At 59.6% G+C, this 221,002-nt stretch carries 199 protein-coding genes, 1 tRNA gene, 5 pseudogenes and 1 riboswitch (1 of these 206 cut by a window edge); of the genes and pseudogenes, 93 read left to right on the top strand and 112 right to left on the bottom strand.

Annotated elements, in window-relative coordinates; translation table 11 throughout:
• Positions 1–460 carry the 3' portion of a hypothetical protein gene (locus FPT12_RS01370; protein WP_145014306.1) on the top strand. Its footprint begins 332 nt before the window's first position, so only the last 460 of its 792 coding nucleotides appear in the window; its start codon lies beyond the left edge, outside the window; its stop codon occupies positions 458–460.
• 29 nt (positions 461–489) lie between these two features.
• On the opposite strand, the gene FPT12_RS01375 is transcribed toward FPT12_RS01370, so the two are convergent.
• The 11 genes from FPT12_RS01375 to FPT12_RS01425 all read right to left on the bottom strand — a co-directional run bounded on the left by FPT12_RS01375 (position 490) and on the right by FPT12_RS01425 (position 8,082).
• Positions 490–1,038, bottom strand: coding sequence for an RNA 2'-phosphotransferase (locus FPT12_RS01375; protein ID WP_145014307.1), 549 nt, complete (start codon positions 1,036–1,038; stop codon positions 490–492).
• Between the two features lie 61 nt (positions 1,039–1,099).
• The gene (locus FPT12_RS01380) at positions 1,100–1,423 is read right to left on the bottom strand and encodes a DUF3392 domain-containing protein (protein ID WP_054594469.1); all 324 of its coding nucleotides are present in this window, start codon (positions 1,421–1,423) and stop codon (positions 1,100–1,102) included.
• A gap of 9 nt (positions 1,424–1,432) precedes the next feature.
• Positions 1,433–2,635, bottom strand: a complete 1,203-nt coding sequence (gene hemW / locus FPT12_RS01385) for a radical SAM family heme chaperone HemW (RefSeq protein ID WP_145014308.1) — start codon at positions 2,633–2,635, stop codon at positions 1,433–1,435.
• Positions 2,632–3,228: an RdgB/HAM1 family non-canonical purine NTP pyrophosphatase gene (gene rdgB / locus FPT12_RS01390; RefSeq protein ID WP_145014309.1), complete on the bottom strand. Its 597-nt coding sequence runs from the start codon at positions 3,226–3,228 to the stop codon at positions 2,632–2,634. Before rdgB ends, hemW begins: the two co-directional genes overlap by 4 nt.
• Entirely contained in the window at positions 3,225–3,659 is a 435-nt protein-coding gene (locus tag FPT12_RS01395; protein ID WP_145014310.1) for a DUF4426 domain-containing protein, read from the bottom strand. Before FPT12_RS01395 ends, rdgB begins: the two co-directional genes overlap by 4 nt.
• 24 nt (positions 3,660–3,683) lie before the next feature.
• The gene (gene metW / locus FPT12_RS01400) at positions 3,684–4,304 is read right to left on the bottom strand and encodes a methionine biosynthesis protein MetW (protein ID WP_145014311.1); all 621 of its coding nucleotides are present in this window, start codon (positions 4,302–4,304) and stop codon (positions 3,684–3,686) included.
• Between the two features lie 7 nt (positions 4,305–4,311).
• Entirely contained in the window at positions 4,312–5,451 is a 1,140-nt protein-coding gene (locus FPT12_RS01405) for a homoserine O-acetyltransferase (RefSeq protein ID WP_145014312.1), read from the bottom strand.
• A gap of 178 nt (positions 5,452–5,629) precedes the next feature.
• Positions 5,630–5,920, bottom strand: a complete 291-nt coding sequence (locus FPT12_RS01410; RefSeq protein ID WP_145014313.1) for a DUF167 domain-containing protein — start codon at positions 5,918–5,920, stop codon at positions 5,630–5,632.
• On the bottom strand, positions 5,920–6,507 hold the full coding sequence (locus FPT12_RS01415) for a YggT family protein (RefSeq protein ID WP_054594462.1): 588 nt from the start codon (positions 6,505–6,507) through the stop codon (positions 5,920–5,922). The genes FPT12_RS01410 and FPT12_RS01415 overlap by 1 nt, the downstream gene beginning before the upstream one ends.
• A gap of 24 nt (positions 6,508–6,531) precedes the next feature.
• A complete protein-coding gene (gene proC / locus FPT12_RS01420; protein WP_145014314.1) occupies positions 6,532–7,350 on the bottom strand; it encodes a pyrroline-5-carboxylate reductase in 819 nt (272 codons plus the stop codon).
• A 33-nt stretch (positions 7,351–7,383) separates the two neighbouring features.
• On the bottom strand, positions 7,384–8,082 hold the full coding sequence (locus tag FPT12_RS01425; RefSeq protein ID WP_145014315.1) for a YggS family pyridoxal phosphate-dependent enzyme: 699 nt from the start codon (positions 8,080–8,082) through the stop codon (positions 7,384–7,386).
• A 56-nt stretch (positions 8,083–8,138) separates the two neighbouring features.
• Here FPT12_RS01425 and FPT12_RS01430 point away from each other — a divergent pair, with 56 nt between their 5' ends.
• Positions 8,139–9,173 (top strand): type IV pilus twitching motility protein PilT, encoded by a 1,035-nt coding sequence (locus tag FPT12_RS01430; RefSeq protein WP_145014316.1) that lies wholly within the window; start codon positions 8,139–8,141, stop codon positions 9,171–9,173.
• A 56-nt stretch (positions 9,174–9,229) separates the two neighbouring features.
• Here FPT12_RS01430 and FPT12_RS01435 read toward each other — a convergent pair whose 3' ends face one another.
• A complete protein-coding gene (locus tag FPT12_RS01435; protein WP_145014317.1) occupies positions 9,230–9,853 on the bottom strand; it encodes a C40 family peptidase in 624 nt (207 codons plus the stop codon).
• A 251-nt stretch (positions 9,854–10,104) separates the two neighbouring features.
• Here FPT12_RS01435 and FPT12_RS01440 point away from each other — a divergent pair, with 251 nt between their 5' ends.
• Entirely contained in the window at positions 10,105–10,524 is a 420-nt protein-coding gene (locus FPT12_RS01440; protein WP_145014318.1) for a TM2 domain-containing protein, read from the top strand.
• A gap of 36 nt (positions 10,525–10,560) precedes the next feature.
• Here FPT12_RS01440 and FPT12_RS01445 read toward each other — a convergent pair whose 3' ends face one another.
• From FPT12_RS01445 to gshB, 7 genes are all read right to left on the bottom strand, one after another.
• Positions 10,561–11,832, bottom strand: a complete 1,272-nt coding sequence (locus tag FPT12_RS01445) for a dihydroorotase (protein WP_145014319.1) — start codon at positions 11,830–11,832, stop codon at positions 10,561–10,563.
• Positions 11,829–12,833 carry an aspartate carbamoyltransferase catalytic subunit gene (locus FPT12_RS01450; protein ID WP_019694074.1) on the bottom strand — a complete coding sequence of 335 codons (1,005 nt, stop codon included), beginning with the start codon at positions 12,831–12,833 and terminating at the stop codon, positions 11,829–11,831. The genes FPT12_RS01445 and FPT12_RS01450 overlap by 4 nt, the downstream gene beginning before the upstream one ends.
• Before the next feature lie 26 nt (positions 12,834–12,859).
• Positions 12,860–13,366, bottom strand: a complete 507-nt coding sequence (pyrR, locus tag FPT12_RS01455) for a bifunctional pyr operon transcriptional regulator/uracil phosphoribosyltransferase PyrR (RefSeq protein ID WP_145014320.1) — start codon at positions 13,364–13,366, stop codon at positions 12,860–12,862.
• A 95-nt stretch (positions 13,367–13,461) separates the two neighbouring features.
• Positions 13,462–13,899, bottom strand: coding sequence for a Holliday junction resolvase RuvX (ruvX, locus tag FPT12_RS01460; protein WP_054594455.1), 438 nt, complete (start codon positions 13,897–13,899; stop codon positions 13,462–13,464).
• On the bottom strand, positions 13,899–14,468 hold the full coding sequence (locus FPT12_RS01465; RefSeq protein WP_145014321.1) for a YqgE/AlgH family protein: 570 nt from the start codon (positions 14,466–14,468) through the stop codon (positions 13,899–13,901). The genes ruvX and FPT12_RS01465 overlap by 1 nt, the downstream gene beginning before the upstream one ends.
• Positions 14,469–14,592: 124 nt before the next feature.
• The gene (locus FPT12_RS01470) at positions 14,593–15,492 is read right to left on the bottom strand and encodes an energy transducer TonB (protein WP_145014322.1); all 900 of its coding nucleotides are present in this window, start codon (positions 15,490–15,492) and stop codon (positions 14,593–14,595) included.
• Between the two features lie 77 nt (positions 15,493–15,569).
• A complete protein-coding gene (gene gshB / locus FPT12_RS01475) occupies positions 15,570–16,523 on the bottom strand; it encodes a glutathione synthase (RefSeq protein ID WP_103316756.1) in 954 nt (317 codons plus the stop codon).
• 234 nt (positions 16,524–16,757) lie between these two features.
• On the opposite strand from gshB, the gene pilG reads away from it, so the two are divergent.
• The 9 genes from pilG to FPT12_RS01520 all read left to right on the top strand — a co-directional run bounded on the left by pilG (position 16,758) and on the right by FPT12_RS01520 (position 28,612).
• Positions 16,758–17,162, top strand: coding sequence for a twitching motility response regulator PilG (gene pilG, locus FPT12_RS01480; protein ID WP_103316754.1), 405 nt, complete (start codon positions 16,758–16,760; stop codon positions 17,160–17,162).
• Positions 17,163–17,219: 57 nt separating this feature from the next.
• A complete protein-coding gene (pilH, locus tag FPT12_RS01485) occupies positions 17,220–17,585 on the top strand; it encodes a twitching motility response regulator PilH (protein WP_008068134.1) in 366 nt (121 codons plus the stop codon).
• A gap of 10 nt (positions 17,586–17,595) precedes the next feature.
• The gene (locus tag FPT12_RS01490) at positions 17,596–18,135 is read left to right on the top strand and encodes a chemotaxis protein CheW (protein WP_145014323.1); all 540 of its coding nucleotides are present in this window, start codon (positions 17,596–17,598) and stop codon (positions 18,133–18,135) included.
• Between the two features lie 143 nt (positions 18,136–18,278).
• Complete coding sequence (locus FPT12_RS01495; protein ID WP_145014324.1) at positions 18,279–20,339, top strand: methyl-accepting chemotaxis protein; 2,061 nt, start codon at positions 18,279–18,281, stop codon at positions 20,337–20,339.
• Positions 20,340–20,377: 38 nt separating this feature from the next.
• Positions 20,378–26,308 (top strand): Hpt domain-containing protein, encoded by a 5,931-nt coding sequence (locus FPT12_RS01500; protein WP_145014325.1) that lies wholly within the window; start codon positions 20,378–20,380, stop codon positions 26,306–26,308.
• Positions 26,301–26,774, top strand: a complete 474-nt coding sequence (locus FPT12_RS01505; protein ID WP_145014326.1) for a chemotaxis protein CheW — start codon at positions 26,301–26,303, stop codon at positions 26,772–26,774. The genes FPT12_RS01500 and FPT12_RS01505 overlap by 8 nt, the downstream gene beginning before the upstream one ends.
• A 54-nt stretch (positions 26,775–26,828) precedes the next feature.
• The gene (locus FPT12_RS01510) at positions 26,829–27,443 is read left to right on the top strand and encodes a nucleotidyltransferase domain-containing protein (RefSeq protein ID WP_145014327.1); all 615 of its coding nucleotides are present in this window, start codon (positions 26,829–26,831) and stop codon (positions 27,441–27,443) included.
• Entirely contained in the window at positions 27,421–27,843 is a 423-nt protein-coding gene (locus FPT12_RS01515; protein ID WP_145014328.1) for a hypothetical protein, read from the top strand. The genes FPT12_RS01510 and FPT12_RS01515 overlap by 23 nt, the downstream gene beginning before the upstream one ends.
• 151 nt (positions 27,844–27,994) lie before the next feature.
• Complete coding sequence (locus tag FPT12_RS01520) at positions 27,995–28,612, top strand: hemolysin III family protein (protein WP_145014329.1); 618 nt, start codon at positions 27,995–27,997, stop codon at positions 28,610–28,612.
• A gap of 131 nt (positions 28,613–28,743) precedes the next feature.
• On the opposite strand, the gene FPT12_RS01525 is transcribed toward FPT12_RS01520, so the two are convergent.
• The gene (locus FPT12_RS01525; RefSeq protein WP_145014330.1) at positions 28,744–29,037 is read right to left on the bottom strand and encodes a fructose-bisphosphate aldolase; all 294 of its coding nucleotides are present in this window, start codon (positions 29,035–29,037) and stop codon (positions 28,744–28,746) included.
• A gap of 517 nt (positions 29,038–29,554) precedes the next feature.
• On the bottom strand, positions 29,555–30,226 hold the full coding sequence (locus tag FPT12_RS01535) for a polysaccharide lyase family 7 protein (RefSeq protein ID WP_145014331.1): 672 nt from the start codon (positions 30,224–30,226) through the stop codon (positions 29,555–29,557).
• 322 nt (positions 30,227–30,548) lie between these two features.
• Here FPT12_RS01535 and FPT12_RS01540 point away from each other — a divergent pair, with 322 nt between their 5' ends.
• From FPT12_RS01540 to FPT12_RS01550, 3 genes are read left to right on the top strand one after another with little or no spacing between them, the layout of a single operon-like run.
• Complete coding sequence (locus FPT12_RS01540) at positions 30,549–32,672, top strand: bifunctional diguanylate cyclase/phosphodiesterase (RefSeq protein WP_145014332.1); 2,124 nt, start codon at positions 30,549–30,551, stop codon at positions 32,670–32,672.
• 42 nt (positions 32,673–32,714) lie between these two features.
• Positions 32,715–33,206: a M48 family metallopeptidase gene (locus FPT12_RS01545; protein WP_019694032.1), complete on the top strand. Its 492-nt coding sequence runs from the start codon at positions 32,715–32,717 to the stop codon at positions 33,204–33,206.
• 27 nt (positions 33,207–33,233) lie between these two features.
• Positions 33,234–33,530 carry a helix-turn-helix domain-containing protein gene (locus tag FPT12_RS01550; protein ID WP_145014333.1) on the top strand — a complete coding sequence of 99 codons (297 nt, stop codon included), beginning with the start codon at positions 33,234–33,236 and terminating at the stop codon, positions 33,528–33,530.
• 40 nt (positions 33,531–33,570) lie between these two features.
• Here FPT12_RS01550 and FPT12_RS01555 read toward each other — a convergent pair whose 3' ends face one another.
• The gene (locus FPT12_RS01555) at positions 33,571–34,026 is read right to left on the bottom strand and encodes a GNAT family N-acetyltransferase (protein ID WP_145014334.1); all 456 of its coding nucleotides are present in this window, start codon (positions 34,024–34,026) and stop codon (positions 33,571–33,573) included.
• A 265-nt stretch (positions 34,027–34,291) separates the two neighbouring features.
• Between FPT12_RS01555 and FPT12_RS01560 the strand changes: the two genes are divergently transcribed.
• The gene (locus FPT12_RS01560; RefSeq protein WP_145014335.1) at positions 34,292–35,029 is read left to right on the top strand and encodes an ABC transporter substrate-binding protein; all 738 of its coding nucleotides are present in this window, start codon (positions 34,292–34,294) and stop codon (positions 35,027–35,029) included.
• 57 nt (positions 35,030–35,086) lie between these two features.
• Here FPT12_RS01560 and yccS read toward each other — a convergent pair whose 3' ends face one another.
• From yccS to FPT12_RS01630, 13 genes are all read right to left on the bottom strand, one after another.
• On the bottom strand, positions 35,087–37,270 hold the full coding sequence (gene yccS / locus FPT12_RS01565) for a YccS family putative transporter (RefSeq protein WP_145014336.1): 2,184 nt from the start codon (positions 37,268–37,270) through the stop codon (positions 35,087–35,089).
• 136 nt (positions 37,271–37,406) lie between these two features.
• The gene (locus FPT12_RS01570) at positions 37,407–38,585 is read right to left on the bottom strand and encodes an NAD(P)/FAD-dependent oxidoreductase (RefSeq protein WP_145014337.1); all 1,179 of its coding nucleotides are present in this window, start codon (positions 38,583–38,585) and stop codon (positions 37,407–37,409) included.
• A 134-nt stretch (positions 38,586–38,719) separates the two neighbouring features.
• A complete protein-coding gene (dbpA, locus tag FPT12_RS01580) occupies positions 38,720–40,057 on the bottom strand; it encodes an ATP-dependent RNA helicase DbpA (protein WP_256676572.1) in 1,338 nt (445 codons plus the stop codon).
• A 105-nt stretch (positions 40,058–40,162) separates the two neighbouring features.
• Positions 40,163–41,590 carry a multidrug transporter subunit MdtD gene (gene mdtD / locus FPT12_RS01585; protein WP_145014340.1) on the bottom strand — a complete coding sequence of 476 codons (1,428 nt, stop codon included), beginning with the start codon at positions 41,588–41,590 and terminating at the stop codon, positions 40,163–40,165.
• Between the two features lie 60 nt (positions 41,591–41,650).
• Positions 41,651–42,988, bottom strand: a complete 1,338-nt coding sequence (locus FPT12_RS01590; RefSeq protein ID WP_145014341.1) for a TldD/PmbA family protein — start codon at positions 42,986–42,988, stop codon at positions 41,651–41,653.
• Positions 42,988–44,430 carry a TldD/PmbA family protein gene (locus FPT12_RS01595; protein WP_145014342.1) on the bottom strand — a complete coding sequence of 481 codons (1,443 nt, stop codon included), beginning with the start codon at positions 44,428–44,430 and terminating at the stop codon, positions 42,988–42,990. The genes FPT12_RS01590 and FPT12_RS01595 overlap by 1 nt, the downstream gene beginning before the upstream one ends.
• A gap of 140 nt (positions 44,431–44,570) precedes the next feature.
• Positions 44,571–45,266: an RraA family protein gene (locus tag FPT12_RS01600; RefSeq protein ID WP_019694022.1), complete on the bottom strand. Its 696-nt coding sequence runs from the start codon at positions 45,264–45,266 to the stop codon at positions 44,571–44,573.
• Positions 45,267–45,512: 246 nt separating this feature from the next.
• Positions 45,513–47,216 carry a choline dehydrogenase gene (gene betA, locus FPT12_RS01605; RefSeq protein WP_145014343.1) on the bottom strand — a complete coding sequence of 568 codons (1,704 nt, stop codon included), beginning with the start codon at positions 47,214–47,216 and terminating at the stop codon, positions 45,513–45,515.
• Between the two features lie 144 nt (positions 47,217–47,360).
• Positions 47,361–48,833, bottom strand: a complete 1,473-nt coding sequence (gene betB / locus FPT12_RS01610) for a betaine-aldehyde dehydrogenase (RefSeq protein ID WP_145014344.1) — start codon at positions 48,831–48,833, stop codon at positions 47,361–47,363.
• Positions 48,834–48,928: 95 nt separating this feature from the next.
• On the bottom strand, positions 48,929–49,534 hold the full coding sequence (betI, locus tag FPT12_RS01615; protein WP_145014345.1) for a transcriptional regulator BetI: 606 nt from the start codon (positions 49,532–49,534) through the stop codon (positions 48,929–48,931).
• A gap of 149 nt (positions 49,535–49,683) precedes the next feature.
• The gene (gene choV / locus FPT12_RS01620; RefSeq protein ID WP_123581275.1) at positions 49,684–50,862 is read right to left on the bottom strand and encodes a choline ABC transporter ATP-binding protein; all 1,179 of its coding nucleotides are present in this window, start codon (positions 50,860–50,862) and stop codon (positions 49,684–49,686) included.
• Positions 50,859–51,707, bottom strand: coding sequence for a choline ABC transporter permease subunit (gene choW / locus FPT12_RS01625; RefSeq protein WP_145014346.1), 849 nt, complete (start codon positions 51,705–51,707; stop codon positions 50,859–50,861). Before choW ends, choV begins: the two co-directional genes overlap by 4 nt.
• Positions 51,708–51,773: 66 nt before the next feature.
• Positions 51,774–52,724, bottom strand: a complete 951-nt coding sequence (locus tag FPT12_RS01630) for a choline ABC transporter substrate-binding protein (protein ID WP_145014347.1) — start codon at positions 52,722–52,724, stop codon at positions 51,774–51,776.
• A gap of 429 nt (positions 52,725–53,153) precedes the next feature.
• Between FPT12_RS01630 and FPT12_RS01635 the strand changes: the two genes are divergently transcribed.
• Positions 53,154–54,530: an L-serine ammonia-lyase gene (locus FPT12_RS01635; RefSeq protein ID WP_145014348.1), complete on the top strand. Its 1,377-nt coding sequence runs from the start codon at positions 53,154–53,156 to the stop codon at positions 54,528–54,530.
• A gap of 445 nt (positions 54,531–54,975) precedes the next feature.
• Positions 54,976–56,079 (top strand): GlxA family transcriptional regulator, encoded by a 1,104-nt coding sequence (locus FPT12_RS01640; RefSeq protein ID WP_071553003.1) that lies wholly within the window; start codon positions 54,976–54,978, stop codon positions 56,077–56,079.
• An 86-nt stretch (positions 56,080–56,165) separates the two neighbouring features.
• Here FPT12_RS01640 and FPT12_RS01645 read toward each other — a convergent pair whose 3' ends face one another.
• The 6 genes from FPT12_RS01645 to choX form a co-directional block, all read right to left on the bottom strand.
• Positions 56,166–56,429, bottom strand: a complete 264-nt coding sequence (locus FPT12_RS01645) for a hypothetical protein (RefSeq protein WP_145014349.1) — start codon at positions 56,427–56,429, stop codon at positions 56,166–56,168.
• A 365-nt stretch (positions 56,430–56,794) separates the two neighbouring features.
• Entirely contained in the window at positions 56,795–57,958 is a 1,164-nt protein-coding gene (locus FPT12_RS01655; RefSeq protein ID WP_145014350.1) for a gamma-butyrobetaine dioxygenase, read from the bottom strand.
• A gap of 21 nt (positions 57,959–57,979) precedes the next feature.
• Positions 57,980–58,456: a thioesterase family protein gene (locus FPT12_RS01660; RefSeq protein ID WP_145014351.1), complete on the bottom strand. Its 477-nt coding sequence runs from the start codon at positions 58,454–58,456 to the stop codon at positions 57,980–57,982.
• A gap of 142 nt (positions 58,457–58,598) precedes the next feature.
• Complete coding sequence (locus FPT12_RS01665; protein ID WP_145014352.1) at positions 58,599–59,564, bottom strand: L-carnitine dehydrogenase; 966 nt, start codon at positions 59,562–59,564, stop codon at positions 58,599–58,601.
• A gap of 100 nt (positions 59,565–59,664) precedes the next feature.
• Positions 59,665–60,552: a 3-keto-5-aminohexanoate cleavage protein gene (locus FPT12_RS01670; RefSeq protein ID WP_071553009.1), complete on the bottom strand. Its 888-nt coding sequence runs from the start codon at positions 60,550–60,552 to the stop codon at positions 59,665–59,667.
• Positions 60,553–60,652: 100 nt separating this feature from the next.
• The gene (choX, locus tag FPT12_RS01675) at positions 60,653–61,597 is read right to left on the bottom strand and encodes a choline ABC transporter substrate-binding protein (protein ID WP_145014353.1); all 945 of its coding nucleotides are present in this window, start codon (positions 61,595–61,597) and stop codon (positions 60,653–60,655) included.
• Between the two features lie 194 nt (positions 61,598–61,791).
• Between choX and FPT12_RS01680 the strand changes: the two genes are divergently transcribed.
• Positions 61,792–62,736: a GlxA family transcriptional regulator gene (locus FPT12_RS01680; RefSeq protein ID WP_145014354.1), complete on the top strand. Its 945-nt coding sequence runs from the start codon at positions 61,792–61,794 to the stop codon at positions 62,734–62,736.
• Between the two features lie 47 nt (positions 62,737–62,783).
• Here the strand turns inward: FPT12_RS01680 and FPT12_RS01685 are convergent, their stop codons facing one another.
• Together FPT12_RS01685 and FPT12_RS01690 are read right to left on the bottom strand one after the other, a co-directional pair.
• On the bottom strand, positions 62,784–63,200 hold the full coding sequence (locus FPT12_RS01685) for a DUF3010 family protein (RefSeq protein WP_145014355.1): 417 nt from the start codon (positions 63,198–63,200) through the stop codon (positions 62,784–62,786).
• A gap of 48 nt (positions 63,201–63,248) precedes the next feature.
• Complete coding sequence (locus FPT12_RS01690; protein WP_019694004.1) at positions 63,249–63,650, bottom strand: lysozyme inhibitor LprI family protein; 402 nt, start codon at positions 63,648–63,650, stop codon at positions 63,249–63,251.
• A 235-nt stretch (positions 63,651–63,885) separates the two neighbouring features.
• On the opposite strand from FPT12_RS01690, the gene FPT12_RS01695 reads away from it, so the two are divergent.
• From FPT12_RS01695 to FPT12_RS01725, 7 genes are all read left to right on the top strand, one after another.
• Positions 63,886–64,863: a dipeptidase gene (locus FPT12_RS01695; RefSeq protein ID WP_145014356.1), complete on the top strand. Its 978-nt coding sequence runs from the start codon at positions 63,886–63,888 to the stop codon at positions 64,861–64,863.
• A 78-nt stretch (positions 64,864–64,941) separates the two neighbouring features.
• Positions 64,942–65,472, top strand: coding sequence for a DUF5943 domain-containing protein (locus FPT12_RS01700; RefSeq protein WP_099550381.1), 531 nt, complete (start codon positions 64,942–64,944; stop codon positions 65,470–65,472).
• 15 nt (positions 65,473–65,487) lie between these two features.
• A complete protein-coding gene (gene dgcA / locus FPT12_RS01705; protein ID WP_145014357.1) occupies positions 65,488–67,548 on the top strand; it encodes a dimethylglycine demethylation protein DgcA in 2,061 nt (686 codons plus the stop codon).
• A 150-nt stretch (positions 67,549–67,698) separates the two neighbouring features.
• Positions 67,699–69,648 carry a dimethylglycine demethylation protein DgcB gene (gene dgcB / locus FPT12_RS01710; RefSeq protein WP_145014358.1) on the top strand — a complete coding sequence of 650 codons (1,950 nt, stop codon included), beginning with the start codon at positions 67,699–67,701 and terminating at the stop codon, positions 69,646–69,648.
• Positions 69,648–70,868, top strand: a complete 1,221-nt coding sequence (locus tag FPT12_RS01715; RefSeq protein WP_145014359.1) for an electron transfer flavoprotein subunit alpha/FixB family protein — start codon at positions 69,648–69,650, stop codon at positions 70,866–70,868. Before dgcB ends, FPT12_RS01715 begins: the two co-directional genes overlap by 1 nt.
• Before the next feature lie 15 nt (positions 70,869–70,883).
• Positions 70,884–71,654, top strand: coding sequence for an electron transfer flavoprotein subunit beta (locus FPT12_RS01720; protein ID WP_145014360.1), 771 nt, complete (start codon positions 70,884–70,886; stop codon positions 71,652–71,654).
• Positions 71,655–71,774: 120 nt separating this feature from the next.
• On the top strand, positions 71,775–72,341 hold the full coding sequence (locus tag FPT12_RS01725; RefSeq protein ID WP_145014361.1) for a GNAT family N-acetyltransferase: 567 nt from the start codon (positions 71,775–71,777) through the stop codon (positions 72,339–72,341).
• A gap of 798 nt (positions 72,342–73,139) precedes the next feature.
• Here the strand turns inward: FPT12_RS01725 and gbcA are convergent.
• Positions 73,140–74,435 carry a glycine-betaine demethylase subunit GbcA gene (gene gbcA / locus FPT12_RS01730; RefSeq protein WP_103315865.1) on the bottom strand — a complete coding sequence of 432 codons (1,296 nt, stop codon included), beginning with the start codon at positions 74,433–74,435 and terminating at the stop codon, positions 73,140–73,142.
• 282 nt (positions 74,436–74,717) lie between these two features.
• Here gbcA and gbcB point away from each other — a divergent pair, with 282 nt between their 5' ends.
• The gene (gbcB, locus tag FPT12_RS01740; RefSeq protein WP_145014363.1) at positions 74,718–75,818 is read left to right on the top strand and encodes a glycine-betaine demethylase subunit GbcB; all 1,101 of its coding nucleotides are present in this window, start codon (positions 74,718–74,720) and stop codon (positions 75,816–75,818) included.
• Positions 75,819–75,900: 82 nt separating this feature from the next.
• On the opposite strand, the gene FPT12_RS01745 is transcribed toward gbcB, so the two are convergent.
• Entirely contained in the window at positions 75,901–76,941 is a 1,041-nt protein-coding gene (locus tag FPT12_RS01745; protein ID WP_145014364.1) for a low specificity L-threonine aldolase, read from the bottom strand.
• Positions 76,942–77,297: 356 nt separating this feature from the next.
• On the opposite strand from FPT12_RS01745, the gene glyA reads away from it, so the two are divergent.
• The 7 genes from glyA to fdhA all read left to right on the top strand — a co-directional run bounded on the left by glyA (position 77,298) and on the right by fdhA (position 86,189).
• On the top strand, positions 77,298–78,551 hold the full coding sequence (gene glyA, locus FPT12_RS01750) for a serine hydroxymethyltransferase (RefSeq protein WP_145014365.1): 1,254 nt from the start codon (positions 77,298–77,300) through the stop codon (positions 78,549–78,551).
• A 23-nt stretch (positions 78,552–78,574) separates the two neighbouring features.
• Entirely contained in the window at positions 78,575–79,825 is a 1,251-nt protein-coding gene (locus FPT12_RS01755) for a sarcosine oxidase subunit beta (RefSeq protein ID WP_071553033.1), read from the top strand.
• Positions 79,826–79,840: 15 nt separating this feature from the next.
• Positions 79,841–80,170, top strand: a complete 330-nt coding sequence (locus FPT12_RS01760) for a sarcosine oxidase subunit delta (protein WP_071553034.1) — start codon at positions 79,841–79,843, stop codon at positions 80,168–80,170.
• Positions 80,167–83,184 (top strand): sarcosine oxidase subunit alpha, encoded by a 3,018-nt coding sequence (locus FPT12_RS01765; RefSeq protein ID WP_145014366.1) that lies wholly within the window; start codon positions 80,167–80,169, stop codon positions 83,182–83,184. The genes FPT12_RS01760 and FPT12_RS01765 overlap by 4 nt, the downstream gene beginning before the upstream one ends.
• Positions 83,185–83,350: 166 nt before the next feature.
• On the top strand, positions 83,351–83,983 hold the full coding sequence (locus FPT12_RS01770; RefSeq protein WP_145014367.1) for a sarcosine oxidase subunit gamma: 633 nt from the start codon (positions 83,351–83,353) through the stop codon (positions 83,981–83,983).
• 61 nt (positions 83,984–84,044) lie between these two features.
• Entirely contained in the window at positions 84,045–84,902 is an 858-nt protein-coding gene (gene purU / locus FPT12_RS01775; protein ID WP_145014368.1) for a formyltetrahydrofolate deformylase, read from the top strand.
• 87 nt (positions 84,903–84,989) lie between these two features.
• Positions 84,990–86,189, top strand: a complete 1,200-nt coding sequence (gene fdhA, locus FPT12_RS01780; RefSeq protein ID WP_095147197.1) for a formaldehyde dehydrogenase, glutathione-independent — start codon at positions 84,990–84,992, stop codon at positions 86,187–86,189.
• Between the two features lie 70 nt (positions 86,190–86,259).
• On the opposite strand, the gene FPT12_RS01785 is transcribed toward fdhA, so the two are convergent.
• Positions 86,260–86,934 carry an anti-sigma factor domain-containing protein gene (locus FPT12_RS01785; protein ID WP_145014369.1) on the bottom strand — a complete coding sequence of 225 codons (675 nt, stop codon included), beginning with the start codon at positions 86,932–86,934 and terminating at the stop codon, positions 86,260–86,262.
• A pseudogene (locus FPT12_RS01790) lies at positions 86,931–87,562 on the bottom strand (sigma-70 family RNA polymerase sigma factor). The gene FPT12_RS01785 and the pseudogene FPT12_RS01790 overlap by 4 nt, the downstream one beginning before the upstream one ends.
• A 241-nt stretch (positions 87,563–87,803) precedes the next feature.
• Here FPT12_RS01790 and FPT12_RS01795 point away from each other — a divergent pair.
• The gene (locus FPT12_RS01795; protein WP_145014371.1) at positions 87,804–88,367 is read left to right on the top strand and encodes a DUF2780 domain-containing protein; all 564 of its coding nucleotides are present in this window, start codon (positions 87,804–87,806) and stop codon (positions 88,365–88,367) included.
• Here the strand turns inward: FPT12_RS01795 and FPT12_RS27855 are convergent.
• Positions 88,326–88,505: pseudogene (locus FPT12_RS27855) on the bottom strand (acyltransferase); the annotation flags it as partial. The gene FPT12_RS01795 and the pseudogene FPT12_RS27855 overlap by 42 nt on opposite strands.
• Positions 88,506–88,579: 74 nt before the next feature.
• Between FPT12_RS27855 and FPT12_RS01805 the strand changes: the two are divergent.
• Entirely contained in the window at positions 88,580–89,143 is a 564-nt protein-coding gene (locus FPT12_RS01805) for a DUF2780 domain-containing protein (RefSeq protein WP_123581236.1), read from the top strand.
• On the opposite strand, the gene FPT12_RS01810 is transcribed toward FPT12_RS01805, so the two are convergent.
• Positions 89,102–90,031: an acyltransferase gene (locus FPT12_RS01810; protein ID WP_145014372.1), complete on the bottom strand. Its 930-nt coding sequence runs from the start codon at positions 90,029–90,031 to the stop codon at positions 89,102–89,104. The two genes, FPT12_RS01805 and FPT12_RS01810, sit on opposite strands and share 42 nt — an antisense overlap.
• A 204-nt stretch (positions 90,032–90,235) precedes the next feature.
• On the opposite strand from FPT12_RS01810, the gene FPT12_RS01815 reads away from it, so the two are divergent.
• From FPT12_RS01815 to creD, 4 genes are all read left to right on the top strand, one after another.
• Positions 90,236–90,739, top strand: a complete 504-nt coding sequence (locus tag FPT12_RS01815) for an ATP-dependent zinc protease (RefSeq protein ID WP_145014373.1) — start codon at positions 90,236–90,238, stop codon at positions 90,737–90,739.
• A 59-nt stretch (positions 90,740–90,798) separates the two neighbouring features.
• Positions 90,799–91,479, top strand: coding sequence for a two-component system response regulator CreB (creB, locus tag FPT12_RS01820; RefSeq protein WP_145014374.1), 681 nt, complete (start codon positions 90,799–90,801; stop codon positions 91,477–91,479).
• Positions 91,479–92,900: a two-component system sensor histidine kinase CreC gene (gene creC / locus FPT12_RS01825; protein ID WP_145014375.1), complete on the top strand. Its 1,422-nt coding sequence runs from the start codon at positions 91,479–91,481 to the stop codon at positions 92,898–92,900. The genes creB and creC overlap by 1 nt, the downstream gene beginning before the upstream one ends.
• Positions 92,901–93,072: 172 nt before the next feature.
• Positions 93,073–94,434, top strand: coding sequence for a cell envelope integrity protein CreD (gene creD / locus FPT12_RS01830; RefSeq protein WP_145014376.1), 1,362 nt, complete (start codon positions 93,073–93,075; stop codon positions 94,432–94,434).
• Between the two features lie 128 nt (positions 94,435–94,562).
• On the opposite strand, the gene FPT12_RS01840 is transcribed toward creD, so the two are convergent.
• The 3 genes from FPT12_RS01840 to FPT12_RS01850 all read right to left on the bottom strand — a co-directional run bounded on the left by FPT12_RS01840 (position 94,563) and on the right by FPT12_RS01850 (position 97,951).
• Entirely contained in the window at positions 94,563–95,192 is a 630-nt protein-coding gene (locus FPT12_RS01840) for a glutathione S-transferase (RefSeq protein WP_145014378.1), read from the bottom strand.
• Between the two features lie 114 nt (positions 95,193–95,306).
• Positions 95,307–96,014: a PolC-type DNA polymerase III gene (locus FPT12_RS01845; protein ID WP_145014379.1), complete on the bottom strand. Its 708-nt coding sequence runs from the start codon at positions 96,012–96,014 to the stop codon at positions 95,307–95,309.
• Positions 96,011–97,951, bottom strand: a complete 1,941-nt coding sequence (locus tag FPT12_RS01850; RefSeq protein ID WP_145014380.1) for a putative nucleotidyltransferase substrate binding domain-containing protein — start codon at positions 97,949–97,951, stop codon at positions 96,011–96,013. The genes FPT12_RS01845 and FPT12_RS01850 overlap by 4 nt, the downstream gene beginning before the upstream one ends.
• A 254-nt stretch (positions 97,952–98,205) precedes the next feature.
• Here FPT12_RS01850 and FPT12_RS01855 point away from each other — a divergent pair, with 254 nt between their 5' ends.
• Positions 98,206–98,652, top strand: a complete 447-nt coding sequence (locus FPT12_RS01855) for a response regulator (RefSeq protein ID WP_145014381.1) — start codon at positions 98,206–98,208, stop codon at positions 98,650–98,652.
• A 46-nt stretch (positions 98,653–98,698) separates the two neighbouring features.
• On the opposite strand, the gene FPT12_RS01860 is transcribed toward FPT12_RS01855, so the two are convergent.
• Both FPT12_RS01860 and FPT12_RS01870 read right to left on the bottom strand, forming a co-directional pair.
• Positions 98,699–99,418: a 16S rRNA (uracil(1498)-N(3))-methyltransferase gene (locus FPT12_RS01860; protein ID WP_145014382.1), complete on the bottom strand. Its 720-nt coding sequence runs from the start codon at positions 99,416–99,418 to the stop codon at positions 98,699–98,701.
• 130 nt (positions 99,419–99,548) lie between these two features.
• Positions 99,549–100,955, bottom strand: coding sequence for an adenosylmethionine--8-amino-7-oxononanoate transaminase (locus tag FPT12_RS01870; protein WP_145014383.1), 1,407 nt, complete (start codon positions 100,953–100,955; stop codon positions 99,549–99,551).
• A 322-nt stretch (positions 100,956–101,277) separates the two neighbouring features.
• Here FPT12_RS01870 and FPT12_RS01875 point away from each other — a divergent pair, with 322 nt between their 5' ends.
• Together FPT12_RS01875 and FPT12_RS01880 are read left to right on the top strand one after the other, a co-directional pair.
• On the top strand, positions 101,278–101,829 hold the full coding sequence (locus FPT12_RS01875; protein ID WP_145014384.1) for a cytochrome b: 552 nt from the start codon (positions 101,278–101,280) through the stop codon (positions 101,827–101,829).
• A gap of 31 nt (positions 101,830–101,860) precedes the next feature.
• Positions 101,861–102,439: a YceI family protein gene (locus FPT12_RS01880; RefSeq protein ID WP_145014385.1), complete on the top strand. Its 579-nt coding sequence runs from the start codon at positions 101,861–101,863 to the stop codon at positions 102,437–102,439.
• A 66-nt stretch (positions 102,440–102,505) separates the two neighbouring features.
• Here the strand turns inward: FPT12_RS01880 and FPT12_RS01885 are convergent, their stop codons facing one another.
• From FPT12_RS01885 to ahcY, 4 genes are all read right to left on the bottom strand, one after another.
• Entirely contained in the window at positions 102,506–104,362 is a 1,857-nt protein-coding gene (locus FPT12_RS01885; protein WP_145014386.1) for a DEAD/DEAH box helicase, read from the bottom strand.
• 227 nt (positions 104,363–104,589) lie between these two features.
• Positions 104,590–105,405, bottom strand: a complete 816-nt coding sequence (locus FPT12_RS01890) for an ABC transporter substrate-binding protein (protein ID WP_145014387.1) — start codon at positions 105,403–105,405, stop codon at positions 104,590–104,592.
• A 184-nt stretch (positions 105,406–105,589) separates the two neighbouring features.
• Positions 105,590–106,435: a methylenetetrahydrofolate reductase [NAD(P)H] gene (gene metF, locus FPT12_RS01895; protein WP_145014388.1), complete on the bottom strand. Its 846-nt coding sequence runs from the start codon at positions 106,433–106,435 to the stop codon at positions 105,590–105,592.
• Between the two features lie 130 nt (positions 106,436–106,565).
• Positions 106,566–107,975 carry an adenosylhomocysteinase gene (gene ahcY / locus FPT12_RS01900; RefSeq protein WP_145014389.1) on the bottom strand — a complete coding sequence of 470 codons (1,410 nt, stop codon included), beginning with the start codon at positions 107,973–107,975 and terminating at the stop codon, positions 106,566–106,568.
• Between the two features lie 22 nt (positions 107,976–107,997).
• Positions 107,998–108,100, bottom strand: a riboswitch (S-adenosyl-L-homocysteine riboswitch).
• A gap of 198 nt (positions 108,101–108,298) precedes the next feature.
• On the opposite strand from ahcY, the gene FPT12_RS01905 reads away from it, so the two are divergent.
• Genes FPT12_RS01905 through FPT12_RS01915 form a run of 3 tightly spaced genes read left to right on the top strand, consistent with a single transcriptional unit; the run spans position 108,299 to position 109,999 of the window.
• On the top strand, positions 108,299–108,703 hold the full coding sequence (locus tag FPT12_RS01905) for an acyl-CoA thioesterase (RefSeq protein ID WP_145014390.1): 405 nt from the start codon (positions 108,299–108,301) through the stop codon (positions 108,701–108,703).
• A 43-nt stretch (positions 108,704–108,746) separates the two neighbouring features.
• The gene (locus tag FPT12_RS01910) at positions 108,747–109,580 is read left to right on the top strand and encodes an EamA family transporter (RefSeq protein ID WP_145014391.1); all 834 of its coding nucleotides are present in this window, start codon (positions 108,747–108,749) and stop codon (positions 109,578–109,580) included.
• Between the two features lie 35 nt (positions 109,581–109,615).
• The gene (locus FPT12_RS01915) at positions 109,616–109,999 is read left to right on the top strand and encodes an MAPEG family protein (RefSeq protein ID WP_145014392.1); all 384 of its coding nucleotides are present in this window, start codon (positions 109,616–109,618) and stop codon (positions 109,997–109,999) included.
• Positions 110,000–110,073: 74 nt separating this feature from the next.
• Here the strand turns inward: FPT12_RS01915 and FPT12_RS01920 are convergent, their stop codons facing one another.
• Complete coding sequence (locus FPT12_RS01920) at positions 110,074–111,246, bottom strand: murein transglycosylase A (RefSeq protein ID WP_145014393.1); 1,173 nt, start codon at positions 111,244–111,246, stop codon at positions 110,074–110,076.
• 128 nt (positions 111,247–111,374) lie between these two features.
• Between FPT12_RS01920 and FPT12_RS01925 the strand changes: the two genes are divergently transcribed.
• Positions 111,375–111,824 carry a cytochrome c gene (locus FPT12_RS01925; protein WP_145014394.1) on the top strand — a complete coding sequence of 150 codons (450 nt, stop codon included), beginning with the start codon at positions 111,375–111,377 and terminating at the stop codon, positions 111,822–111,824.
• Between the two features lie 79 nt (positions 111,825–111,903).
• Here FPT12_RS01925 and FPT12_RS01930 read toward each other — a convergent pair whose 3' ends face one another.
• The 4 genes from FPT12_RS01930 to FPT12_RS01945 form a co-directional block, all read right to left on the bottom strand.
• A complete protein-coding gene (locus FPT12_RS01930) occupies positions 111,904–112,299 on the bottom strand; it encodes a DUF1090 domain-containing protein (protein WP_145014395.1) in 396 nt (131 codons plus the stop codon).
• A 96-nt stretch (positions 112,300–112,395) separates the two neighbouring features.
• The gene (ligB, locus tag FPT12_RS01935; protein WP_145014396.1) at positions 112,396–114,078 is read right to left on the bottom strand and encodes an NAD-dependent DNA ligase LigB; all 1,683 of its coding nucleotides are present in this window, start codon (positions 114,076–114,078) and stop codon (positions 112,396–112,398) included.
• A gap of 158 nt (positions 114,079–114,236) precedes the next feature.
• A complete protein-coding gene (metK, locus tag FPT12_RS01940) occupies positions 114,237–115,427 on the bottom strand; it encodes a methionine adenosyltransferase (RefSeq protein WP_145014397.1) in 1,191 nt (396 codons plus the stop codon).
• Between the two features lie 18 nt (positions 115,428–115,445).
• Positions 115,446–116,441, bottom strand: a complete 996-nt coding sequence (locus FPT12_RS01945; RefSeq protein ID WP_145014398.1) for a metalloregulator ArsR/SmtB family transcription factor — start codon at positions 116,439–116,441, stop codon at positions 115,446–115,448.
• Between the two features lie 273 nt (positions 116,442–116,714).
• On the opposite strand from FPT12_RS01945, the gene tkt reads away from it, so the two are divergent.
• From tkt to fba, 6 genes are all read left to right on the top strand, one after another.
• The gene (gene tkt / locus FPT12_RS01950; protein WP_145014399.1) at positions 116,715–118,712 is read left to right on the top strand and encodes a transketolase; all 1,998 of its coding nucleotides are present in this window, start codon (positions 116,715–116,717) and stop codon (positions 118,710–118,712) included.
• A 152-nt stretch (positions 118,713–118,864) separates the two neighbouring features.
• Complete coding sequence (gene epd / locus FPT12_RS01955; RefSeq protein ID WP_145014400.1) at positions 118,865–119,950, top strand: erythrose-4-phosphate dehydrogenase; 1,086 nt, start codon at positions 118,865–118,867, stop codon at positions 119,948–119,950.
• A gap of 25 nt (positions 119,951–119,975) precedes the next feature.
• Positions 119,976–121,139, top strand: coding sequence for a phosphoglycerate kinase (locus FPT12_RS01960; protein ID WP_145014401.1), 1,164 nt, complete (start codon positions 119,976–119,978; stop codon positions 121,137–121,139).
• Between the two features lie 34 nt (positions 121,140–121,173).
• Positions 121,174–121,395, top strand: coding sequence for a hypothetical protein (locus tag FPT12_RS01965; RefSeq protein WP_145014402.1), 222 nt, complete (start codon positions 121,174–121,176; stop codon positions 121,393–121,395).
• 59 nt (positions 121,396–121,454) lie between these two features.
• Positions 121,455–121,787, top strand: a complete 333-nt coding sequence (locus tag FPT12_RS01970; protein ID WP_145014403.1) for an MliC family protein — start codon at positions 121,455–121,457, stop codon at positions 121,785–121,787.
• 230 nt (positions 121,788–122,017) lie between these two features.
• Positions 122,018–123,082, top strand: coding sequence for a class II fructose-bisphosphate aldolase (fba, locus tag FPT12_RS01975; protein ID WP_019694035.1), 1,065 nt, complete (start codon positions 122,018–122,020; stop codon positions 123,080–123,082).
• 100 nt (positions 123,083–123,182) lie between these two features.
• Here fba and FPT12_RS01980 read toward each other — a convergent pair whose 3' ends face one another.
• Positions 123,183–124,007 (bottom strand): aspartyl/asparaginyl beta-hydroxylase domain-containing protein, encoded by an 825-nt coding sequence (locus FPT12_RS01980; protein ID WP_145014404.1) that lies wholly within the window; start codon positions 124,005–124,007, stop codon positions 123,183–123,185.
• A gap of 272 nt (positions 124,008–124,279) precedes the next feature.
• Positions 124,280–126,457: a malate synthase G gene (locus FPT12_RS01985; RefSeq protein ID WP_145014405.1), complete on the bottom strand. Its 2,178-nt coding sequence runs from the start codon at positions 126,455–126,457 to the stop codon at positions 124,280–124,282.
• A gap of 474 nt (positions 126,458–126,931) precedes the next feature.
• On the opposite strand from FPT12_RS01985, the gene FPT12_RS01990 reads away from it, so the two are divergent.
• Positions 126,932–127,450 carry a glycine cleavage system protein R gene (locus FPT12_RS01990; RefSeq protein ID WP_019693970.1) on the top strand — a complete coding sequence of 173 codons (519 nt, stop codon included), beginning with the start codon at positions 126,932–126,934 and terminating at the stop codon, positions 127,448–127,450.
• A 224-nt stretch (positions 127,451–127,674) separates the two neighbouring features.
• Here the strand turns inward: FPT12_RS01990 and rarD are convergent, their stop codons facing one another.
• From rarD to FPT12_RS02015, 5 genes and pseudogenes are all read right to left on the bottom strand, one after another.
• On the bottom strand, positions 127,675–128,562 hold the full coding sequence (rarD, locus tag FPT12_RS01995; RefSeq protein WP_145014406.1) for an EamA family transporter RarD: 888 nt from the start codon (positions 128,560–128,562) through the stop codon (positions 127,675–127,677).
• Positions 128,563–128,731: 169 nt separating this feature from the next.
• Positions 128,732–129,706, bottom strand: a complete 975-nt coding sequence (locus tag FPT12_RS02000) for a serine/threonine protein kinase (protein ID WP_145014407.1) — start codon at positions 129,704–129,706, stop codon at positions 128,732–128,734.
• A gap of 196 nt (positions 129,707–129,902) precedes the next feature.
• Positions 129,903–131,805: pseudogene (locus FPT12_RS02005) on the bottom strand (PhoX family phosphatase).
• A 107-nt stretch (positions 131,806–131,912) separates the two neighbouring features.
• A complete protein-coding gene (locus FPT12_RS02010; protein WP_145014408.1) occupies positions 131,913–132,677 on the bottom strand; it encodes a TOBE domain-containing protein in 765 nt (254 codons plus the stop codon).
• A 60-nt stretch (positions 132,678–132,737) separates the two neighbouring features.
• On the bottom strand, positions 132,738–133,478 hold the full coding sequence (locus FPT12_RS02015) for a ComF family protein (protein WP_145014409.1): 741 nt from the start codon (positions 133,476–133,478) through the stop codon (positions 132,738–132,740).
• Positions 133,479–133,568: 90 nt separating this feature from the next.
• Here FPT12_RS02015 and bioB point away from each other — a divergent pair, with 90 nt between their 5' ends.
• From bioB to FPT12_RS02065, 9 genes are all read left to right on the top strand, one after another.
• The gene (gene bioB, locus FPT12_RS02020) at positions 133,569–134,624 is read left to right on the top strand and encodes a biotin synthase BioB (protein WP_123581222.1); all 1,056 of its coding nucleotides are present in this window, start codon (positions 133,569–133,571) and stop codon (positions 134,622–134,624) included.
• 153 nt (positions 134,625–134,777) lie between these two features.
• A complete protein-coding gene (gene bioF / locus FPT12_RS02030) occupies positions 134,778–135,956 on the top strand; it encodes an 8-amino-7-oxononanoate synthase (protein ID WP_145014410.1) in 1,179 nt (392 codons plus the stop codon).
• A complete protein-coding gene (locus tag FPT12_RS02035; protein WP_145014411.1) occupies positions 135,949–136,680 on the top strand; it encodes an alpha/beta fold hydrolase in 732 nt (243 codons plus the stop codon). The genes bioF and FPT12_RS02035 overlap by 8 nt, the downstream gene beginning before the upstream one ends.
• On the top strand, positions 136,673–137,485 hold the full coding sequence (gene bioC, locus FPT12_RS02040) for a malonyl-ACP O-methyltransferase BioC (RefSeq protein WP_145014412.1): 813 nt from the start codon (positions 136,673–136,675) through the stop codon (positions 137,483–137,485). The genes FPT12_RS02035 and bioC overlap by 8 nt, the downstream gene beginning before the upstream one ends.
• Positions 137,482–138,162 (top strand): dethiobiotin synthase, encoded by a 681-nt coding sequence (gene bioD, locus FPT12_RS02045; RefSeq protein ID WP_145014413.1) that lies wholly within the window; start codon positions 137,482–137,484, stop codon positions 138,160–138,162. Before bioC ends, bioD begins: the two co-directional genes overlap by 4 nt.
• Positions 138,163–138,269: 107 nt before the next feature.
• Positions 138,270–138,566 carry a hypothetical protein gene (locus FPT12_RS02050; RefSeq protein WP_054594343.1) on the top strand — a complete coding sequence of 99 codons (297 nt, stop codon included), beginning with the start codon at positions 138,270–138,272 and terminating at the stop codon, positions 138,564–138,566.
• Positions 138,567–138,842: 276 nt separating this feature from the next.
• The gene (locus FPT12_RS02055; RefSeq protein ID WP_145014414.1) at positions 138,843–140,648 is read left to right on the top strand and encodes a phenylacyl-CoA dehydrogenase; all 1,806 of its coding nucleotides are present in this window, start codon (positions 138,843–138,845) and stop codon (positions 140,646–140,648) included.
• Positions 140,649–140,869: 221 nt separating this feature from the next.
• Complete coding sequence (locus FPT12_RS02060) at positions 140,870–142,159, top strand: GGDEF domain-containing protein (RefSeq protein ID WP_145014415.1); 1,290 nt, start codon at positions 140,870–140,872, stop codon at positions 142,157–142,159.
• 346 nt (positions 142,160–142,505) lie between these two features.
• On the top strand, positions 142,506–144,284 hold the full coding sequence (locus tag FPT12_RS02065) for an acyl-CoA dehydrogenase C-terminal domain-containing protein (RefSeq protein ID WP_145014416.1): 1,779 nt from the start codon (positions 142,506–142,508) through the stop codon (positions 144,282–144,284).
• A gap of 236 nt (positions 144,285–144,520) precedes the next feature.
• Here FPT12_RS02065 and FPT12_RS02070 read toward each other — a convergent pair whose 3' ends face one another.
• Complete coding sequence (locus FPT12_RS02070; RefSeq protein WP_145014417.1) at positions 144,521–145,450, bottom strand: LysR family transcriptional regulator; 930 nt, start codon at positions 145,448–145,450, stop codon at positions 144,521–144,523.
• 101 nt (positions 145,451–145,551) lie between these two features.
• Here FPT12_RS02070 and FPT12_RS02075 point away from each other — a divergent pair, with 101 nt between their 5' ends.
• Positions 145,552–146,250 (top strand): MOSC domain-containing protein, encoded by a 699-nt coding sequence (locus tag FPT12_RS02075; protein ID WP_145014418.1) that lies wholly within the window; start codon positions 145,552–145,554, stop codon positions 146,248–146,250.
• A complete protein-coding gene (locus FPT12_RS02080; RefSeq protein WP_145014419.1) occupies positions 146,247–147,524 on the top strand; it encodes an aspartate aminotransferase family protein in 1,278 nt (425 codons plus the stop codon). The genes FPT12_RS02075 and FPT12_RS02080 overlap by 4 nt, the downstream gene beginning before the upstream one ends.
• Positions 147,525–147,611: 87 nt before the next feature.
• Here the strand turns inward: FPT12_RS02080 and FPT12_RS02085 are convergent, their stop codons facing one another.
• The 11 genes from FPT12_RS02085 to FPT12_RS02135 form a co-directional block, all read right to left on the bottom strand.
• On the bottom strand, positions 147,612–149,444 hold the full coding sequence (locus tag FPT12_RS02085) for a S9 family peptidase (RefSeq protein WP_145014420.1): 1,833 nt from the start codon (positions 149,442–149,444) through the stop codon (positions 147,612–147,614).
• Positions 149,410–150,585 carry a pyrroloquinoline quinone biosynthesis protein PqqE gene (pqqE, locus tag FPT12_RS02090; protein ID WP_145014421.1) on the bottom strand — a complete coding sequence of 392 codons (1,176 nt, stop codon included), beginning with the start codon at positions 150,583–150,585 and terminating at the stop codon, positions 149,410–149,412. Before pqqE ends, FPT12_RS02085 begins: the two co-directional genes overlap by 35 nt.
• On the bottom strand, positions 150,557–150,832 hold the full coding sequence (gene pqqD, locus FPT12_RS02095) for a pyrroloquinoline quinone biosynthesis peptide chaperone PqqD (protein WP_145014422.1): 276 nt from the start codon (positions 150,830–150,832) through the stop codon (positions 150,557–150,559). The genes pqqE and pqqD overlap by 29 nt, the downstream gene beginning before the upstream one ends.
• A complete protein-coding gene (pqqC, locus tag FPT12_RS02100; RefSeq protein ID WP_019693948.1) occupies positions 150,829–151,581 on the bottom strand; it encodes a pyrroloquinoline-quinone synthase PqqC in 753 nt (250 codons plus the stop codon). Before pqqC ends, pqqD begins: the two co-directional genes overlap by 4 nt.
• Positions 151,582–151,734: 153 nt before the next feature.
• Entirely contained in the window at positions 151,735–152,646 is a 912-nt protein-coding gene (gene pqqB / locus FPT12_RS02105) for a pyrroloquinoline quinone biosynthesis protein PqqB (protein WP_145014423.1), read from the bottom strand.
• Between the two features lie 85 nt (positions 152,647–152,731).
• The gene (gene pqqA / locus FPT12_RS02110; RefSeq protein ID WP_003194766.1) at positions 152,732–152,806 is read right to left on the bottom strand and encodes a pyrroloquinoline quinone precursor peptide PqqA; all 75 of its coding nucleotides are present in this window, start codon (positions 152,804–152,806) and stop codon (positions 152,732–152,734) included.
• Positions 152,807–152,943: 137 nt separating this feature from the next.
• Entirely contained in the window at positions 152,944–155,427 is a 2,484-nt protein-coding gene (pqqF, locus tag FPT12_RS02115) for a pyrroloquinoline quinone biosynthesis protein PqqF (protein WP_145014424.1), read from the bottom strand.
• A gap of 48 nt (positions 155,428–155,475) precedes the next feature.
• Entirely contained in the window at positions 155,476–156,270 is a 795-nt protein-coding gene (locus tag FPT12_RS02120; protein WP_145014425.1) for a carbon-nitrogen hydrolase family protein, read from the bottom strand.
• A 12-nt stretch (positions 156,271–156,282) separates the two neighbouring features.
• Positions 156,283–157,965: an NAD(P)/FAD-dependent oxidoreductase gene (locus FPT12_RS02125; RefSeq protein ID WP_145014426.1), complete on the bottom strand. Its 1,683-nt coding sequence runs from the start codon at positions 157,963–157,965 to the stop codon at positions 156,283–156,285.
• A 140-nt stretch (positions 157,966–158,105) separates the two neighbouring features.
• The gene (locus tag FPT12_RS02130; RefSeq protein ID WP_008067391.1) at positions 158,106–158,567 is read right to left on the bottom strand and encodes an Lrp/AsnC family transcriptional regulator; all 462 of its coding nucleotides are present in this window, start codon (positions 158,565–158,567) and stop codon (positions 158,106–158,108) included.
• Positions 158,568–158,727: 160 nt separating this feature from the next.
• Complete coding sequence (locus FPT12_RS02135) at positions 158,728–159,336, bottom strand: alpha/beta hydrolase (RefSeq protein WP_145014427.1); 609 nt, start codon at positions 159,334–159,336, stop codon at positions 158,728–158,730.
• Positions 159,337–159,597: 261 nt separating this feature from the next.
• Between FPT12_RS02135 and FPT12_RS28260 the strand changes: the two are divergent.
• From FPT12_RS28260 to FPT12_RS02150, 3 genes and pseudogenes are all read left to right on the top strand, one after another.
• Positions 159,598–159,804 (top strand): annotated as a pseudogene (locus FPT12_RS28260) (IS630 family transposase); the annotation flags it as partial.
• Positions 159,805–159,981: 177 nt separating this feature from the next.
• Positions 159,982–160,407, top strand: a complete 426-nt coding sequence (locus FPT12_RS02145) for a glucosaminidase domain-containing protein (RefSeq protein WP_145014428.1) — start codon at positions 159,982–159,984, stop codon at positions 160,405–160,407.
• Complete coding sequence (locus FPT12_RS02150; protein WP_145014429.1) at positions 160,395–160,856, top strand: hypothetical protein; 462 nt, start codon at positions 160,395–160,397, stop codon at positions 160,854–160,856. The genes FPT12_RS02145 and FPT12_RS02150 overlap by 13 nt, the downstream gene beginning before the upstream one ends.
• A 25-nt stretch (positions 160,857–160,881) precedes the next feature.
• Here FPT12_RS02150 and FPT12_RS02155 read toward each other — a convergent pair.
• The 6 genes and pseudogenes from FPT12_RS02155 to rpsU form a co-directional block, all read right to left on the bottom strand.
• Positions 160,882–161,214 (bottom strand): annotated as a pseudogene (locus FPT12_RS02155) (site-specific integrase); the annotation flags it as partial.
• 117 nt (positions 161,215–161,331) lie between these two features.
• Positions 161,332–161,408, bottom strand: a tRNA-Ile gene (locus FPT12_RS02160).
• A gap of 15 nt (positions 161,409–161,423) precedes the next feature.
• Positions 161,424–165,167, bottom strand: coding sequence for a bifunctional diguanylate cyclase/phosphodiesterase (locus tag FPT12_RS02165; RefSeq protein ID WP_145014431.1), 3,744 nt, complete (start codon positions 165,165–165,167; stop codon positions 161,424–161,426).
• 122 nt (positions 165,168–165,289) lie between these two features.
• Positions 165,290–167,137: an RNA polymerase sigma factor RpoD gene (rpoD, locus tag FPT12_RS02170; RefSeq protein ID WP_145014432.1), complete on the bottom strand. Its 1,848-nt coding sequence runs from the start codon at positions 167,135–167,137 to the stop codon at positions 165,290–165,292.
• A gap of 67 nt (positions 167,138–167,204) precedes the next feature.
• Positions 167,205–169,166 carry a DNA primase gene (gene dnaG / locus FPT12_RS02175; protein ID WP_145014433.1) on the bottom strand — a complete coding sequence of 654 codons (1,962 nt, stop codon included), beginning with the start codon at positions 169,164–169,166 and terminating at the stop codon, positions 167,205–167,207.
• 489 nt (positions 169,167–169,655) lie between these two features.
• Entirely contained in the window at positions 169,656–169,871 is a 216-nt protein-coding gene (gene rpsU, locus FPT12_RS02180; RefSeq protein ID WP_002551877.1) for a 30S ribosomal protein S21, read from the bottom strand.
• Between the two features lie 199 nt (positions 169,872–170,070).
• On the opposite strand from rpsU, the gene tsaD reads away from it, so the two are divergent.
• A complete protein-coding gene (tsaD, locus tag FPT12_RS02185) occupies positions 170,071–171,096 on the top strand; it encodes a tRNA (adenosine(37)-N6)-threonylcarbamoyltransferase complex transferase subunit TsaD (RefSeq protein ID WP_054594322.1) in 1,026 nt (341 codons plus the stop codon).
• Positions 171,097–171,132: 36 nt separating this feature from the next.
• Here the strand turns inward: tsaD and plsY are convergent, their stop codons facing one another.
• Positions 171,133–171,702, bottom strand: coding sequence for a glycerol-3-phosphate 1-O-acyltransferase PlsY (plsY, locus tag FPT12_RS02190; protein WP_145014434.1), 570 nt, complete (start codon positions 171,700–171,702; stop codon positions 171,133–171,135).
• 74 nt (positions 171,703–171,776) lie between these two features.
• Between plsY and folB the strand changes: the two genes are divergently transcribed.
• Both folB and folK read left to right on the top strand, forming a co-directional pair.
• A complete protein-coding gene (folB, locus tag FPT12_RS02195) occupies positions 171,777–172,130 on the top strand; it encodes a dihydroneopterin aldolase (protein ID WP_145014435.1) in 354 nt (117 codons plus the stop codon).
• The gene (gene folK, locus FPT12_RS02200; RefSeq protein ID WP_145014436.1) at positions 172,121–172,639 is read left to right on the top strand and encodes a 2-amino-4-hydroxy-6-hydroxymethyldihydropteridine diphosphokinase; all 519 of its coding nucleotides are present in this window, start codon (positions 172,121–172,123) and stop codon (positions 172,637–172,639) included. Before folB ends, folK begins: the two co-directional genes overlap by 10 nt.
• A 107-nt stretch (positions 172,640–172,746) precedes the next feature.
• Here folK and FPT12_RS02205 read toward each other — a convergent pair whose 3' ends face one another.
• From FPT12_RS02205 to FPT12_RS02255, 11 genes are all read right to left on the bottom strand, one after another.
• Positions 172,747–173,976, bottom strand: coding sequence for a multifunctional CCA addition/repair protein (locus FPT12_RS02205; RefSeq protein ID WP_145014437.1), 1,230 nt, complete (start codon positions 173,974–173,976; stop codon positions 172,747–172,749).
• 63 nt (positions 173,977–174,039) lie between these two features.
• Positions 174,040–175,602 (bottom strand): SpoVR family protein, encoded by a 1,563-nt coding sequence (locus FPT12_RS02210; protein WP_145014438.1) that lies wholly within the window; start codon positions 175,600–175,602, stop codon positions 174,040–174,042.
• Positions 175,599–176,870: a YeaH/YhbH family protein gene (locus FPT12_RS02215; RefSeq protein ID WP_145014439.1), complete on the bottom strand. Its 1,272-nt coding sequence runs from the start codon at positions 176,868–176,870 to the stop codon at positions 175,599–175,601. Before FPT12_RS02215 ends, FPT12_RS02210 begins: the two co-directional genes overlap by 4 nt.
• Before the next feature lie 113 nt (positions 176,871–176,983).
• Entirely contained in the window at positions 176,984–178,906 is a 1,923-nt protein-coding gene (locus tag FPT12_RS02220; protein WP_145014440.1) for a PrkA family serine protein kinase, read from the bottom strand.
• Positions 178,907–179,192: 286 nt separating this feature from the next.
• Complete coding sequence (gene glpE, locus FPT12_RS02225) at positions 179,193–179,522, bottom strand: thiosulfate sulfurtransferase GlpE (RefSeq protein ID WP_145014441.1); 330 nt, start codon at positions 179,520–179,522, stop codon at positions 179,193–179,195.
• 33 nt (positions 179,523–179,555) lie between these two features.
• Positions 179,556–180,437, bottom strand: a complete 882-nt coding sequence (locus tag FPT12_RS02230) for a symmetrical bis(5'-nucleosyl)-tetraphosphatase (RefSeq protein ID WP_145014442.1) — start codon at positions 180,435–180,437, stop codon at positions 179,556–179,558.
• On the bottom strand, positions 180,437–180,817 hold the full coding sequence (gene apaG / locus FPT12_RS02235; protein WP_145014443.1) for a Co2+/Mg2+ efflux protein ApaG: 381 nt from the start codon (positions 180,815–180,817) through the stop codon (positions 180,437–180,439). The genes FPT12_RS02230 and apaG overlap by 1 nt, the downstream gene beginning before the upstream one ends.
• A 123-nt stretch (positions 180,818–180,940) precedes the next feature.
• Positions 180,941–181,759 carry a 16S rRNA (adenine(1518)-N(6)/adenine(1519)-N(6))-dimethyltransferase RsmA gene (rsmA, locus tag FPT12_RS02240; protein ID WP_145014444.1) on the bottom strand — a complete coding sequence of 273 codons (819 nt, stop codon included), beginning with the start codon at positions 181,757–181,759 and terminating at the stop codon, positions 180,941–180,943.
• Positions 181,756–182,745 carry a 4-hydroxythreonine-4-phosphate dehydrogenase PdxA gene (gene pdxA, locus FPT12_RS02245; RefSeq protein WP_145014445.1) on the bottom strand — a complete coding sequence of 330 codons (990 nt, stop codon included), beginning with the start codon at positions 182,743–182,745 and terminating at the stop codon, positions 181,756–181,758. Before pdxA ends, rsmA begins: the two co-directional genes overlap by 4 nt.
• Positions 182,742–184,058: a peptidylprolyl isomerase SurA gene (gene surA, locus FPT12_RS02250; RefSeq protein WP_145014446.1), complete on the bottom strand. Its 1,317-nt coding sequence runs from the start codon at positions 184,056–184,058 to the stop codon at positions 182,742–182,744. Before surA ends, pdxA begins: the two co-directional genes overlap by 4 nt.
• Positions 184,039–186,840, bottom strand: a complete 2,802-nt coding sequence (locus tag FPT12_RS02255) for an LPS-assembly protein LptD (RefSeq protein WP_145014447.1) — start codon at positions 186,838–186,840, stop codon at positions 184,039–184,041. Before FPT12_RS02255 ends, surA begins: the two co-directional genes overlap by 20 nt.
• A gap of 130 nt (positions 186,841–186,970) precedes the next feature.
• Here FPT12_RS02255 and FPT12_RS02260 point away from each other — a divergent pair, with 130 nt between their 5' ends.
• The 3 genes from FPT12_RS02260 to FPT12_RS02270 are packed head-to-tail and all read left to right on the top strand — an operon-like array spanning position 186,971 to position 189,433.
• Positions 186,971–187,996 carry an aminoglycoside phosphotransferase family protein gene (locus FPT12_RS02260; protein WP_145014448.1) on the top strand — a complete coding sequence of 342 codons (1,026 nt, stop codon included), beginning with the start codon at positions 186,971–186,973 and terminating at the stop codon, positions 187,994–187,996.
• Positions 187,993–188,664, top strand: coding sequence for an N-acetylmuramate alpha-1-phosphate uridylyltransferase MurU (gene murU / locus FPT12_RS02265; RefSeq protein WP_145014449.1), 672 nt, complete (start codon positions 187,993–187,995; stop codon positions 188,662–188,664). The genes FPT12_RS02260 and murU overlap by 4 nt, the downstream gene beginning before the upstream one ends.
• A gap of 1 nt (position 188,665) precedes the next feature.
• Positions 188,666–189,433: a TerB family tellurite resistance protein gene (locus FPT12_RS02270; RefSeq protein WP_145014450.1), complete on the top strand. Its 768-nt coding sequence runs from the start codon at positions 188,666–188,668 to the stop codon at positions 189,431–189,433.
• Positions 189,434–189,491: 58 nt separating this feature from the next.
• Here FPT12_RS02270 and FPT12_RS02275 read toward each other — a convergent pair whose 3' ends face one another.
• Positions 189,492–190,484: an alpha/beta hydrolase family protein gene (locus FPT12_RS02275; RefSeq protein ID WP_145014451.1), complete on the bottom strand. Its 993-nt coding sequence runs from the start codon at positions 190,482–190,484 to the stop codon at positions 189,492–189,494.
• A 77-nt stretch (positions 190,485–190,561) separates the two neighbouring features.
• On the opposite strand from FPT12_RS02275, the gene FPT12_RS02280 reads away from it, so the two are divergent.
• The 10 genes from FPT12_RS02280 (at position 190,562) to trpE (ending at position 202,472) form a co-directional block, all read left to right on the top strand.
• Entirely contained in the window at positions 190,562–192,574 is a 2,013-nt protein-coding gene (locus tag FPT12_RS02280) for a transporter substrate-binding domain-containing protein (protein ID WP_145014482.1), read from the top strand.
• Between the two features lie 83 nt (positions 192,575–192,657).
• Positions 192,658–193,287 carry a response regulator transcription factor gene (locus tag FPT12_RS02285; protein ID WP_145014452.1) on the top strand — a complete coding sequence of 210 codons (630 nt, stop codon included), beginning with the start codon at positions 192,658–192,660 and terminating at the stop codon, positions 193,285–193,287.
• A 295-nt stretch (positions 193,288–193,582) separates the two neighbouring features.
• A complete protein-coding gene (locus tag FPT12_RS02290; protein WP_054594303.1) occupies positions 193,583–194,707 on the top strand; it encodes an ABC transporter ATP-binding protein in 1,125 nt (374 codons plus the stop codon).
• A 48-nt stretch (positions 194,708–194,755) separates the two neighbouring features.
• Complete coding sequence (locus tag FPT12_RS02295) at positions 194,756–195,796, top strand: ABC transporter substrate-binding protein (protein ID WP_145014453.1); 1,041 nt, start codon at positions 194,756–194,758, stop codon at positions 195,794–195,796.
• Positions 195,797–195,900: 104 nt separating this feature from the next.
• Positions 195,901–197,148, top strand: a complete 1,248-nt coding sequence (locus FPT12_RS02300) for an ABC transporter permease (protein WP_145014454.1) — start codon at positions 195,901–195,903, stop codon at positions 197,146–197,148.
• Between the two features lie 13 nt (positions 197,149–197,161).
• The gene (locus FPT12_RS02305; protein ID WP_145014455.1) at positions 197,162–197,986 is read left to right on the top strand and encodes an ABC transporter permease; all 825 of its coding nucleotides are present in this window, start codon (positions 197,162–197,164) and stop codon (positions 197,984–197,986) included.
• Positions 197,987–198,201: 215 nt separating this feature from the next.
• The gene (locus FPT12_RS02310; protein WP_145014456.1) at positions 198,202–199,350 is read left to right on the top strand and encodes an iron-containing alcohol dehydrogenase; all 1,149 of its coding nucleotides are present in this window, start codon (positions 198,202–198,204) and stop codon (positions 199,348–199,350) included.
• 80 nt (positions 199,351–199,430) lie between these two features.
• Positions 199,431–200,105 (top strand): ribulose-phosphate 3-epimerase, encoded by a 675-nt coding sequence (gene rpe, locus FPT12_RS02315; protein WP_019693907.1) that lies wholly within the window; start codon positions 199,431–199,433, stop codon positions 200,103–200,105.
• Positions 200,102–200,920 (top strand): phosphoglycolate phosphatase, encoded by an 819-nt coding sequence (locus FPT12_RS02320; RefSeq protein WP_145014457.1) that lies wholly within the window; start codon positions 200,102–200,104, stop codon positions 200,918–200,920. The genes rpe and FPT12_RS02320 overlap by 4 nt, the downstream gene beginning before the upstream one ends.
• A gap of 70 nt (positions 200,921–200,990) precedes the next feature.
• Positions 200,991–202,472 carry an anthranilate synthase component I gene (gene trpE, locus FPT12_RS02325; protein ID WP_145014458.1) on the top strand — a complete coding sequence of 494 codons (1,482 nt, stop codon included), beginning with the start codon at positions 200,991–200,993 and terminating at the stop codon, positions 202,470–202,472.
• Between the two features lie 110 nt (positions 202,473–202,582).
• On the opposite strand, the gene estP is transcribed toward trpE, so the two are convergent.
• Positions 202,583–204,493 carry an esterase EstP gene (gene estP, locus FPT12_RS02330; protein WP_145014459.1) on the bottom strand — a complete coding sequence of 637 codons (1,911 nt, stop codon included), beginning with the start codon at positions 204,491–204,493 and terminating at the stop codon, positions 202,583–202,585.
• A gap of 399 nt (positions 204,494–204,892) precedes the next feature.
• Between estP and FPT12_RS02335 the strand changes: the two genes are divergently transcribed.
• The 4 genes from FPT12_RS02335 (at position 204,893) to FPT12_RS02350 (ending at position 208,147) form a co-directional block, all read left to right on the top strand.
• On the top strand, positions 204,893–205,486 hold the full coding sequence (locus FPT12_RS02335) for an aminodeoxychorismate/anthranilate synthase component II (RefSeq protein WP_019693903.1): 594 nt from the start codon (positions 204,893–204,895) through the stop codon (positions 205,484–205,486).
• A 9-nt stretch (positions 205,487–205,495) separates the two neighbouring features.
• Complete coding sequence (trpD, locus tag FPT12_RS02340; RefSeq protein WP_145014460.1) at positions 205,496–206,545, top strand: anthranilate phosphoribosyltransferase; 1,050 nt, start codon at positions 205,496–205,498, stop codon at positions 206,543–206,545.
• Positions 206,542–207,378 carry an indole-3-glycerol phosphate synthase TrpC gene (gene trpC / locus FPT12_RS02345; RefSeq protein ID WP_145014461.1) on the top strand — a complete coding sequence of 279 codons (837 nt, stop codon included), beginning with the start codon at positions 206,542–206,544 and terminating at the stop codon, positions 207,376–207,378. Before trpD ends, trpC begins: the two co-directional genes overlap by 4 nt.
• A 67-nt stretch (positions 207,379–207,445) precedes the next feature.
• Positions 207,446–208,147: a lipoate--protein ligase family protein gene (locus FPT12_RS02350; RefSeq protein WP_145014462.1), complete on the top strand. Its 702-nt coding sequence runs from the start codon at positions 207,446–207,448 to the stop codon at positions 208,145–208,147.
• Here FPT12_RS02350 and crp read toward each other — a convergent pair.
• Positions 208,144–208,788, bottom strand: coding sequence for a cAMP-activated global transcriptional regulator CRP (gene crp / locus FPT12_RS02355; RefSeq protein ID WP_145014463.1), 645 nt, complete (start codon positions 208,786–208,788; stop codon positions 208,144–208,146). The genes FPT12_RS02350 and crp overlap by 4 nt on opposite strands.
• Positions 208,789–209,024: 236 nt before the next feature.
• On the opposite strand from crp, the gene FPT12_RS02360 reads away from it, so the two are divergent.
• Together FPT12_RS02360 and speD are read left to right on the top strand one after the other, a co-directional pair.
• On the top strand, positions 209,025–209,447 hold the full coding sequence (locus tag FPT12_RS02360; protein ID WP_017138086.1) for an OsmC family protein: 423 nt from the start codon (positions 209,025–209,027) through the stop codon (positions 209,445–209,447).
• Between the two features lie 238 nt (positions 209,448–209,685).
• Positions 209,686–210,480: an adenosylmethionine decarboxylase gene (gene speD / locus FPT12_RS02365; RefSeq protein ID WP_054594292.1), complete on the top strand. Its 795-nt coding sequence runs from the start codon at positions 209,686–209,688 to the stop codon at positions 210,478–210,480.
• Between the two features lie 76 nt (positions 210,481–210,556).
• On the opposite strand, the gene coq7 is transcribed toward speD, so the two are convergent.
• The 6 genes from coq7 to hemJ form a co-directional block, all read right to left on the bottom strand.
• Positions 210,557–211,204, bottom strand: a complete 648-nt coding sequence (gene coq7, locus FPT12_RS02370) for a 2-polyprenyl-3-methyl-6-methoxy-1,4-benzoquinone monooxygenase (protein WP_145014464.1) — start codon at positions 211,202–211,204, stop codon at positions 210,557–210,559.
• A gap of 192 nt (positions 211,205–211,396) precedes the next feature.
• A complete protein-coding gene (locus FPT12_RS02375; protein ID WP_007906873.1) occupies positions 211,397–211,735 on the bottom strand; it encodes a histidine triad nucleotide-binding protein in 339 nt (112 codons plus the stop codon).
• Positions 211,736–211,822: 87 nt separating this feature from the next.
• Positions 211,823–212,611: an SDR family oxidoreductase gene (locus tag FPT12_RS02380; protein ID WP_145014465.1), complete on the bottom strand. Its 789-nt coding sequence runs from the start codon at positions 212,609–212,611 to the stop codon at positions 211,823–211,825.
• A gap of 62 nt (positions 212,612–212,673) precedes the next feature.
• Positions 212,674–213,594, bottom strand: coding sequence for a DUF805 domain-containing protein (locus FPT12_RS02385; protein ID WP_145014466.1), 921 nt, complete (start codon positions 213,592–213,594; stop codon positions 212,674–212,676).
• Positions 213,595–213,675: 81 nt separating this feature from the next.
• Positions 213,676–214,644, bottom strand: coding sequence for a nitronate monooxygenase family protein (locus FPT12_RS02390; protein WP_145014467.1), 969 nt, complete (start codon positions 214,642–214,644; stop codon positions 213,676–213,678).
• Between the two features lie 34 nt (positions 214,645–214,678).
• Complete coding sequence (gene hemJ, locus FPT12_RS02395; protein WP_145014468.1) at positions 214,679–215,110, bottom strand: protoporphyrinogen oxidase HemJ; 432 nt, start codon at positions 215,108–215,110, stop codon at positions 214,679–214,681.
• Positions 215,111–215,245: 135 nt separating this feature from the next.
• On the opposite strand from hemJ, the gene argC reads away from it, so the two are divergent.
• A complete protein-coding gene (gene argC, locus FPT12_RS02400) occupies positions 215,246–216,280 on the top strand; it encodes an N-acetyl-gamma-glutamyl-phosphate reductase (protein WP_008008353.1) in 1,035 nt (344 codons plus the stop codon).
• A gap of 168 nt (positions 216,281–216,448) precedes the next feature.
• Positions 216,449–216,799 carry an iron-sulfur cluster insertion protein ErpA gene (erpA, locus tag FPT12_RS02405; RefSeq protein ID WP_007906865.1) on the top strand — a complete coding sequence of 117 codons (351 nt, stop codon included), beginning with the start codon at positions 216,449–216,451 and terminating at the stop codon, positions 216,797–216,799.
• A 67-nt stretch (positions 216,800–216,866) separates the two neighbouring features.
• Here the strand turns inward: erpA and FPT12_RS02410 are convergent, their stop codons facing one another.
• Both FPT12_RS02410 and FPT12_RS02415 read right to left on the bottom strand, forming a co-directional pair.
• A complete protein-coding gene (locus FPT12_RS02410) occupies positions 216,867–217,958 on the bottom strand; it encodes an anhydro-N-acetylmuramic acid kinase (protein WP_145014469.1) in 1,092 nt (363 codons plus the stop codon).
• Between the two features lie 3 nt (positions 217,959–217,961).
• Positions 217,962–219,380, bottom strand: a complete 1,419-nt coding sequence (locus tag FPT12_RS02415) for a peptidoglycan DD-metalloendopeptidase family protein (protein ID WP_145014470.1) — start codon at positions 219,378–219,380, stop codon at positions 217,962–217,964.
• 209 nt (positions 219,381–219,589) lie between these two features.
• Between FPT12_RS02415 and tyrS the strand changes: the two genes are divergently transcribed.
• Positions 219,590–220,789, top strand: coding sequence for a tyrosine--tRNA ligase (gene tyrS / locus FPT12_RS02425; protein ID WP_145014471.1), 1,200 nt, complete (start codon positions 219,590–219,592; stop codon positions 220,787–220,789).
• Here tyrS and FPT12_RS27790 read toward each other — a convergent pair.
• Positions 220,776–221,002, bottom strand: a 227-nt coding sequence (locus FPT12_RS27790) for a hypothetical protein (protein ID WP_218570704.1), incomplete at its 5' end; no start/stop codon positions are given. The genes tyrS and FPT12_RS27790 overlap by 14 nt on opposite strands.

A 221,002-nucleotide genomic window follows, 5' to 3' on the forward strand; every position in this document is an offset into this window, starting at 1 on the left:
TGGCCTTTACCAAAAAACTATGGACCAAGGCTTGTTGGCAGCTGCGGTTGGCTATTACCACTTGTGCGATAAGGCATACGAACGGTTTGATCTGCACAACGCAGATCACCTGAAGTACTTGCAGTCGCTGGAGCAGTTGCTGCAGAAGTCCGATGCCTATGGTGACGCCTACCCGTTACCGGCCAAGCATTCCCTATGTTTCCTGGACGAAGGGGCACCGTTGCCGCAGCACGGGGTACTGGCGGCCATGCGGGCCCGCGCCGTCGCGCTGGTCCTGACAAAAGACCAATATCGGGCCGAAGCCAACTACATTCTGGCGCTGACGCGTGTAAACGAGAATGACCGCCCTGACAGTCAGAATATTGCCTATCTGGATGATGCTGAAGCGCTGGGCTGCAATGACTACAGCGGGCTCAACACGATGATTCGAAATGCAGGCAAGGCGTCCGACAATAAATAGATGGCAGATGAGTTGGCGGCGGTCGGTGACTATAGGTGGGAGATGAATTTCACAGGCACAAGCTCTGTCAGCCAGACTCCATTCTCGGCTTGGTAGAACTTGAAGCCTTGATCCTGCATTTGTTGGGCAGCGACCTCCAGAATCACCACTGTCCCATAGCGCTGGCCCACGGCGCTGGCGGTTTCTACCTCTTGGGACAGGTGCACGTGACGCCGTGAGCCCGGAATCAGCCCCTGTTCGTTGATTGACGCCATGAACCGGGTCGCGGTGCCGTGGTACAGCGTCGCGGGCGGGCGCTTTTCTTCGAATTGCAGGTCGACGGTTTTTGTCGAATGACCCTGCACGGCGCGGATGCGTTGGCCGTCTGCGGAGATCGAAAAGCGTTTCTTGTCGCTGCTGTCGACAACCTGCTGGATCAATTGCCGATCCAGGGTTCTACCATCGCGTGCCGCGCCGCTTATCAGCGCGTCGATAGCTGCCCAACCGTCGGTATCCAGTACCAGGCCAATGGCTTGCGGCTCGTGACGCAACACATAGCTAAGAAATTTGCTTGTATCGTCCAGCAGCTTCTTACTCATGATCTTCCCTGGTTACCGGCAAAAAGAGCATCGATCGCTCCCATAGTGGTGTATCCGAAAGTCAGCGGCGGTCGGCGACGACGCCAATCAACACCAGCACCACCAACAACACCGGTGCCAGGCTGTAGTTGTTGAATTGGCTCAGGCCACGAACGATCCACGGCGTGGCGTAGATCAGTGCGGCGCCGCTGCCGATCATGCACACCAGGGCCATCAGCGGGACGCGCAAGGCGCCGGCAATGCTGCCTAGGCGTTGATCGATCCAGCCTTTGATATCGGCGCCAAACAGCACCAGCAGGCAGCCCACCAACGCCAGGGCGATTTCCGACAGGTTGCTGCGGCTCCAGCGGGACACGGTGGCAAGCAGATCGAGTACCAAATCCATTCGATTTCCTTAAGTCAGAAAATTCTGCAGCAAGTCATTGAGAAATAGTTGTCCGCGCATCGTCGCCGCCAGACGTGACGGTTCGACCTGCAACAAGCCACTTTGTTCGGCCTCGCGGCGGCCTTCGGCAAGGCTTTCCAGTGTCAGTCCGGTGCGCTCTGGATACAGGCGCGCCTCGACACCCTCGGTCAGACGCAGGGCATTCATCAGGAACTCGAACGGCAGCTCTTCGTTGGTCAGGGCTTTCTCACCCGCCTGAAAGCTTTTTGCCGGATTGAGGTAGTCCTTCGGCAGGCGAGTCTTCCAGGTGCGGACAATGCGTCCGTCCGGATGGCTGAGCTTGCCGTGAGCCCCGGCGCCGATACCGATGAAGTCGCCGAAACTCCAGTAATTGAGGTTATGCCGCGCCGGGCGACCGGGTTGGGCATACGCCGACACTTCGTATTGGGCGTAACCGTGTTCGGCCAACAGCGCCTGACCGGCCTCTTGAATGTCCCACAGGGTGTCATCTTCCGGCAGGGTTGGCGGCTGATTCCAGAACACCGTGTTCGGCTCCAGCGTCAGCTGATACCAGGACAGGTGAGTCGGTTTCAGCGCGATGGCCTGACGCAGGTCGTCCAGCGCATCGTCCAGGGACTGATCGGGCAAGCCGTGCATCAGGTCCAGGTTGAAGTTATCGAACCCGGCCTGCCGGGCCATGCCGGCGGCGCGAATCGCTTCATCGCCGTTATGGATTCGGCCCAAAGCCTTGAGTTTCTCTTGCTGAAAACTCTGGATACCGATCGACAGGCGATTGATGCCCAAGGCACGGTAAGCGACGAATTTTTCCTGTTCGAAGGTCCCGGGGTTGGCTTCCAGGGTGATTTCGATATCGCCGGCAAACGGGATTCGCTGCTCCACACCTTTGAGCAAACGGCCCAACGCTTGCGCGCTGAACAGGCTCGGTGTGCCGCCGCCGAAGAAGATCGAGCTCAGCTCGCGACCGTAAACCGCGTGCAAGTCTTGATCGAGGTCGGCCAGCAGGGCGTCGACATACTCTTCTTCCGGCAGCACGGGGCTTGCGGTGTGGGAGTTGAAGTCGCAATAAGGGCATTTGCGTACACACCACGGAATGTGGATGTACAGCGCCAGCGGCGGCAGCACGGGCAGGGCCGCCCGAGGCGATTGCGCGCCGCCGTAAATCAGCGGCGACGCGGACGAGTCGTGGGTCATTTCAGGCTCAGGCGTTGGCGCAGCAAATCCATTGCACGGGCGCGGTGGCTGAGCTGGTTTTTCTCGGCCGGGCTCAATTCTGCACTGGAGCACTCGCGCTCCGGCACCCAGAACAGCGGATCGTAGCCAAAACCGTGTTCGCCGCTGGCTTCGGTCAGGATGCGCCCGTGCCACAGGCCTTCGCAGAGAATCGGCAGTGGATCATCGGCGTGGCGTACCAGCGCCAGCACGCATACAAACTGCGCACTGCGTTCGGCTTCGGGGACGTCTTTCAGTACGTCGAGCAGCTTGGCGTTGTTCGCCGCATCGCCTTGGCCATCGGCGTAACGCGCCGAGTAGATGCCGGGCGCACCGCCGAGGAAGTCCACCGCCAGCCCCGAATCATCGGCCAGTGCCGGCAAACCGGAAATGCGCGAGGCATTGCGGGCCTTGAGGATGGCGTTTTCGACGAACGACAGGCCGGTTTCTTCGGGCTCGACGCTGCTGAACTCGCCAATCGAGCGCAGACGCACCGATTCGCCGAGCATGGCCTGGAGTTCTTTGAGTTTGCCGGCGTTATGGCTGGCCAACACGAGTTGCGAGAAATTGATCATTCGCCGGGGAAGAGCTCTTGGTTGAAATTGATGGTGTTGATTTTGTCGCCGGTTTGCACATTGATTTCGAAAGTGCGGACTTCCTGCTGATCCACTGGGAACTGGGCGATGTAGTAGATGGCCCCGGTTTCGGTGATCTGTTTGAACTTCAGCGGGACGCTTTGGCTGGTCAGGTCTTTCACTGTGCCTGTGACATTGGCGATCAGTGGTTTGCCGGCCTTGATCACCGACACATTGATCACGCCCTGAGTCTTGCTGCGGACCAGTTCGGCGTTTTTGGCGATGTCCGGCGTCAGGTAGGTGGAGTTGAAGGTGTTGTAGTGCACCGTCACGTCACCGAAGGTTTCCTGGCGCTCGCCTTTGATCGGTTCAGCGGCCATGGCGCTGACGCTCAGGCAGGCAGTTAATAGAAACAGGGCTAGACGACCCATGATCGCTCTCCTTAAAAAACCTCGTTAAACCGCTACCTGGTGATCCTGCAGGCCAGGACTGCTGACGCGGTAGATGCCAATCTCACCTAATAGATTAGGCCATAGCTTACTGGCCCACCCGTGTCGGTGTTGTTGATCGACAGCAAGCCGATCGATGACCTTGGCTTCACGTTCGCGACACAGCGCTTCAAAGTCTTCAAACGTGCAGAAGTGGATGTTCGGCGTGTTGTACCAGGTGTACGGCAAAAACTCCGAAACCGGCATCCGGCCCTTGCTCGCCAGGTACCAGCGGCAGCGCCAGTGACCGAAGTTGGGGAAGGTGATGATGCACTGGCGACCGACCCGCAGCATTTCGTCGAGGATCTTGTCCGGGTAATGCACGGCTTGCAGGGCCTGGGTCATCACCACGATATCGAAGCTGTTGCTGGCAAAGTTGCCGAGTCCCTTGTCCAGGTCCTGTTCGATGACGTTGATGCCCTTGGCCACGCATTCGGCGATATTGTTCGCATCGTTTTCCAGGCCGTAGCCGGTCACTTGCTTGTTATCGCGCAGCCAGGTCAGCAGTTCGCCGTCACCGCAACCGAGGTCGAGCACGCGGCTGCCGGCGGGGATCCATTCCTGGATGATTTCCAGATCGGCTCTCATGTCTTCCTCAAAGCGAAATTCGGTTCATGTAATTGCGGAACGCCTGCAAGTAGCGCGGGATCGGAATCAGGAAGGCGTCGTGGCCTTGCGGAGCATCGATCTCCAGGTAGCAAACGTCTTTCTTGGCCGCCATCAGCGCATCCACCAGTTCCCGCGAGCGGGCCGGGGAGAAGCGCCAGTCGGTGGTGAAGGACATCACGCAGAACTTGGCTTTGGCGCTGGCGAAGGTTTTCGCCAGGTTATCGTCGAAATTCGCTGCCGGATCGAAGTAGTCCAGCGCTTTGGTCATCAGCAGGTAGGTGTTGGCATCAAAACGCCCGGAGAACTCTTCGCCCTGATAACGCAAGTAGCTTTCGACCTGGAACTCGACGCTGTGGAAGTCGTAGTTGAGCTTTTCGCTTTTCAGGCCACGGCCGAATTTCTCGCCCATGGAATCGTCCGACAGGTAGGTGATGTGCCCGACCATCCGCGCCAGCATCAGCCCGCGCTTGGGGATCACGCCCGCTTCCTGGAACGATCCGCCATGGAACTCCGGGTCGGTGAGGATCGCCTGACGCGCCACTTCGTTGAAGGCGATGTTCTGCGCCGAGAGTTTCGGCGCCGAGGCAATGGCCAGGCAGTGACGGATGCGATCTGGGTAAGTGATGCTCCACTGTATCGCCTGCATGCCACCCAGACTGCCGCCGATCACGGCGGCCCACTGGTTGATGCCGATCCGGTCCGCCAGACGCGCCTGGCTGTGAACCCAGTCTTCCACGGTCAGTACCGGGAAGTCGGCGCCGAACGGTTTGCCGGTGTCCGGGTTGATGCTGCTCGGGCCGGTAGAACCGTTGCAGCCGCCGAGATTGTTCAGGCTGACCACGAAGAACTTGTTGGTGTCGATCGGTTTGCCCGGGCCGATACAGCTGTCCCACCAACCGGGTTTACGGTCTTCGGTACTGTGATAACCGGCAGCGTGATGGTGACCGGACAAGGCATGGCAAATCAGCACGGCGTTGCTCGCCGTGGCGTTCAGCGTGCCGTAGGTTTCATAGATCAGGTCATAGGCTGGCAATGAGCGGCCGCAGGCCAGGGCCAGGGGCTCGCTGAAGTGCGCCACTTGCGGCGTCACCAGACCAACAGAATCGGCGGGAAAGGCAGTTGACATCGACCCTGCTCTCGTTGAAATGAGGCGTAAGTCTAAAGACCGCTGCCCGTAGCAGCAAGCGACGACCAACGATCGTTCCCACGCTCTGCGTGGGAATGCCTCAATGGACGCTCCGCGTCCGCTTCGGCAGTGACGCGGAGCGTCACGGGCTGCATTCCCACGCGGAGCGTGGGAACGATCAGCGTGTGACCAACCCCGGCAACTCCGGGAGCTTCTTCGGCGAGTTGATCCGAACCCGCTTCTGCCGGTTCAGCTCACCGCTGATCAGGCTCACCTGGCTCTTGGACACGCCAAACGCCTTGGCCAGAAACGCCATCAGGTAGGCATTGGCCTTGCCTTCGACCGGCGGGGCGGTCAGGCGGATCTTCAGCCGATCGCCATGCAGCCCGCAGAAATCATCGCTGCGGGCCGCCGGTTGCAGGTGACAGTCGAGGATCAGGTCATCCCCGTCCCAGCGAAAGTAGCTCATCAGATGAGCCCGAGCAGTCCCTGCGGCATGAGGGCAAAGTACGCAAGGCGTGGGATCAGCCAGCTTTGCAGCAACTGGATCACGATAAACGCGAAGATCGGCGAGATGTCGAGGCCACCCAGGTTCGGCACGATACGGCGGAATGGGGCGAGTACCGGTTCAGTAATCTGAGCGACCAGCTCAGCGCCCGGATTGTGGCTCCCCGGGGCGACCCAGGACAGAATCACGCTGATGATCATTGCGTAGAACAGAATATTCAAAAACAGCGAGAAGATGGCGATCAGTGCCCAAGGCACCAATAGCAGCGAGTCGACCAGGAAGCCTTTGAGCGCCAGGATGACGGCGATCAGCAGCATCTGCACGATCAGCGCCAGTACAAGAGACGACATGTCCAGCCCGAACATGCTCGGGATGACTCGGCGCAGAGGCTTGAGCAGCGGCTGAGTGGCTTTCACGATGAACTGGCAGAGCGGGTTGTAAAAGTTCGCCCGAACCAGTTGCAGGATAAAACGCAGCAGCACGATCAGCAGGTACAGGCTGCCCAGGGTTTTAATGATGAAAATGGCAGCGTCGTTGAGTCCGAGCATTATGGATTCCTTTGTAAGAGCTGATTAGCGACCCAGTTGCTCGGCCATCTCGACTGAGCGGTGGGCTGCGGCGCCGAGTGCTTTTTCGACCAGGGCTTCGAAGCCACCGGCCTGGAAGGTCTTGATCGCGGCTTCGGTGGTGCCTGCTGGCGAGGTCACGCGACGGCGTAGCTCAGCGGCGTCGACGTCACTGGCAACGGCCATGTGCGCGGCGCCCAGCGCGGTTTGCAGGGTCAGCTGGGCGGCGATGTCCCGTGGCAGGCCAAGTTTCTCGCCCGCAGCGGTCATGGCTTCGATCAGCAGGAAGAAGTACGCAGGGCCCGAACCGGAAACGGCGGTGACTGCGTCCAGTTGCTGCTCTTCGTTCAGCCACAGGGCGATGCCGACGGCAGACAGCAGCTCTTGGGCCTGCTGACGCTGTTCGGCAGTCACCTGGGCCGTGGCGTACAGACCGCTCACACCCCGGCGCAGCAGCGCCGGGGTGTTGGGCATGCAACGCACGATCGGCTGAGTGCCGAGCCAGTTGTTCATGCTGGCGCAGGTGATCCCGGCGGCAATCGACACCACCAGTTGATTCGGCGCCAGGCTGGGGCGCAGTGCTTCACATACGGCTTTCATCGCCTGGGGTTTGACCGCCAGTACGACCACGTCTGCACCTTGAATGGCGTCGGCGTTGTCGGCGAACGTTTCGATGCCGTGTTCGGCAGTTACCCGTGCACGGGTTTCAGCGCCCGGGTCGCTGGCGCGGATCTGCGCAGCTTCCAGACCTTTGGCACGCAGGCCGCCGATCAGGCTGGCGGCCATGTTTCCGGCACCGATAAAGGCAATTCGTGTCTTGCTCATGTCAGGTCCTTGTAGAAAAGAGTGTCAGCCACTTCAAGGCTGGCCATGCGTTTGTTGATAGTCGCGAGCGCCAAACAGGGCCGTACCGATACGAACCCAAGTGGCGCCCATCGCGATGGCCGACTCCAGGTCGTGGCTCATGCCCATGGACAGTGTGTCGAGTGGCAGATTCAGGCTTGCTTGCAGCTTTTGTACGGTCGCAAAGGCTGCGTCCTGAGCCGCGCGATCTTCAGTCGGCTCGGGAATTGCCATCAAACCGCGCAATTTCAGCCGTGGCAGCGCGCTGATGGCGCTGGCCAGTGCTGGCAGATCAGCTGGGGTGCAACCGGATTTGCTCGCTTCACCGCTGACATTGACCTGAATGCAGATGTTCAAGGGGGGCAACTCGGCCGGACGCTGTTCGGACAGGCGTTGTGCGATTTTCAAACGATCCACGGAATGCACCCAAGCGAAGTTCTCGGCGATAGCACGCGTCTTGTTCGATTGAATGGGGCCAATGAAGTGCCAGATCAAGGGCAGGTCGGCCAACTCGAGCTGTTTGCCCAGGGCCTCCTGCAGATAGTTCTCGCCAAAGTCGTGCACACCGGCGGCGTAGGCTTCACGCACGGCATCGCTGGGCTTGGTCTTGCTCACGGCCAGCAGGCGGACGCTGTGCTCGGCACGTTGCGCGGCTTGCTCCGCTGCGCGGATACGCGCAGCTACCTGGGCTATGTTGTCTGCTATCGTGGACATTCAAGGGACGCCGGCAGTCTGAGGTTTGCGGCATTCTACTGGAATTGGGGAGTGCTATGGATATCACTGAGCTGCTGGCGTTCAGCGCCAAACAAGGGGCCTCCGACTTGCACCTGTCGGCGGGGCTGCCGCCGATGATCCGGGTGGATGGCGATGTGCGGCGGATCAACCTGCCGGCACTGGATGACAAGCAGGTGCGTGAGCTGATCTACGCGATCATGAACGACAAGCAGCGGGTGGAGTTCGAGCAGGCGCTGGAGACCGACTTTTCCTTCGAGGCGCCGGGTGTGGCGCGCTTTCGGGTCAATGCGTTCAATCAGTATCGCGGCCCGGGCGCGGTGTTCCGGACCATCCCGTCGAAAATCCAGAGTATGGAAGATCTGGGCCTGGGGGATGTGTTTCGCCGTATTGCCGAAGTTTCTCGTGGGTTGGTGCTGGTCACCGGACCGACAGGTTCCGGCAAGTCGACCACCCAGGCGGCGATGATCGATTACCTGAACAACCACCGGCATCACCATATCCTCACCATCGAAGACCCCATCGAATTCCTCCATGAATCACGCAAATGCCTGATCAATCAGCGTGAAGTGCACCGCGATACGCGCAGTTTCGCTACGGCGTTGCGTTCGGCATTGCGCGAGGACCCGGACGTGATTCTGGTAGGGGAGATGCGTGACCAGGAGACTATCCGCCTGGCGCTGACGGCGGCCGAGACCGGGCATCTGGTCTTCGGCACCTTGCACACCAACTCGGCGGCGAAAACCATTGATCGGGTGGTGGACGTGTTTCCGGGTGACGAGAAGTCGATGGTGCGCTCGATGCTCTCGGAGTCGTTGCAGGCGGTGATTTCCCAAACGCTGATCAAGAAAGTCGGTGGTGGCCGGGTGGCGGCCCACGAGATCATGCTTGGCACCTCGGCGATTCGAAACCTGATCCGCGAAGACAAGATTGCGCAGATGTACTCGTCGATACAGACCGGGGGTTCGTTGGGGATGCAGACGCTGGATATGAGCTTGAAGGATCTGGTGAGCAAAGGCCTGATCAGTCGCGAGCATGCGCGGGAGAGGGCGCGGTCACCGGATAATTTCTGAGGGGGTGGAATGGATCGTTCCCACGCGGGAGCGTGGGAACGATCATCAGGCTGGGATCAGCGCTGAGCGAGGCGCAGGGTTTTCGATTCTTTCGTTTCAACCCGCTTGGCAACCACGTAATGGCTTTCCCAGTACGGTTTCTTCAGGGTGTCGATGGTCACCGACTTGCCACGACGCGGTGCGTGGATGAAGCGGTCGTTGCCCAGGTAAATGGCGACGTGGTTGACCTTGCGGCTCTTGATATTGAAGAAAATCAGGTCGCCCGGCTTCAAGTCCTTGCGATCGACTTTCTGTCCGTGGCCGGCGGCCATGGCGTTGGAGGTGCGTGGCAGATCAGCCGCACCAACGCCATTGAAGGCGTATTTCACCAGCCCGCTGCAATCGAAGCCTTTACTTGGGCTACTGCCGCCCCAACGATAAGGAGTGCCGAGAACGTTTACTGCACGACTCAGTACATTGCTGCTTTGTTTGGCTCCCATCGGCGGGACCAGTTTGCTGTCGGCCTTGCTCAGGTGAGTCAGACCTTTGACAGCGTGTTTGTTTTTGCTGGTAGCGGCAGAAACATGAGATTTTGGGGTGTAACCATTAACGTTCGGAAGACGTTGCTCACGATTGGTGGCGTGGGCGGCCAGTGGCATTAATAGGCAAATGGTTAGCCATGTCTTGAAAAATGGACGCATTAGGCAAGGCTCTATGTGGGTAAGCGCGCAACTTTATAACAGCTTTTTTGTCCTTTCCGAGGCCGTTGGTCGATTCAACCCGGGGGTCAACTGCAGCAAAGAAGCGGCAAATGGACTTAATTGTCGGACAGAAGTCAGGTGTTACAAGGCTTTGACGGGGGACAAGGTAGCATTTTCCATACGTCGGTCGCCTGTAAAAAAGTCACAAAGAATTCAAGAATATTTATCTATCGAGGCAAATGAGGGAACCCATGAACACCTATCGTCAGGATGTTTCACACCAGGACACCCACAGCAAGGTGATCGGTTATCTGCTGTGGATTTTCGGTTTTACCGGCTCTCACCGCTTCTATTACGGCAAACCGGTCACCGGAACGATCTGGTTTTTCACCTTCGGGTTGTTGGGCATTGGCTGGTTGATCGACCTGTTCCTGATCCCGGCCATGGACCGTGAAGCGGACCTGCGTTTTACCGCCGGCCCTATCGAGTACAACGTTGCCTGGATCCTGCTGACCTTCCTGGGCGTGTTCGGTCTGCACCGCATGTACCAAGGCAAGTGGCTGACGGGCCTGCTGTACCTGGTGACCGGCGGGTTGTTCTTTCTGGGGGTGCTGTATGACTTCTGGACATTGAATGACCAGATCTCGATTCGTAACGCGCAAAGCCGCTGATGATCGTTCCCACGCAGAGCGTGGGAACGATCTCCCTTACGCCTGGTGGCTGATCCGTCCGTCCACCAGGGTGTAGCGCACCACGCCCGGCAGGCTATGGCCAAGGAACGGGCAGTTTTCGCCCTTCGACAACCAATGCTCACCGGCCACGGTGGAGGCGGTTGGGTCGAACACCACCAGATCCGCGGGAGCGCCCACCGCCAGCTTGCCTGCCGGCAGACGCAGGGCATCAGCCGGACCGGCACTCAGGCGCGCCAGCAGCGTCGGCAGGTCGAGCAAGCCGTCTTCTACCAGCGTCAGGGCCAGCGGCAGTAGCAGTTCAACGCTGCTGATGCCCGGCTCGGTCGCGCCGAACGGTGCCAGCTTGGCGTCACGTTCGTGCGGCTGGTGATGGCTGGAGATGGCTTGAACCACCCCCGACTTCACGGCAGCGCGCAGGCCATCGCGGTCAGCGCGGGTGCGCAGCGGCGGCTGGACGTGATACAGGCTGTTGAAGTCGATCAGCGCCTCGTCGGTGAGGATCAGCTGATACAACGCCACATCGGCTGTCACTTTCATGCCGCGGGCCTGAGCCTGAGCGATCAATGCCACGCCACGGGCGCTGGTGAGCTGGCTGAAGTGCGCCCGCACACCGGTTTGTTCAACCAGCAGCAGATCACGGGCCAGGGCCACGGTTTCAGCAGTTTCGGGAATCCCCGGCAAGCCGAGGAAGCTTGCGGTCGGACCTTCGTGAGCCAGGCCACCTTCGGCGAGGTCATGATCCTGCGAATGGAAGATCACCGTCAGGTCGAACGTCGCCGCGTATTCCAGCGCCCGGCACAGGGTCCGGGTGTTGCGGAAATTATCGAGGCCGTTGCCGAATGCAATACAACCGGCATCGCGCAGGGCAATCAGTTCTGCCAGCTGTTCGCCGTCCAGACCTTTGCTCAGGGCGCCAATCGGAAAGACCTTGGCATTCCCGGCCTCGCGGGCGCGGTCGAGGATCAGCTCGGCCACGGCGGAGGTGTCCAGCACCGGTTTGGTCCGTGGCGGGCAGCACAGGCTGGTGACGCCGCCCGCCGCAGCGGCGCGGGTTTCACTGGCAATCGTGCCTTTGCGGCTGTAACCCGGTTCGCGCAGGGCGACGTTCAGGTCGACGAGGCCGGGAGCGACCACCAGGCCTTTTGCCTCAAGGGTCTCGACAGCGACGAAACCGGCTGGAGCGGCGCCAATGGCGATGATCTTGCAGGCTTCGATGTGAATATCGGTGACTTGATCCAGGCCGCTGCTTGGATCGATGACGCGGGCGCCGAGAATGCTGAGCTTCACTGGGCCTTCTCCTGCTCGAATTGGCGCTGGGCAGTCTGCCCGCTCATGGCCATCGACAACACGGCCATACGAATGGCGATCCCGTAGGTCACCTGATTGAGAATCACCGAGTGCGGACCGTCGGCCACCGCCGATTCGATCTCCACGCCCCGGTTGATCGGGCCCGGGTGCATGACGATGGCATCCGGTTTGGCGCCGGCCAGGCGCGCAGTGGTCAGGCCGAACAGGCGATAGAACTCGCCCTCGCTCGGCAGCAGGCCGCCGGTCATGCGTTCCCGCTGCAGACGCAGCATGATCACCACGTCGACGTCCTTCAGGCCTTCGGTCATGTCGGTGTAGACCTTGACACCGTACTGCTCGATACCGATCGGCAGCAGGGTTTTCGGCGCAATCACGCGGATGTCCGGGCAGCCGAGGGTTTTCAGCGCGAGCATGTTCGAGCGTGCAACCCGCGAGTGCAGGATGTCGCCGACGATGGCCACCGACAGGTTTTCAAAGCTGCCTTTGTGCCGACGGATGGTCAGCATGTCGAGCATGCCCTGGGTCGGGTGGGCGTGACGGCCGTCACCACCGTTGATGATCGCCACCTGTGGGCAAACATGTTCGGCGATGAAGTGCGCGGCGCCAGAATCGCCGTGGCGCACGACGAACATGTCGGCGGCCATGGCTTCAAGGTTGCGCAGGGTGTCGAGCAGGGTTTCGCCCTTGCTCGCCGACGACGTCGACACGTTCAGGGTGATCACGTCCGCCGACAGCCGCTGGGCCGCCAGTTCGAAGGTGGTACGGGTGCGGGTGGAGTTTTCGAAGAACACGTTGCACACGGTCTTGCCGCGCAGCAGCGGGACTTTCTTGACCGCTCGGGCACCGACTTCAAGAAACGAGTCGGCGGTGTCGAGGATTTCCGTCAGCAGCTCGCGGCGCAGACCGTCGAGCGAGAGGAAGTGGCGCAGCTGGCCCTGATCATTGAGCTGCAGCGGGCGCTTGGTGTCTAGAGGCGTCATCGCAATGGACTCTTTAAAAGGGCGAATTAAAGGGCGAGGTCTTGCAGTTCGAGCTGCAGCGGGTCGGGGCCGGTCAGCTTGACCCGTTCGTGGGCCGCCAGCGACAGGGTGGCGCCCACCACGTTCGGGCGGATTGGCAGCTCGCCGGCATCCAGATCGAGCAAGCACACCAGGGTGATGCTGGCCGGGCGACCGTAATCGAAGAGTTCGTTCATGGCGGCGCGGATCGTCCGACCGCTCATCAGCACGTCGTCGATCAGCACCAGGTGCTGGCCTTCGATTTCGAACGGCAGTGCTGAAGGGCGCACCTGCGGGTGCAGGCCGCTCTGGCTGAAGTCGTCGCGGTAGAAGGAAACATCCAGGGTGCCCAGTGGCGCGTCGCTGCCAAGCTCTTCGAGCAAGGCCTGGGCGACCCACACACCACCGGTGCGAATGCCGATGTAGCGCGGTTCGCTGATGCCGCGGTGTTCAAGATGGGCCTTGAGACGGACCGCCATTTGGCTGATCAGTTCGGCGGGATTGGGCAGGCTCATGGTTGCTCCTTCATGGGCCCGAGCGCGCTGCGTGCACAGTGCGGCTCGGGTTGTAGCGAAGAGAGGCACTGTGGCGCCTCTTCAGGATTCGGCTTTCAGGATTCGAACAGTGCAGTGTTTTCGTCGAGCCAGCCTTGCAGCAGCAGGGCGGCGGCGATGGCGTCGACCGGGTTGTCGCGGTAACTGCCTTTCTGCCCGCCCTGTGCCCGCCGTTCACCTTTGGCTTCAAAGGTGGTCAGGCGTTCATCGTGGGTATAGAAGGGCAGGTTGTAGCGGCCATTCAGGCGGCGGGCGAACTTCTCGGCCCGCAAGCACATGTCACTGGGCGTGCCGTCCATGTTCAGCGGCAGGCCAACCACCACAGCGTCGGGTTTCCATTCCTTGATCAGGGCTTCGACCTGATTCCAGTCAGGAATGCCGTTTTGCGCCTTCAAGGTGCAGAGTTCACGGGCCTGGCCGGTAATCACCTGGCCGACCGCGACGCCGATCTGTTTGGTGCCGTAGTCAAAACCCAGAATCAGACGCAGGGCCATCAGGCGTGTCCCGCCTGGCTGGTCAGCAGGCTGAGGTTGATGCCCAGGCGCTTGGCGGCCGCTTCCAGGCGCAATTCGCTGCTGGTGTTGAACAGGATGTCGGCATCGAACGGGCAGGTCAGCCAGGCATTGTCGGCCAGCTCGGTCTCCAGTTGCCCGGGTTCCCAGCCGGCGTAGCCGAGGGCGATCAGGCTTTTGCTCGGGCCAACGCCATCCGCGATGGCAAACAGCACGTCCTGGGAGGTGGACAGCGCCAGGCCATCCAGTTCGACCGTTGCCTGATACGTCGAGCCGATTGGGTGCAGGACAAAACCGCGATCGGTCTGTACCGGGCCGCCAGTGAAAATCGGCACGTGCTGGCACAGCGGTGACGGCTCTACGTCTGGGCGCAATTGCTCGAGAATGTCCGCCAGGCTCAGGTCTTGTGGGCGGTTGATGATCAACCCCATGGCACCATTGGCCGTGTGCTCGACGATGTAGGTCAAGGTGTGCGCAAAGTTCGGGTCGGCCATGTGCGGCATGGCGATCAGGAAGTGATGCTTGAGGTAGCTGGGGCTGACGTTCTTCATAGGCGCTAGTGTGGCGTTGGAGGGGCAAACTGACAAGCTGAGCGAGTCAAAAGATCGCAGCCTGCGGCAGCTCCTACAGGGAAATGCGATCAGCGTAGGAGCTGCCGCAGGCTGCGATCTTGGGTCAATTACTGGAAAGCTTGTCTCCGCGCGCAAACTTCCACGTTCGAATGATTTCCAGCCGGTCGATATCCGACAGGTCGCCGGTAAACGGCGCAAACGGTGCGGCCAGGCGGACGATGCGCTGCGCGGCTTGATCCAGCAGCGGCTGGCCGGAGGACTCCAGCACCAGCACTTCATACAGCGAGCCGTCGTGGTTGATCGAGACCATCAGTCGCAAGTTGCCGTAGATCTGCTTGCGCCGGGCTTCTTCGGGGTAGTTCAAATTGCCGATACGCTCGACCTTCTTGCGCCATTCGTCCTTATACCAGGCACCCTTGTCGCGCATGGTCGAGGCGGCGCTCAGGCGGTGGATGCGCGGGCGCTTGGCATACAGCTGTTGTTCGTTGGCCAGCTCCGCTTCCAGGCTGGCGATGTCGCTGGACAGCTGCGAGCTGTCGAACGTCGGTGTCGCGGCCTTGGGTGTCGGCTCGGCTTTGACCTCTTGTTTCTTGGTCGCGGCTTTCTTTGGCGCTGGCGCGATAGTGGTCACGGCGGTTTTCGGCGCGGCTTCCTCTACCTGGGGTTTGACCGACGGCGGGGGCGAGACCTTTTGCACCTTGTTGTCCTGGAATGGCGCGATCTGGGTGGTCTTGGGGATCGCCTTTTTATTCAGGGTGCCGCTGCCTTGCTGGTTTTCCTGAGCGAGAAAATCGGCTTTTGCAGGCTTTTTTTCGCTTTTGAAGGTGTCGAGGGTGATTTCCAGGGTTCTGCTGATCTGCTTGGGTTCGACAAAGGTGAACCCGACGCCCAGCAGCAAAGCCAGGTGAATCAGCGCCGCGAGAAACAGGGTAAAACCGAGGCGATCGGCCGGGCGCACGCCACGGTGGGCGAGTTCGAGAGGCAGATCGGACGGAAGTGTCATAACAAGAAAACCAACATCGCGTTTTTCACAGGCCGCGCATGATAACGCAATGTTGGTCGTAACTTGGCTGTTCTATATCAACGCGCTTTAAGCTTCTGATCGATGGCAGCCATCAGCATTTCGCCGATGTTCGTGCCAAAAGCGTTATCGATCTCGCGAATGCAGGTTGGACTGGTGACATTGATTTCGGTCAGGTGCTCGCCGATCACGTCGAGGCCGACGAACAGCAAGCCCTTTTCACGCAGGGTCGGGCCGACCTGTGCGGCGATCCAGCGGTCCTTGTCGGTCAGCGGGCGTGCTTCGCCACGGCCACCGGCGGCCAGGTTGCCACGGGTTTCGCCAGCGGCGGGAATCCGCGCCAGGCAGTAATCCACCGGTTCGCCATCGATCATCAGGATGCGCTTGTCGCCGTCCTTGATCGCCGGCAGGTAACCCTGCGCCATGATCTGCTGTTTGCCGTGCTGGGTCAGGGTTTCGAGGATCACCGAAAGGTTCGGATGGCCTTTGGTGTGACGGAAGATCGACGCACCGCCCATGCCGTCCAGCGGCTTGAGAATCACATCGCCATGATGATCGGCGAAATCACGCAGTACATCGGGACGGCGGCTGACAACAGTCGGCGGCGTGCACTGCGGGAACAGCGTGGCGAACAGTTTTTCATTGCAGTCGCGCAGGCTCTGCGGCTTGTTGACCACCAGTACGCCAGCGCGCTCGGCTTGCTCCAGCAAGTAGGTGGAGTAAACGAATTCCATGTCGAACGGCGGATCCTTGCGCATCAGGATCACGTCCAGATCGCTCAGCAGCGCGTCGGTTTCGGCTTCCAGTTCGAACCACTTTTCCGGGTTGGCGAAAACTTTCAAAGGACGCATCCGCGCCCGGGCTTCACCTTCGGCCTGGTACAGATCGCGCTGTTCCATATAGAACAGCGTCCAGCCGCGCGCCTGGGCGGCCAACAGCATGGCCAGCGAGCTATCCTTTTTATAGGAAATGCTGGCAATAGGGTCCATGACAATCCCGACGCGAACGCTCATGGGTTTTTCCTCGAAATTTGGGTGGTCGAAGCGACATGAAAAAGTGGCGTCAGAGTGGCGCCCAGTGTGTTCCCGGTCAAGGAAAAACCACCTCGAAGGTTGCTCGATAGATTGGATTTGGAGACTGTGCTAAAAAGGCTGCCATATCGTTCTGGCCCTTGAACATCAAGGTTTTCGGGCCCTTGGTAAGCCGCAAACGACAATTTGATTCGCAAAGGCGACGGTAGAGCAGATATGGAACAGCATTCCAGCGCCTTGAAGGTCATGGTGATCGACGATTCGAAGACGATTCGCCGCACCGCCGAAACGTTGTTGAAAAACGTGGGCTGTGAGGTCATCACGGCCATCGATGGTTTCGATGCCCTGGCCAAGATTGCCGACAATCATCCCGGCATCATCTTTGTCGACATCATGATGCCGCGTCTGGATGGCTATCAGACCTGCGCCTTGATCAAGAACAACAGCGCGTTCAAGTCCACGCCAGTGATTATGCTGTCGTCCAAGGACGGGTTGTTCGACAAGGCCAAGGGGCGCATCGTCGGCTCTGACCAGTTTTTGACCAAGCCTTTCAGCAAGGAAGAACTGCTGAGCGCGATCCAGGCCCATGTACCGGGCTTTGCCGTCGTTTCGCCGCAGTAGGACACGAACAGTGACGCTCGGCCAGCGGGCCCGGCGTCTATAAGAATGGGGAAGACCATGGCACGTATTCTGATCGTCGATGATTCGCCGACCGAAATGTACAAACTGACCGGCATGCTGGAAAAGCACGGTCACGAAGTGTTGAAAGCCGAAAACGGCGCAGACGGCGTGGCGCTGGCTCGTCAGGAAAAACCCGATGCGGTGCTGATGGACATCGTCATGCCCGGCCTCAACGGTTTCCAGGCCACCCGCCAGCTGACCAAAGACCCGGAAACCGGGCACATCCCGGTGATCATCATCACCACCAAGGATCAGGAAACCGATAAGGTCTGGGGCACCCGCCAGGGCGCAAAGGATTACCTCACCAAACCGGTCGACGAAGAGACCCTGATCAAGACCCTGAACAACGTGCTGGCGGGCTGACGGCCGACCCATGACCGAGTCGCTGACTGCCTTCGAACTGCTGCTGCAGATCGATCAGCGCTGCCGTCTGCTGGCGGCGGACCTGCCTTCGCAGCAAACCCGCAACCACGGCTGGAGCGGGATCGGTTTTCGCCTCGGCGAGCGCTGGTACGTGGCGCCGATGGGCGAGGTCAGCGAGGTGTTGCACGAGCCGCGTCTGACTCAGCTGCCGGGGGTCAAGTCGTGGGTCAGGGGCGTGGCCAACCTGCGCGGACGACTGTTGCCGGTCATGGATCTGTGCGGTTTCCTCGGGATTGAGTTGTCTGCGCTGCGCAAGCAGCGGCGTGTACTGGTCGTTGAGTATAAAGAGGTGTTCGTCGGGTTGATGGTCGATGAGGTGCTGGGTATGCAGCACTTTAACCAGGCCAGTTTCGAGCCGGCGTCACTGGACGCGCAGAACGGCCCGGCGGGGGCTTTCATAAAGGGACAGTTCGAGCGTGAGCAGCGTTGGCAGGTCTTTAGCCCGTTTGCCCTGGCGCAGTCCCCACGGTTCATGGATGTGGCCCTGTAATCCCTGTGGGAGCGAGCCTGCTCGCGAATGAACGATGACGCGGTACATCAGCAAGACCGCGGCGCCTGATTCGCGAGCAGGCTCGCTCCCACATGAGGTTCTTCAGTAGGTCCGGCAGGGCGTTGGTTAACAGGCGAGGATCGATGATAAAAGCAAATACAGGCAAGGCTACGGAAGGGTCGCGCAGTCGTGCGCAGATCATTGTGCTGTTCATCGCGCTGATCGTGTTCATCGTGTTGCTGTTCGCCAACTTCGCTTACCTCAATACCCAGGCCTCCTACGACAAGCAGTACATTGGTCACGCTGGCGAGCTGCGCGTGCTGTCCCAGCGCATCGCCAAGAACGCCACTGAAGCGGCGGCCGGCAAGGCGGCGGCGTTCAAACTGCTGAGTGATTCGCGTAACGACTTCGCCCAACGCTGGGGTTACCTGAAAAAAGGTGACCCGACCACCGGTCTGCCACCAGCACCCCACGCGGTGCATGCCGAAATGCGCGCGGTGCAGCTGGACTGGGAGCGCCTGCTGAAAAATACCGACGCAATTCTTTCCAGCGAACAGACTGTGCTGTCGCTGCATCAGGTCGCCGCGACCCTGGCCGAGACCGTGCCGCAGTTGCAGGTCGAATACGAAAAAGTCGTCGAAATCCTGCTCCAGCGCGGCGCACCAGCTGCTCAGGTCGCCATGGCTCAGCGCCAGTCGTTACTGGCCGAACGGATCCTTGGTGCGGTCAACATGGTGCTCGCCGGCGACGAAAACGCCCAACAGGCTGCCGACGCCTTTGGCCGTGATGCCGCGCGCTTCGGTCAGGTACTCAACGGCATGCTCCAGGGCAATCCGTCCCTGAAGATCAGCCAGGTCGAAGACCAGGACGCCCGTGCCCGGCTGACCGAGATTGCCGAGCTGTTCCAATTCGTTTCGGGCTCGGTCGACGAGATCCTCGAAACCTCGCCTGAACTGTTCAAGGTCCGCGAGTCGGCGGGCAACATCTTCAACTTGTCGCAGACCTTGCTCGATGAAGCCTCGCACCTGGCCAACGGCTTCGAAAACATGGTGGGCGGGCGTTCGACCGATACCATCGGCGGTTACGTGCTGGGCTTGCTGGCGCTGACTTCAATCATCCTGATCGGCCTGGTGATGGTCCGTGAAACCAATCGCCAGTTGCGGGAAACTGCCGAGAAGAACGAACGTAACCAGAACGCGATCATGCGCCTGCTCGACGAGATCGAAGACCTCGCCGATGGCGATTTGACGGTCACGGCATCGGTGACCGAAGACTTTACCGGGACCATCGCCGACTCGATCAATTACTCGGTCGATCAGCTGCGCGATCTGGTCGCGACCATCAACCTGACCGCCGGCCAGGTCGCTGCCGCGGTGCAGGAAACCCAGGCGACCGCGATGCACCTGGCCCAGGCCTCGGAGCATCAGGCGCAGCAGATTTCCGAAGCCTCGACGGCGATCAACGAAATGGCCCAGTCCATCGATCAGGTCTCGGCCAATGCCGCCGAGTCGTCCGCCGTTGCCGAGCGCTCGGTGGAAATCGCCAACAAGGGCAACGAGGTGGTGCACAACACTATTCACGGCATGGACAATATCCGTGAGCAGATTCAGGACACGGCCAAGCGGATCAAGCGTCTGGGCGAGTCGTCCCAGGAAATCGGCGACATCGTCAGCCTGATCGACGACATTGCCGACCAGACCAACATTCTCGCGCTGAACGCCGCCATTCAGGCCTCCATGGCCGGTGACGCCGGGCGTGGTTTTGCGGTGGTTGCCGACGAAGTCCAGCGGCTGGCGGAGCGCTCGTCGGCGGCCACCCGGCAAATTGAAACTCTGGTGCGGGCGATCCAGACTGACACCAATGAAGCGGTGATTTCCATGGAGCAGACCACCACCGAAGTGGTGCGTGGCGCGCGACTGGCGCAGGATGCGGGGGTGGCCCTGGAAGAAATCGAAGGCGTATCGAAAACGCTCGCCGCGTTGATCCAGAGTATTTCCAACGCGGCGCAGCAACAGACGTCTTCGGCAGGGCAGATATCCTTGACGATGAACGTGATCCAGCAGATCACCACGCAGACCTCGTCGGGCTCCACGGCCACCGCCGAGAGCATCGGCAACCTGGCGAAGATGGCCAGCCAGCTGCGGCGTTCGGTGTCTGGTTTCACCTTGCCGGCGGTGCCTGAGCGCAGCGCCGACAAGGCTTGAACGATGCCTGCTGGAAAAGCATTTTGATGGGAGTGGTTATGGGTGATCGGCACGACTATGTGGCCCTCGAATGGGTCAAGGGCGAAATTGCCGAAACGTTGAAGCAGGCGTTTATTGCCCTTGAAAGCATGGCCCTCGACAACCGGATCGAAGAGCCGCTGACGGCGCACGCGATCGCGGAGTGCCTGGCGGGGATTCATCAGGTTCACGGCAGTTTGCAGATGGTCGAATTCTACGGCGCGGCGTTGCTCGCCGAAGAGATGGAACAGCTCGCGGCAGCGTTGCAGCACAACCGCGTCAGCCACCGCGATGAAGCCATTCGCTTGCTGCAACAAGCCCTCGGTCAGTTACCGATTTACCTCGACCGCGTGCACAGCGCCCGCCGTGACTTGCCGTTGGTGGTCTTGCCGCTGATCAACGACCTGCGCAGCGCCCGTGGCGAAAGCCTGTTGTCGGAAACCAGCCTGTTCAGCCCGCAGTGGCAAGCGCTTCCCGAATTGGATGACGACACGCTGGCAATGCTTGAGCCGGCCGAGCTACCGAATGTGCTGCGCAAATTGCGGCAAATGTTGCAGATGGGACTGGTTGGGTTGCTTCGCGAACAGGACGACACCACCAATCTCGGCTATCTGGCCAAGGTCTTTGCACGCCTCGAAATGCTGTGCGACGGGGCGCCATTGGGGCCTTTGTGGCAGATCGCTTCGGCGCTGGTCGAAGGCATGCTCAGCGGCAGTGTCGCCAACAGTCCGGCGCTGCGCAGCCTGTTCAAGGAGGCTGACAAGGAACTCAAGCGCCTGCTTGAACACGGCATCTCGCAAATCAATCAGCCGGCACCGCCTGAGTTGCTCAAAAGCCTGCTGTTCTACATTGCCAAGGCACAACATCCCACTGCGCAGATGCAAGCCATGAAAGAGCGTTATGCCCTGGACGACGCGTTGCCCGACAGTGCAATGGTCGATGAAGAACGCGCTCGCCTGGCTGGCCCGGACCGCGACGCGATGCGCTCGGTGCTGGCCGCGCTCTGCGAAGAGCTGGTGCGGGTCAAGGAGCGCCTCGACCTGTTCGTGCGCAGCGACCGTCAGCATGTCTCGGACCTCGACAGCCTGCTGGCGCCACTGCGGCAAATCGCCGACACCCTGGCAGTGCTCGGCTTCGGTCAACCGCGCAAGGTGATCATCGATCAACTGGCGGTGGTCCTGAGCCTTGCACAAGGCCAGCGCGAGCCGAACGACGCGATCCTGATGGATGTCGCCGGAGCCCTGCTTTACGTCGAGGCGACCCTGGCCGGAATGGTTGGCACCGTCGAGGAAAACCGCGAAGAGAGTCGGTTGCCGACCACCGACCTGACGCAGATCCACCAGATCGTCATCAAGGAAGCGCGAATCTGCCTGCAACAGGCCAAGGACATGATCGTCGACTACATTGACAGCGATTGGGATCGTCAGGTCTTGCAGCCGCTTCCAGCCGTGCTGACCCAGGTGCGTGGCGCGTTGGCGATGATTCCGTTGAGCCGCGCGGCGAGCCTGCTGGAAGCCTGCAACGGTTTCATTCGCGAGCATCTGCTGGCAGACCAGACGCGTCCCGACTGGCCGCAACTCGACAGCCTGGCCGACGCCATTACCAGCATCGAGTATTACCTGGAGCGTTTGAGTGAAGACCCCGAGGCGCCTGGCGAAAAGATCCTCGATGTCGCCGAGCAAAGCCTGGCCGCTCTGGGGTATTTCCCCGGCGAGGTGGCTGTGCCGCTGCCCGAAGACGTGCTGAGCCCAGGCTTGGCGTTGGTGATGCCGGATCTGCCGGCGCTGGATAACCCGCAGATCGCCCAGTCGCTGGCCGAGGTGTTGGCCAGCCCGGCCCGTGCCGTCAATCCGCCCGCGCTGATCACGCCGGGCAGTCTGTTGCCGCCGCCGGCCGATGAAGAGCCGGTGGATGCCGAGCTGCGCGAAGTTTTTCTCGAGGAGACCGACGAAGTCCTGGATATCCTGCGCGAATACTTGCCGCGCTGGGTCGCCAGCCCCGACAGCGCCTCGGTCCTGAGCGAGTTGCGTCGCGCCTTCCACACCTTGAAAGGCAGCGGGCGAATGGTCCGCGCTCTGGTGTTGGGCGAGTTGGCGTGGGCGCTGGAAAATCTGCTCAACCGGGTGCTGGAGCGCAGTGTCGAACCGGGTCCGCCGGTTTATCAACTGCTGGATGAAGTGCTGCGACTGCTCCCTGAACTGATCGCTGAGTTCGCCGCCAACACCCAACGTCAGCGCGACGATGTCGACCGCCTGGCCGCTTGCGCCCATGCCCTGGCGAAGGGGGATGAAACCCTGCCGGACACTGCGTCGCAGGATGACGCGATGCTTGACCCGCAGTTGCTGGAGATCTTCCGCAACGAAGCTGAAACCCACCTCCAGAGCCTCGACCGTTTTCTCGATCAGGCCGCCGAGCATGTGCCGTTGCAGGCCAGCGATGAGTTGCAGCGCGCCTTGCACACCCTCAAGGGCAGCGCTTCGATGGCCGGTGTGTTGCCGATTGCCGAACTGGCGGCGCCGTTCGATCATCTGGCCCGCGAGTACAAGGCACACCAGATTGCGCTGGACCTGGACGAAGTCGAACTGCTGCTCGAAGCCGGTGAACTGTTGCGGCGCGGGCTGAAGCAATTGAACAGTGATCCGCTGACGCCGATCAGGGGCGCCGAAGACTTGATCGAGCGCACTCAGGCACTGCTCGCCGAACGCCTGGAGGCCATCCTCAATGCACCGAACACGGGGTTGCGGATCAAGCGTGATCCGCAACTGATCAACAAATTCCTGGCCCAGGGGATGGACATCCTGCTGGACGCCGAAACCCTGTTGCAGCGCTGGCAGCAACACCCCGGCGAACGGCAGGAACTCAGCGCGCTGCTGGATGAATTGACGACCCTGGGCGAGAACGCGCACCTGGCCGATTTGCATCCGGTGGATGAGCTGTGTGAAGCCTTGCTCGACCTCTATGGCGCGGTGGAAGAAAGCAGCCTGGCGGTCAACGAACGGTTCTTCCACGAAGCCCAAAGTGCTCACGAAGCGCTGATCAACATGCTCGATGAACTGGCCGCCGGCCAGGAAGTCGGCTCGCAACCGGCGCGGGTGCGGGCCTTGCGTGATTTGCTCAATGAGGGCCTTGATCCGTCGGCCATGGGGCTGATTCGCAGCGATGGCAGCCGCACGCTGAGCATTACCGAGCTGGGCAGCGCCACCAGCGAGCTGGCACAGGCGCAGGCGTTGACGATTGACGATGAAATCGTTTCGATCTTTCTCGAAGAAGCGGTGGATATCCTCGAAAGCGCCGGACAAGCCTTGCAGCGTTGGCTCAATGATCCGGAGAGCGCTGCGCCGCTGTCGTCGTTGCAGCGCGACTTGCACACCCTCAAGGGCGGCGCGCGAATGGCCGAGGTTGGGCCGGTCGGCGATCTGGCTCACGAACTTGAAAGCCTTTATGAAGGGCTGGTCGACCGGCGCTTCAGTCATTCACCCGCGCTCGGGGTGTTACTGCAACAGAGCCACGACCGCCTCGCGATGTTGCTCGAACAGTTGCAAAACCATCAGCCACTGAGCGATCCGGGTACGTTGATCGAGGCAATCCAGCAATTTCGGCAAAGCACCGGCAGCACAGCCGATGGGGTCGAAGTGGCGGCTGCGAATGATGCGGCGAGCCATGATCCGGAACTGTTGGAGATTTTCCTCGAGGAAGGCTTCGACATCATCGACAGTTCGGGCGCGGCGCTGTCGCGCTGGCAGGCGGACCCACAGAACCGTCAGGAAATGGAAACCCTGCTGCGCGACCTGCATACCCTTAAGGGCGGCGCGCGAATGGTCGAAATCGCCCCGATTGGCGACCTGGCCCATGAGCTGGAGTTTCTTTACGAAGGGTTGTCGACCGGCTTGCTGCACGCCATACCGGCGTTGTTCGATCTGTTGCAGCGCAGCCATGACCGGTTGGCGCAGATGCTCGACGCGACCCGTGCCGGCCAGCCGGTGCTGCCGGCTGACAGCCTGATCGACGCGATCAAGGCCTTCACTCACCCGACGGCTGACAAGGCCCCGACGCCAGCTCCGCTGGTTGAAGTGGCAGCGGTGGCCAAGCCTGAGGCCGCAGCGCTGCAACCGGATGCTGGCGCCGATATGGTCAAGGTGTCGGCTGAGCTGCTCGACGATCTGGTCAACCTGGCCGGTGAAACTTCGATTTTCCGCGGTCGCATCGAGCAGCAAGTCAACGATGCACAAGTCGCCCTGAGCGAGATGGAAACCACCATCGAGCGCATGCGTGATCAGTTGCGCCGGCTCGACACCGAAACCCAGGGACGGATTCTCAGCCGGCAGCAGGTTGACGCCGAACGTCTGGGCTACGAAGAGTTCGATCCGCTGGAAATGGATCGGCACTCGCAGTTGCAGCAGTTGTCGCGGGCGTTGTTCGAGTCGGCTTCCGACTTGCTCGACCTTAAGGAAACCCTCGACCGCTGCAACCACGACGCAGAGAACCTGCTGCAACAACAAGGCCGGATCAACACCGAACTGCAAGAAGGCTTGATGCGCACACGCATGGTGCCGTTCGAACGGATGCTGCCGCGCTTGAAGCGCATCGTTCGTCAGGTCTCCAGCGAGTTGGGCAAGGACGTCGAGTTCATTGTCGGGAACGCCGAAGGCGAGATGGACCGCAATGTGCTGGAACGCATGGCGGCACCGCTTGAGCACATGCTGCGCAATGCTGTCGACCACGGCCTGGAATCCGCCGAAGCACGCCGAACGGCCGGTAAACCCGAGCAAGGCCGAATTACCCTGGACCTGTCCCGTGAGGGCGGCGACATCATTTTCGACATCCGCGACGACGGTGCCGGCGTGCCGCTGGATGCAGTGCGGCGCAAGGCGATCAAGCGCGGTTTGCTCGCCCCCGACAGCGACATGAGCGATCGCGACGTGTTGCAGTTCATTCTGCAGCCAGGGTTTTCCACTGCCGAGAAAATCACCCAGATCTCCGGGCGTGGTGTCGGCATGGACGTGGTTCACGAAGAAGTGCGGCAACTCGGTGGCTCGATGGTCATCGACTCTGTACCTGGGCAGGGCGTGCATTTCCGCATTCGGCTGCCGTTCACCGTATCGGTCAACCGCGCGCTGATGGTGCAGTGTGCCGAGGATCAGTACGCGATCCCGCTGAACACCATCGAAGGCATCGTGTGCGTGCTGCCGTTCGAGCTGGAGGGGTATTACCAGCTCGATCCGCCGTTATACGAATACGCTGGGCAACGCTATGAATTGTGCTATCTCGGCGAGCTGCTGAAGACCAGCGTCCGCCCGAAACTGCTGGGCCAGAGCCTGCCGTTGCCGGTGCTGCTGGTGCAGTGCAACGAGCGACGCATCGCGGTGCAGGTCGATGCGACGACCGGTACCCGGGAAATCGTGGTGAAAAGTCTCGGCCCGCAGTTCGCAGCGGTGCAGGGATTGTCTGGCGCGACCATTCTTGGCGATGGCCGGGTAGTGCTGATTCTCGACCTGCTGACGCCTATCCGCGCCATGCAGACGCAGGTATCACCGCAGCGCGTCATTCAGGAATCGGCCACGGAGGCCGAGCCGCAGCGTTCGATGCTGGTCCTGGTGGTCGACGACTCGGTGACCGTGCGCAAGGTCACCAGCCGCCTGCTCGAACGCCACGGCATGAACGTGCTGACCGCCAAGGACGGTGTCGACGCCATGCTGTTGCTCGAAGAGCACATGCCCGACCTGATGCTACTGGACATCGAAATGCCGCGCATGGATGGTTTTGAAGTGGCCATGCAGGTGCGCAACGATCCACGGTTGCAGCACCTGCCGATCATCATGATCACCTCGCGCACCGGCCAGAAACACCGCGACCGGGCGATGGCTATCGGCGTCAACGACTATCTCGGCAAGCCGTACCAGGAATCGGTGTTGCTCGAAAGCATCGCCTTGTGGAGCAAAACCCATGCTTGAGCACCGCACCAGCAACCTTACCGGGCTGCTGCTGCCCTTGGTCGATCGCAACCTGATCCTGCCCAATGTCGCCGTCGCCGAGCTGATCGACTATCAGCCCGGCGCCTTTGACCTAGATTCGCCACCCTGGTACCTGGGCCTGGTGACCTGGCGCGACCGGAAAATCCCGCTGTTGAGCTTCGAATCGGCCTGCGGCAACAAAACCGTGATCGGCGATCGCGCGCGCATCGTCGTCCTCAATGCCCTCGGCGGGCGCCCGCACCTCAAATTTATCGCCTTGCTGGTGCAAGGCATTCCACGCTCCTACAAGCTCGACAGCCAGTTGAGCTATGTCGACGTGCCGCTGTGCTCGCTGGAACACGCCGCGGTACAGGTCGCCGAACACGTGGCGAAAGTCCCGGATCTGCTGGCGCTGGAAGAGTTGTTGGTGGGGGCGGGGTTGGTTCTGGATGACGGGTTATCTTGATAAGTCCCAAAAAGGGACCTATCGTTCCCTTTTTGGGACTTATCGGTCGTTGCCGTGCAAACACTGTCATTAAGTAATGCCTTGTTTACCGTGACTCAGCAAAAAGTGCTGGGTTTGCTCTTTGGTAAACCGGATCAAAGCTTTTACGCCAATGAAATCGCTCGTTGGGCTCAGGTTGGCAAAGGCAGCCTGATGCGTGAGCTGGAGCGTTTGCAATTGGTGGGGGTACTGAGCATGACTCGTCAAGGTAATCAGACCCACTATCAAGCCAATCCTGATTGCCCGATCTATCAGGAACTGCTGGGCATTGTTCGTAAAACCTTCGGGATTGCCGAGCCTTTGCGTCTCGCCCTGGCACCGTTTGCCAATCAATTGATCTGGGCATTCGTCTACGGATCCATTGCCAAGGATCAGGCGAACGCATCCAGTGACATAGATCTCATGCTGATAGGCGAGGGCCTGCACTACAGTGAAGTGATGGAACGGTTGATACCAATGGAAGAACAACTTGGCCGTCCTCTCAATCCGACGCTCTACACCCCTGAAGACTGGGCCGGGAAACTGGCTGCCGGTAACAGCTTCGTGCAACGGGTAGCGCAACAGGAAAAGATCAACCTGATAGGTGAAAACCCTTTGGAGTCCAAGGATGGGCAGCAACGAGAGTCTTGAGAACCTTCTACGCAGTGGCGGACTGAAAAGCGAACCGCCTGATCGCAAGGAATGTGAAGGGTTAATGCGTTCAGCGACAGATCGCTTGAGGGATGCGAGAAGCGCGCAACTCTCTTTCGCCAGCCGGTTTGACCTGGCCTACAACGCTGCCCATGCCATTGCGCTGACTGCATTGCGTATACACGGCTATCGGTCGGACAAACGCTATCTGGTTTTCCAGCGCCTGATTCATACAGCCGGTTTGAGCAAGCTTCAGGTTAGATTGTTTGCCTTGTGTCATGAACGACGGAATCTGGCGGAATACGAGGGGTACATGGATGAAGACGAATCTCTGCTCACGCAATTGCTGGCCAGCACACAAGAGATGTTGATCAGCGTCGAACGAACCATGGCAGACTGACATCGACGCAATTGACTGCTTGATCTTCTGTGCTACTTCAAGGGGTATGCCCTTGTTTGCAACGTGCATCATCTTTTAGAAACATTGTGCTTTCAGGCTACAACCCTGAGCCTTGCGCGATGTTGCAGTGATTTTTTAAGGTTGGAGACACATGTATCACGGAGAAAGATTCAACGCCTGGAGCCATTTGTTCGGGGCGGTTGCGGCGTGTGTAGGGGCGGTCTGGTTGTTGGTGATTGCCAGTCTGGACGGCAGCCCCTGGAAGATTGTCAGCGTGGCGATTTACGGGTTTACCTTGCTGGTGCTGTACAGCGTTTCGACGGTTTATCACAGCGTGCGCGGGCGGGCGAAGGTGATCATGCAGAAGGTCGATCACTTGTCGATTTACCTGCTGATCGCCGGCAGTTACACGCCGTTTTGTCTGGTCACCCTGCGTGGGCCGTGGGGCTGGACGCTGTTCGGGATTGTCTGGGGGCTGGCGGTGATCGGTATGCTGCAAGAGATCAAGCCGCGCTCCGAGGCGCGGATTTTGTCGATCGTGATCTATGCGGTGATGGGCTGGATCGTGCTGGTGGCGGTCAAGCCGCTACTGGCGGCGCTGGGTACCATCGGTTTTGCCTGGTTGGCGGCGGGCGGGGTGTTTTATACCGTCGGCATCATCTTCTTCGCCCTCGACAGCCGACTGCGCCACGCCCACGGTATCTGGCACCTGTTCGTCATCGCCGGCAGTTTGCTGCACTTTGTGGCGATCCTGTTTTACGTGGTGTGAAGCAAAGGATCGCAGCCTTTGGCGTGCGGTTCGGACTCACGTTTTATCGTGATCAATATCTGTCTAGCCCTGAAACAGGTTTACACCTGTTTCAGGGCTAGACATCCCCTTCGTGCGTATAAGCCAACTATTCAGCGATGGGGTTGCTCGTCGAACCCTCGCTGCTCGATCACCCCGAACACATCGGTAATGTCCTGAACCATCAAGCGCGCCACATTGGTGACGGTGTTGATATCGCGTTCAGCGTAGTCGGGCAGGCTGGTGCAGGCCGTGAGGGTGAGGTAACTGAGGACGGCGTGCAGGCGTTCGCTGACGCAGGCGTGGAGTTCGCGTAACGGGGCGTGGCTGTCGATGAGCAGGACGGGGTAGTCGGTGGCGATCTGGGTGAAGGGGGTGAAGCGGCGGGGCGGGGTTTGAGTAGTCATTGGGTGCAACCTCTTGTTTAAAGAAAGATTGCCACCGTTCGCTGCGAAACAAATTGGGTGGCAGCTGTACGCGGGTTCGCAGACCGAGCAACAAGAGAACTCGGCAGACCCGAAGATCTCCCACATACAGCCGCCATAAATCACCATGCTGGCGAGAGGTTGCCAGCATAACTTTTTGGGACGGATGTAGCTCTTGTTGTTAGGGGCTGCGAAACCCAGCAGCTAACCGAAATCAGCTGACGGAGAGACTGTAAGCGGCGACTTTGGTGACTGCAACCGGGCTGTAGGACCGTTGCGCGGTCATTATTGCGAGGGAGCTTGTTCCCGCTCGGCGGCGTAGCCGTCGTAAACCGGGCAGTGAGGTGTGTCTGAGGAAATGAGGTGGCAGGGTTTGGGGCTGCTTCGCAGCCCAGCGGGAGCAAGCGCCCTCGCCACAGAGGGAGCAATCCTACGGGATTTGCGGACGATCAGATCGTTCCCATGCCCGTAGCCGTATTCAAGGGTTGAGATCAAGTCGTCAGCTCTTGTTGTGATCAATATCCAGCTTGCTGAACGTCACTTTCCCACCCTCGCTGGTGTACCCGGTGTTGTCCTGCACATACACCCCGGCCTTGAAGTACAGCGGTTTGTCGCGCCAGGTGGCGCTGATCTGGCTGTCCCACTGGTAGCCAGCAGCGCTGATGCCCAGGACGCCGTCGGGGCTGAGGTGGATCAGGTAGGAGAAACTCTGGTCCAGTTTGACCCCGGTGGCGATGGTGATCACCCGGCCTTCGTCATCGTCCGGGTGCATGCGCACCTTGGCGACGATGGTGCCGGTCGAGGTGCTGGTTTTGTACTGGTACTCGACCTTCACCAACGGCTTTTGGCTGTTGTAGGCGTGGATCTGGCCGATGACGATCTTGCCCGAACTCGGCACCTGATTCACCGCCAGGGTCGCGCGCAGCAAATTGTCGGCGTCGGGGTAGAGCCAGTTGCGCAGGGTGCCGTTGCTGTAGGTTTCGCGAAGTTCAGTGCGCGGGTAAATCGCGTTTTCAGTGCGTGAGCCGGTCACCGGTGCCCAGAAGAACAGCGTGCCGGTGTCGGAGTGGAAGTATTGATCCTTGAAACCGTTCACCAGTTTGGCTGTATCAACGGTATACGGTGGGCTACCGACAGGAACACTGAGGTTCCAGGTTGCGAGATCGATCATCGTCAAAGCTTCCACGAAATCTAGCGGTACGCGCGTGCCAGAAGCTCTAGCCCGCACGTTAGAGGGCAGTCTTTATAAGCGTAGAACGGGTACTTGTTAATGCCCGTCTGGCGGATAACTGGCGTCAATGCTCTGTCGAATGGCCACCTTTTCCGGTCTGGCTGACTCTGGCGCTGACCGTTAGTCGGAGTCTGGGGCTTTGCCATCGGTGATGGCGTGATGATACCTATTGCTTTGGCAGATCCCGGTCTAGAGTGGAGTCGAAGTATGTGTCCGGTTTTTTTCGACGGTACCGGCCTGACGTCACCAAAAGAGAAGCAGCATGGAATGCGCGCAACCCAAGCCAGTTGAAGGCCGCTCAGTTCTTCTAATCGTGGATGATTACCCTGAAAACCTGATCAGCATGCGTGCGTTGTTACAGCGCCAGGACTGGCAGGTCATGACCGCGGCTTCCGGCTTTGAAGCCTTGAGCCTGCTACTCGAACATGAAATCGACCTGGTGCTGCTCGATGTGCAGATGCCAGAGATGGACGGTTTTGAGGTGGCGCGTTTGATGCGCGGTAGTCAGCGTACGCGTTTGACCCCGATCATTTTCCTGACCGCCAACGAACAGTCCCAGGATGCGGTGATCAAGGGCTATGCCAGTGGCGCGGTGGATTATCTGTTCAAACCGTTTGACCCGCAAATCCTCAAACCCAAAGTCCAGACCCTGCTTGAACACCAGCGCAATCGCCGAGCCTTGCAGCGCTTGAGCCAGGATCTGGAAGCCGCTCGCGCCTTCAATGCCTCGGTGCTGGATAACGCCGCCGAAGGGATTCTGGTGGTGGGTGATGACGGTCTGATCCGCTTCGCTAACCCGGCGATGTCCCGCCTGCTCAATGCGACGGTCACCGAATTGCAAGGCGCGGAGTTTGTGGACTTCCTGCAAAAACCGCACGTGCCGGTGTGGGCTGACTCTGACATTTATGCCGGTTATCAACGGGGTGAGACCTGGCGCGTGCACGACGCAATCCTGCGCACCGCGCCGGGTCAGCAAGTGCCGGTGGCGCTGTCCTGTGCGCCATTGCCGTCCGAACAGCGAGCCATGGTGGTGACTGTGCTCGACATGTCGGTGGTCCGCCATCTGCATCAACAACTGGAGTTCCAGGCGGTCACAGACCCACTGACCGGGCTGCTCAATCGCCGTGGTTTTTACCAGACTGCGGAAAACCTGCTGTTGCGCGGTGAGCGTTCCGACAGTGTATGGGTGTTGTTGTACCTGGACCTCGATGGCTTCAAACGGGTCAACGATTCCTTGGGGCACGATGCCGGTGACCGAGTGCTGCGTTGGGTGTCCGAGCAGTTGAAAGCCTGTCTGCGGCCGTTCGACATTCTGGCGCGCATGGGCGGTGACGAGTTCACGGCGTTGCTCGATCTGGAGTTTCCCGAGCAAGCGGCGAAGATTGCCGAGAAGCTCATCGAGCGGATATCGATCTGTCAGCAGATTGAAGGGCTGGATGTGGTGCTCGGCGCGAGCATCGGCATTGCGACCTATCCCGATTGCGGCTCCAACCTTGATGGCTTGTTGCGCGCTTCAGACATCGCGATGTACGAGGCCAAGCGTGCCGGGCGTCAGCAATATCGCTTCTACGACCATGAAATGAACGGTCGTGCGCGCTCGCGGCTGATGCTCGAAGAAAGCGTGCGCACGGCCATCGAAAATCAGGATTTCAACCTGGTGTATCAACCCCAGGTGGCGATTGCCGACGGTCGCATTCGCGGGTTTGAAGCGTTGCTGCGCTGGCAGCATCCGAGTGTCGGCGATGTCCCGCCGGGGTTGTTTTTGCCGCTGCTGGAAGAGGCACGGCTGATCAGTCGCCTCGGTAGCTGGATATACCAGCACGCGGCCCAACAGCGAAAGGCCTGGGAAGGCCTGTTTGCCGAGGATCTGGTGCTCGCTGTGAGTTTGAGCAGCACCCAGTTCGGTATGCCGAATCTGGTCACCGAATTGCGTCAGGTGCTGGAGCGTCATGAGCTGCAGCCGTCTCAGCTGGAAGTTGAAATCACCGAAGATGCGTTGATACAAAATATTGATGAGTCACGTAAACAGCTGCGTCTGTTGCGTCACCTCGGGGTGCGGGTTGCGCTGGATGACTTTGGTTCGGGGCCGTGCTCGTTGGCACATTTACGCGATCTGGAGCTGGACACACTCAAGCTCGACCGGCACTTGATTGCCCGGATACCCGATTCGCCCCGGGATGCAGCGCTGGCGCGCAGCGTCATTGAGTTGTGCAAGCAATTCGGGATGCTGGTGATCGCCGAAGGTGTGGAGACCGTTGCGCAGTATCGATGGCTTGAGGCCAACGGTTGTCAGTATGTGCAAGGTTTCCTGGTGGCCAGGCCGCTGATGGCCGAGGATGCCGCTGGCTTTGCGCAGCCGTTTGACTGGAGCGCGCTGACCGCCTGAATTCGCTACACTGGCGGTCTTTCGTCACTCTGTTGTTGACCCATGACCGCGCTGAAGTACCTCCAGGCTTATCCCGCTGCCTTGCAAGATCAAGTGCGCCAGTTGATCGATCAGGATCGGCTGGGCGACTACCTGAGCCAGCGTTACCCGGACAAGCACGCGGTGCAGAGTGACAAGGCGCTGTACAGCTACGCGCTGGAGTTGAAACAGGAATACCTGCGCAATGCGCCAGCCATCGACAAGGTGCTGTTCGACAACCGCCTCGACCTGACCCACCGTGCCCTCGGCTTGCACACGGCGATCTCGCGGGTGCAGGGTGGCAAGCTCAAGGCCAAGAAAGAAATTCGCATCGCCTCGTTATTCAAGGACGCCGCACCGCAGTTCCTGAAAATGATCGTGGTGCATGAACTCGCACACTTCAAGGAGTCCGATCACAACAAGGCGTTCTACAAGCTGTGCGAGCATATGCTGCCGGGCTATCACCAGCTGGAGTTCGACTTGCGGGTGTATCTCACCTGGCGGGATATGCAATAGCAGATCTTTTAAACATGGAGCGGGTGAATGGACGTCAGCAAGACCAAGAGCAGCTTCTACCGCCGCCTGTACGTGGCGTACCTGATCGACAGCGGTCTGGCCAGCAATGTACCGGCGCTGACCGAAGTGACCGGTATGCCGCGGCGTACGGCTCAGGACACCATCGCCGCGTTGGCCGATCTGGATATCGTGTGCGAGTTCAAGCAGGAAGAGGGCGCGCGCAATCATGCCGGGCGTTATCGGATCCTGAGCTGGGGGGCGATTGATCCGCGCTGGATCGAACAGCATGTGCAGCAGATCAAAGCGGTGCTGGAGTATCCCTGACGGAGGTGCTTGATCGTTCCCACGCAGAGCATGGGAACGATCATTCGGGGCGACGCATCCCGATATGCGGAATGTCATCTTCCAGATATTCCTCACCCACCACCACAAACCCATACCGCCCGTAATACCCCTGCAAATGCGCCTGGGCCGACAGAAAGATCGGCACTTCAGGCCAGTATTTCTCAGCCTGTATCAACGCCTGACTCATCAACTCATGACCCAGGCCCTGGCCTCGCGCCTGTGGAGCAATCACCACTCGCCCAATCACCACGTCGCCGCCCTGTGAGATCGGGTCGAGCAAACGCAGGTAGGCCACCAGCCGATCACCGTCCCAAGCCATCAAATGGCAGGTGTCGCCGTCCAGATCCAGCCCATCGACTTCCTGATAGGCGCATTTCTGCTCGACGACGAACACCTCCGTGCGCAACTGCAAAATAGCGTACAGCTGTTCTTTACCCAGATCGCTGTGGTGTTTGCAGACCCAATCAATTGTCATCTTCACACTCCTTGAACAACGTCGCTTCGATACTAAGCGTCCCGTTACCGGATGTCTTGTGGCATAAAAAACTGTGAAAAAGGCCAAAATGCCATCATTCATTTCTCGCGACGTTGTCTTCTTTGTGTAATCTGATTTTCAGCGGTTTGTTGTGGCTTCAATGAGCTACTGTTAGGGCCGGGGTTGTGGCCGTGATTCGACACACCGCCCTTCGAGTTTTGGCTAAAAACACGCTGGGCTGCCCGCCCGCTAAGGATGTTTTAGCATGCCGCGATTGCATCGAGCTGTTGTTTTGATTGGATTGCTGTTGCTGGCCCAGAGCGCCACAGCGGAAAAACTGCGTCTGGTGGCCGATGCCTGGCCACCCTTTACCGATGCCACGCTGGTCAATGGCGGAGTGGCAACCGACATTGTCAGTACCGCGCTGGCGCGGGCGGGTTATGCCAGTGATTTCGAGCAGGTACCTTGGGCCAGGGCTTTGCTGGGTGTAGGCGAAGGGCGTTACGACGTGCTGGTCAATGCCTGGTTCAACGAAGAGCGAACCCACATCGGGCAGTTTTCCAGTGAGTATCTGCTCAATCGGATACGTTTCCTCAAGCGTAAAGACACGCCGATCGAATACAACAACTTGCAGCAACTGCACACCTATCCGGTTGCTGTGGTGCGCGGCTACGCCTATTCGCCCGAGTTTGACGGCGACATTGCCTTGCAGAAAGTTCAGGTGCACAGCTTCCCCATGGCGGTACGCATGCTCGCCGCTGACCGGGTGAAGCTGACTCTGGAAGATGAATACGTCGCCCGTTATTACCTGGCGCGCGAATCACCCAAGGTGCGCAATGCCGTGGAGTTTCTGCCCAACCCTCTGAGCGAAAACAGCCTGCACATTCTGGTCAGCCTGAAGCACCCCGACCATGAGCAGATTGTTGCCGGATTCGACCGCGAGATTGCAGCGATGAAGGCTGATGGCAGCTATGAGCGATTGCTCAGGCAGCATGGGATGTGACGTCTGCTGTTGTGGCGAGGGAGCAAGCTCGCTCGCCCCAGGGGCGCGCGCATACTCTCAATCCTCGCTCGTATCCTTGATCAAATGCGCCGCCAACGTTCTTAACGGTCCCAATTGCCGGCAGATCAACCCCAGTTGTGTTTGCACCAGCCGCTGACCTTCATCGATCTCGTCAGGCATTTGTTCGAGCTCGGCGGCCAGGGCTTCTTCGTCGTCGCTCTGAATCGCAATCGGCGATTTGCTCGCCAACCCTTGGGCAATTTCGTCGATGCTGGTCGCCAGGCTAACGCCGGCACCGTTGATCAACTGTTCCCGAATGTCAGTGGGTAGCTGGATTTCGCGGTGGGCGCCGAGGCCCGAGAGGTAGCTGAGCAAGGTGTGGGAAAGCACCAGGAAACGGAAACCGACGTCGGCCTCCTTACGGAAATGCCCCGGCTCCATGAGCATGTTGGCCAAGGTGGTCGACAGCGCCGCATCGGCGTTGTGGGCGTTGCGTCGAGCCAGCCGATAGGCCAGGTCATCACGTTTGCCGACAGCGTATTGCTGCATGATCTGGCGCAGGTAAATGCTGTTGCAGGTGAGGGTGTTGGCCAGCACTTTGTTCAGCCGTCGACCTTGCCAGTCCGGCAGGAACAGCAGCACCGCCAGCCCCGCAATCAGGCCGCCGAGCAAGGTGTCGAGCAGCCTTGGCAGGAACAGCCCGTAGCCGTCGCCGACCTGGTTGAAGCAGAACAGGATCATCAAGGTGATTGCCGCAGTCGCCAGCGTGTAGCGGGTGGTGCGGTTGATAAAGAACACCACGCCGGCGGCAATCGCGAAGCTCGACTGCACCAGTGGGTTGGGGAACAGATCGAACAACGCCCAGGCCAGGGTCAGGCCGATCGCCGTGCCAAGGATCCGCTGACCGAGTTTGCGCCGAGTGGCGCCATAGTTCGGTTGGCAGACAAACAGTGTGGTGAGGATGATCCAATAGCCCTGCGATGGGTGGATCAAATGCACCATGCCATAGCCGACGGTCAGGGCCAGAGGCAAACGCAGGGCATGCCGGAACAACAACGAGGTCGGCGTCAGCTGCGTGCGCAGGCGCGTCCAGACGTCCTTGAGGTTGCGCGGTGAACGGTCGAGCAGGCTGCTGTCGCTGGCGTCGGCCAGGCTGTCGGGGTTACTCGCGTCGCTGAGCAAGCGGTCAAGGGTGCCGAGGTTGGCTGCCAGTGCGCGCAATGAGCGCAGCAAACCGCGCCAGGCCGGGTTGCTCTGGATGCGCAAGTGTTCGAGGGAGGCGTGCAGGTCGCTCAGGGCTTCGGCAAAGCTGTCGTCATAGACGAACGGCTGGCGCATCTGGATCGACTCGGCCAATGCCCGGCAGGCTTTGCCTTGCTGGCGCAGCAGGCGTTGGCAGCGAAACAGTACGTCGCTATGGAAAAAGGCCTCGGCCAGGGCGTTGTACGGATAGTGCGAAGAACTGGCGCGTTCGTGGATGTCCTGGGCGAGGAAATACAGCTTCAGGTAACGACTGACTTTCGACCCCGGCCGACCGTTGCCGACCCGGTGCAGGATGATTTCCTTGGCAGCGTTGAGCGCCGCGACCACGCGACCATTCTGCTGCGCCAGTTCCAGTCGCCGGGCTTCGACGTCCATCTGACGGATCGGCTCGAACAGCGATGATTTGAGCTTCAGGTAAAACCCCAGCTCGCGAAACAACCGCGCCAGGCTCTGTTGCACCGGCTGGTTGGAAAACAGTGCCTGCCACAGCACCGAGAGCAAGCCATACCAGGCGGCGCCGGCCACCAGCAGCACCGGTTCATGCCAGAAATCGGTGACTGCGCCGCCGCGCTGGTCGACACCAATCATGGTGTACACCGACAGAATCAACGTCGCCGAGGCAATTGCGCCATAGCGTTCGCCCAAGGCCCCCAGCATGGTCAGGCCGAAACTGGCCAGAGCCAGGGCGAACACGAAAATGTACGGATAGGGGAATAGCAGCTCGACCGAGAACGCGGCAACGCTGAAGCACACCAGCGTCACGGCCAGCGCATTGAGACGGCCCTGCCAACTGTCGTCGGTCTCGGCCAGGGCGCTGGCGATAATCCCCAGGAACAGCGGGATCAGCAGGCCCATTTCATTTTGATACCAACACAGCGCCATGGTGCCGGTCAGGGCGATGAACACCCGCACGCTGTAGCTGAATTTATCCAGCGCCCAAAGGCGACGCAGAGTCTGACGAAACGAGGTCGATGGCATGACGTGCGGAGGCCTTCCGGGGCAATGCAGCTAAATTGAGCCAGTAATGACGACGACGCAATGGCGCCGATCACATCTGACAGCAAAAACTGTTCCTAAGGAGATCCACACAAAACAAAATGTGTACGACTTTGGATCAGACGTACTGCGCCGCCGCATAACCCGAGGCCCAGGCCCATTGGAAGTTGAAACCACCCAGGTGACCGGTGACGTCCAGCACTTCGCCGATGAAGTACAGGCCAGGGCTTTTCAGCGATTCCATGGTTTTGGACGAGACTTCGTGAGTGTCGACGCCGCCGAGCGTGACTTCGGCAGTGCGATAGCCTTCGGTGCCGGCCGGGACCAGTGTCCAGCTCGCCAGTTTGGCAGCGATATCGGCCAGCTCCGCATGGGTGTACTGCTTCATCGGCTTGGAGACGAACCAGTTGTCGGCCAGCAGGTTGGCCATCTTCTTGGTGAAAATCTCGCCGAGCAGGGTTTTCAGTTCGCTGTTCGGGCGCTCGGCTTGCTGCTGTTGCAGCCAGCTCGGCACGTCGTGGTCGGGCATCAGATTGATTTCGACTGCGTCACCGGATTGCCAGAATGACGAAATCTGCAAAATCGCCGGGCCGCTAAGGCCGCGGTGGGTGAACAGGATGTTCTCGCGAAAGCTCTGATCGTTGCAGCTCACCAGGCAATCCACCGACGTACCGGACAGCTCGGTGCACAGCTCTTTGAGCTGGTCGGTGATGGTGAACGGCACCAGGCCGGCACGGGTCGGCAGCAACTGGTGGCCGAACTGCTTGGCCACCTGATAACCGAAACCGGTCGCGCCCAGGGTCGGAATCGACAGGCCGCCGGTGGCGATCACCAGCGACTCGCAGGTCAACTGGCCCAACGTGGTTTCCAGCAGGTAACCGCTTTCGAGTTTCTCGATCTGCTGGATCGACGTGTCGAGGTGCAGGCTGACGCCGACCTGATCGCACTCGTCGAGGAGCATGCCGAGGATGTCGCTGGATTTGTTATCGCAGAACAGCTGGCCGAGCTTTTTCTCGTGGTACGGCACGCCGTGCTTGGCCACCATCCCGATGAAATCCCATTGGGTGTAGCGCGCCAGCGCGGATTTGCAGAAATGCGCGTTTTGCGAGAGAAAATTGCTCGGCTCGGTGTACATGTTGGTGAAATTGCAGCGGCCACCACCGGACATGAGGATTTTCTTGCCGGCCTTGTTTGCGTGGTCGAGCAACATCACTTTGCGCCCGCGCCCGGCGGCAGTCAGCGCACACATCAACCCAGCGGCGCCAGCGCCAATGATCACGACTTCGGTAGAGCGCAAAACGGTGTCCTCACATAGTACTCAGATCGTTCCCACGCTCTGCGTGGGAATGCCGCCATGGACGCTCTGCGTCCTCTTTGTGACGCGGAGCGTCACGGGATGCATTCCCACGCAGAGCGTGGGAACGATCAGGATCAGAGAATACGTACGCGCAGCGAGCGGCCTTTGATCTTGCCGTCGTTCAGGCGCTGCAAGGCTTGCTTGGCGATCCCGCGCTCCACGGCGACATAGGCCTGGTAGTCGAAGATCGCGATCTTGCCGACCTGGGCGCCTGGAACGCCGGCGTCGCCGGTCAGTGCGCCAAGGATGTCACCCGGGCGAACCTTGTCTTTACGGCCAGCACCAATGCACAGGGTGCTCATGGCCGGCAGCAGCGGCGCGCCGCCCTGTGAGGTCAGGCTGTCCAGTTGATCCCAGCTCAGCGGCGACTTCTGCAGTTGCTCGATGGCTTGGGCGCGATGGGCTTCGGACGGCGCTACCAGGCTGATGGCGATGCCTTTCTCACCGGCACGACCGGTACGGCCAACGCGGTGGATGTGGATTTCCGAGTCGCGGGCCAGTTCGACGTTGACCACCATGTCCAACGCATCGATGTCCAGACCACGGGCGGCGACGTCGGTGGCGACCAATACCGAGGTGCTGCGGTTGGCGAACATTGCCAGGACCTGGTCGCGATCACGCTGTTCCAGGTCACCGTGCAGGCCAACGGCCGAGATGCCTTTGGCGGTCAGGTGGTCGACGGTTTCCTGCACTTGCTGCTTGGTGAAGCAGAAAGCGACGGTGGATTGCGGGCGGTAATGGGCGAGGACCTTGACCACCGCGTCCATGCGTTCTTCCGGCGAAATCTCGAAGAAGCGCTGTTCGATCTGCGTGTCGTCGTGGAACGCCTCGGCTTTCACTTGCTGCGGGTTACGCATGAACTTCGATGCCAACTGCTTGATGCTCACCGGGTAAGTGGCGGAGAACAGCAGGGTCTGGCGACGCTCAGGGCACTGGGCAATGATTTCTTCGATGGAATCGTAGAAACCCATGTCGAGCATGCGGTCGGCTTCGTCGAGGATCAGCGTGTTCAGGCCGTGGAGCACCAGCGAACCCTTGCGCAGGTGCTGCTGGATGCGCCCCGGAGTGCCAACGATGATGTGCGCGCCGTGCTCCAGCGAGCCGATCTGCGGGCCAAAGGACACGCCGCCACACAGGGTCAGGACCTTGATGTTGTCTTCGGCGCGGGCCAGACGACGGATTTCCTTGGCAACCTGGTCAGCCAGCTCGCGAGTCGGGCAGATTACCAACGCCTGGCAGCCAAAGAAGCGCGGATTGATCGGGTTCAGCAGGCCGATACCGAAGGCGGCGGTTTTGCCGCTGCCGGTCTTGGCCTGGGCGATCAGGTCCATCCCCTTGAGGATCACCGGCAAGCTTTGCGCCTGGATCGGCGTCATCTGGGCATAACCGAGGGAGTCGAGGTTAGCCAGCATGGCGGCGGACAGCGGCAAAGTATTAAAAGCGGTGGCGATGGTGGTCACGGGACTGGCCTGCAAAACAAAATGTCGCGCAGTGTACCAGCCCTGTGGCCATTCGCCCTAAGGCTCTATGTGTTCTTCCGGACGCTTGACGCGCCGTCCGTCTTCTCTCGACAGTTGCGAGAAGATCGTCGCGGCGAGCATTGCCATGATGCCGACGGTCACAAAGGTCAGCTGGAACGCGCCCAACACCGTGTTCACGCCATCATTGCCGACCTCTGCCGTGAAGCCGCCCAGCAGGGCGCCGGCGCAGGCAACGCCGAGACTCAGCGACAACTGCGCGACCACTGACAGCAGGCTGTTGCCGCTGCTGGCGCTGGCGTCGTCGAGGTCGATCAGGGTCACGGTGTTCATCGCCGTGAACTGTAAGGAGTTGATCGCCCCGAGTATCGCCAACTGCACCAGCAGCAACCAATAAGGCGTCTGCTCGCTGACCAGCCCCATGCTCGCCAGCATGATCCCCAGCGCCAGGGTGTTGCCGGTGAGCACGATGCGATAACCCAGGCGCTCGATCAGCGGTCGCGCGATCGACTTGGCAAACATCGCCGCCGCGGCCAGCGGCAACATGCTCATCCCCGCCAGGGAGGGCGAGTAGCCCAAGGCAACCTGTAGCAGCAACGGCACCAGAAACGGCAGGGCGCCGCTGCCGAGCCGGGCGAACAGGTTGCCGAGAATCCCCACGGCAAAGGTCCGGGTCTTGAACAGTGCGGGTGCGAACAGCGGATTGTCGATATGCCCGGCCCGCAGCCAATAAGCCGCCAGGCACGCCATACCGCCAAACAGCAGCAACATCACCCGCAGGTGCGGCAGGTGCAACTCGCCCAGGCCCTCCATGGCAATGGTGATCAGCACCATCGCCGCGCCGAACAGCAGGAAACCCAAGCCATCGAAGCGCGTTCGCTCACTGCCGCGCAGGTCCGGGATGAACTTCCAGACCGCGTAGCAACCGACCAGCCCGACCGGCAGGTTGATCAGGAAGATCCAGTGCCAGGTCAGGTATTGCACCATCCAGCCGCCCATGGTCGGACCGATCAACGGCCCGAGCAGGCCGGGAATGGTGATGAAGCCCAAGATCCGCACCAGCTCCGAACGCGGGTAAGCGCGCAGCACCACCAGTCGCCCGACCGGTAGCATCAATGCGCCGCCCAGCCCCTGAATCACCCGGGCGCCGACCAGCATGGTCAAGGTGCTGGAGAGCGCACAGAGTAAGGAACCGAGGCTGAACAAGAGGATCGCACCGAAGAAGATTTTCTTGGTGCCGAAGCGGTCGGCGATCCAGCCCGACGCCGGAATCAGCAAGGCGACCGTGAGCATGTAGGCGATGATCACACCCTGCATGCGCAGCGGGTCTTCGGCCAGGTCACGGGCCATGGCGGGCAGGGCGGTGTTGAGGATGGTCCCGTCGAGGGACTGCATGAAAAACGCAATCGCCACCACCCAGGGGACCCAGCGGGCGGTGATGGCATCAAGAGTCGGACGGTTGGGCATGGGACCTCGTGTTTTGGAGATGATCGTTCCCACTCTCTGCGTGGGAGCGATCAATTGTGTTTACAGGGTCAACGTCAGGCGGCTGACCAGCGCTCCCGGCAACACCGCCGAGGCCGTGGCCCGTTGGCTGTAGGTGCTGGGCGACAAAATCAGCTCACGCTCACGGGTCAACGCTTCCAGCTGCGTACCGAGCAGGCTGTAGGCGCTGTCATCGAAGCGCATGGTACTGACCGGTGCCTGAATCTCGCCGTTTTCGACCCAGAAGGTCGCGAAACGGGTCATGCCGGTCAAGCGTGCGGCCGGTTGGTCCGAGTAATTCAGGTACCACAGGTTGCTGATGTACAGACCGGTGCCGAGCTGTTTGAGAATCTCGGCTTCAGGCAATACACCGGCGGCCATGTTCAAGGCGCTTGGCGACTCGCCGCCACCGGCACCGTTGGCGGTCAGGCCGTATTCGGCGGCGCTGCGCGAACCCACCAGCCGTTCGCCAGCCTTGCCCGCAACAATCAACCCGAGATCGCTGCGCGGGTAGCCTTCGCCGGAAAACGCCGGGCTCAGGGAACCACTGACTTTTTCATCCAGCGAGAGCAAGGGGCTGAAGGCGCTATCACCGGCGTAGAGTTTTTGCAGCGGGCTGCTTTTGCTGGCAATCGACTGCGCGGAGAAACCACCCCAGCAGAGCATGCCGACGATCTCTTCCAGCGCGGCCGGCGCCAGATAGGCGCGGTACTGACCCGGCGCCAACGTGCGCAGTGGCCGCCCCAGGAACTCCAGTTGCTCGCGAGCTTGCTGGAAGCGTTTGGCGAAACCTTCGCTGTTCCAGTCGTGCCCGGCGTAGCTGGCTTTCACCGCTTGGCCGTTGGCATGGAACAGGCTGAAATCGAAATTGAAGCTGTTGGCCTGATGCCAGCCAAAGGCGCCGGACGAACTGGCGAAACCCCGGCTGACAGGCCCGGCGGCGTAGAAGCCGACCAGATCGAGACCTTCGGCGGCGCGGGCGATTTCGGCAACCACCTGCTCGGTGTCCGGCAACGGGTGATCCTGCACGTTTTTGCTCTGCCAGCTCTCGTGGTTGAGCAGCAGATACGGATCCTGCGGCAACAACGGCAGGGTCTCGCGCAGTTGTTGCAGACCTTCGGCCAGACGCTGAAGGTCGACCTCGGGATCACCGGCGAGGGTGATGCTGAGGTCCGCGTGCCGACCGTCATTGATCAGTTTGAAACCGACACTGGCCTGCTGGACCTGGCCAGCCTGACGCACCTTGGCGTGGTTGAAGCGCACAAACGCCGACGATTCAGCGGCGTAGCTCAGGGTGAACTGCTCAGGCTCGCGCACCGCGCTGCGCAACCAGGCCACCAGTCCTTTGAATTGCTCGACCTGACTCAATGCCGTGCTCATCAGGCGTCTCCTCCAAACACGTCAATGTTGCTGAACACGCAGGCCGGCGAAGCGTGGCCGACGCGGATCACCTGATTCGGTTCGCCCTTGCCGCAGTTCGGCGTGCCCAGCACCTTGAAGGTGCCGACGTCGCCAACGGCGCTGAGGTTGCGCCAGAACTGCGCAGAAATTCCCCGGTAGTTCGGGTTTTTCACCACGCCTTTGAGTTCGCCGTTTTCAATCAACTGACCCCATTCGCAGCCGAACTGGAATTTATTCCGTGCGTCGTCAATTGACCATGAGCGGTTAGTCGACATCAGCACGCCGTGTTCAATGCCACTGATTAGCTGTTCGAGCGACTGGTCGCCGGGCTCGATGTTGAGGTTGGCCATGCGGTCGATGGGCGGACGGTTCCAGCCGCAGGCGCGGCTGTTGGCGACGCCGTCGAGACCTGCACGAAATTGCGACAGCGCACCACCCAGCGGACGAATCAACAAGCCTTCGTGGATCAGGAATTGTTTGCTCGCCGCCGTGCCATCGTCATCATGACCATAGCTGGCGAGTTGCTCGGGAATGTCCGGGTCGAAGGTCACGTTGAGCAGTTCGGAGCCGTATTGCAGGCTGCCGAAATCGCTGGTTTTGACGAAGCTGGTGCCGGCGTAGTTGCGCTCGTCGCCGAGGATGCGGTCCAGTTCCAGCGGGTGACCGATGGACTCGTGGATCTGCAGCATCATCTGGTCCGGCATCAGCAGCAGGTCGCGTTTGCCTTGCGGGGTGTTGGGGGCCAGCAGCAATTGCAGCGCCTGGTCGGCGACGTGCGGGCCGGCGCCGATCAGGCCGCAGCGGCTGATTACGTCTGCGCCGCCTTGCTGGCCGAAGTTTTCGCGGCCCAGGCTGCGGGTCTGGCTGTCGTTACCGTTGTAGGCGGTGACATCCAGTCCTGGGTAGACGAAGCGTTGCGCTTGACGCAGTTCGGCGCCGGCACTGTTGAGGTAGATCTGCTCGACATGGGTGATGCCGATGCTGACCTGCCAGTTCACCAGTCGCTCGTCCTTGGGCACGGCGGCGGATTCGGCGCCGAGCAGTTGGTAGCAATCGCTGAGGGACGGGAAGGGTTGTTCCAGATTCGGTGAAAGGTAATCGGCGCGCTCGCTGGAAACCGTTTGCTGGCGCAGGTCGAGCAGGGCGTGGGCGGCAATCGAGCGAGCCTGTCGTTCGGCGCGGTCGAGGGCGGCTTGCAGGCCTGATGGCGACAGGTCGTTGGTCGCGGCATAGGCTTCGACGCCATTGACCCGTGCAGTCAGCATCGCCCCTTCGTCACGGCTCAGGCTTGGAGGCTCGGCAACGTTTTTGCGTACCGACAGGTACTGACCCGATTCGCGCACATAGCGCAGCGAAAAAAACTCGGCGCCCGTGCGCAAGGCAGCGAAACGCTGCTTGAGCTGGGGGTGGAAATCGAACATGCGGGGACCTCCCTATTTAGATCGTTCCCACGCTCTGCGTGGGAATGCAGCCAGTGACGCTCCGCGTCACAGATCACGAGCGGACGCTGAGCGTCCATTGATGCATTCCCACGCGGAGCATGGGAACGATCATCGGTCAGTTAAACCGGGCATCCCTTGGCGCGCAGGATGGCGTCAAACCGATCCGGGTCCAGCGTTCCGGCTTCGATAGCCGCCAGCGTAGCCTTTTCTCGGGCCAGCAGGTCGTGGCAACGCACCAGCAGTTCCGGCAGTTCGCTGCGCGATGCAGCCACCACGCCGTCACCGTCGCCAATCATCAGGTCTCCAGGGGCAACCAGCATGCCGGCGCAGGAAATCGGTACGTTGATTTCGCCGCCACCGTCGGTGCTCGGGCCACGGTGTACGCCGCCGATGGCGTAGGCCGGCAGTTCACCGGTTTGCCACTCGTCGAGGTCACGCAGGGCGCCGTTGATCACCACGCCGACGATCCCGGCCTTGAGGGCCATGGCGCGCATGATGCCGCCGAACACGGCGCGGGTCAGGTCGGCACTGCCGTCGATCACCAGCACGTCACCCGGGCGGGCCATCTGCATGGCTTTGAGGATCATCAGGTTGTCGCCGGGACGCACGCGAACCGTCAGGGCACTGCCGAGCATCGGCGCATTGCCGTGGAAGGCTTTCAAACCCAGGCCACCGACGTTGCGACCCAGACAGTCGCTGACGGCCGCTGCGGGGATCTTGCTGAATTCCTTCAGCCACTTCGGATCGAGGGGTTCTACGTTGGGATTGATCAGGTAGCCGGTGGGCCATTTGCTCGAAGACACGACATCAAACATGAGTAAGCCTCGTGGCCAGCCAAGTGGCGGCTTGTCGATGGGGGGCGGGGGGTGAAACGTTTGCGCGGTGACTAGAGTAGGCCTGCGCGGGGGCTAGGATCAAGGGTGAAAGGGGGAAGGGGGTGAAGTGATCGTTCCCACGCTCCCGCGTGGGAATGCCGCCATGGACGCTCTGCGTCCGCCGGTGACGCAGAGCGTCACGGGATGCATTCCCACGCAGAGCGTGGGAACGATCTGGGAACTCGATTACTGCGCCGTAGGGCCCACTTCACGCAACGGCTTGCCACGTACCGGGGCGTCGCCCGCGACGTAGTACTTGGCCTTGCTGCGAGGCAGTGGCTGACGACCACGGATCTTGTCGGCGATTTTCTCGGCGATCATGATCGTTGGTGCGTTCAGGTTACCGGTGGTGATCAGCGGCATGATCGAGGCATCGACTACGCGCAGGCCTTGCATCCCGTGGACGCGACCCTGGCCATCGACCACAGCCATTTCGTCGGTGCCCATTTTGCACGAGCAGGACGGGTGGAACGCGGTTTCGGCGTGTTCACGGATGAACTTGTCGAGCTGCTCATCGGTTTGCACCTCGATGCCTGGGCTCAGCTCGCGACCACGGAACGCGTCGAGTGCCGGCTGCTGCATGATTTCACGGGTCAGGCGGATGCCATCGCGAAATTCCTGCCAGTCTTGCTCGGTGGCCATGTAGTTGAACAGGATGCTCGGGTGCTGGCGCGGATCCTTGGACTTGACCTGGATGCGGCCACGGCTTGGCGAACGCATGGAACCCATGTGCGCCTGGAAGCCGTGCTCTTTCACACCGTTGCTGCCGTTGTAGTTAATCGCCACCGGCAGGAAGTGGTACTGAATGTTCGGCCATTCGAAGTCCGGACGCGTACGGATAAAACCGCCAGCTTCGAACTGGTTGCTGGCGCCGATACCGGTGCCATTGAACAACCACTCGGCGCCAATGGCCGGCTGGTTGTACCAGAGCAGCGACGGGTACAGCGAAACCGGCTGGGTGCACGCGTATTGCAGGTACAGCTCCAGGTGGTCCTGCAGGTTCTCGCCGACGCCTGGCAGATCGTGAACCACCGGAATGTCGAGGCTCTTGAGCAGCTTGGCCGGGCCGACGCCGGAGCGTTGGAGGATTTGCGGCGAAGCAATCGCGCCGCTGCACAGCAACACTTCTTTGCGTGCACGGGCTTCAACCGGCTCTTCGGCGCTGCCCACCAGGTAACGTACGCCGACTGCACGCTTGCCTTCGAACAGAATCTTGTCGGTCAGGGCGTGGGTGACGATGTTCAGGGTCGAACGCTTTTTGGCGATGTCCAGGTAGCCGCGTGCGGTGCTGGAGCGACGGCCTTTAGGCGTCACGGTACGGTCCATCGGGCCGAAACCTTCCTGCTGGTAACCGTTCAGGTCGGAAGTCGCGGGGTAACCGGCCTGCACGCCTGCTTCAACCATCGCGTGGAACAGCGGGTTGTTGCCGGCTTTAGGCGTGGTCACGCTGACCGGGCCTTCGCCACCGTGGTAGTCGTTCGGGCCGATGTCGCGGGTTTCCGCTTTGCGGAAATACGGCAGGCAGTCCAGGTAGCTCCAGTCTTCCAGGCCAGGGTTTTTCGCCCAGCCGTCGTAGTCCATGGCGTTACCGCGGATGTAGCACATGCCGTTGATCAGCGAAGAACCGCCGAGGCCCTTGCCGCGACCGCATTCCATCCGGCGGCCGTCCATGTGTGGCTCTGGATCGGTCTCGTAGGCCCAGTTGTAGCGACGGCCTTGCAGCGGGAACGCCAGTGCCGCAGGCATTTGCGTGCGGAAGTCGAAACGGTAGTCCGGGCCACCGGCTTCGAGCAGCAGGACGGTGACGCCTTGGTCTTCAGTCAGACGGGTCGCCAGGGTGTTACCGGCAGAGCCGGCCCCGATGATGATGTAGTCATACTCTGTGGTCATGAGATCTCCGGGAGCTGCAAGCTTCAAGCTTCAAGCTGCAAGAAAAAGCAGCGAGCGGTGTTTCTTCGGATGAGGTGCGGCAAGCACAGGCTGCTGTTGATCTTGCTTCTAACTTGCAGCTTGAAGCTTGCCGCTTGTGGCTGATCAGAACACTGATGTGTAATCGCCCAGCTCGACCTGTACCGATTTGATGCGGGTGAAGTTGTTCAGCGAGCTGATCCCGTTCTCACGGCCCACGCCCGATTGCTTGTAGCCGCCGACCGGCATCTTGGCGTCGGACTCGCCCCAGGCATTGATCCAGCAGATACCGGCTTCCAGTTGATGAATCACGCGGTGCGCGCGGTTCAGGTCGCGGGTCACGACGCCGGCGGCCAGGCCGAACTCGGTGTCGTTGGCGCGGCGGATCACTTCTTCTTCGGTTTCGTAAGTCAGGATGCTCATCACCGGGCCAAAGATTTCTTCACGAACGATGGTCATCTCGTCGGTGCAGTCGGTGAACACGGTCGGTGCCACGAACGCGCCTTTGGCGAATTCGCCTTGGGTCAGACGCTCGCCGCCGCACAGCAGGCGCGCGCCTTCTTCCTTGCCTTTGGCGATGTAGCCCAGCACGCTTTCCATGTGGGCGAAGCTGACCAGCGGGCCGAAGTTGGTGTTTTCGTCTTGCGGGTTGCCGACGCGGATGCGCGCAACGCGTTCCACGATCTTGGCTTCGAAAGCGGCTTTCAGGTGGCTCGGTACGAACACGCGAGTGCCGTTGGTGCAGACCTGACCGGAGCTGTAGAAGTTGGCCATCATCGCGGTGTCGGCGGCGCGATCGAGGTCGGCGTCGTCGAAAATGATCAGCGGGGATTTGCCGCCCAGTTCCATGGTCACGTCTTTCAAGGACGAACCGGAAGCACTGGCCATGACCTTCTTGCCAGTGTCGGTGCCGCCGGTGAAGGAGATTTTTTCGATGCGTGGGTGCTCGGTCAGCCAGGTGCCGACTTCACGGCCGCTACCGGTCAGAACGTTGAACACGCCCGCTGGCAGGCCCGCTTCGGTGTAGATCTCAGCCAGTTTCAGGGTGGTCAGGGAAGTGACTTCGCTTGGCTTGAAGATCATCGCGTTACCGGCTGCCAGGGCTGGAGCGGATTTCCACAGGGCGATCTGGATCGGGTAGTTCCACGCGCCGATACCGGCCACGATGCCCAGTGGCTCGCGACGGGTGTAAACGAACGAGGTGGTGCGCAGCGGGATTTGCTCGCCTTCGATGGCCGGCACCAGGCCTGCGTAGTATTCCAGCACGTCAGCGCCGGTGACGATGTCGACGTAGCGGGTTTCGGAGTACGCCTTGCCGGTGTCCAGGGTTTCCAGGGCGGCCAGTTCATCGTTGCGCTCGCGCAGGATTTCAACGGCACGACGCAGGATGCGCGAACGCTCCATTGCCGTCATCGCTGCCCAGATTTTCTGGCCCTTTTCGGCGCTGACGACAGCGCGCTCGACGTCGGCGAAGGTTGCACGTTGCACTGTGGCGAGAACTTCACCGTTAGCCGGGTTGATGGCTTCGAAGGTGGCGTCGCCGCTGGCAGAGGAGTAACCGCCGTCGATGTAAAGTTTTTGCAGTTCGAAACGGGCCATAGAGTCCTCGCAAGTGCATTGGTGATTGGTGTGAGCCACTGGGCGTGCCGTAAAGCCTGGGCACGTTGATCAGTCGCCGTTCAGGGGCCGAGCGGTTATGTGTGCTCTAGCAGCTCCTGTTTAGCCAGTTGGATATCCATATATTCGTAAGCGATTCGTTGCGCCTGCTCGGTGTCGAAAGCGTCTCCCGACAGCGCGCCGCGCAACCACAAACCGTCAATCAGAGCCGCCAGCCCGCGTGCTGCGCTGCGTGCCTGATCAAGCGGCAGCACTCGGCGGAACTCGCAGCACAGGTTGGAATACAGGCGGTGATCGTTGATCCGCTGCAACCTGTGTAAAGACGGTTGGTGCATGCTGGTTGCCCAGAAGGCCAACCAGGTTTTCATTGCCGGGCCATTGACCTGGCTGGCGTCGAAGTTGCCTTCGATAATCACCTGAAGATGAGCCCGCGGGCTGTTATCTCCCAGCGCCAGGCGGCGCGCGGTGACGTTCTCGCTGAGGACGTTCATCAGATACCGCATCGTGGCGGCGATCAGGCCATTCTTGTCCTGAAAATAGTGACTGATGATGCCATTCGAGACACCGGCCAAACGGGCGATCAGCGCAATGCTGGCGTCCCCCATCCCGACCCGATCGACGGCCTGCAATGTGGCTTCGATCAACTGCTGACGGCGGATGGGTTGCATACCGACCTTGGGCATCTTGCACATCTCCTTAGGCTTTCCGGTGGGCGAAAAATGGCTACCGGATTGAGGGCCAGTCTATTTTGTTTTTATTGAACGCTCAATCAACAAAAAACAAGGCCCAATAAAAAAGGGATCGCTCACCGTGATCCCTTTTTCATCCTGTCTTACCCCAGGTTCTTGCCGAGCAGCGCGTGATACAGCTCGCTGTCGCCGAGAATCCCCACCACATGATTGTTGTCGTGCAGCACCAGCTTGTTGCCGGTCTGATAACGAATCTGCAACGCGTCGCGCATGCCGATGTTCGAGTCCACCAGCGTTGGGCGACGGCCCAGGCCTTCCACCGCTTGCCCCGGTACCCAGTTCTGCAGGTCCAGGCTTGAACCGTTTTGGCGTGCACCCTTGATGGTGTTGCCTTCGGCCAGGTCCAGCCACGAGTCGCCGCCCGGATCCAGGCATACCGAGCCGTTGATGCGTTTGCAGTTGTCCAGCGTGCGCATCAGGCTGCGACCGCACAGTACGTTCAGCGGGTTGGTGTGCGCGACGAAGGTCCGCACGTAGTCATCGGCCGGGTTGAGGACGATTTCTTCCGGCTTGCTGTACTGGATGATCCGGCCGTCTTTCATGATTGCGATACGGCTGCCGAGTTTCAGCGCTTCATCAAGGTCGTGACTGACGAAGACGATGGTCTTGTGCAGCTTGCGTTGCAGTTCCAGCAGTTCGTCTTGCAGGCCCTGGCGAATCAGCGGGTCAAGTGCCGAGAAGGGTTCGTCCATCAGCAGAATGTCGGCGTCCATCGCCAGCGCACGGGCCAGGCCCACACGTTGCTGCATGCCGCCGGAGAGTTCGTCGGGCTTCTTGTTGCGCCATTGGGCCAGGCCGACCAGTTCGAGCTTTTCGTCGACCAACTGGCGACGTTCCTTCTCGGGACGACCCTGCATTTCGAGGCCGAAACTGATGTTCTCGCGCACTGTCAGCCAAGGCATCAGGGCAAACTTCTGGAACACCATGGCGATGCGCTTGGTACGCATCATTTTCAGTTCTGCCGGGGTGCATGAGGCGATGTCGATCTGGCGGCCTTCATGCTCGACGAACAGCTTGCCACGGCTGACCGTGTTCAAACCGTTGATGCAACGCAGCAGGCTGGATTTGCCGGAGCCGGAGAGGCCCATCAGCACGCAGATTTCGCCTTTCTCGATGTCCAGGCTGGCTTTTTCAACGCCAACGATTTGCCCGGTTTTCTTCAGGATCTGGTCGCGGGTCATGCCCTGGTCGAGCAGTTTCAGGGCTTCACGCGGGTCTTTGGAGAAGATCACGTCGACCTTGTCGAACCGAATTATGCTCATGCGTCACCCCCTACTACTTTAGCGTCGGGTTGTTTGCAGATACGGTCGAGCATGATCGCCAGCAGTACGATCGCCAACCCGGCTTCGAAGCCCAGGGCGATATCAGCAGTGTTCAATGCGTTGACCACGGGTTTGCCCAGACCATCAGCGCCCACCAGTGCTGCGATCACCACCATCGACAACGACAGCATGATGCACTGGGTGATACCGGCCGCGATGCTTGGCATGGCGTAGGGCAGTTCGATACGGGAGAGCAGTTGACGGCGCGAACAGCCAAAGGCCTTGCCGGCGTCCATCAGTTCTTGCGGCACATCGCGGATGCCCAGGTAGGTCAGACGGATAGGCGCGGCAATCGCGAACACTACCGTTGAAATCAGACCCGGGACCACACCCAGACCGAACAGGGTCAGGGTAGGAATGAGGTACACGAACGTCGGTACGGTCTGCATCAGATCGAGTACCGGACGCATCAGCGTGTAGAACATCGGTTTGTGCGCGGCGACGATGCCCAACGGCACGCCGATGACCACGCAGACCAGGGTGGCGAACAACACCTGGGCGAGGGTTTCCATGGTTTCCTGCCAGTAACCCAGATTGTGGATCAGCAGGAAGGAGGCGATGACGAAAACGGTCAGGCCCCATTTGCGTTGGATGAAGTGAGCCAGCAATGCGATCAATCCGATCAGTGCCAGCGGGTTGAACCAGGTCAGCGCAAACGTCACGCCGTGGATCATCGTTTCCAGTGTCGTGGCGATCGCATCGAATGTGCTGGCGCCGTGTTGCGTCAACCATTCAACGAAGGCAGCGATGTACTGGCCTAAAGGGATTTTCTGATCAATCAGCATGGTAGTGAACGTCCGCATGCAAGGAAAAAAACAGCCCGGGCGAGCGAACTCGCCCGGCGTCAACGATTACTGCGCAAGCTTGGCTTTCACGGCTTCCAGGCCAGGTTTACCGTCAATGGTGGTCACGCCAGCGAGCCAGGTATCGAGTACCTGTGGGTTCTTTTTCAGCCAGGCCTTGGCGGCGGCTTCAGGCTTCATCTTGTCGTCCAGGATGTTGCCCATCAGCGAGCTTTCCATGTCCACGTTGAACTCCAGGTTTTTCAGCAACTGGCCAACGTTGCTGCATTCCTGGCTGTAACCCTTGCGGGTGTTGGTCAGGACTGTCGCCGCACCGAAGTCCGGGCCGAAATAGTCGTCACCGCCGGTGAGGTACTGGATCTTGAAGCGCTTGTTCATCGGGTGCGGTGCCCAGCCCAGGAACACCACTGCGGTATCGCGCTTCTGAGCGCGGTCGACTTGCGAGAGCATGCCGGCTTCGCTGGACTCGACCACTTTGAAACCAGCGTCTTTGAGGCCGAAGGCGTTCTTGTCGATCATACTCTGGATCAGGCGGTTGCCATCGTTACCCGGCTCGATGCCATAGATCTTGCCGTCCAGCTCTTTCTTGAACTTGGCAATGTCCTTGAAGTCATGCAGCCCTTTGTCGTAAAGCGCTTGTGGCACCGCCAGGGTGTACTTGGCGCCCTTGAGGTTGGTGCGCACGGTTTCCACGGTGCCCGCATCGCGGTAGGCCTTGATGTCGTTTTCCATGGTCGGCATCCAGTTGCCGAGGAACACGTCCATGTTCTTGCCGTCAGCCAGGGACTTGTAAGTCACCGGTACGGAAATCATGGTGGTCTTGGTCTTGTAGCCCAAGGCGTCGAGCACGACGCTGGTGGTCGCCGTTGTGGCGGTGATGTCGGTCCAGCCGACATCGGAGAAGTTCACGGTACTGCACTGTGCCGGTTCTGTGGCGTGAGCCAGAAGCGGCAGACTCAGCATGGCGGCCAACAACAACGACGGGGAACCTATTTTCATGGGTGGACTCCTGAGTGTTTTTTTGGCGGTGTTCTGACCGCACTTATGGGTGTTGCGGTTGGAGGGCGTGTGACGACTGCTCTGCCACGGCGCCGTGCAATCGAGTCGAGACTGATCATGGACCAGTGAATTTCTGACGCCTACAGGGTGCGTCGTATCCAGTACAGGGATGGTCGCATCCAGTGTCGGTGAGGTCGTTTACAGCTTTATTCAGCGCTTTTTAGTCCTCTGAACTGTAAAAAAACGGCCCAAATGTGCCGTCTGCGGCCGGCGGCGTTGGTGGGCATGGGTACGTCGGTGTGAGACGTCGAGCGACATCGCAAAAGCCCGATGATGCGGTCATCTTGGCGGATTGCAGCTTGAGCGTAGCAGCTCCGTCACCGGGTGCTTTGACGCCTGGAATCTGCTCATCGAGGAGTCTCGCACGTCATGGCTATCAGTGTTTTCGACCTGTTCAAAATCGGTATTGGCCCCTCTAGTTCGCACACTGTGGGCCCTATGCGCGCTGCGGCATTGTTCGTCGAGTCGCTGCGCGAGAAAGCGCTGCTGGAGCAGGTGCACCGCATTGAGGTCCAGCTGTTCGGTTCGTTGTCGGCTACCGGCATCGGTCACGGCAGCGACAATGCGGTGATCATGGGCTTGATGGGCGAATGGCCGGATGCGATTGATCCGAGGCAAATCGGCATTCGCATCGACACCTTGCGTGAAACCCACACCCTGTTGCTCGACGGTCGCTTTCCGGTGCCTTTCATCTGGGCGCGGGACATGCGCCTGATCGACGAGAACCTGCCATTCCATCCGAATGCGATGACCCTGGTGGCTGAAGGTGAGCATGGCGAATTGCATCGCGACACCTACTATTCGGTCGGCGGTGGTTTTGTCGTAGATGAGGCGCAGGCCTCAAGCGGCGTGGTCGATCTGGACCGCACCGTGTTGCCTTACGATTTTTCCAGCGCGGTGGAGCTGCTTGCCCTGTGTCAGAAGCACAACCTGCGCGTCGCCGAGTTGATGATGGCGAACGAGAAGGTCTGGCGTTCGGAAGAGGAAATCCGCAGCGGCCTGATGAAACTCTGGCGCGCCATGCAGGACTGCGTCGAGCAGGGCCTCAAGCACGAAGGCATCCTGCCTGGCGGTCTGAATGTGCGCCGCCGCGCCGCTAAATTGCATCGCAGCCTGCAAGAGCTGAACAAGCCCAACGTGATCGGCTCGACCTTGAGCGCCATGGAGTGGGTCAACCTGTTCGCCCTCGCGGTCAACGAAGAAAATGCGGCGGGCGGGCGGATGGTCACGGCACCGACCAACGGTGCGGCAGGGATCATCCCGGCGGTGTTGCACTACTTTATGAAGTTCAGCGAGGTGGTGACGGACGCTAACGTCGTCGACTATTTCCTCGGTGCGGCAGCGGTCGGGATCCTGTGTAAAAAGAACGCCTCGATTTCCGGCGCTGAAGTCGGCTGTCAGGGCGAAGTCGGTTCGGCCTGCGCGATGGCGGCGGCCGGGTTGGCGGAAATTCTTGGCGCGACGCCGGAGCAACTCTGCAACGCCGCGGAAATCGGTCTGGAGCACAACCTTGGCCTGACGTGCGACCCGGTCGGCGGGCTGGTGCAGGTGCCGTGCATCGAGCGCAATGCGATTGCCGCGGTGAAGGCTATCAATGCGGCGCAAATGGCCTTGCGCGGTGACGGTCAGCACTTCATCTCGCTGGACCGGGTGATCCGCACCATGCGCGATACCGGCGCCGACATGCACGACAAATACAAAGAGACATCGCGCGGCGGGTTGGCGGTCAGCGCGGTTGAGTGCTGAGACCGCGATGGGGCCAGACCAGTCAAATCTGCGCGCTAAGTGAACACTGATCCAACTGAGCGCCACCTTTTAGCGCGTCGCAAACAGGCAACAAATATCTCCAGCGGTCAGACGTCATTCCGGGCGCTGACCGCTCGTCACCTGTGCCTGGGGTGACACTCTTTCCCGGCACTTTTGATGCGCTTCCCACAAGTGCTACCGATTTGCTCACACCCCGCGGGGCAGGGCACCTGCCAGCCTGATAACCCTTACGCGTCGACTGAGCTCTATAGACACATATAGACACATCGCGACGTCGTTTTCAGGAGTTATTGAATGCGCATTCAATTTTAGGCATGGCAATTGCTCTGTCATAACAAAGCCCCGTCTCACGGCACGAGAACGATGGCCATAACAAGAGCCTCCGCCTGAGGCCATCACCCGCTTTGTGTGAGGAGATACCGCGATGACGTCGTTCAACTCAGGGGCCCAGCCCCAGAACCGTGCGCCTCAATCCATCGGCTTTTTGCTGCTGGACAATTTCACGCTGATTTCTCTGGCTTCCGCAGTAGAACCCCTGCGCATGGCCAACCAATTGTCCGGTCGCGAGCTGTATCGCTGGAGCACCCTCACCGTTGACGGCGGCCAGGTCTGGGCCAGTGACGGTCTGCAAATCACTCCCGACGCTTCCATGCACAAAGCCCCGGCCCTGGACACCGTGATTGTCTGCGGTGGCATCGGCATTCAACGTACCGTGACCCGTGAACACGTGTCGTGGCTGCAAAGCCAGGCCCGTCAGTCGCGTCGTCTAGGTGCGGTCTGCACCGGTAGCTGGGCTCTGGCATGTGCCGGTCTGCTGGACGGTTTCGATTGCAGCGTGCACTGGGAGTGCCTGGCGTCGATGCAGGAAGCTTTCCCGCGGGTGGCCATGAGCACTCGCTTGTTCACCCTCGACCGTAACCGGTTCACCAGCTCCGGCGGCACCGCGCCCCTGGACATGATGCTGCACCTGATCAGTCGCGACCACGGCCGTGAACTGTCGGCAGCGATCTCGGAAATGTTCGTCTACGAGCGTATTCGTAACGAACAGGATCACCAGCGCGTGCCGCTCAAGCACATGCTGGGCACCAATCAGCCGAAGTTGCAGGAAATCGTCGCGCTGATGGAGGCCAACCTTGAAGAGCCGATCGACCTTGATGAGCTGGCGGTGTACGTCGCGGTATCGCGTCGTCAGCTGGAGCGGCTGTTCCAGAAATACCTGCACTGCTCGCCGTCGCGTTACTACCTCAAGCTGCGACTGATCCGCGCCCGGCAATTGCTCAAGCAAACGCCGATGTCGATCATCGAAGTGGCCTCGGTCTGCGGCTTCGTATCGACCCCGCACTTCTCCAAGTGCTACCGCGAATACTTCGGCATTCCACCGCGTGACGAACGCGTCGGTTCCAACACCACCCAACAGGTGGCAATGATGCCGATCCCGCAGGCACTGGTATTGGCACCGTTGTCCGGACCGATGTCGGCGCTGAGTCAGGCGCGTAATGAGTCGACTTTCGCTAGCGTAAGGCTCTAAACCGCAGCGCCTTCATCGCGAGCAGGCTCGCTCCCACAGGATTTACGCGGTCCTTGTGGGAGCGAGCCTGCTCGCGATTGGGTTTATCAGGCGCTACGGCTCTGCTGGTACAGCGCCAATGCCGGCAGCAGTTGCTTGTCGATCGCCTGGCGCACAGCAGGCAGAATCGTCGCGCTGCTGGTGTACATCTGCTTGACCATGGTCCTCAGGGTCGAGGCCCGTACATCGTTCAAACCGCGTACTGCGCACTCACAGGCCTGCTCCGCAGTAGCACCAATCGGAACTTCAAATCCAAGCGCCTTGAGCTGGCCCAACAGGTCTTCCTGGTCTATCAAATCAGCGTACATCATGACGCAATCCTTCTTCAGGGAACGGTGTCGTGGTTCGATTCTGGTAGGGGTGATGGGGCGGGGCAAGGACGATTTGTCGCAATGGCCGCTATACCTATGAACAGGTCGTTTTCGGCTAACTTGCGGGAGAGAGGAGTGGGCACACTGGATTCAGCTGGCTTCACGAAGGTTTGGTCACCCTCGCGCAACAGCTCCTCAACAGTAAATTCTGCCTCGATCCTGTCACGGCTTGATCGGGGTTTTTTTTGTCTGTGAATCAGGTGTGGGTGTGTTGTCTGAGGCGACGCCATCGCGGCCAAGCCTTGCTCCTACAGAGGGGTAATCAGATACCCTCGTAGGAGCAAAGCTTGCTCGCGATGAGCGATCTAGCGTTGCAACACCAAAATGCGCGAGAGCAATTCATCGCGATCGATGTAGCAGCCCTGGAAATGCCGGGCGCCGCTGGCGGGGTCGAAAGCGTTACGGGCGTGCAGGGTTCGGCGGTTGTCGAAGCACCACATTTCACCAGGACTGAGCCGGGTGATAAGCCGGAAACGCGCTTCGCGGGTCATGGCGATAAAGCGTCGATAGGCCCGATACAACCTGGGCATCTGCTCGACCGAGGCATCGAACGGCCCCCGCAGGAAATTCGCCATGCGGATTTCCGACACTTGCCCCAGCGTATCGAGGGCGATGATCGGTGCCAGGCAGCGGTAGTCGCTGTGGCGGTCCTTGTTGCGAAACTCCACGGGGATCTCGCACAGCGCACGGAAGGCCTCGGGGTCTTCCTGACGCAAGGCGTCGGCAATGGCGAAACCGTCGACAAAAATGCTCTCGCCACCGTCCGCGTCATTGACCAGGCAATGCAGGAATTGCAGCCCCGGTTGCAACTCGCGCGTCGGCAGGTCGCTGTGCAGCGGCAGGTTGAATGCGGTGTAAGCGTTGCTGTCGGCGTCGGCCTTGGATTGCACGTTGAACAGCACACCGAAATTGCTCTCGCGGATAAACGAAATCCGCTGGGCGATGTGCGTCAGCGAGCCGGGTTCGGTGGGGACGCCGCGTACTTGGGTCAGGCCGATATCGCGCAGTGCCAGAAGCCATTGCAGCAAGGCTTTGGGATCCTCCATTACCGCCTGATAGTCGAACACCGGCAGCTTCAGTTGGTTGTTCCACAGCTGGCTTTTCGGTTTGCCGGCGCTGCGCTCGGCGCGGGATTCATCGTCATAGGCGTGAGCGCGCAACCAGCCGGGATCGAAGCGGCTGGTATGGCCGTCCAGCCAGTCGATAGACAGACAGCCCTGCGTATCCACTTGGGCCATGACGGGGCACAGATCTTCAGCGACATCGACGATTTCCAGCACCTGTTCGCGGGTCACGGCATACACGCAAACCGGGCACGGACAGTTGTCGCGCAGCCATTGATGATGAAAGGGGCTGGCCCGGCCATCGGCCCATGTCACCAGCACTTGGTCCGCCAGGGTTTGTACGGCGGTCAAGGCGCTGATTAGCGGGTAACTGCGGAAGTCGGCAACAGCGGCGGCGGTGTTCATGCGAGCTCCTTGTTTTGATTGTTATTTTTCCGGCGGTAGTGCGATCACGCGGCCAATGTAGGCTGGGGTGGGCAGGTCCGATTGCAGTGCAGTCATGGCCAGCAGTTTGTTCAGTACCGGTTCGCTGAACGGTGCCGAGCGCGGCCCCGCGAGGTCGACGTGCAGCAGCATTTGTTCGTTGCCCGCCAGTTCCTGCGCGTCGCCGACCAAGTGCAGGCTGTGATAAAGGTGCAGGCGTTTGCGGTCGTGACCGATGATCCGGGTATGCACCTCGACCTCGGCGCCGAGCTTCACTTCGTGCAGGTAATTGAGGTGCAGTTCGAGGGTGAACAGCGAATTGCCGCTGGCTTCGCGGTTGTTGCTGTCCATGCCCAGTTGATCCATCAGCGTATCGGTGGCGTAGCTGAAAATCAGCAGGTAAAACGCATCGCGCAGATGGCCGTTGTAGTCGACCCAGTCGGGGGCGATGGTGGTTTGGTAGGTGGTTAGTGCGGGCATGATGTGTGTTCCGACATTGGTGGTGACTGGACTGACGCTATCGCGAGCAAGCTCGCTCCCACATTCAACCGCATGCCTCTGATAGAACTCGGTCACCTGTGGGAGCGAGCCTGCTCGCGATGGGTGCGGACCTGCTGGTGGGTTACTCGCTGAACGTCATGCCATGCTTTTCCTTGGTGGTCTTCACCGCCTCAAGCACCGCCAGCAGGCAATCATCACGATAGCGTTCCAGTGCCGAAATGCTGTGTTTGCCCAATTGATCGCTGGTGCCGTCAACCACATCATCGATCAGCTTGTCAGTCAGTTCCGGAGCTGGCAGATAAGTCCACGGCAGTTGCAGCGCCGGACCGAATTGCGCCATGAAGTGCCGCATACCGGCATCGCCGCCGGCCAGGGTGTAGGTCAGGAACGTGCCCATGAACGACCAGCGCAGCCCGGCGCCAAACCGGATTGCATCGTCGATTTCGCCGGTGGTCGCCACGCCATCGTTGACCAGGTGCAGTGCCTCGCGCCACAGTGCTTCGAGCAGACGGTCAGCGATGAAACCCGGTACTTCCTTGCGCACATGCAGCGGGCGCATGCCCAGCGATTCGTAGACTTTCATCGCTGCCTGCACCGCTTCTGGCGCAGTGTTCTTGCCGCCGACCACTTCCACCAGTGGCAACAGATAAACCGGGTTGAACGGATGGCCGACCACGCAACGTTCCGGGTGGGTCGAGCCCTCGTAGAACTCGCTCGGCAACAGCCCTGAAGTGCTGGAACCGATCAGTGCATCAGGTTTGGCCGCCGCGCTGATTTTGCTGTGCAGTTCGAGTTTCAGTTCAAGGCGTTCCGGGGCGCTTTCCTGGATGAAGTCGGCATCGCGTACGCATTCTTCGATGGTCGAGACGAAGCGCAGGCGATCTTGTGATGCACCGGGTGCCAGGCCCTGTTTCTCCAGTGCACCCCAGGCATTGGCGACACGTTTGCGCAGCGCGGCTTCGGCGCCGGGCGCCGGGTCCCAGGCCACCACATCAAGGCCATGGGCGAGGGCGCGGGACACCCAACCGCTGCCGATGACACCACTGCCCAGCGCGGCAAATGTTTTGATTTCGGTGATAAAGCTCATGGTGAATTCCTGGAAGTTAAAAATGGAATTTCCTGTACCCGTAGCAGCTGACGAGTTTTACGAGGCTGCGTTCGGCTGCTGCTACGGGTTGGTGTTGGGTTTAACCGCGCTTGGTCAGGCCCATCTTCGCCCGGCCTTCGGCTGGGGTCAGGACGCGGGCGCCGAGGCGGCTGAGGATTTCGCTGGCGCGTTCGACCAGTTGGCCGTTGGTCGCCAGTACGCCGCGATCCAGCCAGATGTTGTCTTCCAGTCCGACCCGCACGTTGCCGCCCAGCAGCACCGCTTGAGCCGCCATTGGCATTTGCATGCGACCGATGCCAAACCCGGCCCAGACCGCATTGGCCGGCAGGTTGTCGACCATGGCTTTCATGGTGGTGGTGTCAGCCGGTGCGCCCCATGGGATGCCCAGGCACAGCTGGAACAGCGGGTCGTCGAGCAGGCCTTCCTTGATCAACTGTTTGGCAAACCACAGGTGACCGGTGTCGAAGATTTCCAGCTCGGCTTTTACGCCCAGCTCTTGAATGCGTTTGGCGCCAGCGCGCAGCTGAGCCGGGGTGGAGACGTAAATGGTGTCGCCGTCGCCGAAGTTCAGGGTGCCGCAATCGAGCGTGCAGATTTCCGGCAGCAGCGCTTCGACATGGGCCAGACGGGTCAGCGGGCCGACGAGGTCGGTGTTCGGGCCAAACTCCATCGGGTTCTCGCCAGCGCCGATTTCCAGGTCGCCACCCATGCCAGCTGTCAGGTTGACGATGATGTCGACGTCCGCTTCGCGAATGCGCTCCATCACTTCACGGTACAGCGCCACATCGCGGCTGAACTTGCCGGTTTCAGGGTTGCGTACGTGGCAGTGGACCACGGTGGCGCCGGCTTTGGCGGCTTCTACCGCGGCGGCGGCAATCTGTTTCGGGGTGACCGGCACGTGTGGGCTTTTGGCGGTCGTGTCGCCAGCACCGGTGAGTGCGCAGGTGATGATGACGTCGTGGTTCATGGTGGGGTTTTCCTTCAGGCCTGATTTTCTGGGCGTGGTTTTTGGGCGTAGCGGGCCCGCTCGCAGCCGAACCGGCTGCGAATCGGTATTCATTTCGATGTTATTGACTGGTCAGTTGCAGGTTCTGGGCGGCCGGTTTGCCGTCGAACGTGGTCACGCCTTCAAGCCAGCGCTGCTTGTCTTGCGGGTGATCCTTGAGCCATTGCCTGGCCGATTCGAAAGCGTCCTTGTGATCGAGCAGCGGCTGCATCATCCGGCTCTCGTCTTCGGCGGTGAAGGTCAGGTTGCTGAGCAAGCGGCTGACGTTCGGGCACTGGCTGGCATAGTTCGGGGCGGTCACGGTCCAGACGGTGGCCGAGCCTTCGTTCGGGCCCAGGGCGTCCTGGCTGCCGGTGAGGTAGGTCATTTTCACGTTGACGTTCATCGGGTGCGGTGCCCAGCCGAAGAACACCACGGCTTCGTTGCGTCGTACGGCGCGATCCACCGCTGCGAGCATGCCGGCCTCACTGGATTCGACCAGCTGGAATTTGCCCAGGCCGAACTGGTTCTTGGCGATCATTTCCTTGATCTGGGTGTTGGCGCCCGAACCTGGCTCGATGCCGTAGATCTTGCCGCCCAGTTCTTTTTCGAACTTGGCGATGTCGGCGAAGGTTTTCAGGCCCTTGTCGGCGAGGTAAGTCGGCACGGCCAGCGTGGCGCGGGCATCCTTGAGGCTGGGTTCGCTCAGGACGGTCACCTGCTTGCCGGCGACAAACGGGGTGATGGTCTGGGTCATCAACGGGTTCCAGTAGCCAAGGAACATGTCCAGGCGCTGGTCGCGGATGCCGGCGAAAATGATTTGCTGGGAAGCACTGGTTTGTTTGGTCTTGTAGCCGAGGCCATCGAGCAGAACCTGGGTCATGGCGCTGGTGGCGATCACGTCGGTCCAGTTCACCACACCCATGCGCACGTTCTGGCAGGCGGTGGGGTCGGCAGCCATCGCGCCGGAACTCAAGAAAGCGGTACCACTGAGTGCGAGAACGCAGCTGCTGATCAGTCGTTTCATGGTGGGATCCTCGGCAGGTCGTTATTGTGGGTTCCGGTATCTCTGTGCACCGGTGATGTCACGTTACGCAGCTGAACAGGGCGGAAAACGCACAGCGGCGACCAGCTCTTGCACTGCAGCGACCTGTGCTCTTGTCTGTCGCTTGCAACTGGCGTATCAACGTCCACACGCTGCCCGCCATCCGAGTGCGTTCCATGTCCCAGGATTTCTACTTTCTGTTGATGCCGGGTTTCTCGGCCATCGGTTTCATCTCGGCGATCGAACCGTTGCGGGTGGCCAACCGCTTTCGCGGCGAGCTGTACCGCTGGCATGTGCTGAGCGCCGACGGCGGCCCGGTATTGGCCAGCAACGGCATGTCGCTCAACGCCGATGCGGCGCTGGAACCGCTGAAAAAAGGCGCGACTTTGCTGGTGGTTGCCGGGTTCGAACCGCTGAAGTTCGTCAACCCGGCACTTGCGCACTGGCTGCGCCGCCTCGATCACGACGGCGTGACCCTCGGCGGCATCGACACCGGCAGTTTTGTTCTCGCCGAAGCAGGGCTGCTCGATGGCCATCGCGTGACCCTGCACTGGGAAGCCATCGATGCCTTCAAGGAGTCTTATCCACAGCTCAGCGTGACCCAGGAGCTGTTCGAAATCGACCGTCGCCGTATCACCTCGGCTGGTGGCACAGCCTCTATCGACCTGATGCTCGATTTGATCGCCCAGGCTCACGGCCCCGAGTTGGCGATCCAGGTCAGCGAACAATTCGTGCTCGGGCGCATCCGCCCGCGCAAAGACCACCAGCGCATGCAGATCGCCACGCGCTATGGCATCAGCAACAAGAAACTGGTGCAAGTGATTGGCGAGATGGAACAGCACAGCGAGCCGCCGCTCAGCACGCTGGAGCTGGCGGAGTCGATCAAGGTGACGCGACGTCAGCTTGAGCGCCTGTTCCGCTTGCACCTCAACGACACCCCGAGCAATTTCTACCTGGGGCTAAGACTGGAAAAAGCCCGGCAACTGCTGCGCCAGACCGACATGAGCGTGCTGGAAGTGAGCATCGCCTGCGGGTTCGAGTCGCCGTCGTATTTCACCCGCAGTTATCGGACACGGTTTGCCCGCTGCCCGCGCGAGGATCGACGTACCGTCAAGGCATGATCGTTCCCACGCGGGAGCGTGGGAACGATCAGTGGTGGTGTGCGGGCTTATTTCTTCATAAGGGCAGAACACGCCGCTTTGTACGCCTCATGCTGATACTTGTTCAGCGTCGCCGGCAATTCAAAGTCGAACTTCTTGTTCTGCGCATTGATGGTCTGCGGTGACAGCAGCGTCACTTCGCAGTTGTCCAGCAACTGGAAAACCCCTTCGATCTTGAAGGTGGTCGGGCCGCCGGCGAACTCGCCTTTTTTACTGCGCTTCTTGATTGCGATGCGCTCGATGCCGTTGTCACGAACAAAGGTGCCGACCTGCGCGGCGAAAGCTTTGACGTTGGCGGCTTCGTCATCGTCGTCGAGGGCGATTTTCTTGGTGTTCAGGGCGACGTGAGTCAGCACCTGATTGTCGAGGGAGGCGACGGCGAAGATCGCCTCGCTGCCTTTGATTTCGATGCCGCAGAATTTCATGAACACGCCTTCAGATGATGGTGCTGTTGCAGGGCAGTAGAGTCGCGTTTATTGCTGCCCGATCGACTCCAAAAACTCCGACCGTTCGTCGCTCTTGCTCGCCAGGCAATCGTTCAGGTCCATGGTGTAGGTCTTGCTGCCTACCGCTGCCGGGAACGCTGCAATCGCGCAATCGGCATCCCGCGATTTCATCCAGAGCTGTTCGGCGGTCTGGAGTTTGCCGGTGATGTCTGCCAACTGCGCCTTGTTGTTCGCATATTGGGTTTTCATCCGATCCAGCAATCCCTGGAAATTGTCCTTGAGCAGTTGTTCGGCGGTGTTTTTGCTATAGGTCGAGCATTCCAGGGTCTGGACGTCGTTTTCCACCGCATCGCACGGGTTTTTGTCGGCTTCTTCTGCCGCCTGTACGCCGGTCGCTATCAGTGCCAAAGCCAGGAAGATCGATTTCATTGCGTTGCCGCCCCTTGTTCCAGTGAAACATCCAGTGATGCGGCGAATTCTGGCCCAAGTATTCGGGAAAGAACAGGAGGGCAAAAGGCACTTGGTGAGACCCTTTGTCGCGTATTGACGCTTTCGGCAATTCCCCTGTCGTTTTTGCACCCGGCTGCCCCGCCCCTCAAGCATATGCTGACCCAAAGCGCCGGCAGACGATTCGGCGCATGAATCGCTAATAGGGGACTGCCTGATGAGCCCAGCCGAATTGCACGCCGACAGCATCGTTATCGACGGGCTGATCATTGCCAAGTGGAACCGCGAGCTGTTTGAAGACATGCGCAAGGGCGGTCTGACCGCGGCCAACTGCACCGTGTCGGTGTGGGAAGGGTTCCAGGCGACCATCAACAACATTGCTGCCAGCCAGAAACTGATTCGCGAGAACAGCGACCTGGTGATTCCGGTCAAGACCACTGCCGACATTCGTCTGGCCAAAGAACAGGGCAAGACCGGGATCATCTTCGGCTTCCAGAACGCCCATGCGTTTGAAGACCAGATCGGCTACGTCGAGATCTTCAAGCAGCTCGGGGTTGGCGTGGTACAGATGTGCTACAACACCCAGAACCTGGTGGGCACCGGTTGCTACGAGCGTGACGGCGGCCTGTCCGGTTTCGGTCGTGAAATTGTCGCGGAGATGAACCGCGCCGGCATCATGTGCGACCTGTCCCACGTCGGCTCCAAGACGTCCGAAGAAGTCATCCTCGAATCGAAAAAACCAGTGTGCTACTCCCACTGCCTGCCGTCGGGTCTCAAAGAGCACCCGCGCAACAAGTCTGATGAAGAACTGAAGTTCATTGCCGACCATGGCGGTTTTGTCGGCGTGACCATGTTCGCGCCATTCCTCGCCAAAGGCATCGATTCGACCATCGACGACTACGCCGAAGCCATCGAATACACCATGAACATCGTCGGTGAAGACGCGATCGGTATCGGCACCGACTTCACCCAGGGTCATGGCCAGGACTTCTTCGAAATGCTGACCCACGACAAGGGCTATGCCCGTCGTCTGACCAACTTCGGCAAGATCATCAACCCGCTGGGCATCCGCACCGTGGGCGAGTTCCCGAACCTGACCGAGACGCTGCTCAAGCGCGGCCATTCCGAGCGGGTAGTGCGCAAGATCATGGGCGAAAACTGGGTCAACGTTCTCAAGGACGTCTGGGGCGAATAAGCCGCCACACCTCTGAATCCTTACCCGCTGCCATCCGTGCAGCGGGCAACACAACGAATTTTCCGGAGTTAAGTTTTCATGGCCAAGATCGCCCCTCAACTGCCAATCGAAGTCGACAGCGAAACCGGTGTCTGGACCTCTGACGCCCTGCCGATGCTGTATGTGCCGCGTCACTTCTTCGTCAACAACCACATGGGCATCGAGGAAGTGCTGGGCAGCGATGCCTATGCCGAGATCCTCTACAAGGCCGGCTACAAGTCCGCCTGGCACTGGTGTGAAAAAGAAGCGGAATGCCACGGCCTGGAAGGCGTTGCGGTGTTCGAGCACTACATGAAGCGCCTGTCGCAACGTGGCTGGGGCCTGTTCAAGATCCAGGACATCGACCTCGACAAAGGCACCGCCAGCGTCAAGCTCGAACACTCGGCGTTCGTCTACGTCTACGGCAAGGTCGGACGCAAGGTCGACTACATGTTCACTGGCTGGTTTGCCGGTGCCATGGACCAGATCCTGCAAGCGCGCGGCAGCAAGATTCGCACTGTTGCCGAACAGGTTTACGGTGGCTCCGAAGAAGGCCACGACGACGGCTTGTTCACCGTCAAGCCGTTGTAAGTCGAGGATCCTGCCATGGCTTTCGAAGCAATGTTCCAGCCGATTCAAATCGGCAAACTGACCATCCGCAACCGCGTGCTCAGCACCGCGCACGCCGAGGTTTACGCCACCGACGGCGGCATGACCACCGATCGGTACGTGAAGTACTACGAAGAGAAAGCCAAGGGCGGGATCGGCCTGGCGATTTGCGGCGGTTCTTCCAGCGTGGCCATCGACAGCCCGCAAGGCTGGTGGAAATCGGTCAACCTGGCCGACGACCGGATTATTCCGCACTTCCAGAACCTGGCCGATGCCATGCACAAGCATGGCGCCAAGATCATGATCCAGATTACCCACATGGGCCGTCGTTCGCGTTGGGACGGCGAGCATTGGCCGACCCTGCTGTCGCCGTCGGGCATCCGTGAACCGGTGCACCGCGCGACCTGCAAAACCATCGAGCCGGAAGAAATCTGGCGGGTGATCGGCAACTACGCCAGCGCCGCCGCGCGTGCCAAGGCCGGTGGCCTGGACGGCGTTGAACTGTCGGCCGTGCACCAGCACATGATCGACCAGTTCTGGAGCCCGCGCGTCAACAAACGTACCGACGAATGGGGCGGCAGCTTCGAAAACCGCATGCGTTTCGGCCTGGAAGTGATCAAGGCTGTGCGCAAGGAAGTCGGTCCGGATTTCTGCGTCGGCATCCGTATCTGCGGTGACGAATTCCACCCTGATGGCCTGAGCCATGAGGACATGAAGCAGATCGCCAAGTATTACGACGACACCGGCATGATCGACTTCATCGGCGTCGTGGGCTCGGGGTGCGATACCCACAACACCCTGGCCAACGTTATCCCCAACATGAGTTATCCACCGGAGCCGTTCCTGCACCTGGCGGCCGGTATCAAGGAAGTGGTCAAGGCCCCGGTGCTGCACGCGCAGAACATCAAGGACCCGAACCAGGCGACCCGTATTCTGGAAGGCGGTTACGTCGACATGGTCGGCATGACCCGTGCGCACATTGCCGACCCGCACCTGATCGCCAAGATCAAGATGGGCCAGATCGACCAGATCAAACAATGCGTGGGTGCCAACTACTGCATCGACCGTCAGTACCAGGGCCTGGACGTTTTGTGCATCCAGAACGCCGCGACCTCCCGTGAATACATGGGTGTACCGCACATCATCGAGAAATCGACCGGTGTGAAACGTAAAGTCGTGGTGGTCGGTGCCGGCCCTGCGGGGATGGAAGCCGCACGTGTAGCCGCCGAACGTGGCCACGACGTGACCCTGTTCGAGAAAAAAGAATTTATCGGCGGACAGATCACTACCGCCTCGAAAGCCCCGCAACGGGACCAGATCGCCGGTATTACCCGTTGGTTCCAGCTGGAACTGGCGCGATTGAAAGTCGACCTGCGCCTGGGCGTGGCCGCCGACGCGGCGACCATTCTCGACCTGCGTCCGGACATCGTGGTGCTCGCCGTTGGCGGTCATCCGTTCCTTGAGCAGAACGAACACTGGGGCGCGGCTGAAGGCCTGGTGGTCAGCAGTTGGGACGTGCTCGACGGCAAGGTTGCGCCGGGTAAAAACGTGCTGGTCTACGACACCATTTGCGAGTTCACCGGGATGTCGGTTGCCGACTTCCTTGCGGACAAGGGCAGCCAGGTCGAGATCGTCACCGACGACATCAAGCCGGGTGTGGCCATCGGCGGTACGTCGTTCCCGACGTACTACCGCAGCATGTACCCGAAAGAAGTGATCATGACTGGCGACATGATGCTCGATAAGGTCTACCGCGAAGGCGACAAGCTGGTGGCGGTGCTGGAAAACGAATACACCGGCGCCAAAGAGGAGCGGGTGGTTGACCAGGTCGTGGTCGAGAACGGCGTGCGGCCGGACGAAGAAATCTACTACGCACTGAAGGAAGGCTCGCGCAACAAAGGCCAGATGGACATCGAAGCCCTGTTCGCGATCAAGCCTCAGCCTTCGCTGAGCCAGGCAGGTGACGGCTACTTGCTGTTCCGCATCGGTGACTGCGTAGCCCAGCGCAACACGCATGCGGCGATCTACGACGCACTGCGGCTTTGCAAGGATTTTTAAGTACCGAATTGATCGTTCCCACGCTCCGCGTGGGAATGCCTCAATGGACGCTCCGCGTCCGCTTTTGATGTGGCGCGGAGCGTCACGGGCTGCATTCCCACGCAGAGCGTGGGAACGATCATAGACCCCGAGGTCTTTGGGAGCTCCACCATGCTAAACACCCTTCTTCCCATCCTGCTGTTTGCTGCCCTGGGCCTGGCTGTCCTGGGCGCGTTGCGGCGGGTGGCCATGTGGCGCCGGGGCCGTGCGTCCAAGGTCGATCTGATCGGCGGCCTGCTGGCCATGCCCAAACGCTATATGGTCGATCTGCACCACGTGGTGGCGCGGGACAAATACATCGCCAACACCCACGTCGCCACGGCGGGTGGTGCGGTGGCGTCCATCGTGCTGGCGATTCTGGTTCACGGTTTTGGCCTGCATAACCGCTTCCTCGGTTATGCACTGTTGCTGATGACGGCCGTGATGTTCGTCGGTGCGGTCTTTGTTTACCTGCGTCGGCGCAACCCGCCGGCGCGTTTATCCAAAGGTCCGTGGATGCGCCTGCCGAAAAGCTTGTTGGCATTCTCGGTGTCGTTTTTCCTGGTGACCTTGCCGGTGGCGGGCATCCTTCCGGAAAACTTCGGTGGCTGGCTGTTGGCGGCGATCCTCGGTGTTGGCGTGCTGTGGGGCGTATCCGAATTGTTCTTCGGCATGACCTGGGGCGGGCCGATGAAGCACGCCTTCGCCGGTGCCTTGCACCTGGCCTGGCACCGTCGCGCCGAACGTTTTGGCGGTGGTCGTTCTACGGGTCTTAAACCGCTTGACCTGAACGATCCGCAAGCCCCCTTGGGTGTGGAAAAACCCAAGGATTTTACCTGGAACCAACTGCTCGGCTTTGACGCCTGCGTGCAGTGCGGTAAATGCGAAGCCGCGTGCCCGGCGTTTGCCGCTGGCCAGCCGCTGAACCCGAAAAAACTGATTCAGGACATGGTCGTCGGCCTGGCCGGTGGCACCGATGCCAAGTTCGCCGGCAGCCCGTATCCAGGCAAGCCAATTGGCGAGCACGCGGGCAATCCGCATCAACCGATCGTCAACGGTCTGGTGGACGCAGAAACCCTGTGGTCTTGCACCACCTGCCGTGCCTGCGTTGAAGAATGCCCAATGATGATCGAGCACGTTGACGCCATCGTCGACATGCGCCGCCATCTGACCCTGGAAAAAGGCGCGACCCCGAACAAGGGCGCCGAAGTCCTGGAAAACCTGATTGCCACCGACAACCCTGGCGGTTTCGCTCCGGGCGGGCGGATGAACTGGGCGGCGGACCTGAACCTGACACTGCTCAGCGAGAAGAAATCCACCGACGTGCTGTTCTGGGTTGGCGACGGTGCGTTCGACATGCGCAACCAGCGCACCTTGCGTGCCTTCGTCAAAGTGCTGAAAGCCGCGAAAGTCGACTTTGCCGTGCTCGGTCTCGAAGAGCGTGACAGCGGCGATGTGGCTCGCCGTCTGGGCGACGAAGCGACCTTCCAGCTGCTGGCCAAACGCAACATCCAGACCCTGGCCAAATACAGCTTCAACCGCATCGTCACCTGCGATCCGCACAGCTTTCACGTGCTGAAGAACGAATACGGCGCCTTCGATGGCAACTACCTGGTGCAGCACCACAGCACCTACATGGCGGAAATCATCGACGCTGGCGCACTCAATCTGGGGCAGCACAAAGGCGACAGCGTGACCTATCACGACCCGTGCTACCTCGGCCGCTACAACGGCGAATACGAGGCGCCGCGCCAGGTACTGCGTGCGCTGGGGATCGAGGTCAAGGAAATGCAACGTTCCGGTTTCCGCTCGCGCTGCTGCGGCGGTGGTGGCGGTGCGCCGATCACCGACATTCCGGGCAAGCAACGGATCCCCGACATGCGCATGGACGACATTCGCGAAACCGGCGCCGAACTGGTGGCCGTGGGTTGCCCGCAGTGCACTGCGATGCTCGAAGGCGTGGTCGAACCACGGCCGCTGATCAAGGACATCGCCGAACTGGTGGCCGACGCGCTGCTCGAAGACGCGGCGCCCAGCAAGTCACCGGCACCGACTAAACGTCAACCTGCGGAGGCCCACTGATGAGCGACATTATCCGCCGCGATCCGCGCGCTGAATGGATCGCCCGCAACCGTCTGCATCCGCTGCATGCCGCCATGCAACCGGTGGAACACAGCTGGATGGGGCCCAACGGGATCATTCGCAAGAATCCTCACGGCATTGGTTTCATCGGCCCCAATGGCATCAAGCGGATTGACCGCAGTGGTGCACAGCAGGGCGGGGCGACCAAGCGTACGGCCGCCGTTGAAGTGCAATTGCCGCTGCATCAGGTGGCTGCACCGGCGTTCTACATCAGCGTGGTGCCGGACATGGTCGGCGGCCGTTTGAGCAGCCACGACCGCGACCTGCTGGGCCTGGCCCATCAACTGGCCGGCAAGGACGGTGCGGTGCTGGCGGTGGTCTTTGGCGACCACAAGGAAACCGCCTTCGCCACAGCGGGCGTCGACCGCCTGTTGGTGCTGGATGGCGAAGAATTCGAGGGTTATGCACCGGAACAGCGGGTGCAGGGTCTACGGGCTGTGGATAACCAGTTCAGCCCTCGTCACTGGCTGCTGCCGGACAGCCGCACCGGTGGCGGTGAGCTGGGTCGGCGCTTTGCCGCGGCACTCGGCGAGCGCCCGGCCACGCGGGTCTGGCAGGTCAAGGATCAAGCGTGCATCGGCCGCGCCGGTGCCGGTCTGCAAGACTTGGCACGGCCTGTCGCACGGTTGATTCTGGCGGCGGTGGAGTGTGCCGAGCCGGTCAGCGAAACCCGTCACGAAGCGTTGCCGGTGGAGTTATCCACAACGGTTGCGCGCAGTCTGTCGCGGATCGAGGACCTGGGTGCAGTGGCAGTCGACCCGGCAGCGATTCCGATGGCCGAGGCCGAGTTCATTTTCTCGGGCGGCAACGGGGTCAAGGACTGGAATCTTTTCCACAGGACGGCGGCGGCGTTGGGCGCGACCGAAGGCGCATCGCGGGTAGCGGTGGACGATGGTTTCATGGCCCGCGACCGTCAGGTCGGCGCCAGCGGCACCTGGGTCACGGCGCGGGTCTACGTGGCGGTGGGGATTTCCGGGGCGATCCAGCACCTGCAAGGCATCGGTGCCTGCGACAAGGTGGTGGCGATCAACCTCGATCCTGGCTGCGACATGATCAAACGCGCCGACCTGTCGGTGATAGGTGAGAGCGCAGACATTCTTCAGGCCTTGATCGCAGCGGTAGAGGCTTACCGCAACGACGCCAAGCGCGATGCGGCTTAAGAGAAGGAAAGGGTTATGAGTACTCATGTAATCAGCCTGGTGTCGATCGGCGCCCACCCGACTTCGGGCCGGCCACGCCGCGCCGAGCAGGATGCGCGGGCGGTTGAACTCGGTCTGCAATTGGCTGGGGATAACCTGCAAGTGCTGCACGCCGGTGATGTCGAGGAACCTGCGCTGCGGGCTTATCTGGGCATGGGCCTGGAACAGCTGCTCGTGCTCGAACAGCCCCAAGGCGCTGATGCGCTGCCAGCGTTGAGCGCTTATTTGCGCGATGCCGGCGCTCAGGTGGTGCTGACCGGCAGTCAGGCGGAAACCGGTGAAGGCTCGGGCATGTTGCCGTTCCTGCTGGCGGAAAGCCTGGGCTGGCCGCTGGTGGTCGGGCTGGCACAGGTCGAGTCCATCGACGGCAGTTCGGCCCTGGTGCTGCAAGCCTTGCCGCGTGGCCAGCGTCGACGCTTGAAAGTGCGCCTGCCGTTTCTCGCCACGGTGGATAACGCCGCGCCAAAACCTCGGCAAAGTGCCTTCGGCCCGGCTCGACGCGGCGTGTTACACGCCGAAGACGTTGAAATTATCAACGATGAATTGCTCGCGGTTGCAACGTTGCAACCGGCCAAGCCACGGCCCAAACGCCTGAAAGTGATCAAGGCCAAGAGCGGTGCCGACCGGATGAAAGCCGCAACGGCCAAGGCCAGCGGTGGCGGTGGGCAAGTGCTCAAGGGCTTGAGTGCCGAGGCCGGGGCTGAGGCGATTCTCAAGTTGCTGATTGAAGAAGGCGTGGTTCGCTGACTCACAACCATCACAAATCAATGTGGGAGCGAGCCTGCTCGCGAATGCGGTGTGTCAGTTGATATACATGCCGCTGATACACCGCTTTCGCGAGCAAGCTCGCTCCCACAAGGAAAAATAATGACCGTTGAGTTTCGTGCAGCCCTGCGCGCGGATGCGCGGGAGATTGCTCGCTTGTTTCAGATTTCATCAGAAGGCGCCGCGGATTACATCTGGAGTCAACTGGCGGAGCCCGGCCAGGACCTGCTGGAGGTCGGTGCCAGTCGCTACGCCCGTGAAGACGTCGATTTCTCCTATCAAAACTGCCTGATCGCGCAGGCAGAGGGGAAGGTCATTGGCATGCTGCACAGTTACGTGATGCGTCACGATCCGCTGGCAGCTCCCGTCACCGATCCGGTCCTGGCGCCGTATGCCAAGCTGGAAATCCCCGACACCCTCTATATTTCGAGCCTGGCGCTGCATGAGGGCTGGCGCAATCAGGGCCTGGGCCAACAATTCCTCGCCTACGCTTATGACCGTGCCAACCAGTTGGGGCTCAATGGCTTGAGCTTGATCGACTATGCGGCGAACACTGGCGCCCGTCGGTTTTACGAGCGACATGGCTTTCGTATCGTCGATACCTGCCGGATCACACCCCACCCGATGATTCGGGTCACGGGTGAAGCCTATTTGATGTATCGGCCTTAAGCATAAGCAAATCCCTGTGGGAGCAAGCGCTCTCCCACAGTTGTTATGCATTTACCCACAATCCCTGTTAGCGCTTCTGTGGATAACATGTTCACCCCTCGCTGCACCCCACGCGCATCAAGCCCTGTAAGCCCTTGTACGAAAAACAACCAGCCTGACCCCGCGTTTTTTCGAGCTTTTTTCAGTGGGTAAGGGAATCGCTGGTTCACGACTTGCCCCCAATCTCTGTTGGCGCTTCTGTGGATAAGATGTTTGCTGTCCGCTGTAAGCCATGCAGGTCTTGGCTTTCAAGCTTTTGGTTAATAAATGACCAAATGCGGGTTTTTACCCTCCGCTGACTGTTCAAACCCACGAAATATGCAGCCTGGACGTGGTTTTCCACAGCGCACTGAATAGTTTGCACAGTTGCCCCCAAAGTCTGTTGGCGCTTCTGTGGATAAGGTGTTTGCGGTCCTCTGTGAGCCATGAATAACGTGCCTTACAGGGTTTTGATTAAAAAATAGTCAATGGCTGTCGAAAACCGATCAATTGAATAAGTCACGGATTTTCTTCAGTTTCTGTGGAGAAAACTTTCAGTGTTTCCACAGTTGTCCCCATTAGCTGTGGGTGGAGGTGTGGATAACTTGTTTGCTGAAGGCTGCACGCCACGTCCCTTATAGGCTGGAACGCGATAGATCATATTTCGTACAGTTCTATAGATTGGAGCAAAAAAAAGATCGCGGCCTGCGGCAGCTCCTACAGGGATCATGTGATTCCGTAGGAGCTGCCGCAGGCTGCGATCTTTTGATCTTGAGGATCTTAACCGTGAACCGGCACACCTTTGAGGTAAGGCGCAGGCTCGGCCCCCAGGTTGTTCAACAGGCGCTCGCTGTACCAATCCACGAAGTTCACTACGCCGAACTCGTAAGTCTTGGAGTACGGGCCTGGCTGGTACGCCGTGGAGTTGATCCCGCGCTGGTTCTCTTCGGCCAGGCGACGGTCTTCGTTGTTGGTCGCATCCCAGACTTCACGCATGCGCTCGACGTCGTAATCCACGCCTTCGACAGCGTCCTTGTGCACCAGCCATTTGGTGGTGACCATGGTTTCCTGTGCGCTGATCGGCCACACGGTGAACACAATGATGTGATCGCCCATGCAGTGGTTCCACGAGTGTGGCAGGTGCAGGATACGCATCGAGCCGAGGTCCGGGTTCTGGATCCGGCCCATGAGTTTCTTGCAGGCTTGCTTGCCGTCGAGGGTCATCGACACGGTGCCCTTGAGCAGCGGCATGCGCACGATACGGTTACGCAGGCCGAAGCTGGCGTGTGCGTAAGGAATCTTCTCGGCTTCCCAGGCAGCGGCAGAAGCGGCTACGTGGTCCTTGAACGCCTGGTCGGCACGCGGGTCGGTGACGTCGTCCCATTCCAGCAGGGTTTTCAGCAGTGCCGGGTGCGACGCGTTGCAGTGGTAGCACTCGCGGTTGTTTTCCAGTACCAGTTTCCAGTTGGCCTGTTCCACCAGGGTGGTTTGCACCGCCACCTTGGTGTTCTCCATGTCGTACGGTTCCATGTAATGGTTCAGTGTCGACAGGAAGTCATCGATGGCCGGCGGGTTTTCCGCGAGGCTGACGAAGATGTAGCCGCCAGCGGTCTTCACGTTGACCGGTTTCAGGCCGTACTGCTTCATGTCGAAGTCGTCGCCCATCTCGGAGCCGGCGAACAGCAGGCGCCCATCGAGTTCGTAGGTCCACTGGTGGTAGTGGCAGACCAGCTTGGCGACTTTGCCTTTTTCGCTGGTGCACAGGCGCGAGCCGCGGTGGCGGCAGACGTTATGGAACGCATGGACCACGCCTTCTGCACCGCGAATCACGATGATCGGGTTCTTGCCGATCTGCAGGGTCAGGTAGTTGCCCTTGGTCGGGATTTCGCAGGTCATGCCGGCGATCAGCCACTCTTTCTGGAAGATCTCCTGCATGTCGATATCAAACAACCGCTCATCAGAGTAGAACGGCTGTGGCAGCGAAAACGTACGCTCGCGCTCTTGCAGCATCTGCGCGGTGGCCTTGCGTGCGGGTTCCAGTGGATCGCCCAAGCTCAGGGTAGTGGTGACGTCCATCGTTTAAGTCCTCATGGCCATCTGTGTGGCCGGCGAATAGTGGCTACGGTTAGTGCAACGCAAGGCAGAAAACAGCGTTTATCTGTTGGAGCGAGTGTGGGCCCGACGCGGGCCAGAACCTTATCCATGGGCGACATGCCCCAATCTGTTCCCGACGCTCAACCCCCGGTGGTTGTGGGCTGGTCGCGATAAGCATGTGAATGTCGCAGATAGGTAAATGGGCAATCTGCGCTATACGCAGAATTGGCAACATGAGGCCGACAGTCGGCCGTGGAGATCAGTATGTCCAATAGTTTCCTGAACCCGGTAACCACCCAGACCTGGGCCAATGGTCGGCACATTGTCCGTTGCGTCAAAGTCATCCAGGAAACCTGGGACGTGCGGACCTTCTGCTTCATGGCCGACCAGCCGATCATGTTCTTCTTCAAACCGGGACAGTTCGTCACCCTGGAGCTGGAAATCGACGGTGTGCCGATCATGCGTTCGTACACTATTTCCAGTTCGCCGTCGGTGCCTTACAGCTTTTCGGTAACCATCAAGCGCGTGCCGGGCGGCAAGGTTTCCAACTGGTTGCACGACACCCTGCACGAAGGTCAGGAACTGGCGGTGCACGGGCCGGTCGGGCTGTTCAACGCGATGGATTTCACCGCACCGAAAGTGCTCTATCTCAGCGGTGGCGTCGGGATCACGCCGGTAATGTCCATGGCTCGCTGGTTCTACGACACCAACGGCAACGTCGACATGGTGTTTATCCACAGCGCCCGCTCGCCGAAAGACATCATTTACCACCGCGAGCTGGAGCACATGGCGTCGCGGATCGACAACTTCAGCCTGCACCTGATCTGTGAGAAGCACGGACTGGGTGAGCCTTGGGCCGGTTATCGCGGCTACCTGAATCATAAAATGCTGGAGCTGATGGCGCCGGACTTCCTTGAGCGTGAGGTCTTCTGCTGCGGCCCGACCCCTTACATGCATGCGGTCAAACGCCTGCTGGAAGCCGCGGGCTTCGACATGAAGCGTTACCACGAAGAGTCTTTCGGTGCTACACCGCCCGAGGCCCGTGCCGATGCGGTGGAGCAAGCCGAACAAGCGGCCGACGCCCCGGAAGTCGATGTGGCGGATCTGCATCAGGTGGAATTCACCGCATCCGGCAAAAGCATCCGCGTGGCACCGGGCGAAACCGTCCACGCCGCCGCCGCCAAGCTTGGCCTGTTGATTCCGAAAGCCTGCGGCATGGGGATCTGCGGAACGTGCAAGGTGATGAAGCTGGGCGGGGAGGTCGAGATGGAGCACAACGGCGGGATCACCGAAGAAGACGAAGCCGAGGGTTATATTCTGTCGTGCTGCAGCGTGCCGAAGGGGGATGTGCGGATCGAGTTTTAACCCGTTACTCCGGGGGAAGGGACGCAGAGCGTCCCGGGCTGCATTCCCACGCTCCGCGTGGGAACGATCAGAGTGGTGGGGGTTAGCGGGACATCACTTCGCGAATATCCGCCGCCAACTCCCGGACCCGCTCTTCTTCGGTATCCCACGAGCACATGAAGCGGGCGCCGCCTTTGCCGATGAAGGTGTAGAAACGCCAGCTCTTGGCGGTCAGTGCTGCGACGGCCGATTCTGAGAGTTGCAGGAACACGCCGTTGGCTTGTACCGGGAACATCAGTTCAACGCCTGGAATGTCGCTCACCAGTTCGGCCAGCAACTGCGCGCAGTAGTTGGCGTGGCGAGCGTGTTTGAGCCAGGCGTCGTTTTCCAGCAGGCCGACCCATGGCGCCGAGAGGAAACGCATTTTCGACGCCAGTTGCCCGGCCTGCTTGCAGCGGTAGTCGAAGTCTTCAGCGAGTTTCTGGTTGAAGAACAGAATCGCCTCACCCACCGCCATGCCGTTTTTCGTGCCGCCGAAGCACAACACGTCAACGCCGGCTTTCCAGGTCAGGTCGGCGGGCGAGCAGTTGAGGAACGCGCAGGCGTTGGAGAAGCGTGCGCCGTCCATGTGCAGGTTCAGGCCCAGTTCCTTGCAGGTGGCGCTGATGGCGCGGATTTCTTCCGGGGTATAGACGCTGCCGACTTCGGTGGCCTGGGTCAGGGTTACGACGCGCGGTTTCGGGTAGTGAATGTCCTGGCGCTTGAGGGCGATTTCGCGGATCGATTCCGGAGTCAGCTTGCCGTTTTCAGTGCGTGCGATCAGCAGCTTGGAGCCGTTGGAGAAGAATTCCGGCGCGCCGCATTCGTCGGTTTCGACGTGGGCGGTTTCCGAGCAGATCACGCTGTGGTAGCTCTGGCACAGTGACGACAGCGCCAGGGAGTTGGCGGCGGTGCCGTTGAAGGCGAAGAACACTTCGCAGTCGGTTTCGAACAATTTGCGGAAATCGTCCGAGGCGCGTGCCGTCCACTCATCGTCGCCATAGGCGCGTTGGTGGCCTTGATTGGCCTGTTCCATGGCGGCCCAGGCTTCCGGGCAGATACCGGAATAGTTGTCGCTGGCGAATTGTTGGCTCTTGTCGGTCATGGCCGGCTCCGTGGTCGATGATGGTGCGCACTGTACCCAAGATTGGCGGGGGAGCACACGCGATGTGTCTGTCAGAAAAATACAAAGACGTTAGGCAATTATGCACATGACTACACGCGACGGTGCGCTGAACCTTCTATAGGAGCTGCCGCAGCCTTCGGCAGCTACGCCGAGCGTGTCGCGACTGCTGGTCAGTGGTCGCTCTTTGGGCGTATGTCGTAAACGCACCTTTACGTGGCGTCCATAGGCATTTGACCTGTCTGCGCCGGCCATACCATCGCATCCAAAGGGCACTGCCGTAAGGTACGTGCCTCACCGAGACGAAAGGCGCACAAGCCGCCGCTGGGAGAGACGCGATGTTCAGCAAGCAAGACCAGATCAAGGGTTACGACGATGCACTGCTGGCGGCGATGAATGCCGAAGAGCTGCGCCAGGAAGATCACATCGAGCTGATCGCGTCAGAGAACTACACCAGCAAACGCGTCATGGAAGCGCAAGGCAGTGGCCTGACCAACAAATACGCCGAAGGTTATCCGGGCAAGCGCTACTACGGCGGCTGCGAGCATGTCGACAAGGTTGAAGCCCTGGCCATCGAACGCGCCAAACTGCTGTTCGGTGCCGACTACGCCAACGTCCAGCCGCACTCCGGCTCTTCGGCCAACAGTGCTGTGTACCTGGCTCTGATCCAGCCTGGCGACACGATCCTCGGCATGAGCCTGGCCCACGGTGGTCACCTGACCCACGGCGCCAAGGTGTCGTCCTCGGGCAAGCTGTATAACGCCGTGCAGTACGGCATCGACACCAAAACCGGCCTGATCGACTACGACGAAGTCGAGCGTCTGGCCGTCGAATGCAAGCCGAAGATGATCGTCGCCGGCTTCTCGGCTTACTCCAAGACTCTGGACTTCCCGCGTTTCCGTCAGATCGCCGACAAAGTCGGTGCGCTGCTGTTCGTCGACATGGCGCACGTCGCCGGTCTGGTGGCTGCCGGTTTGTACCCGAACCCGCTGCCGTACGCTGATGTGGTGACCACCACCACTCACAAGACCCTGCGTGGTCCACGTGGCGGCCTGATCCTGGCCAAGTCCAACGAAGAAATCGAGAAGAAGCTCAACGCGGCCGTTTTCCCGGGTGCCCAGGGCGGCCCGCTGATGCACGTGATCGCCGCCAAGGCCGTGTGCTTCAAGGAAGCGCTGGAGCCGGGCTTCAAGGTCTATCAGCAACAAGTGATCGACAACGCCCAGGCAATGGCCGGCGTTTTCATCAAACGTGGCTACGATGTAGTGTCCGGCGGTACTGATAACCACCTGTTCCTGGTGAGCCTGATCCGTCAGGGCCTGACCGGTAAGGAAGCCGACGCCGCTTTGGGTCGTGCCCACATCACCGTGAACAAGAACGCCGTACCGAACGATCCACAATCGCCGTTTGTCACCTCCGGCCTGCGTATTGGCACCCCGGCGGTCACCACCCGCGGCTTCAAGGTTACCCAGTGCGTTGAACTGGCCGGCTGGATCTGCGACATCCTCGACAACCTCGGCGACGCCGATGTCGAGGCCAATGTTGCCAAGCATGTGGCAGCCCTGTGCGCAGACTTCCCGGTTTATCGCTGAGCGCGGTTTTGGAGTAAATGACTATGCAACGCTACTCAGGCTTCGGCCTCTTCAAACACTCCCTCAGCCACCACGAAAACTGGCAGCGGATGTGGCGCACGCCGACTCCGAAAAAAGTCTACGACGTGGTCATCGTCGGCGGCGGCGGGCATGGTCTGGCGACCGCCTACTACCTGGCCAAGGAACACGGCATCACTAACGTGGCCGTGGTCGAGAAGGGCTGGCTGGGCGGCGGTAACACCGCGCGCAACACCACCATCGTGCGTTCCAACTACCTGTGGGACGAATCGGCGCACCTGTACGAACACGCGATGAAACTCTGGGAAGGTCTGTCCCAGGACCTGAACTACAACGTGATGTTCTCCCAGCGTGGCGTCTACAACCTGTGCCACACCCTGCAGGATATTCGTGATTCCGAGCGTCGGGTCAGCGCCAACCGCCTTAACGGCGTCGATGGCGAACTGTTGACCGCTCAGCAAGTGGCTGACGAGATTCCATACCTCGACTGCTCGAAAAATACGCGCTACCCGGTGATGGGCGCTACCGTCCAGCGTCGCGGCGGCGTGGCCCGTCACGATGCCGTGGCCTGGGGCTTTGCCCGTGCGGCCGATGCCTTGGGCGTGGACCTGATCCAGCAGACCGAAGTGATCGGTTTCCGCAAGGAAAACGGCGTGTGCATCGGCGTTGAAACCAACAAGGGCTTCATCGGCGCCAAGCGCGTCGGCGTGGTCACGGCGGGTAACTCCGGGCACATGGCCAAACTGGCCGGTTTCCGTCTGCCGATCGAATCGCACCCACTGCAAGCGCTGGTGTCCGAGCCGATCAAACCGATTATCGACAGCGTGATCATGTCCAACGCCGTACACGGTTACATCAGCCAGTCCGACAAGGGCGACCTGGTAATCGGTGCCGGTATCGACGGTTACAACGGCTACGGCCAGCGCGGTTCGTACCCGGTGATCGAGCACACCATCCAGGCCATCGTCGAGATGTTCCCGGTCTTGTCCCGCGTACGCATGAACCGCCAGTGGGGCGGCATCGTCGACACCACGCCGGACGCATGCCCGATCATCTCGAAAACACCGGTGCCGAACATGTTCTTCAACTGCGGTTGGGGCACTGGTGGTTTCAAAGCAACTCCAGGCTCGGGCAACGTGTTTGCCGCCAGTCTTGCCAAGGGTGAAATGCACCCATTGGCTGCACCTTTCTCCATCGACCGTTTCCACAACGGTGCGTTGATCGATGAACACGGCGCTGCTGCCGTCGCCCACTAACAGGAGAAATTTCCTATGTTGCACATCTTCTGTCCTCACTGCGGCGAGCTGCGCTCTGAAGAGGAATTCCATGCATCCGGCCAGGCGCATATCCCGCGCCCACTGGACCCGAACACCTGCACCGACGAGGAGTGGGGCGACTACATGTTCTTCCGCGATAACCCTCGCGGCTTGCACCATGAGCTGTGGGATCACGTCGCCGGTTGCCGTCAGTATTTCAACGCCACCCGTGACACCGTGACCTACGAGATTCTTGAAACCTACAAGATCGGCACCAAGCCACAGTTCACCGACAAGACTGAAAGTCCGAAAGCGGCCGCGCAGGCTCTGGGAGCGAAGGTATGAGCCAGATCAATCGCCTGTCCAACGGTGGACGGATCGACCGCAACAAAGTCCTGAGCTTCACCTTCAACGGCCAGAGCTACAAAGGCTTTGAAGGTGACTCCCTGGCCGCTGCATTGCTGGCCAACGGCGTCGACATCATCGGTCGCAGTTTCAAGTATTCGCGTCCTCGCGGGATCTTCGCCGCAGGCGCCGAAGAGCCGAACGCCGTGCTGCAGATCGGTGCCACCGAAGCCACGCAAATTCCTAACGTGCGCGCCACTCAACAGGCGCTGTACCAGGGTCTCGTCGCCACCAGCACCAACGGCTGGCCGAGCGTGAACAACGACATGATGGGGATTCTCGGCAAGGTCGGCGGCAAGCTGATGCCACCGGGTTTCTACTACAAAACCTTCATGTACCCGCAATCGTTCTGGATGACCTACGAGAAGTACATTCGTAAGGCCGCAGGTCTTGGCCGTTCGCCGACCGAAAACGATCCGGACACCTACGACTACATGAACCAGCACTGCGACGTGCTGATCGTCGGCGGTGGCCCGGCCGGTCTGGCGGCTGCCCTGGCAGCTGCGCGCAGCGGCGCCCGAGTGATTCTGGCCGATGAACAGGAAGAGTTTGGCGGCAGCCTGCTCGATTCCCGTGAAAGCCTCGACGGCAAACCGGCGACTGAATGGGTGGCCAGCGTTATCGCTGAACTCAAAGGTTTGCCGGACGTGCTGCTGTTGCCTCGTGCGACCGTCAACGGTTACCACGACCACAACTTCCTGACCATTCACGAACGCCTCACCGATCACCTCGGCGACCGCGCACCGATTGGCCAGGTTCGTCAGCGCATCCACCGGGTTCGCGCCAAGCGTGTAGTGCTGGCGACGGGGGCTCACGAGCGTCCACTGGTCTACGGCAACAACGACGTACCGGGCAACATGCTCGCCGGTGCCGTCTCGACTTATATCCGCCGTTACGGCGTCGCACCGGGCAAGAAACTGGTGCTGTCGACCAACAACGATCACGCCTACCGCGTGGCGCTGGACTGGCTCGACGCCGGCCTGCAAGTGGTGGCCATCGCCGATGCGCGGAGCAATCCTCGCGGTGCGCTGGTAGAAGAAGCACGCGCCAAAGGCATTCGCATCCTGACCGGCAGCGCCGTCATCGAAGCACGCGGCAGCAAGCGCGTCTCCGCCGCTCGTGTTGCCGCGATCGACGTCAAGGCGCACACCGTCACCAGCCCTGGCGAATGGCTTGAATGCGATCTGGTTGCCAGTTCCGGCGGCTACAGCCCGGTGGTTCACCTGGCGTCGCACTTGGGCGGTAAACCAATTTGGCGTGAAGACATCCTCGGTTTCATCCCCGGCGAAGCACCGCAAAAACGCGTCTGCGTTGGCGGCATCAATGGCGTCTACAGCCTCGGCGATTCCCTGGCCGACGGTTTTGAAGGCGGCGTGCGCGCGGCCAGCGAAGCCGGCTTCAAAGCGGTCGAAGGCGTCCTGCCAAAAGCCCTGAGCCGTGTCGAAGAGCCGACTCTGGCGCTGTTCCAGGTGCCGCATGAGAAGGCTACCGCACGTGCGCCGAAGCAATTCGTCGACCTGCAGAACGACGTCACCGCTGCCGCCATCGAACTGGCGACCCGCGAGGGCTTCGAGTCGGTCGAGCACGTCAAGCGTTACACCGCACTGGGCTTCGGTACTGACCAGGGCAAGCTCGGCAACGTCAACGGTCTGGCCATCGCCGCTCGTTCGCTGAACGTGACCATCCCGCAGATGGGCACCACCATGTTCCGCCCGAACTACACGCCGGTGACTTTCGGCGCGGTAGCCGGTCGTCACTGTGGGCACATCTTCGAGCCAGTGCGTTACACCGCACTGCACGCCTGGCACGTGAAGAACGGCGCCGAGTTCGAAGACGTCGGTCAGTGGAAACGTCCTTGGTACTTCCCGAAAAACGGTGAAGACCTGCATGCCGCAGTGAAACGCGAATGCCTGGCCGTGCGTGAAAGCGTTGGCCTGCTGGATGCCTCGACACTCGGCAAGATCGACATTCAAGGCCCGGATGCGCGTGAGTTCCTCAACCGCGTCTACACCAACGCCTGGACCAAACTCGATGTGGGCAAGGCTCGCTATGGCCTGATGTGTAAAGAAGACGGGATGGTCTTCGACGACGGCGTTACCGCATGCCTCGCCGACAACCACTTCGTGATGACCACCACCACCGGCGGCGCTGCGCGCGTGCTGCAATGGCTGGAAATCTACCACCAGACCGAATGGCCAGACCTGAAGGTGTACTTCACCTCGGTTACCGACCACTGGGCGACCATGACCCTGTCCGGGCCAAACAGCCGCAAGCTGCTCAGCGAAGTCACCGACATCGATCTGGACAGGGACGGCTTCCCGTTCATGACCTGGAAAGAAGGTTTGGTGGGCGGTGTACCGGCGCGGGTGTTCCGGATTTCGTTTACCGGTGAGCTGTCGTACGAAGTCAACGTGCAGGCCGACTACGCCATGGGCGTTCTGGAAAAAATCGTCGAGGCGGGCAAGAAGTACAACCTGACGCCGTATGGCACTGAAACCATGCACGTCCTGCGGGCCGAGAAGGGTTTCATCATCGTCGGCCAGGATACTGACAGCTCGATGACCCCGGACGACCTGAACATGGGCTGGTGCGTCGGTCGCACCAAACCGTTCTCGTGGATCGGCTGGCGTGGCATGAACCGTGAAGACTGTGTGCGTGATCAGCGCAAACAGTTGGTCGGCCTCAAGCCGATCGACCCGACCAAATGGCTGCCGGAAGGCGCGCAACTGGTGTTCAACACCAAGCAAACGATCCCGATGAGCATGGTCGGTCACGTGACCTCCAGCTACGCCCACAACTCCCTTGGCTATTCGTTTGCCATGGGTGTGGTCAAAGGCGGCTTGAAGCGTATCGGCGAGCGCGTGTTCGCGCCGTTGGCCGATGGCAGCGTGATCGAAGCGGAAATCGTTTCTTCGGTGTTCTTCGATCCGAAAGGCGATCGCCAGAACATCTAGTGGCCTCGAATCCTGTGGGGTGGCAGCTGCACCGCGTTGACTGCATCGCGAGCACGCTCGCTCCCACAGGAGATCGCGTAACCCTTGTGGGAGCGAGCCTGCTCGCGAAGACGGCAGAACAGCCACCACAAGGGCCGGAATCAACAGAATTCAAGACAGGTGCTTTATGACCACAGCCAACGTTTACCAACAGCGCCCGACCACTGGGGCAAAGGCCGAGTCGTCGCTGCACCACGCGGGCCTGCAAAGCCTGGTGGGCAAGGGCCGTAAAAACGCCGGTGTCACCGTGCGTGAGAAAAAACTCCTGGGTCACCTGACCCTTCGTGGCGATGCCCACAACCCGGCATTCGCTGCTGGCGTGCACAAGGCCCTGGGCCTTGAACTGCCGGTCGCGCTGACCGTGGTCGCCAAAGGCGAAACCAGCCTGCAATGGATGGGCCCGGACGAGTGGCTGCTGATCGTGCCGAGCGGCGAAGAATTTGCCGCCGAGAAGAAACTGCGTGAAGCCTTGGGCGATCTGCATATCGCTATCGTCAACGTCAGCGGCGGCCAGCAGATTCTTGAACTGAGCGGCCCGAAAGTCCGCGAAGTGCTGATGAAGTCCACCAGCTACGACGTACACCCCAACAACTTTCCGGTGGGCAAAGCCGTGGGCACCGTGTTCGCCAAGTCGCAACTGGTGATCCGCCACACCGCTGAAGACACCTGGGAACTGCTGATCCGTCGCAGCTTCTCGGATTACTGGTGGCTGTGGTTGCAGGATGCGGCTGCTGAGTATGGCCTTAGCGTTCAGGCCTGACACTGATGATCGTTCCCACGCTCCGCGTGGGAACGATCAGTAAACGAGGAGTCACCGCACTATGAGCCGCGCCCCAGACACATGGATTTTGACTGCCCATTGCCCAAGCGTCCTGGGCACGGTGGATGCGGTGACCCGCTTTTTGTTCGAACAGGGTTGCTACGTCACCGAGCACCACTCCTTCGATGATCGGCTGTCTGCACGTTTCTTCATTCGCGTGGAGTTCCGTCAGCCGTCGAGTTTCGACGAACAGGCATTCCGCACAGGCCTGGCCGAACGGACCGACGCGTTCGGCATGGTGTTCGAACTGACTCCGCCGCACCACCGGCCAAAAGTGGTGATCATGGTGTCCAAGGCCGATCACTGCCTCAACGATTTGCTCTATCGCCAGCGCATCGGCCAACTGGCGATGGATGTAGTCGCGGTGGTGTCCAACCACCCGGACCTCAAGCCGCTGGCTGATTGGCATGACATTCCTTATTACCACTTCCCGCTCGACCCGAACGACAAGCCCTCGCAAGAGCGGCAAGTCTGGCAGGTGATCGAAGACTCCGGTGCGGAACTGGTGGTGCTTGCGCGCTACATGCAAGTGCTGTCGCCGGAGCTGTGTCGCAAGCTCGATGGTAAGGCGATCAACATTCACCACTCGTTGCTGCCCGGTTTCAAAGGCGCCAAGCCGTATCACCAGGCGTACAACAAGGGCGTGAAACTGGTGGGCGCCACGGCGCACTACATCAACAACGACCTCGACGAAGGCCCGATCATCGCCCAGGGCGTGGAAGCGGTGGATCACAGCCATTACCCCGAAGACCTGATTGCCAAAGGCCGGGATATCGAGGGGCTGACGTTGGCCCGGGCGGTGGGGTATCACATTGAAAGACGAGTGTTTTTAAACGCCAACAGAACGGTTGTTCTTTAACTGCCCAAATGATCTACCCGAGCAATCAACGCGCCGCCGTTTTCTGGCGATGCGACCGCTACATAAAAACAACAGCGAGGTGAAAGCATGTCTGGTAATCGTGGTGTGGTGTATCTCGGCGCTGGCAAGGTCGAAGTACAGAAAATCGACTATCCCAAAATGCAGGACCCACGCGGCAGGAAGATCGAACACGGTGTCATCCTGCGTGTGGTATCCACCAATATCTGTGGTTCCGACCAGCACATGGTGCGTGGTCGCACCACGGCTCAAACCGGTCTGGTACTGGGTCACGAGATCACCGGTGAAGTGATCGAGAAGGGCAGTGATGTCGAGAACCTGAAAATCGGCGACCTGGTATCAGTGCCGTTCAACGTTGCTTGCGGGCGCTGCCGTTCCTGCAAAGAAATGCACACCGGTGTCTGCCTCAGTGTTAACCCGGCTCGTCCGGGCGGTGCCTATGGTTATGTCGACATGGGTGACTGGACCGGCGGCCAGGCCGAATACGCGATGGTGCCGTATGCCGACTTCAACCTGCTGAAACTGCCGGATCGTGACCGGGCCATGGAAAAAATCCGTGACCTGACCTGCCTCTCCGACATCCTGCCAACCGGTTACCACGGCGCAGTGACTGCCGGCGTTGGCCCTGGCAGCACCGTGTACATCGCGGGCGCCGGTCCAGTGGGTCTGGCGGCTGCCGCTTCCGCTCGCCTGCTGGGCGCGGCAGTGGTGATCATCGGTGACGTCAACCCGATCCGCCTGGCTCACGCCAAGGCCCAGGGTTTCGAAATCGCCGACCTGTCCCTGGACACCCCGTTGCACGAACAGATCGCTGCATTGTTGGGCGAGCCAGAAGTGGATTGCGCCGTCGACGCCGTGGGCTTCGAAGCCCGTGGTCACGGCCATGCCGGCGTGAAACACGAAGCACCGGCCACCGTACTCAACTCGCTGATGGGCGTGGTTCGGGTTGCCGGCAAAATCGGTATCCCTGGCCTGTACGTGACAGAGGATCCGGGCGCAGTCGATGCCGCCGCGAAAATGGGCAGCCTGAGCATCCGCTTCGGTCTGGGCTGGGCCAAATCCCACAGCTTCCACACCGGCCAGACCCCGGTCATGAAGTACAACCGCCAACTGATGCAGGCGATCATGTGGGACCGCATCAAGATTGCCGATATCGTGGGTGTCGAAGTCATCAGCCTCGACGACGCGCCACGCGGTTACGGCGAATTCGATGCCGGCGTACCGAAGAAGTTTGTGATCGACCCGCACAAGTTGTTTAGTGCGGCGTAAGGCTTGGGGCAAGACGGAAAAAAGGGCGACAGTGATGTCGCCCTTTTTTATGGTTGATGGGTTAACAGATTCACAACCCCGCCAACGCCCCTTGATACAACACCGGCCCGGTCGGCTGGCCCGTCGGCGAACCGCCTTCAGGCTCAAGGCTGACCGCCAGCGCTATCGGTTTACCCAGCAGCGCATGCTGTTCATCGCTCAACGCCACTCGACCTTTACCGCCGGCCGGGATTACGCCTAGCGAGATCGGTTTGCCATCCGCTGGAATCGCCCACAACTCAAGGCTGCGTCCGGGATCGACGGCGGCCAGGGCCAGCGGTTCGACTTGCAGGTAATCGTCGTGAGCCTTGATTCGCAAGGCAGGCTGCGCGCTGGCGCTGAGCAAGGTGGCGCTGTACTGGCTGCTGTCGCGGTTGTAGAGAATGCCAAGAGTCACTGCCACCAGCAGCGAGCAGACCGCCACTGTCACGCGCAACCAATTCCAGAAAGGACGTTTGGCCGGCACGTGCAGTTCTTGCGGCTCGATCCGCGCATTGATGGCGGTCCATACCCGGTCGGGCACGGGCACTGCCACCAGCGGTTCGTTGAGGCTGGCCAGGCTTTCTTGCCACTTGGCCAGTTCGATGCGCAGTTCGGCGTCGTCCAGCAGTAGCTGTTCGAAGCGGCGGCGCGCGGCGGCGGGCATCAGGCCAATTGCGTAGTCGGCGGCGAGGGCACGGCGCAGGCTTCCGGATTGATAGTTCATGATTCAAGGCACCTGCGCAGGCGCTCCATGCCACGGCGGATCCAGGACTTGACCGAGCCCAGGGGCGCCGCCAGATGATCGGCCAGTTCCGCGCAGGACAAGCCCTGAAAGTAGGCCACGGTGATCGATTGACGCTGCATGCCTTCAAGGGTCTCGAGGCAGCGGTTCAGCGCACTGGCTTCACGGTCGCTGCTGAGTAACTCCTGGGCCGAGGGCGCTTCGTCGACCAGCGTCTGTTCTTCCGGTTCGCTGAGGCGGTGGTCACGGTGTTTGCGTAACTGGTCGATGGCCTGGTTGCGGGTGATGTTGATCATCCAGGTCATTGGCGCCGACAAATGCGCCTGGTAGCGCGAGGCGTTGTTCCAGATGCGCACGAAGCTTTCCTGCAGCACTTCTTCGGCCAGGTCGCTGCGTCCCATGAAGCGTAGCGCTACGCTATGCAGGCGTGGTGCAACGCTGCGGTAGAGCGTCTCGAACGCACGGCGGTCACCCAGTGAACATTGGACGAGTAACTGTCTGAGCGGTTCGGCGTCGGCGGTGGAAATGACCATTCTCCAAGTAATCCGGTTGGTATGCGCTGTCGGTTGCAGGCTGAGGTTAGTTCACGGTGCGTTGTTGTTCCATTCACGGCGACAGCCCTCAAGGCAACGCCGGCCCTGATCTACAGGGCCGGCGTCAGCGCTTAGCTTTTCGGATATACGCAGTCGGCCGGAGATCGGATGCAGCGCAGGAAAAATATTTTTCGGCTAGATTTCACGCAAGCCGGTGCGGCGCACAATGGCCGGGAACAATTAATGTCGCGACCAGTTAAACGGCTGGTTTCCGCCACCTGATTGCAGGTGGCTTTCAGGGTTCAGGAGTTGGTTTCGATGAAGATTTCCCGCAGTTTTGCTTTGGCTTCGCTCATGACCCTGGCGACCAGCCCGGTCTTCGCCGCAGGCTTCAGCCTGAACGATGTGGCGGGTGCCGTGTCCGGTATGCAGGGCAGCGACAAGACGGCAGCCGCCGCACCGACCCCGCAGGCAGCAGGCTTGTTGAGTGCGCTGAGTTCGCTGAACGTCACACCGGAGCAGGCGATTGGTGGCACGGGAGCCATGCTGGGGCTGGCGAAGAATCAGTTGGGCGCGGCCGATTATTCCCAGTTGACCAATAAAGTGCCGGGTCTTGATCAGCTATCGGGCAGCAATGCATTGGGCAGCCTGGGTGGCGTGGGCGGTCTGCTCGGTGGTTCGCCTGGTAAGTCGGCAGGCCTGGACAGCGCCTTGGACAACGTCAAGAACACCAGTGACCTGAACAACGCCTTCACCGCGTTGGGCATGGACAGCGGCATGATCGGCCAGTTTGCCCCGATCCTGCTGCAATACCTCGGTCAGCAGGGTGTTGGCGGTTCGCTACTCAACAGCCTCGGCGGGATCTGGGGCGCCGGCGGCTGATTCAACCTGCTCGGCGCGCAAGGCGTCGATGCATGAGCCCTTCTCGGTCCAGAGCTGGTTGACCCAGTTCTGGACGCTCTGGCGAAACGCCGGATCGTTGCAGTGCTGAAAAAGGCTGGCGTCGCCACGGAACAATGCCTGACCCGTTCCGGTCAAACCAGCAGTTTTCCGCCCGCATTCGGGTGGCTTTCAGGGTTCAGGAGTTGGTTTCGATGAAGATTTCACGCGGTTTTGCTTTGGCTTCGCTCATGACCCTGGCGACCAGCCCGGTCTTCGCTGCCGGCTTCAGCCTGAACGATGTGGCGGGTGCCGTTTCCGGCATGCAGGGTGGCGACAATACGGCTGCCGCAGCACCGACGTCACAAACCGCCGGCTTGCTGAGCGCGCTGAGTGCGCTGGACGTGACCCCGGAGCAGGCCATCGGTGGCACGGGTGCCATGCTGGGGCTGGCGAAGAATCAGTTGAGCTCGACCGATTATTCGCAGTTGACTAAAGACGCGCCGGGGCTGGGCATGCTGTCGGGTAACGGTGGTCTGGGTATGCTTGGCGGACTGCTCGGTGGCTCATCCGGCAAGTCGTCGCCTCTGGACAGCGCCTTGGGCAACCTGGACAACGTGAAGAACACCAATGACCTGAACAGCGCCTTCAGCGCGCTGGGCATGGACGGCGGCATGATCGGCCAGTTTGCCCCGATCCTGCTGGAATACCTCGGTCAGCAGGGCGTTGGCGGTTCGCTACTCAATAGCCTCGGCGGGATCTGGGGCGCCGGCGGCTGATTCAACCCGCTCGGCGCGCAAGGCGTCGATGCATGAGTCTTTCTCGGTCCAGAGCTGGTTGACCCAGTTCTGGACGCTTTGGCGAAACGCCGGATCGTTTTCGTAATCACCCTGCCACAACGTCGGATCCAGCTCGCGGGTCTTGATGTCGATGATCACCGTTGGCACCGCGCCGCTGATCAAGTCCCAGAAACCCGGAATCTTCGCCTGTGGATACGCCACGGTCACATCGAGCACCGCATCCAGCTGTTCACCCAGCGCCGCCAATACAAACGCCACGCCGCCTGCCTTGGGCTTGAGCAAATGCTTGAACGGCGACTGCTGTTCGGTGCGTTTGACTGGCGTGAAGCGAGTGCCTTCGAGGTAATTGACCACACTCACCGGCTGGCGCTTGAACAGCTCGCAGGCGGCTTTGGTGATCTCCAGGTCCTTGCCGTGCAGTTCCGGGTGCCGGGCCAGAAAAGCTTTGCTGTAGCGCTTCATGAACGGGTAATCCAGTGCCCACCAGGCCAGGCCCAGAAACGGTACCCAGATCAGCTCTTTCTTCAGGAAGAACTTGAAGAACGGCGTGCGCCGGTTGAGCGTCTGGATCAGCGCCGGGATGTCGACCCAGGACAGGTGATTGCTGATCACCAGATAAGAGGTGTCGACCCGCAGGCCTTCGCCGCCGCGAATGTCCCATTGTGTGGGGATGCACAGGGCGAAAATCAGCTTGTCGATTTCGGCCCAGGTCTCGGCGATCCACATCACCGCCGCGCTGGCATCATCACGAAAGCGCCCCGGCAAGAGCAGTTTCAGCAGGGCAAACACCATCAACGGGCCGAACAGGACCAGGGTGTTGAGTAACAGCAGCAAGGTGACGAAACAGCCGGTGAGCAGGCGGCGCATAAATAACTCTTGGAAGCGTAAGGGCGCGCAATGATAAGCAGCTTCGGCCCAGAGGCCAAATCCGGGTGGCTGACGAATGTTTCACTTTTGTCTGGGTATGCTCCCGCGACTGCCGTTGATTGATTGTTCCCACGCAGAGCATGGGAACGATCGAGTTAACAAAGGTCTAAAATCCCGTCGTCCTACTCCCAGGGAATCCATTACGTGAAATCCATCCTCGCATTGTTAGCCCTTGTGGCCCTGCCGGTCATGGCCGCCGAGCCGACCCTTTATGGTCGTTACGAATACATCAAGCTGCCGGAAATCGGTGGCCAGGTCCTCAAGGCCAAGATGGATACCGGTGCGCTGACGGCTTCCCTGTCGGCCAAGGACATCGAAACCTTCACCCGCAATGGCGAAGATTGGGTGCGCTTCCGTCTGGGTACCAAGGATGCGAGCAGCAAGGTTTTCGAACACAAAGTCTTGCGCATCAGCAAAATCAAAAGCCGCGCCGACGAGGAAGATGAAAAGGACACGGCGGACGTCGCCAAGCGTCCGGTCGTCGAGCTTGAACTGTGCCTGGGCAGCATCAAGCGCACGGTCGAGGTCAACCTGACCGACCGCAGCAGTTTCAATTACCCGCTGCTGATCGGTGCCAAGGCATTACGTGAGTTTGGTGCGGCGGTGAACCCGGCCAGACGCTTTGTCGCGGATAAGCCTGACTGCTGATTGACGCCGAATCAGCCTTGGGGCACCGTTCGCCCACTTAATTGCCGGGCTTGGATGCCATGCCTCATATCCTGATTGTCGAAGACGAAGCGGCAATTGCCGATACGCTGATTTTTGCCTTGCAGGGCGAAGGCTTCACCACCACGTGGTTGAGCCTCGGCGCGGCGGCGCTCGAGCATCAGCGCATGACACCTGCAGACTTGATCATTCTGGATATCGGCCTTCCGGATATCAGCGGCTTCGAGACCTGTAAGCAGTTGCGGCGCTTCAGCGAAGTGCCGGTGATGTTCCTCAGTGCCCGCGACGGCGAGATCGATCGGATCGTGGGGCTGGAGATCGGCGCCGACGATTACGTCGTCAAGCCATTCAGCCCTAGGGAAGTTGCGGCGCGAGTCCGGGCGATTCTCAAACGCATGGCGCCGCGCGGGGTGAACGAGTCGTCCAGCGCCGTGTTCCAGGTCGACATTGATCGCGTGCAGATCAGCTATCGCGGTCAACCCCTGGGCCTGACTCGCCACGAGTTTCGTCTGTTGCAGTGTTTGCTGGAGCAACCCGAGCGGGTCTTCAGCCGCGAGCAATTGCTCGATGCGCTGGGGGTCGCCGCCGATGCGGGTTACGAGCGCAGCATCGACAGCCACATCAAAAGCCTGCGCGCCAAGTTGCGTCTGGTGGCTGCCAGTGCGGAGCCGATCCAGACTCACCGTGGCCTCGGTTACAGCTACAGCCCGGGGAATAGCTGATGCCGTTGGGAATCCGGATTTTCCTGGTTTATGTACTGTTCATCGGCCTGACTGGTTACTTCGTGCTCAACACGGTGATGGAGGAAATCCGTCCAGGCGTTCGACAGTCCACCGAAGAAACGCTGGTGGACACCGCCAATCTGATGGCCGAAATCCTGCGTGACGATTTCAAGGCTGGCACCCTCAACCAGAATCGCTGGCCCGAGTTGCTCAAGGCTTACGGTGAGCGGCAGCCGGCGGCGATAATCTGGGGGTTGCCAAAAAATTCGGTCAACCACCGTATCTACGTCACGGATGCCAAGGGCATTGTGGTGCTGGATTCCAGCGGCGTAGCAGTGGGCCAGGACTATTCGCGCTGGAACGATGTGTACCTGACCTTGCGCGGCGAATACGGCGCACGTTCGACCCGCGGCATCGCTGACGATGCCACTTCTTCGGTGATGCACGTTGGCGCACCGATCCGCGATAACGGGCAGATTATCGGCGTGGTCACCGTGGCCAAGCCCAACAGCTCATTGCAGCCTTACGTCGACCGCACCGAACGTCGATTGCTTTGGTACGGCGCCGGGTTGATCGGCCTCGGCTTGTTGTTCGGTGCGGCGTTGTCCTGGTGGCTGAGTGTCGCATTACGGCAGTTGACCGCTTACGCCCAGGCGGTCAGTGAAGGTCGACGGGCCGAGCTGCCGCACTATCGCGGCGCAGAGCTGGAGCAACTGGCCACGGCGGTGGAGCGCATGCGCACGCAACTGGAAGGCAAGGCTTACGTCGAACGATACGTGCATACACTGACCCACGAACTGAAGAGCCCGTTGGCGGCGATTCGCGGTGCCGCCGAGTTGCTGCAAGGCGAGATGCCGGCAACACAACAACAGCGCTTTGTCCGCAATATCGACAGCGAAAGTGCGCGGATGCAGCAGTTGATCGAGCGCTTGTTGAACCTGGCGCAGGTCGAACAGCGTCAAGGGCTGGAAGAGCGTGTACCGGTGCCGTTGGCAGCATTGGTCGATGAGTTGCTCAGCGGTCAGCATGCGCGTATCGAGCGCAAGCAGTTGAAGATCGAAAAGCAGATTTCAACCGATCTGGATGTGCTGGGCGAGCCGTTCTTACTGCGTCAGGCACTGGGCAATCTATTGGAGAACGCTCTGGATTTCTCCCCGTCCCACGGCGTCTTGCGCTTCACCGCCGAACGGCATGCCGAGCAGGTCGAATTCAAACTGTTCAATCAGGCCGAATCGATTCCGGATTACGCCCTGGGGCGTTTGAGCGAACGCTTCTATTCACTGCCACGCCCGGACAGTGGACGTAAAAGTACCGGCCTTGGGCTTAACTTCGTTGAAGAAGTAGTCAAGTTGCATGGGGGTGAGTTGCATGTCTGCAATGTGCCGGGCGGCGTCGAGGTGACGCTGTGTCTGCCCAGATGATCGTTCCCACGCTCTGCGTGGTAACGCCTCTAGGGACGCTCCGCGTCCAGTGACACAGAGCGTGGGAACGATCAGTCAGTAGGGCTTTTCTCCACACACTCTCCACATTTCCCCCATAAAACCCTCACACCCACCTTCCAGACTCTCCCTCATTCGAACAGGGAGAGAACCCATGAACCGCAGCTTGGCCATAAAACTTGGGGTAATTGCCCTTCTGATTGTGCTGTTGATGATCCCGTTGCTGATGATCAGCGGGGTGATTTTTGACCGCCAGCAACTGCGCAACGGTGTCCTTGAGGACATCGCCCGTAGTTCCAGCTACAGCCAGCAATTGAGCGGGCCGTTGATGGTGGTGCCGTATCGCAAGGTGGTCAGGACCTGGAAAACCAACGAAAAAACCAGCGAGCGTTATCAGGAAACGACTCAGGAACGGGGGCGACTGTATTTCCTTCCTGAACGTTTCGAACTCGATGGTCAGGTTCAAACCGAACTGCGCGCCCGTGGCATTTACGAGGCGCGGCTGTTTCACGCGGATAACCGGATCAGCGGGCACTTCTCTATCCCGGAGCACCTGGGCATCAAGGAGGACTTTTCCGACTACCAGTTCGACCAGCCGTTCCTGGCCGTGGGCATCAGCGATATTCGTGGCATCGAAAACGCCTTGAAGCTTGAACTCGATGACCAAAGCCTGGACTTTGTGCCGGGTACGCAAGTGGACTGGCTGGGCGAGGGCGTGCACGCCAGGCTGCCGGTGCTGGATGCGAACAACGCCACAGAACTGGCCTTCGGTTTTGACCTGCGTCTGCAAGGCACCGGTCAGTTGCAGATCACCCCGGTGGGTAAAACCAGCAAAGTCAGTTTGAAAGCCAACTGGCCGCATCCAAGCTTTATCGGCAACTACCTGCCGGCCCAGCGTGAGATAAGTGCTGAAGGTTTCAGCGCCAATTGGCAGGCCTCGTTCTTTTCCACCAATCTGGAAGAGGCACTCAATAGCTGCTTGTCCCATTCCAGCTGTGAAGAGTTCAAAAGCCGCAGTTTCGGCGTCAGCTTTATCGACCCGGTGGATCAGTACCTCAAAAGCGATCGGGCGATCAAATACGCGCTGCTGTTTATCGTGCTGACCTTTGCCGGGTTCTTTCTCTTCGAAGTGCTGAAAAGCCTCGCGGTACACCCGGTTCAATACGCCTTGGTGGGCGTGGCGCTGGCGTTCTTCTACCTGCTGTTGTTGTCACTCTCCGAGCACATCGGCTTTGCCCTGGCGTATCTGCTGTCGGCCGCTGCCTGCGTGTTGTTGATCGGTTTCTATGTTTGCCATGTGCTGCGCAGTGCGCGCCACGGGTTGAGTTTTTCGGCGGGATTGGCGGCGCTCTACGGTTTGCTTTACGGCTTGTTGAGTGCCGAGGATTACGCGCTGTTGATGGGCTCGCTGCTGTTGTTCGGCTTGCTGGGCGTGTTTATGGTGCTGACCCGTAAACTCGACTGGTACGGGATTGGCCAGGGCAGGATCGCCAAGCCAGAGGTGGTGTATGAGTAGGTCGCTGGGGTTGCGCGAGGATCAGTTGCAGGGTGAATGGTTGGCGATGCAGATTGCCGGGCTGTTTACGTTGGAGCGGGGTGATGCCCTTATCGGCAAGCCCCGCTCCCTCAGGTCAGCCGGTGCTGCTAAACCTTCGGTAGGGTCGCCAGCATCGACGGCCGCTGGCTTACTTCGGCATACCAGGCGCTGAGTTGCGGATTGCTCTTGCGCCACTCCAGGTCCGGATGACGCAAATCCAGATATCCAAGGGCGCAGGCAACGCTGATGGCCGCGACGTCGAAATGGCTGGTCAGTTCGGCGATGGCGTCGGCTTCCAGCACCGTCAAGGCCCGGCGGATCTTGTCGCGCTGGGCGTCGAGCCACTGGTCCCAGTGTTTCTCCGGGGCGCGCAGGGCGAGTTCATAACGGATCAGCACCGCGGCGTCCATGATCCCGTCGGCCAGTGCGGCAAGGGTCAGGCGCCGCCAGCGCGCCGTGCCTTCACGAGGGATCAGCGGATTACCGACATGCTGCTGATCGAGGTATTCGAGGATCACCCGGCTGTCGTATAACACGTTACCGTCGTCCAGGCGCAGCGCCGGGATCTTGCCCAGCGGGTTGTCCTGGTTCAACGCGGCATCAGGGCTGACCGGGCTCAATTGACTGTGTTGCAGCGCCACGCGGTCCAGTTGACCGGTTTCATGCAGCAGCACCATCACTTTGCGCACGTAAGGCGAAGCAGGGTTATGGAACAAGGTCATGCTGGGGGCGGACATGGACATTCCTCGGCTGTATTCAGGGGGCATGGGGCAGAGATCTAGCCTAGTAAGTTCCGGAGCGGCTGGCGAGGGGTTTGACGGTGTGATGACGCCAGACCAGACGCTGAACACCTAGAAGGAATGGCTTTGCTGCCGGCGTTTCCACTGGCTCAACCGCTGTTGCAGATTCAGTGGGCTGTGAATCTGCTGCATTTGCGCGCGGTTGAACAGGATCAACACCAACTCAGCCGTGGCCATGGCGTCGGCGCTGGCGTTATGGCGCTCGAAGACTTGCAGCTTGAACCACTTGATCCAGTCGTCCAGCCCGGCTTCGCGGATGTGCGCCTGTGGACACAGCAGCGGCGCCATGTCGGCGACGTCGAGGAACGGATGCTGCAAGCGATAACCCAGACTGTCCTTCAAGGCGCGACCGAGCATGTGCTGGTCGAACGGCGCATGAAACGCCAACAACGGACTGTCACCGACGAACGCCATGAAATCCAGCAACGCGTCCCGCGGATCACTGCCAGCGGCAATCGCGCTTGGGCCCAGGCCATGCAGTAACACGCTAGGCCCGAGCTTATGGTCGCTGCGCTGCAAGGTTCGCTCGAACTGCTGACTGAAATCAATCGCGCCGTCTTCGATCACCACGGCACCGATCGACAGCACCACGTCCTTGTTCAGGTTCAACCCGGTGGTTTCCAGGTCGACCACCACCCAGCGTTGCTCGCGCAGGCTGCATTCGCCCAGCGTCGGGACACTCGGCAGTTGATTCAGGCGTTGTTGCTGCGCGGCCGTCAATGCCGGCCCGGCGGGGCGCAGCCAGGAAAACAGCTTCATAGCTGATACCGCAGGGTCAGGCTGCTTTGCAGGCGTTGAGCCTGACGCAGGGATTCGCGCAGGATGCGCCGGTCCAGATGATTCAGGCTGTCCGGATCGACCCGATTGGAATAGGGCAGGTTCTCACGGGTCTGTCGCTGATGCTGCTGCATGCGGGTTTGCTGGATGAAGTGATAGGCCTCTTCATAGGCCGCACCGTCCAGTGGGTCGATGACTTCTTTGGCCACCAGTTGACGAAAGCGCTCCAGGGTATTGTTGACCTCTATGCCATGGGCCAGCGCCAATAGCCGGGCACCGTCGACAAACGGGGTCAGCCCCTGGACTTTCAGGTCAAGGGTGGCTTTTTCACCGTTCTTTTTCGCCAGCACGAACTCGCGGAAACGCCCGACAGGCGGCCGTTGGCGCAGGGCGTTCATGGCCAGCATGCGCTGGAACAGCCGATTGTCTGCCACCTGATGGAGAATCGTTCGGCGCAATTGCTCACAGCCTTGCTCATCGCCCCAGACCACCCGCAGGTCGAAGTAGATGCTCGAGCCGAGCAAATTCTCGGGCGTTGCTTCGCGGATAAACGCCGCGAAACGCCGCGCCCATTCGGCACGGGACAAGCACAGCTGCGGGTTGCCAGCCATGATATTGCCCTTGCACAGCGTAAAGCCGCAGAGCGCCAGGCTCTGATTGATCTGCTGGGCGATCGGTAACAGCTTGCTGCGAATCTCGGCCGCCTGCACCGCATCGCGCGCTTCGAAGAGAATGCCGTTGTCCTGATCGGTGTGCAGTGTCTGCTCGCGGCGGCCTTCGCTGCCGAAGCACAGCCAGCTGAACGGTATGCCGGGATCGCCTTTATCGGCCAGCGTCAACTCGATGACCCGGCACACGGTGTGATCGTTGAGCAAGGTGATGATGTGGGTGATTTGGGTCGAGGACGCGCCGTGGGCGAGCATGCGCTCGACCAGTTGGCCGATTTCGCCACGCATCGCCACCAGGTTTTCCACCCGTGGCGCGCTGCGAATGGTGCGTGCCAAGTGCACCAGATCGACGCGTTGCAGGGAAAACAGGTCGCGTTCCGAGACCACGCCGCACAACCGTTGGTCCTTGACCAGGCAGACGTGAGCGATGTGCCGCTCGGTCATGGCAATGGCCGCATCGAACGCGCTGTGGTCCGGCGTCAGGAAGAACGGCGCGTGGATCATGTGCCGGTCGATGGGCTGATTGAAGTCACTGGTGCCATCGGCGACCACCTGACGCAAGTCGCGCAGGGTGAAAATTCCCAGCGGGGCTTTCTGCTCATCGACCACCACGATGCTGCCGACCTGCTGCTCGTGCATCAGGGTCACGGCTTCACGCAGCGGGGTCGCCGGGCTGCAGGTCACGGGATGGCGCATGGCCAATTCGCCGAGGCGGGTATTGAGCGAGTACTGGGTGCCGAGGGTTTCCACGGCTTTTTGCTGGACTTGCTGGTTGACCTGATCGAGCAGACTGCTGACGCCGCGCAGGGCAAAGTCGCGAAACGGGCTGGAAAGGGCGAACAGCTTGATGAAGGCCAGCTTGTTCAACTGCAGGCAAAAGGTGTCTTCGGCGGCCAGGTGTTCGGTGCGGGTCGCGCGCTCACCCAGCAGTGCGGCGAGGGGAAAACACTCGCCGGTGGTGATTTCGAAGGTGGTTTCAGTGCCACCCTTGGCCGTGTGCGGACGTTCGCCGACCACCCGGCCCTGTTTGACGATGTAAAAATGCTCAACCGGTCCGTCCGCGGGCTTGATGATGCTCTCGCCCGGACCGTAGAAGCGTAGTTGGCATTGTTCGACCAGATAGGCCAGGTGCGCGTGTTCCATCTGATTGAACGGCGGGAAACGCTGAAGGAACTGCAAGGTGCCCTGGATGTTCTGCAGCACCGCTGTTTTCCCGGCCTGGGTGAAGGCATCCGCTTTACTCATAACCATTACCGCAGTCTTTTTCGAATTGTTGTTGTCGGAGTCACTGCCATGGTCGGCCCCTGCGCGAAGCGTGCCCATTGGACGTAAGTCTAGGTCGCAGTTCTCGAAGCGAGATTTCGGAAATGCCCTACGCTATTAATGCGCAAAAGCGCTGGTTAGCCCACTTGGAAAACTATCTGACGAAGCGCACATTTAAGCTCTGCTTAGCGATGTCCGACCATGGTGCTAGGGGATTGATCTGAACATGTGTAGAGAGATTTATGTCCGACCACGATATTTTGAGCGATGCCGAGCGTGAAGCGCTGAGTGCAGTCATGCACGAACCGGATTTGCCAGCACAACGTGTGCTGATCGTCGATGATGACAAGGACGCGCGGGACCTGCTTTCGGAGATTCTTGCTCTGGACGGCATCCGTTGCATGACAGCAGCCAGTGGTGAAAGCGCACTCAAACTATTGGAGTTGAACAAGTCGATCGGTTTGCTCATCACTGATCTGCGGATGCAGCGGCTCGACGGCCTGGAGCTGGTCAGCAAGGTGCGGGAGTCGGAACGGGCGGCATTGCCGATCATCATCGTTTCCGGTGACGCCAAAGCCCGTGATGTCATCGATGCCATGCACTTGAGCGTGGTGGATTTTCTGCTCAAGCCAATCGATAGCAAAGAGCTGCTGGCACTGGTCAAGCATCAGTTGGGGATGGAGCCTTAGCGGTGATCGTTCCCATGCTCACGTGGGAACGATCATGGCTGGGTCGTTAGAAATCGCCCCACAACTGCTGAGCCACGGCCAACGCCACCACGGGCGCGGTTTCGGTGCGCAGCACTCGCGGGCCGAGGCGGGCGGAATGGAAACCGGCACTTTGAGCCTGATCGACTTCCACGTCCGACAACCCGCCTTCCGGGCCGATCAGGAACGCCAGTGTCGTCGGTTTCGCATGGCTGACCAGCGGCTCGGCCACCGGGTGCAGCACCAGTTTCAGCTCGGCCTCGGATTGTTTGAGCCAGTCGGCCAGCAACAGGGGCGGGTGGATCACCGGTACTCGCGAACGACCGCATTGTTCGCAGGCGCTGATAGCGACCTGACGCCAGTGTTGCAGGCGTTTGTCGGCGCGTTCGTCCTTGAGCCGGACTTCGCAGCGGTCACTGAAGATCGGGGTGATTTCAGTTACGCCCAGTTCAGTGGCTTTCTGAATCGCCCAGTCCATCCGCTCGCCGCGAGACAAGCCCTGGCCCAGATGAATCTGTAACGGCGATTCGATTTGCCCGGTGAAGCTTTCCGTCAACGCCACGCGCACGCGCTTTTTGCCGACTTCTGCCAGGGTGCCGCGAAATTCCTGACCTGAACCGTCGAACACTTGCAGCGCATCACCCTCCGCCATGCGCAGTACGCGGCTGATGTAGTGCGCCTGGGCCTCTGGCAATTCATGCTCGCCGAGGCTCAAGGGGGCGTCGATAAAGAAGCGGGACAGTCTCATTCTGGTTCTCGTATTGATCGTTCCCACGCTCTGCGTGGGGATGCCGCCATGGACGCTCTGCGTCCGCTCTTGTGACGCGGAGCGTCACGGGATGCATTCCCACGCAGAGCGTGGGAACGAGTAGTTCTTCTTAGCCCGGATCGCGGAAGCCCGGGTGGAAGTCCTTTGGCACCGCCACGCTGACCTTGTTGCTGGTGGCGATATCGATCCCTTCGCTGGCCACCTCGGCAAGGAAGTCGATCTGCTCGGGGGTGATCACGTACGGCGGCAGGAAATACACCACGCTACCCAATGGCCGCAACAGCGCGCCACGTTCCAGTGCGTGCTGGAACACTTTCAGCCCGCGGCGCTCCTGCCAGGGATAAGCGGTTTTGCTCGCCTTGTCCTGAACCATCTCGATGGCCAGCACCATGCCGGTCTGACGTACTTCCGAAACATGCGGGTGGTCAACCAGGTGTGCGGTCGAGCTGGCCATGCGCTGGGCGAGGGCCTTGTTATTCTCGATGACGTTGTCTTCTTCGAAGATATCCAGCGTCGCCAACGCCGCTGCACAGGCCAGCGGGTTGCCGGTGTAGCTGTGGGAATGCAGGAAGGCGCGCAGGGTCGGATAGTCGTCGTAGAAAGCGCTGTAGACCTCATCCGTGGTGACACACACTGCCAGCGGTAGATAACCGCCGGTCAGGGCTTTGGACAGGCACAGGAAGTCCGGGCGGATGCCGGCCTGTTCGCAGGCGAACATCGTCCCGGTGCGGCCGAAGCCGACGGCGATTTCGTCTTGGATCAGGTGCACGCCGTAACGGTCACAGGCTTCGCGCAGCAGTTTCAGGTACACCGGGTGATACATGCGCATCCCGCCAGCACCCTGAATCAGCGGCTCGACGATTACCGCGGCGACGGTTTCGTGGTTTTCGGCGAGGGTCTGTTCCATCGCGGCGAACATGTTGCGCGAGTGTTCTTCCCAGCTCATGCCTTCGGGACGCAGGTAGCAGTCCGGGCTCGGCACCTTGATGGTGTCCAGCAGCAGCGCTTTATAGGTTTCAGTGAACAGCGGCACGTCGCCGACCGACATCGCGGCCATGGTTTCGCCGTGGTAGCTGTTGGTCAGCGTGACGAAGCGCTTCTTGTTCGGCTGGCCGCGGTTGAGCCAGTAGTGAAAGCTCATTTTCAGCGCAACTTCGATGCAGGACGAACCGTTATCGGCGTAGAAACACCGCGTCAGGCCTTCCGGCGTCATCTTCACCAGGCGTTCGGACAACTCGATCACCGGTTGATGGCTGAAGCCGGCGAGGATCACGTGTTCCAGTTGATCGACCTGGTCCTTGATCCGCTGGTTGATCCGCGGGTTGGCGTGGCCAAACACGTTGACCCACCAGGAACTGACCGCGTCGAGGTAGCGTTTGCCTTCGAAGTCCTCGAGCCATACGCCTTCGCCGCGCTTGATCGGGATCAGCGGCAGCTGTTCGTGGTCTTTCATCTGGGTACAGGGATGCCACAGAACCGCGAGATCGCGCTGCATCCACTGATTATTCAAGCCCATTGTCACTCTCCTCGAGGCGGTCCGTGAGATGCGCGGACATACAGTCGCGCAAGCCTATGCAATGCCAGGCGAGCGGACAACCTATTGTGGCGTTTGCACATGGAAACAAAGGTACGTTACGTGATTGTATTGACGTGCACTTACGCTGACAGGGCACGCTAGAGCGCCTGATGTTTGCGTCGCACGTTGGAGGTTAATCTTTCCTTAACCCGTCTCTTTCAGACTCTTGATCGTATTTCTCGATATTTCAAAGCGAAATTTTCGGCTTTAAATCGATAGATAACTCGATAGTCTTGGTCGCAGTTCTTACAGGATTTGAGCAATGCAGCTACGTAACTCTTCCTCCCGCTACGGCGGGGTCAGCATCTTTCTGCACTGGGGTGTGGCGCTGGCGGTCTTCGGTCTGTTTGCTCTGGGCTTGTGGATGGTCGGTCTCGACTACTACAGCAGCTGGCGCAAAGAAGCGCCGGACTTGCACAAAAGCATCGGCCTGACGCTGTTCGCGATCATGTTGCTGCGGGCGTTGTGGCGCTTTATCAGCCCACCGCCGCCGACGCTGCAAAGCTATAGCCGCATGACGCGCCTCGGCGCCAAGCTCGGTCATTCCTTCCTCTATCTCAGCCTGTTCGCTGTGATGATTGCCGGTTACCTGATTTCCACCGCAGACGGTGTCGGGATTCCGGTGTTTGGTCTGTTTGAAATTCCTGCACTGATTTCCGGTCTACCGGACCAGGCAGACACCGCCGGTGCGATTCATCTGTATCTGGCCTGGGCACTGGTTATTTTTTCCGGTCTCCATGCGTTGGCAGCACTGAAGCACCACTTTATCGACCGTGATGCGACCCTGACACGAATGCTGGGACGCAAAGCCTGATGTTCAACCTCGACTCCAAGGAATAGAAAGCATGTTGAAAAAGACTCTCGCCGCTCTGGCAATCGGTACTGCGCTGTTGTCAGCCGGTCAGGCGATGGCCGCGGAATACAAAATCGACAAAGAAGGCAATCACGCTTTCGTCGACTTCAAGATCAGCCACCTGGGCTACAGCTTCATCCACGGTACTTTCAAGGACTGGGACGGTAAGTTCAGCTTCGACGCCAAGGCTCCAGAAGCCAGCAAAATCGACGTTGTGCTGAAAACCGCCAGCGTTGATACCAACCACGCTGAACGTGACAAGCACATTCGTACCCCGGACTTCCTGGACGCAGCGAAATTCCCTGAGGCCAAGTTCGTTTCCACCAGTGTTAAATCCACTGGCGAAAAAACCGCTGACGTGACCGGCGACCTGACTCTGCACGGCGTGACCAAGCCAGTCGTGTTCAAGGCAACCTTCAACGGCGAAGGCAAGGATCCATGGGGCGGCTACCGTGCCGGCTTCAACGGCACGACTACCCTGCAGTTGAGCGAGTTCGGCATCAAAGGCCCAGGTCCTACTTCCCAGACCCTGGACCTGGACATCACGTTTGAAGGTGTTCAAGCGAAATAATTTTCGCGGCTGACACAAAAACGCCCCTGATCTTGCGATCAGGGGCGTTTTTGTTAGCGGGAGAAATCAGCGGTTGCGGGTCAGCAACGCCGGTTTCTCGCCACGTGGACGGCTTGGCAGTTGATCGAGCTGCTCAGGTGTCGGGAAGCGATCGGCCTTGGACTCCTTGTGCATGATCTTCGGCTGGGTACCGCGCGGGTTTTGCACGGCGGGTTCCTGACGCGACTGGTCGTCACGGGCCGGGCGGCGGTTGCGCGATTCTTCGCGACGGGCCTGGCCGTCACGTGGAGCGCCGCTGCGTGGACCGCTGCGTTTGGCAGGCGGAGTGCCAGTACTGGCGCCGCTGCTGTTACGCGGACCGTTCTGGCGACCCTGTGGCTGGCCGGCGCGTGGAGCACCTGCACCTGCACCAGCGCCTTGCGCCGGAGCACCCGGGCGGCGGCCACGACCTTGAGGGGCCTTTTGCTGCGGAACGTAGTCGACGCGGTTACCGAAGTTATCGACATCATCGTCGAGGAACTCGTCCGGTGCGCGGTCAGCGGCGGCGCGGGGTGCCGGGCGCTGCTGTTCGCGGGCCGGGGTGCCTTCACGCGGCTTTTGAGCCGGGCGTTCGCCACGGCCGGCAGCCGGTTTTTCCTTGCCGCCCTTGTCCTTGCCCTTGTCTTTACGACCGCCGCCGCTGCCGTTTGGACCGTCGCCGCGCGGGCCACGTGGGTTGCGCGGGTTACGCACATCCGGACGCTCGCGAACTTCCGGTTTCTCGGCTTCGACGCTGCTGGAATCAAAGCCCATCAGGTCGCCATCGGCGATTTTCTGCTTGGTCATGCGCTCGATGCTTTTCAGCAGTTTTTCTTCGTCCGGGGCAACCAGCGAGATCGCTTCGCCCGAACGACCGGCACGGCCGGTACGGCCGATACGGTGCACATAATCTTCGTCGACGTTTGGCAGCTCGAAGTTGACCACGTGTGGCAACTGATCGATATCCAGGCCGCGAGCGGCGATATCGGTGGCCACCAGGATGCGCACGTCACCGGCCTTGAAGTCGGCCAGGGCTTTGGTGCGAGCATTCTGGCTCTTGTTACCGTGGATCGCGACGGCGCTCAGGCCGTGTTTGTCCAGGTACTCGGCCAGGCGGTTGGCGCCATGCTTGGTGCGGGTGAAGACCAGAACCTGTTCCCAGGCGCCGGCAGTAATCAGGTGCGCCAGCAGCGAGCGCTTGTGGCTGGCGGCCAGACGGAATACCCGTTGCTCGATGCGCTCGACCGTGGTGTTCGGCGGCGTGACTTCGATGCGTTCCGGGTTGTGCAGCAACTTGCCGGCAAGGTCAGTGATGTCCTTGGAGAAGGTTGCCGAGAACAGCAGGTTCTGACGTTTGGCCGGCAGACGGGCGAGGACTTTTTTCACGTCATGGACGAAGCCCATGTCGAGCATCCGGTCCGCTTCGTCCAATACCAGGATTTCCACGTGGGACAGGTCGACGCTGCCTTGGCCAGCCAGGTCGAGCAAACGGCCCGGGCAGGCTACCAGCACGTCAACACCGCGGGACATGGCTTGAACCTGTGGGTTCATGCCAACGCCGCCGAAAATGCAGGCACTGACGAATTTCAGGTCACGGGCGTAGACCTTGAAACTCTCGTGCACCTGGGCGGCCAGTTCGCGAGTCGGGGTCAGGACCAGGACGCGTGGTTGGCGCGGGCCGTGACGCTGGGATTTGTCCGGGTGACCGTTAGGGAACAGGCGCTCCAGAATCGGCAAGGCGAAACCGCCGGTTTTACCCGTACCTGTCTGCGCCGCAACCATCAAGTCGCGACCTTGCAACACGGCGGGAATGGCCCGCTGTTGCACCGGGGTAGGCTGGGTGTAGCCCGCTGCCTCGATGGCGCGGACTAAAGCCTCGGAGAGACCGAGGGAAGCAAAGGACATGAGTAATCCTGTTTTAGTTAGGGCTTGGCCCAATGGGATAGTCTTGCCTGGCGCGAATGGCGTTTATGGAGAAGCGCAATCGCGTCCGGTCCTGCTGGGGCTTGAAGGCTCATCTTCGATTACTCGCGCGGGCTGAAAAGCTGCGCTGTAGCAGTGTCGGGATGCCTTAAACAAGACCGAGCGTCCGGGCGTAAGCCTGGCGGGAAGGCCGGAGTATAACAGAGCAATCACGGAGCGCTGCTTTCCTGCTGCTCAACGGTTTTCCCGTTGCTGGCTTGCGGCGTGATCTGCACAGCGTCAGGTGCCGGGCCGGCGCCATATCGCGCACTCAATTGCGCGTAGGCCGGTTCGCGTTTGAAGCGCTTGAGCTCGGCGCCGAAACGTTGCACCAGCAGGTCCATGCCGGCATTGCGACGCAGGGCCAGAAACTGGCTTTGGTGACTGATGACCGTGGGGCTTTCGCTGATCTGGTCGCGCAGTTTCAAGGTGTCGAGCAGGGTTTGGCCAACCCGGCGGTCGGTGATCAGCAGGTCGATACGGCCACGTTGCAGCTTGCCAAAGTTGGCTTCATGGGTCGGCGCAGGCTCGCGGGTGAACAGGGGCGAGTCCCTGAAGTCCTGGCTGTACAGGTAGCCGGGCGAAGTGCCGATGGTCAGGCCGCGCAGGTCTTCAAGGGTGCGGAAGGGGTGAGGGCGATCGTTGGCATAGAACAGCACGAACTCGACTTCCGAGAGCGGTTCGGCGGGATAGAGCAGAGTAGCGTCGCGTTCGTTGCTATGGAAAATGTCCAGTACGCCGTCCGCCAGCCCTTGATCAAGCATGGCCAGGCAGCGTTTCCATGGCAGGAACTGCCACTCAACCTCAATCCCCAGGCGCTTGAAGACGATCGCGGTGGTTTCGTAGTCCAGTCCGAGGGGCTGACCGTTTTCCTCGTAGACGTAGGGGGCCCAAGGCTCGGTGACAAGGCGCAGTTTCTCGCCCCGAGCGGTAAAGCTCAGGCAAGCAAAAAGCACGGCTGTCAGCAATTGGGCAATGACGGGCATCGCTGGAGATTACGACGAGATTTGGGCAATAGCCAGAAGCGGATGTTGGAAGTGGGTGCTCTAGCACAAGGGATTTGGGAATGTGATCCGGGAATCGAAAGATCGCAGCCTGCGGAAACTCCTACGGATTATCCGCGTAGGGGTTGCCGCAGGCTGCGATTTTCTGATCTTGCCTGTACGACTTTTAACGCGGCAGTTTCAGGTTGCTCCATACCGCCAGGCTAGGTTCAGCCTGGTTCAGGGTATAGAAATGCAGCCCTGGCGCGCCGCCTTGCAGCAAGCGTTCACACATTTCGGTGATCACCTGCTCGCCGAAGCCCTGAATGCTTTGGGTGTCGTCACCGTAGGCTTCCAGCTGCTTGCGGATCCAGCGCGGGATTTCCGCACCGCAGGCGTCGGAGAAGCGTGCCAGCTTGCTGTAGTTGGTGATCGGCATGATGCCCGGAACAATCGGGATGTTCACGCCCATCGCCTGTACACGCTCGACGAAGTAGAAGTAGCTGTCGGCGTTGAAGAAGTACTGGGTGATCGCACTGTTGGCGCCGGCGTTGGCCTTGCGCACGAAATTGGTGAGATCGTCTTCGAAGTTGCGGGCTTGCGGGTGCATTTCCGGGTAGGCGGCAACTTCGATGTGGAAGTGGTCGCCGGTCTCTTCACGAATGAAGCTCACCAGGTCATTGGCGTGGCGCATTTCGCCGCTGGCCATGCCCATGCCTGAAGGCAGGTCACCGCGCAAAGCAACGATCCGCTTGATGCCGGCCGCCTTGTATTGAGCCAGCAGGCCGCGCAAGTCAGCCTTGCTGTCGCCCACGCAAGACAGATGCGGTGCGGCAGGGACTTTGACTTCGCTTTCGAGCTGCAACACGGTGTTGAGGGTGCGATCACGGGTCGAACCACCAGCGCCATAGGTGCAGGAGAAGAAATCGGGGTTGTACGTGGCCAGCTGACGGGCAGTGGCGATGAGCTTTTCATGCCCGGCATCGGTCTTCGTAGGGAAGAACTCGAAGCTGTAGCGGCGGTCTTGGGACATAGGAATACCCTTTAGAACTCGTAAGCCGGACGCTGGCCCCCCGTAGGAGCTACCGCAGGCTGCGATCTTTCAAGGATCAAAAGATCGCAGCCTGCGGCGGCTCCTACGGGGAGCGGTCAGTCAGCGCCTATCAGTAGCGGTAAGCGTGCGGCTTGAACGGGCCTTCGACGGTCACGCCGATGTATTCAGCCTGTTGCTTGGTCAGTTGAGTGACCACGCCACCGAAACCGCGGACCATTTCCAGGGCCACTTCTTCGTCGAGTTTCTTCGGCAGTACTTCAACGGTCAGGCGCTCGGCTTTCTGGGCCGGCGACAGGTCGGCGTACTTCTGGCCGAACAGGAAGATCTGCGCCAGAACCTGGTTGGCGAACGAGCCGTCCATGATACGGCTTGGGTGGCCAGTGGCGTTGCCCAGGTTAACCAGACGGCCTTCGGCCAGCAGGATCAGGTAGTCGTCGTTCTGTGGGTCGAAATCGCCCGCGCCAGTACGGTGTACCTTGTGTACCTGTGGCTTCACTTCTTCCCATGCCCAGTTCTTGCGCATGAAAGCCGTGTCGATTTCGTTGTCGAAGTGACCGATGTTGCAGACCACGGCGCGCTTCTTCAGGGCTTTGAGCATGTTTGCGTCGCAAACATTCACGTTGCCGGTGGTGGTCACGATCAGGTCGATCTTGCCCAGCAGGGCCTTGTCGATGCTTGCTTCGGTGCCGTTGTTGATACCGTCGATGAACGGCGAAACCAGTTCGAAACCGTCCATGCAGGCTTGCATGGCGCAGATCGGGTCAACTTCGGAGACTTTGACGATCATGCCTTCCTGACGCAGGGACTGGGCCGAGCCCTTGCCCACGTCACCGTAACCGATGACCAGTGCTTGCTTGCCGGACAACAGGTGGTCGGTACCGCGCTTGATCGCGTCGTTCAGGCTGTGACGGCAGCCGTACTTGTTGTCGTTCTTGCTCTTGGTGACCGAGTCGTTGACGTTGATGGCCGGGATTTTCAGCTCGCCCTTGGCCAGCATGTCCAGCAGGCGGTGTACGCCCGTGGTGGTTTCTTCGGTCACGCCGTGGACGCGGTCGAGGATCGCCGGGTACTTCTTGTGCAGCAGCTCGGTCAGGTCGCCGCCGTCGTCGAGGATCATGTTGGCATCCCAAGGCGCGCCATTCTTGAGAATGGTTTGCTCCAGGCACCACTCGTACTCTTCTTCGGTTTCGCCTTTCCAGGCGAAAACCGGAATGCCGGCAGCGGCGATAGCGGCAGCGGCCTGGTCCTGAGTCGAGAAAATGTTGCAGGACGACCAGCGTACTTCGGCACCCAGGGCAACCAGGGTTTCGATCAGCACGGCAGTCTGAATGGTCATGTGGATGCAGCCGAGAATCTTCGCGCCCTTGAGCGGTTGCTCGACGGAGTACTTGCGGCGCAGACCCATCAGGGCCGGCATTTCCGATTCGGCAATGATGGTTTCACGACGGCCCCAGGCAGCCAAGGACATGTCGGCGACTTTGTAATCGTTAAAATCTACAGGCGTGATAACAGCGCTCATGAAGAGCCTCCATTCGTAAGTATGCGAATGGGCGCCGTTGTGCGTTTAGTGTCCAGCCGATCATGGCCGGGCAACGCCCCATCCGAGCCTGACAGGTCGAACCTGCTGCAGCGCCCCTCGGACAGGTGGCGGGAAAACGGTACCAATCGAAGATGACCGTTTTGAAACGGGGGCGATTATAGCGGGCTAAGCTGATCTTCCAAAGGGTTTCTGTCGGCCAAATGAAAGTCGTTAATGGCGACCATAGTCGAAGCCTCATGGAGCATGACTGCCCGGTCTGCCATGATGGCCGGCATCAATCGGCAAGACGGTCAGGAGCGAGCATGAATTTCCACACCCGCAAATGGGTAAAACCCGAAGACCTTAACCCCAACGGCACGCTGTTCGGCGGTAGCCTGCTGCGCTGGATCGACGAAGAGGCCGCCATTTACGCAATCGTCCAGCTGGGCAACCAGCGCGTGGTCACCAAGTACATTTCCGAAATCAACTTCGTCAGCGCCTCGCGCCAGGGCGACATCATCGAGCTGGGTATCACCGCTACCGAGTTCGGTCGTACCTCGATCACCCTGACCTGCGAAGTGCGCAACAAGATCACCCGCAAAAGCATCCTCACGGTCGAGAAGATGGTCTTCGTCAACCTGGGCGAAGACGGTTTGCCTGCGCCCCATGGCCGGACCGAGATCAAGTACGTCAAAGACCAGTTCAAGGATGATGCTGGCGGCGAGTAATGCGAGCCCCTGCGAGGGGCGGGGACAAAACAAGGAGTGTGTCGTGCTTGCGACGGCGTTGGTGTTGGTGGCGGCGCTATTACACGCAGCCTGGAATACCCTGATCAAATTCAGCGCTGAGCGGTTACTGGTCGTGGCCTGCATGGACAGTGTAGCGATGCTGTTTGTCGCGCTGATGCTGGGTTTCGTCGCGCTGCCACCGATGGACATCTGGTCGTGGATACTCGCTTCGGCCGCCTTCGAGTTGCTCTATCGCTATCTACTGATCCAGGCCTATCGGGTCGGCGATCTCGGGCTGGTCTATCCGCTGATGCGCGGTTTGTCGCCGTTGGTGGTCCTGGCGTTGACACTGATCTTTGCCGGCGAAGTGCTGACGACCCAGCAGATCCTCGGCATTTTGCTGATCCCGTTCGGCATGCTGTGCCTGCTCTGGCAGGGCGGTGGGGGGGAGCGTTTGCCGTGGTCGATGTTGCCGGTAGTGGTGCTGATCGGCTTGTGCATCGGCGGTTACACCTTTATCGATGGGCAGGCGTTGCGGCGCTGGTCGCACCCGCTCGATTACCTGGTCTGGGTCACATTGCTCAGCGCCTGGCCGTTTCCGCTGTTAGCGCTGGTGCGCAAGCGTCCGGCTTTTATACTGTTCTGGCGTGAGCAGTGGCGACTGGGGTTGAGCGTCGGGTTCTGTGTGTTGTTCAGCTACGCTTTGGTGCTCTGGGCCATGCAGTTGGGGTCAATTGCCGAAGCGGCGGCGTTGCGCGAGATCAGTGTGATTCTGGTGGTGCTGTTCGGCATGCGTTACCTCAAAGAACCTTTTGGCAGACCCAGACTCCTGGCCTGTGGGCTGGTGCTGGCCGGTATGCTTGTGATGAAGTTCTGAGCGAGCGTTTACGAAACTCTAAAAAGGAATCTGCAATGAATGTTGCCCTGTGGTGTGTATTGATCGCGATTTTCTTGCCGTACGTTTGCACCGCCATTGCCAAGATCGGCGGCAAGTTCGGGCTTCGGGATAATCATGATCCGCGCGATTTTCTTGAGTCCCTCGAAGGGTTCGCCAGGCGTGCCCACTGGGCCCAGTTGAACAGCTTTGAAGTCACCCCGGCGTTTGCCGCCGCGGTCATCGTCGCGCACCTGGTCGGCAATGCCGAACTGGTGACGATCAACGTGCTGTCGGTGCTGTTCATCACCAGCCGCCTGCTTTACATCATCTGCTACCTGGCAGACTGGGCGATCCTGCGTTCGCTGGTGTGGTTTGTCGGCATGGGGCTGATTGCCGCCTTCTTTTTTGTGTCGATCTGACGCGATGCGGAATCGTTTTTGTAGCAGCTGGCGCAGCCTGCTGCTACAGGAATCAACAGCGTGTTGGGTGCAACTTACTTTGTGTCGGTCACCTGTGGCAGTTGCGGCAGCGCTGCGCCTTTTGGCCAGAGCATCCAGATTTGCCCTTGCTGTTTCATGTCGCCGGCCAGTTGCCCGGCGGCATCGCCGGTGCCCCAGAACAGGTCGGCGCGAACTTCGCCGGTGATCGCGCCACCGGTGTCCTGTGCGGCGACGGGGCGTACCAGTGCGCTGCCATCAGGGCGGGTGGTGGATAACCAGAGCAGACTGCCCAGCGGAATCACCTTGCGATCCACCGCCACGCTGTAACCCGAGGTCAGTGGCACGTTCAACGAGCCGCGTGGACCTTCGTTGCTGTCAGGATTGCGGCTGAAGAATACATAACTCGGGTTACTGCCGAGCAGTTCAGGAATGCGCGTCGGGTGAGTCTTGGCCCAGGCGCTGATGGCACCCATGGTCACGTCTTCTTTTTTCAGCTCGCCCTGATCCACCAGCCAGCGGCCAATAGGACGGTAGGGGTGGCCGTTCTGGTCGGCATAACCGATGCGCAGTTGGCGGCCATCTTCCAGCTGAATGCGGCCCGAGCCCTGGATTTGCAGAAACTGCAGGTCCATCGGATCGGTCAGCCACGCCAGCACAGGCGCCTTGACCCCTTTGGTTTCAATGGCGGCGGCATCGTCGTAAGGCTTGAGCACCCGGCCTTCAAGGCGACCGCGCAGGCGCTTGCCTTTGAGTTCGGGGTAAATGCTCTCAAGCGAGACGATGATCATGTCGTCCGGTACGCCGTAAACCGGCACATTGGCCACCGGGTTCTGCGTCAGGCTGCCCGGATAGACCGGCTCGTAATAGCCGGTGATCAAGCCATTGGCATTGCCGCTGGAGGAGCGCAGGCCGTAGACCGCCAGCTGTTCCTTGAGAAAGCCACGGATGGCGTCTGCGGTTTGCGGCACGTTGGCGGCCGCTGCGCAGGTTGCGCCCCAGACCGGGTCGGACTTCAGGCGAATACAGGCGCTGCGCCAGGAACCGAAGCCGGCCAGCAAGTCATTATCAGATACCGCCGGCAAAGCTTCCCAGGTCGCGCTGGAATAGGTGGCGATGGCGTGGGTTTGTGGTTTTGCGGTGTCGCCACTGTTGCAACCGGCGAGCAGGGCGACCATCGGTACGGTCCAGAGCAGAGTGTTGCGCCAGGCCTTGAAACGGCTGTTCATGCAGTATTTCCTGTGCAGGTTGCCCGAGCGCTTCCAGCGTTCAGGCAACCCTTATTGTTAATAGGGCTATTGGTCTTTGCCGACGACGCGAGGATACTGGCCGCCGTTTCCCGTGACCTGAAGCCACCATGACTCTTAAAAGACTTTCTGTTGTATTGCTGGCCTGCCTGACGCTGTCCGCCTGTGGCGGTGTCGATCCGAACTCGCCGCTGGGTCAGCGCAAGGCGATCTTCAAGCAAATGCTCAAGACCGGCGAAGACCTGGGTGGCATGTTGCGGGGACGTATCCCGTTCGATGGCCCGCGTTTTAACGCAGGCGCCGTCAAGCTCGACGCCTTGTCCCATGAGCCGTGGAAGCATTTCCCACAGGTTCGTGAGGACGGCAACACCAGCGCCAAAGACGGTGTCTGGCAGCAGCAGGCACGTTTCCAGGACATGGCCCGGACACTTGAAGCCGCCACCGGTGAGCTGGTGATTGCCAGCCAGGTTCAGCCGTACAAGGCCAGTAACCTTGGCCCGGCCGTGCAGAAAGTCGAAGACGCCTGTAGTGCGTGCCATAAACAGTTTCGTGATCACTGATTGGTGTTGCCCCGGCTGACGTCTTCGCGATCCGACTTGCTCGCGAAGGCTGCCCGGAGCATGACTTCAATCTTTCTTCTTACTTGTCCAGCTCATCCAGTGCTCGCTGCAATTCCTTACGGGCCTCGGCGAGTTTGTCTTTGCGTTTGTTGATCTTCTCGGCGTCGCCCTGTTTCATGGCCTTGTCGAGGTCGGCCTGACGGCGGCTGACTTCGTGCTTGGCGTCGAGCACCTTGTTCTCGCGCTCTTTCTTCAAGGCGGCGTCGTTGCAGTGCTCGGTGGCTTCGCTCAGGGCTTTTTCCAGGCCAGACTGTTGTCCGGCATTGCCATGTGCCCTGGCCTGTTCGATCTGGTTGCTGATGGACTGGCGCTTGGCGGCGCAGCCAGTGAGTTGCGGAGTTTCTTCGGCAGCCATCAGCGGTGTCGCCATGACGCCACAAAGCGCCAGCATGACGAGCGGTGAAAGAAATTTCATAAAGGCTCCGTTTAAAAAAACATCAGGTCGGCAGCAGATGGGCTGTTGGAGCGCATCGATACTCATTGGGTTCAAAACTGCCGGCTCTCTGCATAACTAAAAACCGTCTATCCCGGCAGCGTGTAATTGTTCGCTCAAGGCCAGCACCTGTGGGTCGCGAAAAAATGCGCTCAATTGCGCTGCGCGCCCCGGGCCGATTCCGGCTTCGGTCTGCCATTGCTCAGTGTCTCGTTGCGCCAGTAATTGCCATGAGTCTGCAAGTCTGGCCTCACCGGTAGGCGGCAAGCCCAATGCTTTCAGCCAGCGTGAAAAGGGCTGTTGTCGGGCGCTTTGCAGACTGTTCAGCAAGCGGACACTGCTGCGCTCGCCGAAGCCGTCAATGTTAGCAAGCTCTTGGGCGTCGAGGGTCAACCAATCGAGCAAACCCTTGAGGCGTCCGGCACTGATCAGTTTTTCCCAGGTGCCGGGGCCTATATGGTGTAGCGCCAGGCCTTGCTTGCCACTGAGCCAGGTCAGTCGCGCGAGAAACTGGCTTTCGCAGCCCGGTGTCGGTTGCCAACAGCTGAGGTGATGAAAGTCTTCCGCACGCGGCGCGCTCACCTCGGGTCGTTCAGTGCTGCGCAACACGACCCTGTCGAGTCGCGGGATGGTCAGCCCGGCAAGGCTGATGGCGACCTGATCGCCGGGGCGGATATCCATGGCCTGCCAGCGCTGCAACGAACTCACGCTGACACGTTTGATCTGTCGGTCATCGAGCATGACCGGAGCGAGCTCGAGCACCGGGGTGATGCGCCCGGTTCGCCCGATCTTGAAGTTGACCTTGCGCACTTCAGCCAACGCCTGGGCGAAAGGGTACTTCCAGGCCACGCTCCAGAACGGAGTTTTCGCCTCCCAGCGCTCTGCCGCCGGACGTTGGCTCTGACGCAAGACAATACCGTCGCTGGCAAACGGCAGGGGGGTGCGATACCAGTGATCGCGCCAACGTTCGGCATCGGTAAATGCGCTGACAGGCTGGCTGTAGAACTCGCTGTCAGGGAAGCCCAGTGCTTTCAGGGCGAGCAGGCGCTCCGGCAAGCTTGCCGGACCTTGCGGCCAGTCCCAGACGAATAGCCCGATCCCCTTGGCGTCCACAGGGCTCAGTCCTTTACGGGCCATCAACCCTGCCACGGTGCTGCGGGCGTTCAGGCTGCCGCGTTGGGCTTGCACATGATCCGTCAGGCGCCAATAGAGTTCGCCTTGCAACAGCAAGTCCAGTGGCCGCGGCAGTTGCTGGGGAATCGCGGCGATCTTGCGCGCCGAGGCGGTCCAGTCCTGGCCGTCGATACCGTCGCCACGACTGATCGCCTGCTGGAGCTGGCCCTCACGGTAAATCAGCGTGACTGCAACGCCATCGACTTTGGGCTGAACCCAGATATCGTCGCGTGTCTTGAGCCAGGCTTCGACGGCCTCACCGTCGACGAGTTTTTCCAGGCCTGTGTGAGGAATCGGGTGGGTCACCGTGCCACGGGCGGTACGTAGCGGATTTTCAGCGGTCGTGGCCGGGGCAAAGCAGGCTTGCCAGGCGTTAAGGCGGGCGCGGGACTGGTCGTAAAGCTCATCGGCGACCAGCGAATGCCCTCGTCGGTGATAGCTGTCGTCCCAGCGTTCGATTTGCTCTTGCAGTGCGGCGATTTCGGCTTGAGCCCGGGAGGGGAGCCAGTCGGGGCAGGTATTGGCGCTAGCGTTCAAGCAAGTAATTAGCAGCCAGAAACCGATCAACAGACGAAGCGTGGGCAGCATCATGAGCATCCTTGCTCGAGGGGGATGCCTGAAGGCTAGATCATCAGGGAGGCTTGCGAGCGCAGGTGGTTTTCAGGGTGTGTCCAGACCGGATCAGCGCCCATGAAAAAGCCCCGCACGGCGAACCGTGCGGGGCTTTTTGTGCAGCCAGGAAAGTCTTACAGACCGGCAGCGGCGCGCAGGGATTCGGCGCGGTCGGTTTTTTCCCAAGTGAAGGTGGTGAACGTATCGTCACCCACAGTCTTGGTTTGCGGAGTACGACCGAAGTGGCCGTAGGCTGCAGTTTCCTGGTACATCGGGTGCAGCAGGTCGAGCATGGTCGTGATCGCGTATGGACGCAGGTCGAACACTTCGCGGACCAGTTTGACGATCTTGTCGTCGCTGATCTTGCCGGTGCCGAAGGTGTTCAACGAGATCGAAGTCGGCTGAGCGACGCCGATGGCGTAGGAAACCTGAATCTCGCAGCGCTCGGCCAGGCCGGCAGCCACGATGTTCTTGGCGACATAACGACCAGCGTAAGCAGCCGAACGGTCAACCTTCGATGGATCCTTACCGGAGAACGCGCCGCCGCCGTGACGGGCCATGCCGCCGTAGCTGTCAACGATGATCTTGCGACCGGTCAGGCCGCAGTCGCCCACCGGGCCACCGATGATGAACTGGCCAGTCGGGTTGATGTGGAACTGGGTGTCCTTGGACAGCAGCTCGGCAGGCAGCACGTGCTTGACGATCAGTTCCATCACGCCTTCGCGCAGGTCTTTGTAGGATACTTCCGGGTTGTGCTGGGTCGACAGTACAACGGCGTCGATACCGACAACCTTGCCGTTTTCGTAGCGGCAGGTCACTTGCGACTTGGCGTCTGGACGCAGCCAAGGCAGCAGGCCGGACTTACGGGCTTCGGCCTGGCGCTGAACCAGTTGGTGCGAGAAGGTGATCGGTGCTGGCATCAGCACGTCGGTTTCGTTGCTGGCGTAGCCGAACATCAGGCCCTGGTCGCCGGCGCCCTGGTCTTCAGGCTTGGCACGGTCAACACCCTGGTTGATGTCAGGGGACTGCTTGCCGATGATGTTCATCACGCCGCAGGTCGCGCCGTCGAAACCGACATTCGAGCTGTTGTAGCCGATGTCGAGGATTACGTTACGGACGATGTCTTCCAGATCGACCCAGGCCGAGGTGGTGACTTCGCCGGCGATGATCGCCACGCCCGTTTTCACCAGAGTCTCGCACGCCACACGGGCGAACTTGTCTTCAGCAATGATGGCGTCCAGCACCGCATCAGAAATCTGGTCGGCGATTTTGTCCGGATGCCCTTCAGACACGGACTCGGAGGTGAAAAGGGAGTATTCGCTCATCTCGATGTTTTCCTGAATTTACCGATGGTGAGTGTCGCCAGCCGGTCGCTGAAAGTGGCGGACCTGGATCTGGAAACCATTACGTAAGCCTACATAGAGGCTTTCCCCGGGAACGAGTCCCGCAGCGGTGGCCCAACGGGCCAAATCGTCCTGTTCAAACCCCAGCCAAAGATCACCGCAGGCCTCCCTGGCCCAACTTTGGTTGTGGCTACATAACTCTGTCACTAACAGGCTACCGCCTGGTTGCAGCAAACCGGCCATGTGCTTGAGCGCATCGGCTGGCGCGGCGAAATGGTGCAAGACCATGTTCAGTACAACGCAATCGGCCTCAAGGCTTACGCCATCCAATGCATCGGCCAATTGCAGGCTGACGTTAGCCAGCTTTTCACGTTCGCAGACCTGACGCGCCAGTTCGAGCATCGCCGGGCTGTTGTCGAGCGCCGTGACCTGACTGAAGCGGCGCGCCAGTTCCGGCAGAAAACTGCCGTCGCCGGGGCCGACTTCAATGGCGGTGGCACCTTCGCTGAAACTCAACTTGTCGAGCAGGGCCAGCACGCTTTCGCGGTACTGTGCCAAGCCGGCGATCAAGTCTTGCTGGGCGCGAAACTTTTCCGCAACCCGTGAGAAAAAGTCCTGGCTGGCAGCGGCTCGTTGCCCGTGGACCTGGCTGATCCGCGCCTGCACATCGCTGGGCAGGGTCAGGTTGTCCACTTCGTCGAGCAGTGCCGCGTGCAGCTTGCCGCCCAACAATTCGGTGTGGGGCAGGGCGCGGCGGTAAAAAATGGCGTTGCCTTCACGGCGGGTCGCTACCAGGTCGGCCTGGGCCAGCACCTTCAAGTGGTGGCTCATGCCCGATTGGCCGGTGGCGAAGATTTGCGCCAGCTCCAGCACGCCGAACGAATCGTTGGCCAGTGCGCGCAAAACGTTCAGCCGCAACGGATCGCCGCCGGCCTTGCACAAGGCCGCCAGCTCATCGCAATCGTCATGGCGAATGGAAGGCACGCGTAAGTTCATAAGGCCAGCAGTCTAGTGATGCGTCGAAATCCCTGCAAGGTCAATATCAAAAAGTTTTGATATTGCTCGATGGATGGCACTTCTCACGGGATGATTAACTCTACAAACGTACAGCGGAAAGGTTTCATCACCCGAAACCGTCGTTATCCGTGGGAAAAACGTCTCCAGATGACTATCTGTCATTGCCCCGAGGCTGTCCGCTGAGGGAAAATGCTCGCCTTTTTTCCGTTTCGTTTTATTCACTCTCGATTCAGTATCAGCAGGAGAACAGCGATGCCCAGCCGTCGTGAGCGTGCCAACGCCATTCGTGCCCTCAGCATGGATGCCGTGCAAAAAGCCAACAGCGGCCATCCCGGTGCCCCTATGGGTATGGCGGATATCGCCGAAGTGCTTTGGCGTGACTACCTCAAGCACAACCCGAGCAATCCATCATTTGCCGACCGCGACCGGTTCATCCTGTCCAACGGTCACGGCTCGATGTTGCTTTACTCGTTGCTGCACCTGACCGGCTACGACCTGTCGATCGATGACCTGAAAAACTTCCGCCAACTGCACAGCCGCACACCGGGCCACCCGGAACTCGGTTACACCCCGGGTGTTGAAACCACCACTGGCCCGTTGGGTCAGGGCCTGGCCAACGCCGTGGGCTTTGCCCTGGCAGAAAAAGTCCTGGCGGCGCAGTTCAACCGTCCAGGTCACAACGTTGTCGACCACCACACCTATGTGTTCCTGGGTGATGGCTGCATGATGGAAGGCATTTCCCACGAAGTCAGTTCCCTGGCCGGTACCCTGGGCCTGGGCAAGCTGATCGCCTTCTACGATGACAACGGCATCTCCATCGACGGCGAAGTCGAAGGCTGGTTCACCGATGACACCCCGAAGCGTTTCGAAGCCTACAACTGGCAAGTGATCCGCAACGTTGACGGTCACGACCCGGAAGAGATCAAGATCGCGATCGAGACGGCACGCAAAAGCGCGCAACCGACGCTGATCTGCTGCAAAACCACCATCGGCTTCGGTTCGCCGAACAAGCAAGGCAAGGAAGATTGCCACGGTGCCCCACTGGGTGACGCGGAAATCGCCCTGACCCGCACTGCGCTGAAGTGGAACTACGGCCCGTTCGAAATCCCGGCCGACATTTATGCCGAGTGGGACGCCAAGGAAGCCGGTCGCGCTGTCGAAGCCGAGTGGGATCAGCGTTTCGCTGCTTACTCTGCTGAATTCCCTGAGCTGGCCAACGAGCTGGTTCGTCGTCTGAGCGGTGATCTGCCGGCTGACTTCTCTGAAAAAGCCTCGGCCTACATCGCTGAAGTCGCGGCCAAAGGCGAAACCATCGCCAGCCGTAAAGCCAGCCAGAACGCGCTGAACGCGTTTGGCCCGCTGCTGCCGGAAATGCTCGGCGGTTCGGCTGACCTGGCCGGTTCCAACTTGACCCTGTGGAAAGGTTGCAAAGGCGTCAGCGCTGAAGACGCCAGCGGCAACTACATGTACTACGGCGTTCGCGAGTTCGGCATGACTGCCATCATGAACGGCGTTGCCTTGCACGGCGGCCTGGTGCCTTACGGCGCAACTTTCCTGATGTTCATGGAATACGCCCGCAACGCCGTGCGCATGTCCGCCCTGATGAAGCAGCGCGTGATCCACGTCTACACCCACGACTCCATCGGTCTGGGTGAAGACGGCCCGACTCACCAGCCAATCGAGCAACTGGCCAGCTTGCGCTGCACGCCGAACCTCGACACCTGGCGTCCAGCCGATGCCGTTGAATCGGCAGTGGCCTGGAAGAACGCCCTGGAGCGTAAAGACGGTCCTACGGCACTGATCTTCTCGCGTCAGAACCTGCAGCACCAAACCCGTGACGCGGTGCAGATCGAACTGATCAACCGCGGTGGTTATGTGCTCAAGGATTGTGCAGGCGAGCCTGAGCTGATCCTGATCTCCACCGGTTCGGAAGTCGGCCTGGCCGTTCAGGCCTACGACAAGCTGACTGAACAGGGCCGCAAGGTGCGCGTGGTTTCCATGCCATGCACCAGCGTGTTCGATGCTCAGGATGCCGGCTACAAGCAAGCGGTTCTGCCGTTGCAGGTCAGCGCCCGTATCGCCATCGAGGCCGCTCACGCGGACTACTGGTACAAGTACGTGGGCCTGGAAGGTCGCGTCATCGGCATGACCACCTACGGCGAGTCGGCGCCTGCGCCTGCCTTGTTCGAAGAGTTCGGCTTCACCCTGGAAAACATCCTGGGTCAGGCTGAAGAGCTGCTGGAAGACTAAGTCCGACAGTTGCGTTGTCTGTTCTGATGCTATCGCGAGCAAGCTCGCTCCCACATGGACGGTGTATATCCCTGTGGGAGCGAGCTTGCTCGCGATGACAATGGAACATTCAACGCTGAACTGAAGGATTCACCACGGTAATCGAGAACCCCATGCCTCAACCGCGTCCTTACAAAGTTGCACTCAACGGCTACGGCCGGATTGGTCGTTGCGTCTTGCGTGCTTTGTTCGAGCGAGGGGCGGCGGCCGGTTTTGAAATTGTGGCGATCAACGATCTGGCCGACATGGCCAGCATCGAATACCTGACACGCTTCGACTCCACCCACGGGCGTTTTCCCGGTGAGGTGAAGGTCGATGGCGATTGTCTGCATATTAATGGCAACTGCGTGAAGGTCCTGCGCAGTGCCACCCCCGAAGGCATCGATTGGGCGTCGCTGGGCGTCGATCTGGTGCTGGAGTGCTCCGGCGCTTACCACACGCGCGCAGACGGCCAGCGGTTCCTCGATGCCGGTGCCCCGCGTGTGCTGTTTTCCCAGCCGATGGCCAGCGAAGCGGATGTCGACGCCACCATCGTCTACGGCGTCAATCAGGAGTGCCTGACCGGCGATGAACGGCTGGTGTCCAACGCGTCCTGCACCACCAACTGCGGCGTGCCGCTGTTGCGCCTGCTGGATCAGGCCTTTGGCCTGGATTACGTGTCGATCACCACGATTCACTCGGCGATGAACGATCAGCCGGTCATTGACGCCTACCACCACGAAGACTTGCGCCGCACCCGTTCGGCGTTCCAGTCGGTGATCCCGGTGTCCACTGGCCTGGCGCGCGGTATCGAACGCCTGCTGCCGGAACTTGCCGGGCGAATTCAGGCCAAAGCTGTACGCGTGCCGACGGTCAACGTGTCTTGCCTCGATATCACGATGCAAACCGTTACCGACACTGACGCGAGTGAAGTCAACCGGATCCTGCGCGAGGCTGCCACCAGCGGCCCGCTCAAGGGGCTTTTGGCTTACACCGAATTGCCTCATGCCAGTTGTGATTTCAACCATGACCCACATTCAGCGATCGTCGATGCCAGTCAGACCCGCGTTTCTGGCCCAAGGCTGGTGAACGTGCTGGCCTGGTTCGACAACGAGTGGGGGTTTGCCAATCGAATGCTGGATGTTGCAGAACACTATCTGCAAACAGCTATTAAGCTCTCTGTCTCTCAGCTCTCTGCTTCTAAAAAACCTGCTCTCTAAAACAGCTATCCAGGAAATGCGACCCATGACCGTGTTGAAGATGACCGACCTCGATCTGCAAGGTAAGCGCGTATTGATCCGCGAAGACCTCAACGTCCCAGTCAAGGACGGTGTTGTCACCAGCGATGCGCGAATCCTGGCCTCGCTGCCGACCATCAAGCTGGCCCTGGAAAAAGGCGCGGCGGTGATGGTCTGCTCGCACCTGGGCCGTCCGACCGAGGGTGAATTCTCGGCCGAAAACAGCCTCAAGCCAGTTGCTGACTACCTGAGCAAGGCTCTGGGCCGTGAAGTACCGCTGGTCTCCGACTACCTGGGCGGCGTTGACGTCAAGGCCGGCGACATCGTGCTGTTCGAGAACGTACGCTTCAACAAAGGCGAGAAAAAGAACGCTGACGAATTGGCCCGGCAATACGCTGCCCTGTGCGACGTGTTCGTGATGGACGCCTTCGGCACCGCTCACCGTGCCGAGGGTTCGACCCATGGCGTGGCCAAGTTTGCCAAAGTCGCTGCGGCTGGCCCATTGCTGGCTGCCGAGCTGGACGCACTGGGCAAAGCCCTGGGCGCCCCGGCCCAGCCAATGGCAGCCATCGTCGCCGGCTCCAAGGTCTCGACCAAACTTGACGTGCTGAACAGCCTGAGCCAGATCTGCGACCAACTGATCGTCGGTGGCGGTATCGCCAACACGTTCCTGGCCGCTGCCGGTCACCCGGTCGGCAAATCGCTGTACGAGCCAGACCTGCTGGACACCGCCCGCGCCATCGCTGCCAAAGTCAGCGTGCCGTTGCCAGTCGACGTGGTGGTTGCCAAGGAGTTCGCTGAAAGCGCTACCGCGACCGTCAAGCTGATCGCTGACGTAGCAGCAGACGACATGATCCTCGACATCGGCCCACAGACTGCGGCGCACTTCGCTGAGCTACTGAAATCGTCGAAAACCATCCTGTGGAACGGCCCGGTCGGCGTATTCGAATTCGACCAGTTCGGTAACGGCACCAAAGTCCTGGCTCAGGCCATCGCAGACAGCTCGGCGTTCTCCATCGCGGGCGGCGGCGACACCCTGGCAGCCATCGATAAGTATGGCGTTGCCGGGCAGATCTCCTACATTTCTACCGGCGGTGGCGCGTTCCTCGAGTTCGTCGAAGGCAAAGTGCTGCCAGCGGTTGAAATTCTGGAAAGCCGCGCAAAGGCCTAAGGGTCATCCATTGGCCAGGCAAAGGAGTGTTTACATGGTCAAGACGTTAGCGACATTGATCGCAGCGGGTGTACTGGCCGGCTGCGGGAGCCCCCCGAAAGCCGCGCAGGAATCGGATACCGGCGCGCCGGACAAAGGCTGTTACCAGGCCGACTGGCAAGCCGAAACCAACCCGGTGCTCAACAAGCGTTCCGGGCCGGATGGCCTGGATAAATACGAGACACGGACCCCGGCCAAGGAACATGGTTGCCCTTGACCGGTCTGACTCACTGATACCCAGCGCAGTTGGCGTGTGCCGACTGCCGAGGAAAATGGATGAAAGGCTTGATAGCCGTGGGGTCGCTGGCAGTACTTGCCGGTTGCGCCACTATGAACCCGTTCGCGTCGTCGCCTGTTGCGTCCGATAATTGGACGAACTGGGTTTGCGATAGCCAGGCCCCCGTGCACTGGCGCTACACCGACGCCACGCACAACACCGTGGATGTGCGGCTCAGCGACGACCAGGTTCATCGCTTGAAGCTTGATCCGGCAGGCGGTGGTTCGCTGTACAGCGACGACCAGTTGGCGTTTCACGTAAAAGGTGAGGAAGGCCTGGTGTACTGGGTCGCCACCAACGATTTGATCGGCCGCGGCTGTAAAGCCAAGTAACACGGCGCCGAATGCAGGACCTGTAGGAGCAAAGCTTGCTCGCGATAGCGATCTGTCCATCAACCAAAATGTTGAATGTGATGACCCCATCGCGAGCAAGCTTTGCTCCTACAGGAGATACACCGAATTCGCAGGCCGGCCTAACCCCCGATCTGCATTAACTTGAATAGCAGCCGCCGCTACGGCAGGCTTGCACGATTAACGACCCTCAACCGGGAGACACACACACCATGGCACTTATCAGCATGCGCCAGATGCTGGACCACGCAGCCGAGTTCGGCTACGGCGTTCCAGCCTTCAACGTCAACAACCTTGAGCAGATGCGCGCCATCATGGAAGCCGCTGACAAGACTGACTCCCCGGTGATCGTCCAGGCTTCGGCCGGCGCCCGTAAATACGCTGGCGCGCCATTCCTGCGTCACCTGATTCTGGCGGCGATCGAAGAGTTCCCGCACATCCCGGTGTGCATGCACCAGGACCACGGCACCAGCCCTGACGTCTGCCAGCGCTCGATCCAACTGGGCTTCAGCTCGGTGATGATGGACGGCTCCCTCGGCGAAGACGGCAAGACCCCGACCGACTACGACTACAACGTCCGTGTAACCCAACAAACCGTAGCCATGGCTCACGCCTGCGGCGTATCGGTAGAAGGCGAGCTGGGCTGCCTGGGTTCGCTGGAAACCGGCATGGCCGGTGAAGAAGACGGTATCGGTGCAGAAGGCGTGCTCGATCACAGCCAAATGCTGACCGACCCGGAAGAAGCCGCTGACTTCGTCAAACGCACTCAGGTCGACGCCCTGGCCATCGCCATCGGCACCAGCCACGGCGCTTACAAGTTCACCAAGCCACCTACTGGCGATGTGCTGGCGATCGACCGCATCAAGGAAATCCACAAGCGCATTCCGAACACCCACCTGGTGATGCACGGTTCGTCTTCGGTACCGCAAGAGTGGCTGGCGATCATCAATCAGTACGGCGGCGACATCAAAGAAACCTACGGCGTACCGGTTGAAGAAATTGTCGAAGGGATCAAGCACGGCGTGCGCAAGGTCAACATCGACACCGACCTGCGTCTGGCATCCACCGGCGCAATGCGTCGCCTGATGGCCACCAACCCGAGCGAATTCGACCCACGTAAATTCTTCGGCGCGACTGTTACTGCGATGCGTGATGTGTGCATCGCACGTTATGAAGCGTTCGGGACTGCCGGTAATGCTTCGAAGATCAAACCGATCTCGTTGGAAGCGATGTTCCAGCGTTATTTGAAGGGTGAGTTGAACGCCAAGGTTAACTAAGACCCGAACGTTTAATTGCACTCATAAAAAACCCGCCGAGAGGCGGGTTTTTTATTGGGTGCTCGCGATGGAGTAAGCAGGCTTTTCCCGTTGTTTACGCTTACTGAATAAGTTTCCAGTTTTTGTAAAAGAATCGGCGCAAGGCGAACGCTACTCCTGCAAACGAAGCGACGATGCCGTTCAGGATAAAAGAGGCCCAGGACGGGCGCAGTATGTCGAGAAACAGGCAGTAGCGCTTGGCGTCGTTCTTGTTGAAGGAGGCGTGCAGCAGGGTGTCGTCAAAGATGAACAGCGGATCGTCGTGCCAGTAGTGTTTTTGCTTCCTGACCTGAATGTACACACCGTCATGATGGGCGGCCGGCATGATGTTGTAGAGCACGCGGTACATCATGCGCAATGGCCCGAAGTGAAAGGACGTTGACTGATTTTCATTGAAAACCGATACGCCGATGGTCTTTATATAAGGCAGTTTCTTCTGGAGTGCGGGGATGTTCAGTTCGGTATCGATCTTGCGGCCATACCATTGGAAGAACAACATGCCACGCTTTTTCTGGGCCATGCGCGCATCGAGGAATGCAATGATCTCTTCCTTGTGAGCCATCGCGGTTTCAATCACGTAGTTGATGTCTTGCTGATGGCTTTCGGGAAGATCGCGCAACGTGTAAACATAACGGCTTGGCTTGCACAGTAGATCGAAAAAGGTATTCAGAGGCGCGAGCAACCATGTATTACGGCCGCCACCTATAAAATATTTTTTGATGATCTCGGTATCGAAGATGCCATTGCGCAGGAAGTCATAGATGCCGCAAATACAAAGCACAATAAGAAACCACAACGTGGCAACGGGAAAACAATAAATGATGGCAGCAATACCGAGAATGGTGACTGCCGAGACTGCTTTCTTGCGGATGACTCGAGTGTTCATGGAACCCTGTTCCCCTGAGGCGGTGCGGGTATTTAGCTTTAAAAAATACCTATAGGCTCAACATTATATTCGCCATCATAAGATTTTTTTCGGTAATGAAGTGTAATAAATATTTCTTATTTGTAAAGAATTCTCAGATGGAGTGAGGAGGGTATTTTCTTCGACGCCGGTAAAAAATCGCGTCAAGGCGAAGTGAAAAAAGGGACGTTACCATGAAAAAAAGCCCTGATTTCACAATCAGGGCCTTCCTTTTAATAACCTCTAGCGCTTATTCACAGGCCATTGGCAGCCTTGAACTCGCGACGGCGACGGTGCAGGACCGGCTCGGTGTAGCCGTTTGGCTGCTTGGTGCCTTCGATCACCAGTTCGACCGCCGCCTGGAAGGCGATGTTGCTGTCGAAGTTCGGTGCCAACGGACGGTACAGCGGGTCATTGGCATTCTGGCGGTCAACCACCGGCGCCATGCGCTTGAGGGTTTCCAGCACCTGGGCTTCGCTGACGATGCCATGGCGCAGCCAGTTGGCGATGTGCTGGCTGGAGATACGCAGCGTTGCACGGTCTTCCATCAGGCCGACGTCGTTGATGTCCGGCACTTTCGAACAGCCCACGCCCTGGTCGATCCAGCGCACCACATAACCGAGGATGCCCTGGGCGTTGTTGTCCAGTTCATTCTGGATCTGTTCCGCGGTCCAGTTGGGGTTGCTTGCCAGCGGGATGGTCAGGATGTCGTCCAGCGATGCGCGAGCGCGCTTGGCCAGTTCGGCCTGACGGGCGAACACGTCAACCTTGTGGTAATGCAGCGCGTGCAGCGCGGCGGCGGTCGGCGAAGGGACCCAGGCGGTGTTGGCGCCGGCCAGCGGGTGAGCGATTTTCTGCTCGAGCATGGCGGCCATCAGGTCAGGCATGGCCCACATGCCTTTACCGATTTGCGCGCGACCTTGCAGGCCGGTGCTCAAGCCGATGTCGACGTTCCAGTTTTCGTAGGCACCGATCCACTTTTCAGCCTTCATGTCGGCCTTGCGCACCATCGCGCCGGCTTCCATGGAGGTGTGGATTTCATCGCCGGTACGGTCGAGGAAGCCGGTGTTGATGAAGACCACGCGCTCGCTGGCAGCCTTGATACAGGCCTTGAGGTTGATTGTGGTACGCCGCTCTTCGTCCATGATGCCGACTTTGAGGGTATTACGCGGCAACTCGAGCACGTCTTCGATGCGCCCGAACAGTTCGTTGGTGAACGCCGCTTCTTCCGGGCCGTGCATTTTCGGTTTAACGATGTAGACCGAACCGGTACGGCTGTTCTTGCGAGTGGTGTTGCCGTTAAGGCTGTGCAGTGCCGCGAGGTTGGTGACCAGGCCGTCGAGGATACCTTCCGGCACTTCGTTGCCGTTCTTGTCGAGGATCGCGTCGATGGTCATCAAGTGGCCGACATTGCGCACGAACAACAGCGAGCGGCCGTGCAGGCTCAGTTCGCTACCGTCGGGCGCGGTGTAGGTGCGGTCGGCGTTCATGGTGCGGGTGAAGGTCTTGCCACCCTTGGCGACTTCTTCCGACAGATCGCCTTTCATCAGGCCGAGCCAGTTGCGGTAGATCACCACTTTGTCATCGGCATCGACGGCGGCCACGGAGTCTTCGCAGTCCATGATGGTGGTCAGCGCAGCTTCCATCAGCAGGTCTTTGACGCCGGCGGCGTCGGTCTGGCCGACCGGTGTGCTGGCGTCGATCTGGATTTCGAAATGCAGACCGTTGTTTTTCAGCAGGATCGCGGTCGGCGCCGCCGCATCGCCGTGGAAGCCGATCAGCTGTGCGTCGTTGCGCAAGCCAGTGTTGCTGCCGCCTTTAAGTGCGACCACCAGTTTACGGTCAACAATTTTATAGCCGGTGGAGTCGACGTGAGAGCCGGCAGCCAATGGCGCGGCTTCGTCGAGGAAGGCGCGGGCGAAGGCGATGACCTTTTCGCCGCGAACCTTGTTGTAGCTTTTGCCTTTTTCCGCGCCGTCGGCTTCGCTGATGGCGTCAGTGCCATACAGCGCGTCGTACAACGAACCCCAGCGGGCGTTCGAGGCGTTGAGGGCGAAGCGGGCATTCATCACCGGAACCACCAGTTGCGGACCGGCCATACGGGCGATTTCGTCGTCGACGTTTTGCGTCGTTGCCTGGAAATCGGCCGCTTCTGGCAGCAGATAACCGATGTCTTGCAGGAAGGCTTTGTAGGCCACAGCGTCGTGCGCAAGACCAGCACGGGACTGGTGCCAGGCATCGATTTTCGCCTGGAGGTCGTCGCGTTTGGCGAGTAGGGCTTTGTTCTTCGGCGCCAGGTCGTGAATGACCTTGTCGGCACCGGCCCAGAACTTGTCGGCGGTGAGGCCGGAACCGGGAATGGCTTCGTTGTTCACGAAGTCGAACAGGACTTTGGCGACCTGCAGGCCACCGACTTGAACGTGTTCAGTCATTGCTTGCCTCACTCTGCTCAGCTATTTCGCTTTTCAGCTCTTCAATTTGACAATGAAGCCTCTGGCCATTTAAACCACAAACCCCTCTACCAGTACATGCCATTACTGGCGGCTGGGTGGTTCCAATCAACGGCGTAAAGCCTTGCTGACGGGGCTTTGAGGGTTGCGATGGCGCCTGGGCAGACATCGATCCAACGTTATGTAGTGCGCGCTGCGGCATACTACATGATGAATTGCGCTTGTGAAAATTAGACTAATTACGTCGTTTAGCGACCCGGTCAGGCTATCCGGTCACGCCGGGGGACAGGATGTTCTCAAAAAACTATTGGATTGTTCCAGATAAAACTAAAAACTTGTACACATAATATTGAATTCACTGCTACGGGGCTTTGATTTTTTTGCTGCCGCGCTGAATTGGGTCCCTTGCCTATACTTGCCTTTCCATAACAAAAGTCATGACAAGAGGGCTGCGCCATGGACCACCTCGTACTCACCGTATTCGCCCCGGACAAGCCCGGCCAGGTGGAACGCATCGCCCAATGTATTGCCGAGCATGGTGGTAACTGGCTGGAGAGCCGCATGTCACGGATGGCCGGGCAGTTTGCCGGGATCCTTCGGGTTGGCGTGCCAGCCGAGGGCTACGACGAACTGGTCGATGCACTTCAGGCGTTGTCTGCTCAAGGGATTCGGGTGTTGATCGCCGAAAGCAGTATCGAGCAATCCTGCACCTGGAAGCCGATTGCCATGGAGCTGGTCGGCAACGACCGACCGGGAATAGTCCGTGACATCACGCGACTGCTGAGTGAGCAGGGGGTCAACCTTGAACGCTTGGTGACCGATGTGCGTCCGGCGCCGATGAGCAGTGAGCCGCTGTTCCACGCTGAAGCGATTCTTGCGGTGCCGCTGACCCTTTCCCTGGACGTGCTGCAGTCGCGGCTGGAGACTCTGGCCGATGATTTGATGGTGGAGTTGGTGCTGCGCAGCGAGCCGTAAAGCGGGAGGAAAGGTTATCCAAGTAAAGCGTGCACCTGCCTGTGGATAACCTGTAGAGACACGTCGCCAGCCCACGTCGGCCGGGGCTTATCAGGAGCTGATCAAAAAACCAGCAGTTTCAAGGGCTTGTGCACAAACGGCGGGGATCACGCTGTGGATAACCTTGGGAAGGATGCTTGCAGGCCACGTCGGTCGTGGCCTGCAAGGGTTTGTACGTTTTTTGATCAGCGGCGGCGACGCAAACTCATCCAGGCGTCGATGCTGTAAACCGCCAGGCCTGCCCAGATAAACATGAAGGCCACCAGCGTGGTGGACGACAGGTGTTCGCCAAACAGCAGTACGGCTTGCAGCAGCACCAGCGTCGGTGCCAAGTATTGCAGGAAGCCTAGGGTGGTGTAGGGCAGGTGCCGAGCAGCAGCGTTGAAACAGACCAGCGGCACCAGCGTTACCGGGCCGGCGGCGACCAGCCACCACGCTTCGGACGTAGTCCAGAACGCTGCTTGCGCGCTGGTAGCGGTTGGATTGAAGAGCAGCCAGGCAAGGGCAATCGGCACCAGCATCCAGGTTTCCACCACCAGCCCGGGCAATGCTTTGACTGGAGCCTGTTTGCGGATCAACCCGTAGAAGCCGAAGGTCAGCGCCAACACCAGCGACACCCACGGCAGGCTGCCGACTTGCCAGACTTGCTGCGCGACGCCAACGGCGGCCAGCCCGACGGCGACCCACTGCAGGCGTCTCAAGCGTTCGCCAAGGATCAGCATACCCAGCAGCACGTTCACCAGCGGGTTGATGTAGTAACCGAGGCTGGCCTCGAGCATGCGTCCGTTGTTCACCGACCAGACGTAGGTCAGCCAGTTGGCCGCGATCAATGTGCCGCTCAGCGCAAGGACTGCCAGCCGTCGTGGGTTCTCGCGCAGTTCACGCCACCAGCCCGGATGCTTCCAGACCATCAGCAGCAAGGCGCCGAACAGCGCCGACCAGAGTACCCGGTGGATGATGATTTCCACGGCAGGTACGTCAGCGATGGCTTTGAAGTAGAGCGGGAACAATCCCCAGATGATGTAGGCACTCAGGCCCAATATGTACCCGCGACGCAGGTTGGCGGCTTGCATGCAGAATCCTTGCTTAGGCAGCTAACAAAGGGGGATTGTAAGGAGATTTGTCTGGCTGTGTCCTGCATTCAAAAACAAAGATCGCAGCCTTCGGCAGCTCCTACGTGATCGGTTAAACGTCGATCCCTGTGTAGGAGCTGCCGAAGGCTGCGATCTTTTGATCTTTAAATTAAAAAAGCTTCAACGGTTCTTCGTTGAGGGCCGCCAGTTGTTCACGCAATGCCAACACCTGGTCGCCCCAATAACGTTCGCTGCCAAACCACGGAAAGCTGTGAGGGAACGCCGGGTCATCCCAACGACGGGCCAGCCATGCGCTGTAGTGCATCAGGCGCAAGGCACGCAGTGGTTCGATCAGCGCCAGTTCACGGGGGTTGAAGTCGTGGAACTCGCTGTAGCCGTCCATCAGTTCCGACAACTGACCGAGACATTCCTGACGATCACCAGCGAGCATCATCCATAGGTCCTGCACCGCCGGCCCCATGCGACAGTCGTCAAGGTCGACGATGTGGAACATCTCGTCACGGCACATCATGTTGCCGGGGTGGCAATCGCCGTGCATGCGGATGTTCTGGTGCGGCGTGTCTTTGTAGACCTCTTCCACACGCTTGAGCAGGTCGCGGGCGACTGACTCGTAAGCGGGCAGCAAGCTGCGCGGTATGAAGTTGCCTTCGAGCAGGGTGGTCAGCGAATCATGGCCGAAGTTTTTGACGCCCAGCGCTTCGCGGTGTTCGAAGGGGCGGGTGGCACCCACTGCGTGCAAGCGGCCAAGCAATTGCCCCAAACGGTAGAGCTGATCGAGATTGCCCGGCTCCGGCGCACGACCCCCCCGGCGCGGGAACAGGGTGAAGCGGAAACCGGCGTGTTCGTGCAGGCTTTCACCGTTGTGAATCATCGGCGCAACCACCGGCACTTCGCACTCGGCAAGTTCGAAGGTGAAGCGGTGCTCTTCGAGAATGGCGGCGTTGGTCCAGCGTTGCGGACGGTAGAACTTGGCAATCAGCGGTTCGCTATCTTCGATGCCAACCTGATAGACACGGTTTTCATAGCTGTTGAGCGCAAGGACACGGGCGTCGCTGAGAAAGCCGATGCTTTCTACGGCGTCGAGCACCAGATCGGGGGTAAGTGTTTCAAACGGGTGAGACATGCTGACTCCTGCGCGCAGCAGGCTGCCGCGTCCGGCCAAACATGGTAGCGCAGACGGGGCGACTTTAGTGGGATCGTTCCTCACGCTCTGCGTGGGAATGCAGCCAGGGACGCTCCGCGTCCCAGAAGCGGACGCAGAGCGTCCAGTGAAGCACTCCCACACAGAGCGTGGGAGATCTTCAGGGGAGGAGCGATTTTTAGGCGCCGACGATCCCGCCGTCTTCCCGGGTAATCGCCATCACCGAGGAACGGGGCTTGCCGTTAGGCAAATGCTCGGGGAAGGTCGACCCACCGTTTTCCCCCGGATGCTGAATGCCGACAAACAAGGTCTTCTGGTCTGGCGAAAAGCTGATGCCGGTCACTTCACAGCCCACCGGGCCGACCATGAATCGGCGGATTTCACCGGTCGCAGGATCAGCGCAAAGCATCTGATTGTTACCCATGCCCGCGAAGTCGCCGGCGTTGCTGTAGTCCCCGTCGCTGAGAATCCACAGACGACCGGCCTTGTCGAAGCCCAAACCATCCGGACTGTTGAACATGTTGTGTGGTGTGATGTTCGACGAGCCGGCTTTCGCTGTCCCGGCGTGCACGGTCGGATTGCCCGCGACCACGAACAGATCCCAGGCGAACGTCAGCGACGCGTGGTCGTCGTGATCAGTGCGCCAGCGCAGAATTTGCCCATAGACGTTTTTCTCCCGTGGGTTCGGCCCGCCCACCGGTTGCCCGTCCTCGCCGCGCTTGGCGTTGTTGGTCAGGGTGCAATAGACCTGGCCGTCTTGCGGGCTGACGACGATCCACTCCGGGCGATCCATGCGCGTGGCACCGACGACGCTGGCGGCCAGGCGTGCGTGAATCAGCACCTCGGCCTGATCGGCAAAGCCGCTGCTGGTGTCGATACCGTTCTTGCCGTGAGTCAGTTCGATCCACTGGCCCTGACCTTTTGGATGGTCGGGGTTGCTGTCGCCGGCATCGAAACGCGCGACGTACAACGTGCCGTGGTCCAGCAGGTCATGGTTGGCTTTGGGTGTTGCGTGATTGATTTTGTCGCGGCTGATGAACTTGTAGATGAACTCGCCGCGTTCATCGTCGCCCATGTACACCACCGCACGACCGTCGTGGGTCTCCGCGAGGGCCGCGTTCTCGTGTTTGAAACGGCCCAGGGCGGTGCGTTTGACCGGGGTCGATTGCGGGTCGAACGGGTCGATTTCCACCACCCAGCCGTGACGGTTGAGTTCGTTGGGGGTTTTCGCCAGGTCAAAGCGCGGGTCGTGTTGATGCCAGTTGATCTCTTTGCTGGCGACCGATGCGCCGTAGCGCTTTTGTGCGGCGTCGAACTTGTGCTCGGGATTGCTGCTGCCAAAGCAGTCGGTGAAGTTCTCTTCACAGGTCAGATAAGTGCCCCATGGCGTCTTGCCATTGGCGCAGTTCTGGAAGGTTCCGAACACTTTTTTTGCCGGTCTTGTCAGCGGCGGTTTTCATCAGCTCATGGCCAGCGGCCGGGCCGCTCAACTGCAGCGGCGCGTTGCCGTGGATTCGGCGGTTGTAGCGCGAGCCCTGAACGAATTGCCATTGGCCGTTTTTACGCTGCACTTCGATCACCGATACGCCTTCGCAGGCCAGCGCTTTGCGGACTTCTTCGGCCGACTGCGGCATGCCGCCATGGGCGTAGAGGTAACGGTAGTTGGTGTATTCGTTGTTGATCGCCATCAGCGCGCGATTGTCGTCGCCGGGGAAAGCGAACAGGCTCATGCCATCGTTGTTGTCGCCGAACTGGACTTCCTGGGCTTGGGCGCTGCCATTGCCACTCGGGTCAAAGGCCGGGCCGTTCTTGTGCAGCGGTTGGCCCCAACTGATCAACACCGAAGAGCTGTAACCGGGCGGCAGAGTGATGGTGTCGCTGGTGGCGGCCGCAATGCTGTCGAAACCCAGCAATTTGCTCGAGGCTGAGTTGACACTGGCGGCCAGTGCGCTACGGCTCAGCAGGTTGCCACCGAGGAACATCGCCGCACCGCAGAGGGCGCCAGCGCTGATAAATCTACGACGACTGAGGCCGACGATTTTTTCGAGGTCGGTGGCTTGGTTTTCTTCTAATAGGCTCACATCAGGCTCCCTGCTGGTTTTTGCAGCCACCTTAAGGAGCGTCTATGACACAAATGTTGCAGTTGCACGTCTGAGGAACGCTGCCAATCCGTAGCAGCAGGCTCGAGTCAGAGCGGGGTACCGAGTAAAACGTTGGAGGGCGAGAACTGCACCTGAACGGCTTTTTCGGCGCTCAAACCCAGGGTTTTGAGGTGCTGCGGCTCGGCCAGCGCGCATAGAGTCTGACCATTGGGCAGGGCGATTCGGACTTCGCTGGGGCCATCTTCGGCGTCGAGAATCTCCTCGACAGTGCCCTTCAGACAATTGTGTCCGGGTGTTGCGCGTTGCTCGACACCGAGTAAATCGAGCCAGCCAGCCTTGATCAACGCCACCACTTCAGTGCCCGTTTCGAGTTCCAGACGCAGGGTGCTGTCGTGGGTGATCTGCGCCTGAATGGTCAACCCGGCAGCCAGTTCCAGGCTGATCAAATCGTTACGACCGTGAGTGTCGATGGCCGCAACGGTGCCATGCAGCTGATTGCGTGCGCTGGTCCTGAGCATCAGGCGCCCTAGCAAGTCGAGGTCACTGGCGTCTTCGGCGGCTTCCAGCACCTGTGCCTGTAAGGCTTGCAAGCGCTGATAGAGCCGCAGCACCCGTTCACCTTCACTGGACAGTTTTGCGCCACCACCGCCCTTGCCGCCGACGCTGCGTTCCACCAGTGGTTTCTGTGCCAGATTGTTCAACTCGTCGATCGCATCCCACGCTGCTTTGTAGCTCAGCCCGGCGCTTTTCGCGGCGCGGGTGATCGAGCCTTGTTCGGCGATGTGTTGCAGCAAGGCGATGCGCTGCGGACGACGGACGATGTGTTGGGACAACAAAGTAGGCAAGGACATGGCAAGGGGCTGCGAGCGGGTAGTGATGGATTTGGACGTTGGCGGCTTGGCGCGTGAGAGTCAAGTCAGCTCCCCGGGTTTTGGCGTGCGCGCCAGGCAATAAACGTCGACCCGTGCCGCGCCCGCCCCGATCAGCAAGCGAGCCAGGCTTTGCGCGGTGGCACCGGTGGTCAGCACGTCGTCGACCAGCGCCAGATGGCGACCCTTGATGTGCGCACCCGGCATCAGTGCGAAAGCGCTGAGCAGGTTCTGTTTGCGCGCCTTGGCGTCCAGATCCTGTTGCGCAGTGGTGTCCTGGATGCGTAGCAGCAGGTTTGCGTCGCAGTCGATCGTCAGGCTGTCGCTGAGCCAGCGGGCGAGCATCGCTGCCTGGTTGTAACCCCGCTCACGCAGCCGTTTGCGGGCCAAGGGCACCGCTACCAATGCGTCGGGGCGTTTGAGGCCTTCATCGAAGCGATGTTGCAGGCATTGAGCAAGAAGTTCGGCAAGCAGGCGACCATACGGCCACTTTGCCGCATGCTTGAAACGGGTGATCAAACTGTCGAGCGGGAAGCTGTAGGTCCAGGGCGCGATCACCTGCTCGAAGGCCGGTGGTTCTTTCAAACACTGGCCGCAGGTGAGGCCGGCCACGGGCAACGGCAGGGCGCAGGTCTGGCAATGATCGCCGAGCCAGGGCAACTCGGTTTCACAGGAAGTACAAATCGGTTGAGGGGTGTCGGACAGTTCATCGCAAAGCAAACAGCTCTGTTCATTTTTTGACCAGATGTAAACCGACCCTTTGTATCGTGGTTGACAGCGCATGGCTCTTCCTTAAATATGCCGAACATCCGTGTCGCGTCTGTGGATATTCCGTTCCACAGCCGCTTGCCAAGCATAAACAAGGAAACGCCCATGAGCGCCAGCACCACTGCAAACCTGCGTCATGACTGGTCTTTGGCCGAAGTCAAAGCACTCTTCGTTCAGCCATTCAACGATCTGTTGTTCCAGGCGCAGACGGTGCACCGCGCGCACTTCGACGCCAATCGCGTCCAGGTGTCGACCCTGCTGTCGATCAAAACCGGCGCTTGCCCGGAAGATTGCAAATATTGTCCGCAGTCCGGTCACTACAACACCGGTCTGGAAAAAGAAAAGCTGATGGAAGTGCAGAAGGTCCTCGAAGAGGCAGCTCGCGCCAAGGCCATCGGTTCGACCCGTTTCTGCATGGGCGCCGCCTGGAAGCATCCTTCTGCCAAAGACATGCCGTATGTGCTGGAAATGGTCAAAGGCGTGAAGGCCATGGGCCTGGAAACCTGCATGACCCTCGGCCGTCTCGATCAGGACCAGACCGTAGCCCTGGCCGAAGCCGGCCTCGATTACTACAACCACAACCTTGATACCTCGCCGGAGTTCTACGGTAGCATCATCACCACCCGCACCTACAGCGAGCGCCTGCAAACCCTGGCGTATGTTCGTGATTCGGGGATGAAGATCTGCTCGGGCGGTATTCTCGGCATGGGCGAGTCCCTTGACGACCGCGCCAACCTGCTGATCCAGCTGGCCAACCTGCCGGAGCATCCGGAGTCGGTGCCGATCAACATGTTGGTGAAAGTCGCCGGTACGCCGCTGGAAAATGCCGATGACGTCGACCCATTCGACTTCATCCGCATGCTCGCTGTCGCACGTATCCTGATGCCGAAATCCCACGTGCGCCTCTCTGCCGGCCGCGAAGCCATGAACGATCAGATGCAGGCCCTGGCATTCTTCGCCGGTGCCAACTCGATTTTCTACGGTGACAAACTGCTGACCACCGCCAACCCGCAGGCCGACAAGGACATGCAACTGTTCGGGCGTCTGGGGATCCTGCCGGAAGCCCGCGAAGAGCACGCCGACGAAGTGCATCAGGCGGCCATCGAGCAAGCGCTGGTCGAGCAGAAAAGCAGCGAGCAGTTCTACAACGCCGCTGTTTGATCCGACACATATTGAATGTGGGAGCGAGCTTGCTCGCAATGAGGCCGGGAAATTCAACCTCTACGTTGACTGTCAGACCGCCATCGCGAGCAAGCTCGCTCCCACATAAATTGTGCCCACCTTGAGTTTGTGAGTTGACCCCGCGAGGCCTGCATGTCTTTCGATCTCGCCGCACGTCTCGCTGCCCGTCGTGCCGAAAACCTCTATCGCCAGCGTCCCTTGCTGGAGACCCCGCAAGGTCCGCAAGTGGTGGTCGACGGCCAGCCATTGCTGGCGTTCTGTAATAACGACTACCTGGGCCTGGCCAGTCATCCCCAAGTGATCGAAGCCTTGCGTGCCGGTGCCGCCCGCTGGGGTGTCGGTGGCGGTGCTTCGCACCTGGTGATCGGCCATAGCAGTCCGCATCACGCGCTCGAAGAAGCCTTGGCCGATCTGACGGGGCGCCCGCGCGCGTTGCTGTTTACCACCGGTTATATGGCTAACCTGGGCGCGGTCACCGCGTTGGTCGGGCAGGGCGACACGGTGCTCGAAGACCGGCTCAATCATGCATCGCTACTGGATGCCGGGCTGTTGTCGGGCGCACGTTTCAATCGCTATTTGCACAACGACGCGGTCAGCCTCGCCAAACGTCTGGAGAAGGCTACCGGCAATACGCTGGTGGTGACCGACGGGGTGTTCAGCATGGACGGTGACATTGCCGACCTGCCGGCGCTGGCTCGCGAGGCCAAGGCCAAAGGCGCATGGCTGATGGTCGATGATGCCCACGGCTTTGGTCCCTTGGGCGCCAATGGCGGCGGGATCGTCGAACACTTCGGTTTGAGTCTGGAGGATGTGCCGGTATTGGTCGGCACCCTGGGTAAAGCGTTCGGCACCGCGGGCGCGTTTGTCGCGGGCAGCGATGACCTGATCGAAAGCCTGATCCAATTCGCCCGACCGTATATTTACACCACCAGTCAGCCACCGGCCCTGGCGTGCGCGACCCTGAAAAGTCTTGAGTTGCTGCGCAGCGAACATTGGCGACGCGAGCACTTGAACGTGCTGATCCGCCAATTCCGAAAGGGCGCCGAGCAGATGGGGCTGGAGTTGATGGACAGTGCTACGCCGATCCAGCCGATCATGATCGGCGATGCCGGACGCGCAGTGCTTTTTTCGCAGATGCTGCGTCAGCGCGGGCTGATGGTGACCGCGATCCGCCCACCCACCGTGCCGGCCGGCAGTGCTCGTTTGCGCGTGACCCTGACAGCGGCGCACAGCGAAGCGCAGGTGCAGCTATTGTTAGAAGGTCTGGCCGATTGTCTTCAGCAACTGGGAGCGGAGCCGAACCATGCGTGATCGTCTGATTCTGTTGCCCGGTTGGGGACTTGGCATTTCGCCGCTGGAGCCTTTGGCAGCGGCCTTGCAGGGATTGGACGAACACCTGCACGTCGAGATCGAACCGCTGCCGGAACTGGAGTCGAGCGACCTCGAAGAATGGCTAGACGAACTGGATTCGACCTTGCCGAAAGATGCCTGGCTCGGTGGCTGGTCGCTCGGCGGGATGCTCGCCTCAGAGCTGGCGGCTCGACGTGGCGAGCGTTGCTGCGGATTGCTGACGCTGGCGAGTAACCCTTCGTTTGTGGCGCATGCCGAATGGTCGAGCGCCATGTCGGGTGAGACCTTCGATGCGTTTCTGGCTGGGTGCAATGCGGACCCGCGCATGACTCTCAAGCGCTTCAGCCTGCTCTGCGCCCAAGGTGCCGAAGACCCGCGCGGGTTGTCGCGGCTGTTGCTGGCGGGTGCGCCGAATACCCCGCAGGCGCAGTTGATGAGCGGGTTGGAAGTACTCGCACAACTGGACAGCCGGCAAGCTTTGCAGGCCTTTCGAGGTCCGCAGTTGCACCTGTTCGCCGGGCTTGACGGGTTGGTTCCGGCCGAAGCCGCCAGTGAGCTTCTGGCGTTACTCCCCGATATCGAAATTGGTCTGATTGAACAGGCCAGTCACGCGTTTCTTCTGGAGGACCCCCACGGTGTGGCGGGGGCCATCCAGGCCTTTTTGCATGAGTCCGGTGATGACTGATTTAGCCCTTCCCAACCTGCCCGGAGGCTTGCCCGACAAGCGTCAGGTCGCGGCATCCTTTTCCCGTGCAGCGGCCAGCTATGACAGCGTTGCCGAATTGCAGCGGGCTGTCGGCAGTGAATTACTGGGGCGTTTGCCGGCTGATCGATCGCCCGCTCGCTGGCTGGATCTGGGTTGTGGCACAGGGTATTTCAGTCGTGTGCTGGGTGAGCGGTTCAACGCCAGCGAAGGGCTCGCGCTGGATATCGCGCAAGGCATGCTCAAGCACGCACGGCCCTTGGGCGGCGCGACACATTTCATAGCCGGCGATGCCGAGCGCTTGCCGTTGCAGGACGCAAGCTGCGACCTGGTGTTTTCCAGCCTGGCGGTGCAGTGGTGCGCCGATTTCAGGGCGGTGCTGAGCGAGGCCAATCGGGTTCTGAAACCTGGCGGTGTGTTGGCGTTTGCCAGTCTCTGCGTGGGTACGCTGTATGAATTGCGCGACAGTTGGCGCCAGGTCGATGGCCTGGTACACGTCAACCGTTTCCGCGAGTTCAGCACCTATCAACAGCGGTGTGCGGCCAGCGGCATGAACGTGATCAGTCTGCAAAGTTGCCCGCACGTGCTGCATTATCCGGATGTGCGTAGCCTGACTCACGAACTCAAGGCCTTGGGTGCGCATAATCTCAATCCTGGTCGGCCGGGCGGGCTGACAGGGCGGGCGCGGATCATGGGGTTGATCGACGCCTATGAGCAGTTTCGTCAGGCGCAAGGGCTGCCCGCGACTTATCAGGTGGTTTACGCCGTGTTGGAGAAGCCACTATGAGCGCAGCCTATTTCATCACTGGTACCGATACCGACGTCGGCAAGACCACCATCGCCGCCGGCCTGCTGCACGCCGCGCGGCTGGCGGGATTGAGCACGGCGGCCGGGAAACCCGTGGCCTCTGGCTGCGAGGTGACACCCAAAGGATTGCGCAATGCCGACGCGTTGGCGCTGTTGGCGCAATGTTCGTTGCCGTTGACCTATGCCGAGGTCAATCCGGTGGCCTTCGAACCGGCCATCGCACCGCATCTGGCTGCACGTGAGGCGGGTTTCGCGCTGACGGTCCAGTCGTTGCTGGCGCCAATGCGGCACATCGTGGACAAGCAGGCCGATTTCACGCTGATCGAAGGTGCGGGTGGTTGGCGGGTGCCACTGGCTGACCAGGACAATCTTTCGGATCTGGCGATGGCGCTGGATCTGCCGGTGATTCTGGTGGTTGGCGTACGCCTGGGTTGCATCAATCACGCGTTGCTGACGGCCGAGGCGATTGCCCGGGATGGTTTGCAACTGGCGGGTTGGGTGGCCAACATCATTGACCCTAAGACTTCGCGGCTGGAAGAGAACCTCGCCACGTTGGCAGAACGGCTGCCGGCACCGTGTCTGGGGCGGGTGCCGAAACTCAAACTGGTCACGGCAGAAGCGGTGGCGGAGCATCTTCAGCTGGATTTGCTCGACTAGGTTTTGCCTATGACAAGGCACTGTGCCATTAGTGTTTTTGTCGGGCCTTTTGTCGGTGTCTCTGGTTCAATGGGCGCTGTTTATCCTTTGCAGGATGGAGTTGCTCCATGGACATTTCGGGAAGCACCGCGTTTTATGCAGGTCTGAGTTCGATTCAGGCTGGGCAGAACCGTGTTGATCAGGCCGCCAGCCAGATCGCCGGCACCACAGTTGATCGTTCGGCCTCCAGCCAGTCCTCCGACGCTCAGATCGACCGATTGCGTTCGGTCGATCGCAGCCAGCAATCGAATCTGGCCAGTAATATGGTCGATATGTCCCAAGGCAAAATCCAGGCAGAGCTGGGCGTCAAAGTCGCCAAGGCTTCTGACGAAATGCTCGGTACGTTGATCGATACTTTCGCTTGATTCCTCGCTGAACCTTTTGCCTGAACACCGCCCTTGGCGCGGTGTTCTGTCGGGCATGTCCTTCTCGCTCAACTAATCTTTCCTACACGGTTTGTTTCCTTGCGCACCGGCTGGGGGCCTTTGCGTGTGCGCGTTTTATGTGGGGTATGACGAACGGCAAAAGATCGACGCTTGACAAGATTTCGGCGTAAACGTATGTTTCAAACAACTGTTTGACCGTCACAACAATTCATTGCGGTCGTTCATTCCCGGTTACATCAGCAGAGGTTTATCGCTATGCCTGACTACAAGGCCCCCTTGCGTGATATTCGCTTCGTTCGTGACGAATTGCTCGGCTACGAAGCGCACTATCAGAGCCTTCCGGCTTGCCAGGACGCTACCCCGGACATGGTTGACGCCATTCTCGAGGAAGGCGCCAAGTTTTGTGAGCAGGTGCTGGCTCCGCTGAACCGCGTGGGTGACACCGAAGGCTGCACCTGGAGCGAGTCCGGCGTTAAGACCCCGACTGGCTTCAAAGAAGCCTACAAACAATTCGTCGAAGGTGGCTGGCCAAGCCTGGCTCACGACGTAGAGCACGGTGGCCAAGGCCTGCCGGAGTCTCTGGGTCTGGCTGTGAGCGAAATGGTCGGCGAAGCCAACTGGTCGTGGGGCATGTACCCAGGCCTGTCTCATGGCGCGATGAACACCATCTCCGAGCACGGTACGCCTGAGCAGCAAGAGGCTTACCTGACCAAACTGGTGTCCGGCGAATGGACTGGCACCATGTGCCTGACCGAACCGCACTGCGGCACCGACCTTGGCATGCTGCGCACCAAGGCCGAGCCTCAGGCTGATGGTTCCTACAAAGTTTCCGGCACCAAGATCTTCATCTCGGCCGGTGAACACGACATGGCCGACAACATCGTCCACATCGTTCTGGCTCGCCTGCCGGATGCGCCTGCTGGCACCAAAGGCATTTCGCTGTTCATCGTTCCAAAGTTCCTGCCGAACGCAGACGGCAGCATCGGTGCACGCAACGCTGTGACCTGTGGTTCCCTGGAACACAAAATGGGCATCCACGGTAACGCCACCTGCGTGATGAACTTCGACGCGGCCACCGGTTTCCTGATCGGCCCGGCGAACAAAGGCCTGAACTGCATGTTCACCTTTATGAACACCGCGCGTCTGGGGACGGCCTTGCAAGGTCTGGCTCACGCTGAGATCGGCTTCCAGGGCGGTCTGAAATACGCTCGCGATCGTCTGCAAATGCGTTCCCTGACTGGCCCGAAAGCGCCAGACAAAGCCGCTGACCCGATCATCGTGCACCCTGACGTACGTCGTATGCTGTTGACCATGAAGGCATTCGCCGAAGGCAACCGTGCGATGGTTTACTTCACGGCCAAGCAGGTCGACATCGTCAAGTACGGTGTGGATGAAGAAGAGAAGAAGAAAGCCGATGCACTGCTGGCTTTCATGACGCCGATCGCCAAAGCCTTCATGACTGAAGTCGGCTTTGAATCCGCGAACCACGGTGTACAGATCTACGGCGGCCACGGCTTTATCGCCGAATGGGGCATGGAGCAGAACGTTCGCGACAGCCGCATTTCGATGCTGTACGAAGGCACCACCGGTATCCAGGCGCTCGACTTGCTGGGCCGTAAAGTACTGATGACTCAAGGCGAGGCTCTGAAAGGCTTCACCAAGATCGTCCACAAGTTCTGCCAGACCAACGAAGGCAACGAAGCGGTCAAAGAGTTCGTCGAGCCGTTGGCTGCACTGAACAAGGAATGGGGCGAGCTGACCATGAAGGTCGGTATGGCCGCGATGAAAGATCGCGAGGAAGTCGGTGCTGCGTCGGTGGACTACCTGATGTACTCCGGTTACGCCTGCCTGGCCTACTTCTGGGCTGACATGGCGCGCCTGGCTGCCGAGAAACTGGCTGCCGGCACCACCGAAGAGGCGTTCTACACCGCCAAGCTGCAGACCGCGCGCTTCTACTTCCAGCGCATCCTGCCGCGTACCCGTACTCACGTTGCAACCATGTTGTCGGGTGCTAACAACCTGATGGACATGAAAGAAGAAGACTTCTCACTGGGCTACTAAGCCCTGCGGAGCGCTTCAAACAGCCGCTGCTTCTTCGGGAGCAGCGGCTTTTTTCTGCCCGCTGTATACGGCTGCAAATATTCCCGACTAAAACGCTAAGTAGAACGCTTTTGCTGCCGTTAAAGAGTGTGCGGCGTGATGTACGTCACATTGCATGTGCTTAATTGTCAGGAATGCAGGCACAATGCCATCCATTGATTTGCCGGGCCGGAGCTCTACCCTTGCCGCGTTCTTCCGCTGTACGTCTCAGTCACTTTTTACCCTCATTACTGTTATTGCTTACTGGGCTCGCGGCTGCCTACGTCAAGGATCTCAACGTCTTTTTCACTTCACTGTTCAACGTGCTGCCAACCTTGGTGCTGTTGCTCGGCGGCTCGTATTGCGCGGTTTACCGACGCCAACGTGAACTGTTTCTGATGGTCACGGTGTACATCGCCTACTTCCTGCTCGACACCCAAACCGATTACTACCGTGATTACGGCAAGGTGCGTGACGACGCGGCGGTGGTTTTCCATCTCTGCTGTTTACTGCTGCCTTTGTTGTACGGGCTGTTTGCTGCCTGGCAGGAACGCACCCACCTGTTTCAGGACATGGTTGCGCGCTTCGCCGTACTGCTGGCATTCGGCAGTGTTGCACTGGGGCTTGAGCAGAGTTACCCGCAAGCGTTGCTGATGTGGCTGTCGGAAATACGCTGGCCGGCATTGCATGGTGCCTGGATGAGTTTGATCCAGTTGTCGTATCCGGTGTTCTTCGCCTCCTTTGTGTTGTTGGCGTATCAATACTGGCGCAACCCACGGCCGCTGCATGCGGCGCAATTGGTGGGCCTGCTCGGACTGTTCTGGATGTTGCCCAAGACCTTCATCCTGCCGTTCACCCTGAACATCATGTGCAGCCAGGTGATGTTGATGATTGCCGCGGCGGTCGCTCACGAAGCCTATCAAATGGCTTTTCGTGATGAGCTGACCGGCCTGCCGGGGCGCCGTGCCTTGAACGAGCGCATGCAGCGTCTGGGCCGCAACTATGTGTTGGCCATGAGCGACGTCGACCACTTCAAGAAATTCAACGACACCCACGGGCACGATGTCGGCGACCAGGTGTTGCGGCTGGTGGCCAGCAAGTTGTCGAAGATCGGCGGCGGTGGCCGGGCGTATCGTTACGGGGGCGAGGAGTTCGCCTTGGTGTTCGCCGCCAAAACTCTCGAAGAGTGCATGCCGCACCTGGAAGTCATCCGTGAGTCGATTGCCACCTACAACATTCAGTTGCGTAATCAGGACAGCCGTCCGCAAGACGATCAGCAAGGTCGGCAACGCCGTGTGGGCTCTGGCGCCTCAAGCGTTTCGGTCACGGTGAGTATCGGCGTCGCCGAGCGACTGGAACAGCGGACCCCGGAAGAAGTCCTGAAATCCGCTGACCAGGCGCTCTACAGCGCCAAGGGCGCGGGGCGAAACTGCGTGATGGCATTCGGTCAAAGCCGTCGCGGTGCCGTGCGCATGGAGGGCGCTGCGGGTTGAGTGATGAGCGCGCCCGAAGCGGCCGCCCATCAGGTGGCGGTGGAAGCGGGCAGTGATTGCCTGATGAAACTGCCGGCGGAGTTGTTTGCGCTCTGACGGCAGGACATTCGACATCGTAATCGCGGGCAAGACTTGCTCCTACAGACTACTTTGACCTGTAGGAACAAGGCTTGCCCGCGATTGCGTTCTGGCAGGCGTAGAATTTTCCCGATAACTTTTCAGTGACTAAAAATTACAAACAGGTCACTAGCTGACCCTATGTGTCATAAAAGTTGTTCGGGTACACTCAACACCTTGCTGAAACCCGATCCTACGAATCACTTTTCAAGTTCTCACGAGGTTTGCCATGGCTGACTACAAAGCGCCCTTGCGCGATATGCGCTTCGTCCTCAATGAAGTTTTCGAGGTTGCCAAACTGTGGGCCGAATTGCCCGCCCTGGCCGACACCGTCGATGCCGAGACCGTCGAGGCAATCCTTGAGGAAGCCGGCAAAGTCACCAGCAAAAGCATCGCACCGCTGAGCCGCGCTGCCGACGAAGAAGGCTGCCACTGGAGCGCCGGCGCCGTCACCACACCAGCAGGTTTCCCACAGGCTTATCAGACCTATGCTGAGGGCGGTTGGGTCGGTGTCGGTGGTGATCCGTCCTACGGTGGCATGGGCATGCCGAAAGCGGTTTCGGCTCAGGTCGAAGAAATGGTCAACTCCGCCAGCCTGTCATTCGGTCTGTACCCGATGCTGACTGCCGGGGCTTGCCTGTCGATCAACGCTCACGCCAGCGAAGAACTGAAAGCCGCTTACCTGCCAAACATGTACGCCGGTGTCTGGGCAGGCTCCATGTGCCTGACCGAGCCGCACGCGGGGACTGACTTGGGGATTATCCGTACCAAGGCCGAACCGCAAGCGGACGGTTCCTACAAGGTCAGCGGCACCAAAATCTTCATCACCGGCGGTGAACATGACCTGACCGAAAACATCATTCACCTGGTGCTGGCCAAACTGCCAGACGCGCCGGCGGGTCCGAAAGGTATTTCGCTGTTCCTGGTTCCGAAGTTCATGGTCAACGCCGACGGCCGTCTCGGCGCGCGTAACCCGGCTAACTGCGGTTCGATCGAACACAAAATGGGCATCCAGGCATCCGCTACCTGCGTGATGAACTTCGACGAAGCCGTGGGTTACCTCGTGGGTGAGCCGAATAAAGGCCTGGCGGCCATGTTCACCATGATGAACTACGAGCGTCTGGGTGTCGGTATCCAGGGCCTGGCCAGTGGCGAGCGCTCTTACCAGAACGCGGTTGAATACGCTCGTGATCGCCTGCAAAGCCGTTCGCCGACGGGTGTGCAGAACAAAGACAAGGTCGCCGACCCGATCATCGTTCACCCGGACGTGCGTCGCATGCTGCTGACCATGAAGGCCTCGAACGAAGGCGGCCGGGCATTCTCGACCTACGTGGCCATGCAACTGGACACCGCCAAGTTCAGCGAAGACGCGACCACCCGCAAACGCGCTGAAGACCTGGTGGCCTTGCTGACGCCGGTCGCTAAGGCATTCCTCACGGATCTGGGCCTGGAAACCACCGTCCACGGCCAGCAGGTCTTCGGTGGCCACGGCTATATCCGCGAGTGGGGCCAGGAACAACTGGTGCGTGACGTGCGGATCACCCAGATCTACGAAGGCACCAACGGCATTCAGGCGCTTGACCTGGTCGGGCGCAAGATCGTCGGCAGCGGCGGGGCGTACTACAAGTTGTTTGCTGATGAGATTCGTCATTTCACCGCCATTGCGAGCGCTGATCTGGCCGAGTTCACCCAGCCTTTGAACGATGCGGTCGATACGCTGGACGAACTGACCGCCTGGCTGTTGGACAGTGTGAAAAACAACCCGAACGAAATCGGCGCGGCCTCAGTCGAGTATCTGCAAGTGTTTGGCTATGTATCCTACGCCTACATGTGGGCACTGATGGCCAAGGCGGCTTTCGGTAAAGAGGCGCAGGATGACTTCTACGCCAGCAAACTGGGCACCGCACGCTTCTATTTCGCTCGCCTGCTGCCACGGATTCATTCGCTGAGCGCTTCGGTCAGGGCCGGTAGTGAGTCGCTATTTCTGTTGGATGCGGCGCAATTCTGAGAAGTGTAACGTCATGTAAGCATTTGCTTACGTGACGTGCTGCTGTTTTCCCCTGTTACAAGATTGGATCCAGAGCTAATCTACTTCACATGGACGTCGCGCAGGAAGCGCAAAGCAATAACACGGACACGTAGGATTCTGCCAGGACGGCGGAGTGAAATGGATGTCAGGGAAACAGTCTGCAAAGCCCCGCTTCGGCGGGGTTTTCTTTTGCCTGCGATTTATGTTTTTGCCATTCAGCCCTGAACATCGAGTACCGTCGGGCTCGTCATTCGCCCGGCCGGGCCGCTCATCACGTCTTCCAGCAGGTTGCGCAGCAACTCCAGCGTCGCTTGCTGACGTTGAGCGTCGCGACAGACCAATCCTACTTTCAGGGGGACCCGCGGCTCACTCAAGGGCTTCCACAAGAGCGCCTTCTTTCCGTGTTCCTGCTGTGAGCGACCAGGCAAGACGGTGGCCAGTCGGGTGTGGGGCAAACTGTCGAGAATTCCCGCCATGTTGTTCAGTTCTGCCTGCACTTGCGGGCGGCGTCCGAGATTGGCCAATTGACCCTGCCAGATCTGTCGGACCTGAAACTCTTCCCCCAGCAACAGCATCGGCAACTCCGCTGCCTGACTCATGGATACTTTCTTGAATTCACGCAACGGATGATCGGCAGGGATGACCAGGGTCAGTTCATCTTCATACAGCAAAACGCCATGCAGTCCGGGCTGGCGCGGCGGCAGATAGCTGATGCCGATGTCGAGTGAGCCATTGAGCAATCGACGTTCGATTTCCAGCCCCGTGAGCTCGTAGATCTGTACCACCAGGTGCGGTTGCGCCTTGCGCACACGCTCCAGCATTTTGGGCACCAGGCTGGTGTGAACGGTTTGCAGCACACCGATGGCCAAAGTGCGCAACGCCTGGCCCTTGAAGTTACCCAAGGCCTCGCGCGCGCGCTGCAGACCGTCGAGCAACGGCAGGGCGTGGTTGTACAAGGTATGCGCGGCCAGAGTGGGCAACAGGCGTTTACTGCTGCGTTCGAACAGGCTCACGTCGAGGTTTTGTTCCAGTTGGCGGATCTGTTGCGACAGCGCGGGCTGGGAGATCGACAGGCGTTCGGCGGCCCGTCCGACATGGCCTTCTTCATACACCGCGACGAAATAACGCAGTTGCTTAAAATCCATAAGTAATTCTTATCGAAAAAGCTGGAAAATCGAAATGGCTCAGCGCCTGGCAGAAGCCTAGTCTAATCGCATTCACAAGGCTTACAGGGCCAGAAAGCGCGATGAATACCGTTTACGTTGATGGTGTTTACATAGGCAAGGCAAAAAACCTCGGACAAGGTTTGATCAGCGATACCGACAAACAGCGGATTGCCAATCGACTCTGGTTGTGGCCGCAAGGCCTGGGCAACGATGAGCACGGCGATCCGCGTTTTCATACCGGCCCCGAACGTGCCCTGCACCATTACCCGGCCGAGCACTACGCTTACTGGCGTAAACGTTATCCACAGGTCGACTGGAGCGCGCCAGCCTTCGGTGAAAACCTTTCCACCCGTGGCCTGACTGAAGAGCAGGTGTGCCTCGGCGATATGTTTCGCTGGGGCGGTGCGTTGTTGCAGGTCAGCCAGCCGCGCTCGCCGTGCTATCGGTTGAGCCACCGCTGGGGTGTGCCGATCTTGCCGCAACTAGCGCAGGACACAGGGCGCTGTGGCTGGTTCTACCGCGTTCTCAAACCCGGTTTCGTCAGCGCCGATCAGCCGTTCGAGCTGATTCAGCGCAGCTACCCCGGCCTGACAGTGGCCTGGGCCTTGCGCTGTTTTTATCGGGAGCCGCTTGAGCATGCCGGTTTGAAAAAACTTGTCGACTGCCCGGCGTTGTCTTCGCGTTGGCGTGATATTGCACTCAAACGTTTGCGCACCGGGCGCGTCGAGGATTGGTCTTCGCGTCTGCTGGGTTCGCCGCTTGAGGGAATGCGCGCATGAACCTGTTCAACCTGCGTCGCCAACAGCCGAGTCTGGATGATCTGGTGGTGGAGCATTTTCGGCCCTCCAGGCACGACAACCTTTCCAGCGAGTGCCTGATGCCCAGTGTCGAGCGACCTCTGCACATTTTCGTTCGCGGCCAGGGTTCCTGGCTCTGGGACAGTGGCGACCGCGCGTATCTGGATTTTACCCAAGGCGGCGCGGCCAACAGCCTCGGCCACAGCCCATCAGTGCTGATCAACGCCATTGCCGCTCAAGCACAAACACTGATCAATCCGGGTTCGGGTCTGCTTAACCGTAGCCAACTCAATCTGGCCGAGCGGTTGTGCGTCAGTACCGGCAGCGACCAGGTTTACCTGCTCAACAGTGGCAGTGAAGCGTGCGAAGCGGCGATCAAGCTGGTGCGCAAATGGGGGCAACTGCATCGTGGCGGTGCTTCGCGAATTATCACCGCGAGTGGTAGCTGCCATGGTCACGGCTTTGCGGCCATGTCCGCGTCGGACTGCCAGAGCAATCGCTTTGAGCCGCAGCTTCCGGGTTTCAGCCACGTTCCGTTCAATGATTTACCAGCGTTACATGCGGCGGTGGATGCGCAGACCGTCGCCATCATGCTCGAACCTATCCAGAGTTCAGCCGGTGTTGTTCCGGCGACTGAGCATTACCTCAAAGGTGTCGAACGCCTGTGCCGTGAGTTGGGAATTCTGCTGATTCTAGACGAAGTGCAAACCGGGACTGGTCGTTGCGGCAGTCTGCTTGCCGAACAGTTTTACGGCGTGCGTGCCGACATTGTTGTGCTGGGCAAAGGGTTGGGCGGCGGGGTGCCGGTGGCGGCGCTTCTGGCACGTGGTGAAGCCTGCTGCCTCGAGTCGGGCGAGCTGGATGGCACCCATCACGGCAACGCGTTGATGGCCACGGCAGCGCTGGCGGTTCTGGACAGCGTGCTGGATCACGGCTTCCTCGAACAGGTTCGCGATAGCGCTCAACACCTGCGCGAAGGCTTGAGCCGATTGGCCAACCGTTATGGGCAGGGTGAACTGCGTGGTCAGGGGCTGCTCTGGGGGCTGACACTGAGTGACGATTCGGCTGACGCCGTGGTGAACGCGGCGCTGTACGAAGGTTTGCTGTTAAGCGCCCCGAAACCCGATTGCCTGCGGTTTACGCCGGCGCTGACAGTCAGCAAGGCCAATATCGACGAAATGCTCCTGCGCCTGGCTCGAGCTTTCTCCCGGGTGCGCACGGCCCAACTCCAATGCCGCAAAGGCATCGCGGTCTGAACAGACCAGCCCTTCTCTAATTCCCTAACCGTCTCGCGGTATAACGCAGCGCCCCATGCCTGACTCTTTTGGCATGGGGCGTTTTTTTCACGCGTTCTTCTGCTCCATCACCGCGCGATAAAACAGCCATTCCTGCTCCAGTACATGGGCCTGATTATTTGCCTTGCGAAAACCGTGGCGTTCCTCCGGGTAGTAATGGGCCTGGGCGGGAATGCCGTTGTCTTGCAGAGCCTTGAGCATGTCGCGGGTCTGTTGCGGCACCACCACAGCGTCGAGTTCGCCTTGGAAGAAGATCACTGGCACGCGGATTTCACTCGCGTGCAGCAGTGGTGTGCGGGTGGCGTAGCGCTCGGCATCCTGCTGCGGATCGCCGATCAGCCAGTCCAGATAGTCACCTTCGAATTTGTGGGTGGTGCGGCTCAGTGCCGCCGGGTCGCTGACGCCGTACAAACTGGCGCCCGCGCTGAAGACGTCCCGAAATGCTAGCGCGCAGAGCGTGGTGTAACCGCCGGCACTGCCACCACGAATGAACGCGTAATCGCCGTCGATCAAACCTTGCCCGGCGAGGTAGGCGACCACCGCACAGGCGTCTTCGACATCCACTTCGCCCCAGCTCAGGTGCAGCGCCTGCCGATAGGCGCGACCGTAACCGCTACTGCCGCGATAGTTAAGGTCGGCGACCGCGAAGCCGCGTTGTGTCCAGTACTGGATTCGCGGATCGAGCATCGGGTAGCACGCCGATGTCGGCCCGCCATGAATAAACACCAGCAACGGTGGTTTGGCGACATCGGTCATGGCCGGATAAAAGAAACCATGGGCCTCGCCGGCACCGCTGGGGTAGCGCAGTGTTTGCGGCTGGCTGATGTGCTTGGCGGGCAGCGGTGCCACTCCGCCCGCCAACACCCGGACTTGATGGCTTTTGCGGTTGATGGCGATCACCGCGGAGGGGCTGACCGGCGAAGCCGCGATGCAGTAGACAGACTCCTGATCCAGCGCCAGATTTCGGAAGCGACTGTAGTCGCCGGTGAAATCCTCGGTGGAATTGCCAGAGCACAGCCCCAAGCGTCCGAAACCCTCCACGGTCCAGCTCGCCAGGTAGCTCTTTTCGTCAAGCGGCAACCAGGTGCAACCGCCAAGCTGCCACGGCGCCGGAGCATGATCGGCGTCGCAGCTGGGCAACGGCTGCAAACCAGATCCGGTTTCGACCCACGGCTGCCAGAATCCGGCGCGATCGGTCAGGCAATACAGGCGGCCGGCATCATCGAAGCGAGGCTGTTGCAAGGACTCTTCAGACGCGTCACCCGCTACGCAGCGCGGCCGGCCGAAAGCGCCGTTGGTGTCGCGCTCGGCGATCATCAAGCGGGTCGCGGTCCAGGGTTGATGCGGCCGGCTCCATTCGATCCAGGCCAACCGCCCGGCATCCGGACTCAGGGTCGGCGCCGAGTAAAAGTCTGCGCCTTCGGCCAACAGCTGACGTTTGCCGTCTGCCGGATCAATGACCACCAGGCGATGCTGATTGCCTTGTTCTTCGACGGCGAGTACCTGCCCGCCGGCAAATTGCAGATCGCCGTAACGGCATTCACCAACGGTCAGCGCCTGCGGTATTTCACCGGCCAACGATTGCCGATACAACTGCTGATCTGTCTCGTTGACGAAGACCACGCCGTCATCGCTCAGGCAAAACGATCCGCCACCGTATTCATAAACCCGACTGCGTGCGCTGAACCCCGGCGGGGTCAGGCAACGGGCGGTGTTGTCGCGCCAGTGCCAGATTCGGCAGGCGCCATCTTCGGGGCGGTACTCATTCCAGAACACACCCTGAGCGCCAACGCACAAGTCAGTGAAATCGACGCCGGCCGCTACGGCTTTGAGGGCGCTCAAGGGTTCAGCTTTTAACGATGAGGCGTGAGTTCCGTTCATTGCGAAATTCCAGTTGCTCGATGGTCTGGGTGGCGTGCTCGGCTTCTTCGCGGGCCTTGAGGATCACGCCGTGATGTTCTGACTTGCTGCACACCGGGTCGGCATTGCTCGCGTCATCCGTGAGCATGAAGGCCTGGCAACGGCAGCCGCCGAAGTCCTTTTCTTTCTCGTCGCAGGAGCGGCACGGTTCGGGCATCCAGTCGTAACCGCGGAAGCGGTTGAAGCCGAACGAGTCGTACCAGATGTGCTGCATGCTGTGATCGCGCACGTTCGGGAATTGCACCGGCAGCTGTCGTGCGCCGTGGCACGGCAGGGCGGTGCCGTCCGGGGTCACGGTCAGGAAGATGCTGCCCCAACCGTTCATGCAGGCTTTGGGGCGTTCTTCGTAGTAGTCCGGGGTGACGAAGATCAGCTTGCACGGGTGACCTTCGGCCTCGAGCTTGGCGCGGTATTCGTTGGTGATGCGCTCGGCGCGCACCAGTTGTTCCCTGGTCGGCAGCAAACCGACGCGGTTGAGCTGGGCCCAGCCGTAGAACTGGCAGGTGGCGAGCTCGACGAAATCGGCCTCCAGGGCGATGCACAGCTCGATGATGCGGTCGATCTTGTCGATATTGTGCCGATGGGTGACGAAGTTCAGCACCATCGGGTAGCCGTGGGCTTTTACCGCGCGGGCCATCTCGAGCTTCTGCGCGAAGGCTTTTTTCGAGCCGGCCAGCAGGTTGTTCACCTGTTCGTCACTGGCTTGGAAACTGATCTGGATGTGATCGAGACCGGCCTTCTTGAAGTCGCTGATTTTCTGCTCGGTGAGGCCAATCCCCGAGGTGATCAGGTTGGTGTAGAAGCCCAGTTTGCGGGCCTCGGCGATCAGCTCGGCGAGGTCCTGACGCACCAGCGGCTCGCCACCGGAGAAGCCCAACTGTGCAGCACCCATTTCCCGCGCTTCGCGAAACACCTTGAGCCACTGCTCGGTGCTGAGTTCTTTTCCTTGCTCGGCAAAGTCCAGCGGGTTCGAGCAGTAGGGGCATTGCAGAGGGCAACGGTAGGTCAGCTCGGCGAGCAGCCATAGCGGCAGGCCGATCTCGGGTTTGGGCGGCAATGGCAGCGCCGCTGATTCAGGCAAGCTCGATCCAGTGCTCTGCACGGGCGACCTCCATGAATTGCTCGATGTCGTCACCGAGCTCGGGCACGCCGGGGAACCGGGCATCCAGTTCGGCAATGATCGCTGCGACGTCACGTTCTCCGTCGATCAGGCCACCAATCAGCGCGGCGCTTTCGTTGAGTTTGATCATGCCTTCCGGGTACAGCAGCACATGGCCTTTTTGCGCCGGTTCGTACTGGAAGCGGTAGCCGGGACGCCAGCTCGGGGTCTTGCTGCGGTCGAAACTCATAAGGCGATCCCTTTATGCCAGACCCGTTGCGCGGTCACGCTGTGATAAGGCGGGCGGTTCAGTTCATACGCCATGCTCATGGCATCGAGCATGCTCCAAAGGATGTCCAGTTTGAACTGGAGAATTTCCAGCATGCGCTGCTGGCCTTCATACGTGGTGTAGTGCTGCAGGGTGATCGCCAGACCGTGCTCGACATCACGTCGCGCCTGGCCCAGCCGGGTGCGGAAATACTCATAACCGGCCGGATCGATCCACGGGTAATGCTGCGGCCAGCTGTCCAGGCGTGACTGGTGGATTTGCGGTGCGAACAGTTCGGTCAGCGAGCTGCTGGCGGCTTCCTGCCAACTGGCCCGACGGGCGAAGTTGACGTAGGCATCCACCGCGAAACGCACACCGGGCAACACCAACTCCTGGGAGCGCAGTTGCTCCGGGTCCAGGCCAACGGCTTGGCCGAGGCGCAGCCAGGCTTCGATGCCGCCGTCTTCACCCGGTGCACCGTCGTGGTCGAGCAGGCGCTGAATCCACTCGCGACGGACTTCACGGTCCGGGCAGTTGGCCAGAATCGCAGCGTCCTTGAGCGGGATGTTCACCTGATAGTAGAAGCGGTTGGCGACCCAGCCCTGGATCTGCTCGCGGGTCGCCCGGCCTTCGTACATTGCCACGTGATACGGGTGATGGATGTGGTAGTAGGCGCCCTTCGCCCGAAGCGCCTGTTCGAACTCGGCGGGGGAGAGTGGTGTGTCAGTCATTTCGGTTCTCCGGGGGAACAACCGTAGATATGGGGTGTTGTTGCCGACCTCATCGCGAGCAAGCTCGCTCCCACAGTAGACCTGCTGTGCGCAGAAAGTCGGGTCCGATTCGGACCCCTGTGGGAGCGAGCCTGCTCGCGAAGGGGCCATTTCTTACAACTCGATACTCATGCCATCGTAGGCCACTTCAACATTGCGTCGAACCAGTTCGGCGCGCTCGGCCGAGTCCTCATCGAGGATCGGGTTGGTGTTGTTGATGTGGATAAGCACTTTGCGCTGCTGTGGCAGTTGCTCCAGCACTTCGAGCATACCGCCGGGGCCGTTCTGTGCCAGATGGCCCATCTCCCGGCCGGTGCGGGTGCCGACGCCACGGCGCTGCATTTCATCGTCGTCCCACAGCGTGCCGTCCACCAGCAGGCAATCGCTGCCCGTCATGATTTCCAGCAGCGGTGCATCGACCTTGCCCAGCCCTGGCGCGTAGAACAATTTACCGCCGGTATGCAGGTCTTCGACGATCAACCCGATGTTGTCGCCCGGGTGTGGGTCGAAGCGATGTGGCGAGTAGGGCGGTGCAGCGCTACGCAGTGGCAATGGGGTAAAACGCAGGTTCGGGCAGGCCGGGACAATGAAGCTCTGGTCGAGCTCGATGCGGTTCCAGTTCAACCCGCCATTCCAGTGGGTGAGCATGGTGAACAGCGGGAAGCCGGTGCTCAGGTCTTCATGGACCATGTCGGTGCACCAGACCTGATGCGGGCAACCTTCGCGCAGGCTCAGCAGGCCGGTGGTGTGGTCGATCTGGCTGTCCATCAGGATGATCGCGCTGATGCCGGTGTCACGCAGGGCGCGGCCCGGTTGCATCGGGGCGAAGTTCTGGAGCTGCGCGCGAATGTCCGGCGAGGCGTTGCACAGGACCCAGTTCACGCCGTCATCGGAAATCGCGATGGACGACTGGGTGCGCGCCTCAGCCCGCAGGCTACCGTCGCGAAAACCTGCGCAGTTCACGCAGTTGCAGTTCCACTGCGGAAAACCACCGCCAGCGGCGGAACCTAGAATCTGGACAAACATGGTTGCTCCATCACTTCAACGCTGAAAATAAAAACGCCCCGGACGGGCCGAGGCGTTGTACCGCATGTTCTACCCAAGGGCAGTATCAACGGCTGGCGAAGTACATGGTGACTTCAAAACCGATACGCAGGTCGGTGTAAGCAGGTTTGGACCAAGTCATAAAAACGTTCCTTCAGGCTCGTGAGAAAATTCACTCTATACCTATAGTCCACCTCCTGCAGGAGATGTTCAGAGGCTTGCCGGGCTATGTTACTGAAACGTTTCTGCAAATTGGAGACATCTCTCGAAGAAAGCCCATTACAGCCCCGGTAATGATCGGACTGTCGGTTGCCAGGTGCCATCCGGGCAGGCATCAGTGGCCAAGCATCGGCGGCCACCTGCTGCATCCATCAAGCGCCTTGCCGCGTCGAGCAACGCTGTGCGATCCAGCAGCAACACGACCTGTTGCAACTGCGACAGGTAATCCGACGAATGGCCACCCAGCTTGCCCTGCCACAGCAGGTCAAAGGCCTGGGCAAGTGGCATGGCATTGCCGTCGAGTTGTTCGGCCAGGGTCTGGCGTTGATTGATCAAGGACGCTCCATCGAGCGTCGAGATGAGTTCGGGCAGTTGCTTCAGGAACGCTTCGATGTGTTCGAGGATCTCTTTCACCGGCGCGTTCGGCGATTGCACGCCGAATAGCAGCCCGGTTTGTCCGTTGATCTGACGGACACCGCTGAATACCGCGTAGCCCAATTGCAGTTCGACTCGCAGGCGCTGATAGAACGGCGTTTGGCAGAGTTGCGCCAGTAGGCGCCACGCAGCTTCGTCGGCCAGTTCCTGAGTGGGTGTTGGGCAAAACAGCAGCAGTGCATGCTCGTGGGTGTTGCTCGGTACTTCGCTCCAGAGGTGCTGGCCGGCAATGGAGACCGGCGCGGTCATCTCGCCGTCGGGAATGCCAGGCACGCGGCTCAGGGCGCGGGTGATTGCCGTTTGAACGGTTGTCGGCAGACCTGCGGCCAATCCATCCCAGCGTGCACCGGCCCAGATTTGCTGTAGGTCATCAGCACTGGCCGGCTGCGATGTCGGCTGTGAATCCTGTCCCAGGCAATGTACCGGCAATACCTTAAGCAACTGCCGAATCGCAATCAGCGGCGCTGACGATTCGGTATTGAGCCAGGCATCGGCGGCGGGGTTGCTCAGGCACTGCAACGCCTGTTCGAGAATCGCCGGCATCGGCTCATGCCATCCGCTCATCTTCAGCAACCATTGATTGCCTGTTTCGTTGAAGGACAGCTCAACGCCCGCCTGACGGGCGTCATCGCACAGGCCTTGCAGGCTGCGGGCCAGTGTCGGCTGAAGATTGGCTGGCGGTGCGGAGTCGAGGCGCCAACGCAGGCAAACCACCGCTTCGCCGTTATCGTCTGCGAGAGCCTGACTGAACTGCATCGGCGAGCGTTCACGGCGACTGCGCGTGCGATCCTGGGCAAACGTGCGCAAGCCGCGATGGGCGCTGGTTTGTCCACGGATCAAACCGGCCGGTGCCTGGGCTTCGGCCGAACGCAGGAACGGATTGGAGGGCGGTAGTTGCCAAACGACATCCAGGTTATCCACAGGTGTCGGGTTTATCTGCTGCACTATGGCTTTAAGGGCAATGACAGCCGACTCCGACAATTCCTGCTCCAAATTCTCACTGTCCAGTCGGGCAAGTGCCAAGGCGTTGCTGGTTTGACGCTTGCGCTGTTGCAGCAGGGCATATTCTTCGCGCAGTTCGGACCCGTCGGCAGCGTCGGCGAAGAAGCTCAACCAATCACCCAGCAGCTCACGGACTATCCCGGTCTGCGTTGCGGCACTGGCCGTCAGGTTGAACTCGACCTGCAGCAGCGCTTGCCCGGCGAATTGGTACAACGGCGCCACCTTCAGGCTGTCGATCAGTTGGCGATGGCGTAATTCGGCAAACAAACCTCCCGGTTTCGACGCATTCAGCCAGGTGCAGAGAAAATCCAGCGCCTCACGGGATACGTTCGGTAAGGCTTCGAATGCAAACAGCAGGTTGAGTCGGCGTTCATCAGCCAGTTGATAACGATGGTTTGCGGTTGCCATCAACGCGGGCGGGGCGCTTTGCGGTTGCTGTTTACCGACGGCGAAGTCGGCGCTCAAGCGTTCGGCCAGGCTACGCAATTCATCCACAGACTGCGGACCGGCAAGGCTCAAGGTCATTTGGCCAGTCTGAAAGAAGCGCTGATAGAAGGTCTTCAGCGCCTGTTGAAACTCAGGCTGCTGCACCGCCAGGCTGTCGCGATTGCCGGCATGGAAACCGCGCAATGGATGATCTGATGCAAGCCCGTCGAACAATGCGACCTGTCGTTGCGCCTCAGGATCCTGAGACCAGGCGATGAATTCGGCTTCCAGGACTTCCCGTTCACGCAACTGATCGTCCGGATCCAGACGCGGGTGGGCGAGCATGTCGCACAAGCGCTCAAGCCCTCCAGAAAAGGCCTGAGGCGGTAATTCGAAGAAGAAGTCGGTGGTGCGTTCGCGAGTGCTGGCGTTCAGTTGCCCGCCATGACGTTGCACGTAGGCCATCACCCCATCGCTTGCCGGAAAACGCTCGGTGCCGAGAAAGAACAAGTGTTCAAGAAAATGCGCCAACCCGGGCCAGGTCAGCGGCGCATCGTGGCTGCCGGCGGCAATCCGTAAAACAGCGGCGCAGCGTTTCAAACCGGGCGCATGACGAAGTGAAACCCGCAGGCCGTTGGCAAGGGTTTCTCCATGAGGGTGAAGGTGGGTCGGCGCAGGCATGAGCACTTCCGCTACTTAAGAAGTGCTCATGCTAGCGAAAACATAGGATCAGCGCTTGTTCAGCTCGCCGTAGAGCTCTGGCCGACGATCGAGAAAGTAGCGATTGGCGGCGCGAGAATCGAGCATCAACTGCCGATCCAGCGTACCAACGATCAGCGCTTCATCCAGGCCGGCCTGGGCGATGCGACTGCCATCCGGTGCGGCGATGCTGCTCTGACCGCAGTAGTGGATCTCACCCTCATGGCCACAGTAATTGGCGTACGCCACGTAACATTGGTTCTCGAAGGCCCGCGAGCGCACGGTGACATCGGCGATGAAGTCGTAGGGAATCATGTTCGCCGTCGGCACCAGAATCAGCTCGGCACCGGCCAGCGCCAGGCGCCGGGCGTTTTCCGGAAACTCCAGGTCGTAGCAGATCAAAAAGCCCAGCTTCCAGCCATTGAGCTCCACCAATGGAAACTCATCCGGCCCAACGCTGAACATCGAATGATCGAGTTCGCCGAATAAGTGAGTCTTGCGGTAGTTAGCCAGACGCTGGCCCCGGCTGTCGATCAACTGCACGGCGTTATAGATCTGCCCGTCCTCGGCGCGTTCCGGATAGCCATACACAATGGCAATACCGGAAGCCTTGGCGATGCTCGCAATGTACTGCGCTGATGCGCCGTCTTGCGCTTCGGCCAATGCGCCAACCGCTTCGGCGCCGATGTTGTAGCCGGTCAGGAACATCTCCGGGAACACCAGCAGATCGGCGCCTTTGGCCTCTGTCGCAAGCTTTTGCAGGCGTTGCAAATTGCCGGCAACGTCGAGCGGCAGCGGCGGGCATTGGTAGAGCGCTACGCGCATTTCGGAGTCCTCTTACTCGGGCAGGGCAATCGGGCCGATTTCATGAAACACATCGCCCGGGCCTGGGTTTTCGACGTGGGTTTTACCGCCGAAGTGATTCATGATGCCCCATACCGCGTTGAGCGAGGTCTGTACCGCGCCTTCGACCCAGGCCGGTGTCCACGAAACGTCGTCGCCAGCGATAAAAATCCCACGCTGCTCAGCAGGCATGTCCTGTTGCATGAAGTGCGCGTACATCCGCTGGTTGTAGCGATAGTGGCCGGGCAGGGCGCCTTTGAATGCACCGAGGAAATGCGGGTCGGCTTCCCAGGACACCGTAATCGGGTCGCCGATGATGCGCGCGGCGATGTCGACTTTTGGATAGATCTTCTTCAATGCATCCAACGCTAGCTTCACGCGTTTTTCGATCGGTTGCGGAAGCATTTTCAGCGCGTCGCTCATCCACGAATACGACAGGCAAATCACGCCTGGCTTGTCGTCGCCGTTATCGAACAGGTAGGTGCCACGGGTCAGGCGATCGGTGAGGGTCATGCTCATCAGGTCGCGACCGGTTTCCGGGTCTTTGTCTTTCCAGAATGGCCGGTCGACCATCACGAAGGTTTTCGACGATTGCATGTAGCGAGTGCGGTCCAGGGCCATCCACATTTTTTGCGAGAACAGCGACTCTTCGCACTCGATCTGAGTGGTCAGCAGCCAGCTCTGGCAGGTGGTCAGCACAGCGGCGTATTCGCGGGTGTCACCCCAGTTGTCGGTCACGCTGAAGCGGCCGTCGGCGGCGCGCGCGATGCGTTTGACCCCGGTGCGTGGTGCACCGTTGTGCAGCGAGCTAAGGCTGGTGCCTCCCGGCCAGTGAGCGCAGCGCTCCGGCACATGGCGCCAGATGCCCAGCGGCACCTGCTCCACACCGCCGACCACCAGGTGTTGGTGATCGTCGCAGTTGGTCATGACTACGCGGAAGATTTCCAGCATCGAATTCGGGAAGTCCGAGTCCCAGCCGCCGGTGCCGAAGCCGACCTGGCCGAACACTTCGCGGTGATGGAACGACAGCTTGGCGAAGGCTTTGGAGGTGGCGACGAAGTCGTAGAAGGTCCGGTCATCCCACAGCGGAACGAGGGTGTTCCACAGCTCTTTGAGGCGCGGTACATCGCGATCGCGGATCGCTTGCTGAATCTCGCCAAAGCGTGAGCCGTCCTCCAGTGCATCCGCCCAGGCGTCGGCCACTTCCTGGAACAGTGCAGGAAGGTCGGCGAGCTTCTGTGCGTAATGGGTCTGGCCTTCCAGGTCGATGACGGTGCTGCCGGAGGCAGGCGTCAGCGGGTTAGGGAAAGGCTTGGTTTCAAGACCGAGCTTGTCAACGTAGTGATAGAACGCTGTGGACGACACCGGGAAGCGCATGCCGCCCAACTCGGCGATGATCCCTTCAGCGCCTTCGAAGGCCTGGGAGCGCAAACGGCCGCCCATTTTCGACGCTTCGTACACGACCGGTTTAAGGCCCAGCTTCATCAGCTCGTAAGCGGCTACCAGACCTGCGATGCCGGCGCCGACAATCGCTACTTCCGCGCCGTGGTTGTGCGCAGGAATACTGCCTAGACCGGCTGGGTGTTCGATCCAGTCGTCAAAGGCGAATGGAAAGTCCGGGCCGAAAATGGTGACTGGTTTTTTACCGTCTGCAGGATGGCGATTGTTCTTGTTCATGGCTGACCTTGCTGGCGACTCGCACTCGGTGCTGAGTATAGGAAAAGACTGTCGCCATTCTAGGGAGCGTAGAGCACGTTAATAAGACGCAATGTGTCGTCGTTCTGCAGGTTGTTGATGCAATGTGACGAGTGTATCGGTCAAACTGGCTGGCCGCGGTCAATCTTGCTGCTGAGGATGATCGAAGTGGTGGTTTTTTCTACGCCATCGACGCTGCCGATCTGGTCGAGCAACTGGTCGAGTTGTTCCGGTGAATCAGTTCGCAGCCAGGCCACGTAATCGAATTCGCCACTGACCGCACACAACTGCTGGACCTGCGCCATGGCGCTGAGCCGACGCAGCACTTCCTTGCCAGAGCGCGGCTGCACGGTGATCCCGACATAAGCCTGCAAACCGCCATCGACCACCCGCTGCCCAAGCCGCACGCCATAACCGGTAATGACCCGAGCCTTTTCCAGCCGTGCCAGTCGTGAGGTCACCGTGGTGCGTGCAATCCCCAATTGCCGGGCGAGCATGGCCACGCTTTCACGGGCATTGATCTGCAAGGCCGCGATCAACTGGCGGTCGATTTCGTCGAGGACGGGAGGGCGTGTATCAGGCAAGGTCATCTCCGGCGGCACGTTTCGGTGGGCGAGCATGTTACACGTTGCCGGAAAAGGGGAGCAGGCTCACAGAACTCCCATGTGAATCTCCGTTTCTCATTCCAAGGCAGCTGTCGAATGTCTTCGGCGAACGCAAACACTGACTGGGATACCCCAGCGGCTAAACCTGTGTCTCGTGCTCAAGAAGCCTCGCAACAGTTGCATGTACTTCTGGAAACTGTACAAATCCCTCGCGATCGAGAAAGTGTCCGCCGCCACTAACGACTTGTTGCTCGGCGTTGAGATTGCGGGAAAGTTCGATCGATGCTGCCGGCTCAACAATTGAATCGTTGTCGGAAAACAGCGAGATGATTTTCTGCGTACGACGGCAAACCTCCGCGTGGTCTAGCGGTGCATCTGTGAAGGCGTGTAGTTCTGGCAACTTAGACACCGTTCTATCGAAGCCGGAGACCAGCAAGACTCCGCCAGCTAGGGTGTGTGCGGGTAAGGACAACAAATGCCGTAGAGCAGTGATGCATCCAAGACTATGCCCTATGAGGATTGTGTTTGTGTCGGCTGCTGGCAGTGATTGCTGCAACGCCAATGCCCACTTTATTGGATCGGGATTGAACGAATCAGGCATAGCTGGAATGCTAACTCGCGCTCCTTGCGCCCGTAGCACCTCCGCCAACCAAGGAAACCAGTTCACATTGGGCGAGGCAGTATAACCATGCACAATTACAATGTGTTTACCGTCATAGCGGTTCGATGTTCTGTTGACTGCATGCATATTGGGTATCAGAAATCAGCGGATTGATCGGCCACTGATACTACACTTTCTCTGTCATTCAGCGCTCGGGGGAACGCTAGTGAACGCCCAAGAGATCGTCCTCAGCCCAGAAGAACAAGCCGAACTGAGCCGACGAGTACGCTCGGCTACCATCAGTCAGCGCGACGGCCGTCGCGCCCGGCTGATCCTGCTGGCAGCCCAAGGTTGTTTGCGGATAGAGATCGCTCGTTTGACCGGATTCTCACTCCCCACAATCACCTGTTGGTGCCAGCGTTTTCACGTGACATCACGGTGTACTTACGCGAGGGCAGTTTCAGCTCGGTTCGCGAATTGGAGAGTTCGATTACCACGTTCCTGGCATTGCGAAATGCGCAGCCAACCCGCTATGTGTGGAATGCGAAGGGAGAGGATATCTTGAACAAGATACAGCGAGCCCGTGAGGCAATGGCCTCACAGGCTGGCGGGTAAGTTATTTTCAAAACAGCACACTAGCGAAAACTTTTAAGCACGACCGAATGGGGGCGTTATGCCATGAAGGCGCGAATTGATCGCGCTGTTGATGCTGTAGGAGCATAATGGCATATTGAATAAACCTAACTTAAGGAGAGAGTTTTGGGCAATCCGTGTAATGCTGGATCGGCTGTAATGTTCGTAGTTAAACACCGTATCGCTGCGGAAACTCTAGCCAGGCAGATTGACGTCCCGATCGAAAACATTCTTGGCCTTGCCGCACATGAGAGTCAATACGGGAAAGGTCGGTTCGCTACCGAGGGCAACAATTTTTTCTCGATGCACGCGCCAGCGCCTTTACAGAGCGGCACGATAACGGCATTGGGCGATCCAAAAATGAAAGTTGCTGCTTTCGCCTCATTTTTACAGTCAGGGCAGTCTTTTTTGGCGCGATTTGGGAGTGCAGTACGCGGTAAAAAAGATCCCGGCGAGTTTAGCAGAGCCCTTGTTACAAGCCACTTCAACACAGGCGATGCGAAGACGGGCGGGCGCTTTGGGTATGCGAAACTTGTGGAAGACGCAATTGGTATGGTGAAAGCGAGAATGCAATGCGGTACATAAGTCGGCTGCAAGCATTGGTGGTTGCTGCTGCCCTGTTGGCCTGCTCGTCCGTGCTTGCGGAATCACTCAACGCAAAGAACATTCGGCCTTCCGGCTTGACAGCGGATCAAGCCAAACAGGTTCTGCTTGTGGTGCTGAAACACCAGCACTACAAGATGTCAAACCCGGATATGTGGATTGACGGTCCATGGCAGGGCGAAGAGAAAGGGACTTTGTTTCGTGCGGGGTACTATGACTTCGGTTTGGTGTTCAATAACCCAAAAGGCGCGGCGTCCAATGTACTGGGCCATTTCGCGGTTAACATCTTAACCGGGGATGTGTGGGAAACAGAAAGCTGCGAACGCTTCAGTTCCGCCACCTTATCGGGAATTCAAAAACGCATTTCCGTGCAGACTGGCAAAAAACTGGCTAACGAAGAGGTGGCACGTAGCGAGATAGGCTGCGAGTAGCTGACTACCTTTTTTTGATTGGGGGATAGCCGGCGATGATTTCAGCGGAGAGCGCAGCCAGTGAGTATTTGCCCAGGTGCTCGATGAGCTTCTTGGCTTTCGAGGTTTCGCCACGCTGAGTGGTGGGCTTCTGGGTGGGGGTAATGTCGCTCAGGTAGCGCTTGAGGGCTGCTTCCAGTGTCATGCGCTCGGAGCCGCTGCGCTGTATGTACGCACCTCTGACCATTTCGTCTTCGATACGCCGAGACCAGTCCTCCGCATCACGCTCGGTACGGAAGGTTTTAGCTGCGGTTGGCCAGCCAGTTTTGCGAATCAGAGCCTTCCAGGTGTCTGACGGAGTTTTGACGAGAGTTGCCATGAGAGGGTGCTCCTAGGCGGCTGGCGAGCCAGCACTGTGCCTAATTTAGCCCCTAGGACCGCATCCGCGTTGGCCGATCCAAAAACACGAAAGCCGCGCAATGCGCGGCTTTGAGTATGGTGGGCCCACACGGACTTGAACCGTGGACCAAAGGATTATGAGTCCTCTGCTCTAACCAACTGAGCTATAGGCCCTCAGTAGGCCGCGGATTATAGCGACGGTTTCTCGGCTGTGCTATCCGAAAAGTCTGAAATTGCGATACGAAGAAAGGTTGCGGCGAATTCATCGGCGGGTAGAGGCAGGCTGACGATGTAGCCCTGGATCTGTTCGCAGCCTTCGGCCGTCAGGAATTGCTGCTGCGCGTGGGTTTCAACGCCTTCGGCTATGATCGTGAATTGCATGCTGCGGCCCAGGGCAATGATTGCGCGGACGATCGCGGCATCGTGTGGGTCGTCCGGTAGTCCGCGGACAAAGGACTGGTCAATTTTCAGGAAATCCAGCGGCAAGCGTTTGAGGTAGCTCAGCGAGGAATAACCGGTGCCGAAGTCGTCGATGGCCAACTGCACGCCCAGGCGTTTGAGTTGATGCAGGACTTCAAGTGCCTCTTCGGCCTGGCTCATGATGAAGTTTTCGGTGATTTCCAGTTGCAGGAAGCCCGGTTTGAGGCGGTTGTCCTTGAGCAGTTGTTCGATGCGGACCAGCAGGTTCGGCTGGCGTAGTTGCGCTCCGGCCAGGTTGACTGACAACGGGCCGAAACCTTCATATCGCTGGTTCCACTCGTGCATCTGCAGGCAGGCCTGCTCCAGTACCCAGTCACCGATTTGCAGGATCATGCCGTTTTCTTCGGCCAGCGGGATGAAGTGCTCGGGCGGCACATCGCCGAAGGCTGGATGCCGCCAGCGGATCAGGGCTTCGGCGCCGACCAGGCGCGGGTGGTTGAGGCTCACTTTGGGTTGATAGAACAGCGTCAGTTCATTGCGCTCGATAGCGCGACGCAGTTCATGCTCCAGTGCCACGCGTTCGCTGGCCTGTGCGGTCAGGTCGCGGGTATAGCTTTCAACCCTGTTGCGACCTTTGGCTTTGGAGCGGTACATCGCGGCATCGGCGTTTTTGACCAGCGTGGCGACGTCGTTGCCGTCCCTGGGGTAGAGGCTGGTGCCAATGCTGGCACTGATAAAGAACTCGTGCTCGCCTGCCTGGAAGGGCGCTGTGAAGCAGTTCAGCAGCTTGTAGGCAATATGGTCGGCGTCGCTGGCTTGTTGCAGGCCCGGCAGCAGGATGATGAATTCATCACCCCCTAGCCGCGCCACGGTATCGATGTCCCGAAGTTGCTCCTTGAGCCGCACCGCGATGCCTTTGAGCAACAGGTCGCCGACCGGATGACCCAGACTGTCGTTGATGTGCTTGAAGCGATCGAGGTCCAGAAACAGTACGGCGCCCTGACCACCGTTTTCTTGCTGGCTGTTGAGTGCGGTCAGCAGCCGGCTTTCGAACAGCGTCCGGTTTGGCAGTCCCGTCAACGGATCGTGGTGGGCCTGATAGTCGAGTTTGGCTTGGGCGTGCTTGAGGCTGGAGATATCGGCAAATACCGCGACGAAGTGAGTGATGAAGCGGTCTTTATTGCGCACCGCGCTGATGGTCAGCCAGCTGGGGTACAGCTCGCCATTCTTGCGGCGGTTGGAAATTTCGCCCTGCCAATGCCCTTCGGCGGTCAGTTGATGCCACATCGCCGCGTAAAAGGCGCTGTCATGCAGGCCTGAGGCGAGCAGCCTTGGCGTGTGGCCCAGGGCTTCGGTTTCGCTGTAGCCGGTGATCTCGGTAAACGCGCGGTTGACGGCACTGATGTGCTGTTGGGTGTCGGTGATCAATACACCTTCTGCGGTGCTCTCGAATACCGTGGCGGCCTGTTGCAGTTTTTCCTGCATCAGATGTCGCTCGGTGATGTCCCGGGCGATGGTCAGCATGCAATCGTCATCGCCAATCGGCAGCGGCCGGCTGGACATCTCGCAGAGACGGATCTGCCCATCGTTACGGCGTATATGACAACTGAAGTCACGCACGAAGCCGTCGCGCTTCAACAGGTCGAGCATCTGCCTTCGTTCATTCAGGTTGACCCAGATACCGAGGTCGAAGGTCGAGCGGTCCAGTGACATTGCGCTGTTGAAGCCGGTGATGCGGCTGAAGCCTTCGTTGACCTCGATCAGCAGGCCGTCGCTCACGCGTGACAGCAATAAGCCGTCAGGGGAGGCATGGAAGGCTTTGGCAAATTTCTCTTCAGAGGTTTGCAGTTGTTGTTGGGTTTCCTTGAGCTGGCTGATGTCACGCACTACCACGACCAGCGCCGGGGTGGTGTCGAGCTGGAAGGGTTCGGCGGAAATCAGGCCGGTAAACACCTGGCCATTGCTGCGACGAAAGGGCATCTCCAGATTGCGAATACTGCCGGCTTGCAAGCGCTGCAAGAGCCCGGGGCCGACACCGGCGATGCCCCAGATGTTCAGCTCGGTGGCGGTCCGTCCGATCACTTCTTCGGCAGTGAGGCCGATTTGCTCTTCGAACGCCTCGTTGACCTCCAGCAGACAACCGTCGGACAGACGTGCAATGACCAGAATGTCCGGGCATTGCTGGAACACCGAGGCAAACTTCTGCTCGGAGAGGCGCAAGGCTTCTTCGGTTCTTTTGGCTTCGCTGATGTCGATCATCAGCCCGCGCAGTATCGGCTCGTGGCCGTGCTCTATCAGGCTGACGATGTCGCGTACCCAGAGGCAGCGCCCGTCGGCAGTGATCACCCGGTAATCGAGGCTGTGATCGCGTCCGGCGAGTACTTCGTGATCGCAAAATGCCTGGGCGCGTGTGAGGTCGGCAGGATGGATGATATTGCGCCAGAAGCCCGGAATCAGCCAATGGGACAAAGGGTAGCCGAGCAGGCCTTCGGCATGGGGAGACACGTAGCTGTACGTAAAATCGCTGATTCGCGCTTCCCAGGCTATCGCCGAAAGGCTCTCCACCAGACCGCGGTAGTGGTATTCGCTGGTGCGCAGTTCCTGTTCCAGGGCTACCCGGCGGGAAATCTCCGAACTCAAGCGGCGATTGATGCGGATCACCGCGGCTAACACGATGACCAGCAGCAGTACGCCGGGCAGGCCGTACATCAACAAATCGGACCAGAAGGTGCGGTGGTCGAGGACGTTTCCGACCCAATGCTCTTGGATGGCGCTTATTTCTCCGGGGCTCATGTCCGCCAGCACTTTATCCAGAATGCCGGCCAGAATTTTGTCATCTCGCGGCACGCCCATCGCCAGTTGGTAGCGATACGGCGTTTCGCCGCTGACGTAGAGCCCGTCAAGCTTGAGCTGGCGAAGGCCCCAGACGCTTGAGGCCAGATCGCCGACTACCGCGTCCACCTCGTCGGTGGCCAGTGCCTGCAAGGTCGAGCTGACATTGGGCATAGGGACCAGATTGAGGTCAGGATGGTGGGTGCGCAGCAGTTCATGGGGGGCGTAGTTTTCCACGACGGCAACTTTCAGGCCGTAAAGGTCTTCCAGTTTGTGCGGCTGTGCGCCTTTCACATGGGCCAGGATGACGATCGGAAAGTCCAGATAGGGCCGCGTGAACGCGAGGTAGCTCTGCCGTTCGGGCGTCGACATGACGCCGGGCAAGAGGTCCAGCTTGCCCTGTTTGGCCTGTTCCAGGACTTCGGTCCAGCTCACAGGCTCAATGGGTGTGACTTTGATTGCCAGGCGATCACGCACGATGTTGATGTAGTCAGCGGCAAGACCTTGATAGCGACCTTGTTCATCGCGAAATTCAAATGGTGGCCAGGAAGCGTCGACACCCAGTCGCAGTTCCGGGTGAGCCGCAAGCCAGGCACGTTCTTCGTCGGTCAGAGTCAGCGCGCCAGCCGTTGCGGTCCAGGTCATCAGCAATAGCAAAAGCATGGCCGGCAGTCTGGGCATAACGGTCTCGTTATGGCTTGGGGGGAATGTTTCGAGTGTAGACGGGCTATGCGGCAGGAGCGAAGCGAAGGGGATTTAATCTACAGAAAGCAAAACCCCCGGCAGGGCCGGGGGTTTTGTGATCACTCGTCGAGGAAGGAGCGCAAATGCTCGCTTCTCGTCGGGTGGCGCAGCTTGCGCAGCGCCTTGGCTTCGATCTGACGAATCCGCTCACGGGTAACGTCGAACTGCTTACCAACCTCCTCGAGGGTGTGGTCGGTATTCATGTCGATACCGAAGCGCATGCGCAGCACCTTGGCTTCACGGGCAGTGAGGCCGGAGAGAACTTCGCGAGTCGCTTCTTTAAGGCTCTCAACGGTAGCAACATCGATTGGCGACTGCATGGTCGAGTCTTCGATGAAGTCGCCCAGATGGGAGTCTTCGTCATCACCGATCGGGGTTTCCATGGAGATCGGCTCTTTAGCGATCTTCAATACCTTGCGGATCTTGTCCTCAGGCATTTCCATGCGTTCGCCCAGCTCTTCCGGAGTCGGTTCGCGACCCATTTCCTGCAGCATCTGACGGGAAATACGGTTGAGCTTGTTGATCGTCTCGATCATGTGCACCGGAATACGGATGGTGCGGGCCTGGTCGGCGATCGAGCGAGTGATCGCCTGACGGATCCACCAGGTGGCATAAGTCGAGAATTTGTAGCCGCGGCGGTATTCGAACTTGTCTACCGCTTTCATCAAACCGATGTTGCCTTCCTGAATCAGATCGAGGAATTGCAGACCACGGTTGGTGTACTTCTTGGCGATCGAGATCACCAGACGCAAGTTGGCTTCGACCATCTCTTTCTTCGCGCGGCGGGCTTTGGCCTCACCGATCGACATGCGACGGTTGATGTCCTTGATCTCGGCAATCTTCAAGCCGGTTTCGACTTCAAGTGCGGTCAGCTTCTGCTGGCAGCGAACGATGTCGGCCTGCAGGCGACCAATGGCTTCAGCGTATTTGCTTTTGCCTTTGGCCAGTGCGTCGGTCCAGCTTTCGTCAACTTCGTTGCCTGGGAACTGGCGCAGGAAGTCGGCACGCGGCATGCGTGCATCACGAACGCAAAGCTGCATGATCGCGCGCTCTTGCTGACGCAGACGATCCAGGGCACTACGCACACGCTCAACCAGGCCTTCGAATTGCTTCGGAACCAGTTTGATCGGCATGAACAGCTCAGCCAGCGCCAACATCTCGGCAATGGCCTGCTTGTTTTCACGACCGTGCTTTTTCAGCGCCTTGCGGGTGATTTCCGCTTGATCGGCCACTGCGCCAAAACGCTGCGCTGCAATGACCGGATCCGGACCGCTTTCGGCTTCTTCTTCGTCGTCACTGGCTTCAGCGTCGTCGTCATCGGCGTCGTCATCCGCTTTCACGGCTTTCGGATCGACAGGCGGCGGCACTTCTGCTGCAGGCGGCGCAATGCCGTCGTCCGGGTCGATATAACCGCTCAGGACGTCGGACAGGCGGCCACCTTCAGTGGTGACGCGAGTGTATTCGGAGAGAATGTGGTCAACCGTGCCAGGGAAGTGCGCAATTGCGCCCATCACTTCACGGATGCCCTCTTCAATACGTTTGGCGATTTCGATTTCGCCTTCACGTGTGAGGAGCTCTACGGTACCCATTTCACGCATGTACATGCGCACTGGGTCGGTAGTGCGACCAATGTCGGTCTCAACCGCTGCCAACGCTGCCGCCGCTTCTTCTGCGGCTGCTTCGTCGGTATCGGCGTCGGCCAGCATAAGGGAATCCTTATCTGGCGCAACCTCGAATACGTTGATCCCCATGTCATTGATCATGCGGATGATGTCTTCCACCTGTTCCGGATCTGAAATATCCTCCGGCAGGTGGTCGTTGACCTCCGCGTAAGTCAGGTAACCCTGCTCACGACCAAGGGTGATCAACTCTTTGATACGAGACTGCTGTTGCGCTTTTCCGGACATAACACCCTATCCACTGAAGGTCTTGGCGGGCAAAAAACAAGCCGAGGATTATACCTTAGCTATGACCTCACGCGCCACTTGAGGTCGGGTTTGATGCGGAAACATTGCGACTTAGTAGGTCGCGCAGTTGATTTTTCTCTTCGGTACTCAGCTCGCTTTGACGTGCTTTTCTCAGAAGTTGTTCCAGATTTCGCTCGCGTTGGCGGGCTGACAAGCTAGTAATGGTGTCGAAAAACTGTTGTTCAAGGTTATCTCCTTCAATCAGCCATTCCTTTTCCGCCAATGCTTTGAGCAGTCGTCCTTGTTCGGTGCCGTGCCATCGCGCAATCAGTTGAAATGAGTTTAGCTTGGGATTCTTCTGCACGGCTTCGAGCAGTGCTACCAGCAATTGCGTGTTGGAGTGGTCCTCGGCCGCGAAGTGCCCGGCGTCTTCAACTTTTTCGGCCAATTGCGGGTGGTGCAGCAAGGTACGCAGGGCCGCCAGTGTTGGCGGCTCGACTGCGGCCGGGATGCGTGGCGCGCGAGGTTGATCGCGATCGCCGCCGCGTTTGCCTTTCTTGTCCCAGGGTTTGTTGTCCCACTTCTTGCCGCCGCTGCCCGGTTTTTTCGGCGTCCACTCCTGCTGAGGTGCATAGGCCTCTTGCGGTTGGTGGTAGTCGGAATAGTCCGGCATGGCGTCGTAATCGATGCCGGGGTCGTAGGCAGGGGGGGCATCCTGTGGCGCGCTGTGCACCAGTTGACTGACGGCTTCACTGTTCAGGCCGGTAATTTCGGTCAGGCGCTGACGCATCAGGGTGCGCAGGTTGGCTCCCGGGACTTTGTCGATCAGCGGCGCGGCGAGGGTGGCCATGTGGGCCTTGCCTTCGAGCGAGCGCGGATCGGATTCCTCGGTCAGTTGCTGGAAGAAATAGTCTGCCAATGGCTGGGCGTGCTGATTGATTCGTGCGCGAAAGGCGTCAGTGCCTTCGGAGCGGATCAATGTGTCCGGGTCTTCGCCTTCGGGCAGGAACAGGAAGCGCGCGCGCCGTCCGTCTTGCAGGCTCGAAAGCGTTGACTCCAGGGCGCGCCACGCGGCATTGCGGCCGGCCTGGTCGCCGTCGAAGCAGAACAGCACGTTGGGCACCACGCGAAACAGTCGCTTCAAGTGTTCTTCGCTGGTGGCGGTGCCGAGCGTGGCGACGGCATTGCGCAAGCCTTGCTGGGCCAGGGCGATGACGTCCATGTAGCCTTCGACCACGATGATTTCGTCGAGATTGCGGTTGTTCTTGCGTGCTTCATACAGGCCGTAGAGCTCCTGGCCTTTATGAAATACCGGGGTTTCCGGTGAGTTCAGGTATTTCGGTTTGTCATCGCCCAGTACCCGGCCGCCAAACGCGATAATGCGCCCACGGCTGTCGCGAATCGGGAACATCACGCGGTCGCGAAAGCGATCATAGCGTTTGCCGGTTTCGGCGTTCTCGATCAACAGGCCGGCGTCGATCATGGCTTTTTGTTGCAGGGTGTCGCTGCTCAAATGCTTGAACAGGTTGTCCCAGCCTGGAGGTGCGAAGCCGAGGCCGAAATCGCGGGCGATCTCGCCGGTCAGGCCGCGCCCCTTCAAGTAGTCGACAGCCGCTTTTCGCGCCGGATGGCTTTTCAGTGCCTGGCGGTAGAAGTCAGCAGCGGCGGTCAGCAGTGGGTAGAGTGGCGAGTCGGTCGGTTGTCGCGGTTTGTGCGGGCGACCGCTTTCCTCGCGAGGTATTTCCATGCCGGCGGCTTTGGCCAGTTCTTCGACAGCCTGGGGGAAATCCAGGTTGTCGTGGTCCATGATGAAGCCGAGGGCATTGCCACCAGCGCCGCAGCCAAAGCAGTAATAGAACTGTTTGTCCGGGCTGACGCTGAAGGAGGGGGTTTTTTCTTTGTGAAACGGGCAGCAGGCGGTGTAGTTCTTGCCGGCTTTTTTCATTTGCAGGCGCGAGCTGACCACATCGACGATGTCGGTGCGGTTCAGAAGGTCGTCAATAAAGCTCTGGGGAATTAGCCCGGCCATGGCGTTCTCGTCATCACTGCGCTGAAAATCTGACCCGCGCGAAAGGCGGCCTGATGCTGGTCATTATGTTGAGGCGCGGAGGATGTGCGGCTCGACCAGGTATCGTCTGCGTATTCGCTGTCGGGAAGTGTATCTGCCGAAAATCCGCTGACGTTAGTGCTCATCGGTATTCGACTGTTTGAAAGTGTTGCGCTGAGTCCGCATTGGCCAAAGGGAGGCCTCGGATAGCTCATAAGTGGGCACGCAAAATCGTGCCTTGGGCTGATCGTCGTGAGAGGAATCAGTAAAAGGTTGTGCTCGTCAGTAGCCTTGGAAGGCTCGTCAGAAGAGACGTGCACCGCTGGCAAAAGAGCCAGGTCTGACGTGTGAAGCAGGTTTGTCTCGGTCGCGTCTGCGGCTTTGACAGTGAAGCATCAAGCGATATCCGCAAATGCCATAAGCCCGGCTGAGGGCCGGGCTTGGCAGAAGCTTGCTACGAACGTCTGTGTATTAGTACAGACGAACGGCGCGGCGCTGTTCGCGCTGAACTTTCTTGGCGTGGCGCTTAACAGCGGCTGCTGCTTTACGCTTACGCTCAGAAGTCGGCTTCTCGTAAAATTCGCGGCTACGAACTTCAGCCAGAACACCGGCTTTTTCGCAGGAGCGCTTGAAACGACGCAGAGCTACGTCGAAGGGTTCGTTCTCTTTAACTTTGACGGCTGGCATCCAGAGCTACCTTCATTCATTACCGGGGTCAACATCCTCGCGGCAAAAGTGCACTTGAAGACGTCGGTTTTTAAGGGTTGCGGATGTTAACCCCTCATCGCTCGGAATGCAAAGCCTCTGATCGAAAACCGCTGGTCGGAGCATCACGTGGCGACTATTATGCGCGCCTTCGAATTTAGCCTAAACAAGGCGCAAACCCATGCTAGTACTGGGATTAGAAACCTCCTGCGACGAAACCGGCGTCGCGCTTTACGACAGTGAAAAAGGTCTGTTGGCCGATGCACTGTTCAGCCAGATCGACCTGCATCGCGCCTATGGTGGCGTGGTGCCGGAGCTGGCTTCGCGTGACCACGTCAAACGTATGCTGCCCTTGATTCGTCAGGTGTTGGCTGAAGCCGACTGCGTGCCGACCGAGATCGATGCCATCGCCTACACCGCGGGTCCCGGGCTTGTCGGGGCCTTGCTGGTGGGGGCTTCCTGCGCTCAGGCGCTGGCGTTTGCCTGGGGTATTCCAGCCTTGGGCGTGCACCACATGGAAGGCCACTTGCTGGCGCCGATGCTGGAGCCGCAACCGCCTGAATTTCCGTTCGTCGCTTTGTTGGTGTCCGGTGGTCATACCCAGCTGGTTCGGGTCGATGGTATCGGTCAATACGAGTTGTTGGGCGAGACGCTGGATGACGCTGCCGGTGAGGCGTTCGACAAGACCGCGAAAATGATGGGCCTCAATTACCCTGGCGGTCCGGAAATCGCGCGATTGGCCGCGCAAGGCGTTGCCGGACGCTTTGTGTTTCCGCGTCCGATGTGCGACCGGCCAGGTCTGGATTTCAGTTTCAGCGGCTTGAAAACCTTTGCCTTGAACACCTGGCAGCAGTGCGTCAGTGCTGGGGACGACGGCGAGCAAACACGCAGCGACATCTCGCTGGCCTTCCAGCAGGCGGTGGTGGAGACTTTGACCATCAAGTGCAAGCGTGCCCTGAAACAGGCGGGTCTCAAGCGTCTGGTGATCGCTGGCGGCGTTAGTGCGAACAAGGCTTTGCGCGTTTCCCTGGAGAAAATGCTTGGCGATATGAAGGGCGACGTTTACTACGCACGTCCGGAGTTCTGCACCGATAACGGCGCGATGATCGCTTTTGCCGGGTGTCAGCGGTTACAGGCCGGTCAGCAGGAAAGTCTGGCGATCAGCGTGCAGGCGCGTTGGCCGATGGAACAGTTGTCGCCCGTGTAAAGACGGGTGAGTCAGGGGCGTGCTCGGCGAGAGTATTTAAAAATGCCGTTCGCGCCCGGCAAACAGGTCGCGTAGATTGCCGCGATGGCGCCAGACGATCAGTGCTGTCAGCGCGCTCATGGGCAGCAATGCTCCCGGCTCCTGCCAGGCCAGCAGTGGCAGGGTCAGGGGCGTGGCGATCAGGGCGGCCAGCGAGCTGGTGCGTGTGAGGTAGAAGGTCAATAGCCACGCGCCGATAGCCAGAAGCGCTGCCGGAGGGTAAAGCCCCAGCAGCATGCCGGCAGCCGTTGCAACACCTTTGCCACCGCGAAAGCGGAAGTACAGCGGATACAGATGGCCGATCACGGCATAGACACCGACCCAGGCCTGTTGCTGTACCGAGAGGCCCGCCAGTCCTGCAACCAACACGGGCAGCAGGCCTTTGCAGAGGTCGCCGAGCAAGGTCAGGACGGCGAGTTTTTTGCCGGCCAGGCGTAACATGTTGGTGGCACCGGCATTACCCGAGCCACTCATTCGCGGATCGGGGTTACCGGTCAGGCGGCTGAGCAAAATGGCAAAGGACAGAGAGCCAAGCAGGTAGGCGAGGATCGCCAGTAACCAAAACATGCTAACTATTCCGGGCGAGGACGCCCTGATTCTAACGGCGCATTGCGCCCTTGTCGTGCTGCGGAGAAGAGTGCTTGGACAGAGTGTTTATCGAGGGCCTGGAAGTCGACACGGTGATCGGTGCCTACGACTGGGAGCGCGGCATCCGTCAGTGCCTGCGTCTTGATCTGAATTTCGCCTGGGACAATCGCCCGGCAGCGGCCGGTGATGACCTGACTCTGGCGCTCGACTACGCCAGCGTGACGGCACGTATTCAAGCGTTCGCCGAGCAGGCGCAGTACCAACTGGTTGAAACCTTTGCCGAGCGTCTGGCCGAAGTCTTGATGAGCGAATTCAGGATTACCTGGCTGCGTCTCAAGCTGACCAAGCCGGGGGCTATCCCGGCTGCAACGGGCGTGGGCGTGGAGATCGAGCGCGGATGTCGCTAACTCAGGTATTTCTTGGGCTCGGCAGCAATGTCGAGCGCGAAGCTCATTTGCAGGCGGGGCTGGAAGCGCTTGCCGGTTTTCTGGTGGATATACGCTGTTCGGCGGTGTTCGAAAGTCAGCCGGTGGGGATCAAGAGCGGGCCTTTTTTCAATTTCGTAGTGTCGGCGTTTACCGATCTGCCGTTGATGGAGCTGGACCGTCGTTTGAAGTGTATCGAGGCCGACAACGGTCGTTATGCCCCTGATCGCAAGGGTTTGCCGTTGGATATCGACGTGCTGTTGTATGGCGATCTGGTGGGTAATTTCGACGGATTGATCCTGCCACGAGCGGAAATCCTGAAAAATGCCTTTGTGCTGTGGCCGTTGTCGCTGATAGCGCCGGACAGGGTGCATCCTGGCGTAGGTAAAAGTTTTGCCTTCCTGTGGAGTGAGGCGAAGATTGATCAGGTATTGGCGCCAGTTGCGTTTGAGTGGCGCGGTGAGCAGTTGACCCCTTCGAATCTGCTGTGACCTTGATGACGCCATCGCGGGCAAGCCTTGCTCCTACAGTATTGTGTCGTACGCCATTTACGCGCTCGGCATAGGTCTCGTAGGAGCAAGGCTTGCCCGCGTGCTTTTCAAGCGGACGCCGCCTCTTTGTAAGCCTTCAGCGCCTTGAGCCGTTCGCGCTTCAAGGCCTCGCCCAGCTCCGGGCCTTTGAATCCCTGCTCCAGCAAAGGCTGAACCACCACGGTTCGTGCGGCGGTCGCCGCGCCTCGCAAATAATCTGCTTGTGGATAACTTCTCTGCTCAAGGCCTTTGCGGCCACGGGCGTCCATTTCGCAGGCGTTGATGAATTCTTCAAAGCGCTGCGGCCGTCGGTAAACGTCGAAGCTTTGCAGCAACTCCAGCAATGTCGACGGCCTCAGTTCCAGCGCGCGATGACCATGGGTGTGGTATTCGCCCACCAGCAACGCCAGTTCCTGGCAGTCGCGCGGCGCCTTGAAGCGCTCGTTGACCGCTTTGATCAGCTTCAGGCCCTTGTGCTCGTGAGCGATGTGTTGGGGCCACTGGCTCTCAGGTGTCAGGCCTTTGCCCAGATCATGCAGCAGGCAGGCCCAGCGCACGGTCAGCGGCTGCTTGTGCAGGGCGGCCTGTTCAAGAACGCTCAGGGTGTGTACGCCACTGTCGATTTCCGGGTGGTGGGCTTCGGGTTGTGGCACACCGAACAGCGCTTCAATCTCGGGGATCAAGACTTTCAGGGCGCCACAGTCACGCAGAACCTGGATGAATACTTGCGGCTGATCTTCCATCAAGGCGCGGGAAATTTCTTTCCAGCTGCGTTCTGCGGTCAGGGCCTCAAGCTCACCTGATTCGCTGAGCTGACGCATCAGTTCCAGGGTCTCGGGGGCTACCGTGAACCCGAGCCCGGCATAGCGCGCGGCGAAACGGGCGACGCGCAGAACTCGGAGAGGATCTTCGGTGAACGCGGGGGATACGTGACGAAGCAGGCGTGCTTCAAGATCGCGCTGGCCGTGATACGGATCGGTCAATTGACCGTGATCGTCTTCGGCCATGGCATTGATCGTCAGATCGCGACGAATCAGGTCTTCTTCCAGGGTGACTTCCGGGCTGGCATGGAAGGTGAAGCCGCCGTAGCCGCGTCCGCTTTTGCGTTCGGTGCGGGCAAGTGCGTATTCCTCGCCGCTTTTGGGGTGAAGAAATACCGGAAAATCGGCGCCTACCGGGCGATAGCCCTTGGCAAGCATTTCTTCGGTGCTGGCGCCCACCACCACCCAGTCGATGTCGGTAACAGGCTTGCCGAGCAGGCGGTCACGGACCGCGCCGCCGACTTTATAAATCTGCATAAAAAACCTCCGTTAGTCCGACAGGATAACCCTTGCGTCGAACTTCCGGAGGTCCGGCTGACATCAAAGATGAATGACGGCGAGGTCCATCCGGCCGTATTCGCCCTCGCTATGCTCGCCTTTTGGCGGAACATGATGGGTTTTCATTACCTGGTCGCCTTGCAGGGTTTCCAGGTGAATATCGAAGCCCCAGAGGCGGTGCAGGTGCTTGAGCACTTCCTCGGTGGAGTCCCCGAGCGGTTTGCGATCATGTTGCTGATGGCGCAGTGTCAGCGAGCGGTCGCCGCGCCGGTCGATGCTGTAGATCTGTATGTTCGGTTCGCGGTTGCCCAGGTTGTACTGCGCTGCCAGGGTTTCACGAATGGTCCGATAGCCTTCTTCGTCATGAATGGCGGGCACCAGCAGGTCGTCTTTCTGGTCGTCATCGAGAATGCTGAACAGTTTCAGGTCTCGAATCACTTTGGGTGACAGGTACTGCAGGATGAAGCTTTCGTCCTTGAAGCTGCTCATGGCGAACTTGATGCTCGACAGCCAGTCGGTCCCGGCGATTTCGGGGAACCAGCGGTAATCCTCTTCAGTGGGGGATTCGCACATGCGCCGAATGTCGCGGTACATGGAAAAACCCAGGGTGTAGGGGTTAATGCCGTTGTAGTAAGGGCTATCGAACCCAGGCTGGAAGACCACACTGGTGTGTGACGTCAGAAACTCCATCATGAAGCCGTCAGTCACCAGGCCCTCGTCATACAGGTCATTCATCAGGGTGTAGTGCCAGAACGTCGCCCAGCCCTCGTTCATGACCTGAGTCTGACGCTGTGGATAAAAGTACTGCGCGATCTTGCGCACGATCCGTACGATTTCCCGTTGCCATGGCTCCAGCAGCGGGGCGTGCTTTTCGATGAAGTAGAGGATGTTTTCCTGCGGTTCTGCCGGAAAGCGTGCGTTGTCCTTTTCGTTGTACTTGTCTGCGCCTTTTGGAATGGTGCGCCACAGGTCGTTGATCTGCTTTTGCAGGTGTTCTTCACGATCCTTTTGCCGGCGTCGCTCTTCTTCCGCGGAAATCGGATAAGGACGTTTGTAGCGGTCGACACCGTAGTTCATCAGGGCATGACAGGAGTCGAGCAGGTCTTCCACGGCATCGATGCCATGGCGTTCCTCGCATTGCATGATGTACTGCTTGGCAAACACCAGATAATCGATGATCGAGCTGGCATCGGTCCAGGTGCGGAACAGGTAATTACCCTTGAAAAAGCTGTTGTGGCCGTAGCAGGCGTGGGCCACCACCAGTGCCTGCATGCAGATGGTGTTTTCTTCCATCAGATAGGCGATGCACGGGTCCGAGTTGATCACGATCTCGTAGGCCAGTCCCATCTGGCCGCGACTGTAGGACTTCTCGGTACTGAGGAAGTGTTTGCCATAGGACCAGTGGTGATAGCCCAGCGGCATGCCGACAGAGGCGTAGGCGTCCATCATCTGCTCGGCGGTAATCACCTCAATCTGATTGGGGTAGGTATCCAGCGCGTAGCGTGCCGCAAGACGGCTGATTTCCCGGTCGTAGGCCTGGATCAGCTCGAACGTCCATTCGGAGCCGGTGGATATGGGTTGGCGCTTCTGCTCTTTGGCGGTCATGTCACTAACCTGCGCTGGAAGAGTTCACGGAAAACCGGATAGATATCCCCGGCCGAAACCAGCTGTTGCTGGGCAAACGTGTCGGAAAAGGCTTCGGCGATACGCTCGTATTCGTACCACAGGGCCTGGTGTTCGCGGGGGGTAATCTCCACATAAGTGTAGTACTGCACGAATGGCATGATCTGGTTGATCAGGATGTCGCGGCAGATCGGCGAGTCATCGTTCCAGTTGTCGCCGTCGGAAGCCTGCGCGGCGTAAATGTTCCAGTCGTTGCTCGGATACCGTTCGGCCATGATCTCCTGCATCAGTTTCAGGGAGCTGGAAACGATGGTGCCGCCGGTTTCGCGAGAGTAGAAGAACTCTTCCTCATCGACTTCCCGGGCGCTGGTGTGGTGGCGGATGAACACCACATCGATTTTCTCGTAGTTACGCTTGAGGAACAGGTACAGCAGGATGAAGAACCGTTTGGCGATGTCCTTGGTGGCCTGGGTCATGGAGCCGGAAACGTCCATCAGGCAGAACATGACCGCCTTGGAGCTGGGGTTGGGTTGCTTGATCAGCAGGTTGTACTTGAGGTCGAAAGTGTCGAGAAACGGCACGCGATTGATGCGCGCACTCAAGCGCTCGATTTCTGCCTCGATTTCCTGGATATCGCCGAAGTTGTCTGGTTCTTCCTGTTTAAGTCGCGCCAGTTCCTCTTTTGCTACCCGCAATTTCTCCCGGCTGCTGCCCGACAGCGCGATGCGCCGTGCATGGGCCGAGCGCAGGGTGCGGATGATGTTGATCCGCGAAGGGTTGCCTTCGTTGCTGATGCCGGCGCGCACGGTTTTGAAGGTGTCGGTGCCGCTCAGGTTGCGTTTGACCAGGTTTGGCAGCTCCAGGTCCTCGAACATGAATTCGAGAAATTCTTCCTGGGTGATCTGGAACACAAACTCGTCCATGCCCTCGCCGGAGTTGCCGGCCTTGCCGGGGCCTCTGCCGCCGCCACCTCCCGGCGGACGAGCAATATGCTCACCGCTGGTGAACTCCTTGTTGCCGGGATGCACGATGGTCTGCTTGCCACCGCGACCATGGTGAAGCACTGGCTCGTCGATATCGCGGCCAGGAATGCTGATTTGCTCACCGTGCTCCATATCGGTAATGGAACGCCGGCTGACCGCCTCTTCGACGGCCTTCTTGATGTGATCACGGTAACGCCGCAGAAACCGCTGACGGTTTACTGTGCTCTTGTTCTTGCCATTGAGACGTCGGTCGATCACATAGCTCATGGGGAGCCCTCCGGGCAGCTTCAAGTTTTTAGCTTCAAGCTGCAAGCCAGAAGCGCAAGAGCGGCGGGCGTTCTTGCAGCTTGTAGCTTGTAGCTTGCAGCTGACTCACTGCTTCACTGCGATTTCCTGACTCGCAGGTACCACTCGGAGAGCAGTCGTACCTGTTTGTCGGTGTAGCCGCGCTCGACCATCCGTGTAACGAAGTCGTTGTGTTTCTGCTGGTCCTCTTTGCTGGCCTTGGCGTTGAAGCTGATGACCGGCAGCAGATCCTCGGTGTTCGAGAACATTTTCTTCTCGATGACCACCCGCAGCTTCTCGTAGCTGAGCCAGGTCGGATTCTTGCCGTTGTTGTTGGCCCGGGCACGCAGGACGAAGTTGACGATTTCGTTGCGGAAGTCCTTCGGATTGCTGATGCCCGCCGGTTTCTCGATTTTCTCCAGCTCTTCGTTGAGGGCTACGCGGTTGAGGATCTCACCGGTTTCCGGATCGCGGTATTCCTGATCCTGAATCCAGAAGTCCGCGTAGAGCACATAGCGGTCAAAGATGTTTTGCCCGTATTCGCTGTAGGACTCCAGGTAGGCGGTCTGGATTTCCTTGCCGATGAACTCGATATAACGCGGCGCCAGGTACTCTTTCAGGAAGCGCAGATAGCGCTCGCGAGTTTCCGCCTGGAACTGTTCCTGTTCGATCTGTTGTTCCAGCACATAGAGCAGATGCACCGGGTTGGCGGCGATCTCATGCGGGTCGAAGTTGAAGACTTTCGACAGGATCTTGAAGGCAAACCGGGTCGAAAGACCGTTCATGCCTTCGTCGACGCCTGCAGTGTCGCGGTATTCCTGGATCGATTTGGCCTTCGGATCGGTGTCCTTGAGGTTTTCACCGTCATACACGCGCATTTTTGAGTAGATATTCGAGTTCTCCGGCTCTTTGAGGCGCGAGAGCACAGTGAACTGAGCGAGCATCTTCAGGGTGTCGGGTGCGCAGTGGGCCTTGGCCAGGGAGCTGTTGAACAGCAGCTTGTCGTAGATCTTCACTTCGTCGCTGACCCGCAGGCAGTATGGCACTTTGACGATGTAGATCCGGTCGATGAAGGCTTCGTTGTTCTTGTTGTTGCGGAAGGTGTGCCACTCCGATTCGTTGGAGTGCGCCAGCAGAATCCCGGTGAACGGAATCGCGCCCAGGCCTTCGGTACTGTTGTAGTTGCCTTCCTGGGTGGCGGTCAGCAATGGGTGCAGCACCTTGATCGGTGCCTTGAACATTTCGACGAATTCCATCAGGCCCTGGTTGGAGCGGCAAAGTGCCCCTGAGTAGCTGTAGGCGTCGGCGTCGTTCTGCGGGAATTCTTCCAGTTTGCGGATATCGACCTTGCCCACCAGCGCCGAGATGTCCTGGTTGTTTTCGTCACCCGGTTCGGTCTTGGCCACGGCGATCTGGTTGAGGATCGACGGGTAGAGTTTGACCACTCGGAACTGGCTGATATCGCCACCGAATTCGGCCAGGCGCTTGGTTGCCCAAGGCGACATGATGGTGTTCAGGTAGCGCCGCGGAATGCCGAAATCCTCTTCGAGGATTGCACCATCTTCGGTGGCGTTGAACAGCCCCAGCGGAGACTCGAACACCGGAGAGCCCTTGATCGCATAGAAGGGCACTTTTTCGATCAGCTGTTTCAGCTTCTCGGCCAGCGAAGACTTACCGCCACCGACGGGGCCGAGCAGGTAGAGGATCTGTTTCTTCTCTTCCAGGCCCTGGGCTGCATGGCGGAAGTAGGAGACGATCTGGTCGATGCATTCTTCCATCCCGTGGAAGTCTTCAAAGGCCGGATACCGACGGATCACCTTGTTGGAAAAGATGCGCGACAGTCTCGAGTTGGTCGAGGTGTCCAGCAGTTCGGGCTCGCCGATTGCCAGCAGTAGACGCTCGGCGGAGGACGCGTAAGCGCTGCGGTCCTTTTTGCACAGTTCGAGATACTCTTGCAGAGTGAGCTCTTCCTGCCGTGTGGACTCGAAGCGTTGTTGGAAGTGGCTAAAGATACTCATGACGTCACCTCGCTCGATACGTGGAGCCGACGTCGGATCAATCAGTGGATGCTGGCAAGCAACTGAAAGTGCAGTTGCCTTTTACCCCCCTGAACACCTTCAAAGCTATCAACCCTGAAAGCTACTCCCGATGATCCGTGCGCCGGTGTACCGGCTCTCCCCTGTTTTGGATGGCCTGAAGCTAAGGATAGTTCGGAATCGGCAAGGTAAAGGCGCAATGCGTAATTTGTTGTGACTGACCGTTCGTCAGCCCACGGCGGGCGTGGGCTGGAGCGGGTGAAAAAAATTATTCAGCAGTGCCTTGCGCGATTTCCGAAGGATAAATCGTACGCCAAAGCTCGAATCCACCGTCCATGCTGTAGACGTCGGAAAAGCCCTGGCTGATCAGGTAAGCCGCAGCGCTCTGGCTGGAATTACCGTGATAGCAGACCACCACGGTCGGCGCGTCGAGGTCGGCAGCGCGGATGAAGTCGGAGATGGAGTGGTTATCCAGGTGCTTCGAACCGCTGATGTGGTTCAAGGCAAACGTCTGGGGATCGCGGACGTCGACCACCACCGCGCCTTGTTCGCGCAGGGCCTGGGCCTGTTCTGGGGGGATGCGTTTGAATTCGCTCATGGCGGGCTCCTGTGGCCTGGCTGAAAGCGCAGCCTAGCGCTTGGCGCTGGCCGACAATAGTTCGGGGGTAGTTGAGGTGGCGTGTGGCGCGGCGCGGCCCGGAGCATTGCATTTGCAATGCAGGCGCTCACCGGTGTCGACGTTCATCAAGGTCATCGAACCGCCCCAGACGCAACCGGTGTCCAGGGCGAAGATGCCGGGTTCGTTACATTTACCTTCAAGTGCTGCCCAGTGGCCGAAAATGATTTTCTGTCCGCGGGTCTTGCGTTGCTGGTGTGAAAACCAGGGGGCGTAACCCGGTAGCGCACTGTCGAGGCCTTCCTTGCTTTTGAGATCAAGCTTGCCGTCGCTGGTGCAGAAACGCATGCGGGTGAAGTAGTTGGTGATCACCCGTAGGCGGGCTACCCCTTTAAGGTCGCCGTCCCACTTAAGCGGTTCGTTGCCATACATGCCATCGAGGTAGGGCGCGATGCGGTTGTCGTCACGCAATGCTTCTTCGACTTCAGCGGCGCACTTCAAGGCTTTGCGCAGGGACCACTGCGGCGGTATGCCGGCATGGACCAAGGCAATATCGCGTTGTTCGTCGTAGTGCATGAGCTTTTGCTGGCGCAGCCACTCAAGCAGGTCCTCGCGATCCGGGGCTTCGAGGATTTCACGCAGGGTGTCGGCTTTCCTCAAACGTTCGATGTTGTAGCCGGCAGCCAGCAAATGCAGGTCATGGTTGCCCAGAACGCATACCAGCGATTCGCGAATGCTATAGAGGAAGCGCAGGGTTTCCAGCGATTGCGGGCCACGGTTGACCAGGTCGCCGACCAGCCACAGATGATCCTTTGCAGGGTCGAAGGCAACCCGCTTGAGCAGGCATTGCAGGGGTTCGAGGCAGCCTTGCAGGTCGCCGACGGCGTACGTCGCCATCAGTGCAGGGCTCCGGGCACCGCCAGGCGGAAAGGCGCGATGATCGCGTCGAAATGGTTACCGTCTTCGGCGAGCATTTGATAAGTCCCCTGCATGTTGCCAACGCGGGTGGTCATCACTGTGCCGCTGCTGTAGGTGTGGCTCTGGCCGACGTCGATCAGCGGTTGCTGACCCACGACACCTGCACCGCGCACCTCTTCGACATGCCCGTCGCCATCGGTAATCACCCAGTGCCGCGAGAGTAGCCTGGCCGGTAGCAGGCCGTTGTTCTGTACGGTAATGGTGTAGGCGAAGGCAAAGCGGTTCTGCTCGGGTTGCGATTGTTCTGCCAGATAGCGGGTGACGACGCTGACGTCGACCTGATAACGAGGATCGGACATGCAAGAGGCCTTAAAAGCAAAGCGGGACGCGGGGCGTAACTGATTGAGGTCAGTCTAGGCCAAGTATCGGGTAGTAAACCAGACATGGGCGCTGGTGTCCTACCCGATAACGCTTCCGGCCTGTCAGATGTCGGCAGGTTTTTGTGCGACTTGTTCGCTGAGTTTGTCAGCCAGTCGTACAAAGGCAGCAAGGTCGAGCTGCTCGGGACGCAGGCTGCCGTCGACGCCAGCGGCTTCGATTTCAGCATTGCTCAGCAGTAACTTGAGGGTGTTGCGCAGGGTCTTGCGGCGCTGGTTGAAGGCTTCGCGAACGACGCGCTCCAGCAAGCGATGGTCTTTGGCCGGGTGCGGCAGCACGGCGTGCGGCACCAGGCGGACGATCGCCGAGTCGACTTTCGGTGGTGGGTTGAACGCACCAGGGCCAACGTTGAACAGGTGTTCGACCCGGCAGTGGTACTGAACCATGATCGACAGGCGCCCCCAATCGCCACCGCCAGGACCTGCCGCCAGACGCTCGACCACTTCCTTTTGCAGCATGAAGTGCATGTCGCGGATGATGCCTGCGTTGTTCAGCAGGTGGAAAATCAGCGGTGTGGAGATGTTGTACGGCAGGTTGCCGACCACGCGCAGGCTGTTGGGGGCGGCATTCAGGCTATTGAAGTCGAACTTCAGTGCATCGCCCTGGTGCAGGTTGAAATTGCTCTTGCCGGCGAATTGCTGGTTGAGGATCGGGATCAGGTCCTTGTCCAGCTCAACCACGTCCAGTTGGGCGCCGCTGTTGAGCAGGCCTTCGGTGAGTGCTCCCTGGCCCGGGCCGATTTCCAGCAGGCGGTCATCGGGCTTGGCGTGAATGGAGCGCAGGATGCGGTCGATAACGCCGGCATCGTGCAGGAAGTTCTGGCCGAAACGCTTGCGCGCCCGGTGTTGATAATGCTCGGTCATAAACGGGTCTCGGCCATCTGGTAGGCGGTTTCCAGGGCGACTTGCAGGCTGCCGGTGTCGATTTTTCCGCTGCCAGCCAGATCCAGGGCAGTGCCGTGGTCGACTGAGGTACGGATGATCGGCAAGCCGAGGGTCACATTGACTGCCGCGCCGAAGCCTTTGTATTTCAGCACGGGCAGGCCCTGGTCGTGGTACATCGCCAGCACCGCGTCGCAGTGCTCCAGATATTTGGGGGTAAACAGAGTGTCGGCGGGCAGGGGACCACGCAGGTCCATGCCTTCAGCGCGCAAACGCTCCAGGGTTGGTTCAATGATGTCGATTTCTTCGTGGCCCAGGTGTCCGCCTTCGCCGGCATGCGGGTTGAGCCCGCAAACGAGGATGCGTGGCCGGGCGATGCCGAACTTTTGTTGCAGGTCGGTGTGCAGAATCCGTGTGACTCGCTCCAGGCGCTCAGGAGTGATTGCATCGGCAATCTCCCGCAATGGCAGGTGTGTGGTAACCAGCGCGACTCGCAAGCCGTGTGTGGCGAGCATCATCACCACTTGGGGGGTGTGAGTCAGCTCTGCGAGGAACTCGGTGTGTCCGGAGAACGCAATGCCCGACTCATTGATCACGCCTTTGTGCACGGGAGCGGTGATCATTCCGACGAAATGCCCGTCCAGGCAGCCCTGGCCTGCGCGGGTCAGGGTTTCCAGGACAAAGGCGGCGTTGGCCTTGTCCAGTTGTCCGGCGGTAACCGGTGCGCTGAGCGGCGTATCCCAGACGTAAAGACTATTGGCGGGCGCCGGAACGTCCGGCCAATGGTCCGGCGTTACGGCCAGCAGATCAACGACCACACCCAGCTGCGCGGCCCGCTCAAGGAGCAGGTCGCGGCTGGTAATGGCAATCAGGGGGTGTGGCTGGGCTTGCGAGGCGAGTAGCAGGCACAGGTCAGGACCTATGCCGGCCGGCTCGCCGGGTGTCAGCGCAAAACGCTTGGGGTTCACTTCGCCGCCTGGTCGACGCCAGGGAGCTTGATTTCAACGTAGGCTTCGTCACGGATCTGACGCAACCAGGTTTGCAGCTCTTCGTCGTATTTGCGGTTACGCAGTACGGTCATGGCCTGCTGTTCACGGGCCTGGCTGGTGCTGTCGGTGGCGCGGCGGCCAAGGACTTCCAGAACGTGCCAGCCATATTGAGTCTTGAACGGTTTGGACAGCTGACCTTGTTGGGTCTTGGCCATTACTTCGCGGAATTCCGGTACCAGCGCGTTCGGATCGATCCAGTTGAGGTCGCCGCCGTTAAGGGCAGAACCCGGGTCTTCCGAGTAGCTTTTCGCCAGTTCAGCGAAGTCTTCGCCCGCAGAAATACGATCGTAGAGTTTCTGCGCCAGACGCCTGGTTTCTTCTTCGCTGCGGATTTCGCTTGGTTTGATCAGGATGTGGCGAACGTGTACTTCGTCACGCACCTGATTGCCGCCGCCGCGTTTTTCCAACACTTTGAGGATGATGAAACCGCCCGGTGTACGTGCCGGTTGGGTGATTTCGCCCACTGACATGGCACTCAGCTCGCGGTCGAACGGAGGTGGCAGTTGAGCGGCTTTACGCCAGCCCATGTCGCCGCCTTCCAGTGCGTTGTCGCTCGCGGATTTGGCGATGGCCAGTTGAGAGAAGTCAGCACCCTGCTTGAGTTGCTGATAAATCTCCATGGCCTGACGTGCAGCGGTCTGGATCGCTTCCGAATTGGCGCTTTCCGGGGTCGGGATCAGGATGTTGGCCAGGTGCAGTTCTTCAGAGAGTTGCACTTTGCCCAGGTCGGAGGCGAGGAAGTTTTTCACTTCCTGCTCGGACACCTGAATTCGTTCGGCCACACGACGCTGACGAACACGGCTGATGATCATCTCGCGACGGATCTGGTCACGGGCGTCGTTGTAAGACAGGCCGTCGTGAGTCAGTGCCGCACGGAACTGATCCACCGTCATGTTGTTGCGCTGGGCAATGGTGCCGACGGCCTGGTTCAGTTCTTCATCGGTAATGCGGATGCCGGAACGTTCGCCGATCTGCAGTTGCAGGTTTTCGACGATCAGGCGTTCGAGCACCTGCTGTTCCAGCACGCTGGTTGGTGGTGTGCCGCCACCGCGCTTGGCGATGGTTTGCTGAACTTCATGAACCCGCTGGTCCAGCTGGCTCTGCATGACCACGTCGTTGTCGACGATAGCCACCACTTTGTCGATGGACTGTACCGCGGCGCTAGCCGCGGAACCCAGGAACAACGCGCCCAGCAGCAGCGGGCGCAGACAATCAGAAAGCTTGGTCTTCACGTTCACGATAACCTTGAATGCCTTTGTCGAGGAAGCTCTCTACTTTGGTGCCCATGACGCCACCGAGACCTTTCAGAACAATTTGGAGGAAGACGCCATGGTCGCCTTTTTCGTTTTGCGGGGCTTCTTGACTGAACTCGTCATATGAAACCCAGTAACGGTTGATCAGGCGCAGTTTCCAGCAGCAGTTGTCGTACTCGAAACCACCGAAGGCTTCCAGGGTGCGGTTGCGGTTGTAGTCGTACTGCCAGCGGCTGATGGCATTCCATTGCGGCACGACTGGCCAGATCACCGAGAAGTCGTGCTGTTTGATCTTGTAGTAATCCTTCACGTAGCCAGGTTGGCCAGGGGTGCCGTAGTCACCGCCACCCACAGCCCATTTACCCGTCGTCTGGTCGTAACGAATCTGGTCATTACGATAGCGATAACCTGCGTTGATGACCTTGTTCGGATTGTCTTCCGGCTGGTAATGGAACATCGCGCTACCCGAGCGAGGTTTGCGGCTGTCCGGGTCCCAGTTGTAGTCGGCTGTGGTCCGCCAATCGCGGTTCCAGCGATATTCGTATTCCAGAGCGTACGGCGAGACGTTGGAGTGCGCATCGGCACGGGTTCTTGCATCGATACCTGGCAACTGGACTTCGCGGTCCTTGAAGTACATGGCCTGGCCAACGCTGATGCGTTGACGTTCGAAACCATTGTCTTCGATCCAGCGGTTGGTCACGCCCAGCGACAACTTGTTCTCGTCACCGACGCGGTCGGAGCCCGAGAAGCGGTTGTCACGGAACAGCGAGGCGTAGTTGAACGTGCTTTCGCTGGTGTCGAATACCGGGATATCAGACTGGTCTTTCTCGGGTACATAAAGGTAGTACAGACGAGGTTCCAGGGTCTGGCGGTAGTTCTTGCCGAACCATTGGGTGTTACGGTCGAAGTACAGGCCGCTGTCGATGCTCGCGATAGGTACGCCGCGGTTCTGATTGCGGCTGTAGGTGCCGTTCAGGCGATCTGCATCCGCGCTTTGCGCAGCGATCTGGCTCTTGCCGGTACCGTCGAGATCCAGGTCATATTGGGTGTACTGATACTTGAGCGACGGCTTCAGGAAACCATAAGTCCAGTTCATCGGCAGGCTGATTGCCGGTGCGAGGTTCAGGCGATCACCGGTGGCACGTGCCAGGCCTTGGACGTTGGTATCCAGGAACGGTGACTGGATACCATTTTCGTCAGTGAAGTTGCCGGTTCTCAGGTTCCGGTCAAATCGCACCAGCTCGGTGTTGTAGGTCATGTCCAGGCCGCCAGGATGTTGCGGCAGGAAACCATTGAAGGTGATCTGCGGCAGGCGGTTGTAGGGCGTAATGTTGGAGATCGTTGCCAGCTGATACGCCTGCGCATTCACGCGGGCGGTGTAGGTGTCGCCCCGGTAGGTGACCGCACCTTGCTGATTCACGAAGTCACGGTTTTGAATACCTATCTGATCGCTTTGCAGATCCTGGAAGTAATACGGATCGCTGATTTTGGTGTAGTCGACCTCGGTCATTACCCGCGAATCCAGCCCGCCCTTGTGCTGCCAGTTGAGCAGGTAGCGGGTTTTTTCGTAGTCGGTCTGCTTGCTGCGTTCGGTGTCGTCATCGTTGAGGTACGCGGCGCCGAACTGACCTTCGCTGGATTTGGTCAGGTAGCGGAACTCGCCTTCCATCAACAGGCCGCGCTTGCTCATGTAGCGCGGATACAACGTGGCATCGTAGTTCGGTGCCAGGTTGAAGTAGTACGGTGTGACCAGCATGAAGCCGGTTTTGGTGCTGGTGCCGAAGCTTGGCGGCAGGAAGCCGGACTGGCGACGGTCATCGATCGGGAAATAGATATACGGTGTGTAGAACACCGGAATGTCCTTGACCCGCAGCGTCACGTTGGTCCCGGTACCGAAGCCGGTCGCCGGGTTCAAGGTGATGTTGTTGCCCTTGAGCTGCCAGGCGTTGCTGTTCGGTTCGCACGTGGTGTACGTACCATCCTTGAGGCGGATGATCGCGTTCTCGGCGCGTTTTGCATACAGCGCGCTGCCGCGGACACGGGATTTGTGCATCACGTATTCGGCGTTGTCGATCTGGGCTTCACCGGTGTCGAGCTGCACTTCAGCATGGTCGCCGACGATCAGTGCACCGTTGTCGCGCACGCGAACGTTACCACTCAGCTCGCCACGGTTTTCGGCTTGATGCAGGCTGGCCTCATCGGACTCGATCTGCATGCTGCCCTGACGCATGACCACGTCACCGGCGAGGGTCGCCACCTGTTCTTCCTGCTGATAGCGGGAGGCTTTGGCGCCGATAAACGTCGGAGCGTCACTTTTATTCGTCGTGTCATTCATGCCAGGACGAATTGGTTCGATATAGGAACCAGAGCAATAAGGACCTGTTTCGGCCAATTGGGCAGCGGTGAGCTTGTCACGCGGGACCCAGTCGAGGTGACTGTAGTCGGCGCTACGCGACTTCAGGGCGCGGCCCTTGGCTTCGGTGACCAGCACAGGCTTGTTGGCGGTTTCGCCGCCTGCAGTGCTGCTCTCGGCTGTTGACTCGTTGCCCGAACTGACCGCGCTGCCCTCATGTACAGGGCGCGGTGGTAATTGGGCTGCGTTGGCTTTTGGCGCGCAGTCCCAGGCACCCGAAGCAGAGACTGAGCAGTCATACTGTTCCGCGGCGACCACGAACGAAGTGGCTAGAGGTTGCAGGGCCAGCAAACTGCCGGTGACCAACAACGGAAATTTTTTACGAAACGCGGGGGATTTCAATGCCATCTTATTAGTCCGGGCTTCCTGCGTGCCATCTGCCCGCGGTGTGGGCCGCACGCCTCTCGATGGTCTGAAAAAGATGCTGGATAATAAAGCATGACCCGCTTGACGGCTAGCGCCGTCGGAGACCCTTGTAATGCCTGACCAAGATGTACGCTTGCAACACCTGAAAGTTTGGCTCGATGAGCAATTGGCAACGCTGTTTGCCGCGCAAGGATGGGGTGCCGTGCCCCCGGCCACGTTGACCGCGGCCAGTAGCGACGCGAGTTTCCGCCGTTACTTCCGTTGGGAAGGTGACGGTAGAAGCTTCGTCGTGATGGATGCTCCGCCGCCCCAGGAAAACTGTAAACCGTTCGTGGATATCGCCTTTTTTCTGGCGAAATCCGGAATTAACGTACCGAAAATCTACGCACAAGACCTTGAACGCGGTTTTCTTTTGCTCAATGACCTGGGCAGCAAGACCTATCTGGACGTGATCGACAGCGAAAATGCCGACGATTTGTTCAAGGATGCTTTGCAAGCGTTGCTGGCTTTTCAGCAGTTGCCGATGGATGCGCCACTGCCCAGCTATGACGTGGCACTGTTGCGCCGCGAGCTGGAGCTATTCCCGGAGTGGTACGTGAAGCGCGAGTTGGGCATCGAGTTCGATTCGGCGCAGCAAATGCTCTGGCAGCAAGTCAGCGACAGGTTGATCGACAGCGCTTTGGCCCAGCCCCAAGTGCTGGTGCATCGCGACTACATGCCACGCAACCTGATGCTCAGCGAGCCTAACCCCGGCGTGCTGGATTTCCAGGACGCGGTGTACGGGCCGGTGACTTATGACGTGACGTGCCTGTTCAAGGACGCCTTCCTCAGCTGGCCCGAAGAGCGTGTGCTCGGTTGGCTGGCGGACTACTGGCAACAAGCGGCTGCGCTCGGTATTCCGGTTCAGCCTGATTTCGAAGACTTCCTGCGTGCCAGCGACCTGATGGGTGTGCAGCGTCACCTGAAAGTGATCGGCATTTTCGCCCGCATCTGCCACCGCGACGGCAAGCCGCGCTACCTCGGCGATGTACCGCGCTTCTTTGCTTATATAGAAGCAGTGGTCACTCGTCGTCCTGAGCTGGTGGAACTGGATGTGTTGCTGGCCAGTTTGCGTCAGTCGGTCGGAGTGACTGCATGAAGGCAATGATTCTGGCAGCCGGTAAAGGCGAGCGCATGCGCCCGCTGACCCTGACCACACCCAAGCCGCTGGTGCGCGTTGGCGGGGTGCCGCTGATCGAGTACCAGCTGCGAGCGCTGGCGGCGGCAGGTTTCAGCGAGGTGGTAATCAATCACGCCTGGCTGGGACAGCAGATCGAAGATTACCTGGGCGATGGTTCGCGTTATGGCCTGAGCATCCAGTACTCGCCGGAAGGTGAACCGCTGGAGACGGGCGGCGGGATCTTCCGCGCCTTGCCGCTCTTGGGGGATGAGGCCTTTGTGGTGGTCAACGGTGATATCTGGACCGATTACGACTTCACTTCTCTGCGTCAACCGATGGCAGGCCTGGCCCACCTGGTGCTTGCCGATAACCCGGCGCACCATCCGAGCGGTGATTTCAGCCTGGTCGATGGCCAGGTGCGGGACGGCCAGCCAGGTACGCAGACGCTCACCTACAGTGGCATTGCCGTGCTGCATCCGAAACTCTTCGCAGCGTGCGTGGCCGGCGCCTTCAAACTGGCTCCGCTGTTGCGCGATGCCATGGCGAAAGGGCAGGTGAGTGGCGAGCGCCTGCACGGGCACTGGGTCGATGTCGGCACTCACGAACGTCTGGCCGAAGTTGAACACTTGATAGAAGCGAGCTACTGACATGTTGTGGCCAGGGACTCTGATCGGAGCCGGAGCGGGCTTTGCCATAGCCAGCATTCCGGGGGCCATGCTCGGCGCATTGTTAGGGCAGGCGCTGGACCGGCGCTTGCAGCTGCAAAGCCTCGGGCAGTTGCGTGAGCGACTCGGCGGTCGGCCGATGTTGCGCAACGATGAATTGTTGTTTGTATTGCTGGGGCGTCTGGCCAAGAGCGATGGCCGGGTGGTGGATGGTCATATCTACCAGGCGCGTCAGGAAATGCGTTCGCTGGAAATGAGCGAATCGGCGCAGAAGCGCGCAATCGCGGCGTTCAACCGTGGCAAGTCGGGACATGATCGCTTGCGCGGCTACCTGCGCCGCTTAAGCGCGCAGCCGCATGCCGCAGAAGGTGTCTTGCGCGCCTGTTGGCGGATGGTCTGGGCCGACGGGCGTGCCGGAAGCGCCGAGCGTGAGTTGATTTCGCAGTGGGGCAAGTGGCTGGGCTGGACGCCGGAGCAAGTGCAGGCCCTGGCCAGCGATTACGAGCCACAAAAGAAGACTCTGGTTAACAGCGCGGCGGCATATCAGGACGCGTTGCGGCTGCTCGGGGTGTCTGCCACCAGTGAGCCGTCGCAAATCAAGCGTGCGTATCGACGCCTGCTCAGTCGCCATCACCCGGACAAGATTGCCGGCACGGGGGCGACACCTGCCCAGGTGCGCGAAGCAACCGACAAAACCCGCGAGTTGCACAGTGCCTATACGTTGATTCGCGAGCGACGGGATTTTCGGTAATTGGCGACTGGCCTCATCGCGAGCAAGGCTTGCCCGCGATGGGCGCGCCGCAGATCAATCAACTACCAGCGTTCTGCGGATTCAACCAACCGCGTACACGCCGGAACAACTGCTCCTGTTCGGCAGCGCTGTTACCGGGCAAGGTCTTGAGTGCAAGCTGACTGAACGTCGAGGCCTTCAGGCGTCTGCTGGCCTGCAAGCGCTCCAGGGCAGCACTCTGCACCAGTGCCTTGTCCTTGTAGTAGATGTCGAAGGTAGCCAGCTTCAAGGTGGTGGTCAGTTCGGCCAGACCGGGCTTTGCGGTCACGGGTGTCTGTGCGGCAACCATCACGAATTTCTCGATGTGCGAGGGCTGTTTTTCGCTCAGGTAGCGCGCGGCCCAATAAGCCCCCGTACCGTGACCGAGCAAGACGATGCTGCGAGCATTTTGTTGTTCGGCGAACGCAATGGCTGCGTCGATCCGTGCGTAGATCCGCTCGGCGTCAGCCTTGGCTTGCTCTTCGCTGGTCTCGGCAACTGCGCGATCGGCGATTTCCCCTTCACCGCCGGCCACTTGCTCGATGGGGGCAGCAGTGCTGGCATCTTTGCTGCCGGTCTCGGTTTTGGCCGGCGCGGGTGCGACGTTGACGACGCGCGCTTGCGGGGCATTGCTTTGCAGGTCTGGCAGAGTAAGACTCAGGCTGCCCCAGTCGGCATCGGGCAGTTTTTGCCGCAAGGGACTGATCGCTTGAGGCCAATCAGCGGTTTCCCCAGCGCCGGGGATGATAATCACCGCACCTTTTGGGGTGCTGGTATTGGCCGGTTTCCACAGCGCGAGAAAGCTGTCACTGCCGGCCTGCAACGACTGTTGCTCTTGCGCGGGGACTGTCCGCTCCAGGGCCGCGGCTTCTTCCTGACTTCGCTCTGGCAGAGGCTGGCGTTCAACCGGTTTTTCTGCGGCGGACTTTTCCGTGGTGGCGGGTGCCGGGTCGGCGGCCTGAGCTGAAAAGGCACAAGGCAGGATCAGCGACAGGCACAATGCTGGCAGTGCCAAGCGGTAGACAGGGGGCATCGGATATTCCAGGCCAGAAGTAATCCCGGCAGCCTAATGGGTTGGTCAGTATTTGTCAGTGTGTGAGACTTCGGATGATGCGTTTTCGCTGCCTGTTGGTTATCGGCTGTTGCTGGCTTCCCTTGATGGCATGGGCGGCACCGGCGTTGCCTGCGCAGGGTGCGCCACTGAACGCCGAGCAGCGCCAGTGGCTCGCCGAGCACAGCGAACTGCGCGTGGGTGTGGTGCTGCAAGCACCTTTTGCACAGTACGACCGGCGCTTGCAGCGGTTGTCCGGAGCCAATATCGAATTGATGCAGTGGGTGGCCCGCTCGCTGAATATCGAGTTCTCGTGGCGCCACTTTCCTGATGTGGCGCAACTGGAAGAAGCCGTGCGCGAAGGTGAAGTCGACCTTGCGCCGGGCATGACCCAAACCCCCGCCGGCTTGCGTCTATGGCAATTCAGCGACCCGTACATGCGTGTGCCGCAACTGGTGGTCGGCGAACAGAAGGGCGCCGGTGCCATCGAACTGGAAAAAATCGACAGCCATTCGCGGGTCGCTGTACGCATGCCTGGTGCGATTGCCGATTATCTACGCAACACTTACGGCAATCTCAACTTGCAAGGCGTGCCGACGGAGCGTGAGGCACTGCAACTGCTGCTGGCTCAACAGGCCCGCTACGCTGTCGTTGATGAAGCCCAACTAGGCCGTTTGTCGATCGAACCCGAATTCTCCGGGTTGGTGGTGGTCGGCGATATTGGCCTGCCGCAATTGCTACGGGTGGCGACCCGCCGCGACTGGCCGGAGTTGGCCGGCATCGTCGAAAGCGCCTTGCATGCGATTCCCGCCAAGGATCTTGAGCAGTTGCACGCGAGCTGGCTGCAACCCAAATACCCGCGTCTGACCGAGTCGCCGGGGTTCTGGCAAAACCTTTGCCTGTTGTTGGCCGTGTTGTTCCTCAGCAGCATGGCCATCGTGCTGTGGCAGCGCCGTCAGCAACATACCCTCGAGCAGCGTTTACTGGCGGCCCGCGAAGACATTGCCCTGCGCGAGGCCAGCGAAGAGGCGTTGCGCCTGACGCAGTTCTCGATTGATCAAAGCACGGTCGGGATCCTCTGGGTCAATTGGGACAGCCATGTGCGCTACGCCAACCGTGCGGCGGAGGCGATGCTCGGTTATGCACCGGGTGGCGTCATTGATCGGCCACTGATCGACTTCGAGCCCGGGCTGCACATGGACCGTTGGTTGAGCCTGTGGAAGAGTGCCCGGGCCAGCGAGGACGCGCCACAAAGTTTCGAAACCAACTGCGTGCGCGCCGATGGCAGCATTCTCCCGGCCGATGTGTCGTTGAGTTTTCTGCGGTTTCGCGACGGCGAATACCTGGTGGTTTACCTCAACGACGTCACCGAGCGCCGTCGGGCTCTGGCCGCGCTGCAGGAAAGCGAGGCGCGGTTGCAGAGACTTACCGAGCAATTGCGTGAATTGTCCGCGCACCTGGAAAGTGTGCGGGAAGAGGAAAAGGCCCGGATTGCCCGGGAAGTTCACGATGAGTTGGGTCAGATGCTGACGGTGCTGAAGCTGGAAACCTCGATGTGCGAATTGGCCTACGCCGAACTCGATCCGGGCTTGAGTGACCGTCTCAACAGTATGAAGCGCCTGATCGCCCAACTGTTCCAGCTGGTGCGGGACGTGGCCACGGCCTTGCGTCCGCCGATTCTCGACGCCGGGATCGCGTCAGCCATCGAGTGGCAGGCCCGGCGTTTCGAAGCGCGCACGCAGATCCCGTGTCTGGTGCAAGTGCCGGATAACCTGCCGACCTTCAGCGACGCCAAGGCTATCGGTCTGTTCCGGATTCTTCAGGAGGCGCTGACCAATGTCATGCGCCATGCACAGGCGCATACTGTTGAACTGACACTGGTGCTGGAAGGCGACGAGTTGTGCCTGACGGTCAGCGATGATGGCGTAGGCTTTGTCACCCCCGAAGGCAGGCCGACTTCCTTCGGGGTGGTCGGCATGCGTGAACGGGTGCTGATCATGGGCGGCCAGTTGTCGTTGGAGAGTGAGCCGGGCGAGGGCACGACCCTGCGCGTATGTGTGCCGCTGGATTGATGAAAGATCGGGGCGTACCTCTGTAGGAGCTGCCGCAGGCTGCGATCTTTAACGGCGCTCAACCCATCAATGAGGAGAAACGCGTGATCCGTGTACTGGTAGCCGAAGACCACACCATCGTCCGTGAAGGCATCAAACAGTTGATCGGCCTCGCCAAGGATTTGCTGGTGGTGGGGGAGGCGAGCAATGGCGAGCAACTGCTCGAGACCTTGCGCCATATTCCCTGCGAGGTGGTGTTGCTGGATATCTCCATGCCCGGGGTTAACGGGCTGGAGGCGATTCCGCGGATTCGCGCACTGAACAGTCCACCAGCGATCCTGGTGCTGTCGATGCACGACGAGGCGCAGATGGCGGCTCGTGCGCTGAAGGTCGGAGCTGCCGGTTATGCCACCAAGGACAGCGATCCGGCGTTGCTGCTGACGGCGATTCGCAAAGTCGCGGCAGGCGGGCGCTACATCGATCCGGAGCTGGCAGACCGAATGGTCTTCGAGGTCGGCCTGACGGATTCACGACCGCTGCATTCGTTGCTCTCGGAGCGTGAGTTTTCGGTGTTCGAGCGTCTGGCCCAGGGCGCCAACGTCAATGACATCGCCCAGCAACTGGCGTTGAGCAGCAAAACCATCAGCACCCACAAGGCGCGGCTGATGCAGAAACTCAACATCACCTCCCTTGCCGAACTGGTGAAGTACGCGATGGAGCACAAGCTCCTCTGAGCTCCCTGTTTACCCTGTAGGAGCAAGCCTTGCTCCTACAGGGTAACGTGTTGGCATGTCCATTTGCGACATGACGGAAAGCCCGGTCCCACCGGCTTTTGTGGCTTGCAGCCTGATGCTGGCCACTATCGCTTATCGACATACCCAATCCCGCCATCCTTGTAGGGCAATCCCTACACCCAACCTTCCATCCGGCTGAGGCGATTCTCTCCTGCGTCCCGATTTGCGCGGTCTCCAGGCTCCACTAGGCTTAGTCCTCAGCAGTCCTACATATAAAGAATACAAAGGTGCGGGTATGAGCGAGGTCGATTCAAGCGCTGGAGCGAATGATGTTCTGGTCAGCTTTCGTGGAGTGCAAAAAAGCTACGACGGCGAGAACCTGATCGTCAAAGACCTCAACCTGGAGATTCGCAAAGGCGAATTCCTCACCTTGCTCGGGCCGTCCGGCTCCGGCAAGACCACCAGTCTGATGATGCTCGCCGGTTTTGAAACGCCGACCGCCGGCGAAATCCTGCTGGCCGGACGTGCGATCAACAACGTGCCGCCGCACAAGCGTGACATCGGCATGGTGTTCCAGAACTATGCATTGTTCCCGCACATGACGGTGGCCGAGAACCTCGCGTTCCCGCTGACCGTTCGTGGTCTGAACAAAAGCGACGTCAGTGACCGGGTCAAGCGCGTGCTGAGCATGGTTCAGCTCGACGCGTTCGCCCAGCGTTATCCGGCGCAGCTTTCCGGTGGTCAGCAACAGCGTGTGGCCTTGGCCCGGGCGCTGGTGTTTGAACCGCAACTGGTGCTGATGGACGAACCGCTGGGTGCACTGGATAAACAGCTGCGTGAACACATGCAGATGGAGATCAAACACCTGCACCAGCGCCTCGGCGTCACCGTGGTCTACGTGACTCACGACCAGGGGGAAGCCCTGACCATGTCCGATCGCGTGGCGGTCTTCCATCAAGGCGAAATACAGCAGATCGCGCCACCGCGCGAACTCTATGAAAAGCCGAAAAATACCTTCGTCGCCAACTTCATTGGCGAGAACAACCGTCTCAACGGCCGTTTGCACAGCCACACTGGCGACCGCTGCGTGGTTGAGCTGGGGCGTGGTGAAAAGGTCGAAGCGCTGGCGGTGAATGTCGGCAAGACCGGCGAGCCAGTGACGCTGTCCATTCGTCCGGAGCGCGTGAGCCTTAATGGTTCCAGCGAATCGTGCGTCAACCGCTTCTCGGGAAGGGTGGCGGAATTCATCTATCTAGGCGACCACGTCCGTGTTCGCCTGGAAGTCTGCGGCAAGACCGACTTCTTCGTGAAACAGCCGATTGCCGAGCTTGATCCGGCGCTGGCGGTCGGAGACGTGGTACCGCTTGGCTGGCAGGTCGAACACGTTCGCGCGCTCGACCCACTTCTAGAGGCGAACTGATCGCCCCCCGCTTTACCAACACCAACCCTGCACGTGGAGAGAACAATAATGTTGAGATCCCTGAAATTCACCGCCCTCGTTATGGGCATGATGGGCGCAGCGCACGCAATGGCCGGTCCCGACCTGACCGTGGTGTCGTTTGGCGGCGCGAACAAGGCGGCGCAGGTCAAGGCCTTCTACGCACCGTGGGAAGCCGCGGGCAACGGCAAGATCGTCGCCGGTGAATACAACGGTGAGATGGCCAAGGTCAAAGCCATGGTCGACACCAAGAGCGTGTCCTGGGATCTGGTAGAGGTTGAATCGCCAGAGCTGTCCCGTGGTTGCGACGAAGACATGTTCGAGCCGCTCGACCCGGCGCTGTTCGGCAAGTCCGAAGACTACGTGAAGGGCGCCATCCAGCCATGCGGCGTGGGTTTCTTCGTGTGGTCGACCGTGTTGGCCTACAACGCCGACAAACTGGCAAGCGCTCCGACCAGTTGGGTGGATTTCTGGGACACCAAGAAATTCCCGGGCAAACGTGGCCTGCGTAAAGGCGCCAAGTACACCCTGGAATTCGCCTTGATGGCCGACGGCGTCGCGCCGAAAGACGTCTACAAAGTGCTGGCCAGCAAGGACGGTCAGGACCGCGCCTTCAAGAAACTCGATGAGCTCAAGCCAAGCATTCAGTGGTGGGAAGCTGGCGCACAGCCGCCGCAGTACCTGGCTTCCGGCGACGTGGTCATGAGCTCGGCCTATAACGGCCGGATCGCTGCCGTGCAGAAAGAAAGCAACCTGAAAGTGGTATGGAACGGCGGCATCTACGACTTCGATGCCTGGGCGATTCCAAAAGGCCTGGATAAAACCCGCGCCGCAGCCGCGAAGAAATTCATCGCGTACTCGGTCATGCCGCAACAGCAGAAAACCTACTCGGAAAACATCGCCTACGGCCCGGCCAATATCCAAGCCGTACCGCTGTTGTCCAAAGACATTCTGAAAGACATGCCGACCACCCCGGAAAACATCGCCAACCAGGTGCAGATCGACGTCAGCTTCTGGGCTGACAACGGTGAGCAACTGGAACAGCGTTTCAACTCGTGGGCTGCGAAGTAAGAGCTGCCGCAGGCTTGATCGTTCCCACGCAGAGCGTGGGAACGATCAACATGGCGTCCTCCCGGTGGGGGCGCCGCATCGTTTAAAGAATTTCGGAGTTCGCCATGGCCATCGCCGTTCCCCTGAACGAGGGCACCAATCGCACCTTGAAGCAGCGCCTGGCGCGTGCCGAGCGGGTCAACCGCTGGAAGGCCCAGGCCCTGATCGCGCCATTAGTGCTGTTTCTGTTGTTGGTGTTTCTGGTGCCGATCGTGGCGCTGCTCTACAAAAGTGTCGGTAACCCGGAAGTGGTCGGCGGGATGCCGCGCACCGTGGCTGCCATTGCAAGCTGGGATGGCCGAGGCTTGCCGGCGGATCCGGTCTTCAAGGCTGCCAGCGAAGACCTCCTGGAGGCCCGCAAGAATCAAAGCCTGGGCGATCTGTCCAAGCGACTGAATATGGAACTGGCCGGCTATCGCAGCCTGCTGACCAAAACCGCGCGAGCGCTGCCGTTCAAAACTGAACCAGCCTCCTATAAAGATGCACTCGAAGCGCTGGATGAGCGTTGGGGCGACCCGGCCTACTGGCAAGCGGTACGCCGCAACACCAGCAGCATCACGCCGTATTACCTGTTGGCGGCGGTCGACCACCGGATCGATGACCTCGGCGAAATCGCCCCGGCGACCCCCGATCAGGCGATCTACCTCGAGATCTTTGCCCGGACCTTCTGGATGGGCCTGATCATCACCGCGATCTGCCTGGTGCTCGCCTATCCGTTGGCGTATCTGCTGGCCAACCTGCCGTCACGTCAAAGCAACCTGCTGATGATTCTGGTGTTGTTGCCGTTCTGGACCTCGATTCTGGTGCGGGTGGCGGCGTGGATTGTCTTGCTGCAATCGGGCGGGCTGATTAACAGCGCGTTGATGGCCATGGGCATCATCGATAAGCCGTTGGCACTGGTGTTCAACCGCACCGGGGTTTACATCTCGATGGTGCACATCCTGTTGCCGTTCATGATTCTGCCGATCTACAGCGTGATGAAAGGCATTTCTCCGACCTACATGCGTGCGGCAATCTCGCTGGGCTGTCATCCGTTCGCCAGCTTCTGGCGGGTGTATTTCCCGCAGACCTATGCCGGTGTCGGCGCCGGTTGCCTGTTGGTGTTCATCCTGGCGATTGGTTACTACATCACCCCGGCGCTGCTCGGCAGCCCGAACGATCAGATGGTCAGTTACTTCGTCGCCTTCTACACCAACACCAGCATCAACTGGGGCATGGCGACCGCACTCGGAGGGCTGCTGCTATTGGCGACTGTCGTGCTCTATCTGATTTACAGCTGGCTGGTAGGCGCAAGCCGCCTGCGCTTGAGCTAAGGGGAGAATCGAAATGCTGAGTCCTTATGTGTCGCCCATCGAACGGGTGTGGTTCTACAGCTTGCGCATTCTCTGCGGGCTGATCCTGTTGTTCCTTATTTTGCCGGTGCTGGTGATCATCCCGCTGTCGTTCAACTCGGGGAGTTTTCTGGTCTACCCGCTGCAAGGGTTCTCGCTGCATTGGTACCAGGACTTCTTCGCCTCGGCCGAATGGATGCGCTCGCTGAAGAACAGCATGATCGTCGCCCCGGCGGCGACGGTGTTGGCGATGGTCTTCGGCACGCTGGCGGCGATTGGCCTGACCCGTGGCGACTTCCCCGGCAAGGCCCTGGTAATGGCGCTGGTGATCTCGCCGATGGTGGTGCCGGTGGTGATCATCGGTGTGGCCAGTTACCTGGCCTTCGCGCCGCTGGGATTCGGCAACAGCTTTATCTCGCTGATCGTCGTGCATGCGGTGTTGGGTGTGCCGTTCGTGATCATTACCGTGTCGGCGACGTTGCAAGGTTTTAACCAGAACCTGGTGCGTGCGGCCGCCAGCCTGGGGGCTTCGCCACTGACGGCGTTCCGCCGTGTGACCTTGCCGTTGATCGCACCGGGGGTCATTTCCGGAGCGCTGTTTGCCTTCGCGACGTCGTTCGATGAGGTGGTGGTCACGTTGTTCCTTGCCGGCCCTCAACAGGCGACATTGCCACGGCAGATGTTCAGCGGTATTCGCGAAAACCTCAGCCCGACCATCGCCGCTGCAGCAACGCTGCTGATCGTCTTCTCGGTGTTCCTGCTGCTGACCCTGGAATGGCTGCGTGGCCGCAGCGAGAAACTGCGTACCGCACAGGTTTAACGCTACGCCTCGACCAACTGTGGGAGCGAGCCTGCTCGCGATAGCGAATTGTCAGTCGACATCAAGAGTGAATGTCAGGCCGTCATCGCGAGCAGGCTCGCTCCCACAGGGGGAGTTTCTGTGAGCGTCTGCTCATTCATTCGCGCAATAACAGACAAACCCCAATCCCCAGCTACTATTGTGCCCAGCTCCCCTATTCATAAGAGGCTGCGCACATGAGTATTTCCTCTTTCAAAATTGCTCACAAACTGCTCACCGGTGCTGGCGCCATCGAGCAGTTGGCCGCCGAGCTGACCCGTCTGGATGTCGATAACCCACTGATTGTCACCGATGCCGCGCTGGTCAAGTCCGGCACGGTGGAGCTGGCGCTGGCGCACCTGGATGGACGTACTTACGAAATTTTCGATCGGGTGTTGCCCGACCCGGAAATCGCCATCGTTGAAGACTGCATGCGCGTCTACCGCGACGGTGGGCATGACGGCCTGATCGGCCTCGGTGGCGGCAGCGCCATCGACATCGCCAAAAGTGTTGCAGCCTATGCCGGTTACCACGGCGCGCTCGAAGACTTGTTCGGTATCGATCAGGTGCCGCGCAAAGGCCCGCCGCTGATTGCGATTCCGACCACTGCCGGCACCGGTTCGGAAGTCACCAACGTGGCGATACTGTCCGACAGGGTCGCGCAGCTGAAAAAAGGCATCATCAGCGATTATCTGCTGCCGGACGTGGCGCTGGTCAGTCCGCAAATGACCCTGACGTGCCCACGCAGCGTGACGGCCGCCAGTGGCGTCGATGCGCTGGTGCACGCTGTCGAGTCCTACCTCTCGCTCAACGCCTCGCCGATCACCGACGCACTGGCCATCGGCGCTATCAAGCTGATCATCAAGGCATTGCCCAAGGCCTACACCAATCCTTCGAACCTGCAGGCCCGTGAAGACATGGCCACCGCCAGCCTGATGGCCGGCATGGCGTTTGGCAACGCCGGGGTCGGCGCGGTGCACGCCTTGGCGTATCCGCTGGGCGGACGTTTCAACGTGACGCACGGTGTCAGCAACGCCTTGCTGCTTCCGTATGTCATGGCCTGGAACAAAATGGCGTGCATCGAACGCATGCAGGATATCGCCGAGGCGCTTGGAGTGAGAACGGCGCAGTTGAGCGCTGAAGAGGCGGCGGATAAAGCGGTCGAGGCCATGGCGCGACTCTGTGCCGCAGTGGAAATTCCCCAAGGCCTGCACAGCCTTGGCATACCGGAAGATGCAATCCCGGCGATGGCTGTGGAGGCCGCGGGAATAGAGCGATTGATGCGCAACAACCCGCGTAAATTGAGCACCGCCGATATTGAGAAGATTTATCGAGCGGCCTACTGATCATCGCGGTCACGGTGCGCGCGTCAAAGCATGAGGTATACAATGCGCGCCATCGTGATTCTGCTCAAAAAAGGTGCGTCATGCAGCCCTTCGCTATTGCTCCGTCGATTCTCTCCGCTGATTTCGCCCGTCTGGGCGAGGAAGTAGACAACGTTCTGGCCGCTGGCGCCGACATCGTTCACTTCGATGTCATGGACAACCACTACGTGCCAAACCTGACCATCGGGCCGATGGTTTGCTCGGCGTTGCGCAAGTACGGCATCACCGCACCCATCGACGCGCACCTGATGGTCAGCCCGGTAGACCGCATCATTGGCGACTTCATCGACGCCGGCGCGACCTACATCACCTTCCACCCGGAAGCCACGCTGCATGTCGACCGTTCCCTGCAAATGATCCGCGAAGGCGGTTGCAAGGCGGGCCTGGTGTTCAACCCGGCAACCCCGCTGGACGTGCTCAAGTACGTGATGGACAAGGTCGACATGATCCTGCTGATGAGCGTCAACCCGGGCTTCGGCGGGCAGAAATTCATTCCTGGCACCCTCGACAAGCTGCGTGAAGCACGCGCGCTGATCGATGCGTCGGGCCGTGATATTCGTCTGGAAATCGACGGTGGCGTGAACGTGAACAACATCCGCGAAATCGCTGCTGCTGGCGCTGACACCTTCGTCGCCGGTTCGGCCATCTTCAATGCGCCGAACTACCAGGAAGTGATTGAAAAGATGCGTTCCGAACTGGCGCTGGCTCGCCCATGAGTGGTTTTGAGCAGCTGTTCCCGGGGCATCTGCCGCGGCTGGTGATGTTCGATCTGGATGGCACGCTGATCGATTCGGTCCCTGACCTCGCAGTGGCTGTGGATAACATGCTGCTCAAACTCGGGCGTGCCCCGGCAGGTCTAGACGCAGTGCGCGAATGGGTGGGCAACGGTGCGCCGGTGCTGGTCCGTCGTGCACTGGCGGGCAATATCGATCACGCGAGTGTCGATGATGTCGAGGCGGAGCACGCGCTGGAGCTCTTCATGGAAGCCTACGCGGATGGCCATGAACTGACGGTGGTTTACCCTGGTGTACGCGATACCCTGAAGTGGTTGCACAAGCAGGGCGTCGAAATGGCGCTGATCACCAACAAGCCGGAGCGCTTCGTCGCACCCTTGCTGGATCAGATGAAGATCGGTCGCTACTTCCGCTGGATCATCGGCGGCGACACCCTGCCGCAGAAGAAGCCTGACCCGGCGGCGCTGTTTTTCGTGATGAAAATGGCCAATATACCGGCCTCGCAATCGTTGTTTGTCGGTGACTCGCGCAGCGACGTGCTGGCGGCCAAGGCGGCCGGCGTGAAGTGCGTAGCCCTGAGCTATGGCTACAACCATGGCCGGCCGATTGCCGAAGAGTCCCCGGCGTTGGTGATCGACGATCTGCGCAAGCTAATTCCCGGTTGCCTGGATCCAGCCGCTGAGATAACGTTGCCCGACGCTGTTCAATCCCCTCCTGGAAACTCCATCGTGGTGGTCACTCGCAAACTCTGGATGAAAGTCATCAAGGCCCTGGCCCGCTGGCGTTGGCGCGCCTGACTCGATCCTGGCCGGTTATCCGGCGCGTTTGCACACCTGACTGTTAGACCCTCACGCCACGAGGCACCTCATGATCCGCGAAGAATTCCTGCGTTTGGCCGCTGCCGGCTACAACCGTATCCCGCTTGCCTGCGAAACCCTTGCCGACTTCGACACACCGCTGTCGATCTACCTGAAGCTGGCCGACGAGCCCAACTCCTATCTGCTGGAGTCGGTGCAGGGCGGCGAGAAATGGGGCCGTTACTCGATCATCGGCCTGCCGTGCCGCACGGTGCTGCGGGTGCATGATCACCACGTCAGTGTGACCGTCGATGGCGCCGAAGTGGAAAGCCACGAGGTTGAAGACCCGCTGGCTTTCGTCGAAACGTTCAAGGCGCGCTACAACGTGCCGACGATCGCCGGACTGCCTCGCTTCAACGGTGGCCTGGTGGGTTACTTCGGTTATGACTGCGTGCGTTATGTGGAGAAGCGTCTGGGCAAGTGCCCGAACCCGGATCCGCTGGGTGTACCGGACATTCTGCTGATGGTCTCCGATGCGGTGGTGGTGTTCGACAACCTGGCCGGCAAGATGCACGCCATCGTGCTGGCCGACCCTTCGCAGGACAACGCCTTCGAGCAAGGTCAGGCGCGTCTGGAGGAACTGCTGGAAAAACTCCGTCAGCCGATCACTCCACGCCGCGGACTGGATTTCAGCAAGCAGCAAGCGGCTGATCCGGTGTTCCGTTCCAGTTTCACCCAGGACGATTACGAGCGGGCGGTGGATACCATCAAGGAATACATCCTTGCTGGTGACTGCATGCAGGTGGTGCCGTCGCAACGGATGTCCATCGACTTCAAGGCCGCGCCGATCGATCTGTACCGGGCGCTACGCTGCTTCAACCCGACGCCTTATATGTACTTCTTCAACTTCGGCGACTTCCATGTCGTTGGCAGTTCGCCGGAAGTGCTGGTGCGGGTTGAAGACAACCTGATTACCGTACGCCCGATCGCCGGCACCCGCCCACGCGGTGCCAACGAGGAAGCCGACCGGGCGCTTGAAGAAGACCTGCTGTCGGACGACAAGGAAATTGCCGAGCACCTGATGCTGATTGACCTTGGCCGCAACGACACCGGTCGCGTGTCGGAAATCGGTTCGGTGAAACTCACCGAGAAAATGGTTATCGAGCGTTATTCCAACGTGATGCACATCGTCTCCAACGTCACCGGCCAGCTGAAAGCCGGCCTGACCGCGATGGACGCACTGCGGGCGATTCTGCCGGCAGGTACGTTGTCGGGTGCGCCGAAGATTCGCGCGATGGAAATCATCGACGAACTGGAACCGGTCAAACGAGGCGTCTATGGTGGTGCGGTCGGTTACTTCGCCTGGAACGGCAACATGGACACCGCGATTGCAATTCGCACCGCAGTGATCAAGAACGGCGAACTGCATGTGCAGGCCGGTGGCGGCATCGTGGCTGATTCGGTGCCTGCGCTCGAATGGGAAGAAACCCTGAACAAGCGCCGCGCGATGTTCCGCGCCGTGGCCCTGGCCGAGCAAACCCCACAAGACTGAGCTGTAACGACGGAGCTTGTTGTGGCGAGCAACAAGCTCGCTCGCCACATCAGAGAACATCCAAAAAACGCTGCCCCCGTGAGGAGGCAGCGTTTTTTATTACCTGCGGTTTAGAAGTCCAGGCTGACACCCACGTTGATGCCTTGTTGGGTGAAGTCGTCATCCTTGCGAATGTTGTAGCTGGCCCGTAGCGCCAGGTCTGGGGTCAACTTCTGGCTGACGCCCAGGTTCAGGCGGTTCAGGTTGGTTTGCGGGGTGTAGCCTTGCAGGGTGAAATGGTTGTCGGGCAGGCTGTTGAGGTTCATGGTCAGGTCCTGGGTGTCGTCTTTATATTCGTGTTCGTGGGCGAACTCGCCGAACACCTGAGTCTGCGGAGTGATTTGATACTTGCCCTGCAAACCGACGCCGAGGCGCTTTGAGGTGCGCTTCTGGTCACCGAAGGTCAGTGCCGTGGAGTCGTTGCCGTTCTCTGAGTAACCATCGACTTGTACCTTGGCGTAATCGGCGCTGATGAATGGCGACAAGTGCCACGGGCTGCTTGCCTGCTGCGCGATGTCGTAACCCAGGCGACCGGTGACAGCCAGCACAGTGCCGCTGGTATTGCCTTTCTCCCCGCGTTCGTTGACGCCCAGGTCGAACTTGCGTTTGAGACTGTCGTAGTCCAGATGCCCAGCCGTCATTGCCGCGTCAGCCCACCAGCGATTTTGCTGATATTGAGCGAACGCCGTACCCATGTACGTGTTGAGTTTGTACTGCGAGTTGTCGTTGCCCGCTTCCAGCTTCTGACGATAGAAACCGGCAGCCACGCCAACACGCCAGGCCTCGTCGAGACGGTAGCTGCCGCCAATGTTCAGGTTGTAACCGTTGCCATCGGCACTGGCTGCATTGCGTTGATCGTCAAAACTCAGGTGCTGACCGCCACCGGCGACAATCGCACGCCACTGACCGACGTTTTGCCAGTTTTCCCAGTCGGATTGCCATTGGTTGCGCAGTTCATCCTGATGCGCGCGCAGGGTGGCATGGGCCATTTCCGGTAACAGCGTCATCTCCCACGGGGCTGCCAGTATGGAATACGCGTAATCGGCGATCAGGCGTTGTCCGGTTTCGGTCGGGTGCACCGAGTCGTTGTAGATCAGCTTGGTCGGATCCGGCGTGGCGCTGTTGATCCCGTACCGGGCGTTTTCCGTACAGCTGTCACCGCTGAAGCAGGTTGCGGTGAGGTTCTGGTCGGTGGCCAGGCCAAATTGCGCCGGGTTGGCGAAGGTCTCTTTGAGCAGCACCGGAATATTCAACGGGATGACTTCGGCATTGATGTGCTGCAACTGGCTGACCAGTTCAGTGTTGAACTGGGCGCTGAGTTGGGAGGTAAAGGCCTGGAGCGGGCTGCCATTGATCGCCGGGGTCAGCCCGATGTCAGGCAGTAGCCAGACCATGATGTATTTGGCGCCGGCCTGTTGCAGCGTTTGCACACTGCTGACCAGCCGATCGGCTGCGGCATTGGCCTGATCAAGACTCGTTACCCGGCCCTGGAGGAAGTCATTGCCGCCACCGGAGAGGTAATAGAGCGCGTTCGGGTCAGCGCGAAAGTTGTTGCTCGGCAGATAACCGGGCCGACTGCGCTCACCGGTGTCCGATGTGGTGGTGATCGAGTCGAGGATCTGATCGGTACGGTATCCACCTACCGCCCAGTTGTTACCATCTGGCAGGCCTTCACTGGCACGGACCGCCGAGGTCGATGCGGCCGTTTGATCGGGTGAAAATCCCAGTTTCCCTCCCAGTAACTGCGTCGAGTTGGCGGCGCGAACCTCGCCGTTGCCATCCTTGTAGGTCGGTCCGACGCGGTTGGTGAAGCGCTCGGTTGCGCCTGCGGGGCCTCCTGTATCGGTAAATTGCCCGGCGTCGTTCAGGCTGTCGCCAAAGACAATGAATTTCGTATAGGGAGCGGGGGCCGCAATCGCCTGGGCGCAGGCCATTGCAAGAACACAACTGGCGAGCGGTACAAACATCGTCTGTTTGATCATGAGCAAGTCCATTTATTTATTGTTGTAGTTAACGGAACGACAGTACCAAAAACTTTCGCGTTTTAGCTATGGTTAAAGGCTGCATCGATGGCTTGCTCTGCGCCATATTGCACCCACTGCTCAGCTAAGTTACTGTGCGGGAACGTATGAATGAGACCTTCCCCGTGTTGATCGTCAGCAAACTCTTGGATCAAGTCATCAAGGCCCACGCCCGTTGGCGTTGGCGCGCCTGAACTTTCTCTGCCGGCCCGGCCGGACCTGTGCCTGTTTGCCTTCTTTACCCGTATGAAATGCCGCTTTTGCCGGTTCCATTCCAGCAACTGACCGAGCGTTGCAAGACTGCGGGTAAATCATTCGAAGGCCGTCTCAAAAGTCAGTGAATTCAAGAGGTTTCAAACCATGTTGCTGATGATCGATAACTACGACTCTTTTACCTACAACGTTGTGCAGTACCTTGGTGAGCTAGGCTCCGAGGTCAAGGTTGTGCGCAACGATGAGCTGACCATCGCCGAAATCGAAGCGCTCAAACCCGAGCGCATCGTTGTCTCTCCTGGTCCATGCACCCCGACTGAGGCCGGCGTGTCCATCGAGGCCATCAAGTATTTCGCCGGCAAGCTGCCGATTCTCGGCGTTTGCCTGGGGCATCAATCCATCGGCCAGGCGTTCGGCGGTGATGTAGTGCGCGCCCGCCAGGTTATGCATGGTAAGACTAGCCCGGTGTTCCACGAGGATAAGGGCGTGTTCGAAGGTCTTAACCGTCCACTGACGGTCACCCGCTATCACTCGCTGATTGTGAAGCGTGAAACCTTGCCCGACTGCCTGGAGCTGACCGCCTGGACTCAGCTCGAAGACGGTTCGGTCGATGAGATCATGGGGTTGCGCCACAAGACATTGAACATCGAAGGGGTGCAATTTCACCCCGAGTCAATCCTGACCGAGCAGGGCCATGAGCTGTTCGCCAACTTCCTCAAACAAACCGGCGGCACGCGCTAAGGACTTTCCATGGATATCAAGACTGCCCTGAGCCGTATCGTCGGCCATCTGGACCTGAGCACTGATGAAATGCGCGATGTGATGCGCGAAATCATGACCGGGCAATGCACAGACGCGCAGATTGGCGCGTTCATGATGGCCATGCGCATGAAAAGCGAGAGCATCGACGAGATCGTCGGCGCAGTCTCGGTCATGCGTGAGCTGGCGGACAAGGTCGAGCTGAAAACCCTCGACGGTGTTGTCGATGTAGTCGGCACCGGCGGTGATGGTGCGAACATCTTCAACGTTTCGACGGCTTCCTCGTTTGTGGTGGCGGCGGCGGGTTGCACCGTGGCCAAGCACGGTAACCGTGCGGTATCGGGTAAAAGCGGCAGCGCCGACTTGCTGGAGGCGGCCGGGATTTACCTGAACCTGACGCCGGTTCAAGTGGCGCGTTGCATCGACAACGTCGGCATCGGTTTCATGTTCGCCCAATCGCACCATGGTGCGATGAAACACGCTGCCGGCCCGCGCCGTGATCTTGGCTTGCGCACGCTGTTCAACATGCTCGGCCCGCTTACGAATCCGGCCGGCGTGAAGCATCAGGTGGTGGGCGTGTTCAGTCAGGCTTTGTGTCGCCCATTGGCCGAAGTCCTGCAGCGCATGGGCAGCAAACATGTGCTGGTGGTGCATTCGAAGGATGGCCTTGACGAGTTCAGTCTGGCGGCGCCGACCTTTGTGGCGGAATTGAAGAATGACCAGATCAGTGAGTATTGGATCGAGCCTGAAGACTTGGGCATGAAGAGCCAGAGCCTGCACGGCCTGGCGGTGGAAAGCCCGGAGGCCTCGCTCGAACTGATTCGCGATGCCTTGGGGCGCCGCAAAACCGAGAACGGTCAGAAAGCCGCAGAAATGATTGTGCTCAATGCCGGTGCTGCGTTGTACGCTGCTGATCATGCGGTCAGCCTGAAAGAGGGCGTTGCCCTGGCTCATGACGCGCTGCACACCGGCCTTGCGCGTGAAAAACTTGAAGAATTGGGTGCGTTTACCGCGGTATTCAGAGTGGAGAATGAGGCATGAGTGTACCGACGGTTCTGGAGAAGATCCTCGCCCGCAAAGTCGAGGAAGTGGCCGAGCGTAGCGCTCGTGTGACGCTTGCCGAGCTGGAAGCACTGGCCAGGGTAGCCGATGCTCCGCGGGGTTTTGCCAAGGCGCTGATCGCCCAGGCCAAGCTCAAGCACCCGGCGGTGATTGCTGAAATCAAGAAGGCTTCACCGAGCAAGGGCGTGATTCGCGAGCACTTCGTGCCGGCCGAAATCGCCAGGGACTACGAGAAGGGCGGGGCAACGTGCCTCTCGGTGCTGACCGATGTCGATTTCTTCCAGGGCGCCGACCTCTACCTGCAACAGGCGCGTGCCGCGTGCATGCTGCCGGTGATTCGCAAGGACTTCATGATCGATCCTTATCAGATCGTCGAAGCCCGTGCGCTGGGCGCCGATTGCGTGCTGTTGATCGTTTCCGCGCTGGATGACGTGAAAATGGCCGAACTGGCAGCCGTCGCTAAAGGTGTTGGCCTCGACGTGCTGGTCGAAGTCCACGACGGTGATGAGCTGGAGCGGGCCTTGAAGGTTCTCGATACTCCGCTGGTCGGCGTGAATAATCGCAATCTGCACACCTTTGATGTCAGCCTGGAAACCACGCTCGATCTGCTGACGCGCATCCCGCGCGATCGCCTGGTCATTACTGAAAGTGGCATCCTCAATCGCGCCGATGTCGAGCTGATGGAAATCAGCGAGGTGTATTCGTTTCTGGTCGGTGAAGCATTCATGCGCGCCGAAAACCCGGGTACTGAACTGCAACGCTTGTTCTTTCCAGAGCGTGGCATTGCGGTCAGCGGTTCCACACTCGACTGAACCTGATTCAATGAAGAAGCCGGCGTTGCCGGCTTTTTTGTATCCACAGCAAAGGATTCGCACTGCCATGACTCACCCCATTGCCTTGACTGTCGAAGCCGGTCTGCGTGCCGAGCAGGATTTGTTGGCGACGGTCTGTGCCGGCGACCAGGAGTTTGGTTTGTTGTTCTGGCAGCCGAGCGATCGCGCGCTGGTCATGCCCCGGCGCTTGAGCCGTTTGCCAGGGTTCGAGGCTGCTTGCCAAGCGTCGGCGGCAAATGGTTGGCCGGTTCTGTTGCGTGAAACCGGCGGTGAACCGGTGCCGCAGTCTGCCGCGACGGTCAATATCGCGCTGGTGTATGCACCGCCGCGTAGCGAAGGTGACCACGGTCGGATCGAAACCGCTTATCGGCGTCTGTGCGACCCTATTTGCGCGCTGCTGACGGAGCTCGGCGGCACGCCTTCATTGGGTGAAGTCGAGGGCGCTTTCTGTGATGGGCGTTTCAACGTCAATCTCGATGGCCGCAAAATGGTCGGCACCGCTCAGCGCTGGCGCCAGAGCAAGGGTGGTCAGCGCCCGGTGGGTTTGGTGCATGGTGCGCTGTTGCTGGACGACGAGCGGGAGTCAATGGTTGAGGCGGTGAACCGTTTTAACGAGGCTTGCAGTCTGGAGCAGCGGGTTCGCGCGCAGAGCCATATCGCCCTGCATGAACAATTCGCCGCCCCGGATGCCATCGCGCGGCTGGACACCCTGTATCGGCAAATGCTCGCCGAGGTGATGTCGGCTTAGCGGGTACCGAAGACCACCATGGTCTTGCCTTTGACGTTGACCAGGTTGCGTTCTTCCAGGTCCTTGAGCACGCGCCCGACCATTTCCCGCGAGCAACCGACGATCCGGCCGATTTCCTGGCGGGTAACCTTGATCTGCATGCCGTCCGGGTGCGTCATGGCGTCGGGCTGTTTGCACAGCTCCAGCAAGCAGCGCGCAACCCGGCCGGTGACGTCGAAGAACGCCAGGTCGCCGACCTTGCGTGTGGTATTGCGCAAACGCTGGGCAATCTGGCCACTGAGCACATAGAGAATGTCCGGGTCTTGCTGGGACAGCTCGCGGAACTTGCAGTAGCTGATCTCTGCCACTTCGCATTCGACCTTGGCGCGAACCCAGGCGCTGCGCTCCTGTTCCTGCCCGGCTTGTTCGAACAGACCCAGCTCGCCGAAGAAGTCCCCGGCGTTGAGGTAGGCGATGATCATTTCCCGGCCATCGTCGTCCTCGATGAGAATGGTGACCGAGCCCTTGATGATGAAAAACAGCGTATCCGAACGATCGCCAGCGCAAATGATATTGCTCTTGGTCTGATAGCGACGGCGCTGGCAATGCATCAATAACTTGTCGAGGTTCTTGATTTTGGGTGTTGGGGTAATAGCAACCATGGTTGTATCCCGAAAAGACTGCACGGTGTGTTGTGGTTTTTTATGAATCGCTGATGGCGGCCGAAAAAAAAGCAGGCTAAGTGCCATGAAATTGGCGCCAGCTTAGCAGACACATTCCGTCGTTATTCGATAATTTATCAATACTGTAAGTGTGTTGCTTGCGCTGATACCGGTCGCTGTCAACTGAAGGCCCTGTGCTAAGCTGGCGACCCTTTTTTAACAGTGGAGTCTTGGCGATGAAGGCACGCATCCAATGGGCTGGCGAAGCCATGTTCCTCGGTGAGTCCGGTAGCGGTCACGTGGTGGTCATGGACGGTCCGCCTGATGCCGGCGGTCGAAACCTGGGTGTACGTCCGATGGAAATGCTCCTGCTCGGTGTGGGTGGTTGCAGCAATTTCGACGTGGTCAGCATCCTGAAGAAGTCCCGCCAGGCCGTGGAGAGCTGCGAAGCCTTCCTTGAAGCCGAGCGTGCGACTGAAGATCCCAAGGTCTTCACCAAGATTCACATGCACTTCGTGGTCAAGGGCCGGGCACTGAAAGAAGCCCAGGTAAAACGCGCCATCGAGCTGTCGGCCGAGAAGTATTGCTCGGCGTCGATCATGCTCGGTGCGGCCGGTGTCGCCATTACCCACGACTACGAAATCATCGAACTCGGTTGAATCGACATTCAACTATCATAAATGCAGTGCAGACTCTGGCGATCATTGGCCCAGGTCTGCATAATGCGCCACTTTTTTCAGGGCCGTGATCGGTCAACCGAAAGATCACACACCCGAACAGACAACCAAAATCGCCATCGCGAAGAGGTGTTAACCGTCCTACGCAGGTGCGTCGTTCGCATTTGACGGGCATGCTTGATCACGCGGCCGGGCCGCATACATAGAGAGTTCTTAAACGGTGAAAAGCAAACTCAAGCTCCATGGGTTCAATAACCTGACAAAGACCTTGAGCTTCAACATCTACGACATCTGCTATGCGGAAACTCCGCAAGACCAGCAGGCTTACGTTGAGTACATCAATAAAGAGTACAACGCCAAGCGCCTGACGCAGATCCTCACAGAAGTTGTCGATATCATTGGTGCCAATATCCTGAACATCGCCAGTCAGGACTATGAACCCCAGGGCGCCAGCGTCACGATTCTGATCTCTGAAGAGCCGGTGACCCCGACCGACAGTCAGATTGAAGAGTCACCGGGCCCGTTGCCCGAAATCATCCTGGCCCACCTCGACAAGAGCCACATCACGGTGCACACCTACCCGGAAATCCATCCGGTGGACGGTATTGCAACGTTCCGTGTGGATATTGATGTGTCGACGTGTGGCGTCATTTCACCGCTTAAGGCGCTCAACTTCCTGATTCACCAGTTCGATTCGGATATCGTGACCGTGGATTACCGCGTGCGCGGTTTCACCCGTGATATCGAAGGCAAGAAGCACTTCATCGATCACGAGATCAACTCGATTCAGAACTACCTCTCCGAAGACACTCGCGACGCGTATCAGATGACCGACGTGAACGTGTACCAGGAAAACCTGTTTCACACCAAAATGCTGCTGAAGAACTTCGAACTGGATAATTACCTGTTCGGCGACGCCACCAGCAACCTGTCCTCTGAGCAACGTGCTCAGGTGACTGAGCGGGTGAAACACGAAATGCTCGAAATTTTCTACGCGCGCAACATGTCGAGCTGATCTTTGAAATAAAGATCGAAGGCAAAAGAAAGGGCGCTGAGATAGCGCCCTTTTTTGTGCCTGAAGGTTTTATGGGTCAGATCCGGTAGGTACTTTTGGTCATGGCCTTGGCCATCAGGCTCATGCCGAATTTCACCGGCGCCGGGAAGCGGAAGCCTCCTGCATCCAGCGCGCTTTCGGCGTGCTGCTCTTCATCGATGCGCATCTGCTCAAGAATGGCCCGGGACTTCTCGTCCTCGACCGGCAGTTGCTCCAGGTGTTCATTCAAGTGTTTGCACACCTGATCTTCAGTCGCAGCGACGAAACCCAGGCTGACTTTGTCGCTGATCAGCCCGGCGACGGCGCCGATACCGAACGACATACCGTAGAACAATGGATTGAGGATGCTGGTGTGGCTGCCCAATTGGCGGATGCGCTGTTCGCACCAGACCAGATGATCAATTTCTTCTTCGGCTGCGTGTTCCATTGCCTCACGCACTCGCGGCAGCTTGGCAGTCAGGGCCTGGCCCTGATACAACGCTTGGGCACAGACTTCACCGGTATGGTTGATGCGCATCAGGCCGGCGACGTGCCGGGTGTCTTCGTCGCTCATTTTCGCTTCTGGCTGCACGATGGCCGGCGACGGGCGATATGGCTGGCCACTGAAGGGCAGTAACGTGCGCATCGCGGCGTCGGCTTGCAACAGAAGACGGTCAATCGGCGAGTAGTGACGTTGGGTAGTCATGCTGACCTCCGGGAAGAATCTCGGCGGCCAGTTTACCGCAATCGGCCGGGTTAGGTTTACGCTGGGTCATGTGGGAGCGGGGACATTCTGTAGGCGCAAGGATTGCCCGCGATAGAATCGACACAGTCTATCCGGGAAGCCGAGTTGCCCCTATCGCGGGCAAGCCTTGCTCCTACAGGGGTGGGGCGTGGATCAGCCCGGCGGCCAGTGCATCTGGCGCTGACCCAGCACGTGCATATGAATGTGGTAGACGGTCTGGCCACCCAGTTCATTGCAGTTCATGACCACGCGAAAGCCTTCTTCGCAGCCCAGCTCCAGCGCCAAGCGTTGGGCAGTGAACAGAATGTGCCCGGCCAGAGCCTTATCGTCCTCGGTCAGGTCGTTGAGTGTACGCACCGGTTTTTTCGGGACTACCAGAAAATGCACGGGCGCCTGCGGGGCGATATCGTGAAAGGCCAGGACCTGGTCGTCCTCGTAAATGATCTTGGCGGGTATTTCTCTGTTGATGATTTTGGTGAACAGAGTATCCACAGCTGTTTCTCCATTGTGTTGGTCCGGGCTGAGTGTACTCACGGGAGATGCCCGAGCCCAGCCTGTGACCTTTACTTTTAGTGACGCTCAGCGCGGACAGTGCGCCTTGTTGACCATGCCCACGATGGTTCGGGTCAGCCAGCGCGAGCCGAAGCGTGGCAAAAGCGCGAACCAGCGATTGCGGCGTCCGGGAATGATGATTGCGCGGTTCTTCTCCAGCGCACGCACCGTGTAGAGGGCCACTTCCTCGGGGCTCATCAGCATTTTGCTATTGGCCAGTTTGTCGGTGTCCAGTTGCGCGGTGCGGAAAAACGCCGTGCGTGTCGGGCCTGGGCAGAGGACCGAGACCTTGACCGCGCACTTTTTCAGTTCGACCCGCAAGCCTTCGGAGAAGTGCAGTACATACGCCTTGCTGGCGTAATAGGTGCTCATCCAGGGGCCAGGGTAGAAAGCGGCCATCGAGGCGACGTTCAGAATCTGCCCGCCGCCCTGCAATGCCATGCTGTTGCCAATGGCGTGGCACAGGCGGGTCAGGGCCAGGATATTCACTTCGATCAAGTCTTGTTCGGTCATCCAGTCCTGAGCCAGAAACGGGCCGCAGGTACCGATGCCGGCGCAATTGACCAGCAGGTCGATCTGGCGGTCACCCTCTTCGAGCTCCAGCAGAAACCCGGACAGGCGCAGCGGTTCGCCCAGATCGCAGGCGCGGAACAGCACCTCGACGCCAAAGCGCTGGGTCAGTTCGATGGCAATACTTTCCAGCTGATCACGTTGACGGGCCACCAGAATAAGGCTGCGGCCACGTCGCGCCAGCGCTTCGGCCATCGCCAGGCCGATGCCGCTGGAGGCGCCAGTGATCAGAGCGTAACGGGTCATGCAATTCTCCATCGCAACGGCTCGCAGCCTGTGGACAGAGATGTCACAGGAAGCGAGCGCGTTTATTCTTTCTCATAGTCTACAGGTGGCTGAGCTGCTTTCGCCGCATCGTCTGCCTCAACCGCATCAGCCGGTTCACTGCTTCCATAACTGCTGGTCGAGGTGCTTTCGTATTCTTCGGTCAGGGTGCTGAGACCACCGGCAAGCGCGCCGACAAAAATCACTGCAATCACCACCAGCCACAGCCCGCACAGGACTTTGACGGCCGTGCTGTTAGGTGGCTGCGGCGCGCCATAGCGATTCGCCCCGACGTTTCCTGGCAGCACCGCGAGCGCGAATGGAAACAGGCTGCCGATAAAGGGCACCAGATTCAGAAACCATAGCCAACCGGACCAGCCAAGATCGTGCAGACGTTGCACGCTGATGGTGATGTTTATGTAGAGGTACGCCACGAATGCAACGACACAAACAATTGTGCTCAGCACGATTTGATTGCCGCTCAACAGGCTGAGTCCAAAAACGCCGGCGATAGCTCCCATGATCAGCAGCGCCACCAATGACCACGCGAGAAAACGCAGGCGCCCGATTCGGCCCTGCAGGCTAAACACCTTGAGTTCCGAAAATTCTGGCAGCGCTTCACCAACGGGCGCGCGAGGAGGGCTATAGGGGGATTCGTTGTCACTGAGCGTGGGCGCTGTGTAAGCGGCGGACGACGAATCGTGAACGTCGGTCAGATTGAGCTCGATTGACGGCTCGGCTTCGATGCGTGCATCGATGCCGGTTTTCGACAGGGCATTCAGATAGGTTTGTGCGTCTGTGTGGGACAGGCCGTGCTTGAGCGCGACAGGTTTTCCGCTGAACAGGCGTTCGATGGCCGCGACGTCGCTTTTGAACAGCTGGGCGAGATTGAGTTTCGCGGTGGAGATGTCAACGCCCGGAAGCAGGGATCCGTCGAAGACGATCTTGAAACGGTGTTCGCTCATGCCGGGGCATCCTTGTCGCGAGTCTGGGGGCTGTGCTCGACAGTTTAAGCCAGCCAGAATCGGCTGACCAAACCTTGTGCGTTAGCGCGGCCAGCGTTTGGGCAGTTGAGCTGCGAATTCCTGCGCCTTGCGGTACTCGGCGTCCAGCCTTGCGACCAGTTGATCGACGCTTGGCAGGTCGTCGATTTCCCCCACGCCCTGGCCAGCGGACCAGACGGTTTTCCAGGCTTTGGCTTCATCGCTCAAGGGTTTGAGTTTGGCGCCGAAGTTGACTTCACCCTTGCCTTGCAGTGCGTCTATGTCAAAACCGGCATTTATCAGGCTTTGGCGCATGAAGCTTGCCGGCACCCCGGACACCGCTGGCGTATGGACAATGTCGGCGGCCCTGGAAGTCAGCAGCATCTCTTTGTAGGCTTCAGGGGCGTGGCTTTCGGTGGTGCCGATAAAGCGTGTGCCGAAGTAGGCCAGATCCGCACCGAGCAGTTGCGCGGCGAGAATCTCGTGGCCGTGGTTCAGGCAGCCGGCCAGCAGCAGTGTTTTGTCGAAGAACTGACGAATCTCGGCAATCAGCGAAAACGGGCTCCAGGTCCCGGCATGGCCACCAGCGCCTGCTGCTACGGCGATCAAGCCATCGACGCCGGCCTCGGCAGCTTTTTCCGCATGGCGTCGGGTCGTCACGTCGTGGAATACCAGGCCGCCATAGCTGTGCACCGCATCGACCAGCTCTTTCACTGCGCCAAGGCTGGTGATCACGATCGGGACCTTGTGTTCGATGCAGATTGCCAGGTCCGCTTGCAGGCGCGGATTGCTGTTGTGAACGATCAGGTTCACTGCATACGGTGCGGGATTTTCCAATAGCGCCAGACCCTCTTCGATTTCCTCCAGCCAGGCTTTGAAACCGCTGCTTTCACGCTGGTTCAGCGCTGGAAAGCTGCCGACCACACCATTGCGGCAGCAGGCGAGCACCAGTTGTGGATTGGAAATCAGGAACATCGGCGCTGCCACGACAGGCAGACGCAAACGTTGTTCGAGCAAGGCGGGCAGCGACATTGGAAGTACCCCGATAAGTTGCGGCTAATTATGGTTAGAACGGCCGTACGACGACCAGAATTACAATAGCCAGCAATATCAGAACTGGCACTTCATTGAACCAGCGATAAAAGACATGGCTGCGGGTGTTTTCGCCACGGGAAAAACGCTTTACCTGCGCGCCGCACATGTGGTGATAACCGATCAGGATCACCACCAGGGTCAACTTGGCATGCATCCAGGCACCTTGTCCGAAGTAGGCGCTGGGGTTGAGACTGATCAACCAGATCCCGAAGGCCAGCGTGGCGATCATCGCCGGGCCCATGATCCCGCGGTACAGTTTGCGCTCCATGATGCTGAAGCGTTCCTTGCTGATGCTGTCTTCACTTTGCGCGTGGTAGACGAACAGGCGCGGCAGGTAAAACAGGCCGGCAAACCAGCAGACCATGCTGACGATATGAAGCGCTTTGAGCCACAGATAAAGCATTTTTGATTATTCCCAGGTTCACGGTAGCCCGAATAGTAGAGGCTTGAATGGCCGCACGTCACCTTGACGGTTGTCGCAGGGCGGTGCGCGCCCTATTATCGACGGCTTTCCAGTAGGTTCGTTGAGGGCAGGTTTATGGTCAAGGTCGGTATCGTCGGCGGCACGGGTTACACCGGTGTCGAACTGCTGCGTCTGTTGGCGCAACATCCGCAAGCTGAAGTGGTAGTGATCACTTCCCGATCCGAGGCAGGCCTGGCTGTTGCCGACATGTACCCGAACCTGCGAGGCCACTACGACGGCCTGGCGTTCAGCGTTCCGGACATCAAAACTCTCGGTGCCTGCGACGTGGTGTTCTTCGCCACTCCGCACGGTGTAGCGCATGCGCTGGCCGGTGAATTACTGGCCGCCGGGACCAAGGTCATCGACCTGTCGGCAGACTTTCGTCTGCAGGACGCGGACGAATGGGCCAAGTGGTATGGTCAGCCACACGGTGCGCCAGAGTTGCTGGAAGAAGCGGTCTACGGCTTGCCGGAAGTCAATCGCGAGCAGATCAAACAAGCGCGCCTGATTGCGGTTCCGGGTTGCTACCCAACCGCTACGCAACTGGGCTTCTTGCCGTTGCTCGAAGCAGGTCTTGCCGATACTTCGCGCCTGATCGCTGACTGCAAGTCGGGTGTCAGCGGTGCAGGTCGTGGTGCAAGCGTTGGTTCGCTGTATTCCGAAACCTCCGAGAGCATGAAAGCCTATGCCGTCAAAGGGCATCGTCACTTGCCGGAGATTCGCCAGGGGCTGCGTCGTGCTGCTGGCAAGGACGTCGGTCTGACTTTCGTGCCGCACCTGACACCGATGATTCGTGGCATTCACTCCACGCTCTATGCAACCGTGGTCGACCGCTCCGTGGACTTGCAGGCGTTGTTTGAAAAGCGCTATGCCAACGAACCGTTCGTCGATGTCATGCCGGCTGGCAGTCATCCGGAAACCCGTAGCGTGCGGGGTGCCAACGTTTGCCGTATTGCGGTTCATCGTCCGCAGGACGGCGATCTGGTGGTGGTGCTGTCGGTGATCGACAATTTGGTCAAAGGCGCGTCGGGTCAGGCGGTGCAGAACCTGAACATCCTGTTTGGTCTGGACGAGCGCCTGGGTCTGTCTCATGCGGGCATGCTGCCCTAAGGCTTTATTCCGCTCAGCAGAAAGGCCCGTTTAACGGGCCTTTTTGTATTCCGGGCTGACAATTGTGTCGATTGATATACCGTAACAATAGTTGACCGATTTTCTGGGAGAAGCGGATAATGCGCGTCATCACGCATTATGGCGGTGTAACACCGGGAGATAGTCAGCATGAGCGTCGAATCCTTCACCCCCACGGCTTTGCAATTCACCCACGGTGCCGCGCACAAGGTGAAGAGCCTGGTCGATGAAGAGGGTAATGATCGCTTGAAGCTGCGCGTATTCGTTACGGGCGGCGGTTGTTCAGGGTTTCAGTACGGCTTCACATTCGATGAAGAAGTGGCCGATGACGACACCATCGTCGAGCGCGAAGGCGTTAGCCTGGTCGTCGATCCGATGAGCTTCCAGTACCTGGCAGGTGCCGAGGTGGATTATCAGGAAGGTCTGGAAGGTTCGCGTTTCGTGATCAAGAACCCGAATGCCACCACGACCTGTGGTTGCGGCTCTTCGTTTTCGATCTGATCGCACCTCACCGCATCACCAAGCGCCGCATGGCCTCACGGCTTTGCGGCGTTTTGCTGTCTGGCGTTCAGGCGGGGTAGATGGCGCCGAGGACGCGTAATCCGCGAGCGCCGGTGACGCTTGGACGATTGGCCGGGATGCTCTCGAGGCAGCAATGGGCCAGCCAGGCGAAGGCCATGGCTTCGACCCAGTCCGGGTCTACGCCGTAGGCTGCGGTGCTGCTGACTTTGGCGTCTGGCAGCAGGTTGGCGAGGCGGGCCATCAGCGTCGCGTTGTGGGCGCCGCCACCACAGACCAGCAGCTCTTGCGTATCGGCTTGTGCGGCCTGTAGCGATTCGACGATGGTCAACGCCGTCAGCTCAAGCAGCGTGGCTTGCACATCGTGTGCGGCAAATGCGGGCAGGCGCGCCAGGTGTTGTGTCAGCCATTGCAGGTTGAACACTTCGCGGCCGGTGCTTTTGGGGCCCTTGGTCAGGAAGAACGGATCGCTCAACAGGGCTTTCAGCAGTACAGGCTCTACGGTGCCGCGTGCAGCCCACTGGCCGTCACGGTCGAAGGTCTCACCGCGCTGCTGGTGAATCCAGGCGTCCAGCAGGACATTACCTGGGCCGCAGTCAAAGCCCGAGACGGGTTTACCGGTCTCGATCAGGCTGAGATTGCTGAAACCGCCAACATTCAAGACTGCACGGTTGCCGCTGCGCTGTTCAAACAAGGCTTCATGGAAGGCTGGAACCAGCGGCGCGCCTTGCCCGCCTGCAGCCACGTCGCGGCTACGAAAGTCACTGACGACGGTGATTGCGGTCAGTTCGGTCAACAGGGCGGGGTTGCCGATCTGCACGGTGAAACCGCGTGCCGGCTCGTGGCGAATGGTCTGGCCATGGCTGCCAATCGCTCGGATGTCGTCAGGTTTCAGGTGTTGATCTGCAAGTAGGGTATTGATGCCCTTGGCGGCCAGTTTTACCCAGTTTTGCTGGGCAATGGCGCTGCGGGCTATCTCGTCGGGGCCGCTGGCGCACAAGCCAAGCAGCTCGGCGCGCAGGGATTCGGGCATGGGAATGTAGTGCGTGGCGATCAGTTTGATCGCCGGTGCTTGCTCGATCAGCGCAATGTCCAGGCCATCAAGGCTGGTACCGGACATCACACCTATATAGAGCGCCATGGCTTAGCGTTTGCTCGAAGCCAGCAGGGTGGCTTTCTCTTGCTCCATGCGCGCCATCAGTGGCTGGCTTTGCTGCAGGAAGCGTGCGCGCTCGGACTTGGCGATCGGATCGGCCATTGGCAGTTTCTGACCCAGCGGATCGACGTGAACGCCGTTGACCTGGAACTCGTAGTGCAAGTGTGGACCGGTAGAGAGGCCGGTGGTGCCAATATAACCAATCACCTGGCCTTGCTTGACGTTACCGCCAGTCTTGACGCCTTTGGCGAAGCCTTGCATGTGACCGTACAGCGTACGGTAGGTGTTGCCGTGCTGAATGATAACGGTGTTGCCGTAACCGCCGCGGCGACCGGCCAGCAGTACTTTACCGTCACCGGCAGCCTTGATCGGCGTGCCGCGAGGCGCTGCGTAGTCGACGCCTTTGTGCGCGCGAATTTTGTTCAGAATTGGATGCTTGCGACCCATGGAGAAACGCGAGCTAATACGGGCGAAGTCCACCGGCGTACGAATGAACGCCTTGCGCATGCTGTTTCCATCGGCCGTGTAGTAACTGCTGTTACCTTGTTTGTTGGTGTAACGCACGGCGGTGTACGTCTTGCCGCGGTTGGTGAAGCGGGCGGAAAGAATGGGGCCATTGCCGACAGCTTTGCCGTTTACGACTTTCTGTTCGTAGATCACATCGAACTCGTCACCCTGGCGAATATCCTGGGCGAAGTCGACGTCGTAGCCAAACACGCTGGCCATGTCCATGGTGAGGCTGTGGGACAGGCCGGCACGCGCTGCGGATTGCGAAAGCGAGCTGTTGATCACGCCGTGAACATAGGCGGAGCGCACGGTTGGCTTGGCTGTAATGCGGTTAAAGGTATAGCCCTTGGCATTTTTGCTCAGACTGATGCTTTCAACGTCGTTGATCTTGCTGTGCAGATTGGTCAGCTGGCCGTCGCGGCCCAGTTCGAACTCGAGTTTCTGGCCGTGTTTAAGCTGGGTGAACTGCTTGGCTTGCTTGTCGCTGGCCAATACGTCGTGCACCGAAGCGGCTGGAAGCCCGACTTTCTCGAACAATGTGGAGAGGGTGTCGCCTTTGGCAACGATCACTTCCCGGTGGCCTGGCGCTTTCTTCTCTTCAACGGCTGGTACCGGGGCTGCTTTAGCCGTTTCCTTGCTATCGTCGGTACTGTCTTCGATCTGGGCGAATGGAGATTCGACCGGCTCGTTTGTGGCTTGAACGGCGTCAGCAGCGTCTTGATCTTGTGTCAGTTGTTCTGCGGGGCGTTCCAGTTCAAGACTCAGGGTTGTCTTTTTGGCTTCAACGTCACTGGAAGGGAATACCAGGAGCGCCAGGCTGAGGAGGGCGGCAATGCCACTTGCCGCGAGCAGGTGGGTCTTCGGATAAAGCGGCGGCGCTTTAGACGGTTCTGTGGTCATAAGTAATTTGACTTTGGAAAAGATGAATTGGAAAAGATGAATGACATGATGAAGATGAAATAACTGTATAAAATATAACCAAATCATCTCTTAAGCAAGTCGCGAATGCTCCGTTCGCGGATTGGTGTCCGTGCGCCGGGCAAAACTTGTATTTGGTGCGCGATCTTGTATGGTTGGTTCCCTTTGAATCTGAGCCTTGCAGGTCTGTTATGAAGTCGGTTGAAGAGCAGCTAGCGCTGATCAAACGTGGTGCGGAAGAACTGTTGGTCGAGTCCGAGCTGATCGAGAAGCTCAAGCGCGGCCAGCCGCTGCGTATTAAGGCTGGCTTCGATCCGACTGCGCCGGATTTGCACCTGGGTCACACGGTGCTTATTAATAAGCTGCGCCAGTTCCAGGATCTGGGTCACCAGGTGATCTTCCTTATAGGTGACTTTACCGGGATGATCGGTGATCCGAGTGGCAAGAGTGCTACCCGTCCTCCGTTGACGCGTGAGCAGGTTCTCGAAAATGCCGAGACCTACAAGACTCAGGTGTTCAAAATTCTTGATCCGGCGAAAACCGAGGTGGCTTTCAACTCCACCTGGATGGATCAGATGGGGCCTGCGGATTTCATTCGTCTGACCTCGCAATACACTGTGGCGCGGATGCTTGAGCGCGACGACTTCGACAAGCGTTATTCGACCAATCAGCCAATCGCTATCCACGAGTTCCTGTATCCGCTGGTTCAAGGGTATGACTCGGTCGCGTTGCGCGCGGACGTCGAGCTGGGCGGCACCGATCAGAAGTTCAATCTGCTGATGGGGCGTGAACTGCAGCGCAGTTATGGCCAGGAGGCTCAGTGCATTCTGACTATGCCATTGCTCGAAGGGTTGGATGGCGTGAAGAAAATGTCCAAGTCGTTGGGCAACTACGTCGGTATTCAGGAAGCGCCGGGTGTCATGTACGGCAAGCTGGTTTCGATCCCGGACGTGCTGATGTGGCGTTACTTCGAGTTGCTCAGCTTCCGTTCCATGGATGAGATCGATGCGCTGCGTGCAGATGTAGAAGCTGGCGCCAATCCGCGGGATATCAAGATCAAGCTGGCTGAAGAGATTGTTGCGCGTTTCCATGGTGAAGAAGCTGCGGCAAATGCTCACCGTGCTGCGGGCAACCGTATGAAGGAAGGCGAGTTACCGGATGATTTGCCAGAGATCGAGCTGACTGCGACTGAGGATATGCCGATTGCGGCTGTGCTTAATAAGGCGGGGTTGGTGAAGAACTCGGCGGTCGCGCGTGATCTGCTCGGTTCGGGTGGCGTGCGTATAGATGGTGAAGTGGTTGATCGCACCTTTATATATGCACTGGGTGCGACCCATGTTTGTCAGGCCGGAAAGAAGGCATTTGCGCGTATTACGCTTAAAACCGAGTAAGGTTGAAATTAGGGGTTGACGGCCAATTATATCTGTCTATAATTCGCCCCACTTCCGGCGCAGTCGAAACGGAAAACTCCTTGGTAAACAAAGAGTTACGCAGTTTTCGGCAGCGGTTACGCTTCAGTTCATCGAAGCCCGAAGGAGTTGAAAGAGTAGTGCTGTTTGGCTCTTTTAACGGTTCGATCATCTCGGTCGAAAGCGGAGAAAAAG

It is taken from the genome of Pseudomonas sp. H3(2019), assembly GCF_007713465.1.
GTDB lineage: Bacteria > Pseudomonadota > Gammaproteobacteria > Pseudomonadales > Pseudomonadaceae > Aquipseudomonas.

What these genes read in the sequence shown, in the direction of transcription:
- FPT12_RS01375 (WP_145014307.1), bottom strand. Translation starts at nt 1,038, where the DNA reads ATGAGTAAGAAGCTGCTGGACGATACAAGCAAATTTCTTAGCTATGTG.
- FPT12_RS01380 (WP_054594469.1), bottom strand. Translation starts at nt 1,423, where the DNA reads ATGGATTTGGTACTCGATCTGCTTGCCACCGTGTCCCGCTGGAGCCGC.
- hemW (WP_145014308.1), bottom strand. Translation starts at nt 2,635, where the DNA reads ATGACCCACGACTCGTCCGCGTCGCCGCTGATTTACGGCGGCGCGCAA.
- rdgB (WP_145014309.1), bottom strand. Translation starts at nt 3,228, where the DNA reads ATGATCAATTTCTCGCAACTCGTGTTGGCCAGCCATAACGCCGGCAAA.
- FPT12_RS01395 (WP_145014310.1), bottom strand. Translation starts at nt 3,659, where the DNA reads ATGGGTCGTCTAGCCCTGTTTCTATTAACTGCCTGCCTGAGCGTCAGC.
- metW (WP_145014311.1), bottom strand. Translation starts at nt 4,304, where the DNA reads ATGAGAGCCGATCTGGAAATCATCCAGGAATGGATCCCCGCCGGCAGC.
- FPT12_RS01405 (WP_145014312.1), bottom strand. Translation starts at nt 5,451, where the DNA reads ATGTCAACTGCCTTTCCCGCCGATTCTGTTGGTCTGGTGACGCCGCAA.
- FPT12_RS01410 (WP_145014313.1), bottom strand. Translation starts at nt 5,920, where the DNA reads ATGAGCTACTTTCGCTGGGACGGGGATGACCTGATCCTCGACTGTCAC.
- FPT12_RS01415 (WP_054594462.1), bottom strand. Translation starts at nt 6,507, where the DNA reads ATGCTCGGACTCAACGACGCTGCCATTTTCATCATTAAAACCCTGGGC.
- proC (WP_145014314.1), bottom strand. Translation starts at nt 7,350, where the DNA reads ATGAGCAAGACACGAATTGCCTTTATCGGTGCCGGAAACATGGCCGCC.
- FPT12_RS01425 (WP_145014315.1), bottom strand. Translation starts at nt 8,082, where the DNA reads ATGTCCACGATAGCAGACAACATAGCCCAGGTAGCTGCGCGTATCCGC.
- FPT12_RS01430 (WP_145014316.1), top strand. Translation starts at nt 8,139, where the DNA reads ATGGATATCACTGAGCTGCTGGCGTTCAGCGCCAAACAAGGGGCCTCC.
- FPT12_RS01435 (WP_145014317.1), bottom strand. Translation starts at nt 9,853, where the DNA reads ATGCGTCCATTTTTCAAGACATGGCTAACCATTTGCCTATTAATGCCA.
- FPT12_RS01440 (WP_145014318.1), top strand. Translation starts at nt 10,105, where the DNA reads ATGAACACCTATCGTCAGGATGTTTCACACCAGGACACCCACAGCAAG.
- FPT12_RS01450 (WP_019694074.1), bottom strand. Translation starts at nt 12,833, where the DNA reads ATGACGCCTCTAGACACCAAGCGCCCGCTGCAGCTCAATGATCAGGGC.
- pyrR (WP_145014320.1), bottom strand. Translation starts at nt 13,366, where the DNA reads ATGAGCCTGCCCAATCCCGCCGAACTGATCAGCCAAATGGCGGTCCGT.
- ruvX (WP_054594455.1), bottom strand. Translation starts at nt 13,899, where the DNA reads ATGGCCCTGCGTCTGATTCTGGGTTTTGACTACGGCACCAAACAGATC.
- FPT12_RS01465 (WP_145014321.1), bottom strand. Translation starts at nt 14,468, where the DNA reads ATGAAGAACGTCAGCCCCAGCTACCTCAAGCATCACTTCCTGATCGCC.
- FPT12_RS01470 (WP_145014322.1), bottom strand. Translation starts at nt 15,492, where the DNA reads ATGACACTTCCGTCCGATCTGCCTCTCGAACTCGCCCACCGTGGCGTG.
- gshB (WP_103316756.1), bottom strand. Translation starts at nt 16,523, where the DNA reads ATGAGCGTTCGCGTCGGGATTGTCATGGACCCTATTGCCAGCATTTCC.
- pilG (WP_103316754.1), top strand. Translation starts at nt 16,758, where the DNA reads ATGGAACAGCATTCCAGCGCCTTGAAGGTCATGGTGATCGACGATTCG.
- pilH (WP_008068134.1), top strand. Translation starts at nt 17,220, where the DNA reads ATGGCACGTATTCTGATCGTCGATGATTCGCCGACCGAAATGTACAAA.
- FPT12_RS01490 (WP_145014323.1), top strand. Translation starts at nt 17,596, where the DNA reads ATGACCGAGTCGCTGACTGCCTTCGAACTGCTGCTGCAGATCGATCAG.
- FPT12_RS01495 (WP_145014324.1), top strand. Translation starts at nt 18,279, where the DNA reads ATGATAAAAGCAAATACAGGCAAGGCTACGGAAGGGTCGCGCAGTCGT.
- FPT12_RS01500 (WP_145014325.1), top strand. Translation starts at nt 20,378, where the DNA reads ATGGGTGATCGGCACGACTATGTGGCCCTCGAATGGGTCAAGGGCGAA.
- FPT12_RS01505 (WP_145014326.1), top strand. Translation starts at nt 26,301, where the DNA reads ATGCTTGAGCACCGCACCAGCAACCTTACCGGGCTGCTGCTGCCCTTG.
- FPT12_RS01515 (WP_145014328.1), top strand. Translation starts at nt 27,421, where the DNA reads ATGGGCAGCAACGAGAGTCTTGAGAACCTTCTACGCAGTGGCGGACTG.
- FPT12_RS01520 (WP_145014329.1), top strand. Translation starts at nt 27,995, where the DNA reads ATGTATCACGGAGAAAGATTCAACGCCTGGAGCCATTTGTTCGGGGCG.
- FPT12_RS01525 (WP_145014330.1), bottom strand. Translation starts at nt 29,037, where the DNA reads ATGACTACTCAAACCCCGCCCCGCCGCTTCACCCCCTTCACCCAGATC.
- FPT12_RS01535 (WP_145014331.1), bottom strand. Translation starts at nt 30,226, where the DNA reads ATGATCGATCTCGCAACCTGGAACCTCAGTGTTCCTGTCGGTAGCCCA.
- FPT12_RS01540 (WP_145014332.1), top strand. Translation starts at nt 30,549, where the DNA reads ATGGAATGCGCGCAACCCAAGCCAGTTGAAGGCCGCTCAGTTCTTCTA.
- FPT12_RS01545 (WP_019694032.1), top strand. Translation starts at nt 32,715, where the DNA reads ATGACCGCGCTGAAGTACCTCCAGGCTTATCCCGCTGCCTTGCAAGAT.
- FPT12_RS01550 (WP_145014333.1), top strand. Translation starts at nt 33,234, where the DNA reads ATGGACGTCAGCAAGACCAAGAGCAGCTTCTACCGCCGCCTGTACGTG.
- FPT12_RS01555 (WP_145014334.1), bottom strand. Translation starts at nt 34,026, where the DNA reads ATGACAATTGATTGGGTCTGCAAACACCACAGCGATCTGGGTAAAGAA.
- FPT12_RS01560 (WP_145014335.1), top strand. Translation starts at nt 34,292, where the DNA reads ATGCCGCGATTGCATCGAGCTGTTGTTTTGATTGGATTGCTGTTGCTG.
- yccS (WP_145014336.1), bottom strand. Translation starts at nt 37,270, where the DNA reads ATGCCATCGACCTCGTTTCGTCAGACTCTGCGTCGCCTTTGGGCGCTG.
- dbpA (WP_256676572.1), bottom strand. Translation starts at nt 40,057, where the DNA reads ATGCTGGCTAACCTCGACTCCCTCGGTTATGCCCAGATGACGCCGATC.
- mdtD (WP_145014340.1), bottom strand. Translation starts at nt 41,590, where the DNA reads ATGCCCAACCGTCCGACTCTTGATGCCATCACCGCCCGCTGGGTCCCC.
- FPT12_RS01590 (WP_145014341.1), bottom strand. Translation starts at nt 42,988, where the DNA reads ATGAGCACGGCATTGAGTCAGGTCGAGCAATTCAAAGGACTGGTGGCC.
- FPT12_RS01595 (WP_145014342.1), bottom strand. Translation starts at nt 44,430, where the DNA reads ATGTTCGATTTCCACCCCCAGCTCAAGCAGCGTTTCGCTGCCTTGCGC.
- FPT12_RS01600 (WP_019694022.1), bottom strand. Translation starts at nt 45,266, where the DNA reads ATGTTTGATGTCGTGTCTTCGAGCAAATGGCCCACCGGCTACCTGATC.
- betA (WP_145014343.1), bottom strand. Translation starts at nt 47,216, where the DNA reads ATGACCACAGAGTATGACTACATCATCATCGGGGCCGGCTCTGCCGGT.
- betB (WP_145014344.1), bottom strand. Translation starts at nt 48,833, where the DNA reads ATGGCCCGTTTCGAACTGCAAAAACTTTACATCGACGGCGGTTACTCC.
- betI (WP_145014345.1), bottom strand. Translation starts at nt 49,534, where the DNA reads ATGCCCAAGGTCGGTATGCAACCCATCCGCCGTCAGCAGTTGATCGAA.
- choV (WP_123581275.1), bottom strand. Translation starts at nt 50,862, where the DNA reads ATGAGCATAATTCGGTTCGACAAGGTCGACGTGATCTTCTCCAAAGAC.
- choW (WP_145014346.1), bottom strand. Translation starts at nt 51,707, where the DNA reads ATGCTGATTGATCAGAAAATCCCTTTAGGCCAGTACATCGCTGCCTTC.
- FPT12_RS01630 (WP_145014347.1), bottom strand. Translation starts at nt 52,724, where the DNA reads ATGAAAATAGGTTCCCCGTCGTTGTTGTTGGCCGCCATGCTGAGTCTG.
- FPT12_RS01635 (WP_145014348.1), top strand. Translation starts at nt 53,154, where the DNA reads ATGGCTATCAGTGTTTTCGACCTGTTCAAAATCGGTATTGGCCCCTCT.
- FPT12_RS01640 (WP_071553003.1), top strand. Translation starts at nt 54,976, where the DNA reads ATGACGTCGTTCAACTCAGGGGCCCAGCCCCAGAACCGTGCGCCTCAA.
- FPT12_RS01645 (WP_145014349.1), bottom strand. Translation starts at nt 56,429, where the DNA reads ATGATGTACGCTGATTTGATAGACCAGGAAGACCTGTTGGGCCAGCTC.
- FPT12_RS01655 (WP_145014350.1), bottom strand. Translation starts at nt 57,958, where the DNA reads ATGAACACCGCCGCCGCTGTTGCCGACTTCCGCAGTTACCCGCTAATC.
- FPT12_RS01660 (WP_145014351.1), bottom strand. Translation starts at nt 58,456, where the DNA reads ATGCCCGCACTAACCACCTACCAAACCACCATCGCCCCCGACTGGGTC.
- FPT12_RS01665 (WP_145014352.1), bottom strand. Translation starts at nt 59,564, where the DNA reads ATGAGCTTTATCACCGAAATCAAAACATTTGCCGCGCTGGGCAGTGGT.
- FPT12_RS01670 (WP_071553009.1), bottom strand. Translation starts at nt 60,552, where the DNA reads ATGAACCACGACGTCATCATCACCTGCGCACTCACCGGTGCTGGCGAC.
- choX (WP_145014353.1), bottom strand. Translation starts at nt 61,597, where the DNA reads ATGAAACGACTGATCAGCAGCTGCGTTCTCGCACTCAGTGGTACCGCT.
- FPT12_RS01680 (WP_145014354.1), top strand. Translation starts at nt 61,792, where the DNA reads ATGTCCCAGGATTTCTACTTTCTGTTGATGCCGGGTTTCTCGGCCATC.
- FPT12_RS01685 (WP_145014355.1), bottom strand. Translation starts at nt 63,200, where the DNA reads ATGAAATTCTGCGGCATCGAAATCAAAGGCAGCGAGGCGATCTTCGCC.
- FPT12_RS01690 (WP_019694004.1), bottom strand. Translation starts at nt 63,650, where the DNA reads ATGAAATCGATCTTCCTGGCTTTGGCACTGATAGCGACCGGCGTACAG.
- FPT12_RS01695 (WP_145014356.1), top strand. Translation starts at nt 63,886, where the DNA reads ATGAGCCCAGCCGAATTGCACGCCGACAGCATCGTTATCGACGGGCTG.
- FPT12_RS01700 (WP_099550381.1), top strand. Translation starts at nt 64,942, where the DNA reads ATGGCCAAGATCGCCCCTCAACTGCCAATCGAAGTCGACAGCGAAACC.
- dgcA (WP_145014357.1), top strand. Translation starts at nt 65,488, where the DNA reads ATGGCTTTCGAAGCAATGTTCCAGCCGATTCAAATCGGCAAACTGACC.
- dgcB (WP_145014358.1), top strand. Translation starts at nt 67,699, where the DNA reads ATGCTAAACACCCTTCTTCCCATCCTGCTGTTTGCTGCCCTGGGCCTG.
- FPT12_RS01715 (WP_145014359.1), top strand. Translation starts at nt 69,648, where the DNA reads ATGAGCGACATTATCCGCCGCGATCCGCGCGCTGAATGGATCGCCCGC.
- FPT12_RS01720 (WP_145014360.1), top strand. Translation starts at nt 70,884, where the DNA reads ATGAGTACTCATGTAATCAGCCTGGTGTCGATCGGCGCCCACCCGACT.
- FPT12_RS01725 (WP_145014361.1), top strand. Translation starts at nt 71,775, where the DNA reads ATGACCGTTGAGTTTCGTGCAGCCCTGCGCGCGGATGCGCGGGAGATT.
- gbcA (WP_103315865.1), bottom strand. Translation starts at nt 74,435, where the DNA reads ATGGACGTCACCACTACCCTGAGCTTGGGCGATCCACTGGAACCCGCA.
- gbcB (WP_145014363.1), top strand. Translation starts at nt 74,718, where the DNA reads ATGTCCAATAGTTTCCTGAACCCGGTAACCACCCAGACCTGGGCCAAT.
- FPT12_RS01745 (WP_145014364.1), bottom strand. Translation starts at nt 76,941, where the DNA reads ATGACCGACAAGAGCCAACAATTCGCCAGCGACAACTATTCCGGTATC.
- glyA (WP_145014365.1), top strand. Translation starts at nt 77,298, where the DNA reads ATGTTCAGCAAGCAAGACCAGATCAAGGGTTACGACGATGCACTGCTG.
- FPT12_RS01755 (WP_071553033.1), top strand. Translation starts at nt 78,575, where the DNA reads ATGCAACGCTACTCAGGCTTCGGCCTCTTCAAACACTCCCTCAGCCAC.
- FPT12_RS01760 (WP_071553034.1), top strand. Translation starts at nt 79,841, where the DNA reads ATGTTGCACATCTTCTGTCCTCACTGCGGCGAGCTGCGCTCTGAAGAG.
- FPT12_RS01765 (WP_145014366.1), top strand. Translation starts at nt 80,167, where the DNA reads ATGAGCCAGATCAATCGCCTGTCCAACGGTGGACGGATCGACCGCAAC.
- FPT12_RS01770 (WP_145014367.1), top strand. Translation starts at nt 83,351, where the DNA reads ATGACCACAGCCAACGTTTACCAACAGCGCCCGACCACTGGGGCAAAG.
- purU (WP_145014368.1), top strand. Translation starts at nt 84,045, where the DNA reads ATGAGCCGCGCCCCAGACACATGGATTTTGACTGCCCATTGCCCAAGC.
- fdhA (WP_095147197.1), top strand. Translation starts at nt 84,990, where the DNA reads ATGTCTGGTAATCGTGGTGTGGTGTATCTCGGCGCTGGCAAGGTCGAA.
- FPT12_RS01785 (WP_145014369.1), bottom strand. Translation starts at nt 86,934, where the DNA reads ATGAACTATCAATCCGGAAGCCTGCGCCGTGCCCTCGCCGCCGACTAC.
- FPT12_RS01795 (WP_145014371.1), top strand. Translation starts at nt 87,804, where the DNA reads ATGAAGATTTCCCGCAGTTTTGCTTTGGCTTCGCTCATGACCCTGGCG.
- FPT12_RS01805 (WP_123581236.1), top strand. Translation starts at nt 88,580, where the DNA reads ATGAAGATTTCACGCGGTTTTGCTTTGGCTTCGCTCATGACCCTGGCG.
- FPT12_RS01810 (WP_145014372.1), bottom strand. Translation starts at nt 90,031, where the DNA reads ATGCGCCGCCTGCTCACCGGCTGTTTCGTCACCTTGCTGCTGTTACTC.
- creB (WP_145014374.1), top strand. Translation starts at nt 90,799, where the DNA reads ATGCCTCATATCCTGATTGTCGAAGACGAAGCGGCAATTGCCGATACG.
- creC (WP_145014375.1), top strand. Translation starts at nt 91,479, where the DNA reads ATGCCGTTGGGAATCCGGATTTTCCTGGTTTATGTACTGTTCATCGGC.
- creD (WP_145014376.1), top strand. Translation starts at nt 93,073, where the DNA reads ATGAACCGCAGCTTGGCCATAAAACTTGGGGTAATTGCCCTTCTGATT.
- FPT12_RS01840 (WP_145014378.1), bottom strand. Translation starts at nt 95,192, where the DNA reads ATGTCCGCCCCCAGCATGACCTTGTTCCATAACCCTGCTTCGCCTTAC.
- FPT12_RS01845 (WP_145014379.1), bottom strand. Translation starts at nt 96,014, where the DNA reads ATGAAGCTGTTTTCCTGGCTGCGCCCCGCCGGGCCGGCATTGACGGCC.
- FPT12_RS01850 (WP_145014380.1), bottom strand. Translation starts at nt 97,951, where the DNA reads ATGGTTATGAGTAAAGCGGATGCCTTCACCCAGGCCGGGAAAACAGCG.
- FPT12_RS01855 (WP_145014381.1), top strand. Translation starts at nt 98,206, where the DNA reads ATGTCCGACCACGATATTTTGAGCGATGCCGAGCGTGAAGCGCTGAGT.
- FPT12_RS01860 (WP_145014382.1), bottom strand. Translation starts at nt 99,418, where the DNA reads ATGAGACTGTCCCGCTTCTTTATCGACGCCCCCTTGAGCCTCGGCGAG.
- FPT12_RS01870 (WP_145014383.1), bottom strand. Translation starts at nt 100,955, where the DNA reads ATGGGCTTGAATAATCAGTGGATGCAGCGCGATCTCGCGGTTCTGTGG.
- FPT12_RS01875 (WP_145014384.1), top strand. Translation starts at nt 101,278, where the DNA reads ATGCAGCTACGTAACTCTTCCTCCCGCTACGGCGGGGTCAGCATCTTT.
- FPT12_RS01880 (WP_145014385.1), top strand. Translation starts at nt 101,861, where the DNA reads ATGTTGAAAAAGACTCTCGCCGCTCTGGCAATCGGTACTGCGCTGTTG.
- FPT12_RS01885 (WP_145014386.1), bottom strand. Translation starts at nt 104,362, where the DNA reads ATGTCCTTTGCTTCCCTCGGTCTCTCCGAGGCTTTAGTCCGCGCCATC.
- FPT12_RS01890 (WP_145014387.1), bottom strand. Translation starts at nt 105,405, where the DNA reads ATGCCCGTCATTGCCCAATTGCTGACAGCCGTGCTTTTTGCTTGCCTG.
- metF (WP_145014388.1), bottom strand. Translation starts at nt 106,435, where the DNA reads ATGTCCCAAGACCGCCGCTACAGCTTCGAGTTCTTCCCTACGAAGACC.
- ahcY (WP_145014389.1), bottom strand. Translation starts at nt 107,975, where the DNA reads ATGAGCGCTGTTATCACGCCTGTAGATTTTAACGATTACAAAGTCGCC.
- FPT12_RS01905 (WP_145014390.1), top strand. Translation starts at nt 108,299, where the DNA reads ATGAATTTCCACACCCGCAAATGGGTAAAACCCGAAGACCTTAACCCC.
- FPT12_RS01915 (WP_145014392.1), top strand. Translation starts at nt 109,616, where the DNA reads ATGAATGTTGCCCTGTGGTGTGTATTGATCGCGATTTTCTTGCCGTAC.
- FPT12_RS01920 (WP_145014393.1), bottom strand. Translation starts at nt 111,246, where the DNA reads ATGAACAGCCGTTTCAAGGCCTGGCGCAACACTCTGCTCTGGACCGTA.
- FPT12_RS01925 (WP_145014394.1), top strand. Translation starts at nt 111,375, where the DNA reads ATGACTCTTAAAAGACTTTCTGTTGTATTGCTGGCCTGCCTGACGCTG.
- FPT12_RS01930 (WP_145014395.1), bottom strand. Translation starts at nt 112,299, where the DNA reads ATGAAATTTCTTTCACCGCTCGTCATGCTGGCGCTTTGTGGCGTCATG.
- ligB (WP_145014396.1), bottom strand. Translation starts at nt 114,078, where the DNA reads ATGCTGCCCACGCTTCGTCTGTTGATCGGTTTCTGGCTGCTAATTACT.
- metK (WP_145014397.1), bottom strand. Translation starts at nt 115,427, where the DNA reads ATGAGCGAATACTCCCTTTTCACCTCCGAGTCCGTGTCTGAAGGGCAT.
- FPT12_RS01945 (WP_145014398.1), bottom strand. Translation starts at nt 116,441, where the DNA reads ATGAACTTACGCGTGCCTTCCATTCGCCATGACGATTGCGATGAGCTG.
- tkt (WP_145014399.1), top strand. Translation starts at nt 116,715, where the DNA reads ATGCCCAGCCGTCGTGAGCGTGCCAACGCCATTCGTGCCCTCAGCATG.
- epd (WP_145014400.1), top strand. Translation starts at nt 118,865, where the DNA reads ATGCCTCAACCGCGTCCTTACAAAGTTGCACTCAACGGCTACGGCCGG.
- FPT12_RS01960 (WP_145014401.1), top strand. Translation starts at nt 119,976, where the DNA reads ATGACCGTGTTGAAGATGACCGACCTCGATCTGCAAGGTAAGCGCGTA.
- FPT12_RS01965 (WP_145014402.1), top strand. Translation starts at nt 121,174, where the DNA reads ATGGTCAAGACGTTAGCGACATTGATCGCAGCGGGTGTACTGGCCGGC.
- FPT12_RS01970 (WP_145014403.1), top strand. Translation starts at nt 121,455, where the DNA reads ATGAAAGGCTTGATAGCCGTGGGGTCGCTGGCAGTACTTGCCGGTTGC.
- fba (WP_019694035.1), top strand. Translation starts at nt 122,018, where the DNA reads ATGGCACTTATCAGCATGCGCCAGATGCTGGACCACGCAGCCGAGTTC.
- FPT12_RS01980 (WP_145014404.1), bottom strand. Translation starts at nt 124,007, where the DNA reads ATGAACACTCGAGTCATCCGCAAGAAAGCAGTCTCGGCAGTCACCATT.
- FPT12_RS01985 (WP_145014405.1), bottom strand. Translation starts at nt 126,457, where the DNA reads ATGACTGAACACGTTCAAGTCGGTGGCCTGCAGGTCGCCAAAGTCCTG.
- FPT12_RS01990 (WP_019693970.1), top strand. Translation starts at nt 126,932, where the DNA reads ATGGACCACCTCGTACTCACCGTATTCGCCCCGGACAAGCCCGGCCAG.
- rarD (WP_145014406.1), bottom strand. Translation starts at nt 128,562, where the DNA reads ATGCAAGCCGCCAACCTGCGTCGCGGGTACATATTGGGCCTGAGTGCC.
- FPT12_RS02000 (WP_145014407.1), bottom strand. Translation starts at nt 129,706, where the DNA reads ATGTCTCACCCGTTTGAAACACTTACCCCCGATCTGGTGCTCGACGCC.
- FPT12_RS02010 (WP_145014408.1), bottom strand. Translation starts at nt 132,677, where the DNA reads ATGTCCTTGCCTACTTTGTTGTCCCAACACATCGTCCGTCGTCCGCAG.
- FPT12_RS02015 (WP_145014409.1), bottom strand. Translation starts at nt 133,478, where the DNA reads ATGCGCTGTCAACCACGATACAAAGGGTCGGTTTACATCTGGTCAAAA.
- bioB (WP_123581222.1), top strand. Translation starts at nt 133,569, where the DNA reads ATGAGCGCCAGCACCACTGCAAACCTGCGTCATGACTGGTCTTTGGCC.
- bioF (WP_145014410.1), top strand. Translation starts at nt 134,778, where the DNA reads ATGTCTTTCGATCTCGCCGCACGTCTCGCTGCCCGTCGTGCCGAAAAC.
- FPT12_RS02035 (WP_145014411.1), top strand. Translation starts at nt 135,949, where the DNA reads ATGCGTGATCGTCTGATTCTGTTGCCCGGTTGGGGACTTGGCATTTCG.
- bioC (WP_145014412.1), top strand. Translation starts at nt 136,673, where the DNA reads ATGACTGATTTAGCCCTTCCCAACCTGCCCGGAGGCTTGCCCGACAAG.
- bioD (WP_145014413.1), top strand. Translation starts at nt 137,482, where the DNA reads ATGAGCGCAGCCTATTTCATCACTGGTACCGATACCGACGTCGGCAAG.
- FPT12_RS02050 (WP_054594343.1), top strand. Translation starts at nt 138,270, where the DNA reads ATGGACATTTCGGGAAGCACCGCGTTTTATGCAGGTCTGAGTTCGATT.
- FPT12_RS02055 (WP_145014414.1), top strand. Translation starts at nt 138,843, where the DNA reads ATGCCTGACTACAAGGCCCCCTTGCGTGATATTCGCTTCGTTCGTGAC.
- FPT12_RS02065 (WP_145014416.1), top strand. Translation starts at nt 142,506, where the DNA reads ATGGCTGACTACAAAGCGCCCTTGCGCGATATGCGCTTCGTCCTCAAT.
- FPT12_RS02070 (WP_145014417.1), bottom strand. Translation starts at nt 145,450, where the DNA reads ATGGATTTTAAGCAACTGCGTTATTTCGTCGCGGTGTATGAAGAAGGC.
- FPT12_RS02075 (WP_145014418.1), top strand. Translation starts at nt 145,552, where the DNA reads ATGAATACCGTTTACGTTGATGGTGTTTACATAGGCAAGGCAAAAAAC.
- FPT12_RS02080 (WP_145014419.1), top strand. Translation starts at nt 146,247, where the DNA reads ATGAACCTGTTCAACCTGCGTCGCCAACAGCCGAGTCTGGATGATCTG.
- FPT12_RS02085 (WP_145014420.1), bottom strand. Translation starts at nt 149,444, where the DNA reads ATGAACGGAACTCACGCCTCATCGTTAAAAGCTGAACCCTTGAGCGCC.
- pqqD (WP_145014422.1), bottom strand. Translation starts at nt 150,832, where the DNA reads ATGAGTTTCGACCGCAGCAAGACCCCGAGCTGGCGTCCCGGCTACCGC.
- pqqC (WP_019693948.1), bottom strand. Translation starts at nt 151,581, where the DNA reads ATGACTGACACACCACTCTCCCCCGCCGAGTTCGAACAGGCGCTTCGG.
- pqqB (WP_145014423.1), bottom strand. Translation starts at nt 152,646, where the DNA reads ATGTTTGTCCAGATTCTAGGTTCCGCCGCTGGCGGTGGTTTTCCGCAG.
- pqqF (WP_145014424.1), bottom strand. Translation starts at nt 155,427, where the DNA reads ATGCCTGCGCCGACCCACCTTCACCCTCATGGAGAAACCCTTGCCAAC.
- FPT12_RS02120 (WP_145014425.1), bottom strand. Translation starts at nt 156,270, where the DNA reads ATGCGCGTAGCGCTCTACCAATGCCCGCCGCTGCCGCTCGACGTTGCC.
- FPT12_RS02125 (WP_145014426.1), bottom strand. Translation starts at nt 157,965, where the DNA reads ATGAACAAGAACAATCGCCATCCTGCAGACGGTAAAAAACCAGTCACC.
- FPT12_RS02135 (WP_145014427.1), bottom strand. Translation starts at nt 159,336, where the DNA reads ATGCATGCAGTCAACAGAACATCGAACCGCTATGACGGTAAACACATT.
- FPT12_RS02145 (WP_145014428.1), top strand. Translation starts at nt 159,982, where the DNA reads ATGTTCGTAGTTAAACACCGTATCGCTGCGGAAACTCTAGCCAGGCAG.
- FPT12_RS02150 (WP_145014429.1), top strand. Translation starts at nt 160,395, where the DNA reads ATGCGGTACATAAGTCGGCTGCAAGCATTGGTGGTTGCTGCTGCCCTG.
- FPT12_RS02165 (WP_145014431.1), bottom strand. Translation starts at nt 165,167, where the DNA reads ATGCCCAGACTGCCGGCCATGCTTTTGCTATTGCTGATGACCTGGACC.
- rpoD (WP_145014432.1), bottom strand. Translation starts at nt 167,137, where the DNA reads ATGTCCGGAAAAGCGCAACAGCAGTCTCGTATCAAAGAGTTGATCACC.
- dnaG (WP_145014433.1), bottom strand. Translation starts at nt 169,166, where the DNA reads ATGGCCGGGCTAATTCCCCAGAGCTTTATTGACGACCTTCTGAACCGC.
- rpsU (WP_002551877.1), bottom strand. Translation starts at nt 169,871, where the DNA reads ATGCCAGCCGTCAAAGTTAAAGAGAACGAACCCTTCGACGTAGCTCTG.
- tsaD (WP_054594322.1), top strand. Translation starts at nt 170,071, where the DNA reads ATGCTAGTACTGGGATTAGAAACCTCCTGCGACGAAACCGGCGTCGCG.
- plsY (WP_145014434.1), bottom strand. Translation starts at nt 171,702, where the DNA reads ATGTTTTGGTTACTGGCGATCCTCGCCTACCTGCTTGGCTCTCTGTCC.
- folK (WP_145014436.1), top strand. Translation starts at nt 172,121, where the DNA reads ATGTCGCTAACTCAGGTATTTCTTGGGCTCGGCAGCAATGTCGAGCGC.
- FPT12_RS02205 (WP_145014437.1), bottom strand. Translation starts at nt 173,976, where the DNA reads ATGCAGATTTATAAAGTCGGCGGCGCGGTCCGTGACCGCCTGCTCGGC.
- FPT12_RS02210 (WP_145014438.1), bottom strand. Translation starts at nt 175,602, where the DNA reads ATGACCGCCAAAGAGCAGAAGCGCCAACCCATATCCACCGGCTCCGAA.
- FPT12_RS02215 (WP_145014439.1), bottom strand. Translation starts at nt 176,870, where the DNA reads ATGAGCTATGTGATCGACCGACGTCTCAATGGCAAGAACAAGAGCACA.
- FPT12_RS02220 (WP_145014440.1), bottom strand. Translation starts at nt 178,906, where the DNA reads ATGAGTATCTTTAGCCACTTCCAACAACGCTTCGAGTCCACACGGCAG.
- glpE (WP_145014441.1), bottom strand. Translation starts at nt 179,522, where the DNA reads ATGAGCGAATTCAAACGCATCCCCCCAGAACAGGCCCAGGCCCTGCGC.
- FPT12_RS02230 (WP_145014442.1), bottom strand. Translation starts at nt 180,437, where the DNA reads ATGGCGACGTACGCCGTCGGCGACCTGCAAGGCTGCCTCGAACCCCTG.
- apaG (WP_145014443.1), bottom strand. Translation starts at nt 180,817, where the DNA reads ATGTCCGATCCTCGTTATCAGGTCGACGTCAGCGTCGTCACCCGCTAT.
- rsmA (WP_145014444.1), bottom strand. Translation starts at nt 181,759, where the DNA reads ATGACCGAGCATTATCAACACCGGGCGCGCAAGCGTTTCGGCCAGAAC.
- FPT12_RS02255 (WP_145014447.1), bottom strand. Translation starts at nt 186,840, where the DNA reads ATGGCATTGAAATCCCCCGCGTTTCGTAAAAAATTTCCGTTGTTGGTC.
- FPT12_RS02260 (WP_145014448.1), top strand. Translation starts at nt 186,971, where the DNA reads ATGCCTGACCAAGATGTACGCTTGCAACACCTGAAAGTTTGGCTCGAT.
- murU (WP_145014449.1), top strand. Translation starts at nt 187,993, where the DNA reads ATGAAGGCAATGATTCTGGCAGCCGGTAAAGGCGAGCGCATGCGCCCG.
- FPT12_RS02270 (WP_145014450.1), top strand. Translation starts at nt 188,666, where the DNA reads ATGTTGTGGCCAGGGACTCTGATCGGAGCCGGAGCGGGCTTTGCCATA.
- FPT12_RS02275 (WP_145014451.1), bottom strand. Translation starts at nt 190,484, where the DNA reads ATGCCCCCTGTCTACCGCTTGGCACTGCCAGCATTGTGCCTGTCGCTG.
- FPT12_RS02280 (WP_145014482.1), top strand. Translation starts at nt 190,562, where the DNA reads ATGCGTTTTCGCTGCCTGTTGGTTATCGGCTGTTGCTGGCTTCCCTTG.
- FPT12_RS02290 (WP_054594303.1), top strand. Translation starts at nt 193,583, where the DNA reads ATGAGCGAGGTCGATTCAAGCGCTGGAGCGAATGATGTTCTGGTCAGC.
- FPT12_RS02295 (WP_145014453.1), top strand. Translation starts at nt 194,756, where the DNA reads ATGTTGAGATCCCTGAAATTCACCGCCCTCGTTATGGGCATGATGGGC.
- FPT12_RS02300 (WP_145014454.1), top strand. Translation starts at nt 195,901, where the DNA reads ATGGCCATCGCCGTTCCCCTGAACGAGGGCACCAATCGCACCTTGAAG.
- FPT12_RS02305 (WP_145014455.1), top strand. Translation starts at nt 197,162, where the DNA reads ATGCTGAGTCCTTATGTGTCGCCCATCGAACGGGTGTGGTTCTACAGC.
- FPT12_RS02310 (WP_145014456.1), top strand. Translation starts at nt 198,202, where the DNA reads ATGAGTATTTCCTCTTTCAAAATTGCTCACAAACTGCTCACCGGTGCT.
- rpe (WP_019693907.1), top strand. Translation starts at nt 199,431, where the DNA reads ATGCAGCCCTTCGCTATTGCTCCGTCGATTCTCTCCGCTGATTTCGCC.
- FPT12_RS02320 (WP_145014457.1), top strand. Translation starts at nt 200,102, where the DNA reads ATGAGTGGTTTTGAGCAGCTGTTCCCGGGGCATCTGCCGCGGCTGGTG.
- trpE (WP_145014458.1), top strand. Translation starts at nt 200,991, where the DNA reads ATGATCCGCGAAGAATTCCTGCGTTTGGCCGCTGCCGGCTACAACCGT.
- estP (WP_145014459.1), bottom strand. Translation starts at nt 204,493, where the DNA reads ATGATCAAACAGACGATGTTTGTACCGCTCGCCAGTTGTGTTCTTGCA.
- FPT12_RS02335 (WP_019693903.1), top strand. Translation starts at nt 204,893, where the DNA reads ATGTTGCTGATGATCGATAACTACGACTCTTTTACCTACAACGTTGTG.
- trpD (WP_145014460.1), top strand. Translation starts at nt 205,496, where the DNA reads ATGGATATCAAGACTGCCCTGAGCCGTATCGTCGGCCATCTGGACCTG.
- trpC (WP_145014461.1), top strand. Translation starts at nt 206,542, where the DNA reads ATGAGTGTACCGACGGTTCTGGAGAAGATCCTCGCCCGCAAAGTCGAG.
- FPT12_RS02350 (WP_145014462.1), top strand. Translation starts at nt 207,446, where the DNA reads ATGACTCACCCCATTGCCTTGACTGTCGAAGCCGGTCTGCGTGCCGAG.
- crp (WP_145014463.1), bottom strand. Translation starts at nt 208,788, where the DNA reads ATGGTTGCTATTACCCCAACACCCAAAATCAAGAACCTCGACAAGTTA.
- FPT12_RS02360 (WP_017138086.1), top strand. Translation starts at nt 209,025, where the DNA reads ATGAAGGCACGCATCCAATGGGCTGGCGAAGCCATGTTCCTCGGTGAG.
- coq7 (WP_145014464.1), bottom strand. Translation starts at nt 211,204, where the DNA reads ATGACTACCCAACGTCACTACTCGCCGATTGACCGTCTTCTGTTGCAA.
- FPT12_RS02380 (WP_145014465.1), bottom strand. Translation starts at nt 212,611, where the DNA reads ATGACCCGTTACGCTCTGATCACTGGCGCCTCCAGCGGCATCGGCCTG.
- FPT12_RS02385 (WP_145014466.1), bottom strand. Translation starts at nt 213,594, where the DNA reads ATGAGCGAACACCGTTTCAAGATCGTCTTCGACGGATCCCTGCTTCCG.
- FPT12_RS02390 (WP_145014467.1), bottom strand. Translation starts at nt 214,644, where the DNA reads ATGTCGCTGCCCGCCTTGCTCGAACAACGTTTGCGTCTGCCTGTCGTG.
- hemJ (WP_145014468.1), bottom strand. Translation starts at nt 215,110, where the DNA reads ATGCTTTATCTGTGGCTCAAAGCGCTTCATATCGTCAGCATGGTCTGC.
- argC (WP_008008353.1), top strand. Translation starts at nt 215,246, where the DNA reads ATGGTCAAGGTCGGTATCGTCGGCGGCACGGGTTACACCGGTGTCGAA.
- erpA (WP_007906865.1), top strand. Translation starts at nt 216,449, where the DNA reads ATGAGCGTCGAATCCTTCACCCCCACGGCTTTGCAATTCACCCACGGT.
- FPT12_RS02410 (WP_145014469.1), bottom strand. Translation starts at nt 217,958, where the DNA reads ATGGCGCTCTATATAGGTGTGATGTCCGGTACCAGCCTTGATGGCCTG.
- FPT12_RS02415 (WP_145014470.1), bottom strand. Translation starts at nt 219,380, where the DNA reads ATGACCACAGAACCGTCTAAAGCGCCGCCGCTTTATCCGAAGACCCAC.
- tyrS (WP_145014471.1), top strand. Translation starts at nt 219,590, where the DNA reads ATGAAGTCGGTTGAAGAGCAGCTAGCGCTGATCAAACGTGGTGCGGAA.